206 protein-coding genes, 5 tRNA genes and 9 pseudogenes (1 of these 220 only partly in view) are annotated in these 226,701 nt (G+C 68.4%); 83 read left to right on the top strand and 137 right to left on the bottom strand.

Annotation, left to right across the window (positions count from 1 at the left end):
• From rseP to rpsB, 8 genes are all read right to left on the bottom strand, one after another.
• Positions 1-590, bottom strand: the start of a protein-coding gene (rseP, locus tag ASD79_RS05730; protein ID WP_056720067.1) for an RIP metalloprotease RseP. Its footprint begins 898 nt before the window's first position; the window shows 590 of its 1,488 coding nt (coding positions 1-590); it begins with the start codon at positions 588-590; its stop codon lies beyond the left edge, outside the window.
• A gap of 19 nt (positions 591-609) precedes the next feature.
• Positions 610-1,794 carry a 1-deoxy-D-xylulose-5-phosphate reductoisomerase gene (locus ASD79_RS05725; RefSeq protein WP_082584818.1) on the bottom strand — a complete coding sequence of 395 codons (1,185 nt, stop codon included), beginning with the start codon at positions 1,792-1,794 and terminating at the stop codon, positions 610-612.
• A gap of 17 nt (positions 1,795-1,811) precedes the next feature.
• Positions 1,812-2,660: a phosphatidate cytidylyltransferase gene (locus ASD79_RS05720; RefSeq protein ID WP_056720065.1), complete on the bottom strand. Its 849-nt coding sequence runs from the start codon at positions 2,658-2,660 to the stop codon at positions 1,812-1,814.
• Positions 2,638-3,417, bottom strand: a complete 780-nt coding sequence (gene uppS / locus ASD79_RS05715; protein WP_056720064.1) for a polyprenyl diphosphate synthase — start codon at positions 3,415-3,417, stop codon at positions 2,638-2,640. The genes ASD79_RS05720 and uppS overlap by 23 nt, the downstream gene beginning before the upstream one ends.
• 44 nt (positions 3,418-3,461) lie before the next feature.
• Positions 3,462-4,028, bottom strand: a complete 567-nt coding sequence (gene frr / locus ASD79_RS05710) for a ribosome recycling factor (RefSeq protein WP_007676090.1) — start codon at positions 4,026-4,028, stop codon at positions 3,462-3,464.
• A 25-nt stretch (positions 4,029-4,053) separates the two neighbouring features.
• Positions 4,054-4,791 (bottom strand): UMP kinase, encoded by a 738-nt coding sequence (gene pyrH, locus ASD79_RS05705; RefSeq protein ID WP_007676093.1) that lies wholly within the window; start codon positions 4,789-4,791, stop codon positions 4,054-4,056.
• Positions 4,792-4,996: 205 nt separating this feature from the next.
• Positions 4,997-5,938 carry a translation elongation factor Ts gene (gene tsf, locus ASD79_RS05700; RefSeq protein ID WP_056720108.1) on the bottom strand — a complete coding sequence of 314 codons (942 nt, stop codon included), beginning with the start codon at positions 5,936-5,938 and terminating at the stop codon, positions 4,997-4,999.
• Positions 5,939-6,100: 162 nt separating this feature from the next.
• Positions 6,101-7,045 (bottom strand): 30S ribosomal protein S2, encoded by a 945-nt coding sequence (gene rpsB / locus ASD79_RS05695; protein WP_056720063.1) that lies wholly within the window; start codon positions 7,043-7,045, stop codon positions 6,101-6,103.
• 321 nt (positions 7,046-7,366) lie between these two features.
• On the opposite strand from rpsB, the gene ASD79_RS05690 reads away from it, so the two are divergent.
• A complete protein-coding gene (locus tag ASD79_RS05690; RefSeq protein ID WP_056720062.1) occupies positions 7,367-8,341 on the top strand; it encodes a DUF6624 domain-containing protein in 975 nt (324 codons plus the stop codon).
• A 259-nt stretch (positions 8,342-8,600) separates the two neighbouring features.
• Complete coding sequence (locus ASD79_RS05685) at positions 8,601-9,251, top strand: haloacid dehalogenase-like hydrolase (RefSeq protein ID WP_056720061.1); 651 nt, start codon at positions 8,601-8,603, stop codon at positions 9,249-9,251.
• A gap of 282 nt (positions 9,252-9,533) precedes the next feature.
• Here ASD79_RS05685 and ASD79_RS05680 read toward each other — a convergent pair whose 3' ends face one another.
• From ASD79_RS05680 to sidA, 4 genes are all read right to left on the bottom strand, one after another.
• Positions 9,534-9,884: a GFA family protein gene (locus ASD79_RS05680; RefSeq protein ID WP_056720060.1), complete on the bottom strand. Its 351-nt coding sequence runs from the start codon at positions 9,882-9,884 to the stop codon at positions 9,534-9,536.
• A gap of 106 nt (positions 9,885-9,990) precedes the next feature.
• Positions 9,991-10,614, bottom strand: a complete 624-nt coding sequence (locus tag ASD79_RS05675) for a plasmid pRiA4b ORF-3 family protein (protein WP_056720059.1) — start codon at positions 10,612-10,614, stop codon at positions 9,991-9,993.
• A 160-nt stretch (positions 10,615-10,774) separates the two neighbouring features.
• Positions 10,775-14,206 carry a DNA polymerase III subunit alpha gene (gene dnaE / locus ASD79_RS05670; protein ID WP_056720058.1) on the bottom strand — a complete coding sequence of 1,144 codons (3,432 nt, stop codon included), beginning with the start codon at positions 14,204-14,206 and terminating at the stop codon, positions 10,775-10,777.
• 21 nt (positions 14,207-14,227) lie between these two features.
• Positions 14,228-14,317: a cell division inhibitor SidA gene (gene sidA, locus ASD79_RS25505; RefSeq protein WP_007676110.1), complete on the bottom strand. Its 90-nt coding sequence runs from the start codon at positions 14,315-14,317 to the stop codon at positions 14,228-14,230.
• Positions 14,318-14,483: 166 nt separating this feature from the next.
• Here sidA and ASD79_RS05660 point away from each other — a divergent pair, with 166 nt between their 5' ends.
• A complete protein-coding gene (locus ASD79_RS05660; RefSeq protein WP_056720057.1) occupies positions 14,484-15,440 on the top strand; it encodes a nucleoside hydrolase in 957 nt (318 codons plus the stop codon).
• A 3-nt stretch (positions 15,441-15,443) separates the two neighbouring features.
• On the opposite strand, the gene ASD79_RS05655 is transcribed toward ASD79_RS05660, so the two are convergent.
• The 28 genes from ASD79_RS05655 to ASD79_RS05525 all read right to left on the bottom strand — a co-directional run bounded on the left by ASD79_RS05655 (position 15,444) and on the right by ASD79_RS05525 (position 39,760).
• Entirely contained in the window at positions 15,444-16,142 is a 699-nt protein-coding gene (locus tag ASD79_RS05655; RefSeq protein WP_056720056.1) for an ABC transporter ATP-binding protein, read from the bottom strand.
• Positions 16,135-17,412, bottom strand: a complete 1,278-nt coding sequence (locus tag ASD79_RS05650) for a lipoprotein-releasing ABC transporter permease subunit (RefSeq protein ID WP_056720055.1) — start codon at positions 17,410-17,412, stop codon at positions 16,135-16,137. Before ASD79_RS05650 ends, ASD79_RS05655 begins: the two co-directional genes overlap by 8 nt.
• Positions 17,412-18,737: a proline--tRNA ligase gene (proS, locus tag ASD79_RS05645; RefSeq protein WP_056720054.1), complete on the bottom strand. Its 1,326-nt coding sequence runs from the start codon at positions 18,735-18,737 to the stop codon at positions 17,412-17,414. Before proS ends, ASD79_RS05650 begins: the two co-directional genes overlap by 1 nt.
• Before the next feature lie 403 nt (positions 18,738-19,140).
• Positions 19,141-19,401, bottom strand: coding sequence for a DUF1467 family protein (locus ASD79_RS05640; RefSeq protein ID WP_056720053.1), 261 nt, complete (start codon positions 19,399-19,401; stop codon positions 19,141-19,143).
• Positions 19,401-19,817: a methylmalonyl-CoA epimerase gene (mce, locus tag ASD79_RS05635; RefSeq protein WP_056720052.1), complete on the bottom strand. Its 417-nt coding sequence runs from the start codon at positions 19,815-19,817 to the stop codon at positions 19,401-19,403. The genes ASD79_RS05640 and mce overlap by 1 nt, the downstream gene beginning before the upstream one ends.
• 128 nt (positions 19,818-19,945) lie before the next feature.
• Positions 19,946-20,629: a rhomboid family intramembrane serine protease gene (locus tag ASD79_RS05630; protein ID WP_235524336.1), complete on the bottom strand. Its 684-nt coding sequence runs from the start codon at positions 20,627-20,629 to the stop codon at positions 19,946-19,948.
• 79 nt (positions 20,630-20,708) lie between these two features.
• Entirely contained in the window at positions 20,709-22,403 is a 1,695-nt protein-coding gene (locus tag ASD79_RS05625; RefSeq protein WP_056720050.1) for a ribonuclease J, read from the bottom strand.
• Complete coding sequence (locus tag ASD79_RS05620; RefSeq protein ID WP_056720107.1) at positions 22,403-23,188, bottom strand: type III pantothenate kinase; 786 nt, start codon at positions 23,186-23,188, stop codon at positions 22,403-22,405. Before ASD79_RS05620 ends, ASD79_RS05625 begins: the two co-directional genes overlap by 1 nt.
• Positions 23,185-23,937 (bottom strand): biotin--[acetyl-CoA-carboxylase] ligase, encoded by a 753-nt coding sequence (locus ASD79_RS05615; RefSeq protein ID WP_056720106.1) that lies wholly within the window; start codon positions 23,935-23,937, stop codon positions 23,185-23,187. Before ASD79_RS05615 ends, ASD79_RS05620 begins: the two co-directional genes overlap by 4 nt.
• A gap of 1 nt (position 23,938) precedes the next feature.
• A complete protein-coding gene (gene nuoN / locus ASD79_RS05610) occupies positions 23,939-25,378 on the bottom strand; it encodes an NADH-quinone oxidoreductase subunit NuoN (RefSeq protein ID WP_056720049.1) in 1,440 nt (479 codons plus the stop codon).
• An 8-nt stretch (positions 25,379-25,386) separates the two neighbouring features.
• Positions 25,387-26,871, bottom strand: coding sequence for an NADH-quinone oxidoreductase subunit M (locus ASD79_RS05605; RefSeq protein WP_056720048.1), 1,485 nt, complete (start codon positions 26,869-26,871; stop codon positions 25,387-25,389).
• 10 nt (positions 26,872-26,881) lie between these two features.
• Entirely contained in the window at positions 26,882-28,948 is a 2,067-nt protein-coding gene (gene nuoL / locus ASD79_RS05600) for an NADH-quinone oxidoreductase subunit L (RefSeq protein WP_056720047.1), read from the bottom strand.
• Positions 28,949-28,953: 5 nt separating this feature from the next.
• A complete protein-coding gene (gene nuoK, locus ASD79_RS05595; RefSeq protein ID WP_007676152.1) occupies positions 28,954-29,259 on the bottom strand; it encodes an NADH-quinone oxidoreductase subunit NuoK in 306 nt (101 codons plus the stop codon).
• Entirely contained in the window at positions 29,256-29,873 is a 618-nt protein-coding gene (locus ASD79_RS05590) for an NADH-quinone oxidoreductase subunit J (protein ID WP_056720046.1), read from the bottom strand. Before ASD79_RS05590 ends, nuoK begins: the two co-directional genes overlap by 4 nt.
• An 83-nt stretch (positions 29,874-29,956) precedes the next feature.
• Positions 29,957-30,448 (bottom strand): NADH-quinone oxidoreductase subunit NuoI, encoded by a 492-nt coding sequence (gene nuoI, locus ASD79_RS05585; protein ID WP_056720045.1) that lies wholly within the window; start codon positions 30,446-30,448, stop codon positions 29,957-29,959.
• Between the two features lie 9 nt (positions 30,449-30,457).
• On the bottom strand, positions 30,458-30,667 hold the full coding sequence (locus ASD79_RS23145; protein WP_082584824.1) for a hypothetical protein: 210 nt from the start codon (positions 30,665-30,667) through the stop codon (positions 30,458-30,460).
• A gap of 23 nt (positions 30,668-30,690) precedes the next feature.
• Positions 30,691-30,939, bottom strand: a complete 249-nt coding sequence (locus ASD79_RS05580) for a hypothetical protein (protein WP_056720044.1) — start codon at positions 30,937-30,939, stop codon at positions 30,691-30,693.
• The gene (gene nuoH / locus ASD79_RS05575; RefSeq protein ID WP_056720105.1) at positions 30,936-31,988 is read right to left on the bottom strand and encodes an NADH-quinone oxidoreductase subunit NuoH; all 1,053 of its coding nucleotides are present in this window, start codon (positions 31,986-31,988) and stop codon (positions 30,936-30,938) included. Before nuoH ends, ASD79_RS05580 begins: the two co-directional genes overlap by 4 nt.
• Positions 31,989-32,000: 12 nt before the next feature.
• Positions 32,001-34,061 carry an NADH-quinone oxidoreductase subunit NuoG gene (gene nuoG, locus ASD79_RS05570; RefSeq protein ID WP_056720043.1) on the bottom strand — a complete coding sequence of 687 codons (2,061 nt, stop codon included), beginning with the start codon at positions 34,059-34,061 and terminating at the stop codon, positions 32,001-32,003.
• Between the two features lie 6 nt (positions 34,062-34,067).
• Complete coding sequence (gene nuoF / locus ASD79_RS05565) at positions 34,068-35,387, bottom strand: NADH-quinone oxidoreductase subunit NuoF (RefSeq protein ID WP_056720042.1); 1,320 nt, start codon at positions 35,385-35,387, stop codon at positions 34,068-34,070.
• 3 nt (positions 35,388-35,390) lie between these two features.
• Positions 35,391-35,657: a hypothetical protein gene (locus tag ASD79_RS05560; protein WP_056720041.1), complete on the bottom strand. Its 267-nt coding sequence runs from the start codon at positions 35,655-35,657 to the stop codon at positions 35,391-35,393.
• A complete protein-coding gene (locus ASD79_RS05555) occupies positions 35,654-35,887 on the bottom strand; it encodes a hypothetical protein (RefSeq protein WP_056720040.1) in 234 nt (77 codons plus the stop codon). Before ASD79_RS05555 ends, ASD79_RS05560 begins: the two co-directional genes overlap by 4 nt.
• The gene (gene nuoE, locus ASD79_RS05550) at positions 35,887-36,573 is read right to left on the bottom strand and encodes an NADH-quinone oxidoreductase subunit NuoE (RefSeq protein ID WP_056720039.1); all 687 of its coding nucleotides are present in this window, start codon (positions 36,571-36,573) and stop codon (positions 35,887-35,889) included. The genes ASD79_RS05555 and nuoE overlap by 1 nt, the downstream gene beginning before the upstream one ends.
• Positions 36,570-36,902 carry a nuclear transport factor 2 family protein gene (locus ASD79_RS05545; RefSeq protein ID WP_056720038.1) on the bottom strand — a complete coding sequence of 111 codons (333 nt, stop codon included), beginning with the start codon at positions 36,900-36,902 and terminating at the stop codon, positions 36,570-36,572. Before ASD79_RS05545 ends, nuoE begins: the two co-directional genes overlap by 4 nt.
• Entirely contained in the window at positions 36,899-38,149 is a 1,251-nt protein-coding gene (locus ASD79_RS05540; RefSeq protein ID WP_056720037.1) for an NADH-quinone oxidoreductase subunit D, read from the bottom strand. The genes ASD79_RS05545 and ASD79_RS05540 overlap by 4 nt, the downstream gene beginning before the upstream one ends.
• A gap of 5 nt (positions 38,150-38,154) precedes the next feature.
• On the bottom strand, positions 38,155-38,796 hold the full coding sequence (locus ASD79_RS05535) for an NADH-quinone oxidoreductase subunit C (RefSeq protein WP_056720036.1): 642 nt from the start codon (positions 38,794-38,796) through the stop codon (positions 38,155-38,157).
• Entirely contained in the window at positions 38,793-39,413 is a 621-nt protein-coding gene (locus ASD79_RS05530; protein WP_156400383.1) for an NADH-quinone oxidoreductase subunit B family protein, read from the bottom strand. The genes ASD79_RS05535 and ASD79_RS05530 overlap by 4 nt, the downstream gene beginning before the upstream one ends.
• Entirely contained in the window at positions 39,383-39,760 is a 378-nt protein-coding gene (locus tag ASD79_RS05525) for an NADH-quinone oxidoreductase subunit A (RefSeq protein WP_007676174.1), read from the bottom strand. Before ASD79_RS05525 ends, ASD79_RS05530 begins: the two co-directional genes overlap by 31 nt.
• A gap of 198 nt (positions 39,761-39,958) precedes the next feature.
• Here ASD79_RS05525 and ASD79_RS05520 point away from each other — a divergent pair.
• Positions 39,959-40,035, top strand: a tRNA-Asp gene (locus tag ASD79_RS05520).
• Between the two features lie 76 nt (positions 40,036-40,111).
• Positions 40,112-40,188 (top strand) — tRNA-Asp (locus ASD79_RS05515).
• 54 nt (positions 40,189-40,242) lie between these two features.
• Here the strand turns inward: ASD79_RS05515 and ASD79_RS05510 are convergent.
• Positions 40,243-40,548, bottom strand: a complete 306-nt coding sequence (locus ASD79_RS05510) for a UBP-type zinc finger domain-containing protein (protein WP_056720034.1) — start codon at positions 40,546-40,548, stop codon at positions 40,243-40,245.
• A gap of 117 nt (positions 40,549-40,665) precedes the next feature.
• On the opposite strand from ASD79_RS05510, the gene ASD79_RS05505 reads away from it, so the two are divergent.
• A complete protein-coding gene (locus ASD79_RS05505; protein WP_056720033.1) occupies positions 40,666-41,682 on the top strand; it encodes an LLM class flavin-dependent oxidoreductase in 1,017 nt (338 codons plus the stop codon).
• 68 nt (positions 41,683-41,750) lie between these two features.
• Here the strand turns inward: ASD79_RS05505 and ASD79_RS05500 are convergent, their stop codons facing one another.
• On the bottom strand, positions 41,751-42,968 hold the full coding sequence (locus ASD79_RS05500) for a glycosyltransferase family 1 protein (RefSeq protein WP_056720104.1): 1,218 nt from the start codon (positions 42,966-42,968) through the stop codon (positions 41,751-41,753).
• Positions 42,969-43,121: 153 nt separating this feature from the next.
• On the bottom strand, positions 43,122-44,003 hold the full coding sequence (locus ASD79_RS05495) for an SPFH domain-containing protein (RefSeq protein ID WP_056720032.1): 882 nt from the start codon (positions 44,001-44,003) through the stop codon (positions 43,122-43,124).
• A gap of 107 nt (positions 44,004-44,110) precedes the next feature.
• On the opposite strand from ASD79_RS05495, the gene ASD79_RS05490 reads away from it, so the two are divergent.
• The gene (locus ASD79_RS05490; RefSeq protein ID WP_056720031.1) at positions 44,111-45,370 is read left to right on the top strand and encodes a glycosyltransferase; all 1,260 of its coding nucleotides are present in this window, start codon (positions 44,111-44,113) and stop codon (positions 45,368-45,370) included.
• On the opposite strand, the gene ASD79_RS05485 is transcribed toward ASD79_RS05490, so the two are convergent.
• From ASD79_RS05485 to ASD79_RS05475, 3 genes are all read right to left on the bottom strand, one after another.
• Positions 45,367-46,503, bottom strand: coding sequence for a winged helix DNA-binding domain-containing protein (locus ASD79_RS05485; RefSeq protein WP_056720030.1), 1,137 nt, complete (start codon positions 46,501-46,503; stop codon positions 45,367-45,369). The two genes, ASD79_RS05490 and ASD79_RS05485, sit on opposite strands and share 4 nt — an antisense overlap.
• A 26-nt stretch (positions 46,504-46,529) precedes the next feature.
• On the bottom strand, positions 46,530-47,741 hold the full coding sequence (locus ASD79_RS05480) for an esterase-like activity of phytase family protein (protein WP_056720029.1): 1,212 nt from the start codon (positions 47,739-47,741) through the stop codon (positions 46,530-46,532).
• A gap of 61 nt (positions 47,742-47,802) precedes the next feature.
• Entirely contained in the window at positions 47,803-47,985 is a 183-nt protein-coding gene (locus tag ASD79_RS05475; protein ID WP_056720028.1) for a hypothetical protein, read from the bottom strand.
• A 277-nt stretch (positions 47,986-48,262) separates the two neighbouring features.
• Here ASD79_RS05475 and ASD79_RS05470 point away from each other — a divergent pair, with 277 nt between their 5' ends.
• A complete protein-coding gene (locus ASD79_RS05470) occupies positions 48,263-48,454 on the top strand; it encodes a hypothetical protein (protein WP_056720027.1) in 192 nt (63 codons plus the stop codon).
• Positions 48,455-48,487: 33 nt separating this feature from the next.
• Here the strand turns inward: ASD79_RS05470 and ASD79_RS05465 are convergent, their stop codons facing one another.
• The 5 genes from ASD79_RS05465 to clpX form a co-directional block, all read right to left on the bottom strand.
• Positions 48,488-49,417, bottom strand: coding sequence for a hypothetical protein (locus ASD79_RS05465; protein ID WP_056720026.1), 930 nt, complete (start codon positions 49,415-49,417; stop codon positions 48,488-48,490).
• A 272-nt stretch (positions 49,418-49,689) separates the two neighbouring features.
• Positions 49,690-49,764: transfer RNA gene (locus tag ASD79_RS05460), tRNA-Val, on the bottom strand.
• A 90-nt stretch (positions 49,765-49,854) separates the two neighbouring features.
• The gene (locus tag ASD79_RS05455; RefSeq protein ID WP_007676465.1) at positions 49,855-50,133 is read right to left on the bottom strand and encodes an HU family DNA-binding protein; all 279 of its coding nucleotides are present in this window, start codon (positions 50,131-50,133) and stop codon (positions 49,855-49,857) included.
• Between the two features lie 147 nt (positions 50,134-50,280).
• Positions 50,281-52,680, bottom strand: a complete 2,400-nt coding sequence (lon, locus tag ASD79_RS05450) for an endopeptidase La (RefSeq protein ID WP_056720025.1) — start codon at positions 52,678-52,680, stop codon at positions 50,281-50,283.
• 412 nt (positions 52,681-53,092) lie between these two features.
• On the bottom strand, positions 53,093-54,355 hold the full coding sequence (gene clpX / locus ASD79_RS05445; protein WP_007676468.1) for an ATP-dependent protease ATP-binding subunit ClpX: 1,263 nt from the start codon (positions 54,353-54,355) through the stop codon (positions 53,093-53,095).
• A 375-nt stretch (positions 54,356-54,730) separates the two neighbouring features.
• Between clpX and ASD79_RS05440 the strand changes: the two genes are divergently transcribed.
• Complete coding sequence (locus ASD79_RS05440) at positions 54,731-55,402, top strand: HAD-IB family hydrolase (RefSeq protein ID WP_056720024.1); 672 nt, start codon at positions 54,731-54,733, stop codon at positions 55,400-55,402.
• Between the two features lies 1 nt (position 55,403).
• Here ASD79_RS05440 and ASD79_RS05435 read toward each other — a convergent pair whose 3' ends face one another.
• The 6 genes from ASD79_RS05435 to ASD79_RS05410 form a co-directional block, all read right to left on the bottom strand.
• The gene (locus tag ASD79_RS05435; RefSeq protein WP_056720023.1) at positions 55,404-55,745 is read right to left on the bottom strand and encodes a hypothetical protein; all 342 of its coding nucleotides are present in this window, start codon (positions 55,743-55,745) and stop codon (positions 55,404-55,406) included.
• A gap of 131 nt (positions 55,746-55,876) precedes the next feature.
• Positions 55,877-56,521 (bottom strand): ATP-dependent Clp protease proteolytic subunit, encoded by a 645-nt coding sequence (locus tag ASD79_RS05430; RefSeq protein WP_193352460.1) that lies wholly within the window; start codon positions 56,519-56,521, stop codon positions 55,877-55,879.
• A gap of 161 nt (positions 56,522-56,682) precedes the next feature.
• Positions 56,683-58,041 carry a trigger factor gene (tig, locus tag ASD79_RS05425; RefSeq protein WP_304438976.1) on the bottom strand — a complete coding sequence of 453 codons (1,359 nt, stop codon included), beginning with the start codon at positions 58,039-58,041 and terminating at the stop codon, positions 56,683-56,685.
• A gap of 204 nt (positions 58,042-58,245) precedes the next feature.
• Positions 58,246-58,330 (bottom strand) — tRNA-Leu (locus tag ASD79_RS05420).
• Positions 58,331-58,867: 537 nt separating this feature from the next.
• Positions 58,868-60,322, bottom strand: coding sequence for a bifunctional ADP-dependent NAD(P)H-hydrate dehydratase/NAD(P)H-hydrate epimerase (locus ASD79_RS05415; RefSeq protein ID WP_056720103.1), 1,455 nt, complete (start codon positions 60,320-60,322; stop codon positions 58,868-58,870).
• Between the two features lie 30 nt (positions 60,323-60,352).
• Entirely contained in the window at positions 60,353-60,922 is a 570-nt protein-coding gene (locus tag ASD79_RS05410) for a histidine phosphatase family protein (protein WP_056720021.1), read from the bottom strand.
• A 505-nt stretch (positions 60,923-61,427) separates the two neighbouring features.
• Between ASD79_RS05410 and ASD79_RS05405 the strand changes: the two genes are divergently transcribed.
• From ASD79_RS05405 to ASD79_RS23755, 3 genes are all read left to right on the top strand, one after another.
• Entirely contained in the window at positions 61,428-61,766 is a 339-nt protein-coding gene (locus tag ASD79_RS05405; RefSeq protein ID WP_007676488.1) for a P-II family nitrogen regulator, read from the top strand.
• A gap of 39 nt (positions 61,767-61,805) precedes the next feature.
• Positions 61,806-63,215: a type I glutamate--ammonia ligase gene (glnA, locus tag ASD79_RS05400; protein ID WP_056720020.1), complete on the top strand. Its 1,410-nt coding sequence runs from the start codon at positions 61,806-61,808 to the stop codon at positions 63,213-63,215.
• A 505-nt stretch (positions 63,216-63,720) separates the two neighbouring features.
• Complete coding sequence (locus tag ASD79_RS23755) at positions 63,721-64,131, top strand: hypothetical protein (RefSeq protein ID WP_156400382.1); 411 nt, start codon at positions 63,721-63,723, stop codon at positions 64,129-64,131.
• A gap of 72 nt (positions 64,132-64,203) precedes the next feature.
• Here the strand turns inward: ASD79_RS23755 and ASD79_RS05395 are convergent, their stop codons facing one another.
• Together ASD79_RS05395 and ASD79_RS05390 are read right to left on the bottom strand one after the other, a co-directional pair.
• The gene (locus tag ASD79_RS05395; protein WP_200952280.1) at positions 64,204-64,611 is read right to left on the bottom strand and encodes a putative quinol monooxygenase; all 408 of its coding nucleotides are present in this window, start codon (positions 64,609-64,611) and stop codon (positions 64,204-64,206) included.
• 60 nt (positions 64,612-64,671) lie between these two features.
• Positions 64,672-65,028, bottom strand: a complete 357-nt coding sequence (locus ASD79_RS05390; protein ID WP_056720019.1) for a Kazal-type serine protease inhibitor domain-containing protein — start codon at positions 65,026-65,028, stop codon at positions 64,672-64,674.
• A 160-nt stretch (positions 65,029-65,188) separates the two neighbouring features.
• On the opposite strand from ASD79_RS05390, the gene parE reads away from it, so the two are divergent.
• The 4 genes from parE to ASD79_RS05370 all read left to right on the top strand — a co-directional run bounded on the left by parE (position 65,189) and on the right by ASD79_RS05370 (position 70,353).
• On the top strand, positions 65,189-67,309 hold the full coding sequence (gene parE, locus ASD79_RS05385) for a DNA topoisomerase IV subunit B (RefSeq protein WP_056720018.1): 2,121 nt from the start codon (positions 65,189-65,191) through the stop codon (positions 67,307-67,309).
• 419 nt (positions 67,310-67,728) lie between these two features.
• On the top strand, positions 67,729-68,046 hold the full coding sequence (locus ASD79_RS05380) for a UrcA family protein (RefSeq protein WP_056720017.1): 318 nt from the start codon (positions 67,729-67,731) through the stop codon (positions 68,044-68,046).
• Positions 68,047-68,157: 111 nt separating this feature from the next.
• Positions 68,158-68,598 carry a hypothetical protein gene (locus ASD79_RS05375; protein ID WP_056720016.1) on the top strand — a complete coding sequence of 147 codons (441 nt, stop codon included), beginning with the start codon at positions 68,158-68,160 and terminating at the stop codon, positions 68,596-68,598.
• 942 nt (positions 68,599-69,540) lie between these two features.
• Positions 69,541-70,353 carry a glycerophosphoryl diester phosphodiesterase membrane domain-containing protein gene (locus ASD79_RS05370; protein ID WP_056720015.1) on the top strand — a complete coding sequence of 271 codons (813 nt, stop codon included), beginning with the start codon at positions 69,541-69,543 and terminating at the stop codon, positions 70,351-70,353.
• 17 nt (positions 70,354-70,370) lie between these two features.
• On the opposite strand, the gene ASD79_RS05365 is transcribed toward ASD79_RS05370, so the two are convergent.
• The 7 genes from ASD79_RS05365 to ASD79_RS05335 form a co-directional block, all read right to left on the bottom strand.
• Positions 70,371-71,282 carry an RDD family protein gene (locus ASD79_RS05365; protein WP_082584817.1) on the bottom strand — a complete coding sequence of 304 codons (912 nt, stop codon included), beginning with the start codon at positions 71,280-71,282 and terminating at the stop codon, positions 70,371-70,373.
• Positions 71,279-72,280 (bottom strand): stage II sporulation protein M, encoded by a 1,002-nt coding sequence (locus tag ASD79_RS05360; RefSeq protein WP_056720014.1) that lies wholly within the window; start codon positions 72,278-72,280, stop codon positions 71,279-71,281. Before ASD79_RS05360 ends, ASD79_RS05365 begins: the two co-directional genes overlap by 4 nt.
• A complete protein-coding gene (locus tag ASD79_RS05355) occupies positions 72,280-73,596 on the bottom strand; it encodes a DUF58 domain-containing protein (protein WP_235524334.1) in 1,317 nt (438 codons plus the stop codon). Before ASD79_RS05355 ends, ASD79_RS05360 begins: the two co-directional genes overlap by 1 nt.
• A gap of 23 nt (positions 73,597-73,619) precedes the next feature.
• Positions 73,620-74,576 (bottom strand): MoxR family ATPase, encoded by a 957-nt coding sequence (locus tag ASD79_RS05350; protein WP_056720013.1) that lies wholly within the window; start codon positions 74,574-74,576, stop codon positions 73,620-73,622.
• Entirely contained in the window at positions 74,563-75,855 is a 1,293-nt protein-coding gene (locus ASD79_RS05345) for a hypothetical protein (RefSeq protein ID WP_056720012.1), read from the bottom strand. Before ASD79_RS05345 ends, ASD79_RS05350 begins: the two co-directional genes overlap by 14 nt.
• Entirely contained in the window at positions 75,852-76,508 is a 657-nt protein-coding gene (locus ASD79_RS05340; RefSeq protein WP_235524333.1) for a hypothetical protein, read from the bottom strand. The genes ASD79_RS05345 and ASD79_RS05340 overlap by 4 nt, the downstream gene beginning before the upstream one ends.
• A 249-nt stretch (positions 76,509-76,757) precedes the next feature.
• Positions 76,758-76,832, bottom strand: a tRNA-Lys gene (locus tag ASD79_RS05335).
• Positions 76,833-76,958: 126 nt separating this feature from the next.
• Here ASD79_RS05335 and ASD79_RS05330 point away from each other — a divergent pair.
• Positions 76,959-77,705, top strand: a complete 747-nt coding sequence (locus tag ASD79_RS05330) for a hypothetical protein (RefSeq protein ID WP_056720011.1) — start codon at positions 76,959-76,961, stop codon at positions 77,703-77,705.
• A 312-nt stretch (positions 77,706-78,017) separates the two neighbouring features.
• Here the strand turns inward: ASD79_RS05330 and tgt are convergent, their stop codons facing one another.
• Together tgt and queA are read right to left on the bottom strand one after the other, a co-directional pair.
• Positions 78,018-79,133 (bottom strand): tRNA guanosine(34) transglycosylase Tgt, encoded by a 1,116-nt coding sequence (tgt, locus tag ASD79_RS05325; RefSeq protein ID WP_056720010.1) that lies wholly within the window; start codon positions 79,131-79,133, stop codon positions 78,018-78,020.
• Positions 79,133-80,251, bottom strand: a complete 1,119-nt coding sequence (gene queA / locus ASD79_RS05320; protein WP_056720009.1) for a tRNA preQ1(34) S-adenosylmethionine ribosyltransferase-isomerase QueA — start codon at positions 80,249-80,251, stop codon at positions 79,133-79,135. Before queA ends, tgt begins: the two co-directional genes overlap by 1 nt.
• A 141-nt stretch (positions 80,252-80,392) precedes the next feature.
• Between queA and ASD79_RS05315 the strand changes: the two genes are divergently transcribed.
• Entirely contained in the window at positions 80,393-80,989 is a 597-nt protein-coding gene (locus ASD79_RS05315) for a hypothetical protein (RefSeq protein WP_056720008.1), read from the top strand.
• 142 nt (positions 80,990-81,131) lie between these two features.
• A complete protein-coding gene (locus ASD79_RS05310; protein WP_056720007.1) occupies positions 81,132-82,109 on the top strand; it encodes an endonuclease/exonuclease/phosphatase family protein in 978 nt (325 codons plus the stop codon).
• 63 nt (positions 82,110-82,172) lie between these two features.
• Here the strand turns inward: ASD79_RS05310 and ASD79_RS05305 are convergent, their stop codons facing one another.
• The 3 genes from ASD79_RS05305 to ASD79_RS05295 all read right to left on the bottom strand — a co-directional run bounded on the left by ASD79_RS05305 (position 82,173) and on the right by ASD79_RS05295 (position 84,396).
• On the bottom strand, positions 82,173-82,640 hold the full coding sequence (locus ASD79_RS05305; protein ID WP_007665094.1) for a peptidylprolyl isomerase: 468 nt from the start codon (positions 82,638-82,640) through the stop codon (positions 82,173-82,175).
• Between the two features lie 89 nt (positions 82,641-82,729).
• Positions 82,730-83,584, bottom strand: coding sequence for a peptidylprolyl isomerase (locus ASD79_RS05300; RefSeq protein ID WP_056720006.1), 855 nt, complete (start codon positions 83,582-83,584; stop codon positions 82,730-82,732).
• The gene (locus tag ASD79_RS05295) at positions 83,581-84,396 is read right to left on the bottom strand and encodes a peptidylprolyl isomerase (RefSeq protein WP_056720005.1); all 816 of its coding nucleotides are present in this window, start codon (positions 84,394-84,396) and stop codon (positions 83,581-83,583) included. The genes ASD79_RS05300 and ASD79_RS05295 overlap by 4 nt, the downstream gene beginning before the upstream one ends.
• A gap of 727 nt (positions 84,397-85,123) precedes the next feature.
• Between ASD79_RS05295 and ASD79_RS05290 the strand changes: the two are divergent.
• A pseudogene (locus tag ASD79_RS05290) lies at positions 85,124-85,464 on the top strand (DUF559 domain-containing protein).
• 263 nt (positions 85,465-85,727) lie between these two features.
• Here the strand turns inward: ASD79_RS05290 and coaD are convergent.
• Together coaD and gyrA are read right to left on the bottom strand one after the other, a co-directional pair.
• The gene (coaD, locus tag ASD79_RS05285; protein WP_056720004.1) at positions 85,728-86,216 is read right to left on the bottom strand and encodes a pantetheine-phosphate adenylyltransferase; all 489 of its coding nucleotides are present in this window, start codon (positions 86,214-86,216) and stop codon (positions 85,728-85,730) included.
• A 54-nt stretch (positions 86,217-86,270) separates the two neighbouring features.
• Entirely contained in the window at positions 86,271-89,054 is a 2,784-nt protein-coding gene (gyrA, locus tag ASD79_RS05280; protein ID WP_056720003.1) for a DNA gyrase subunit A, read from the bottom strand.
• Between the two features lie 115 nt (positions 89,055-89,169).
• On the opposite strand from gyrA, the gene ASD79_RS05275 reads away from it, so the two are divergent.
• Positions 89,170-89,688 (top strand): superoxide dismutase family protein, encoded by a 519-nt coding sequence (locus ASD79_RS05275; protein WP_056720002.1) that lies wholly within the window; start codon positions 89,170-89,172, stop codon positions 89,686-89,688.
• A gap of 138 nt (positions 89,689-89,826) precedes the next feature.
• Here ASD79_RS05275 and ASD79_RS05270 read toward each other — a convergent pair whose 3' ends face one another.
• Positions 89,827-90,750, bottom strand: coding sequence for a DMT family transporter (locus ASD79_RS05270; RefSeq protein ID WP_156400387.1), 924 nt, complete (start codon positions 90,748-90,750; stop codon positions 89,827-89,829).
• Complete coding sequence (locus ASD79_RS05265) at positions 90,728-92,032, bottom strand: adenosylmethionine--8-amino-7-oxononanoate transaminase (RefSeq protein ID WP_056720000.1); 1,305 nt, start codon at positions 92,030-92,032, stop codon at positions 90,728-90,730. The genes ASD79_RS05270 and ASD79_RS05265 overlap by 23 nt, the downstream gene beginning before the upstream one ends.
• Positions 92,033-92,105: 73 nt before the next feature.
• Here ASD79_RS05265 and bioF point away from each other — a divergent pair, with 73 nt between their 5' ends.
• The 4 genes from bioF to ASD79_RS05245 all read left to right on the top strand — a co-directional run bounded on the left by bioF (position 92,106) and on the right by ASD79_RS05245 (position 95,275).
• Complete coding sequence (bioF, locus tag ASD79_RS05260; protein WP_056719999.1) at positions 92,106-93,257, top strand: 8-amino-7-oxononanoate synthase; 1,152 nt, start codon at positions 92,106-92,108, stop codon at positions 93,255-93,257.
• Positions 93,257-93,931, top strand: a complete 675-nt coding sequence (bioD, locus tag ASD79_RS05255; RefSeq protein WP_056719998.1) for a dethiobiotin synthase — start codon at positions 93,257-93,259, stop codon at positions 93,929-93,931. Before bioF ends, bioD begins: the two co-directional genes overlap by 1 nt.
• On the top strand, positions 93,928-94,842 hold the full coding sequence (locus tag ASD79_RS05250; protein ID WP_200952279.1) for a Gfo/Idh/MocA family protein: 915 nt from the start codon (positions 93,928-93,930) through the stop codon (positions 94,840-94,842). The genes bioD and ASD79_RS05250 overlap by 4 nt, the downstream gene beginning before the upstream one ends.
• A gap of 100 nt (positions 94,843-94,942) precedes the next feature.
• Positions 94,943-95,275, top strand: coding sequence for a hypothetical protein (locus ASD79_RS05245; protein WP_056719997.1), 333 nt, complete (start codon positions 94,943-94,945; stop codon positions 95,273-95,275).
• Positions 95,276-95,332: 57 nt separating this feature from the next.
• Here ASD79_RS05245 and ASD79_RS05240 read toward each other — a convergent pair whose 3' ends face one another.
• Positions 95,333-96,430, bottom strand: coding sequence for a fatty acid desaturase (locus ASD79_RS05240; protein ID WP_056720097.1), 1,098 nt, complete (start codon positions 96,428-96,430; stop codon positions 95,333-95,335).
• 209 nt (positions 96,431-96,639) lie between these two features.
• Between ASD79_RS05240 and ASD79_RS05235 the strand changes: the two genes are divergently transcribed.
• Entirely contained in the window at positions 96,640-97,671 is a 1,032-nt protein-coding gene (locus ASD79_RS05235; RefSeq protein WP_056719996.1) for an LLM class flavin-dependent oxidoreductase, read from the top strand.
• 69 nt (positions 97,672-97,740) lie between these two features.
• On the opposite strand, the gene ssb is transcribed toward ASD79_RS05235, so the two are convergent.
• The 14 genes and pseudogenes from ssb to flbT form a co-directional block, all read right to left on the bottom strand.
• Entirely contained in the window at positions 97,741-98,244 is a 504-nt protein-coding gene (ssb, locus tag ASD79_RS05230; RefSeq protein WP_056719995.1) for a single-stranded DNA-binding protein, read from the bottom strand.
• 143 nt (positions 98,245-98,387) lie between these two features.
• Positions 98,388-98,774, bottom strand: a complete 387-nt coding sequence (locus ASD79_RS05225) for a hypothetical protein (RefSeq protein ID WP_056719994.1) — start codon at positions 98,772-98,774, stop codon at positions 98,388-98,390.
• A gap of 15 nt (positions 98,775-98,789) precedes the next feature.
• Positions 98,790-99,461 carry a hypothetical protein gene (locus tag ASD79_RS05220; protein ID WP_056719993.1) on the bottom strand — a complete coding sequence of 224 codons (672 nt, stop codon included), beginning with the start codon at positions 99,459-99,461 and terminating at the stop codon, positions 98,790-98,792.
• A gap of 82 nt (positions 99,462-99,543) precedes the next feature.
• Positions 99,544-102,387, bottom strand: coding sequence for a hypothetical protein (locus tag ASD79_RS05215; RefSeq protein ID WP_056719992.1), 2,844 nt, complete (start codon positions 102,385-102,387; stop codon positions 99,544-99,546).
• A 169-nt stretch (positions 102,388-102,556) separates the two neighbouring features.
• A complete protein-coding gene (gene pseH, locus ASD79_RS05210; RefSeq protein WP_056719991.1) occupies positions 102,557-103,111 on the bottom strand; it encodes a UDP-4-amino-4,6-dideoxy-N-acetyl-beta-L-altrosamine N-acetyltransferase in 555 nt (184 codons plus the stop codon).
• A gap of 59 nt (positions 103,112-103,170) precedes the next feature.
• On the bottom strand, positions 103,171-104,010 hold the full coding sequence (locus ASD79_RS05205; RefSeq protein WP_056719990.1) for a flagellin: 840 nt from the start codon (positions 104,008-104,010) through the stop codon (positions 103,171-103,173).
• A gap of 170 nt (positions 104,011-104,180) precedes the next feature.
• Entirely contained in the window at positions 104,181-104,372 is a 192-nt protein-coding gene (locus tag ASD79_RS24895) for a hypothetical protein (protein WP_235524331.1), read from the bottom strand.
• Positions 104,373-104,611: 239 nt separating this feature from the next.
• Positions 104,612-104,720: pseudogene (locus tag ASD79_RS23750) on the bottom strand (flagellin); the annotation flags it as partial.
• 1 nt (position 104,721) lies between these two features.
• Positions 104,722-104,930, bottom strand: a 209-nt coding sequence (locus ASD79_RS25500) for a flagellin (RefSeq protein WP_368664859.1), incomplete at its 3' end; no start/stop codon positions are given.
• A 429-nt stretch (positions 104,931-105,359) separates the two neighbouring features.
• A pseudogene (locus ASD79_RS24890) lies at positions 105,360-105,738 on the bottom strand (flagellin); the annotation flags it as partial.
• A 1-nt stretch (position 105,739) separates the two neighbouring features.
• Positions 105,740-105,945, bottom strand: a pseudogene (locus ASD79_RS24885) (flagellin); the annotation flags it as partial.
• A 320-nt stretch (positions 105,946-106,265) separates the two neighbouring features.
• Positions 106,266-107,084, bottom strand: coding sequence for a flagellin (locus ASD79_RS05190; protein WP_056719987.1), 819 nt, complete (start codon positions 107,082-107,084; stop codon positions 106,266-106,268).
• Between the two features lie 350 nt (positions 107,085-107,434).
• A complete protein-coding gene (flaF, locus tag ASD79_RS05185; RefSeq protein ID WP_007670954.1) occupies positions 107,435-107,797 on the bottom strand; it encodes a flagellar biosynthesis regulator FlaF in 363 nt (120 codons plus the stop codon).
• A complete protein-coding gene (gene flbT / locus ASD79_RS05180) occupies positions 107,757-108,182 on the bottom strand; it encodes a flagellar biosynthesis repressor FlbT (protein WP_007670955.1) in 426 nt (141 codons plus the stop codon). Before flbT ends, flaF begins: the two co-directional genes overlap by 41 nt.
• A 181-nt stretch (positions 108,183-108,363) precedes the next feature.
• Here flbT and ASD79_RS05175 point away from each other — a divergent pair, with 181 nt between their 5' ends.
• The 4 genes from ASD79_RS05175 (at position 108,364) to ASD79_RS05160 (ending at position 111,884) form a co-directional block, all read left to right on the top strand.
• On the top strand, positions 108,364-110,160 hold the full coding sequence (locus ASD79_RS05175) for a tetratricopeptide repeat protein (RefSeq protein ID WP_056719986.1): 1,797 nt from the start codon (positions 108,364-108,366) through the stop codon (positions 110,158-110,160).
• A 22-nt stretch (positions 110,161-110,182) separates the two neighbouring features.
• Entirely contained in the window at positions 110,183-110,902 is a 720-nt protein-coding gene (locus tag ASD79_RS05170) for an NTP transferase domain-containing protein (RefSeq protein ID WP_056719985.1), read from the top strand.
• Positions 110,899-111,474, top strand: a complete 576-nt coding sequence (pseH, locus tag ASD79_RS05165) for a UDP-4-amino-4,6-dideoxy-N-acetyl-beta-L-altrosamine N-acetyltransferase (RefSeq protein ID WP_056719984.1) — start codon at positions 110,899-110,901, stop codon at positions 111,472-111,474. Before ASD79_RS05170 ends, pseH (ASD79_RS05165) begins: the two co-directional genes overlap by 4 nt.
• A gap of 83 nt (positions 111,475-111,557) precedes the next feature.
• A complete protein-coding gene (locus ASD79_RS05160; protein WP_056719983.1) occupies positions 111,558-111,884 on the top strand; it encodes a hypothetical protein in 327 nt (108 codons plus the stop codon).
• An 84-nt stretch (positions 111,885-111,968) separates the two neighbouring features.
• On the opposite strand, the gene ASD79_RS05155 is transcribed toward ASD79_RS05160, so the two are convergent.
• Positions 111,969-112,361 carry a nuclear transport factor 2 family protein gene (locus ASD79_RS05155; RefSeq protein WP_056719982.1) on the bottom strand — a complete coding sequence of 131 codons (393 nt, stop codon included), beginning with the start codon at positions 112,359-112,361 and terminating at the stop codon, positions 111,969-111,971.
• 111 nt (positions 112,362-112,472) lie between these two features.
• Between ASD79_RS05155 and ASD79_RS05150 the strand changes: the two genes are divergently transcribed.
• From ASD79_RS05150 to ASD79_RS05140, 4 genes are all read left to right on the top strand, one after another.
• Positions 112,473-113,423, top strand: a complete 951-nt coding sequence (locus ASD79_RS05150) for a LysR family transcriptional regulator (protein WP_056719981.1) — start codon at positions 112,473-112,475, stop codon at positions 113,421-113,423.
• A 27-nt stretch (positions 113,424-113,450) separates the two neighbouring features.
• The gene (locus tag ASD79_RS24555; RefSeq protein WP_200952278.1) at positions 113,451-113,609 is read left to right on the top strand and encodes a hypothetical protein; all 159 of its coding nucleotides are present in this window, start codon (positions 113,451-113,453) and stop codon (positions 113,607-113,609) included.
• 86 nt (positions 113,610-113,695) lie between these two features.
• Complete coding sequence (locus tag ASD79_RS05145; protein ID WP_056719980.1) at positions 113,696-114,565, top strand: MoxR family ATPase; 870 nt, start codon at positions 113,696-113,698, stop codon at positions 114,563-114,565.
• A gap of 86 nt (positions 114,566-114,651) precedes the next feature.
• On the top strand, positions 114,652-115,491 hold the full coding sequence (locus tag ASD79_RS05140) for a hypothetical protein (protein WP_056719979.1): 840 nt from the start codon (positions 114,652-114,654) through the stop codon (positions 115,489-115,491).
• 15 nt (positions 115,492-115,506) lie between these two features.
• Here ASD79_RS05140 and ASD79_RS05135 read toward each other — a convergent pair whose 3' ends face one another.
• Both ASD79_RS05135 and ASD79_RS05130 read right to left on the bottom strand, forming a co-directional pair.
• The gene (locus ASD79_RS05135; RefSeq protein WP_056719978.1) at positions 115,507-115,878 is read right to left on the bottom strand and encodes a hypothetical protein; all 372 of its coding nucleotides are present in this window, start codon (positions 115,876-115,878) and stop codon (positions 115,507-115,509) included.
• A 33-nt stretch (positions 115,879-115,911) separates the two neighbouring features.
• Positions 115,912-116,724, bottom strand: coding sequence for a universal stress protein (locus tag ASD79_RS05130; RefSeq protein WP_056719977.1), 813 nt, complete (start codon positions 116,722-116,724; stop codon positions 115,912-115,914).
• A gap of 133 nt (positions 116,725-116,857) precedes the next feature.
• Here ASD79_RS05130 and ASD79_RS05125 point away from each other — a divergent pair, with 133 nt between their 5' ends.
• Positions 116,858-117,499 (top strand): YfbR-like 5'-deoxynucleotidase, encoded by a 642-nt coding sequence (locus ASD79_RS05125; RefSeq protein ID WP_156400381.1) that lies wholly within the window; start codon positions 116,858-116,860, stop codon positions 117,497-117,499.
• A pseudogene (locus ASD79_RS05120) lies at positions 117,465-118,476 on the top strand (NAD regulator); the annotation flags it as partial. The gene ASD79_RS05125 and the pseudogene ASD79_RS05120, both read left to right, overlap by 35 nt.
• A 22-nt stretch (positions 118,477-118,498) precedes the next feature.
• Here the strand turns inward: ASD79_RS05120 and ASD79_RS05115 are convergent.
• Complete coding sequence (locus ASD79_RS05115; protein ID WP_056719974.1) at positions 118,499-118,765, bottom strand: hypothetical protein; 267 nt, start codon at positions 118,763-118,765, stop codon at positions 118,499-118,501.
• An 867-nt stretch (positions 118,766-119,632) separates the two neighbouring features.
• Here ASD79_RS05115 and ASD79_RS23730 point away from each other — a divergent pair.
• Together ASD79_RS23730 and ASD79_RS05105 are read left to right on the top strand one after the other, a co-directional pair.
• Positions 119,633-119,860, top strand: a complete 228-nt coding sequence (locus ASD79_RS23730; protein ID WP_056719973.1) for a hypothetical protein — start codon at positions 119,633-119,635, stop codon at positions 119,858-119,860.
• Positions 119,857-120,750 carry an SPFH domain-containing protein gene (locus ASD79_RS05105; protein WP_056719972.1) on the top strand — a complete coding sequence of 298 codons (894 nt, stop codon included), beginning with the start codon at positions 119,857-119,859 and terminating at the stop codon, positions 120,748-120,750. The genes ASD79_RS23730 and ASD79_RS05105 overlap by 4 nt, the downstream gene beginning before the upstream one ends.
• On the opposite strand, the gene ASD79_RS05100 is transcribed toward ASD79_RS05105, so the two are convergent.
• Together ASD79_RS05100 and ASD79_RS05095 are read right to left on the bottom strand one after the other, a co-directional pair.
• Positions 120,751-121,728 (bottom strand): sterol desaturase family protein, encoded by a 978-nt coding sequence (locus tag ASD79_RS05100; RefSeq protein WP_082584814.1) that lies wholly within the window; start codon positions 121,726-121,728, stop codon positions 120,751-120,753.
• Complete coding sequence (locus ASD79_RS05095) at positions 121,725-122,129, bottom strand: hypothetical protein (protein WP_056719971.1); 405 nt, start codon at positions 122,127-122,129, stop codon at positions 121,725-121,727. The genes ASD79_RS05100 and ASD79_RS05095 overlap by 4 nt, the downstream gene beginning before the upstream one ends.
• Positions 122,130-122,302: 173 nt before the next feature.
• Here ASD79_RS05095 and ASD79_RS05090 point away from each other — a divergent pair, with 173 nt between their 5' ends.
• Positions 122,303-122,716 (top strand): DUF805 domain-containing protein, encoded by a 414-nt coding sequence (locus ASD79_RS05090; protein ID WP_056719970.1) that lies wholly within the window; start codon positions 122,303-122,305, stop codon positions 122,714-122,716.
• Positions 122,717-122,903: 187 nt separating this feature from the next.
• Here the strand turns inward: ASD79_RS05090 and ASD79_RS05085 are convergent, their stop codons facing one another.
• The gene (locus ASD79_RS05085) at positions 122,904-123,428 is read right to left on the bottom strand and encodes a porin family protein (RefSeq protein WP_056719969.1); all 525 of its coding nucleotides are present in this window, start codon (positions 123,426-123,428) and stop codon (positions 122,904-122,906) included.
• Positions 123,429-123,732: 304 nt separating this feature from the next.
• On the opposite strand from ASD79_RS05085, the gene ASD79_RS05080 reads away from it, so the two are divergent.
• Positions 123,733-124,848 carry a beta-ketoacyl-ACP synthase III gene (locus ASD79_RS05080; protein WP_056719968.1) on the top strand — a complete coding sequence of 372 codons (1,116 nt, stop codon included), beginning with the start codon at positions 123,733-123,735 and terminating at the stop codon, positions 124,846-124,848.
• Positions 124,849-125,030: 182 nt separating this feature from the next.
• Here the strand turns inward: ASD79_RS05080 and ASD79_RS05075 are convergent, their stop codons facing one another.
• Both ASD79_RS05075 and ASD79_RS05070 read right to left on the bottom strand, forming a co-directional pair.
• Positions 125,031-125,510 (bottom strand): nuclear transport factor 2 family protein, encoded by a 480-nt coding sequence (locus ASD79_RS05075; protein ID WP_056719967.1) that lies wholly within the window; start codon positions 125,508-125,510, stop codon positions 125,031-125,033.
• A 77-nt stretch (positions 125,511-125,587) separates the two neighbouring features.
• Positions 125,588-126,784, bottom strand: coding sequence for a M48 family metallopeptidase (locus ASD79_RS05070; RefSeq protein WP_056719966.1), 1,197 nt, complete (start codon positions 126,782-126,784; stop codon positions 125,588-125,590).
• 174 nt (positions 126,785-126,958) lie between these two features.
• On the opposite strand from ASD79_RS05070, the gene tcyJ reads away from it, so the two are divergent.
• The 7 genes from tcyJ (at position 126,959) to ASD79_RS05035 (ending at position 133,204) form a co-directional block, all read left to right on the top strand.
• Positions 126,959-127,759, top strand: coding sequence for a cystine ABC transporter substrate-binding protein (gene tcyJ / locus ASD79_RS05065; protein ID WP_056719965.1), 801 nt, complete (start codon positions 126,959-126,961; stop codon positions 127,757-127,759).
• Positions 127,760-127,900: 141 nt separating this feature from the next.
• The gene (tcyL, locus tag ASD79_RS05060) at positions 127,901-128,557 is read left to right on the top strand and encodes a cystine ABC transporter permease (RefSeq protein ID WP_056719964.1); all 657 of its coding nucleotides are present in this window, start codon (positions 127,901-127,903) and stop codon (positions 128,555-128,557) included.
• Positions 128,558-128,565: 8 nt separating this feature from the next.
• Positions 128,566-129,321, top strand: a complete 756-nt coding sequence (locus ASD79_RS05055; protein ID WP_056719963.1) for an amino acid ABC transporter ATP-binding protein — start codon at positions 128,566-128,568, stop codon at positions 129,319-129,321.
• 62 nt (positions 129,322-129,383) lie between these two features.
• A complete protein-coding gene (locus ASD79_RS05050; protein ID WP_007674316.1) occupies positions 129,384-129,686 on the top strand; it encodes a hypothetical protein in 303 nt (100 codons plus the stop codon).
• A gap of 67 nt (positions 129,687-129,753) precedes the next feature.
• Positions 129,754-131,829, top strand: a complete 2,076-nt coding sequence (recG, locus tag ASD79_RS05045; RefSeq protein ID WP_056719962.1) for an ATP-dependent DNA helicase RecG — start codon at positions 129,754-129,756, stop codon at positions 131,827-131,829.
• Between the two features lie 20 nt (positions 131,830-131,849).
• Entirely contained in the window at positions 131,850-132,836 is a 987-nt protein-coding gene (locus ASD79_RS05040) for a phosphotransferase family protein (protein ID WP_056719961.1), read from the top strand.
• The gene (locus tag ASD79_RS05035) at positions 132,836-133,204 is read left to right on the top strand and encodes a DUF6285 domain-containing protein (RefSeq protein ID WP_056719960.1); all 369 of its coding nucleotides are present in this window, start codon (positions 132,836-132,838) and stop codon (positions 133,202-133,204) included. The genes ASD79_RS05040 and ASD79_RS05035 overlap by 1 nt, the downstream gene beginning before the upstream one ends.
• 94 nt (positions 133,205-133,298) lie before the next feature.
• Here ASD79_RS05035 and ASD79_RS05030 read toward each other — a convergent pair whose 3' ends face one another.
• From ASD79_RS05030 to rfaD, 4 genes are all read right to left on the bottom strand, one after another.
• The gene (locus ASD79_RS05030) at positions 133,299-134,441 is read right to left on the bottom strand and encodes a DUF3089 domain-containing protein (RefSeq protein ID WP_056719959.1); all 1,143 of its coding nucleotides are present in this window, start codon (positions 134,439-134,441) and stop codon (positions 133,299-133,301) included.
• A 51-nt stretch (positions 134,442-134,492) separates the two neighbouring features.
• Positions 134,493-135,695: an acetyl-CoA acetyltransferase gene (locus ASD79_RS05025; protein WP_056719958.1), complete on the bottom strand. Its 1,203-nt coding sequence runs from the start codon at positions 135,693-135,695 to the stop codon at positions 134,493-134,495.
• An 11-nt stretch (positions 135,696-135,706) separates the two neighbouring features.
• Positions 135,707-137,194, bottom strand: coding sequence for a hydroxymethylglutaryl-CoA synthase family protein (locus ASD79_RS05020; RefSeq protein ID WP_056719957.1), 1,488 nt, complete (start codon positions 137,192-137,194; stop codon positions 135,707-135,709).
• 201 nt (positions 137,195-137,395) lie between these two features.
• On the bottom strand, positions 137,396-138,397 hold the full coding sequence (gene rfaD, locus ASD79_RS05015; protein ID WP_056719956.1) for an ADP-glyceromanno-heptose 6-epimerase: 1,002 nt from the start codon (positions 138,395-138,397) through the stop codon (positions 137,396-137,398).
• A gap of 253 nt (positions 138,398-138,650) precedes the next feature.
• Here rfaD and ASD79_RS05010 point away from each other — a divergent pair, with 253 nt between their 5' ends.
• From ASD79_RS05010 to sseA, 4 genes are all read left to right on the top strand, one after another.
• On the top strand, positions 138,651-139,874 hold the full coding sequence (locus ASD79_RS05010) for a cyclopropane-fatty-acyl-phospholipid synthase family protein (RefSeq protein WP_056719955.1): 1,224 nt from the start codon (positions 138,651-138,653) through the stop codon (positions 139,872-139,874).
• Between the two features lie 106 nt (positions 139,875-139,980).
• On the top strand, positions 139,981-140,262 hold the full coding sequence (locus ASD79_RS05005; RefSeq protein ID WP_056719954.1) for a hypothetical protein: 282 nt from the start codon (positions 139,981-139,983) through the stop codon (positions 140,260-140,262).
• A gap of 104 nt (positions 140,263-140,366) precedes the next feature.
• The gene (locus ASD79_RS05000) at positions 140,367-141,365 is read left to right on the top strand and encodes a cysteine synthase A (RefSeq protein WP_056720096.1); all 999 of its coding nucleotides are present in this window, start codon (positions 140,367-140,369) and stop codon (positions 141,363-141,365) included.
• A gap of 97 nt (positions 141,366-141,462) precedes the next feature.
• The gene (gene sseA, locus ASD79_RS04995; RefSeq protein ID WP_056720095.1) at positions 141,463-142,329 is read left to right on the top strand and encodes a 3-mercaptopyruvate sulfurtransferase; all 867 of its coding nucleotides are present in this window, start codon (positions 141,463-141,465) and stop codon (positions 142,327-142,329) included.
• Here the strand turns inward: sseA and ASD79_RS04990 are convergent.
• Positions 142,326-142,997, bottom strand: a complete 672-nt coding sequence (locus ASD79_RS04990; protein ID WP_056719953.1) for a hypothetical protein — start codon at positions 142,995-142,997, stop codon at positions 142,326-142,328. The two genes, sseA and ASD79_RS04990, sit on opposite strands and share 4 nt — an antisense overlap.
• 365 nt (positions 142,998-143,362) lie before the next feature.
• Between ASD79_RS04990 and ASD79_RS23130 the strand changes: the two genes are divergently transcribed.
• The 5 genes from ASD79_RS23130 to metC all read left to right on the top strand — a co-directional run bounded on the left by ASD79_RS23130 (position 143,363) and on the right by metC (position 146,925).
• Positions 143,363-143,530 (top strand): DUF1843 domain-containing protein, encoded by a 168-nt coding sequence (locus ASD79_RS23130; RefSeq protein ID WP_082584813.1) that lies wholly within the window; start codon positions 143,363-143,365, stop codon positions 143,528-143,530.
• 72 nt (positions 143,531-143,602) lie between these two features.
• Complete coding sequence (locus tag ASD79_RS23125; protein ID WP_082584812.1) at positions 143,603-143,776, top strand: DUF1843 domain-containing protein; 174 nt, start codon at positions 143,603-143,605, stop codon at positions 143,774-143,776.
• Positions 143,777-143,821: 45 nt separating this feature from the next.
• A complete protein-coding gene (locus ASD79_RS04985; protein WP_056719952.1) occupies positions 143,822-144,004 on the top strand; it encodes a DUF1843 domain-containing protein in 183 nt (60 codons plus the stop codon).
• Positions 144,005-144,073: 69 nt separating this feature from the next.
• Entirely contained in the window at positions 144,074-145,621 is a 1,548-nt protein-coding gene (locus ASD79_RS04980) for a GDL motif peptide-associated radical SAM/SPASM maturase (RefSeq protein WP_156400380.1), read from the top strand.
• A 143-nt stretch (positions 145,622-145,764) separates the two neighbouring features.
• The gene (gene metC, locus ASD79_RS04975; RefSeq protein WP_056720093.1) at positions 145,765-146,925 is read left to right on the top strand and encodes a cystathionine beta-lyase; all 1,161 of its coding nucleotides are present in this window, start codon (positions 145,765-145,767) and stop codon (positions 146,923-146,925) included.
• A 124-nt stretch (positions 146,926-147,049) separates the two neighbouring features.
• On the opposite strand, the gene ASD79_RS04970 is transcribed toward metC, so the two are convergent.
• Entirely contained in the window at positions 147,050-147,307 is a 258-nt protein-coding gene (locus ASD79_RS04970; protein ID WP_056719951.1) for a DUF559 domain-containing protein, read from the bottom strand.
• A 314-nt stretch (positions 147,308-147,621) separates the two neighbouring features.
• Between ASD79_RS04970 and ASD79_RS04965 the strand changes: the two genes are divergently transcribed.
• The 7 genes from ASD79_RS04965 to ASD79_RS04945 all read left to right on the top strand — a co-directional run bounded on the left by ASD79_RS04965 (position 147,622) and on the right by ASD79_RS04945 (position 152,743).
• The gene (locus ASD79_RS04965; protein WP_056719950.1) at positions 147,622-148,164 is read left to right on the top strand and encodes a DUF1697 domain-containing protein; all 543 of its coding nucleotides are present in this window, start codon (positions 147,622-147,624) and stop codon (positions 148,162-148,164) included.
• A 123-nt stretch (positions 148,165-148,287) separates the two neighbouring features.
• The gene (locus ASD79_RS23725; protein WP_156400379.1) at positions 148,288-148,449 is read left to right on the top strand and encodes a hypothetical protein; all 162 of its coding nucleotides are present in this window, start codon (positions 148,288-148,290) and stop codon (positions 148,447-148,449) included.
• Positions 148,446-148,568, top strand: coding sequence for a hypothetical protein (locus ASD79_RS23720; protein WP_007674270.1), 123 nt, complete (start codon positions 148,446-148,448; stop codon positions 148,566-148,568). Before ASD79_RS23725 ends, ASD79_RS23720 begins: the two co-directional genes overlap by 4 nt.
• Positions 148,569-148,668: 100 nt before the next feature.
• Positions 148,669-149,037, top strand: a complete 369-nt coding sequence (locus ASD79_RS04960) for a BlaI/MecI/CopY family transcriptional regulator (RefSeq protein WP_056719949.1) — start codon at positions 148,669-148,671, stop codon at positions 149,035-149,037.
• A complete protein-coding gene (locus ASD79_RS04955; protein ID WP_056719948.1) occupies positions 149,027-150,793 on the top strand; it encodes a M56 family metallopeptidase in 1,767 nt (588 codons plus the stop codon). Before ASD79_RS04960 ends, ASD79_RS04955 begins: the two co-directional genes overlap by 11 nt.
• A 40-nt stretch (positions 150,794-150,833) precedes the next feature.
• Positions 150,834-152,387, top strand: a complete 1,554-nt coding sequence (locus ASD79_RS04950; RefSeq protein WP_056719947.1) for a GMC oxidoreductase — start codon at positions 150,834-150,836, stop codon at positions 152,385-152,387.
• Positions 152,384-152,743, top strand: a complete 360-nt coding sequence (locus tag ASD79_RS04945) for a hypothetical protein (protein ID WP_056719946.1) — start codon at positions 152,384-152,386, stop codon at positions 152,741-152,743. The genes ASD79_RS04950 and ASD79_RS04945 overlap by 4 nt, the downstream gene beginning before the upstream one ends.
• A 4-nt stretch (positions 152,744-152,747) precedes the next feature.
• On the opposite strand, the gene ASD79_RS04940 is transcribed toward ASD79_RS04945, so the two are convergent.
• The 13 genes from ASD79_RS04940 to ASD79_RS04880 all read right to left on the bottom strand — a co-directional run bounded on the left by ASD79_RS04940 (position 152,748) and on the right by ASD79_RS04880 (position 169,613).
• The gene (locus tag ASD79_RS04940) at positions 152,748-153,110 is read right to left on the bottom strand and encodes a hypothetical protein (RefSeq protein ID WP_056719945.1); all 363 of its coding nucleotides are present in this window, start codon (positions 153,108-153,110) and stop codon (positions 152,748-152,750) included.
• Between the two features lie 181 nt (positions 153,111-153,291).
• A complete protein-coding gene (gene cobA, locus ASD79_RS04935) occupies positions 153,292-154,074 on the bottom strand; it encodes a uroporphyrinogen-III C-methyltransferase (RefSeq protein ID WP_056719944.1) in 783 nt (260 codons plus the stop codon).
• Positions 154,061-156,760, bottom strand: coding sequence for a nitrate reductase (locus tag ASD79_RS04930; RefSeq protein WP_056719943.1), 2,700 nt, complete (start codon positions 156,758-156,760; stop codon positions 154,061-154,063). Before ASD79_RS04930 ends, cobA begins: the two co-directional genes overlap by 14 nt.
• Positions 156,760-157,107 (bottom strand): nitrite reductase small subunit NirD, encoded by a 348-nt coding sequence (gene nirD / locus ASD79_RS04925; RefSeq protein WP_056719942.1) that lies wholly within the window; start codon positions 157,105-157,107, stop codon positions 156,760-156,762. Before nirD ends, ASD79_RS04930 begins: the two co-directional genes overlap by 1 nt.
• Positions 157,104-159,572 carry a nitrite reductase large subunit NirB gene (gene nirB / locus ASD79_RS04920; RefSeq protein ID WP_056719941.1) on the bottom strand — a complete coding sequence of 823 codons (2,469 nt, stop codon included), beginning with the start codon at positions 159,570-159,572 and terminating at the stop codon, positions 157,104-157,106. Before nirB ends, nirD begins: the two co-directional genes overlap by 4 nt.
• A 23-nt stretch (positions 159,573-159,595) precedes the next feature.
• Complete coding sequence (locus ASD79_RS04915) at positions 159,596-160,816, bottom strand: NarK/NasA family nitrate transporter (protein WP_056719940.1); 1,221 nt, start codon at positions 160,814-160,816, stop codon at positions 159,596-159,598.
• A gap of 434 nt (positions 160,817-161,250) precedes the next feature.
• The gene (locus ASD79_RS04910) at positions 161,251-162,408 is read right to left on the bottom strand and encodes a CmpA/NrtA family ABC transporter substrate-binding protein (protein ID WP_056719939.1); all 1,158 of its coding nucleotides are present in this window, start codon (positions 162,406-162,408) and stop codon (positions 161,251-161,253) included.
• Positions 162,405-162,983 carry an ANTAR domain-containing response regulator gene (locus ASD79_RS04905; RefSeq protein WP_056719938.1) on the bottom strand — a complete coding sequence of 193 codons (579 nt, stop codon included), beginning with the start codon at positions 162,981-162,983 and terminating at the stop codon, positions 162,405-162,407. The genes ASD79_RS04910 and ASD79_RS04905 overlap by 4 nt, the downstream gene beginning before the upstream one ends.
• 160 nt (positions 162,984-163,143) lie before the next feature.
• Positions 163,144-164,160: an isoaspartyl peptidase/L-asparaginase family protein gene (locus tag ASD79_RS04900; RefSeq protein ID WP_056719937.1), complete on the bottom strand. Its 1,017-nt coding sequence runs from the start codon at positions 164,158-164,160 to the stop codon at positions 163,144-163,146.
• Between the two features lie 162 nt (positions 164,161-164,322).
• Positions 164,323-164,994: a peroxiredoxin-like family protein gene (locus ASD79_RS04895; RefSeq protein ID WP_056719936.1), complete on the bottom strand. Its 672-nt coding sequence runs from the start codon at positions 164,992-164,994 to the stop codon at positions 164,323-164,325.
• Positions 164,995-165,028: 34 nt separating this feature from the next.
• Positions 165,029-165,991: an ABC transporter substrate-binding protein gene (locus tag ASD79_RS04890; protein ID WP_056719935.1), complete on the bottom strand. Its 963-nt coding sequence runs from the start codon at positions 165,989-165,991 to the stop codon at positions 165,029-165,031.
• A gap of 11 nt (positions 165,992-166,002) precedes the next feature.
• On the bottom strand, positions 166,003-168,651 hold the full coding sequence (locus ASD79_RS04885; RefSeq protein ID WP_056719934.1) for a TonB-dependent siderophore receptor: 2,649 nt from the start codon (positions 168,649-168,651) through the stop codon (positions 166,003-166,005).
• Between the two features lie 119 nt (positions 168,652-168,770).
• Positions 168,771-169,613, bottom strand: a complete 843-nt coding sequence (locus tag ASD79_RS04880; protein WP_056719933.1) for a TauD/TfdA family dioxygenase — start codon at positions 169,611-169,613, stop codon at positions 168,771-168,773.
• 283 nt (positions 169,614-169,896) lie between these two features.
• Between ASD79_RS04880 and ASD79_RS04875 the strand changes: the two genes are divergently transcribed.
• The 4 genes from ASD79_RS04875 (at position 169,897) to ASD79_RS04860 (ending at position 175,823) form a co-directional block, all read left to right on the top strand.
• Positions 169,897-170,478, top strand: a complete 582-nt coding sequence (locus ASD79_RS04875; RefSeq protein WP_056719932.1) for an RNA polymerase sigma factor — start codon at positions 169,897-169,899, stop codon at positions 170,476-170,478.
• Positions 170,442-171,392 (top strand): FecR domain-containing protein, encoded by a 951-nt coding sequence (locus ASD79_RS04870; protein WP_056719931.1) that lies wholly within the window; start codon positions 170,442-170,444, stop codon positions 171,390-171,392. Before ASD79_RS04875 ends, ASD79_RS04870 begins: the two co-directional genes overlap by 37 nt.
• Before the next feature lie 73 nt (positions 171,393-171,465).
• A complete protein-coding gene (locus tag ASD79_RS04865) occupies positions 171,466-174,294 on the top strand; it encodes a TonB-dependent receptor (RefSeq protein ID WP_056719930.1) in 2,829 nt (942 codons plus the stop codon).
• 71 nt (positions 174,295-174,365) lie between these two features.
• Entirely contained in the window at positions 174,366-175,823 is a 1,458-nt protein-coding gene (locus tag ASD79_RS04860; RefSeq protein WP_056719929.1) for a CehA/McbA family metallohydrolase, read from the top strand.
• Between the two features lie 295 nt (positions 175,824-176,118).
• On the opposite strand, the gene ASD79_RS23715 is transcribed toward ASD79_RS04860, so the two are convergent.
• A complete protein-coding gene (locus ASD79_RS23715) occupies positions 176,119-177,096 on the bottom strand; it encodes a hypothetical protein (RefSeq protein ID WP_156400378.1) in 978 nt (325 codons plus the stop codon).
• A 109-nt stretch (positions 177,097-177,205) separates the two neighbouring features.
• Complete coding sequence (locus ASD79_RS04855) at positions 177,206-178,750, bottom strand: adenosine deaminase (protein WP_056719928.1); 1,545 nt, start codon at positions 178,748-178,750, stop codon at positions 177,206-177,208.
• Between the two features lie 361 nt (positions 178,751-179,111).
• Here ASD79_RS04855 and ASD79_RS04850 point away from each other — a divergent pair, with 361 nt between their 5' ends.
• The 6 genes from ASD79_RS04850 (at position 179,112) to ASD79_RS04825 (ending at position 188,771) form a co-directional block, all read left to right on the top strand.
• Positions 179,112-181,298: a TonB-dependent receptor gene (locus ASD79_RS04850; protein WP_056719927.1), complete on the top strand. Its 2,187-nt coding sequence runs from the start codon at positions 179,112-179,114 to the stop codon at positions 181,296-181,298.
• An 81-nt stretch (positions 181,299-181,379) separates the two neighbouring features.
• A complete protein-coding gene (locus ASD79_RS04845; RefSeq protein ID WP_082584820.1) occupies positions 181,380-182,345 on the top strand; it encodes an alpha/beta fold hydrolase in 966 nt (321 codons plus the stop codon).
• 79 nt (positions 182,346-182,424) lie between these two features.
• Positions 182,425-183,798: a tetratricopeptide repeat protein gene (locus ASD79_RS04840; protein ID WP_056719926.1), complete on the top strand. Its 1,374-nt coding sequence runs from the start codon at positions 182,425-182,427 to the stop codon at positions 183,796-183,798.
• Positions 183,795-186,353, top strand: coding sequence for an ABC transporter substrate-binding protein (locus ASD79_RS04835; RefSeq protein ID WP_056719925.1), 2,559 nt, complete (start codon positions 183,795-183,797; stop codon positions 186,351-186,353). The genes ASD79_RS04840 and ASD79_RS04835 overlap by 4 nt, the downstream gene beginning before the upstream one ends.
• Positions 186,350-187,174 (top strand): ABC transporter permease, encoded by an 825-nt coding sequence (locus ASD79_RS04830; RefSeq protein ID WP_056719924.1) that lies wholly within the window; start codon positions 186,350-186,352, stop codon positions 187,172-187,174. Before ASD79_RS04835 ends, ASD79_RS04830 begins: the two co-directional genes overlap by 4 nt.
• A 1-nt stretch (position 187,175) precedes the next feature.
• Positions 187,176-188,771, top strand: a complete 1,596-nt coding sequence (locus ASD79_RS04825) for an ABC transporter ATP-binding protein (RefSeq protein ID WP_056719923.1) — start codon at positions 187,176-187,178, stop codon at positions 188,769-188,771.
• Here ASD79_RS04825 and ASD79_RS04820 read toward each other — a convergent pair.
• Positions 188,768-189,757, bottom strand: coding sequence for a P1 family peptidase (locus tag ASD79_RS04820; RefSeq protein ID WP_056719922.1), 990 nt, complete (start codon positions 189,755-189,757; stop codon positions 188,768-188,770). The genes ASD79_RS04825 and ASD79_RS04820 overlap by 4 nt on opposite strands.
• Before the next feature lie 135 nt (positions 189,758-189,892).
• Here ASD79_RS04820 and ASD79_RS04815 point away from each other — a divergent pair, with 135 nt between their 5' ends.
• The 8 genes from ASD79_RS04815 to ASD79_RS04780 all read left to right on the top strand — a co-directional run bounded on the left by ASD79_RS04815 (position 189,893) and on the right by ASD79_RS04780 (position 203,457).
• Complete coding sequence (locus tag ASD79_RS04815; RefSeq protein WP_056719921.1) at positions 189,893-191,293, top strand: amidase; 1,401 nt, start codon at positions 189,893-189,895, stop codon at positions 191,291-191,293.
• Between the two features lie 101 nt (positions 191,294-191,394).
• Positions 191,395-192,021, top strand: coding sequence for an RNA polymerase sigma factor (locus ASD79_RS04810; RefSeq protein ID WP_082584811.1), 627 nt, complete (start codon positions 191,395-191,397; stop codon positions 192,019-192,021).
• Entirely contained in the window at positions 191,987-192,952 is a 966-nt protein-coding gene (locus ASD79_RS04805; RefSeq protein WP_056719920.1) for a FecR domain-containing protein, read from the top strand. The genes ASD79_RS04810 and ASD79_RS04805 overlap by 35 nt, the downstream gene beginning before the upstream one ends.
• 454 nt (positions 192,953-193,406) lie before the next feature.
• Positions 193,407-196,160 (top strand): TonB-dependent receptor, encoded by a 2,754-nt coding sequence (locus ASD79_RS04800; protein ID WP_235524330.1) that lies wholly within the window; start codon positions 193,407-193,409, stop codon positions 196,158-196,160.
• A gap of 60 nt (positions 196,161-196,220) precedes the next feature.
• Complete coding sequence (locus tag ASD79_RS04795) at positions 196,221-199,391, top strand: amidohydrolase family protein (protein WP_056719918.1); 3,171 nt, start codon at positions 196,221-196,223, stop codon at positions 199,389-199,391.
• 34 nt (positions 199,392-199,425) lie between these two features.
• Entirely contained in the window at positions 199,426-200,988 is a 1,563-nt protein-coding gene (locus ASD79_RS04790) for an FAD-dependent oxidoreductase (RefSeq protein WP_056719917.1), read from the top strand.
• A 270-nt stretch (positions 200,989-201,258) separates the two neighbouring features.
• Positions 201,259-202,359 carry a Gfo/Idh/MocA family protein gene (locus ASD79_RS04785; RefSeq protein ID WP_056719916.1) on the top strand — a complete coding sequence of 367 codons (1,101 nt, stop codon included), beginning with the start codon at positions 201,259-201,261 and terminating at the stop codon, positions 202,357-202,359.
• A 120-nt stretch (positions 202,360-202,479) separates the two neighbouring features.
• Positions 202,480-203,457, top strand: coding sequence for a S1C family serine protease (locus tag ASD79_RS04780; protein WP_056719915.1), 978 nt, complete (start codon positions 202,480-202,482; stop codon positions 203,455-203,457).
• 10 nt (positions 203,458-203,467) lie between these two features.
• On the opposite strand, the gene ASD79_RS04775 is transcribed toward ASD79_RS04780, so the two are convergent.
• Positions 203,468-204,226, bottom strand: a complete 759-nt coding sequence (locus ASD79_RS04775; protein WP_056719914.1) for a helix-turn-helix transcriptional regulator — start codon at positions 204,224-204,226, stop codon at positions 203,468-203,470.
• A 180-nt stretch (positions 204,227-204,406) separates the two neighbouring features.
• Between ASD79_RS04775 and ASD79_RS04770 the strand changes: the two genes are divergently transcribed.
• On the top strand, positions 204,407-206,563 hold the full coding sequence (locus tag ASD79_RS04770; RefSeq protein ID WP_056719913.1) for a marine proteobacterial sortase target protein: 2,157 nt from the start codon (positions 204,407-204,409) through the stop codon (positions 206,561-206,563).
• Positions 206,560-207,165, top strand: a complete 606-nt coding sequence (locus ASD79_RS04765) for a class GN sortase (protein ID WP_082584810.1) — start codon at positions 206,560-206,562, stop codon at positions 207,163-207,165. The genes ASD79_RS04770 and ASD79_RS04765 overlap by 4 nt, the downstream gene beginning before the upstream one ends.
• A gap of 15 nt (positions 207,166-207,180) precedes the next feature.
• On the opposite strand, the gene ASD79_RS04760 is transcribed toward ASD79_RS04765, so the two are convergent.
• The 15 genes and pseudogenes from ASD79_RS04760 to ASD79_RS04710 all read right to left on the bottom strand — a co-directional run.
• Positions 207,181-208,905: a ShlB/FhaC/HecB family hemolysin secretion/activation protein gene (locus ASD79_RS04760; protein WP_056719912.1), complete on the bottom strand. Its 1,725-nt coding sequence runs from the start codon at positions 208,903-208,905 to the stop codon at positions 207,181-207,183.
• Entirely contained in the window at positions 208,905-209,687 is a 783-nt protein-coding gene (locus tag ASD79_RS25495; RefSeq protein ID WP_368664858.1) for a YDG domain-containing protein, read from the bottom strand. Before ASD79_RS25495 ends, ASD79_RS04760 begins: the two co-directional genes overlap by 1 nt.
• A gap of 21 nt (positions 209,688-209,708) precedes the next feature.
• Positions 209,709-209,801, bottom strand: a pseudogene (locus tag ASD79_RS25490) (YDG domain-containing protein); the annotation flags it as partial.
• A 10-nt stretch (positions 209,802-209,811) separates the two neighbouring features.
• Positions 209,812-210,166 (bottom strand): annotated as a pseudogene (locus tag ASD79_RS25485) (YDG domain-containing protein); the annotation flags it as partial.
• Position 210,167: 1 nt separating this feature from the next.
• Positions 210,168-210,536: pseudogene (locus tag ASD79_RS25480) on the bottom strand (YDG domain-containing protein); the annotation flags it as partial.
• Position 210,537: 1 nt separating this feature from the next.
• A pseudogene (locus tag ASD79_RS25475) lies at positions 210,538-210,980 on the bottom strand (YDG domain-containing protein); the annotation flags it as partial.
• Position 210,981: 1 nt separating this feature from the next.
• The coding region (locus tag ASD79_RS25470) for a GLUG motif-containing protein (protein ID WP_368664857.1) at positions 210,982-216,745 on the bottom strand (5,764 nt) is incomplete at its 3' end.
• Positions 216,746-216,969: 224 nt separating this feature from the next.
• Entirely contained in the window at positions 216,970-217,953 is a 984-nt protein-coding gene (locus ASD79_RS04745) for a helix-turn-helix domain-containing protein (protein ID WP_235524329.1), read from the bottom strand.
• Between the two features lie 14 nt (positions 217,954-217,967).
• Positions 217,968-219,293 (bottom strand): MFS transporter, encoded by a 1,326-nt coding sequence (locus tag ASD79_RS04740; RefSeq protein WP_056719908.1) that lies wholly within the window; start codon positions 219,291-219,293, stop codon positions 217,968-217,970.
• A 219-nt stretch (positions 219,294-219,512) separates the two neighbouring features.
• A complete protein-coding gene (locus ASD79_RS04735) occupies positions 219,513-220,700 on the bottom strand; it encodes a cytochrome P450 (protein WP_056719907.1) in 1,188 nt (395 codons plus the stop codon).
• Complete coding sequence (locus ASD79_RS04730; protein WP_056719906.1) at positions 220,690-221,193, bottom strand: hypothetical protein; 504 nt, start codon at positions 221,191-221,193, stop codon at positions 220,690-220,692. The genes ASD79_RS04735 and ASD79_RS04730 overlap by 11 nt, the downstream gene beginning before the upstream one ends.
• A 97-nt stretch (positions 221,194-221,290) precedes the next feature.
• On the bottom strand, positions 221,291-223,405 hold the full coding sequence (locus ASD79_RS04725; protein ID WP_156400377.1) for a glycoside hydrolase family 2 protein: 2,115 nt from the start codon (positions 223,403-223,405) through the stop codon (positions 221,291-221,293).
• A gap of 105 nt (positions 223,406-223,510) precedes the next feature.
• Positions 223,511-225,166 (bottom strand): glycoside hydrolase family 43 protein, encoded by a 1,656-nt coding sequence (locus tag ASD79_RS04720; RefSeq protein ID WP_156400376.1) that lies wholly within the window; start codon positions 225,164-225,166, stop codon positions 223,511-223,513.
• A 6-nt stretch (positions 225,167-225,172) separates the two neighbouring features.
• Positions 225,173-226,456: an MFS transporter gene (locus tag ASD79_RS04715; RefSeq protein WP_056719904.1), complete on the bottom strand. Its 1,284-nt coding sequence runs from the start codon at positions 226,454-226,456 to the stop codon at positions 225,173-225,175.
• Positions 226,453-226,701, bottom strand: a 249-nt coding sequence (locus tag ASD79_RS04710) for an FCD domain-containing protein (protein WP_156400375.1), incomplete at its 5' end; no start/stop codon positions are given. The genes ASD79_RS04710 and ASD79_RS04715, both read right to left, overlap by 4 nt.

The following is a 226,701-nucleotide window of genomic DNA, read 5'->3' as shown; positions in this document are numbered from 1 at the left end:
TCGCTTCGCAGCATCACGTAGCGATCCAGGTCTTCGAAGTTCTTCAGCTTGCGGCCGTTGGCCGACAGGATCACGTCGCCCTGGCGAAAGCCCGCCGCCGCGGCCGGGCTGCCGGCGACCAGGCCGCTGACGATCGGCCGGCGCATGGTTTCGCCAAACGAGCCCGCCAACACGGCGAACAGCACGATCGCCAGGATGAAGTTGGCCGCCGGTCCGGCGACCACCACGAAGGCGCGCTGCCACAGCGGCTTGAAATGGAAGTAGCGGGCGACGGCGTCCTTGCCCTCGATGTGCTCGATCTGCGCGCGCAGGGACTTCAGGTCGTCCTGGTCGGGCACGCTGGCGACGTTCTCGTCGCCCGAGAAGCGCACATAGCCGCCCAGCGGCAGCCAGCCCAGCTGCCATTGCACGCCGGCCTTGTCGCGCCATTTGGCGATCGGCTTGCCGAAGCCGATGGAGAATCGGTCGATCGCCACGCCGCAGGCCTTGGCCGCCCAGAAGTGGCCGAGCTCGTGCACGGTCACGACCAGCAGGATCACCAGCGGGAAGGCGATCAGGTAGGTCGCGGCGGATTGCATGAAGCCGAGCATGTCGGATTTCTTCTCGTCTTCAGTTTGGACGGCGAACTTGGCCGACAACCTCGGCCGCAATGCGGCGGGCGCTGGCGTCGGTCATCATCGCGCTGTCGAGCGCGTCGGCGTCGTTGTCGGCGAGGTTTCCCAGCCCGTTCATGCGTTCAAGTGTCCCCGCCACCGCGCCGGCAATATCCAGAAAGCCGATCTGGCGGTCAAGGAAGGCCGCGACGGCCACCTCGTTGGCGGCGTTCATCGCCGCCGGCGCGCCGCCGCCCAGGCGCAGGGCCTCGCGGGCGATGGCGATCGACGGGAAGCGGTCCAGGTCCGGTTCTTCGAAGGTCAGCTGGCCATAGGCGGCCAGGTCCAGGCGCTGGGCGGGCCACGACAGGCGCTGGGGCCAGGAGAAGGCGCAGGAGATCGGGCTGCGCATGTCCGGTGGCCCCATCTGGGCCAGGGTCGAGCCGTCGGTATATTCGACCAGGCTGTGGATCACGGACTGCGGGTGAATCACGACGTCGATGCGCTCTTGCGGGGTGTCGAACAGGTACGAAGCCTCGATCATCTCGAGGCCCTTGTTCATCATCGTCGCGGAATCGACCGAAATCTTGGCGCCCATCGACCAATTGGGATGGGCGACCGCCTGTTCGGGTGTGGCCAGGGCCATGGCGGCCTTGTCCCAGGTGCGGAACGGGCCGCCGGAGGCCGTCAGGATCAGGCGCGATACCCGATCGATACAATCGCGCTGCAGCACCTGGAAGATCGCCGAATGCTCGGAATCGACGGGAATCACCGAGCCGCCGGCCTCGCGGGCGATGCGCAGCAGGGCCGGCCCGGCGCAGACCAGGCTTTCCTTGTTGGCCAGGGCGATGACCGCGCCGGTGCGGGCGGCCGCCAGGGTGGGCGCCAGGCCCGCCGCGCCGACGATGGCCGACATCACCCAGTCGGCGCCCATAGCCGCGGCTTCGGTCACCGCCGCCGCGCCGGCCCGGGCTTCGATTCCCGAGCCCGCCAGGCGCTGACGCAGCTCCGGCAGACAGGTCTCGTCGTCGATGACCGCCACCCGGGGCCGCCAGCGCAGAGCCTGTTCGGCCAGCTTGGCGACGTTGCGCCCAGCCGTCAGGGCCAGGATCTCGACGGCCACGTCGGCCTGTTCGAAGAGGTCCAGGGTCGACACGCCGATCGAGCCCGTCGACCCCAGCACCACGACCTTGCGGGCCATAACCTCGCGGGTGTGGATCAAGGCAACCATCCCCACTGGTCGAGCAGCCGCGCCCCGGCGACGACGATCGCCGCGAACATCAGGCCGTCGACCCGGTCCAGCATACCGCCGTGGCCGGGAATCAGGTCACCGGAATCCTTCACGCCGAACCGGCGCTTGAGAATCGACTCCCAGAGGTCGCCCATCATGGTGGCCAAACCGCCCAGCAGGCCGACGGCGGCCGCGACGGGCCAAGCCAGATGCAGGTCCGGCAGGGCCGGCAGGGCGAACGACAGGGCCACGATGCCGATCGCGCCCAACGAGGCGGCGACCAGCCCGCCGAAGAAGCCCGACCAGGTCTTGTTGGGCGAATAGCGCGGCCACAGCTTGGGCCCCTTCAGGATGCTGCCGACCACGAAGGCGAAGATGTCGGCGAACCAGGTGACCGTGAACAGCAGCAGGGTCCAGGTCAGGCCGGCGTCCATCCGGCGCAGCCAGATCATCGCGATCACGGCCGGGGCGATGTAGATCACGCCATAGGCCGCGTCGGCCCGGCGCTCGAGCGCGCCCCGCGCCATCAGGGCGGCGGCCACGGCGCCGACGATCACGACCGGCCAGGTGATGTAGTAGTGGCCACGGAAGGCGACGATCACCGAGATCGCCACGGCGGCGCCGATGGCCAGGGCCACGCCCAGCGCCGAGCGCTTGGCGCTCATCTCGGCCCATTCGCGAGCCAGCAGGGCCACGCCGACCAGGATCAGGGCCAGGAACCAGACGTCCCCGAACCAGACGGCGGCCACGACGGTCGGCACCAGCACCGTGGCCGAGGCGACACGGATCCGCAGGTTACCCCAGTTGAAACGCTTAGCCGGCGACGGCGACGTCATCGACGGCAATGCCTCCATAGCGACGGTCGCGGCTTCGATATTCCGTCAGCGCGGCGGCCAGGTGTTCGGGCCCATAGTCCGGCCACAGAACGTCCTGATACACGAGTTCGGCGTAGGCGCATTCCCAAAGCAGGAAATTCGAGATTCGCTGTTCGCCGCTGGTGCGGACGATCAGGTCCGGGGCCGGAGCATCGGCGGTGGACAACCGCTGCTCGAACATCGCCTCGTCCAGATCGGCGGCCCGGGCCTCGCCCCGCTCGACCGCTTCGGCGAAGGCGCGGGCGGCGTCGACGATGTCGGCCCGGCCGCCATAGTTGAAGGCCACCTGCAGCAGGAAGGCGTCGTTCTGGGCGGTGCGGCGCTCGGCGCGCTCGATGACGTCCAGCACGTCGGGGGCCAGGCCCGTGCGGCGGCCGATGATGCGCACGCGCACGCCCTCGCGGGTCAGGCGGTCGAGGTCGGATTCCAGATAGGCCTTCAGCAGGCCCATCAGTTCGGAGACTTCCTGCGGCGGACGTCTCCAGTTCTCGGTCGAGAAGCCGAACACCGTCAGCACGCCCACGCCCAGGGCGGCGGCGCCCTCGACGGTGCGCTTCAGCGCGTTGACGCCGGCGCGATGGCCCAGGACGCGCGGCAGGTTGCGCCGCTTCGCCCAACGGCCGTTGCCGTCCATGATAATGGCCACATGCAGAGACCGGGCCGACGGGGCGCCCCCGGCGCGCGTCGACACGTTCTGCAGGCCGGTCGTCGGCGCCATGCGCTTCAGCCTTCCCTCATCGCCCCCTAGAAACGGGTCGATGCTTAAACCTGCATGATCTCTTGTTCTTTGGTTTTCAAGGCCTCGTCGACCTGCTTGATGGCCGCGTCGGTCATCTTCTGGACCTCGGTTTCCATCTTCTTCAGCTCGTCCTCGCTGATGACGCTGGCCTTCTCCGCCTTCTTCAGGTCGTCGTTGGCGTCACGGCGGATGTTGCGGACGGCGACCTTCTGGGCCTCGGCGTACTTGCCGGCGATCTTCACCAGATCCTTGCGGCGCTCTTCGGTCAGCGGCGGGATCGGGATGCGCAGGTTGTTGCCCTCGACGACCGGGTTCAGGCCCAGGTCCGAGTTGCGGATCGCCTTCTCGACGGCCGAGACGACACCCTTGTCCCAGATGTTGACGTTGATCTGGCGCGGCTCGGGCACGCTGATCGAGGCCACGGTGTTGAGCTGCACCATCGAGCCATAGGCGTTGACCACGATCTGGTCGAGCAGGCCCGACGAGGCGCGGCCGGTGCGCAGGCCGGCGAAGTCTTCCTTCAGGGACAGGACGGCCTTGTCCATGCGGTCCTTGTAGCGGGGCAGAACGGGCTTTTCGGCGGTGGCCATGGCTTGGGCTCTCTTCGCTGGTAATTTAAGCGGCGCGGTCGGTGGACACGACGGTGTGGACACCGCCGCCTCGCAGAACGTTGAGCAGGTTGCCACGTCCCTTGATCGAGAAGACCACGATCGGAATGTTGTTGTCGCGCATCAGGGCCACGGCCGAGGCGTCCATGACCCGCAGGTCCTGGGCCAGGACGTCCATGTAGCTGAGCTTGTCGTAACGCTTGGCGGCCGGATCCTTCTTGGGATCGGCGGTGTAGACGCCGTCGACGCTGGTGCCCTTGAACAGGGCGTCGCATTGCATCTCGGCGGCGCGCAGGGCCGCGGCGGTGTCGGTGGTGAAGAACGGGTTGCCGGTGCCGGCGGCGAAGATCACCACCCTGCCCTTCTCCAGGTGCCGCTGGGCGCGACGGCGGATGTAGGGCTCGCAGACCGTGGCCATCGGGATGGCCGACTGCACGCGGGTGGAGACGCCGATGCGCTCCAGGGCGTCCTGCATGGCCAGGGCGTTCATCACCGTGGCCAGCATGCCCATGTAGTCGGCGCTGGAGCGTTCCATGCCCTTGGCCGCCCCGGCCATGCCGCGGAAGATGTTGCCGCCGCCGATCACCAGGCACAGCTCGACGCCGGACTGAACGATCTCGCGGATGTCCTCGGCCACCGACTCCACGGTCTTGGTGTCGATGCCGTAAGGCGTGTCGCCCATCAACACCTCGCCCGACACCTTCAGGAGCACGCGGCGGTACGGTTTGTGCGTGGGTTCGGACATGCGGCAGGCTCTTCTTGAGTCGTCGGGACGCAACATAGTGCGCGTTCCGGAAAAGTGGGATCGGTTTTCCGGTCGAAAACCGGTGAGATCGCGTGCATTGACGCGACCCGCGCGCAAAAAGGGCGCGGCGCGCGTTGAAACGCGCCGCGCCCTCATAGGCGACCTGCCTCGCCGCCCCGTTTTAAGCCAGGGCGGCGAACAGGACTTAGGCTTGGCCGCCGGTCATGGCGGCGACTTCGGCGGCGAAATCGCCTTCCGGACCTTTTTCGACGCCTTCACCCAGGGCCAGGCGAACGAAGCCTTTCACGGTGAGGGGCGAGCCCAGTTCCTTGCCGGTCTCGGCAACCAGTTGCTCGACGGTCTGGTCCGGGTTCATGACGAAGGCCTGCTTCAGCAGCACGACTTCTTCCAGGAACTTGCGGATCCGGCCTTCGACCATCTTCTCGACCACGGCCGGGGGCTTGCCCGATTCCAGGGCCTGCTCGGTGAAGATCTGGCGTTCCTTTTCGATCGCGGCCTGGTCCAGGTCGTCCGGCGACAGCGACAGCGGGGCGGTCGCGGCCACGTGCATGGCGATCTTGCGGCCCAGCTCCAGGATCTTGGCCTGGTCGCCTTCGCCTTCGATGGCCACCAGCACGCCGATCCGGCCCAGGTCCGGGGCGGTGGCGTTGTGGATGTAGGACGACACCGCGCCCTTGGCGACGGTGAAGCGGGCCGAGCGGCGCAGGACCATGTTCTCGCCGATGGTGGCGATCAGGTTGGTCAGCACGTCCGACACGACGTCGCCGTCGGCGGTCTTGGCCGCGTTGATGGCCTCCACGCCTTCGACGTCCAGGCCGACGGCCGCGATCTTGCGGACGGCGTTCTGGAACAGCTCGTTGCGACCCAGGAAGTCGGTCTCGGCGTTCACTTCGACGGCGGCGGCGGTCATGCCCGCGCCGTCGTTGCGCACGGCGATGCCCACCAGGCCTTCGGCGGCGATGCGGTCGGCCTTCTTGGCGGCCTTGGACAGGCCCTTGGCGCGCAGCCAGTCGATGGACGCGTCGATGTCACCGGCGTTTTCGACGAGGGCCTTCTTGCAGTCCATCATGCCGACGCCCGACTTTTCGCGCAGTTCTTTCACCAGCGCAGCGGTCACTTCAGCCATGAGTTCCTCCATTGAATATCGGAGCGTTTCCAACCACGGCCGAAACCGGCTCGCCTGGGGAAACGCGTGAAACAAAACTACGACCGGGCTTGATAGCCCGGTCGCATGTCAGGGTCACAACAGCCGCTTCCCCACCTAGGTCGGGAAGCGGCGGCTGGAAAATCAGCTCGCGGCCGGCTCGTCGGCGACGGCTTCGATCGCTTCGGCGGTCGCTTCTTGAGCGGCTTCCGGAGCGGCTTCGACGGCCGGAGCCGCTTCGGGAGCAGCGGCGGCTTCAAACGCCGCTTCCTGCTCGGCGACTTCGGCGGCGGCGACCGGGGCGGCGGCGGCTTCAGCCACCGGCTCCGGGGTCAGTTCGCGAGCCAGGGTCGGTTCGATCGGAGCGACCGAGGCGCCCAGGTCGACGCCCGACGAGGCTTGGCCGGCGGCCAGGCCGTCGAGCACGGCGTCGGCGATCAGGTCGCAGTACAGCTGCAGGGCGCGGGCGGCGTCGTCGTTACCCGGGATCGGATAGGTGATGCCGTCCGGATCGCAGTTGGTGTCGAGGATGGCGACGACCGGGATGTTCAGCTTGCGGGCCTCGAGGATCGCGATCGCTTCCTTGTTGGTGTCGATCACGAACATGATGTCGGGGATGCCGCCCATGTCCTTGATGCCGCCCAGCGACAGTTCCAGCTTGTCGCGTTCGCGGGTCAGCTGCAGCAGTTCCTTCTTGGAACGGCCCGAGCCGTCGCCGCCCAGAACGCCTTCGAGTTCGCGCAGACGCGCGATCGAGCCCGAGACGGTGCGCCAGTTGGTCAGGGTGCCGCCGAGCCAGCGGTGATTGACATAGTACTGGGCGCAGCGCTTGGCGGCCGTGGCGACCGGGTCCGAAGCTTGACGCTTGGTGCCGACGAACAGCACGCGGCCACCGGCGGCGGCCACTTCACGCACCTTCACCAGGGCCTGGTGCAGGAGCGGGATCGACTGCGACAGGTCGATGATGTGGATGTTCGAACGCGAACCAAAGATGTAGCGGTCCATCTTCGGGTTCCAGCGGTGCGTCTGGTGGCCGAAGTGGGCGCCAGCTTCCAAGAGCTGACGCATGGAGAATTCGGGAAGCGCCATGATAGGTCTCCTTCTTCCGGTTGAACCTCCGTGGACACCCCCGCTCCGACGATTCGGACCGGGACCGGAACGGTAACGACGGGATGTCTCCCCGGCGTCGCCGCACGTCCACGTGTGGAATGGCCGCGCAAATAGGCGCGAACGGACCAAAAAGCAAGCCCTTAGGCGCCTGTCCACGCCCTTGACCCGCTCGACGGGCGAGGCTCCATTGCTCCGACGGCCGTGTTCGCGGGCGACGCATCGGGGTGATCTGTTAGTGGGCGCTAGCCACAAATGACGATCATGGCGTGACAAACGAGCCTTGGGAGTGCCGGCGCAACCATGATCCTCATTGCCCTGATGGCGACACTGCTCGCGTCGCAGCCCATCAAGCTGGAGAGCGGCCCGATCCCTGTCGAGCAGGCCTTCGAGCTTAAGCGGACAATGGGCGAGGCCGCGTTCGCCGCTGAAGTGGACGCCGCGGTTGGCCGGCTTCAGAACGGTCGGTTTCAGAAGGCCGTGACTGCCGGCCCCTGTGCAAGCCCAGCCGAGATAGCCGCGTCGGCACAGCTGGAGCTGGTCCGACGGACCCACGATCCGCAAGCCTACGCCAGGTCACAGGCGGCGGCCGAGGCAGCCCTGGCTCAACCGCGGCAGCTGCGGACGCTCTATCTTGGCGGCGCGCAGGTGTCCGCGCCGTATGGCCTCGTCAGCAAAATGATAGCCCGAGCCAAAGCCGAACCCAACGCGCGGTTGGCTGAACTCTATCGGCGGATGGCCGAGGACCAGTTTTCCGGCATCGACAGCATCATCTTAAGATCGTTCTTCGGGCCGGGCGTTCATACCACGTGGGAGAAGGGCCTGGACGACGCCGCGCTCGCCTATGTGGACGCGACCATTGCGGGTGAATGGTGCCCCATGAATGTCGCCAACGCCGATTGGTTGAAAGCCGATCTCCGGGATCACGGCTGGTACAGGATCTCGACCTACGGCGCCGACGCGGATCGCGCCGCATGGGTGATCGTCCAGCACGCCCGCCACGACCTGGCGTTCCAGCAGGAGGTGCTCGCCATGCTTGAGCCGCTCTGGCGGTCCGGCGAAACGAGGGGCGAGAATTTCGCCATGCTTTACGACCAGACGGCTCACTACAGGGGGCGTCCCGGCCGCTTTGGCGTCATGGGCGATTGCACGGCCCCGGGTGTGTGGACGCCGGCTCCCCTGGAAGACAGAGGCGCCGCTGACGCATGGCGAACGAAAGCTGGCATGCCGCCTCTCGCCCAGTACATCGCGACTCGCGGCCGGGGTTGCGCCGACTAACCCGGCGAGCCGAAGCGCCCCAACGCCCGACATCCACTCCTTTTCGGAAGTTGAGATGGTCCGCTTCGGGTGATCACTGGCTTGGCGCTGGCCGACCTATGTCGCGCGCCATCGTCAGGCCTTCGTCGACGCTTGAACGGCAAAAGCGGCCCGGATGGATTCCATCCACAGTTCGCCACGATCCGTACGTCATTCTGACATCAAACCACGGCTTGATGGCGGCGGCCCGACCCCTGGGTCGCGGCTGACAGGCCAGACCATGCTCGCGGTCTTCGATCTCGACGGCACGCTGCTCGACAGCGACTCCACGGCGCTGTGGCTGTGGGAGCGCGTCCGCCGCTCTCTTCCGCGCGCGATCGCCACCTTGTGCGTCGTCCCCCTCGCCGTGCCGATGGTGCTGATCCCCCTCACCCGCCGGGCCGGCGCCTCGATCCTGCTATGGATCGCCACCGTTGGCCTGGACGAACCGGGCTTGCGCGCCTCCTGCGCCGACTTCGCCGACCGCTTCCAGGCCGGCGCCCTGCCCTTGCGCTGGCGTGAACTGGGCCTGGCGGCGCTCGACGCCCATCTGGACGCCGGCGACCGGGTGGTGATCGTCACGGCGGCGCCCGCCGTGCTGGCCCAGGCGCTGGTGACGCCGCTGGGTCGGCCGATCGTCGTGCTCGGCACCTCGTTGAAGCGCGGGGCCGGCGGCTGGATCGCCGACGTCCACTGCCGCAACCAGCACAAGTGCCAGGCCCTGGCCGAGGCTGGGCATGGCGCGCGCTGGGCCTATGCCTATACCGACAGCCTCGATGACCTGCCCCTGCTGCGGGGCGCCGACCGGCCGGTGATCGTCAAGGGCGGCCTGGCGGCCCAGCGGCGGCTCAGCCGGGCGGGCCTGCCTCACGGCCTGGCCCCGATCTGGTAAAGCGGCGCTAGAGCGTTTCCCGACCTGATTGCATCAGGCCGGGCGCTCTAGTCTTTTGTTTTTGCGCATTTTCTTCACGCGAACCGGTGTCCATTTCGCTCGAAAATGCTCTAACCGCCGTGGACAGTTCGTCGGCCCAGGTCTGCGAGCGCGTCTTCAACTCAAAGATCTCGTCATCCCCGCTTTATGCGGGCGACCCAGGCGACGCTGGATATCGCGTCAGATTCCACTTGAGTCCCCCGAACAAGTCGGGGGATGACGAATGGGGCCGGCCTGGAGCTCCTAGCGCGACTTGCCGTCGAACGGGTGCGGCTTGAGCGCGAAGACATCCACGTCGTCCAGGCAGCGGACATTGATCGCCGCCATCTCGGCCCCACCCGGCCCGACGCCCCGGCCGAACGACTCGATGCCGCAGGTCTGGCAGAACAGGTGCGAGATCTTGTGGGTGTTGAAGCGGTATTCGGTCAGGGCGTCTTCGCCCTGCTGCAGTTCGAAGGCGCTGGCCGGCGCGAAGGCCAGGACCGAGCCCAGCTTGCCGCAGCGCGAGCAATTGCAGGTGATCAGATTGTCGAGCTCGATCTCGACCGTGTAGCGCACCTGCCCGCACTGGCATCCGCCGTTATGTCTGGCCATGATCCATCTCCTCCTGCGAACGCCGGTTCATCACCAGCGCCTGGGCGCGACGCGCCTCCAGACCGATGCGCGCGCCATCGATCATACGTCCTTCCGGAGCGCCCGGTCATTGTTCGGCATCGACATTTCCCCAAGTCGCCTTGGCGGCGTTGCGGCGGCGCGCGATACGGCTGAGGGCGATCTCCAGAACAAGTTCGTCGATGCGGTCGGGGTCGTACCCTTCGAACAAGTCGGCGACGTCGGCGCGGTCCGGATGCGCCGGATCGGCCAGGACTTCCAGGGCGCCGTAGAAGCCCGGGAGGCCGCCGCAATCTTCTGGCGGGGCGCATCGCTCGCCGGCGAGATAGCGCGGATATTCCGCCTCCGGGTCGCCAGGGCGGATATCGCTGAAGGTGAGCCGATGTCGCCAATCGTCGCCGAAGTCATAGGTGTAATCCATGACCGTGCCGGCGGACTTGAGAACGTCGCGCAGGCGCGCCTTGTCGGCTCTGATGATGGAGGGGCCATCCTCGCTGTCGCCGGGGACCGCCTCGCCGTAGAGCCGTCCGTCCAAACCCAGCGCCCACAGATGCTGATCGCGCCAGTCCATGGCGGCCTGGACGACATCATGCAGAACCTTCAGCGTGATCGAGGTCGGGACATCGACCTGACGCCAGATCAGCGGGTCGGTGTCGAGCAGCTCGATGCGCAGCGTGGCGATCTCGTTGAGACGGTCCGCGGGTGAGATCATGGGATCAATTGACTCCGCGCATGGACGGCCTCCGTAGGCTCGCGAGGTTGAGCCGCCGCCCCAGAGCCCGCCGCACTTTTGAAAGCACCCGACTGGCTCCAGGTTTTTATCTTCGCATCGCTCGGCGGAAAAACCGGTCTCCACTTTCCAACCGGCCGCCCTAAACGTCCTCCAGCAGCGCCACCCCCGGCGCGGTCTTCAGGGCGCCTCGTAGGGCGGCGTCGAGGGTGTAGCGACCGGGCAGCTTCATCTCGATCTCGCGGCCGCCGCCCAGGGCGGCGATCAGGCTGATCTCGCCGCCGCGCGGCGAAGCGGCGGGCTCCAGCCGCTTGCGCAGGGCGTCGATCTCGGTGGCCGAGGGCGACAGGTGCATGCGCAAGCCCGCCACCATGTTCTCGATGGCCTTCTCGATCGGCTCGGCGTCGTCGCCGAAGAACCGCACCTCGCCGTCGCGGGCCTTGGCGCGGACCTTGATCGACACCGCCTTGCCCGGTTCCAGCACCTCGCGGCACTTGCGCAGCGCCTCGGGCGGGAACAACACCTCGTATTCGCCGCTGGGGTCGGACAGCGACACGAAGGCGAAACGCTCGCCGCTCTGCGAGGCCCGCTCCTGGCGACGGCGCACCACGCCGCACATCCGGAAGGCCTCCATGCCGGCCTCGGCGCGCGGGATGACCTCGGTCAGCATGGCGGTGCGCCGGCGGCGCAGCACCCCGACCAGGTCGTCCAGCGGGTGGCCGGTCAGGTAGAAGCCGACCGCGGCCAGTTCCTCGTCGAGCAGGTCGACCTGGCTCCACGGCTCGGTCTTCTTCAGGCGCGGCCGCCCGGCGGCCGGGTCGCCGCCGAACAGGGCGTGCTGGCCGCCCTGGCGGTCGGCGGCGATGCTCTGGCCGTGGGCGATCAGCACGTCGGCCGAGGCGAAGATCTGGGCGCGGTTCTTGTGGAAGGAGTCGAAGGCCCCGGCCCGGGCCAGGTTCTCGATGGCCCGCTTGTTGACCAGTTTGGGGTCGACCCGCTCGACGAAGTCGAAGATGTCGCGGAACGGCCCGCCCTCCTCGCGGATGGCGACCAGGTGCTTCATGGCTTCCAAGCCGACATTGCGCACGGCGCCGAGGGCGTACAGCACCTCGCCGTTCTCGACCTCGAAATCCGCGCCCGACCGGTTCACGTCCGGCGGTCGCACGGTGATGTCGAACCGCCGGGCGTCCTGGTGGAAGACCGCCAGCTTGTCGGTGTTCGACAGGTCCAGGCTCATCGAGGCGGCCAGGAACTCGACCGGCGTATTGGCCTTCAGCCATGCGGTCTGGTAGGCGATCAGGGCGTAGGCGGCGGCGTGCGACTTGTTGAAGCCATAGCCGGCGAACTTGGCCACCAGTTCGAAGATCGAGCCCGACTGCTCTTCCGGGACGCTCTTGTCCTTGGCCCCGGCGACGAAACGGATCTTCTGGAGATCCATTTCCTCCTTCTTCTTCTTGCCCATGGCCCGGCGCAGAAGGTCGGCTTCGCCCAGGCTGTAGCCCGCCAGGATCTGGGCGATCTGCATCACCTGTTCCTGGTAGACGATGACCCCATAGGTCTCCTTGAGCACCGGCTCGAGGGACGGATGGAGGTTGTCGACGGGTTTGCGGCCGAACTTGCAGTCGACGAAGGTGTCGATGTTGTCCATCGGCCCCGGTCGGTACAGCGAGATCAGCGCGGTGATCTCCTCGATCGAGCCGCAGCGCATCTTGCGCAGGGTGTCGCGCATGCCCTGGCTTTCCAGCTGGAACACGCCGACCGTCTGGCCCGAGGCCAGCAGTTCGTAGGTCTTTGCGTCGTCGAACGGCAGCCGCGAGAGGTCAACCTCCTCGCCGCGCTTGCGCAGGTGCTTCACCGCCCGGTCGAGGACGGTCAGGGTCTTGAGGCCCAGGAAGTCGAACTTCACCAGGCCGGCGCTCTCGACCCATTTCATGTTGAACTGGGTGGCCGGCAGGTCCGAGCGCGGATCCTTGTAGAGCGGGGTCAGCTGGGTCAGGGGCCGGTCGCCGATCACCACGCCTGCGGCGTGGGTCGAGGCGTTGCGGAACAGGCCTTCCAGCTGCAGGGCGACGTCCAGGCAGGCCTTGACGTTGCCGTCCTCGTCACGGGCCTGCTTGAGGCGCGGCTCGATCTCGATGGCCTGGGCCAGGGTCACCGGCGCGGCCGGGTTGTTGGGCACCATCTTGCAGAGCCGGTCGACCAGGCCCAGCGGCAGTTGCATCACCCGCCCGACGTCGCGCAGCACGGCGCGGGCCTGCAAGCTACCGAAAGTGATGATCTGGGCCACGCGGTCGCGGCCGTACTTTTCCTGCACGTAGACGATCACCTCTTCCCGCCGCTCCTGGCAGAAGTCGATGTCGAAGTCGGGCATGGAGACCCGTTCGGGATTGAGGAAGCGCTCGAACAGCAGGCCGAAGCGCAGCGGGTCGAGGTCGGTGATGGTCAGCACCCAGGCGACCAGCGAACCGGCGCCCGAACCCCGGCCCGGCCCCACGGGAATGCCGTGCTCCTTGGCCCATTTGATGAAGTCCGACACGATCAGGAAATAGCCGGGGAAGCCCATCTTGATGATGACGTTCAGCTCGAACTCGAGCCGGTCCCAATAGACCTGTTCCTCGACGGCCAGGGTCAGGCCCTCGAGGCGCTTCTTCAGGCCTTCGCGGGCCTGGTGGCTCAGTTCCTCGGGCTCGCTGCGGCCGTCGCCGGTCGGGAAGCTGGGCAGGATCGGATCGCGCTTCTGCACCATGAAGGCGCAGCGGCGGGCGATATCCAGGGTGTTGTCGCAGGCTTCCGGCAGGTCGGCGAACAGCTTGCGCATGTCGTCGGCCGACTTGAACCAGTGCTCGGGCGTCACCCGCCGGCGCTCGTCCTGGCCGACGAAGGCGCCGTCGGAGATGCAGAGCAGCGCGTCGTGCGCGTCGTACATCGCGGGCTTGGCGTAATAGACGTCGTTGGTGGCGACCAGCGGCGCGTCGTTCTCATAGGCCCAGTGCACCAGACCCGGCTCGGCGGCGGCCTGGCGCGGCAGGCCATGGCGCTGCAGTTCGACATAGAACCGGTCGCCGAACACCCGCTGCATCTCGACCAGGGCGGCTTCGCCCTCGCCGGTCTTGCCCGAGGCGAACAGGGCGTCGACCGGACCGTCGGTTCCGCCCGACAGCAGGATCAGCCCCTCGGCGTGCTCGACCACCTTGGCCCACGGGACCACGGGCTCGGACATCTCGCCGCTTTCCAGATAAGCGATCGACGACAGTTCGGAGAGGTTGAGATAGCCCCGCTCGTTCTGGACCAGCAGGGTGATGGTCGGCGTCCGCGCCCAGCGCTCGGTCGGGCCGGCGCCGATGCCCGAGACCGCCAGGGCGCAGCCAATGATCGGCTGGACCCCGTAGTCCTTGGAGTAGACGGAATATTCCAGCGCGCCGAACAGGTTGTTGCGGTCGACCAGTCCCGCCGCCGGCATGCCGGCCGCCGCGGCCAGGCCGGGGATCTTGTCGGCCTTGATGGCGCCTTCGAGCAGAGAATAGGCCGAGCGCACGCGAAGGTGGACAAATCCCTGACCTTCGTTGCCCGACATCACCGCACCTCGTTCTACGACTCAGGCCACCATCTGGGCGACCTGGCACATCATCCAGACGAAGCTGGCGACAGATACAAGCGCCAAAGACTCACGCGCGATACGGACCATGGGAACCCTCCTGCGGTCGTTGCTTGTTTGTTCTATATTCCACTTTTGTTCTCCTGTGCAAGAGACCCTTGTTCGATTGCGCGCTTTTTTGTCGCGGCCTCGGCGATGATCGCTCGCCGCCCGCATTTCCGGTGGATTTGAGACGCGGATCGGCTCAGATCGCCCCATGCGCCTGATCATCGACACCGACACCGCCGGGGACGACGTGTTCTCCCTGATGCTCGCCCTGCGCCGCCCAGGCGTCACCGTGGACGCCATCACCATCGCCCACGGCAATGTCGGGTTCGAGCAGCACGCGGAGAACGCGCTGGTCACGCTGGAGATGTGCGAAAGGTCCGGCGTCCCGGTCTATCTGGGCGCCCAGCGGCCGTTCACCCGCGAGCCCCTCGACGCGGCCTATGTGTTCGGGGCCGACGGCATGAGCGACAGCGACATCCCGCGCGCCGCCCAGCGCCCCTCCCCCGGCCACGCCGCCGACGAGATCGTGCGGCGGGTGATGGAGGCCCCCGGCGAGATCACCCTGATCGCCCAGGCCGCGCTGACGAATATCGCCCTGGCCTACCTGCGCGAGCCGCGCATCGCCCGGGCCGTCAAACACCTGTGGATCATGGGCGGCACGGACAACGGGGTCGGCAATGTGACGTCGGCGGCCGAATACAATCTCTATGTCGATCCGGAGGCCGCCAAGATCGTCATCAACGCTGGTTTCGCGATGAGCATCGTCACCTGGACGGAAACCCTGCGCGACGGCCTGCTGAGCCTTGAGCAGCTGGCGGCGCTGGACGCCCTGGGCACGCCGCGCGCGGCGTTCTTCACGAAGGTCAACCGCGCCTCCCTAGCGTTCGCCCAGGAGACGCAAGCCCTGGACGGCAGCCTGCATCCCGACGCCCTGACCTGCGCCGTCGCCCTGGACGAGCGCCTGATCCTGGAGTCGGAGATGGCCGTGGTCGATGTCGAGACGGTGGGCGAGCTGACGCGCGGCTACCTCAGCGTCTCCAATCATATCCTGCCCGACATCGAGGTCGCCGACCCGGCCCTGCGCCGCCGTCCGCCCAACGCCCGGATCATCAAGCGGATCGACCAGCAGGGCTTCTACAACGCGTTGCGCGACGCCCTGCTGTAGGCGCTAAAACGTCTGCGCCACCAGATGCCCGTCCTTCAGGGCGAAGACCCGGTCCATATAGCGGGCCAGTTCCATGTTGTGGGTGGCGATCAGCGCCGCCACGCCGCGTTGGCGGGCCTGCTCGTAGAGCGCCTGGAACACCCCCGCCGAATTGGCCGGGTCGAGGTTGCCGGTCGGCTCGTCGGCCAGCAGCAGCTTGGGCTTGTTGGCCAGGGCCCGGGCGATGGCCACCCGCTGCTGTTCGCCGCCCGACATCTGGCCCGGCTGGTGGTTGAGCCGCTCGGCCAGGCCCAGCTGGTTCAGCATCTCGGTCGCGGCGGCCCGCGCTTCGGCCTTGCTCTTGCCGGCGATCATCGCCGGCATGGCGACGTTGTCCATCGCGCTGAACTCGGGCAGCAGGTGATGGAACTGATAGATGAAGCCCACGGTGGTCAACCGGACCTGGGTGCGCTGGCGTTCCGACAGCTTGGAGCAGTCGCGGCCGTCCAGGGCGATCAGACCGGCGTTGGGCCGCTCCAGCAGGCCGGCGGCGTGCAGCAGGGACGACTTGCCCGAGCCCGACGGACCGATCAGCCCGACCACCTCGCCGGGATAGACGTCCAGATCCACGCCGCGCAGCACGCTGAGCGAGCCCGCCTCGGTGACATAGGTGCGCTCCACGCCGCGCAGGGCCAGGATGGGACTGGATGCGGGACTATTCATAACGCAGGGCCTCGACCGGATCGATGCGCGAGGCGCTAATGGCCGGCAGCAGGGTGGCGAGGACGCTCAGAGCCGTGGATATGCCGACGATGACGCCGACTTCGCTCCAATCGATCTTGGCCGGGATGTGGGCCAGGAAATAGATGTCGGCGCTGAACACCGCCGTTCCAGAGACCCATTCGACGAAGTTCTGGATGGCGGTGATGTTGGCGCAGAACAGGACGCCCAGCAGCAGGCCGGCCAGGGTGCCGGCCAGCCCGATCGAGGCGCCGGCCATCATGAAGATCCGCAGGATGGCGGCCTGACTGGCGCCGATGGTCCGCAGGATGGCGATGTCGCGGCCCTTGTTCTTCACCAGCATGACCAGGGCCGAGATGATATTGAGGGTGGCGATGGCGACGACGATGAACAGGATCAGCCGCATCACCTTGCGTTCGATCTGCAGGGCGTTGAAATAGCTGGCGTTCTTGTCCATCCAATCCTGGACGAAGGCGCCCGGGCCGCTGGCCTGCTCGATCGAGGCCTTGATGTCCCTGGCCTTGTCCGGGTCGGTGACCTTGATCTCCACATAGTCGATCGAGGTGTCGCGGCCGAAGAACAGCTGGGCCTGGGGCAGCGCCATGTAGACGAAGCTCTCGTCGAACTGGCTCATGCCGACGCTGAAGATCCCGCCGACCGTGTAGTCCTTCTCGCGCGTCGAGGCGCCAAACGCCGTGGCCGGGCCCGAGGGCGAGATCAGGGTGATGGCGTCGCCGACCGACAGGCCGAGATTGCGGGCCATGCGGTCGCCGATCAGCACGATGTCGCCACCGTATTCGCCCTCGCCGAACCCGGCCAACGAGCCGCGCTTGATGTTGCTGGCGATCATCTTCATGCCGCGCAGGTCGGCCGGGGTGACGCCGCGCACGATCGCGCCCGACACCTGGCTGGGGCCGATGACCATGGCCTGGGCCTCGACCATCGGCGCGGCCTGGGTCACCCCGGGCACGGCCCTGATGCGGGTGATGACGCCGTCGCGGTCAGGACCGTTGAGCAACGGCCCCTGAGCGTAGACGTGGCCGTTGAAGCCCAGCAGCCGGCCGAGCAGTTCGGCCCGGAAGCCGTTCATCACGCTCATCACGGTGATCAGGGCGAAGACCGCCAGCATCACCGCCGCGAACGAGATGATGGCGATCAGCGCCACGCCGCCGTTCTTGCGCTTGTTGCGCAGGTACCGCCAGGCGACGGTGCGCTCCCAGGTTCCGAACGGGCCGGCCGCGCCGAGGGCCATCAGGCGGCCTTGCTCGAAAGCTGGGCGATCACCTCGGCCAGCGGCGCGGTGTGGCGCTCGCCGGTCTTGCGGTTCTTGATCTCGACCACGCCGTCGGCGATCCCCTTGGGGCCGACGATCATCTGCCAGGGCACGCCGATCAGGTCCATCGAGGCGAACTTGCCGCCGCCGCGGGCGTCGGTGTCGTCGTAGAGCACCGCCTTGCCGGCCGCCGTCAGGGTCTTGTAGGCCTGCTCGCACGCTTCGTCGCAGGCGGCGTCGCCGACCCGCAGGGAGATGATCCCAACGTCGAACGGAGCCACCGACTCCGGCCAGATGATCCCGGCCTCGTCATGGCTGGCCTCGATGATCGCGCCCAGCAGGCGCGAGACGCCGACGCCGTAGCTGCCCATCTGCACCGGGGTGTCCTTGCCGTCCGGACCGGCCACCAGGGCCTTCATCGGCTCGGAATACTTGGTCCCGAACGAGAAGATGTGACCGACCTCGATGCCGCGCGCCGACAGGCGGTCGCCCTCGGGCAGCTTGGCGAAGGCCTCGGCGTCGTGCATTTCCTCGGTGGCCGCGTACAGCGCCGTGCGCTGGTCGACCAGCGGCTGCAGGTCGCCGTACCAGTCGACGTCGGGGCCGGGGGCGCCCATCTCGACCAGGTCCTTGTGGCAGAACACTTCGCTCTCGCCGGTATCCGCCAGGACGATGAACTCGTGGCTCAGGTCGCCGCCGATCGGGCCGGTGTCGGCGCGCATCGGCACCGCCTTCAGGCCCATGCGGGAGAACAGGTTCAGGTAGGCCACGAACATGCGGTTGTACGACTTGCGCGCGCCTTCGGCGTCGAGGTCGAAGCTGTAGGCGTCCTTCATCAGGAACTCGCGGCCGCGCATCACGCCGAAGCGCGGGCGGCGCTCGTCGCGGAACTTCCACTGCACATGGTAGAGGTTCTTGGGCAGATCCTTGTAGCTCTTCACCGAGCCGCGGAAGATCTCGGTGATCATCTCCTCGTTGGTGGGGCCGTACAGCAGCTCGCGTTCGTGACGGTCGACGATGCGCAGCATTTCGGGGCCGTAGGCGTCGTAGCGGCCCGACTCGCGCCACAGGTCGGCCAGTTGCAGGGTCGGCATCAACAGCTCGATGGCCCCCGCCCGATCCATCTCCTCGCGGACGATCTGCTCGACCTTGTTGAGCACCCGCAGGCCCAGCGGCAGCCAGGCATAGATGCCCGCCGCCTCCTGGCGGATCATGCCGGCCCGCAGCATCAGCTGGTGCGAGACGATCTGGGCGTCGGAAGGGGCTTCCTTGAGTACGGGCAGGAAATAGCGCGACAGGCGCATGGAACGGACGTCTCCGGGGAATTCGAGGCGTTGAGATAGCCGCTTGGGCGTCAGCTTGGCAACGCGCGCGGCGAAAAGATGGCTACCAAGCGTTTTCGAGCGAAGTGGCGCCCGGTTCGCGCGAAGAAAACGCGCCAACACGAAGAGCGCCTTCAGGAACGAAAAGAAGGCCGCGCGGTTCACGCGCGGCCTATCAAGTCATCGTCGGGGAAGACGCCACAGAGCAAGGTCGAAAAGCCGACCTCGTGAGTCTGAGCCTAGGCCGCGAACCACTGTTCGGGGCGCCAGATTGCGTCTGGCCTGACCACTTGGCGAAGTTCGCCCAGGGATTGGGCGAATGACGGTAAATTCGACGCGCGCCGCCCAAGGCTTGGGCGCCGCCCCTTGGTTCTTGGCAGTACGATCAATAGGTGGCCGGCAGGGCCGGCAGGGTGATCAGCTTGAAATGGATCACCAGCAGCAGCCCCGCCATCACCAGGGCCGAGACCCAGGTGGTGGTGAAGAACTTGCGCTTCAGGTTCGGATTGACCGGCGCGCCGGGATCCGCGCCAGGCGGCGGCGTGATTCCCATCTCGTGGAACGTCCGGTTGCCCAGCGGCAGCACGGCGAACAGCGTGGTCCACCAGATGGTCAGGTAGACGGCGATGCAGGTGATCGGTCCCATCAGTGGGATTCCTCAGGCGTTTCCATGAGCTCGACCAGCATGCCGCCCATGTCCTTGGGGTGAACGAAGATGATCAGCGTACCATGGGCGCCGATCCGTGGCTCGCCCAGGACCGTGGCGCCCTTGGCGACCAGGCTGTCGCGGGCTTCGTAGATGTTCTCGACCTCGAAACAGATGTGGTGCTGGCCGCCCTTGGGGTTCTTGGCCAGGAAGCCGTGGATCGGCGACTTTTCGCCATAAGGCTCGATCAGCTCGATCTGGCTGTTGGGCAGGTTGACGAAGCACACCCAGACGCCCTGTTCAGGCATGGCCCATTTCTCGGTATGCGAGGTCGCGCCCAGCAGGTCGCGGTACATCTTCAGCGAGTCGTCGATGGAGGGCGTCGCGACGCCGACGTGGTTGAGCTTGCCGATCATGCGTTCTCAGGTCCTGCGCCTGGGAAGCGCCGTCCGATTGGGACCGCGCGACCCTGTCTTGTTTTTCGAGGGTATAGACGACTTCATGGACCCCCGGCGAGGCGTTTCCGAGGCGCCGGGCCACCGTGTCAGAACGGGCGCGCCCCCTTGGGCAGGCCCCGCAGCCAGTGGAAGCGCACCGGCATGACCTGGACCAGCAACAGGCCGGCGACGAAGCCGCCGAGATGGGCTTGCCAGGCGATGCCGATGATCCCGACGCCCGAGGCCAGGCCGTAGGCCGCGCCCAGGCCGACCACCAGGAGGTTCGAGATCACCGCCGAGACGACCTGCCGCATCACCGTGCCTGAGAAGGTCGGCGCCAGCTTGAGCTCGCCCGGTCCACTCAGGCGGGCCACAGCGCCCCACAGCCCGAAGATCGCGCCCGAGGCCCCGACCGCCGGGATCTGATCAGGCGCGAACAGGAGAAACGTGCCCGCCCCAGCTAGGCCGCAGACGACAAAGAACACCAGGAAGAGCAACCCGCCCATCCAGTCGCGGCCCAATCTCTGGGCGATCGCGGGGCCAAGGGCGACCAGCGCCCCGCTGTTCATCACGATGTGCAGCCAGCCACCGGGTTGTTGCCAACTCGCATGCAGGAACATGTGGGTCAGGGGCGTCCACCACAGACCCTGGAACACCCCAGGCTTCCAGAGGGCTCCAAGCGTCAGGATGGCGTCGCCGTAGCCCCTGGCCTCTCCGATCATCTGGCCAAAGCACACCAGCCAGATCACGGCGGTCATCACCAGGACCGGCCAGGCTTCGAACCACAGCATCGCAGGCCCCCTGCCCCACAGCGTCTCGCGCCGTGGGGCTTCGGAGACAGGCGGCTGCTGCTGCTCGCTCATCGCGCGGCTAGATCCGCAGCACCGTGGTCTCGACCACGGGCTTGCGTTCCCAGATGCGGAAGGCGGCCTTCTTGACGGCCCGCGAGATGGCGCTCTCGATGGCCTCGTCGATCTCGCGCTGGTCGTCCTTCATGCGCTTGAAGGCGGTTTCGGCCTCTTCCGCCAGGTCGTCGAGCGCGTCGTCCAGCGGATATTCGGCGTCGCCGGCCAGGCCCAGGCCGCGAACCTGCGGACCCGAGACGATGCGGCTCTTGCCGTCCAGCACCACCGACACGGCCAGCATGCCGTTGAACGCCGCGTGACGCCGCTCGCGCAGGGCCTCGCCGTTCTCGGGCGTCACCACGCCGCCGTCGACATAGAGGCGGCCCGAGGGCACCTCGTCGATGATCGCCGGATGGCCGGGAGCCAGGCGCACCATGTCGCCGTTGCGCGGGCTGACGGCGTGCGGGACCTGCAGGTCCTTGGCGAAAGCGGCGTGCTCGATCAGATGGCGGCGCTCGCCATGGGTCGGCACGGCGATGGTCGGCCGGGCCCACTGGTACATCTGCTTGAGCTCGTCGCGGCACGGGTGGCCACTGACGTGGATGCCGGGAGTGTCGCGTTCGGTGTGCAGGCGCACGCCGCGGTCGGCCAGCTTGTTCTGCAGGTTGCGGATCGGGATCTCGTTGCCCGGGATGACCCGCGAGGAGAAGACCACGTGGTCGCCCTGCGACAGCTTGACGTGCGGGTGGGTGCCCTCGGCGATGCGGGCCAGGGCGGCGCGCGCCTCGCCCTGGCTGCCGGTGCAGAGAAACAGCACCTCGTTCTCGGGCAGGTACTTGGCCTGGTCGTCGGTGATGAAGGGCTCCAGGCCCTCCAGCAGGCCGACGTGGCGGGCGGCGGCGGCCATGCGGTGCATCGAGCGGCCGGCCAGGCAGACCTTGCGGCCGGCGGCCTGGGCGGCGCGGATCACGGTGTCCATGCGGGCCACGTTCGAGGCGAAGCAGGCCACGGCGATCTTGCCGGTCAGGCTCTTGATCAGCCGGTTCATCGCCACGCGGACCTCGGCCTCGGAGCCCGCCACGCCATCGACGAACACGTTGGTGCTGTCGCAGACCATGGCCAGGACGCCCTCGTCGCCGAGGCGCTTAATGGCCTCGATGTCGGTGGGGCCGCCCAGTTGGGGATCAGGGTCGATCTTCCAGTCGCCGGTATGCAGGATCGTGCCCAGCGGAGTCTTGATCGCCACGCCGTTCGGCTCGGGGATCGAGTGCGTCAGGGTGATCATTTCCAGGTGGAACGGACCCAGGTCGAAGCTGCCGCCCAGCGGGATCTCGGTGATCGGCACCTCGCCCAGCAGGCCGGCGTCGCGCAGCTTCTCGCGCAGCAGGAAGGCGGTGAACGGCGTGGCGTAGACCGGCGCCTTGAGGCGCGGCCACAGCCAGTGCACGGCGCCCAGGTGGTCTTCGTGGGCGTGGGTCAGGACGATGCCGATGATATCCTTGGCGTAGGCCTCGATGAATTCGGGGTCGGGCAGGATGATCTCGACGCCCGGCGTGGTCTGGTCGCCGAAGGTCACGCCCAGGTCGACGACGATCCACTTGCGATCGTTCGCCGGACCGTAGCCGTACAGGTTGAAGTTCATGCCGATCTCGTTCGAGCCGCCCAGGGGCAGGAAAACGAGTTCGTCTTTGGGGGAAGGCTTGTCGGTATATTTGGTCATTAGGTCTCTAAATGGGTGTTACGGCGATGAATTTCGAGGAGACCGCGAATGGTCAGATCTGAATCGAAGTGGTCGATGCTGTCGGTGGCGCCCTCGAACAGCGAGGCGACGCCGCCGGTGGCGACCACGGTCATGGGTTCGGCCCGCTCGGCCTTGATCCGGGCCACCAGGCCCTCGATCAATGAAATATAGCCCCAGAATACGCCCGATTGCATGGCGCTGACAGTGTCCGTGCCGACGATGCGGTTCTTGGCCGGGCGCTGGATGGCGATGCGCGGCAGCTTGGCGGCCGCCTCGTGCAGGGCTTGCATGGACAGGTTGATGCCGGGAGCGATGATCCCGCCCTCGAAGGCGCCGTCGGCGCCGACGATGTCGAAGGTTGTGGCCGTCCCGCTGTCGATGACGATCAGCGGGCCCGGATAGACCATGTGGGCGCCGACGGCGTTGACCAGGCGGTCGGCCCCGGCCTCGGACGGCTTGTCGATCCGCACGTCGACGCCCAGTTCGGCGTTCTCGCCGATCACCAGCGGTTCGACGTTGAAATAGCGGCGCGACAGGTTGCGCAGGTTGAAGATCGACTGCGGCACGACGCTGGAGATGATGCAGGCGTCGATGGCCCGGAAGCCCAGACCCTGCATCGACAGCAGTTGCGACAGCCAGACCACGTATTCGTCGGCCGTGCGCGTGCTCTCGGTGGCGGCGCGCCACTGGGCGATCCACTCGTTGCCATCATGGATGGCGAACATGGTGTTGGTGTTGCCCTGTTCGATGGCCAGCAGCATCAGGAGGCCCCTCCGAAAAAGACGTCGCCGGCGGTGATCCGGCGCAATTGACCATCGGCCAGACGAAGACGCAGAGCGCCGTCGCCGTCCAGTCCTTCCGCGATCCCGTCCAGGGTTTCGGTCCCCAGGCGGGCGACGCAGGGCTCGCCCAGGCCGTGGGCCCGCGCGGTCCAGGCGTCGGCGATGGCCGGGAAACCCAAGCGCAGCCAGACGTCGTTCCAGCGCGCGAAGGCGGCGGCCAGGACCTCGATCGCCTCGACGGGCGACGGCGGCGGAGCGGCCCTGTAGGTCGGGATGGCGGTGGCGGGGCGTTCGCTGTCGATCGGCTTGCGGGCCAGGTTGACCCCGACGCCGACCGCGATCCACAGCCCGCCGTTCGGCCGCGCGCCGGATTCCACGAGGATGCCGCTGACCTTCAGCCCGCCCAGCAGCGGGTCGTTGGGCCATTTGAGGCTGATCAGGCTGGCCGGGACGTAGGCGGCCAGCAGGTCGGCCACCGCCAGGGCGGCGACGAACGACACCTGGGCGGCCTCGGCGGGCGGCTTGTCGGTCGAGAACAGCAGGGTGGCGGCGAGGTTGCCCTCGCCGGTTTCCCAGGCGCGGCCCCGTCGGCCGCGACCGGCCGTCTGGCGCAGGCCCACGATCCAGACCGGGCCCGCCTCCCCCGCTTCCGCGCGGCGACGGGCCTCGGCGTTGGTCGAGTCGATCTCGTCCAGAACGACGACGGGCGCGGGCGAAACAGCGCCCGTCACGTCACGCGTGGCCAAAGGCCGCCGCGGCGGCCCTGGCGGCGGGGTCGAGCCAGATCAGCGCGATCAGCACGACCGGGAACGAGAACAGCGCCGCGGCGAAGCCGATCGCCCGGGCGGTCGGTTGCGGCTTGTCCACCGGGCTGGCCGGAGCGTCGAACCACATCGTCTTGATCAGGCGCAGATAGTAGAAGGCCGCGACCACGCTGCCGACCAGGCCCAGCACCGCCGCCCATTGCAGCAGCACATCGCCCGAGCCCATGGCGGCCCCGAACACGTAGAACTTGGCCCAGAAGCCCGAGAACGGCGGCAGGCCCAGGGCCGACAGCGAGAACGCGGTCATGGCCAGGGCGATGCCCGGACGTTCCTTCACCAGGCCGGCCATGTCCTCGATGGTCTCCATGGGCTTGCCGTCACGCGACAGGGCCTGGAGGCAGGCGAAGAAGCCGGTGACGTCGACCATGTAGAGGGTCATGAACAGCAGCATCGAACTCAGGCCGGTCTCGCCGCCGGTCGCCACGCCCAGCAGGGCGTAGCCGACATTGGCGATCGAGCTGTAGGCCCACAGGCGCTTGAGGTTGCTCTGGGCCAGGCCGGCGAAGGCGCCGACGAACACCGAGGCCAGGGCGGTGATGATCAGGATCTGGCGCCATTGGGCCACCGAGTCCGGGAAGGCGTCGCCCAGCACGCGGGCCAGCATCATCATGGCGGCCAGCTTCGGCGCGGCGGCGAAGAAGCCGACGACCGGGGTCGGGGCGCCTTCATAGACGTCCGGCGTCCACATGTGGAACGGCGCGGCCGAGACCTTGAACGCCAGGCCGCAGATCAGGAACACCAGGCCAAACAGCAGGCCCATGCCGTGCGTCCCGTGGGCGACGGCGGCGATGTCGGCGAAGCGGGTCGAGCCGGCGAAGCCGTAGATCAGCGAGGCGCCATACAGCAGAAGGCCCGACGACAGGGCGCCGAGCACGAAGTACTTCAGGCCAGCCTCCGACGACTTGGCGTCGTCGCGGCGGAAGGCGGCCAGCACGTAGAGCGCCAGCGACTGCAGCTCGACGCCGATATAGAGGCTGATCAGGTCGCCGGCCGAGGCGGTGACGCCCATGCCCAGGGCGGCCAGGACGACCAGCACGGCATATTCGAATTTCTGGTCGCCGCGGACGGCCAGCCAGCGATCGCCCAGCACGATGGCGATGGCGCTGAACAGGTAGATGGCGACCTTGGCGTAGGTGGCGGCGGCGTCGGCGGCGTAGACGCCGTTGAAGGCGTGGCCGTGCGGCCCGGCCACGGCGGCCACGGCCGCGCCCAGCAGGGCCAGGACGGCCGCGCCGGTGAACAGCGGGGTGACCTTGCCGTGGAACGCGCCCCAGACCAGCAACACCAGGGCCGAGGCCCCGAGGATCACTTCGGGAAGAACGAGGGAGAAGTTGGCGGCGAACGTCATGGTGTCCCTCACCCGCCCACGGCGGCGCGCCAGGCGCCGACGAGCCCGTCGACGGACGACGCGGTCAGGTTCAATACGAGATTGGGATAAACGCCGAGCACCAGGGTGGCGATGATCAGCGGGGCGAAGATCAGGATCTCGCGCTTGTCGAGGTCGGTGATCGTCTTGAGGTCCGGATTGACGATCTCGCCGAACATCACGCGACGATAGAGGTTCAGGGCGTAGACCGCCGACAGGATGACGCCGGTGGTGGCCACGATCGCCGTCCAGGTCGAGGCCTGATACGTGCCCGTCATGGTCAGGATCTCACCGACGAAGCCCGAGGTGCCCGGCAGGCCGACATTGCCCATGGTGAACAGCATGAACACCGCCGCGTACCACGGCATGCGGTTGGTCAGGCCGCCGTAGAAGGCGATCTCGCGAGTGTGCATGCGGTCATAGACCACGCCGACGCAGAGGAAGAGCGCGCCGGAGATCACCCCGTGGCTCAGCATCTGGAAGATCGCGCCCTGCTCGCCCTGGGCGTTGCCCGAGAAGATGCCCATGGTCACGAAGCCCATGTGGGCGACCGACGAATAGGCGATCAGCTTCTTGATGTCGGTCTGACGGAAGGCGACCAGCGAGGTGTAGACGATGGCGATCGCCGACATCGTGAACACCAGCGGCTGGAACACCTCCGAGGCGTTGGGGAACATCGGCAGGCTGAAGCGCAGGAAGCCGTAGCCGCCCATCTTCAGCAGGATGCCCGCCAGGATCACCGAACCGGCCGTCGGGGCCTCGACGTGGGCGTCGGGCAGCCAGGTGTGGACCGGCCACATCGGCATCTTGACCGCGAAGCTGGCGAAGAAGGCCAACCACAGCCAGGTCTGCAGCCACGGGGCGAACTTGTAGGTCATCAGCACCGGGATCGACGAGGTGTGGGCGATGGCGATCATCGACAGGATGGCCGCCAGCATCAGCACCGAGCCGAGCAGGGTGTAGAGGAAGAACTTGTAGGCCGCGTAGACCCGCCGCTTGCCGCCCCAGATGCCGATGATCAGGAACATCGGAACCAGGCCGCCCTCGAAGAAGAGGTAGAACAGGATCAGGTCCAGGGCGCAGAACACGCCGATCACCAGGGTCTCGAGGACCAGGAAGCAGATCAGGTACTCGACGATCCGCTTATCGATCGATTTCCAGCCGGCGATGATGCAGAGCGGCAGCAGGAACGCCGTCAGCAGCACGAACAGGATCGAAATGCCGTCGACGCCCATGCGGTAGTGCAGGCCGGCGAACCAGGCCACGTCTTCCACGAACTGGAAGCCGGGGTTCTTGGCGTCGAACTGTACGACCAGCAGGATCGACAGGGCGAAGGTGACCAGGGTGGTCGCTAGGGCGATCCATCTGGCCAGGGCGTCGGTCTTGGCGTTGTCGCCCGAGGCGGCGCGAACCGCCAGGAGGACGGCCACGCCGACGAGCGGGGCGAAGGTAGTGAGGCTAAGCAGGCCGGTCATCGATCCGTCCTCAACGGAATGCATAGAGGGCGAACGTCAGCAGGCCGGCGACGCCGAGCAGCATGACGAAGGCGTAGTGATAGACGTAGCCGCTCTGCAGCTTGCCGGTCCGCCGACCGACCTCGTAGCTGACGGCGCTGACGCCGTCCGGTCCGAGGCCATCGATCAGCTTCTGGTCGCCACCCTTCCAGAACAGGTCGCCGAGGAACTTGGCCAGGCGCACGAAGGTGGCTTGGTACAGCTCGTCGAAGAACCACTTGTTGTAGAAGAACACGTAGAGCGGGCCGTTGCGGGCCGCGAGCTTGGCGCCCAGCCGTTCATTGCCCTTCACCAGGTAGACCCAGGCGGCGATGGCCAGGCCGAGGATCGAGGCGACCAGCGGGCTCCACTTCACCCATTCGTCCACTTCGTGGGCCTCGTGCAGCACGTGGTTGGTCGGGGCGTTGAAGATCGCCCCGCGCCAGAACTCCGCCTCGTGATGGCCGACGAAGTAGTCGACGAAGAAGAAGCCGGCGAACACCGCGCCGATCGACAGCAGGATCAGCGGAACCAGCATCACCCAGGGGCTCTCATGCGGCGTGTGGTCATGACCATGGTCGTCCCCGTTCGGGAGCGGCTCGTCGTGGGTCTCGATCTGGGCCGACGAGGCGTGGTCATCGTGACCGTGCGCGTCATGGGCGTGATCGTCGTGGCCCCAACGGGCCTGGCCGTTGAAGGTGAAGAAGGCCACGCGCCAGGAGTAGAACGAGGTCAGGCCGGCCACCAGCACGCCGATCGCCCAGGCGAACATCGCCACGCCGTTGTGACCGCCGGCGGCGAAGGCCGCCTCGATGATGGTGTCCTTCGAATAGAAGCCGGCGAAGCCCAGGTGCAGCGGCGGGAAGCCGAGACCAGTGATGGCGATGGTGCCGACGGTCATGGCGATGAAGGTCACCGGCAGCAGCTTGGCCAGGGCCCCGTACTTCCGCATGTCCTGCTCGTGGTGCATGCCGTTGATCACCGAGCCGGCGCCCAGGAACAGCAGCGCCTTGAAGAAGGCATGGGTGAACAGGTGGAACATCGCCGCCTGGTAGGCGCCGACCCCGGCCGCGAAGAACATGTAGCCCAGTTGCGAACAGGTCGAATAGGCGATGACCCGTTTGATGTCGTTCTGGGTCAGGCCGACCGTGGCGGCGAACAGGGCGGTGACCGCGCCGATCACCGCGACGATGTTCTTGGCGACGGGCGCGTATTCGAACATCGGCGACAGCAGGCACAGCATGTAGACGCCGGCGGTGACCATGGTCGCCGCGTGGATCAAGGCCGAGACCGGGGTCGGGCCTTCCATGGCGTCCGGAAGCCAGGTGTGCAGGAAGAACTGCGCCGACTTGCCCATCGCGCCGATGAACAGCAGGAAGCAGGCGATGTCGACCAGCGGGAAGGTGTGGCCGGCGAATTCCCAGGTGCGCGCGGCGCCTGCGGCGATCTGCGGGAAGATCTCGGCGAACTGGATCGAACCGAACGCCCAGAAGGTGGTCATGATGCCCAGGGCGAAACCGAAGTCCCCCACCCGGTTGACGACGAAGGCCTTGATGGCGGCGGCGCTGGCGGTCGGCTTCTTGAACCAGAAGCCGATCAGCAGGTACGAGGCCAGGCCCACCCCTTCCCAGCCGAAGAACAGCTGCATGAAGTCGGCGGCGGTGACCAGGGCCAGCATGGCGAAGGTGAACAGCGACAGGTAGGCGAAGAACCGCGGCTTGTCCGGGTCGTGCGCCATGTAGCCCCAGCTGTAGACGTGGACGAGGGCCGAGACCGTCGTGACCACGATCAGCATCACCGCCGACAGGGCGTCGATGCGGATCGACCAGTTGGAGACGAAGTTTCCGACGTGGATGAAAGGCAGCAGGTCGACCGTGAAGGCCTCCAGGTGACCCCAGGTCCATTGGCTGAAGACGTACCACGACAGGACGCAGGCCAGGATCAGGCCGCCCGTGGTGATGGCCTGCGAGGCGATGTCGCCGATGCGACGGCCGAACAGGCCGGCCACGATCGCGGCGAGCAGCGGCGCGAAGACGATGATGGTGACGAGAGTCTGCACTGCGATCAGCCCTTCATCACGCTGGCGTCGTCGACGGCGATGTCGCCGCGGTTACGGAAGAACGTCACCAGGATGGCCAGGCCGACGGCGGCTTCGGCCGCGGCGACGGTCAGCACGAACATGGCGAAGATCTGCCCAACCACGTCGTGCAGATAGACCGAGAAGGCCACCAGGTTGATGTTCACCGCCAGCAGGATCAGCTCGATCGACATCAGGATGACGATGATGTTCTTGCGGTTCACGAAGATGCCGAAGACGCCGATCGTGAACAGGATGGCGGCGACGACGAGATAGTGAGACAGGCCGATCATTCGCTGATCCCCTCGCCCGGCTTGATCTGCACGAGTTCCATCCCGGTCTTTGGCGTACGGGCGATCTGCTTGCCGATGTCCTGGCGCTTGACGCCCGGCTTGTGGCGCAGGGTCAGGACGATGGCGCCGATCATGGCCACCAGCAGCACCAGGCCCGCCAGTTGGAAGAAGAAGATGTAGTCGGTGTACAGCACCCGGCCGATCATCTCGGTATTGGGCACGCCCGGCGCCGAGGCCATCGGGACGGCGTTCTTGCCCGCTGCGCCGTTGGTGGCCACCGTCGCGGCGACGAAGATCATCTCCAGCGTCAGGAAGCCCGCCACCAGCCCGCCGATCGGCAGGTACTGGGCGAAGCCCTGTCGCAGCTCGGCGAAGTCCACGTCGAGCATCATCACGACGAACAGGAACAGCACCGCGACCGCGCCCACATAGACGACGATCAGCAGCATCGCCAGGAACTCCGCGCCCAGCAGGACGAAGAGGCCGGCGGCCGAGAAGAAGGCGGTGATCAGGAAGAGCACCGAGTGCACGGGGTTGCGCGCCGAGACGACGAGAAGACCCGCCACCACAGTCGCTACCGCCAGCAAATAGAAAGCTATCGCCTGCAAGGCCATTGGCCCAGGTGCTCCCTTGAAAACCGTAAAACACAGACGAGCCGGATGGCTCGCCGTCTACCCTCGGAATCGCGCCCCGTCCTTTAGCGGTAGGGCGCGTCCAACTCCAGATTCTTCGCGATCAGCCGCTCCCAACGGTCGCCGTTGTCGAGCAGCTTTTCCTTGTCGTAGTAGAGTTCTTCGCGCGTCTCGACGGCGTACTCGATGTTCGGCCCCTCGACGATGGCGTCCACCGGGCAGGCCTCCTGGCACAGGCCGCAATAGATGCACTTGACCATGTCGATGTCGTAGCGGGTCGTGCGGCGGCTGCCGTCCTCGCGCGGTTCGGCCTCGATGGTGATGGCCTGGGCCGGACAGATGGCTTCGCACAGCTTGCAGGCGATGCAGCGCTCTTCGCCCGACGGATAGCGACGCAGGGCGTGCTCGCCGCGGAAACGGGGCGACTGCGGGCCACGCTCGTTCGGATAGATCACCGTCTTCTTCGGGGCGATCATGTACTTCATGGCCAGGCCGAATGCGCCCGCGAAGTCGAGCAGCGCCACGCCTTTGACCGCTTGAGTGATGCGCTGGAACACCAGGCTCTCCTAACACTTTTCCTTGGGAAAAGGACGCGCGTCCCTGCCCGCTTCGATCTGTCCCCGGCGTATCGCCTGCCGGGTAATGCATTCCTTGGTCTTGGCGTCGGCCTTCTGGCGCGCTTCGACCTGTGCGTCCAGGGAACCCACCGGCGGCGGCCTTACCCCGCGCGGATGTTCCCATGCGGCGCAGCCGGACAGAGCGGTCACCAGGACCATTCCAGCCAGCGACGCCGCCCGCGTCATTTCGCGCCCTTCGAGATGACGCAGGTGTAGTTCGAAAGCTGGGCGGGGTCGCCCCCGTCCTGCTTGGATTCAATCTTGCCGCCGTCGGCGGCGCACCGCTCGCTGTCGCGGCGCAATTGGTCATAGCTGGCCACGCCGCGCCCCAGCGAATAGGACGTCTTGGCCGGGGCCACGCCGTCGGTCGCGCAGCCCGCCGCGGCAAACGCCAGGCCGACGAGGGCCAGGATGAGCGGTTTGCCGATCACGCCTGGATCCCGAACACGCGCCAGCCGGCGACCAGCGCCACCAGCACCAGCGACATCGGCAGGAAGACCTTCCAGCCCAGCCGCATCAGCTGGTCGTAGCGGTAGCGAGGCACGATGGCCTTGGCCATGGCGAACATGAAGAACCAGAAGATGGTCTTGGCGAAGAACACCAGGAACCCGAAGATGCTGACCGCCGTCGGCGGCAGGCCGTCCAGGAACGGTGTCGGGAAGCCGGGATTCCAGCCGCCGAAAAACAGCACGCTGATCATCGCGCACATCAGCACGATGTTCGAATATTCGCCGATCATGAACAGCAGGTACGGGGTCGAGCTGTACTCGACCTGATAGCCGGCCACGAGTTCGGATTCGGCTTCGGGAAGGTCGAAGGGCGGGCGGTTGGTCTCGGCCAGGGCCGAGATGTAGAACATGCCCATGGCGATGATCATCACCGGGGCCAGGATCAGGTTCTTCAGCCCGCCGCCGAACACGTTCCAGTTCCAGATCCAGCCGGACTGCTGCTCGACGATCGAGGTCAGGTTCATGGTGCCGGCCAGCAGGATCACCGTGATGATGATCAGGCCGATCGAAACCTCGTACGACACCATCTGCGCCGCCGAGCGCAGCGCGCCCAGGAACGGGTACTTCGAGTTCGAAGCCCAGCCGCCCATGATGATGCCGTAGACGCCCAGCGAGCTCATCGCCAGCAGGTAGAGGATGCCGACATTGAGGTTGGCCACCACCCAGCCCGGGGCCAGCGGCACCACGGCCCAGCCGACGAAGGCCAGCACGAAGCTGAGCAGCGGGGCCAGGATGAACACCACCTTGTCGGCGCCCGACGGGATGACGATTTCCTTCAGCACGAACTTCAGGAAGTCGGCGAACGACTGCAGCAGGCCGAACGGACCCACCACGTTGGGGCCCTTGCGCATCTGGACACCGGCCCAGATCTTGCGGTCGGCCAGCAGCAGGAAGGCCAGGCTGAGCAGGATCCAGATCATCACCAGGGCGATCTGCCCAAGCGTGATGCCGAACCAGAGAAGCGGAGACATGTTGGCCACGGTCTACTCCGCCGCGATCTTGGCGGCGCCGGAAACCACGGCCGCGCATTCGGCCATGGTCACGCTGGCGCGCGCGATGGGATTGGTCAGGTGGAAGGCCTTCACGGTGCTTTCGAACGGCGTGTCGGCCAGCTCGCCGGCGGCGCCCAGGCCCGACAGGTCGAACACGGTCGGGACCGAGCCCGGCGCGAAGTCGATCTGGCCGAAGGTCGGGTGCTCGGCGAACAGCTTGGCGCGCAGCTGGTCCAGGCTGTCATACGGCAGCTTGTGGCCGAGGATCTCGGACAGGGCCCGCAGGATCGACCAGTCTTCCTTGGCCTCGCCCTTCGGGAACACCGCCCGCTCGCCCATCTGGACGCGGCCTTCGGTGTTCACATAGAGGCCGTTCTTCTCGGTATAGGCCGCGCCCGGCAGGATGACGTCGGCCTTGTGGGCGCCGGCGTCGCCGTGCGTGCCCAGATAGATCTTGAAGGCGTCGGAGGCGGCGGTCTCGCACTCGTCGGCGCCCAGCAGGAACAGCACGTCCAGCGCGCCCGGCTTCAGCATCTCGCCGGCCGTGAGACCGCCCTCGCCCGGCGTGAAACCGAGGTCCAGGCCGGCCACGCGGGCGGCGGCGGTGTGCAGCACGTTCCAGCCGTTCCAGCCTTCACGCACGACATTGAACGTCTTGGCCACGGCGGCGGCGGCCTTCAGCACGGCGGCGCCGTCGGCGCGGGTCAGCGCGCCCTGCCCGACGATGATCGCCGGACGCTGGGCGTTCTTCAGCGCCGTCACGAAGTCGGACTTGCTCTTGACCAGGCCCGACAGGGTCTTGGAACCGGCGCCGAGGTAGTCGTAGTCGTAGGTCAGGTCGCCCTGCTCGCCGATCACGCCGATGCGGACCTTGCCGGCCAGCCACTGCTTGCGCAGGCGGGTGTTGAGCACCGGCGCCTCGAGGCGCGGGTTGGTCCCGACCAGCAGCACGACGTCGGCGTTCTCGATGCCGGCGATGGTCGAGTTGAACAGCCAGCTCTCGCGCGGGCCGGCACCCAGAACCGTGCCGTCCTGGCGGGCGTCGAGGTTCTTGACGCCCAGGGCGGTGAACAGGTCCTTGGTCGCCTTCAGGCTTTCGGCGTCCTGCAGGTCGCCGGCGATGACGCCGATGCGCTCCGGCTTGGCGGCCTTGATCCTGGCGGCCACGGCGGCGAAGGCCTCGGCCCAGGTCGCGGGCGCCAGCCGGCCGCCGACGCGAACGTAGGGGCGGTCAAGACGCTGACGCTGCAGGCCGTCGACGGCGTAGCGGGTCTTGTCGCTGATCCACTCCTCGTTGACGTCCTCGTTGACGCGCGGCAGCACGCGCAGCACCGCGGAGCCGCGGGCGTCGACGCGGATGGCCGAGCCGAGGGCGTCCATGACGTCGATGCTCTCGGTCTTCTTCAGCTCCCAGGGCCGCGCCTCGAAGGCGTAGGGCTTGGAGGTCAGGGCGCCGACCGGGCACAGGTCGATGACGTTGGCGCTGAGCTCCGACGTCACCGCCGCGCCCAGATAGGTCGTGATTTCAACGTCTTCGCCGCGCGAGATCAGGCCGATCTCCGGCGAGCCGGCGACCTCGGTGATGAAGCGCACGCAGCGGGTGCACTGGATGCAACGGGTCATCACGGTCTTGATGAGCGGGCCCATGGCCTTCTCTTCGACCGCGCGCTTGTTTTCTTCGTAGCGGCTGTCGTCGCGACCGTAGCCCATGGCCTGGTCCTGCAGGTCGCACTCGCCGCCCTGGTCGCAGATCGGGCAATCCAGCGGGTGGTTGATGAGCAGGAACTCCATCACCCCTTCGCGGGCCTTCTTGACCATCGGGGTCTTGGTGAAGATCTCCTGGCCCTCGGCGGCCGGCAGGGCGCACGACGCCTGCGGCTTCGGCGGACCGGGCTTCACCTCGACCAGGCACATCCGGCAGTTGCCGGCGATGCTCAGGCGCTCGTGGTAGCAGAAGCGCGGGATCTCTTCCCCGGCCAGTTCCGCCACCTGCAGAACCGTCATGCCGGGCTCGAACTCGACCTCGACGCCGTTGACCTTGGCGATTGCCATAATCGTTTACTCCGCCGCGATCAGGCTGGCGCCCTGCACGTGCAGGCGACCGCTACGATAGGATGCGATCCGGTCTTCCACCTCGTGGCGGAAGTGACGGAACAGGCCCTGGATCGGCCAGGCGGCCGCATCCCCGAGGGCGCAGATGGTGTGACCTTCGACCTGGGTCGTGACGTCCAGCAGGGTGTCGATTTCCTTCGGATCGGCCTCGCCGGTGGCCATGCGCTCCATGACCCGCCACATCCAGCCGGTGCCTTCGCGGCACGGCGTGCACTGGCCGCAGCTCTCGTGCTTGTAGAAGTAGCTGAGGCGGGCAATGGCGCGGACCAGATCGGTGTCCTTGTCCATGACCATGACGGCGGCGGTGCCCAGGCCCGACTTCAGGGCGCGCAGGGCGTCGAAGTCCATCGGCAGGTCTTCGCACTGCTCGGCCGGAATCATCGGCACCGAGGCGCCGCCCGGGATCACGGCCTTAAGGTTGCCCCAGCCGCCCCGGACGCCGCCGCAGTGATCCTCGATCAGCTGGCGGAACGGGATGCTCATGACCTCTTCGACGTTGCAGGGCAGGTTCACGTGGCCCGAGACGCAGAACAGCTTGGTGCCGGCGTTGTTGGGACGGCCAAAGCCGGTGAACCAGGCCGCGCCGCGACGCAAGACCGTACCGGCGACGGCGATGCTCTCGACGTTGTTGACCGTGGTCGGCATGCCGTAGAGGCCCGCGCCGGCTGGGAACGGCGGCTTCAGGCGCGGCTGGCCCTTCTTGCCTTCCAGGCTTTCCAGCAGGGCCGTCTCTTCGCCGCAGATATAGGCGCCGGCCCCGTGGTGGACGTAGAGGTCGAAGTCCCAGCCATGGACGTTGTTCTTGCCGATCAGCTTGGCGTCGTAGGCCTGCTTGATGGCGGCTTCCAGCACCTCGCGCTCGCGAACATATTCGCCGCGGATGTAGATGTAGCAGGCATTGGCCAGCATGGCGCGCGAAGCGATCAGGCAGCCTTCGATCAGCAGGTGGGGATCATGCCGCATGATCTCCCGGTCCTTGCAGGTGCCCGGCTCGGACTCGTCGGCGTTGACGACCAGGTAGTGCGGACGGCCGTCCTTCACTTCCTTGGGCATGAACGACCACTTCAGGCCGGTGCCGAAGCCCGCCCCGCCCCGGCCGCGCAGGCCGGAGTTCTTCATGTTGTCGATGATCCAGTCGCGCCCGGCGTCCAGGATGTCCTTGGTGCCATTCCAGCAGCCGCGCTTCTTCGCACCCTCCAGGCCCCAATCGTGGAGACCGTAGAGGTTGGTGAAGATGCGGTCCTTGTCTTCGAGGATACCGACCATGACTCAGCTTTGCGGATCGAATGGATGGGCGCGCACATAGCGCGTCCGACGAAGGATGACATAGGCGAAAAGCAGCCAGCCGGCCGCAATCGTCACAAGGCCCACGGGGACGGCCCAGGCGGGCGCCGCGGGGGCCATGCGGCCCCAGATCAGCACCAGGGCGCCGACTAGGCAGGCCGCCAGGCCGGTGAGCCGTTCGACGCGGTAGAGGCCGCGAACGGTCTGGACATAGGCCACGCGCTTGGCGAGGAGAACGGGATCATCGCTCACGACGTCTTGCCCTCCTCTTCCGCCTTCGCAGCCTTCATCCAGCCTAGGATGAACCAGATCTGGGCGCCCAGTCCCACGGCGATCGCCACCAGGAACACCGGCATCAGCCAGCCCTGCTTGAAGGCCACGTGACCGATGATCGCCACGCCGGCCAGCACGAAGCACACGGCGTCGATGGCGAACATCGTCGTCAGGCGCTTCTTCTGGATCAGGGCGGCGTCGTTGGACATCAGGCGGTCGGCTCTTTCTTCGGAGCTTTCTTGGGCTTCTCGGGCAGGTTCGGGATCTTGATCTTCTTGGCCAGCGAGCCGTCGTACAGCTTGGGGTCCGTCAGCGTCTTGATCGCGCCCTTGGGCTCAGAGGCCTTGCGGCCGTCGTAGCTGCCCGGCTTGGGCGACTTGCCGGCGGCGAAGTCGTCGAGAATCTGGGCCAGGCTCTCCGGCGTCAGATCCTCGTAGTAGTAGTCGTTGATGGCGGCCATCGGCGCGTTGCAGCAGGCGCCCAGGCACTCGACCTCTTCCCAGCTGAACTTGCCGTCGGCCGAGACGTCGTTGGCTTGCCCGATCTTGGCCTTCAACACGGCCTTCAGGTCGAGCGCGCCGCGCAGCTGGCACGGCGTGGTGCCGCACAGCTGGACGAAGGCCACCTTGCCGACCGGCTGCAGTTGGAACATCACGTAGAAGGTCGCGACCTCCAGCACCCGGATGACCGGCATCTGCAGCTGCTTGGCGATCTCCTGGATGGCGGGTTCGGACACCCAGCCTTCCTGCTTCTGGGCCAGCCACAGCATCGGGATCACCGCCGACTGCTTGCGCTCGGCGGGATACTTGGCTTTCCACCATTCGGCCTTGGCCTGGCTGTCCTTCGAGAAGGCGAAGCTGGCGGGCTGGTCCTTGGCGAGACGGCGTACGCTCATCGTGCGAAATCCACGCGGGCGATCTTGTCGCCCCTGAAGGTGTAGATGGCGGCGACCTCGAAGGTCGGATCGCCGTTGCCGCGGTCGACGTGCTCGTGATCGATCACGTTCGCGCCCACCACGATACGGTTGAGAAGCTTGGCCTTGTTGCCGGGGCACTGCGCGAACGCGGCCTCGTACCAGGCGCGATAGGCGGCGATGCCGGTGCGCGACACCTCGCCGTTCAGGCCGGCGACCACGACGTCGTCGGTGAAGTGGGCGCAGTGGGCGTCCAGGTCCTGGGCGTTGTAGGCGTCGAGCTGCGCCTGGGCGATCGCTTCCAGACTCACCGGTCGACCTCGCCGAACACGATGTCGAGCGAACCCAGGATGGCGGAGACGTCGGCCAGCTGGTGGCCACGGTTCATCCAGTCCATCGCCGCCAGGTGCGAGAAGCCCGGCGCCTTGATCTTGCAGCGGTACGGCTTGTTGGTGCCGTTGCTGACCACGAACACGCCGAACTCGCCCTTGGGCGCCTCGACGGCGGCGTAGACCTCGCCCTCCGGGGTGCGGAAGCCTTCGGTGTAGAGCTTGAAGTGGTGGATCAGGGCTTCCATCGACCGCTTCATCTCGGCGCGGCGCGGCGGGCTGACCTTGTTGTCCTGCGTCATCACCGGACCCGGCGTGACCCGCAGCTTTTCAATGGCTTGCAGGATGATCCGCGTCGACTCGCGCATTTCCTGCATGCGGCATAGATAACGGTCGTAGCAGTCGCCGTTCTTGCCCAGCGGGATGTCGAACTCGAACTCGTTGTAGCACTCGTAGGGCTGGTTGCGGCGCAGGTCCCAGGCGATGCCCGAACCGCGCACCATCACGCCGGAGAAGCCCCAGGCCAGCGCGTCTTCCTTGGTCACCACGCCGATGTCGACGTTGCGCTGCTTGAAGATGCGGTTGTCGGTGATCAGGCCCTCGATGTCGTCGCAGATCTTCGGGAAGGCCTTGGCCCATGCCTCGATGTCGTCGATCAGCGACGGGGTCAGGTCCTGGTGGACGCCGCCCGGCCGGAAATAGTTGGCGTGCAGGCGAGCGCCGCAGGCGCGCTCGTAGAACACCATCAGCTTCTCGCGCTCCTCGAAGCCCCAGAGCGGCGGCGTCAGAGCGCCGACGTCCATGGCCTGGGTCGTCACGTTCAGCAGGTGGTTCAGCACCCGGCCGATCTCGCAGAACAGCACGCGGATCAGACTGCCGCGCCGCGGCACGTCCACGCCCAGCAGCTTCTCGATGGCCAGGCAGAACGCATGTTCCTGGTTCATCGGCGCTACGTAGTCGAGGCGGTCGAAATACGGGATGTTCTGGAGGTAGGTACGGGCCTCCATCAGTTTCTCGGTGCCGCGATGCAGCAGGCCGATGTGCGGATCGACGCGCTCGACGATCTCACCGTCCAGCTCCAGCACCAGCCGCAGCACGCCGTGCGCGGCTGGGTGCTGCGGACCAAAGTTGATGTTGAACTTGCGGACCGGGGTCTCCGGCACGATCGGCGACGACGGCGCGTCGTGGAAGAAGTCGGTCGCGGCGGCGGGGGAATTGGAACCAGTCATGACTCTTACGCGTCCCCTGCCCGCTTCTCGCCCTTCTCGTCGCCCGGCAGGGCGTACTTGGCGCCCTCCCACGGAGACAGGAAGTCGAAGGCGCGGAACTCGGTGATCTTCACGGGTTCGTAGACGACGCGCTTGAGTTCGTCGTCGTAACGGACCTCGACATAGCCCGTCATCGGGAAGTCCTTCCGCAGCGGATGGCCGTGGAAGCCATAGTCGGTGAGGATGCGGCGCAGGTCCGGATGGCCCTCGAAGAAGATCCCGTACATGTCGAACGCCTCGCGCTCGAACCAGTCGGCGACCGGGAACACCGGCGTGACGCTGGGCACGGCGGTGTCCTCGTCGGTCTGCACCTTCAGGCGCACCCGATGGTTCTTGATCAGCGACAGCAGGTGGTAGACGACGTCGAACCGGCGCTCGCGCTCCGGATAGTCGACGCCGCACAAGTCCACCAGCTGGTGGAACCGGCAATCGGGATGGTCGCGCAGGAACTCGAGAGCCTGGATGACGCGGTTCGACGGCCCCAGCAGGTTCAACTCGCCGAACGCCACGGAATAGGCGGTGATCGCGCCGGCCGAGTTGGCGACGATGGTCCGGCCCAGGACCTCGAGCGGCGAAAGCGTCACTTCAGCGGAAACAACGTCGGTCATCGCTCGATCGTCCCCGTGCGACGGATCTTCTTCTGCAGTTGCAGCACGCCATAGACCAGCGCCTCGGCGGTGGGCGGGCAGCCGGGGATGTAGATGTCCACCGGCACCACGCGGTCGCAGCCGCGCACGACGCTGTAGCTGTAATAGTAGTAACCGCCGCCGTTGGCGCAGCTGCCCATCGAGATGACGTAGCGGGGCTCCGGCATCTGGTCGTAGACCTTGCGCAGGGCCGGAGCCATCTTGTTGGTCAGGGTGCCGGCGACGATCATCACGTCCGACTGACGGGGGCTGGCGCGAGGCGCGAAACCGTAGCGCTCCAGGTCATAGCGCGGCATGGCCGAGTGCATCATCTCGACTGCGCAGCAGGCCAGGCCGAAGGTCATCCACATCAGGCTGCCGGTGCGGGCCCAGGTGATCAGGTCGTCGGCGGCCGCCGTGACGAAGCCCTTGTCGGCCAGTTGGCCAGACAGACCGTCGAAATACGGGTCGTGCCGCTTGGGGTCATAGCCCTCGACCGTCGACCGGCCGGCGGAGCCGGCGGGAACGCCAGTCGTTGCGGACAGCGGCGAGCTGTTGGCGGGAACGATCACTCCCATTCGAGGGCGCCCTTCTTCCATTCGTAGATAAAGCCGACGGTCAGAACGCCCAGGAAGGTCATCATCGACCAGAAGGCGAAGGCCGCCACGTCGTGGGGCAGCTTCATCAGCGCGACCGCCCACGGGAACAGGAAGGCCACTTCCAGGTCGAAGATGATGAACAGGATCGAGACCAGGTAGAACCGGACGTCGAACTTCATGCGCGCGTCGTCGAACGCGTTGAAGCCGCATTCGTAGGCGGACAGCTTTTCAGGGTCCGGCGCCTTGGGTGCGAGCACCGCGGCCGCGAGGATAAAGGCGATGCCCAACACCGCCGCGATCCCGAGGAAGATCACGATCGGCAGATACTGGAGGAGGAAGGCGTTCATGACAGCCCTTGGCTTGAATCGAGCGGGTTGTAGCTCAGTGTCATCGGCGCTTCAAACGCCTGCGACACATTGAGAAACGATCGCAACTAGCATTCGCCCACAGCTTCCACGACATGGCCGTTGACACGTTCATCGGCGCGACATATCAGACGCCCCTCGCCGCACGGCGGGTCGCACTTCGCTTCGGCGGAGCCTGATGCGGATGTAGCTCAGTTGGTTAGAGCGCCGGCCTGTCACGCCGGAGGTCGCGGGTTCAAGTCCCGTCATTCGCGCCACCTTCCCTGAAGTTGGTCGCTGCCCATCTTAGGCCTAATATAGAACGACCGCGCCGGACATTTGTTCGCGCCCGACGCGGATGTAGCTCAGTTGGTTAGAGCGCCGGCCTGTCACGCCGGAGGTCGCGGGTTCAAGTCCCGTCATTCGCGCCACTTTCCCCTCGCATCACGATCTCCAAGCGGCCTCCCCGATCGATTCGCCGCGCCTCAATAGAAGCGCGGGATCGGCCCGGGATGCGGGGTCGGCGCGTCGAATTCGAAGAACTCCTCGTCGACATAGCACCAGCCCCAGCCCTCCGGCGGGTCGTAGCCCTCGATGATCGGGTGGGCGGTGGCCTTGAAATGCTTGGTGGCGTGCTTGTTTTTCGACTGGTCGCAGCAGCCGACGTGGCCGCAGGTCCGGCAAAGCCGCAGATGCAGCCACCGATCGCCCGATTGCAGGCATTCCTCGCAGCCGGCGGTCTTGGGTTCAACGACCGCGATGCTGTCCAGATGGGTGCATTTCAGCGTCATCCTCGCCTCCGTTCGCCGCCCGCCTGGCGTCGAAACCGATTAGTGCGCGGATCGCGAGGTCTCGGCTAGTACGATCCGCGCCTTGAGGTTCGGTCCCGGCGCTACGATGTAGCGTGCATGTCGCATGCTCATCCCCTGCCCTTCTCCGTCCTCGACCTCGCCCCGGTTCCACAGGGAATCGCCGTCGGCCAGGCGCTCCACAACAGCCTGGACCTGGCGCGTCACGCCGAACGGCTCGGCTATCACCGCTATTGGCTGGCCGAGCATCACAACATGCCGGGCATCGCCAGCGCGGCCACCGCCGTGGTCATCGGCCACGTGGCCGCCGGCACGAAGACGATTCGGGTCGGATCGGGCGGCGTCATGCTGCCCAACCACGCGCCGTTGATGGTCGCCGAGGCGTTCGGCACCCTGGCCGCCCTCCATCCCGGCCGCATCGACCTGGGCCTGGGCCGCGCGCCCGGCACCGACCAGGCCACCATGCGGGCCCTGCGCCGCTACATGGGCGCGGTCGATTCGTTCGCCCAGGACGTGGTCGAGCTGCAGGCCTGGTTCAAGCCGGCCCAGCCGGGACAGGCCGTGCAGGCGGTTCCCGGCGAGGGTCAGGACGTGCCGCTGTGGCTGCTCGGCTCCAGCACCTACAGCGCCCAGTTGGCGGCGGCGCTGGGCCTGCCCTTCGCCTTCGCGGCCCACTTCGCCCCGGACCAGCTGATGGAGGCGATCGCCGTCTATCGCCGGACCTTCAAACCGTCGGAAGCCCTGGCCCAGCCCTATGTCCTGGTCTGTATCGGGGTTTGCGCCGCCGACGGCGACGAGGAAGCACGCCGGCTGTCCACCTCGTCGCAACAGCAATTCCTCGCCCTGCGGCGCGGCCAGCCCGGCCTGCTGCCGGCCCCGGTCGACGACATCCGCGCCATCGCCTCGGCCTCCGAGCTCGCGGGCCTCGACCACACCTTCCGCTATTCGGCGATCGGCGGGCCCGAGACGGTGCGCGCCAAGATCCAGTCGGTGCTGGACACCACGGGCGCCGATGAACTGATGGCCGCCTCGCAGATCCACGACCACACGGCGCGGGTGCGTTCCTACGAGATTCTTGCCGAGGTGCGGGGCGAACTGACCCAGGCCGCCGCTTAGGGGCTTTTGTCTTTACGCATTTTCTTCACGCGAACCGGCGTCCACTTCGCTCGAAAATGCTCTGCCCCCTACTGCGTCGCCATAACCGGCTCGGTCGAATCGGCGAAGGCGGCGCAGCCGGTCAGGCCGCCATAGATCGCCGAAAGCTTGCGGAACACCGGGTCCCAGCCGTGCCTTTGCTCGGCTCGCAGGCGAGCGGCCAGGCCCAGGGTCGGCAGGTCGCGGGCGAACACCGACTCCACGGCCTCGGCGAAGGCCTGGGCCTCCGACGCCCTGGCCAGGGCCCCGACCGTCTCGTCCACCGACTCGGCCACGCCGCCGGCGTCGACTCCGATCACCGGCAGGCCGCAGGCCATGGCCTCCAGCACGATCAGGCCGAACGGCTCGTTGTCGTTGGCGTGGACGAAGGCGTCGCAGCTGGCCAGCACGGCGGCCAGGCTCTGCGGGTCGCGCTGATAGTCCATGCAGATCACCCGATCGCTGGACGGCGCCCCGGCCCCCGCGCCGACGAACAGCAGCACATAGGGATCGCCCAGGCGCTCGACCGCCTCGACCAACACGTCGAGCTTCTTCTCCCTGGCCGGACGGCCGGCGAACACCAGGATGCGGTGGCGGCTGGTCAGGCCCAGCTTGCGGCGCAGCGCCTCGCGGTCGCCGCGCCCTGGGTGGAAGATCTCGGTGTCGACGCCCAGCGGCAGGCCGATGGCGGTCTTGACCCCGGCGTCGATCAGCCGACCGGCGATGAACTGGCTGGGCGCCACGGCCTGGTCGAACTGGCTGTAGATCGCCGCCCAACGCTTCTGCACGGGCTTCTCGGCCCATTCGCCGATGTGCAGGGCCGCCAGGGCGCCGAGGTCGGTGTGGCAGAAACCGACGACCGGCACGCCCAGGGCGTCGCCGGCCTTCAGGGCGGCCAGGCCGGGGGTGTACGGGTCGCCGGCCTCGATGATGTCCGGCCGCTGACGAATCAACCGCTCCATCCAGGCGCCCTTGACCACCGGCCAGCGGTAGCCGTCGCCGAACGGCAGCGGCGCGGCATAGATCGAAACGCGACCGTGGCCGTCATGGGCGTCGCGCGGGCCGGGCACCACCAGGGTGTGGCGGACCTGCGGTCGATTCGCCGCGATCCAGGCGCGCTTGCAGTTCAGATAGCGCCGAACACCGCCGCTGCGGGGGGCGTAGAGCATGGTCGTATCGACCAGCCTGACCGGCTTTCCGCCTGGCCGGACAGCCTTGAACAGGGGTTGTTCAGCCTCGTTAAACGCCGAGAGCGGATCAAACCTCATATCCATCACGCCGGAACCTCGCTTGTCGCCCGCGACCGTCGGAACGGTCGCAAAGCCTTAAGGCACTCACCGGACAGAGGTTCCTCCGAAGCTGAACCGCTGTCCAGCGATCGCACCGCCCAAGATGACCAAGGTTCCCTGTGGCGCAAGGGATCAACTGTGATGCATGCCGGCGTTGACCACGGGCTGGGCCTCGCGATCCGCGCACAGCACCACCAGAAGATTGGCCACCATCGCCGCCTTGCGCTCCTCGTTCAGGGTCACCACGCCGCGATCACCCAGTTGCTGCAGCGCGTTCTCGACCATGCTGACGGCGCCGGCGACGATCGTGCGCCGCGCGGCCAGGACCGCCTCGGCCTGCTGTCGTCTGAGCATCGCGCCGGCGATCTCGGGGGCATAGGCCAGGTGCATCAGGTGGGCTTCATCGATACAGACGCCCGCCACGACCGTGCGCGCCTGCAGATCGGCCCGTAGCCGCTCGCCCACCACCTCGGCGTCGGCCCGCAGGGTCGGTTCGCCCTCCTCGGCGTGGTCGTAGGCGTAGTGGCGCGTTACCTCGCGCAAGGCGGTCTCGATCTGGATGTGAACGAAGGCGACATAGTCATCGACGTCGAACAGCGCCTGGGCGGAATCGCCGACCCTCCAGACGATGTTGGCGGCGATCTCGATGGGGTTTCCGCGCTTGTCGTTCACCTTCAGCATCTCGCTGGTGACATTGCGCACCCTCAGGCTGATCTTCCGGCGGCCATACCAGAACAGCACCCAGCGCAGACCCGTCGTCCGGTCGGTGCCGACATAGGAGCCGAACAGGGTGATGACCATGCCCTCGTTCGGTTGCAGCGAATAGAAGCCCGCGGTGGTCAAGACGATCAACAAGATCAGGGTCACGCCGATAGCGGCGCCCGACAGATCGATGTGGGTGAAGGCCCAGACCCCGCCGAGCACCATCAGCAGGACGGCCAGCAAGGGCAGGCCTCCCCCGAGGCCGGCATGAGGACGCTCGGTCGAACGGTTGATGTCCCGAACCTCGGACATGGTCTTCCTCCGGTGCGTCGGCGCTGGGACGTTATCACCCTGATCGCCACTAGCAACGACAACCCGTGACGGGTTAGGCAGGCGGCTCGACCCCATCGGGAGGCTCCATGGCGCGGTATCTCTTCACCACCTGGGAAGGCGGCGGCCATGTGCAGCCGATGCTGCTGGTCGCCCGCGACCTGGCGGCGCGCGGCCACGCGGTGCTGGTGCTGAGCGACCCTTGCAACGGGCCGGACGCCGAGGCGCTGGACGTGCCGTTCTGCGCCTGGACGACCGCGCCCTTCCAGACCGGCAAGACTCGCGACGACGACCGGCTGAAGGACCACGAGGCCGACAATCCGCTGGCGGTGATCCATCGCCTGCTGGACCGGGTGATGACCGGCCCCGCGCTCGCCTACGCCCAGGACACCCTCGCGGCGATCGATGCCTTCGCGCCCGACGTGGTCGTAACGCAGGAACTGTTGCTGGGTCCGATGATGGCGGCCGAAGCGCGCGGCCTGCCGCTGGCCCTGCTGGCCGCCAACGTCTGGTCGCTGCCGACCATGCCCGGCGCGCCGCCGTTCGGGGCCGGCATGCTCCCGGCGGCCAACGACGAGGAGCGGGCCATGCACACCATGGTCGGCCAGATGAGCCGCGGCTTCTTCCAGGCCGGCCTGCCCGACCTCAACGCCGCCCGCGCCGCGCTGGCCCTGCCGCCGCTGGACGACGTCTTCGCGCAGTTGGACATCGCCAGGGCGATCCTGCTGGCCACCAGCCAGGCCTTCGACTTCGCGCCCCATCCCCTGCCCGCGCCCTTCGCCCATGTCGGCCCCTATCTGGCCGACCCGGCGTGGGTCGAGGCCTTCGCGCCGCCGCCCGGCGACACGCCCCTGGTGGTGGTGTCATTCTCCAGTCTCTACCAGGCCCAGGAGCCGGCCCTGCGCGCCATCATCGCCGCCCTCGGCCAATTGCCGGTGCGTGGCGTGGTGACCACCGGACCGACCATCGACCCGGCCGAGTTCGAAGCGCCGCCCCACGTCGCCGTCGTCCGCAGCGCGCCGCATGGCGAGTTGCTGAAGGACGCCGCCCTGTTCATCACCCACGCGGGCCACGGCTCGACCCTGAGGCCGCTTCTGGCGGGCGTCCCCCTGCTCTGCCTGCCGATGGGGCGCGACCAGAACGACAACGCCGCCCGCGTCGCCCATCGCGGCGCCGGCCTGACCCTGCCCGCCGACGCCGGCTCCGGGGCGATCGCCGCCGCGGTGCGCCGCCTGCTGGACGAACCGGCCTTCAAGGCCGCCGCCGAAGACCTGGGCGCGGCGATCCGCGCGGACGAGGCGACGCGCGGCGCGGCCGTCGCGCTCGAAGCGCTGGCCGAACGGCCCTAGGTCCCGTCCAGGGTCTCGATGCGAATGTCGCGCCGGTCGTGCTTGGCCGCGAAGACCAGCAAGGCCTCGCCTTCCGCGCCCAGGGCCTCGGCGGCGGCCTTCGCGGGTTTGTCGAACAACTCCACACGCAGGACGGACTCCGCCTTGCCGTCCTCGATGCGCCAGCGGCCGGCCACGAAGCCGTCGATCAGCACCGCGGCGCGCAGGATGCCGTTTTCGGTGAACATCCAGCGCTTGTGTTCCGGCCGCATGATCCGGCCGCGGTCCTCATGGGCCAGCAGCATGTTGTCGAACTCGCCCAGCAGCCGGACGGGCGCGGCGACGTCGCCCGAGGGCCTGGACGCCTCGGGCAGGTCGAAAAGCTCCACGCCGCCCGTGTCGCGGAAGGTCAGCAACGTCGGGCGCAGTGCGTCGAACACCGGAGCCAGCCGGCTGAGCCCCAGCCAGGTCTGGGCGTCGGCCACGCTGGCCGGTCCGAACGCCGCCAGGTAGCGGCGCACCAGGTCGTCGAGCGTCAGGCCCTCGCCCTTGGGCGGCGCGAGCCGATCCGCCATCGCCGCCAGCATCGGCTGCCCGCCACGCGCCCACAGGCCGCGCGGCGGCAGTTGCAGCATCGGCAGCATGATGCGGGCCACCATGGCCAGCGCCTGAGGATCGCGCCCCGGCCATAGCGACGCCAGCTCCGCTCTCAACTCGGCCGTCGTGCGGGGCTGTTCGTGCAGCAGATCATAGGCGGCCTGGACGATCGCCTCGCGATCCAGGCCGGCCAGCGCCCGTCCGTGGACGCTACCCTCGGTCAGGAACCGGTCGAGCCCGCGCTGGATCAGCGGCCGGATCGCCGCGAAGTCGCGCGCGGCGGCGACATGCAGCGTGCCGCGCATCAACGTCCCACGCGCCAGGCTCAGGTCCTCGAGCCCGGCGGACAGGTCTTCGGGCTGGAAGGCCTTCAGCCGAGCCCACAATGCGAAATACGGCGCCTTGGGCGACTGGGCCTGCAGGGCGATCAGGCGATCGAGCGCTTGCGGCACGGACAGCTCGGCGCGCGCCAACAGATACTGCCGGTCCAGCAGCGCCCTGTTGAGCGCACGGCGGTCCAGAACCCGCGCCTCCGAAACCGCCCCCGCAACGCTCATGCGCTTCTCCGACACTCCAGCCCTGCCTAGCCTCCTGACGCCCTGCCGTCAGCAGCCGACGTCATGTCTCCCAGGGGCTCCGGGAACGTGACCCTGAAAAACACGGTTTCGCGCCCCTCGATCCCGAAGTCGTTGTCGTTGCACAACAGCAGGTCGCGGTCGGACAGCAGCGTGACGCCTTCGAGATCGGCATCGATCCGCGGCCAGTCGTCGGTCGACAGCACCAGGGTCTTGGTCAGCAAGCGCTCGGTGAGGGCGACGCGATAGAGCTTCGAGGTTCGCGAAATGCGCTCCAGGACCAGAAGCTGGTTGTCACCGATCGACACCGCTTCGGAAATCTTCAGGTCCTCGGGCCCGACCGGCCCAGCTTCCAGGTCGCGCCGAAAGCTCTCGGGCGGATCGAAGGGATAGAGGTGTTCGGCGATCGGCGCGCCGGTTTCGGCGTTGAGCGTCCACAGCCTGGCGTGGCCGACCGCGTCGGCGTCGCTCTCGTCCGCATCCTCATCCTGGGCCGCGAGCGGGCTTTGCAGGATCACGTGCAGCCTTCGCTCATCCGGCGACAGGGCCAGGGCCTCGAAGCCGCGGTTCAGCTGTCGCCGCGCGGCCTGGGCCGGCAAGACGCCGATCACCGCATAGGCCGCGCCGACCAGGGCGGTTTCCTGCCCGGCGGGGACCCAGCGCTCCAGCACCGCGCCGTCGGGTCCCACCTTGAGGATCGAAGGTCCGTATTCGTCGGCGACCCGAAAAGTCCCATCGGCCAGGGCCGCGACCGCTTCGGTGTCGGCGCCGGCCAGATGGTCGCCCAGAGCGGCGCCGGAGATGTCGAAGGTCGGCTCCATGGCCGCGTCGCCGCCGGGGATCGGCAGGCCGTTGAAGGTCGCACCAGTCGCGTCGCGCAGGGGCAGGATCTGAAGGCAGGTGACGACGTCGCCCTCGACCCGAAGCTGGGCCAGCATCGGCCCGATCCCCGGGCGCGGCATGATCTTGGCGCCGTCCAGGCCGCGCAGCGCGGCCAGGTGGGTCAGGCCGTGGTCATCGACCGCCGGACCGACCTTGATATTGGGCCCGCGATCGCCGATCGCCCATACGACGCCCGCCGGATCGCCAGCGCGCCGGGTCAGGCCCGAACCCAGGCCCAGGGTGATCCGCAATCGACCGTGCGGCGTCTCGACCTCGTCGAGGACGTGGTCGGTCCAGATCAGGCGCGTGACGGTGACGGCGTCGTGGGGAGTCGGCATGGCCGATCAGTGCGGGCCGCCGAGCCGGATGTCCACCGCGCCGGTCGGGGCGGACAGGTGTTCAACCGCGAATGGCCGACCTGTCGAGGGTCACCTGGGCGCGGACGCCGCGCAGGAACAGCTTGCTGCAATAGTCGAGCGCCGCTTGGAACGCGATGGCCTCTTCGCGGGCCATCGAAACCAGCTCTTCGCCGTAGCAGACCCGCCATCCGTCCCGGGTGGCCCTGATCTCGATGCTGGACATATCCTTCGCCCCTCACGGCTCTCGGCTTCTGGCCATTAACCTTGAGGACCTATGCCACGCGTTTCATTTTTCGATCAAGCATCGGCAAGATTTTGAGAGACCCATGGCAGCCGATATTCAAGAATAACCCCCTGATATTAACCTCATACGAGATTGTAAAACTTTGTAACCTCGATGGGAGCGCCAGAATAATTGCCGTAAGCCACTGAACGTTTTCCTGCGCATGGCGAAGGCAGGATCTGGCGGCGTGTTACGCGTGCGTGGGGGTATGAGTCGAATGATCGTTCGCAGGCCGGTCTATTTCGTGGGCAGCCTCTGCCTGATCATCCTCGCCGGATTCCTGGCGGGTCTGGCCTTTTTCCTGCTGCTGCCCAAGGGCGCGGCGGTCGCGGCCACCGGCCTGCTGATCCTCTCGGCCGCGGCCTTCGCCGGCGCCGTCCTCGGCCTGGCGCGGGCGCTCGGAGGATAGGCCTGACCCTGCGGTTGCCAGACTAAGGGCGGCTCAAAAGATGACGGCGAGATCAAGAACCCCGTTCCTGATAGTCACCGGCGGGATTGATTCTCGCCGTTCAACAAAGAAGCCCGGACCTGGCGGCGAGATGCGCTGCGCGCGGAATAGAAGCAGGAGTTCAGGCGCGCACCAGTCGGCAGCCTTTAGGGTCGTTTTGAACACCTGAAATGAGGTCCTCTTCCCGTCAGGATAGATCACGGCCCACACGCTCAAAAAATCGTCGCCGCCCGCTTCTGGGATAACGACGCGGAGTTGTACGGGCACCCTGTCGTGCACCACGACCTCACAAAGGTGCATCTCAGAGACAAGATGAAGGCACAGGAAGGCGGCAGCGTTGGCCCAGTCACCCTCCTCCCCGGCCAAGAGCAATCCCTCAGCCTTGAGGCTACGTTCAAAGGCGGTCGCGATCTTCGGCTGCTCAAGGGAGTAGCGGGCGTTGACGAAACCGGTGCCGCAACCGAGGACACGCATGTCGTCCGCTGTCGAGTTTGGGCCATACATAGGCCCATCCGGATGGGCGCCGTCGAGATTGCTCAGCGCCACCTTGAGCATTTCAAGCGCGGCCGGTCGGGCTACCCCTAGCTCCGCCTTCAGATTCTCAGCTGAAAGAGTTCGTAGGGTTGCGTACACCCAGCGCTCAAGAGATGGCAGATCGAGACGCGCGCCGTCCGGACGATCACCACGCGACCGATCGAGCCCGTCGGTCATCGCGTAGAAATCTCTCACCGCTTCAAACGTTGGACCTTTGTCCCGATCGGCAGAGTGGGCAAGAAAATTGGCTACCTCGAGAACAACATACTCCCCGCGCCCTACCTGTTCGCGCAACCACCTGCAGACTTCGACCACATCATGCTGCTCCCGTCTGCCTGCAAGCAAACGCCTCACGGCCATCCTGATCTTGGGAAGCTTCGACTGCTCCATATCGCCCGCCTCTCCAGCCACGTTGTAGAAGGGCTGCGCATTGCGGATTCGGGCAACTCAGAAAACGAAACAGCCCCCGGCGGCCGAAGCCAGGGGGCGCTGAAGGTTGACAGTGGAAGCTCTAGCCCCGCTGGTCTTTCACTGGCAGCCGGCCCGCTACCAAAATTTCCACCAAGGCTGGGCCGCCGGCCCCGCGCCGGCTCTTAAGGTGGTTTCTCGGGAGTGATCCCGGGAGCAGAAGAGCCCCGATCCTCGGAAATCCTTACGCCATATGGTGGGCGGTGAGGGGATCGAACCCCCGACCCTCTCGGTGTAAACGAGACGCTCTACCGCTGAGCTAACCGCCCTTTGGAACGCCGCGGTGGGAGACGCATCGTTCCGCATAGAAAAGGGCGGGCCGCCTCGCGGCGCCCCGCCCCCGAAACTTGGATACTGGACTAGCCGTTCAGGGTGGTCTTCAGACCTTCACCGACCTGGAACCGGGCCGTTTTCGAGGCCGGGCGGTTCACGGTTTCGCCGGTACGCGGGTTTCGCGCGGTGCCCGCGGCGCGCGCGACGGCCTTGAAGGTGCCGAAACCGACGAGACGCACATCCTCGCCCGACTTCAGCGAAGTGGTGACCGCGTCGATGAAAGCTTCGAGAGCGTCCTTAGCCTGGTTCTTGTTGATGCCCGCCTTTTCGGCGATCGCCGTGACGAGTTCGGCTTTTGTGGTCATGTTCTTCTCCCAGCATGAAAGCGGCGGCGCTGGCTACAGCTGACACCGCTTCGCTCCGGCAGGAGTATGCGGGCTTCGGACGGCCCGTCAAACGAAGGCGGCGCGGAAAATCTCCGCGCCGCCCAAGTTATCAACAATAAGTTACTATCAATGGGTCAGAACAGCGTCACTGTCGCTGTCATCAACCTTCGCAGTTGCAGCAATCGGCTCATCCTCTTCCCGCCATTCCACTGGCGTGAGCGGGCCGACAAGGGCGTGTTTCAGCACTTCGTCGACCGTCGAGACCGGGATGATCTCCAGGCCGTCCTTCACGCTCTGCGGCACGTCGACCAGATCCTTCTCGTTCTCCTGAGGGATCAGAACGGTCTTCACGCCGGAGCGCAGGGCGGCCAGCAGCTTCTCCTTGAGGCCGCCGATGGCCGTGACCCGGCCACGCAGGGTGATCTCGCCGGTCATGGCGATGTCCTTGCGGATCGGGATGCCGGTCAGCACCGAGACCATGGCCAGGCCCATGGCGACACCGGCCGACGGGCCGTCCTTGGGGGTCGCGCCGTCCGGCACATGGATGTGGACGTCGGTCTTCTCGAAGATCGGCGGCTTGATGCCGAAGTGCACGGCCCGCGAGCGGACGTAGGACTGGGCCGCCGAGATCGACTCCTTCATCACGTCCTTGAGGTTGCCGGTGACCGTCATGCGGCCCTTGCCCGGCATCTTCACGGCTTCGATGGTCAGGATCTCGCCACCAAACTCCGTCCAGGCCAGACCGGTGACGATGCCGACCTGGTCGACCTCGTCGGTCTCGCCGTAGCGGTACTTCTGCACGCCGGCGTACTTGGCCAGGCGTTCGTCGTCGATGGTGATCGAGACGACCTTCTCGCGCGCCAGGTCACGGACGGTCTTGCGCGCCAGGGCGCTCAGCTCCCGCTCCAGCGACCGCACGCCGGCTTCCCGGGTGTAGTAGCGGATCAGGTCGCGAATGGCCTTTTCCGGCACCACGAACTCGGTGGTCTTCAGCCCATGGTCCTTCATCAGCTTGGGCAGCACGTGACGCTTGGCGATCTCCAGCTTCTCATCCTCGGTGTAGCCGGGGATGCGGATGATCTCCATGCGGTCCAGCAGCGGCTGGGGCATGTTGAGGCTGTTGGCCGTGGTGACGAACATCACCTGGCTCAGGTCGTAGTCGACTTCCAGATAGTGGTCGCCGAAGGTCGAGTTCTGAGCCGGGTCCAGCACCTCGAGCAGGGCCGAGGACGGGTCGCCGCGATAGTCGCTGCCCATCTTGTCGATCTCGTCCAGCAGGACGAAGGCGTTGGTGGTCTTGGCCTTCTTCATCGTCTGGATGATCTTGCCGGGCATCGAGCCGATATAGGTGCGGCGGTGACCGCGGATCTCGGCCTCGTCGCGCACGCCGCCCAGCGAGATGCGGGCGAACTCGCGCCCGGTCGCCTTGGCCAGCGAACGGCCCAGCGAGGTCTTGCCGACGCCCGGAGGGCCGACAAGGCACAGGATCGGGCCCTTCAGCGAGTTGGTGCGGGCCTGGACGGCCAGGTACTCGAGGATGCGCTCCTTGACCTTCTCCAGGCCGTAGTGGTCCTCTTCGAGCACCGCCTCGGCCTCGATCAGGTCGATCTTCTTGGTCTTGGCCTTGCCCCACGGGATCGACAGCATCCAGTCCAGATAGTTCCGGACCACGGTGCTCTCGGCCGACATCGGGCTCATGTTGCGCAGCTTCTTCAGCTCGCCCTCGGCCTTGGTGCGGGCTTCCTTGGAAAGCTTGGTCTTCTTGATGCGCTTCTCGAGCTCGATCAGTTCGTCGCGCTGGTCGTCGGGGTCGCCCAGTTCGCGCTGGATCGCCTTCATCTGCTCGTTCAGGTAATATTCGCGCTGGGTCTTCTCCATCTGGCGCTTGACGCGCGAGCGGATCTTCTTCTCGACCTGCAGCACCGAGATCTCGCCCTCCATCAGGGCGAAGACCTTCTCCAGGCGCTTCACGACGTCGAAGATTTCCAGCAGGTGCTGCTTGTCGCCAATCTTCACCGACAGGTGGGCGGCGATGCTGTCGGCCAGCTTGCCCGGTTCCGCGATCTGCGGGATCGAGGCCAGGGCTTCCGGCGGCACCTTCTTGTTCAGCTTGACGTAGTTCTCGAACTGCTCGACCACGGCGCGCGACAGCGCCTCGGCCTCGGGGCCGACACCGTGATCTTCGTTCACCTCGCCGACCTGGGCCTCGTAATAGGCCTCCTGGTCGGTGAAGCGCGCGACGGCGGCGCGGCCCTTGCCCTCGACCAGCACCTTCACGGTGCCGTCGGGCAGTTTCAGCAGCTGCAGCACGGTGGCCAGCACGCCGACGTCATAGATGTCGCCCGGCGCCGGATCATCGTCGGCCGAGTTCTTCTGGGTGACGAGAAGGATCTCCTTGCCGCCGCGCATCACCTCTTCAAGGGCGCGCACCGACTTGTCACGCCCCACGAAGAGCGGGACGACCATGTGCGGGAACACAACGATATCCCGCAGGGGCAACACAGGAAGCGTACGAATCTCAGACATGATGCCTTTTACTCCTGGCCGTCGCGTTGATCTCGCGTTCAGCCACGCGGACCGCCGTCCCCCAGACGATGCGCCTGAGTCGTACGACCCGTCCGCCCGGGACTGAGCGGATGTTCGTTATTTATGTGGACCTTTTGCAACACGGTTCAAGCGCACTCGCCTCCTAGCGGCGACAAGTCGCGCACGAGCGGTGACGCTGGTGCGCACGTGCCCCGGCCAGGCTGAGCCATGCAATATTCTTGCGGGCGCCCCGGCGCGACGCGCGAGGGCTTGCCGGCGCGATCGCGAGGATCGCCGGTCTCGTCCGGCTCGCGGCGACGATCGGGCGCCCCGTGTGACGAAAAAGGCGCGCCCGGCCAGGCCGGACGCGCCAGATTTTCGAAGCCGAAGCCTGCCGAAGCTTAAGGGGGGATCAGGCCGAAGCCGCTCCGCCCTTCTTCTCGGCATAGATCAGCAGCGGTTGGGCCCGGCCTTCGACGACCTCGGCGTTGACCACCACTTCCTCGACGCCCTCATAGTTTGGCAGCTCGAACATGGTCTCCAGCAGGATGCCTTCCATGATCGAGCGCAGGCCGCGAGCGCCGGTCTTGCGCAGGATGGCCTTCTTGGCCACGCCGTGTAGCGCGTCCTCGGTGAAGGTCAGGCCGATGTTCTCCATCTCGAACAGGCGCTGGTACTGCTTGACGAAGGCGTTCTTCGGCTCGGTCAGGATCTTCACCAGGGCGGCCTCGTCGAGGTCTTCCAGGGTGGCGATTACCGGCAGACGGCCGATGAATTCCGGGATCAGGCCGAAGCGCTGCAGGTCGTCAGGCTCGACGCCGCGCAGGATCTCGCCCGTGCGACGCTCTTCCGGATCGGCCACCTTGGCGCCGAAGCCGATCGACTTGCCCTGGCCGCGCGCCGAGATGATGCGCTCCAGGCCCGCGAAGGCCCCGCCGCAGATGAACAGGATGTTGGTCGTATCGACCTGCAGGAACTCCTGCTGGGGATGCTTGCGTCCGCCCTGCGGCGGCACGGAGGCGACGGTGCCTTCCATGATCTTCAGCAGGGCCTGCTGCACGCCCTCGCCCGACACGTCGCGGGTGATCGACGGGTTGTCGGACTTGCGGCTGATCTTGTCGATTTCGTCGATGTAGACGATGCCGCGCTGCGCCCGTTCGACGTTGTAGTCGGCGGCCTGCAGCAGCTTGAGCACGATGTTCTCGACGTCTTCGCCCACATAACCGGCTTCGGTCAGGGTGGTGGCGTCGGCCATCGTGAACGGTACGTCGATGATTCGGGCCAGGGTCTGGGCCAGAAGCGTCTTGCCGGTGCCGGTCGGACCGACCAGCAGGATGTTGGATTTGGCCAGCTCGACGTCGTTGTTCTTCGACGCGTGGTTCAGGCGCTTGTAGTGATTGTGCACCGCGACCGCGAGCACCTTCTTGGCGTGATTTTGTCCAATCACGTAATCGTCCAGGACTTCGCAGATCTCGCGTGGCGTGGGCACGCCATCCTTGGACTTCACGAAGGCGATCTTGTGCTCTTCACGGATGATATCCATGCAGAGTTCGACGCATTCATCGCAGATGAACACCGTCGGGCCGGCGATGAGCTTACGCACCTCATGCTGGCTCTTTCCGCAGAAAGAACAGTAGAGGGTGCTCTTGGTGTCGCCGCTCGCGGCTTTCGTCATGGTCGCTTCTCACGCTAGGGCGGTCTGGGCCGAAGCCGAAACCACCGACTCCTTAGCGCCTATCCCGCCACCGAGGCAGCAGGATATCCGCTGGGAGTTGTCTAATCCTTGACATTCCCCGATCCGGACGCACGGCACAAGCCTTGGAGCCGTTTTACAGCCCCCAAGTTCGTGGATGGTGTGTGCGGTTTCATGGAATTCTTCCCTAAGATGGCGTTCCACGACGTCAACGCAAGCGGGGACCGGTTCGCTCCCCTTACGGATCGGCGAACGCCTGATGAAGAGTGCGTCGCGAATGGTGATGATCTTAGGCGGCGCTGGCGGAATCGTGGTGCAAGGCCGTCAGGTTTGCGGGGCGCGCGTGCGCGGAGACGAATGGCGAGACGTTCACTGATGGCCCAGGGGCTGACGGCCTCCACGGGCATGACCGGCGACCTGCACGAGGGGCCGCCTCTGGTGGCCTTCGATTTCGACGGCACCCTGACGGTTCGCGACAGCTTCACGGCCTTCCTGAAGTGGCGTGTCAGCCCGGCGCGCCACGCCCTGGGCATGATCCGCCTGTTCCCGGCCGCCGTGGCCTACGTGTTCGACCGCAACCGCGGCAAGATCAAGGCCGCCGCCGTGCGCGAGTTCCTGCGCGGCGTCAGCCTGGAGCAATTGGAGCGCGAAGCCCGCGCCTTCGCCCAGTCGCAGGCCCCTCGCCTGTTCCGCCCCGACGCCCTGGCCGTCTGGCGACGCTGGCGGGCCAAGGGCGCCAGACTGGTGATCGTCACCGCTTCGCCCGACGTCATCGTGGCCCCGTTCGCCCGCGGCCTGGGCGCCGATCTGCTGATCGGCTCGCGCCTGGCGCTGGACCTCAACGACAGGATCAACGGTTCCCTGCTCGGCCCCAATTGCCGGGGTCCCGAAAAGGTCATCCGCCTGCGCGAGCAGTTCGGCGACGATATGTCGCTGGCCGCCGCCTATGGCGACACCTCCGGCGACCGCGAGATGTTGGCGATCGCCCACGAGAAGGGCTACCGGATTTTCAGGGGCAAGCCGGGCTGAGCTAGCGTGGCTTGGCGGCCGTCTTTGCATTCACGCGCGCCACGATCTCGGCATGTGACCTGCACATGTAGAAGCCCGGCCTGATCTTGCCGAAGCCCTTGGCTTTCGCCGTGTAGACCTCCCCGCCGGCGGTCGCCCGCCAGACGATCGGCTCGGACCGGCAATAGGCCTTGGCGGCCTTCAGCGTCGAAAAGGTCCGAGGCGCGAGCGTGGTCGGCAGGTTCTGGTAGGCCGCCGGATTGGCGCACACGGACGGATCGCATTGCGCGTGAGCCGTGGCGGCGAACGCCAGGGCCGCGCTCGAGACGCCCAACGCCACGAGGCGGCTGAACTTGATGACCATGGCCTGGACTCCCCCTACCTCCGCACTTCAGCATGCGGCGGGACCTGAATACAAACCAAAGTTATCCCAAATAAAAAGCCGCCGACCTCGCGGTCGACGGCTTTTCCAGGATCTCAAGAACGAGAAGGCGCTTACGCCTTGGCGTCCGCGTCGTCGCGGCTTTCGTTGATGTGGTCGATCAGACCCCAGGCCTTGGCTTCCTCGGCGCTCATGAAGTGGTCGCGGTCGAGGGTCTTTTCGACTTCCTCATAGGTGCGACCGGTGTGCTTGACGTAGATCTCGTTCAAGCGGCGCTTGGTCTTGATGATGTCCTCGGCGTGGCGCTCGATGTCCGAGGCCTGGCCGCGGAAGCCGCCCGACGGCTGGTGGACCATGATCCGGGCGTTCGGCAGCGCGATGCGCTGGCCCGGCGCGCCGGCTTGCAGCAGCAGGCTGCCCATCGAGGCGGCCATGCCCATGCACACCGTCGAGACCGGGCTCTTGATGTATTGCATGGTGTCGTAGATCGCCAGGCCCGACGTCACCACGCCGCCCGGCGAGTTGATGTACATGGCGATTTCCTTCTTGGGGTTCTCGGACTCCAGGAAGAGCAGCTGGGCGCAGATCAGGCTGGCCATCCCGTCTTCGACGGGGCCGGTCAGGAAGATGATCCGCTCTTTCAACAGGCGGGAGAAGATGTCGAACGCCCGCTCGCCGCGGCTGGTCTGTTCGACCACCATCGGCACGAGGTTCATCGCCGTTGCTACCGGATCGTACATAGGGATCGCCCTTTTCATTGTGTCTGGGCGGCGCGAACGCGAATCAGCCCCCGCGCGCCGTCGCCATCGCATATCGCGTGGCGCTTAACAGGTTGCAAGGAGCCGGGCCGAAGCTTGGCGCATGAAAAAGGGCGCGACCCTCGCGGACCGCGCCCTCTTCGTGTCGGAGAACGGAAGCCTTAGCCGCCGTAGCCTTCCGGAAGATCGTCTTCTTCCATCAGCTCTTCCTTGGAGACTTCCTTTTCCTCGATCTTGGCCTTGCCGAAGATCAGGTCGACGACCTTGTCCTCGTAGATCGGGGCGCGCAGGGCGGCCTGCAGGTCGGCGCGCTGGCGGTACATGTCGAACACCTGCTGGGCTTGCGCGCCGTATTGGCGGGCTTCGCGCATCATGGCGTCGGCCAGTTCCTGCTCGGTCACGGCCACGTCGTTCTTGCGGCCGATCTCGGCGAGCACCAGGCCCAGGCGCACGCGGCGCTCGGCGATCTTGCGGTACTCGTCCTTCAGCTGGTCTTCGGTCTTGCCTTCATCCTCGGGCGGCAGGCCCCCCTGGGTCTTGTCGGCCTGGACCTGTTGCCAGATGCCGTCGAACTCGGCGTCGACCATGCGCGGCGGCAGCGGGAAGTCGTGCTTGGTGTCGAGGATGTCCAGCAGGGCGCGCTTCAGCTTGAAGCGCGACGAGTTGCTGTAACGGCCTTCCAGGTTCGACTTCAGCAGGTCCTTCAGGGCCTGCAGGTCCGACAGACCCAGGCGCTTGGCCAGTTCGTCGTCCGGCTCGGCGTCGACCGGCGCGCGCACTTCCTTGACGGTGGTGGCGAACTCGGCGGCCTTGCCGGCCAGGTTGGCGGCTTGATAATCGTCCGGGAAGCTGACCTTCACCGTCACGACGTCTTCCGGCTTGGCGCCGACCAGTTGAGCTTCGAAGCCCGGGATGAACTGGTTCGAACCCAGCGTCAGCTCGGCGTCGTTGGCGGTGCCGCCGTCGAAGGCGACGCCGTCTATGGTGCCGACGAAGTCGATCAGCAGTTGGTCGCCGTCCTTGGCCTTCAAGGACTTGCCCTTGCGCGGCTCATAGGTGCGGGCTTGCTTGGCCAGGTCGGCCAGGGCCTCGTCGGTCTCGGCGTCCGAAACCTTGTAGACCGGCTTGGTCAGCTCGATCGACGTCGGGTCGATCGGCTCGAATTCCGGCATGACCTCGACGGCCAAGTCGAACGCCAGGTCCTCGCCGCCGGCCAGCACCTTGTCCATGTCGGACGAGGGCTTCAGGTCGGGCTGGCCCGCGGGGCGCAGCTTGTTGTCGTCCAGCACCTTCTGGGCGCCTTCGTTCAGCGTCGCCTCGATGACTTCGCCCATCAGGGCCTTGCCGTAGAGACGGCGAACGTGCGCGGTCGGCACCTTGCCAGGGCGGAAGCCCTTGACGTTCATCTGGGGCGCGACCTCGGCGATCCGAGCCTCGAGACGCGTGGCGAGTTCACTCGCGGGCACCGTCACGCCATAAACGCGGCTGAGGCCTTCGCCCGACTTTTCAACGATCTGCATCGACATTCTTAGCTTCTCGGCTCTCTGGGCGCCCGCGCCCGTCGTCCGCCCCAGGGGTCAAAACATCAAAGCCGCCCACGTCACCGGGGCGGCGAAAGAGCGCCCTTATGTCACGCGTTTGGCGACCGTCCAAGGGCATTGGTGCGCCCTTGGGCCAAAGGCCCGACAAAGTGGTGCGCCCATCGGGCCAAAGGCCCGATAAGCTGGTGCGGATGAGAGGACTCGAACCTCCACGCCTCTCGGCGCTAGAACCTAAATCTAGTGCGTCTACCAGTTTCGCCACATCCGCGCCGTGCGCAAAGGCGGGTTAGACATGCCCGGCGGGGTTTGCAAGTCGAGAGCCGTTCACGGCGCCTCCCGCCGCCCCGCCCGCGCCTTCCGAAACGCTTCGAAAAGCCGCCTGAAACAGGCTCGGGGAGGGTCTCGCGAAATATTCTCCGAACATCGGAACCACCAGCCCGGCCGCCGGTTATGATGATGTCCGACGCTGTTGAAAAACGCCTCGGACCTACACCGGCCCGGGCCATGCCCCCCGACTGACGTCCGGGCCGGTGTTTCTCCCTTCCCTCACTCCGCAAAAATTGCGCGCAACCGCACGGAACTAATTTCGTCACGGACGAGTTTGGCCTTTCATCCGGGAGCGAGCGCGACCTATGGAAACCATCGAAGTCATCGAAGGCGAAAATGGCTGGACGGTAAGGCGGGGAGACAGGGTGCTGTTCACCGACACCGTCGAGGAACGCACGTTCCAAGCCGCGCTGGCGATCAGCGACGCCCTGTTCGACGAGGGCGTCCCCGCCCAGGTGATCCTGGTCCGTCTCGACAGCTAGATACCGCGCGCCGCGTGGAGCCGGGCCAGCACCGCCGGCGCCAGGCCTGGAAGGTCCTCGGCGATCAGACCCGGCCCATGCGCCGCGCCGGCTTCCGCATGAATCCACGCCCCGGCGCAGGCGGCCTCGAAACTCTCCATGCCCTGGGCGATCAGGCCGGCGATGAAACCGGCCAGCACGTCGCCTGATCCGGCCGTGGCCAGCCAGGGCGTTCCGTTCAGACTGACGGCCGCGCGACCGTCCGGCGCGGCGACCACAGTGTCTGGTCCCTTCAACAGCACGACCGTCCCTGCTCGCCGCGCCGCTTCCCGGGCCGCGGTGACGCGCTCGGGCGACGCCGCCAGCAGACCCGGAAAGATTCGTTCGAACTCCCCCGGATGCGGGGTCAGAACGTCGTCCCGGTCCAGGGCCGAGAACAGGGCCTCCGGGTCCTGGGCGAAACTGGTCAGGGCGTCGGCGTCGACCACCAGGGCCGCGCCGGTCCGCGCCAGGGCGAACAGGTGACGCATCGTCGCCTCGCCGACGCCGGCCGCCGGCCCGACGACCACGGCGTCGGCCTTTTCGGCGCGCGCCTGCAGATCGACCTCGCTGTCGAAGGGCGCCAGCATGACGGCCTCCAGATGGGCGGCGTTGATGGCCAGGGCGTTCGGCGGCGACAACACGGTCACGACGCCAGCCCCGATCCGCAGCCCCGCCCGCGCCGCCAACCGCGCCGCGCCGGTGCTTGAGGCCTCGCCGCTGACCACCATCAGCCGTCCGCGCGCATGCTTGTGGGCGTCGAAGGCCGGCCAGGGGAAGCGCGCGCGCCACAGGCTCGGGTCGTTCTCGAACAGCGCGCCCTGCCCCGTCGTCGCCAGGCCGATATCGGCCACCACTACCGCGCCGCAGGCCGCCCGGCCGTCGGCCAGGACATGGGCGAGCTTGCGACGATGGAAGGTCACGGTCAGTTCCGCCTTCAGCGCCCAGTCGCCCAAGGGGCGGCCCGTATCGCCAAGCACGCCGCTGGGGGTGTCGACGGCGACGATCCCCGCCTCGCCGGCCATGACGCGCGCCAGGCGCTCGGCCTCGCCGTCTAGCGGACGCGACAGGCCCGCCCCGAACAGGCAATCCACGTAGAGCGCCGCCGAGCCCGGCTCGGACACCAGGGGTCCCGTCTCGCCCTTCCAGCGCAACGCCGCCCAGCGGGCCGCCGGACTGGCGGGCGGGCCGAGCGCCTCGACCCGAACCGGCCAACCGTGCCGGCGCAGGCGCCGCGCGATGACGTAGCCGTCGCCGCCGTTGTCGCCCGGACCGCACCAGACCACCGTTGGACGCCGCGTGTACCGATCACGGATGACGTCCGCCACGGCTTGGCCGGCGCGCTCCATCAAGGTCGTGATCGGCGTGCCGCTATCGACGGCGGCGCGATCCGCCGCGGACATCTCGGCGACGGTCATGATTTCGCGCGGCACGACGACTCCCAACCCCAAGACCATGGCGGCCTAAAGAACCTGGGTCGAAGCTTCACGTCCTTTCTCCACGAGGATCAAGCCGCTATCGACCAGATCGAACACCGTCACCGAAACATGGTCCGGCCGGAACGCGGCCACCTGCTGGCCGCCGGTCGCCACCGACACCGCCGCGTTCAGCGCCACGAAATGGCTGAACACCGCCGCCCCGGGATGCGACGCCACGCCCTGGGCCACGTCGCGGGTCCAGGCGCCATAATCCAGATCGCCCCGAATATCGCTCCACCGGCCCTCGAAAGCCTGTCGTAGCCAGGCCGGGCGATCGTCGGGGGCCAGGGCGGCCGGCGTGGGAATCTCGCCCACCCGCGCGTCGATCTCGAGCGCCACGCCCAGCGCGTCGGCCAGCGGCTGGGCCGTTTCGCGGCAGCGCCGCAGCGGCGAACTGACCACCCGGGTCGGTCGCTCGGGAACCGGCAAGGCCAGCAGGGCCTCGGTCACCGCCCTCGCCTGCTCGGCGCCAACGGCGTCCAGGCCCGGATCCAGGTCCGCGTCGCCCCAGGTCGAGGCCGGTCGGCCATGGCGGATCATATGGATGCGGCTCATTGAACCTGTCCCGGTCCGAAAGATATTCCCGCCCGTACGCCCGCGCCGGGTTTTGCCGTGACGCTTCGAGCGCGGTCATGGGCGCCGCCCGCCATTGGGAGGCCGGGATGCGCAAGAACCAACCCTGACTTGGCCGCCTCCGCAAGCGAGTCATTCGCCACAATCTTCAGCAGTTTTCGAATCGACGGCGTATTTTTCGCCATTCGGCCGGACGGGCCCAGATGCGATCCGATCCACGGCGGCGCGGCTTCCGGCATGTTCACCCCTGTCGAAACGATCGTTTCCGCGATCCTAGGCGCCCAATCGCCCCCCGCAAGGCGGTTTGGCCAGCCAAACGCGCACTGATGACGTTTCGGGCGTTGAGTGATCAATTTATAAGCAACAAACAAAACGCGACGCATGTGGCGCGATAAACGGCGCCGGCGCGCTTGTGGGCCGGCGGGTCGGCGTGCTCCGTGCCGCTCTGTCAGCGGCGCTCGCGCCGTTTGGGCGTGAAAGAAGTCTGATGAAAAAGATCGAAGCCATCATCAAGCCGTTCAAGCTCGATGAGGTCAAAGAGGCGCTCCAGGAAATGGGCGTGCAGGGCATGACCGTGCTGGAAGCCAAGGGCTACGGCCGCCAGAAGGGCCATACCGAACTCTATCGCGGCGCCGAATATGTCGTCGACTTTCTCCCCAAGATCAAAGTCGAAGTCGTCGTCGAAGACAGCCAGCTCGAGCCCGCCCTCGAAGCCATCACCGCCGCCGCCCGCACGGGCCGCATCGGCGACGGCAAGATTTTCGTGTCGGAGATCACGGAAGTCGTCCGCATCCGCACCGGAGAAACCGGCCCCGCCGCCGTCTAGGCCCGGGCTGTAACCGCTTAACGCTCAAAGGGGATAACTATGAGCACCGCCAAGCAAATCCTGGACCTGATCAAGGAAAAGGACGTGAAGTACGTCGACGTCCGCTTCACGGACGTTCGCGGCAAACTGCAGCACGTCACCTTCGACATCGACCTGGTCGACGACGACTTCCTCAATGACGGCACCATGTTCGACGGCTCGTCGATCTCGGGCTGGAAGGCCATCAACGAGTCGGACATGAAGCTGCGTCCGGACCTGTCGACCGCCATCATCGACCCGTTCTACCAGCAGACCACCCTGGCGCTGTTCTGCGACGTGGTGAACCCCGACACCGGCACCCCCTACAACCGCGACCCGCGCTCGATCGCCAAGGCCGCCCTGAACTACGTCAAGGCCTCGGGCGTCGGCGACACCGTGTTCTTCGGCCCGGAAGCCGAGTTCTTCATCTTCGACGACGTGCGCTGGAGCGTGGCCTCGAACAACACCAGCTACTCGTTCGACTCCGTCGAACTGCCGGGCAACTCGGCCAAGGAATATCCGGAAGGCAACATGGGCCACCGCCCGGGCCCCAAGGGCGGCTACTTCCCGGTCAATCCGGTCGATAGCGCCCAGGACCTGCGCGGCGAAATGCTGGCCGTCATGGGCGAACTGGGCATGAAGCCGGAAAAGCACCACCACGAAGTGGCGCCCGCCCAGCACGAACTGGGCCTGAAGTTCGACACCATGGTCGTGATGGCCGACCGCATGCAGCTCTACAAGTACGTGATCCACAACGTGGCCCACGCCTATGGCAAGAGCGCCACCTTCATGGCCAAGCCGATGTTCGGCGACAACGGCTCGGGCATGCACGTGCACCAGTCGATCTGGCAGGACGGCAAGCCGCTGTTCGCCGGCGACAAGTACGCCGGCCTGTCGGACATGTGCCTGTGGTACATCGGCGGCATCATCAAGCACGCCAAGGCGATCAACGCGTTCTCGAACTCGACGACCAACTCGTACAAGCGCCTGGTGCCAGGCTACGAAGCCCCGGTGAAACTGGCCTACTCCTCGCGCAACCGCTCGGCCTCGATCCGCATCCCGCACGTCGACTCGCCGAAGGCCAAGCGCATCGAAGCCCGCTTCCCCGACCCGATGGGCAACCCGTACCTGACCTTCGTGGCCCTGTTGATGGCCGGCCTGGACGGCATCGCCAACAAGATCGATCCGGGCGCGGCCGCCGACAAGAACCTGTACGACCTGCCGCCCCGCGAGCAGAAGAAGATCCCGGAAGTCTGCGGTTCGCTCCGTGAAGCCCTGGAAAACCTCGACAAGGACCGCGCCTTCCTGAAGGCCGGCGGCGTCATGGATGACGACTTCATCGACAGCTACATCGAGCTGAAGATGGAAGAAGTCATGCGCCTGACCCTGCACCCGCACCCGGTCGAATTCGACATGTATTACAAGTGCTAAGCTTCACGGCTTAGGACGACGAACGAGGCCCGCGGAGCGATCCGCGGGCCTTTTTCTTTGTTGCTCGTCTGGTGGTGGCTGGCGTTCGGGGCTCGGTGGGAGCTCGAAGGGCTGCGCTCTAGGGGCGCCATTTACCGCTTTCGACGGTGGGCTCAACTGATCGCCGCAACACACTCGGCGAAGGTCTCTGCAGGGGGCCTTCCAGCGATCCCAGATTTCAGCCCGCTGAGCCGCCGAATAGTAGATACGACGCCGCTGCTTCATCACCCACGCTCCCTCTCCGAAGAAAAGTTAGCGTGTTGCGTTCACCAGTTGAGCCCACCACCCAAGTCGGACCTTTGGCAAAAAGGCGAACCCGGGCATCTATAGCAGTATGAAGCTTGATCGTAGGGCTGCGACGTTTGGTATAGGCATAGCGCTCGTCGGCGCGGCACGGGCTCGTGGGGATGAGAGAAATCGCGTGCACCCAATGATACTAACTGGTGACGACTCATCGGTGCGGCTGATGATTGTCGACTACCAATTCCCCAAAATCATCGACGACGAATGGGATTCCAATTGGCTCATTGTCGATGGGGCAGTTCGACTCGCGGGGCGTGAATGGCGCTTCAGGGACCCCTGCCTAACTGCCTTTGAGGCCAGACGCTTGGCCGATTGGCTCGACGCTTGCGTGCGGGGAAAGGCAGAGAAGCCATATTGCGGGTTTACTGAGCCAAACCTCCAATTCGATCTCATCGATCCGCAGACCTTACGTGTCAGCTTTGCGTTGGAGTCTGCGCCCCCGTGGGCCAAAAAAGGTGATGACTGGACTGAGCACGGCTTCAACCTGCCTGTCGGTCCCGCGCTTGCCGAGGCCGCCTCAAACCTTCGTCACCAACTTCGGGCTTTTCCTGTGCGCGGCTCAGGTCAAGGGTGAGTCAGAACCCGCTTCTGGCAACCTTCCACCTTTCTCGGACCTATTAACGGTCAGCTAGGCGCTCACCGATTCTTAGCTCAGCCCGACCCCGCCCACCGGCACGGTCTCGAACCGATGCCCGAAGCCGGCGATGATCGGGCGGGCCTTGGCGATCGCCGCCTGCACGGCCGGCAACTTCAGCGAGGCGGCATGGCTGTCCTTGTCGGTCCAGACCTCGGTGATCCATAGGGCGTCGGCGTCGGTGGCGTCGTTGGCGACGATGTAGCTGAGGCAGCCGGGCATGCCTCCGGTGCTTTCGGTCAGAATGGCGACGAGCTCGTCCCGCTTGCCGGCAATGGCCTTCATCTGTCCGATCAGTCCGTACATGGGTCTGCTTTCCTGAGTCAGGGCCTGGGCGTCGAGCGGCGCGATGGCGAGCGCCATGCCGCCCGCCAGCACGGCCCGCCGGACCGTTCCATCCGTCGAATATCGTTGAGTCATGGGTTCTCCGGCCTCCATCCTCGGCGAGGACTGTCCCCAGGATGTCAGCAGTCGCCTGCCCTACGCCTTGCACTCGCCTTCCGTCGCGACGCTGACGCCCTTGGACGCGGCGTTGCAGGCGCTGGGATAGGTCTTGCCGTCGCAGCCGCAGACCGGGGCGTAGATCATCGTGCAGACCTGTGGCGGCTTGCGGCAGACGCCGGCCGCGTCGGCCACCGTGTGGCACTGGCCGGCCGCCATCTGGCAGCTCAGCCCCTCGGCGCACTGGAAGCCGGCGAAGCCGCCGCACATGCCGCCCTCGGCGACCGGCGCGCGGTGCGAGGCCGGCGGCGGCGAAGACGGCCCCGAGGGCGCGGCGGCGGTGCAGCCGAGCAGGGTCAACGCGGCCAGGAGGACCGTGAGGGGACGCCAGATCATCGAAGGACTCCGCGCGTTTGGGTTCGGCTTGAGAGGGTCATCCTGGCATGTCCCGGCCCGCGCCGGCAAATCGCCCGGCGGCTGAGCTTTCCACCCCTTTTCTTCGCGCCCCGGGCGGCCCATACGGGGCGCTCCCGCCGAATCGACGCATGTTCCCGTAATGTCCTCCAAAGACGATCCCAACGCTTCCTTCTCGCTGTTCGGCGACGACGCCCTGGCTCCCGTGCCCGCGTCGCCCGTGCCGGCCCGCGAACCGCATCGCGAGCCTGCCCCGCGCCCCGCCGCCCCGCCGCCCCCGGGGGCGGCCAGCGCCAAGGCCGCGCCGGAACCCGCCTCCGCGCCCTCATCCGGCGGCTACACCGCCAGCGACATCGAGGTGCTGGAAGGCCTGGAGCCCGTGCGCAAGCGGCCAGGCATGTACATCGGCGGCACCGACGAGCGGGCCCTGCACCACCTGTTCGCCGAAGTGCTGGACAACTCGATGGACGAGGCCGTGGCCGGCTTCGCCAAGACCATCGAGGTCAAGCTCGACGCCGACGGCTACCTGTCGGTCAAGGACGACGGCCGCGGCATGCCCGTGGACCCCCACCCCAAGCATCCGGGCAAGTCGGCGCTGGAGGTGATCATGACCGTCCTGCACGCGGGCGGTAAGTTCAGCGGCAAGGCCTACGAGACCTCCGGCGGCCTGCACGGCGTCGGCGCCTCGGTGGTCAACGCCCTGTCCGAACGGGTCGAGGTCACCGTCTGGCGCGACGGCTTCGAGCACCTGCAGGTGTTCTCGCGCGGCAAGCCGCTGGGCCCGGTCGAGAAGATCGGCCCGTCCAAGAAGCGCGGCACCGCCGTGCGCTTCATCCCCGACGAACAGATCTTCGGCGAGGGCGTGGCCTTCAAGCCGGCGCGCCTGTACCGCATGGCCCGCTCCAAGGCCTATCTGTTCCGCGGCGTGCAGATCAAATGGTCCTGCGACCCCTCGCGGATTCAGGACCAGACCCCGGCTGAGGCCGTCTTCCACTTCCCCAACGGCCTGGCCGACTTCCTGGCCGAGCGCACCAAGGGCCTGGAACTGGTGACGCCCGAGAGCTTCTCGGGCCGCATCGAGCGCCAGGGCGAGGCCGGCGCCGTCGAGTGGGCGATCGCCTGGACGCCGCGCGGCTTCGGCGAGCACGACGGCTTCATGCAGTCCTACTGCAACACCGTGCCCACCCCCGAAGGCGGCACCCACGAGAGCGGCCTGCGCGCCGCCCTGACCAGAGGTCTTAAGGCTTACGCCGAGCTGAAGAACGAGAAGCGCGCGGCGATCATCACCGCCGACGACGTCATCGCCCAGGCCGGGGCCCTGATCTCGGTGTTCATCAAGAATCCCGAATTCCAGGGCCAGACCAAGGAAAAGCTGTCGTCGTCCGAGGCCCAGCGCTTTGTCGAAAACGCACTGCGCGACCCGTTCGACCACTGGCTGACCGGTTCGCCCAAGGCCGCCCAGGCCCTGCTGGAATTCGTCATCGACCGGGCCGAGGAACGCCTCAAGCGCCGCAAGGACAAGGAAGTCCAGCGCGCCTCGGCGACCCGCAAGCTGCGCCTGCCCGGCAAGCTGGCCGACTGCGCCGCCGGGGCGGTCGACGGCGCCGAGCTGTTCATCGTCGAAGGCGACAGCGCCGGCGGCTCGGCCAAGCAGGCCCGCAACCGCAAGAACCAGGCGATCCTGCCCCTGCGCGGCAAGATCCTCAACGTCGCCTCGGCGACCGGCGAGAAGTTCAGCGCCAACAAGGAGCTGTCGGACCTGATGCTGGCCCTGGGGGCCCAGGGCGGCAACCGGTACCGCGAAGAGGATCTGCGCTACGAGCGGATCATCATCATGACCGACGCCGACGTCGACGGCGCCCACATCGCCAGCCTACTGATCACCTTCTTCTACCGGACCATGCCCGAGCTGATCCGCGGCGGGCACCTGTTCCTGGCCCTGCCGCCGCTCTACCGTCTCAGCCACGGCGGCAAGAGCGCCTATGCCCGCGACGACGCCCACAAGGACGAGCTGCTGGCCACGATGTTCAAGGGCAAGAAGCCCGAGATCGGCCGCTTCAAGGGCCTGGGCGAGATGATGGCCGCCCAGCTCAAGGAAACCACCATGGACCCGGCGGTGCGCACCCTGGCCAAGATCACCCTGCCGCGCTCCGAAGAGGCGGTCGAGGCCCTGGTCGAGACCCTGATGGGCCGCAAGCCCGAGCTGCGTTTCCGCTTCATCCAGGAAAACGCCGAGTTCGCGGCCGACGACCTGGACGTCTAGGCGGGCTGCCCCCAGGTCGCCGAGGGCCTCGCGGATACGCCGCGAGGTCGTGCCGCGATCTGGCCGAGGACCAGGACTCCTCCCCTCGAGTCGACGCATTCGCCCTCACCCGAACCCGCGCCAAGACGCCTCCTGATGGCGCGGCGGCTTTCGGGAGCGGTCCTATTGAAGAATCTAACATTTCACATTTGCGCCTCTCAAGCGCAGCTAAGCCCCCAAATGAATTCGACTTTCTCGGTTCATATTTTCACGTTCGCTGCATTTTTGACCGATTTGTCGACCGATTTTGCTTTTCCAGGGCGATTTTTGAGCAGATGCAAGGATGAGATTACGAAATCCGGACCCGATCCGCGTGGATCCCGACCGGAGCCAAAGCCGAGCGGCGCCCCAAGACGTCGCCAAAGTCAGGGAAGTGACCCATGAAGATCCTCGTCGCCTCGACCGCCGCCCTCCTGCTCCTGGCCGGCGCCACGTTCGCCAGCGCCGCCCCCTCGGAAACCGTCAGCATCGCCGTGTCCAAGGCCAAGCTGGACCTCGCCAATCCGCGCGACGCCCACCGGATGATGAAGCGCATCGACGCCGCCGCCCTGGAAGTCTGCGGCGCCTATCCCCAGAGCGCCCTGGGCGTGAAGCGCGCCATCGCCGGCTCCTCCTGCCACCGCGACGCCGTCGCCGGCGCCGTGGCCCAACTGCAGTCGTCACAGGCCTCGCTCGACGTCACGCCCACCGCCCGCTAGTCGGCGCGCGTCGCCCGGCCGCGAGGTCGGGCGACCGGATGGTCGTTGACAGATCGAATTACACTTGTAATCTCCAATTCGAATTACATCCGTAATCCGAAGGAGCAAGTGATGCGCATCAACCGCCCGATCCTCGTGGCCGCCGGCTTGGCGGCCAGTTTTCCCCTCCTCGCCGCCTCGCCCGCCCTGGCGGCGGCAGGATCAACGCCGCGCCTGAGCGTGGGGGACGTCTTCTTCAACGCCGCCCTGCCCGTACAGGCGATCGCCGTGCTGCTGGTCGCCGCGATCATCGCCGCGCCGCTGCTGCGCGATCGCACCCGTCGCCTGGTGGCCTCCTTCGTCGCCGGCGCCCCCTTGCTGGCGCTCGCAGCCGCCGCCTTCACCGGCCTGGGCGCCGCCGTCGGCTACGCCAACAGCACCGTTCCCCCCTCCGCCACCGTCATGGCCCCCGCCTGGGCCGAGGTCCTGTTCCTGGCCGTGCTGGGCCTGCTGGCCGCGTTCTCGGCCGTGTTGTCCCTGGGCCTGGCCAAGTCAGAGCCGACCGGGACCTGATGCGAGGTCCTCCCCCTGTGGGGGAGGCGGCCGAAGGCCGGTGGGGGGAGTTTTGGGGTTTGTCGATCCGGGCTGTGTTCACCTTCCAAATACTCTCCCCACCGATCGCTGCGCGATCGCCTCCCCCACGGGGGGAGGACCTTGAAGACACACGGCTTCGCCGCCTCACGCGGTTCACCCGCTGAGCTATCGGAAAGGGTCGCGGAGCGCCGGACACCGTCCGGAGTGTGTGAGTAGTAACCGTTTCGACGAAGCCCAACCGCTCCGCGCCATCGTTTTCCAGGAACCTCCCGGCGGGTGGCCCTCTTAAGGCCTTACCAGAAGCGCCCCCGACGGACGGGTCCTGCAACGCCGTATCCCCCGCACGCCTGTCGCCCTCGCCAGCCCCGTCATGCTCCGCCGTTCCTGTCGTCCATGGGCGGCTCCCCATAGGTGGCATGCGGGTCGCGGTCATGGCTGACCGCCGCCGACGAGCGCTCTCCGCTCGATCGCCCCCCGCCGCCGCATCGGTCGCTGGCCATGCGCCCTTTCCCCGCGACGAGGTGAGATCAAGCATACGGCGGGTTTTGGAGGGGAGGACAGGCGGGGTGCGGGTTGAGGGATTTCAGTGGGTTAGGCGCAAACAGCGCGCGAAGTTGGCCCCTTCTTGCGCCCTCTCCCGGAGGGGAGAGGGAGGGGCCCGCCGCGCAGCGGTGGGAGGGTGAGGGGTGACGCCGTCAACCGCCCATCCCCAACGCCCTGCCGGCACGCCGTCCAACTCAGCAACCCCTCACCCTCCCAAGCTTCGCTTGGGCCCCTCCCTCTCCCTTTGAGAGGGTGCCCGAAGGCCGCCACCCTCTCAAAGGGAGAGGGAGAAACGCGTAACGGGTGACAAGGCCTTGATCATGGACACCCCCTTCCCGGCATGGTTGAACACCACGGTAGCGTTTGGGGAAAGACGACATGACCGACACGGCCACGGGCTCGCGGCCCTTCGAGATCGGCCGGGTGATCAACCGGACCTTCGGCGCCATCGGCCGCAACTTCGTCGTCTTCCTGCTGCTGGCGGTGATCCTCGGCGGCCTGCCCAACCTGCTGTTCACCTGGGCGCAGCTCAAGATCACCGGCGTCACCCCCTCCTTCGCGCCGCAGACCCTGGTCCTGTGGTTCGGCGGCTTCCTGTTGGTGTTGCTCGGCGGCCTCGTCCTGCAGGCCGCGATCGTCCACGCCACGATCGCCGACCTCAAGGGACGGCGCGCCAGCCTGGGCGAAACGCTCGGGGCCGGCCTGCGCCATTGCGGCCCCCTGCTGCTGCTAGGCATCCTCACCTGGCTGGGCCTGATGATCGGCTTCCTGCTGCTGGTCGTGCCCGGGATCATCCTGGCCGTGGTCTGGTCGGTGGCCATCCCCGTCAAGGTCGCCGAGAACACCGGCGTCCTGGAGGCCTTTTCCCGCAGCCGCGACCTGACCCGCGGCCGCCGCTGGCCGATCTTCGGCCTGTTCCTGATCTATATGGTTCTCGTCTGGATCGTTCAGGCGATGGTGCTGGGTCTGGGCCTGGCGGTCGCCGGCGCCCTGCACGGGCCGCTCAACACGTCGGGCGACGACGCCACCGCCTTCCTCGACGTCTTCCAGCGCAGCACCCTGATCACCTCACCGATCACCGTCACCCTGATCGCCATGGTCAGCGCCAGCGGCCTGGCCGCGCTCTATTACGAACTGCGCGCCAGCCGCGAAGGCGTCGGCGCCGAGGCCCTGGCGGCGGTGTTCGAGTAGCGGCACTCTTCGCCTAGCTACGTCTTGTCGTGCTTGTCCTTGCGCCGCTTGCCCAGCAGCAGCCGCGATTCCAACCGGCCGCGCAGGCCCGCGTAATAGGCGGCGAGGAAGTCGCCGTCCGACTCGTCGGGCGAGGCCTTCCAGCCGATCTTCAGGCGGATACGGGCGGCGACCAGGGCGACGGTCTTGGTCTCGTAGCGGCGCAGCACATCCTCGAGCACGTGCAGTTCCTTGACCCCGTAGGCGTCGAGATGGGCCTGGGTGAAGGCGAAGCGGCCGTGCGACGGGCGCGACGATTGCACGAGGTCGGGGACCAGCTTGCGGGTGGGCGCCTTGACCACCCAGGTGCCGGCCACCAGGTCGCCGACCCGCAGGCGGTCGCGGTTGAACAGCGGGAACAGCAGGAACACCCCGCACCAGGCCAGGCCCGCCAGGCTGATCCAGGCCCCGACCTGGCCGCCGTTGACGATCAGGAAGCCCATCGGCAGGTAGAGCTCGATCTCGCGCATGGCGTTGCGGGCGAAGATGGCGTCGGCGGTCAGCCGCCCGCCGTTGCGCGCCGCCACCCGCAGGCCCATGGCCCGCTTGCCCGGCGTCGCGGCCCCGGGAGTCAGCTCGAACAGGATGAAGTAGAGGTTCCTCAGCACGAAGAACACCAACATCCAGACCGTGGCGATCACCTCGCCGCCCTTGCCCTGCGACCCGACGAACGCCAGCAAGGTCAGCAGGGTGAAGGCGATCAACACGCCCAGCATGATCGCCAGGTCGATCATCAGGGCGGTCGCCCGCTCGCCGCCGTCGCCCAGACGCAGCCGCAGGTCGACGCCTTCCGGCGTCACCAGCGAACGATCGCGCGGCGCGTCGCCGGGCGGCGGTCCGCCGGGCTGGACCGCCGCCGCGGCCTTGGCCTTCCTGGCCCAGGGCTTCATGGGACGGCCTTGGCGCGGCGCGGCAGGTAGAGATAGGCCGGCCACAGAACCAGGGTGACCAGGGCGATGCCGTAGCGCGCGAAGTCGTTCTGGATCACCTGCCGCCCGACGCCTTCCAGGATGCCGGCGCAGAACAGCATGACCACCACCCCGGCCATCAGGGTCGCCGACTGGCGTCCGGCCTGGGCCATGGCCGCCGGGCGGGAGAGGTCGCCAGGAAAGGCCAGGGTCCAGCCGATGCGCAGGCCCGCCGCTCCGGCCAGGATCACCGCGCCGATCTCGGTGACGCCATGGATGGCCAACCAGCCGCCGGCCTCGAACCCCAGGCCCTTCATGCCGAACGCGGCCAGGAAGGCGCCCAGCATGCAGCCGTTGTAGGCCATCAGCATCGCGGTCGGCAGGCAGAAGGCGAACCCCAGGGCGAAGGCGAAGATCGCCACCCCGGAATTGTGGGTGAACAGGAAGGCGGCGAACACCGACAGGCCCGAATGGTCGCCGCCCTTGTGGTACAGCGTCGCGCGCATGGCCTCGGCCGAAGCCGAGGGACCACGCCCGCCGGCCAGCCCCTCGGGCACGAAGGCGCTGAACCAGTCGGGGTCGTGAAGGGTGAGGAAATAGGCGGCCGCCACCCCGGCCAGGGTCAGCAGGAAGCTGAACAGGGTCTCGCGCCACAGGGCCTTGGCCGCCGCCGGCCACTCTTGGGCGAAGAAGCCGCCGAGCCGCTCGACCAGGCTGGAGCGCGTGCCGTAGACGAAGAAATAGGCCCGGGTGCTGAGGCTCTCCAGATAGTCGACCAGGTTCTGGTCCAGCGAGGTGGCGCGAGCCACCGACAGCGACGACAGGGCCTGGCGGTAGAGCACCGGCATGGCCAGCAGCTCCTCGTCGCTCAGCGCCTTGGCCGAACCCTTGCCGACCTTGGCCAGCAGCGTCTCCAGCCGACGCCAGTCGTCCTCGCGCTCGGCCCGGAAGCGGTAGCTCTTGAGGTGCAGCTCGGCCATCACAGCAGGTCCCGGCGCTTGAGGTCCAGATAGCTCGCCAGCAGGGCCGGCCCGACCTGGTCGGCGGCGGCCTCGACGATCTCGACGCCCATGCGGCGCAGGCGGCCGACCACCAGGTCGCGCTCGCGCATCAGCGAGGCGGCCACCACGGCGCGCGAGACGTCGTCGGCGGTCTCGGGCGCCTTGCGCTCGATGACCTCCAGCTCCTCGTCGCGCATCATCACGAACAGCACCAGGTGCTGGCGCAGCAGCCGGCTGACGTTCTCCAGCATCAGTTCGGCGCTGGTGGAGTCTGCGATGTCGGTGAACACGATGATCAGCGAACGGCGCGACAGCTGGCCCGACAACTGGGTCAGGCCCAGGGTGTAGTTGGTCTCCTCGGTCGAATAGTCGATCGCCGAGGCCAGGCGCTGCAGGGCGGGAAAGGCGTTGGGGCCGGAGGTCACGCCGCTGCTCACATTGGGCCGGGCGTCGAAGCCGAACAGCCCGACCTTGTCGCCCATCTTCAGGCCCACATAGGCCAGCAGCAGGGTGGCGTTGAGGGCATGGTCCAGGCGCGGTCGACCCAGCAGCGGCTGGCTCATCAGCCGGCCGGTGTCGAGGGCAGCGACGATGTGGTGGTTGCGCTCGACGTGAAACTCCTTGGCCAGCAGCGCCCCGTGCCGGGCCGATTGCTTCCAGTCGATGGCCCGACGGTTCATGCCGGGCCGGAAGTCGGTCAGGGCGTGGAACTCGCTGCCGCCCCCCAGGTCCAGTTGCAGGCGGTGGCCGATCGAGGCGTCGCGGGAGAACAGGCGCAGGGCCTCTTCCTTGACCCCGGCGATGTCGAGGGTGACGGGGATGACGCGTTCGAGCCGGTCGTCGCGCTGCTTCCACATCAGCCCCAGCGGACCGCGCCAGCGGGCCGAGACCCGGTGGACGATCCCCTCCCCGCGTCGGGTCGCCGTCAGGACGAAGGGCAGGCCGGCCTGGCGCTCATGAACCCGCGCCCGGCCGTGGGCCGGCGAGGCCTCCAGCCGGTCGTCGAGGTCGATGGCGAACTCCACCGAGGCCGGCGCGACGCCGCGCGGGAACACGGCGTGGAACAGGGCCGGCTGGGTCTTGCCGCTGGCCAGCGAGCCCGGCGCGGTCAGGGTCAGCTGCATCTTGCGCCGGCCCGGCGCCAGCAAGGCGTCGACGAATAACAGGGCGGCGACCATCGCCATCCAGGCCGGCCCCAGCAGCCACAGCCGCGCCGAGACCAGCGCCAGCCCCAGGGCCAGGGGCGCGCCCAGGACCATCAGCAGGATCGCTCTGGCGGTGGGATAGATCCGCAAGGCCTGGCCCTAACCCCTGACGCTCATCGCGGCGCCTCGACCTGGTCGACCAGGCCGCGCACCACGTCATCGACCTTGCGGCCCTCGATCTCGGCGGCCGGCGACAGGATGACCCGGTGGCGCAGGGCCGGCAGGGCCAGGGCCTTGACGTCGTCGGGGATCACGTAGTCGCGCCCCTCCAGCGCTGCGCGGGCCCGGGCGGCGACCGCCAGCATGGCCGCGCAGCGCGGCGAGGCCCCGCCCGACAGCTCGCCGGTGTCGCGCGTGGCCCGCACCACGCCGACGATGTAGCGGACGATCTCGTCGGTCAGCCGCACGGTGGCCACCGCCGCCACCGCGTCGGCGATGGTGGCGCTGTCGCCGGCCGCGCCGACTCCGAAGCCTTCCGGCGACGGCTGGCCGGTGCGGCTGCCGTGGGTGGCGACGATCGCCGTCTCTTCGGCCAGGCTGGGATAGGCCAGCACATGCTTGAACAGGAAGCGGTCCAGTTGGGCCTCGGGCAGCGGATAGGTGCCCTGCTGCTCCAGCGGGTTCTGGGTGGCCACCACCATGAAGCGATCACTGAGCGCGTGGCGCTCGCCGTCCAGGGTGACGTTGCGCTCCTGCATGGCCTCCAGCAGCGCCGCCTGGGTCTTGGGCGGCGTGCGGTTGATCTCGTCGGCCAGCAGCAGTTCGCAGAAGATCGGTCCCTTGACCAGGGTGAAGGTGCTGGTCTGGAAGTTGAACAGGTTGGCGCCCAGGATGTCGCCCGGCATCAGGTCGGGGGTGAACTGGATGCGGCCGAACGCCAGATTCACCGCCTGGGCGAAGCATTGGGCCAGGAAGGTCTTGGCCGTGCCGGGCGCGCCTTCCAGCAGCACGTGGCCGCCGGCGAACAGGGCCGTCAGCATCAGGTCGATGGTGTCGTTCTGGCCCACCACGGCCTTGGCCGTCTCGGCTCGGATCCTGCCGGCGAGCGCCTGCACCTCAGCGACGTTCACGGGTCATCTCCAATCTCCACTGATACCATTTGGCGACGACCTTCATCAGGTCGCTCAAGGAACGGACCGCCTTCGTCTCGGCGTCCAGGTGGGACGCGCTGTCGGCCGCGCCGAAGCGCGCGCCCTGGCGGTCCAGAAAGTCGGTGAGGGCCTGGCCGGTCAGGCGCGAGCCTCCCACGGTCGCGATGCCCAGGGCGCGGATCGCGGCCGCGCGCTGCAGCTCGGCGTAGCGCGGAGCCATGGCCGGCTCGCGCTTGGCCATGCGGATCAGGCCGGCGGAATTGTCAATCAGCGCCGCCTTGCCCAGGGCCAGGGCCCGCTCGCCGCGGCGGACGGCGCGGAACCGGGCGGCGGCGTGCAGGCCCATCAGCAGGGCGGCGGCCACCAGGCACAGGGTCGCGCCGACGAACGGCGGCTCGAAGGCCAGCTTCAGCATGCTGCGCGAACGGGAGAAGCCGTTGAGCGTCACGTCGAAGGCGATCACCCCGTGGCGCTGACGCTCGCCGCGCAGCAGATCGATGATCCCCACCCCGGCGCGGGCCGTGCGGATGTCCTTCAGGCCCATGGTGTTGAGCAGGTCGGGATCGGCGAGGAAATAGGTGTCGGTCGGCATCCGCCGGGCCAGGATGATCCGGCCCTCGGCGTCGGTCAGGACCGGCGTCAGGTCGGGCCCCGACAGGCTTCGCAGGTTCTTGATCGGACCGGTGTCGAACGCCAGCCCTTCCGCCGGGCTCCCGGCGGCGCCGGTCAGTCGGGCAGCGGCGACGCCCTCGCGAATGGCGATCTGGGCCTTGGGAAGGCCGACCGTCTTGAGCGTCTTCGCCTGGCCCGGAGGCTCGATCAGCTTCAGGTCGCTGACCCAGCCCGGCCGGCGCGGATCCAGGCCGCCTTCCCACTTGGGCAGCACCACCAGGGTCCGCGCCGAGAGCACGGCCTTCATATAGGCGTCGCGCGACAGGCCGGCGTCTGGCGTGAAGATGATCAGGGCCGGCTCCTCGCCGCTCAGATTGCGGCGGCTGAGCACCACCGGCTCGCCCTGGGCCCGCAACAGCTGGACCGCACCGCCGTAGCCGATCGCCGACCGCGACAGGGCGTGGGCCTGGCCGTTGTCGCCCGACTGCAGGTCCGGCGCGTAGGTCGACAGCACCACGAAGGCCGAGAAGGCGAAGACCCCGGCCAGGATCATGCCCAGCACGACCTTGGGCGAGAACAGCACGCCGTCCCCCGCCTTTGCTTCAGGGTGGGGGGCCTCGGGCGACGCGGCCGCGATCTGGCTCATCGCCAGGCCTCCGCGAAGGCGAAGCCCTCATAGGCCTGTCGGCAGGCGGCGAACTCCTCGGCCCCGACGGCGCGACCGCCGAAGAAGCTGCGTTCGACCACGCGGGCGATCTGGCTGAAGGTTCGGCGCACCGTCTGGGGCACGCCCTCCAGGCCGGCGATGTCGCGGCTGGTCAGGGCCGGTCGGATCAGGTCCGGACGCTTGCCCTCGATGTCCTCGATGCTGCGGAACAGGATCAGGTGGACGGCCTCGGCGAAGCGGCCGGCGGCGGCCAGGCGGTCGGCGTCTTCCAGCAGGGTCCGGGCCTTGGCGACGCTGGGCCGCCAATCCTCGGCGCCCAGGGCGGGCCCCTTGCCCGGCCGCATCGACGGCCAGCGCGTGGCGATCACCTCGCGGGCCAGGAAGTACAGGATCACCGCCGCCCCGAGGATCAGGAAGCCCCAGAACACATAGACCAGGTAGGGTGCGGCGGCCCCCAGCACCTTGCCGATCGCCAGCAGCCAATCGGGCACGTGCGGCGGCGTCTGGACGGTGGGTTCGAACTGCAGAGTCTTGTTGCGCAGCAAGGCCTCGTGGGCGCGCGCGAAACCGTCCGACACACCCTCTGGACGCAGAGTCGGCGCGCCCTGATCGACCCCCACTCCCGACGCCAAACGCCTTGCTCCCGACTGCCCCGCGCTACTGCTACGCGATTCAACTTTCGGTGTCGCCAGGAACCGTGTCCCTCCGCTCACGGAGCGCGGGTCTCGCGGCTCGCGCGGTGAAGCCGATTCGCGGCGAGGCATGCGCGCCCGATCCTGACCGCTGCCCCCGGCGCCGGCGACGGGGCGGGCCGCGACCGGGCGGATCACCGTCCGGCGCCCGCCGAAGCGGTGATTTACGCAATCAATTCAAAGGAGTTTTGGTAGGCCGGGTGGGGGTCGAACCCACGACCATTCGATTAAAAGTCGAATGCTCTACCACTGAGCTACCGGCCCGCATCGACACGGCGGGAGGCCGGTGGAAGCGGCGCGGAACATAGTCGGGGCCCGCCTGAGCCGCAAGCGCGCTTTCGCGCATTGTGGGAGATGACGAGCGCGCCTTGTCCGCGTTAGGGTCGCCCCATGCGTAGACTGCTGCCGATCGCCTTGGTTCTCCCCGTCCTGGCCGCCTGCGCCAGCAAGGGCGAACCGCCGCCGCAGAAGATCCAGACGACGTCGGACGCCAACAAGGAAGGCATCAGCGGCGCGGCCGCCGCGCCGTTGCGCGACATGAACCTGCTGCGCACCAAGATCCCGCCGGTGCTGCTGGAGGCCATGGCCGACCCCTACGCCCGGCCCCCCAAGAAGACCAATTGCGACACTCTGATCTCCATGGTCGCGCCGCTGGACCTCGCCCTGGGCGAGGACGTGGACCGGCGGCCGCCCGAGGAAAACGAAGACCTGATGGACCGCGGCAAGCGCATGGCCGCCTCGTCCGCGTTCGGCGCCATGGCCAACGCCGCCCAGGACCTGATCCCGATGCGCGGCTGGGTGCGCAAGCTCAGCGGCGCCGAGAAGCACGACAAGCTGGTGCAGAGCGCCATGGCCTCGGGCGCGATCCGCCGCGCCTATCTCAAGGGCCTGGGCGAGGCCCGCGGCTGCGACCCGCCGGCCACGCCCCAGCACCTGGCCAAGCCGGCCGCGCCGGTCGTCGAAAAGCGCTTTCCCTGGCAGTCCGACAAGCCGGCCGAGGACGCGCCCGTCGTCCAGGCCGACGAAGCCCCCGTGGTCCAGCCCGCCGCGGCCGACGCGACGCCGGTCGCCGCTCCACCGACCCAACCCGCGCCGCCGCCCGCCAAGAAAAAGAAGCCGTTCTACAAGATCTGGTAGCGGGCTCGCTCGATGTTGGAGCGGACCGACGGACGGCGGGTTGCGCCGGCTTCAATTCAAGGTCGGCCGGGGTTAATCGCTCTCGGAAACGTCTGGCTTTGGCGAGGGAGCCAATGGGAGGAATCGACCCTGAGCGGACCTTAAATTCCCCTTGTATCTGGATCATGGCGCTGAAGCGCCATGATCCAGATACAAGGGGTTCCAGGTCGTGCCGGCTAACGTGCGCTAACCACCCATGGCAGGCCTTCGGAGACGCTGCTCTCCGCGTGATCGATGAGGCGCTTCAGCCAGCCACGAGGTATGGCTACGCCCCTACCCGCCCCGCTGACGCGCCGCGAAGTCCCGGCGGAACGCCTCGAACCGGCCTTCGGCGATGGCGGCGCGCATGGCCGCCGTCAGGGCCTGGAAGAAGGCGATGTTGTGCCACGACAGCAGCACCTGGCCCAGGATCTCCTCGGCCTTGAACAGGTGGCGCAGATAGGCCTTGGAATAGTCGCGACTGGCCGAGCAGTCGCTGGTGGGGTCCAGAGGGTCCTCGTCGTCGGCGTAGCGGGCGTTCTTGATGTTAATCGCCCCGTCCCAGGTCCAGGCCTGGCCGTGGCGGCCCGAGCGGGTGGGCAGCACGCAGTCGAACATGTCGACGCCGCGATAGACCGCCTCGACCAGGTCGATCGGCTTGCCGACCCCCATCAGGTAGCGCGGCCGGTCGGCGGGCAGCATGGCCGGCGCGTAGTCCAGCACCTCGCACATCGCCTCATGGCCCTCGCCCACCGCAAGCCCGCCCAGGGCGTAGCCGTCGAAGCCGATCTCCTGCAAACGTTCGGACGACTCCTGACGCAGGTTCCGGAAGGTCGAGCCCTGCTGGATGCCGAACAGGGCCTGGGTGTCGCGCGTGCCGAACGCCGTCTTGGAGCGCAGCCCCCAGCGGGCTGACAGCTCCATGCCCTGCCGCGCCCTCGCCTCCTCGGCCGGCCAGGCGACGCACTCGTCCAGTTGCATGACGATGTCGCTGCCCAGCAGGTCGGCCTGGATCTCCATCGACCGTTCGGGGCTCAGCACGTGCTTGGAGCCGTCGATGTGGCTGGCGAAGGTGACGGCTTCTTCGGTGACCTTGCTGATCCCCGACAGACTCATCACCTGGAAGCCGCCGCTGTCGGTGAGGATCGGCTTGTCCCAGCGCATGAACTTGTGAAGACCGCCCAGGCGCTTCACGCGCTCGGCCGTCGGCCGCAGCATCAGGTGGTAGGTGTTGCCCAGGATGATGTCGGCGCCGGTGTCCTTGACCTGGTCGACGGTCATCGCCTTGACCGTCGCCGCCGTGCCCACCGGCATGAAGGCCGGGGTGCGGATGTCGCCGCGCGGGGTCTTCAGCACCCCGGTGCGGGCCGCGCCGTCGACAGCGGAGATCTCGAAGGGAAAGGCGACCATCAGGCTTGCTCTAGATCGGCGCGGAACAGCAGGCTGCCGTCGCCATAGGAATAGAAGCGATAGCCGGTGGCGATCGCATGCTCATAGGCCGCCTTCATGGTCGCCTGGCCGGCGAAGGCGCTGACCAGCATGAACAGGGTCGACTTGGGCAGATGGAAGTTGGTCATCAGCACGTCGGCGGCGCGGAAGCGGTAACCGGGGGTGATGAAGATCGCCGTCTCGTCGGCGAACGGCCGCACGACGCCGTCCTCGCCCGTGGCGCTCTCTAGCAGCCGTAGCGAGGTGGTGCCGACGCAGACGATGCGGCCGCCGGCCGCGCGCGTGGCGTTCAGGGCCTCGGCCACCCCGGCCGGCACCTCGCCGAACTCGGCGTGCATGCGGTGCTCGGCGACCACGTCGGTCTTGACCGGCAGGAAGGTGCCGGCCCCGACATGCAGGGTGACGAAGTGCAGCGACACGCCCTTGGCCTTCAGGCGCTGCAGCAGGTCGGGGGTGAAGTGCAGGCCGGCGGTCGGGGCGGCCACCGAGCCGTCCTCGCGGGCGTAGACGGTCTGGTAGTCGGCCCGGTCGCGGTCGTCCTCGGCCCGCTTGGCGGCGATATAGGGCGGCAGCGGCATCTCGCCGTGCGCGGCGACGGCCAGGTCGAGGTCGACGCCGGCGAAGTCGAAGGCCAGCTCGATCTCACCGCCCTCGTGCTTGGCGGCCACGGTGGCGTCCAGCATGCCGGCCTGGCAGGCGCGATCACTGTCGTGGCCGAAGGCGATGCGGTCGCCGACCTTCAGGCGCTTGCCGGGCCGCATGAAGGCGTTCCAGCGGTCCGGGGCCACGCGGCGATGCAGGGTCGCTTCGACCGCCACCGGCGAGCCGTCGCCGCCGCCGGTGTCGCGGCCGGCCCGCAGGCCCATCAACCGGGCCGGGATCACCCGCGTGTCGTTGAACACCAGGGCGTCGCCGGGACGCAGGAAGTCGGGCAGCTCGCGGACAACGTGATCGGCCAGGCCCTCGCCCATTTCGCCATGGGGCCTAACGACGAGCAGGCGCGCGGAATCCCGCGGCTCGGCCGGCCGCAGGGCGATCGCCTCGTCGGGCAGGTGGAAATCGAAGTCGGACAGGCGCATGGGGCGGCTTCAAGGCCACGACGGGGCGGCGAGGTCAAGCGCTGAGGCGTCGCGCCGTCCAAAGCTCGGGGCCAAGCTTTGATGGACAAACCCCGGCCCAAGCCGCCATCCTGCGGCTCGACGTATATTCCGGGGGGAACCATGATCGTCACCTGTCGCCGCCTGTCGGTCCTGACCGCCTGCCTGCTGCTGGCCGCCTGCAAGCCCTCCACCGAGACCAAGCGGGCGGAAATCTCGCCGGCCGCGTCGGCGACCCCGGCTGCGGCGCCCGCCCCGGTGACCTTCGCCCATGACCCAGGGCTGGACAGCCTCGGCTATTATTTCACCGACGCCGTCGTCCAGGCCGGGAACCTGAAACTGACCTCCCTCAACATCGGCCAGGCCAGCGACTTCGCCGACTGGGAGTCCGGCAAGCGTCCCGCCACCTACGCGCCGATCTTCATCGAGTTCGAGGACGTCACCAGTCCGAAGGCCGAGAACGAGCTGGGCCAGACCTATCACACGGTCTCGCTGCGGGTGATGCCCACCGCCTACCGGGTCGACGGGCGCGAGGTCAGCTTCCACGGGGTCGATCCCCAGGTCGGGGAAGTGACCTTCTCCGGCGCCTTCGATCTGGACGCGCTGAAGGCCGCCAAGGCCGCCGGACCCGGCGAGCCCCAGCCCGTCCTCAAGGGCGGCCTGCAGGTCGGCGGCCGGCAATTTCGCAATATCACCTTCAAGTATTTCGGCGGCGAGTAGAGCATTTTCGAGCGAAGTGGCTCCCGGTTCGCGTGAAGAAAATGCGCCAAGACAAAAATCTAGAGCCCCGGCCTGATGCAATCAGGTCGGGAAACGCTCTGGAGGCGAGCGACCCGCGCCCGAGCATGCTAAGGGGCCCGCCATGCGCCTGATCCTGCACCTTGCCGACCTCCTCGTGCGCGGCACCGCGCTCATGCTGGCCTTGATCGGCGCCCTGCTCGCCCTGGCCTGCCTGGGCGGCGCGTTCAGCGACAGGCTCGACGCGCTCACCCACCTGACGCCGGTGTGGCTGTGCCTTGGCCTGGCCGCGGCGATCCTGGGCGCGATCGTGACGCGCGGCGAGGAGCGCCGAGTGGTGCTGGCGCTGGCGCTGGTGACGGTGGCCGTCACCGGCGGACTGATGGCTCCGGAACTGGCGGCCGCGATGCGCAAGCCGGCCAAGGCGGAGGGGACCACGCTGAAGCTGGTCCAGTTCAACGTCTGGGCCGAGAACGACGATCCGGAAGCGACCCTTCGATGGATCCAGGCCCAGAACGCCGACGTGCTGATGCTCGAGGAGAGCGCCGGCCCCGACTCCTGGCGCATCCAGAAGCGCCTGGGCAAGACCTATCCGTACAAGGTGTCCTGCGACGGCCTGCGCACCTGCGACACCTGGATTCTCAGCCGGTGGCCCATGGTCCGGCGGCGCGGCTTCTACCAGGACGGCCGGGGCCTGGCCGGGGCCTGGGCGACGCTGCGCCATCCGGCCGGCGACTTCACCGTGGTGGCCACGCACTTCGCCTGGCCCGTCCCGGCCGGCGTGCAGCAGGCGCAGAGCCGGCTGCTCGCCCAGAAGATCGCGTCGTTCCCGAAGGACACCACGATCGTCGCTGGCGACTTCAACTCGACGCCCTGGTCGTTCAGCCTGCGCCGCCAGGACAAGGCCCTGGGGCTGGAGCGCCGGACGCGGGCCCTGGCCAGTTGGCCCAGCGGCGCCTTTTCACGCCTGGCCAGCGCGCCCTTCCCGATCCTGCCAATTGACCACGTCTATGCCGGCAAGGCCTGGAAGACGGTGAAGGTCGAGCGTGGCCCGGTGCTGGGTTCCGACCACCGTCCGGTGGTGGTGACGCTGACACGCTGAGGCGACGCGGAAAGCGACCAAGAAAAAGGCCCCGGTTTCCCGGGGCCCTTCTGGTCTTTGGTCTTACGCGTCGGCGGCGATCTTGGCGCTGACGATCTTGCCCGGGGCGCGGGGCGGTTCGCCGGCCGGCAGGGCGTCGACCAGGTCCATGCCGTCGGTCACCTGGCCCCAGACGGTGTACTGGTTGTCGAGGAAGGTGGCGTCGTCGAAGACGATGAAGAACTGGCTGTTGGCCGAGTTCGGATCGGGGGTGCGGGCCATCGAGCAGACGCCGCGCACGTGCGGCTCCTTCGAGAACTCGGCCTTGATGTCCGGCTTGGCCGAACCGCCGCGGCCGGTGCCGGTCGGGTCGCCGCCCTGGGCCATGAAGCCCGGGATCACGCGGTGGAACACCACGCCGTCATAGAAGCCCTCGCGGACCAGTTCCTTGATGCGCTCGACATGGCCGGGCGCTAGGTCGGGGCGAAGCGTGATGGTGACCGGACCGCCTTCGAGCGTCAGGATCAGGGTGTTTTCGAGGTCGGCCGACATGGTCATCCCTTCGGAGTTGAGGAGTCGCAGGGCTTCTAGCTTGCTTTCGGGTACGGAGGAAACCCGCCTGCGAACGATCGCACGCCCAGTTACTTAACTTCAGCCGGCAGATCGATGTCGCAGACCGAGAAGTCGGCGCCCCTGGCGGCCCGCTTGGCGGCGACCTCGGCCTTGAACCAAGGGCTCGCGGTGTCGACGACGCGGACCTGGGGACGCGCGGCGGCCGGGATGTCGGACAGCAGGCGAACCTCTTGCATGACGTCCTGGGGGGCGGCCACGGGCTCGCCGGTCTTGATGGCGCGGACGACGTCCAGGCCCGACAGCACCCGCCCGAAGGCCGTGTAGCGCTTGTCGAGCGACGGATAGGGCTGACGCATCAGGAAGAACTGGCTGTTGGCCGAGTTGTTGTCCTCGTCGCGGGCCATGCCGATCACGCCGGGGCAATAGGTCCCCCAGGCGGCGACCTTCTTGTCGGAGGTGACCTCGGCCCAGGTCCAGGCCTGGCTGACGACCGGCAGGGATTTCAGCAGCCCCACCTCCGTGCCGGCCGGGGCGGCCACGGCGACGAAGGGCGTCGCGGCGTCGCGGCGGAAGGTGAACTCGGCCTTGAGGTTGGGCTTCTTCGTGCCGCCCTCCCCGGTGTTGTCCGGGTCGCCGGTCTGGGCCATGAAGCGGTCGATGACCCGGAAGAAGGTGCGGCCGTCATAGACGCCCTCGCGGGTCAGTTCCTGGAGGCGCGCCACGTGGCCGGGCGCGACCTCCGGGATCAGCTCGACGATCACCCGGCCCTTGTTGGTGTCGATCACCATCACGTCCTCCGGGGCCGGCGTGCGCCAATCCGAAGATTTGGGGGCCGAGGGCTTGGGGGCCGACGGCCCGGGCGCGGCCTGGGCGGCGCCGGCGGCGAGGACGACGACCAGAGCGGCGATCGCGGCGCGGATCATTTCACCTGCACCGGAACGGTCACGTCGCAGACGCTGAAGGCTCCGCCCATCTCGGCGCGGCGCTTGTCGACCAGGGCGGTGAAGGCCGGGCTGGCGGTGTTCATCACCTGGATGCTCGGGCGCTGGGCGGCCGGGATGTCGGACAGCAGGCGCACGGTGGTCATCGTGTCCTGGGGCGCGACGACCGGTTCGCCGGCCTTGATGGCCCGGATGGTCTCCAGGCCGGTCAGGGCGCGACCGAAGGCGGTGTAGGTCTTCTCCAGCGACGGGTAGTGCTGGCGCATGAAGAAGAACTGGCTGTTGGCGCTGTCGGGATTGGTGGCCCGGGCCATGCCCAGCACGCCGGGGCAGAAGGCGCCCCAGGCCGCCACCTTGCCGTCGGCGGTCATCGCCGCCAGGGCGCTGTTCTGGCTGTAGACCGGCAGCGGCCCGACGAAGCCGATCTCGGTCGCCCCGATCTTGCCTTGCGGCGCGTAGCCGGCGCCGCGGCGGAACAGGAACTCGGCCTTCAGGTCCGGCTTGTCCGAGCCGCCCTGGCCGTTGTTCTGCGGGTCGCCGGTCTGGGCCATGAAGCTGTCGATGACCCGGAAGAAGGTCTGGCCGTCGTAGAAGTGGGCCTTGGCCAAATCCCGCACCCGCTCGACGTGGGCCGGAGCGACTTCGGGAACCAGTTCGACGATGATCCGGCCCTTGTTGGTCTCGACCACCAGCACGTTGTCGGGATTGGGCGCCCGCCAGTCTGAAGCCGCTTGGGCGCTGGCGGCGGAGGCCGCGGAAAGCGCCAGGACGGCGGCGATGGACGCGAGCTTCATGGATATCCCCGAGAGAACTGGTCTGACGGCGTAGAACGCCGCGACGCGGACGACAAGTAGCAGCGCTTTAGAGCCGACGATTCCGGCGAGTTTCCGGCGCACGGCTTCGCCGCCTCACGCGGAAACCCGCTGAGAATGTGAGGAGGCGCGGAGCGGCCGGGCCAGGCCCGGAGACCGTGAGTATTGTGTTTGCGTTTCGGCGTGGACGGACGGGCAGGATCAAAGTCGCCCGGAAGGGGCCGTCGGCGACTCCGACAGATCCTGGAACAGGCCGGTTTGAACCTCCCGACCCCGTCGACCCGCCAGATCCGACGCTCGTCCGTCTCAAGCCTGGGATCCTTCTGAGACCCTCGACCTGATCCGACCCGCGCGCCCAGTCTGGCGGCCCCGCTCGGTTCCATCTCCATCGCCGCTTCGGGTCGGTACCAAGCGCCCTCCTCCGCGACGGAGACAGCGATCAGTATGGGGGTGGTTGTGGATACGCCAGCGATGGTGACGCTGATTATTTTTCAGAACGTTGAAAGGGTTGGGGTTCTTGGCGGCGCCGGCGGGGATAGAGCGCCGCCTGTCCCCCTGGTCGGAGGTGCGCGCGCGAAACCCCTCTCTCTTTGAGAGAGGGAGGGGCCCGCCGCCAGAGGCGGTGGGAGGGTGAGAGGTTTCACCGTGGACCGGGAAATTCTCATTTCTTCGGTTGAGCGCCCTGAAGGCCTGAATTCATGTTCCCGTGATGGACAAGACCGCCAACGCCCGTCGCCTGCGCCAGAACCAAACCTGGCCGAGAAAACGCTCTGGACCCTCGTCCGCAATCGCCGCCTGGGCGGGTTCAAGTTCCTGCGGCAGGTCGCGATCGACCGCTACTTCGCCGATTTCGTTTGCGAGGCGGCCAAGGTGATCGTGGAACTGGACGGCCCGACCCATGACGGCCGCGAGGATTACGACAGTCGTCGCACCGAGATCCTGGAGTTGTTCGGCTACATCGTTCTGAGGTTCCGCAACGAGCGGGTCCTTGCCGATCCCGGTGGAACGGCGGACGACATCCTGGCGGTGCTTCGTTCGGCGAGGGTGTAACCTCTCACCCTCCCACCGCTTCGCGGCGGGCCCCTCCCTCTCTCCATGAGAGAGGGTTCAAGAAGGCCGTCCCCTTCCCGCCTGCGCCCGCAGCGGCAGGCGCGCCTTGAAACCTTGACTGCCTGAGTTCCATCTACCAAGGCTTTAGGGCTGGCCGCATCCGGGGCGGATGCGGGCTGTCCGAGCAGACGATCCGAAGTCCGCTCAGGGTCGAAAGCAGAAATCCACGGCGAGCCTGAAAGCCGGCGAACTTCGCCCGCCGCCTACTTCTTCAGCTTCGCCAGCAGTTGATCCGCCACCCCCGGCGGCACGAACTTGTGGACGTCGCCGCCCAGGGCCGCGATCTCCTTGACCAGGCGCGAGGCGATGGCCTGGTGGCGCGGGTCGGCCATCAGGAACACCGTCTCGATCTCGCGGTCGAGCTGCTGGTTCATGGCCGTCATCTGGAATTCGTATTCGAAGTCGGCCACGGCCCGCAGGCCACGCACGATCATCTGGGCCCCGACCTCGCGGGCGAAGTACATCAGCAGCGTATCGAAGGGCCGGACCTCGATCTGGGCGATCTTGGTCAGGTGCGCCGTCTCGTGCTTCAGCGTGGCGACCCGTTCCTCCAGAGTGAACAGCGGCCCCTTGCCGATGTTCACCGCCACCCCGATCACCAGCTTGTCGACCAGCTTGACCGCCCGACCGATGATGTCGAGGTGACCATTGGTGACCGGGTCGAACGTTCCCGGATAGAGCCCAATCCGCATGCTTTCCCCTACCCTTTTGGCCCGCGGCCCATTGGCCCCTGCCTCTGGAGCGTCTTACGAGGTCTCGTCCGCCTCGTTTGCGTCGCCCGAATTGTCGTCGTCGCCGGTTTCGGCGAGACGCTCGACGCTGACGACATGCTCGTCCTTCGCCGTGCGGAAGATCGTTACGCCCTGAGTATTCCGCGCCGCAACACGAATTTGCGAAACCTTGACGCGGATCAGTTGGCCGGCGTCGGTGACCAGCAATACCTGGTCGGTGTCGTCGACCGGGAACGAGCCGACCAGCTTGCCGCCGCGCTTGGACAGATCCTGAGCCGTCAGGCCCTGGCCGCCACGCCCGGTGCGGCGATAGTCGTAGGCGCTGGTGCGCTTGCCGAAGCCTTCGCTGGAGACGGTGAGGATGATCTCCTCGGCCGCGCCCAGTTCGGCGATGCGTTCGGGGGTCAGGCTGGCCTCGCCGACGTCTTCCTCGCTGTCCTCGACGGCGGCCGGGGTGTCGTCGCCCTCCTCGCCCGCGGCGCGCGCCATGGCGCGGCTGTGCTTGAGGTAGGCGGCGCGTTCGGCCGGGGTGGCGTCGACGGCGCGCAGCACGGTCATCGAGATGACGCTGTCGCCCTGCGCCAGGCGCACGCCGCGCACGCCGGTGGAGTCGCGGCTGGCGAACACCCGCACCTCGTCGGTCGAGAAGCGGATGCAGCGGCCGGCGGCGGTGTTGAGCAGGATGTCCTTGCCGCTGTCGCAGACCGCGACGCCGATGATCCCGTCGCCCCCCTCCATCACTTCGGGGTCCAGCTTCATGGCGATCTTGCCGTTGCGGCGGACGTCGACGAAGTCCGACAGCTTGTTGCGGCGCACGCTGCCCGAGCGGGTGGCGAACATCACGTCCAGGCCGTCCCAGGTGGCCTCGTCCTCGGGCAGGGTCAGGATCGAGGTGATGGTCTCGCCCGGCTCGATCGGCAGCAGGTTGACGAACGCCTTGCCACGGCTGTTGGCGACGCCCTGCGGCAGGCGCCAGACCTTCATCTTGTAGACCTTGCCGCCCGAGGTGAAGAACAGCAGCGGCGAGTGGGTCGAGGCCGAGAACACGCGGGTGACCGCGTCCTCGGTCTTGGTGGCCATGCCCGACTTGCCCTTGCCGCCGCGATGCTGGGTGCGATAGGCGGCCAGCGGCGTGCGTTTCACGTAGCCGCCGAGCGTGACGGTGATGACCATGTCCTCACGGACGATCAGGTCCTCGTCCTCCACGTCGGCGTCGCCGTCGACGATCTGGCAGCGGCGCGGAATGGCGAACTTGTCGCGCACCTCGACCAGCTCCTCGCGGACCACGGCCATGATGTTGGCGCGGTCCGACAGCAGGTCCAGGAAGCCCTTGATGGCCTCGGCCAGGGTGGCGGCCTCGTTGCCGATCTCGTCACGGCCCAGGCCGGTCAGGCGCGACAGGGTCAGGGCCAGGATGGCGCGGGCCTGCTCGTCGCTCAGGCGGATCAGGCCGCCGGCTTCCTGCACGGTGCGCGGGTCGGCGATCAGCTCGACCAGCGGCAGCATGTCGCCGGTCGGCCAGGCCTTGGCCACCAGCCGCTCGCGGGCCTCGGTCGGGTCCTTGGACGAGCGGATGATGTGGATGAACTCGTCGATATTGGCGACGGCGATGGTCAGGCCGACCAGGACGTGGCCGCGATCGCGCGCCTTGCCCAGTTCGAACTTGGTCCGCCGCACCACGACCTCTTCGCGGAACTGCACGAAGATCTCGATCAGTTCGCGCAGGCCCATCTGCGAGGGGCGGCCGCGGTTGAGGGCCAGCATGTTGACGCCGAACGAGCTTTGCAGCGCCGTGAAGCGATAGAGCTGGTTGAGGATCACCTCGCCCGAGGCGTCGCGCTTCAGCTCGACCACGATGCGCATGCCGTCGCGGTTGGACTCGTCGCGGATGTCGGAGACGCCCTCGATGCGTTTGTCGCGCACCATCTCGGCGATGTACTCGACCAGATTGGCCTTGTTCACCTGATAGGGGATCGCCGTGATGATGATCGCTTCGCGGCCGGCGCGGATTTCCTCGACGGTGGCCAGGCCGCGCATGATCACCGAGCCGCGCCCGGTCAGCAGCGCCTGGCGCGGGCCGGCTCGGCCGATGATCTCGCCGCCGGTCGGGAAGTCGGGACCGGGCACCAGATCGAGCAACTGGTCAGTGGTGACGGTCGGATCGTCGATGATCAGCAGGCAGGCGTCGATGATCTCGCCCAGGTTATGGGGCGGGATGTTGGTGGCCATGCCGACGGCGATGCCGCCCGCGCCGTTGACCAGCAGGTTGGGGATCCGCGACGGCAGGACGACGGGTTCCTGCTCCTTGCCGTCGTAGTTGTCCTGGAAGTCGACCGTGTCCTTGTCGAGGTCGGCCAGCAGCGACATGGCCGGCGGGGCCATGCGGCACTCGGTGTAGCGCATGGCGGCGGGCATATCGCCGTCGACCGAGCCGAAGTTGCCCTGGCCGTCGATGAGCACCAGGCCCATCGAGAACGACTGGGTCATCCGCACCAGGGTGAAGTAGATCGAGGCGTCGCCGTGCGGGTGGTACTTGCCCATCACGTCGCCGACCACGCGGGCCGACTTCACATACGAGCGCTCGGGCGTCTGGCCCTGCTCGTGCATCGAAAACAGCACCCGGCGGTGGACCGGCTTGAGGCCGTCGCGCGCGTCGGGCAGCGCACGGCTGACGATCACGCTCATCGCATAGTCGAGGTATGAGCGGCGCAGCTCGTCCTCGATATTGATGGGGGTTACGTCCCCGCGAGGCGCCGGCGAAGCCGGTGCGCCGGGGATGGTGTTTTGATCATCGCTCAAGGGGATTTTTCGCCGTCAGAATCGAACACGGAACCGTAGGAAACTGTTAGCATTCGCTTAGAGGCGACGCCACCTTCGCCTCCCTTTCGCCCCCAACTCGACGTCGGAGTCCCCCATGCGCATTTCCATCCTTGCCCTGAGCGTCGGCTTGCTGCTGGCCACCAACGCCTCCGCCGCCGCCACCTCGGCGACCGCCGAACTGAAGGGCGCCGACGGCAAGACCATCGGGACGGCGACCCTGACCGAGGCCCCGCACGGGGTGCTGCTGCGCCTGGAGGCCAAGGGCCTGACGCCGGGCTGGCACGGCCTGCACTTCCACGAGAAGGGCGACTGCGGCGCGCCCGACTTCAAGTCGGCCGGCGCCCACGTCCACACGACCGCCACCGTGGTCCACGGCCTGCTGAACCCGGACGGCAACGACAACGGCGACCTGCCCAACCTGTTCGCGGCCGCCGACGGCTCGGCCACGGCCGAGCTGTTCTCGCCCCTGGTGTCGCTGAACGGGGCCGGCGGCCGCCCGGCCCTGCTCGACGCCGACGGCTCGTCGATCGTCATCCACGCCAGCCCCGACGACTACAAGACCCAGCCGATCGGCGGGGCCGGCGCGCGGGTGGCGTGCGGGGTGGTGAAGTAGGCTGGAAACTCTTCCCTCCCCCTTGCGGGGAGGGTGGCCCCGAAGGGGTCGAGTGGGGTTTGATGACTCAAGGGGGCGGCGAGGCCCCACCCACCAGCTTCGCTGGTCCCCCCTCCCCACAAGGGGGGGGGGAAAAGGTCAGGTCGCCACCGGCACGGCCTTCTTGGCCGTCAGAGCCACCAGCGCCACCCCGGCCATGGTCGCGGCGGCCCCGATCACCAACTGCGGCGACAGGGTGTCGCCCATGAACACCACGCCGATGGTGCACGACACCAGCGGCGTCAGCAGGAAGTACGGCGTCACCCGCCCCGCCTCGCGGCGCTGGACCAGCCAGAACAGCAGGGCGCTGGCCCCGATGGTCGAGACGACGCCGGCGAAGGCCACGCAGGCCCAGGCGATCGGCGCCGCCGTCTTCACCCGCTCAGCCACGTTCGGCTCGAAACCGAACGACATGGCCAGCAGTACAGGCGTGGCGACCAGGGCGGTCAGGGCCTGGACCTTCAGCGGCTTCACCCCCGGCGTCTGGCGCACCAGCACCGTGGCCACCGCCCAGCAGGCGCTGGCGACGACGCCCAGGATGATGGCCGGCAAGTCGGCCGCCCCATGCGGGTCCAGGCTCATCCAGGCCACGCCGGCGAAGGCGACGACCAGGCCGCCGACCGCCAGGGGCCTCATGGTCTCGCCAAGCATCCGCCAGGCGAACAGCGCCGTGAACGGGATCCACAGCTGGGTGGCGACCACCAGCGGGCTCAGCGACTTGGCCATGCCGAACGCCACATAGATCAGGCCGAAGTGGATGGGTCCCGACAGCAGACAAATGACCAGCAGCCGCTTGGACGACGGAAACGGCGGCTTGATGAACGGGAACAGAAAGGCCAGGGCCAGGCCGAACCGCAGCGCCCCGACCATCATCGGCGGCAGCTCGGCCGTGGCTACCTTGGCGGCGGCGTTGTTCAGGCCCCAGACCAGGATGATGGCCAGGATGGCCAGGCGCTCGAGACCAGTCAGGGGCGAGTTGGAAGACATGGCCCCGCTTGGATCAGACCCCGCCCGGCGCTTCAAGTGCATTGGCGCCCCCGCCCGCGCCGACCACCTTGCGGATCGCCGCCGTCAGGATCGCCAGGTCGGCGTCCGGCGTCATGAAGGCCGGGGTCAGATAGACGACCTTGCCCATCGGCCGGATCCAGGCTCCCTCGGCGGCGAAGGCGTCGCACAGCGCGCCCACGGCCACCGGCCCGTCGAACTCGACCACCCCGATCGCCCCCAGCACCCGCACGTCGACCACGCCCGGCGCGGTCCGGCAGGGTTCCAGCCCTTCGGCGAGCGCCGCCGACACCCGCGCCACCTCGGCCCGCCAGGCGCCATCCTCGAACAGGTCCAGCGAGGCGTTGGCGGCGGCGCAGGCCAGGGCGTTACCCATGTAGGTGGGGCCATGCATCAGCGCCGCGCCTGCGTCGTCGGACCAGAAGGCCTCGAACACCCGGGTCGATGCCACCGCCACCGACAGCGGCAGGGTCCCGCCGGTCAGGGCCTTCGAGAGCGTGACGATGTCCGGCTCGACCCCCGCCGCCTGCATGGCGAAGAGGTCGCCCGTGCGGCCAAAGCCGGTGAAGATCTCGTCGAAGATCAGCAGCACGCCGTGCTTGTCGGCCAGGCGGCGCAGACGGCGCAGCACCTCCGGGTCGTGGAACAGCATGCCGCCCGCCCCCTGAACCAGCGGCTCCGTCAGGATGGCGGCGATCTCCCCGCCCCGCTCGGCCAGCAAGGCGTCCAGCGCCGCCTCCGAGACCGCGTCGACCGGCAGGTCGGCGATCACCTGGCTGGGCATCACACCGGAGAACAGGCTGTGCATGCCCTCCTCCGGGTCGCACACCGTCATCGTCGCCAGGGTGTCGCCGTGATAGCCGCCCCGGAACGACAGGAACCGCGTGCGGCCAGCGTGGCCTTGGTTGATGTGGAACTGCAGCGCCATCTTCATGGCGATCTCGACCGACACCGAGCCCGACTCGGCGAAGAAGGCGTGGTTCAGGTCGCCCGGCAGCAGTTTGGCCAGGCGCCGGGCCAGGCGATAGGCCGGTTCGTGGGCCAGGCCGCCGAACATCACGTGCGGCATGCGTTCAAGCTGGTCGCGGACGGCGGCGGCGATGTGCGGGTGGTTGTAGCCGTGGCAGGCCGTCCACCACGAGGCCAAGCCATCGACCAGCTCGCGCCCGTCGTCGAGCACCAGCCGCGAGCCGCGCGTGGCCACCACCGGCAGCGGCGGCCGGGCGGTCTTCATCTGGCAGTAGGGTCGCCAGACGTGGGGCGCGCCTGCCGTCAACCAGTCGAGGCTTTCCTGGGTCATGGCGCGATCCTTCGTTGCACGGCGGGGGCGCACTGCCTATGCCCTCCGGCGTCGCGTCGCAAACGGAAGTCCCATGCACAGTCTCGACACCTATGCCGGCGACAAGCTGGACCGCCTGGAAGCCGCCAGCCTGCTGCGCCGGCTGAAACCCACCCGGCGCCTGGCCGGCGGGTTCGTCGAGCGCGACGAGCGCAGACTGCTGTCGTTCTCCTGCAACGATTACCTGGGCCTGGCGCATCATCCGAAGGTCAAGGCCGCCGCCGTGACGGCGATCGAAGACCACGGCGCAGGGGCCGGCGCCTCGCGGCTGGTGACCGGCGACCATCCCTTGCTCTCCGAGCTCGAAACGCGGCTGGCGCGGCTCAAGGGCACGCAGGCCTGCGTGGTGTTCGGCTCGGGCTACCTGGCTAATGCAGGCGTCATCCCCACCTTCGCCGGCAAGGGCGACATCGTGCTGGTCGATGAACTGGCCCACGCCTGCATCTGGGCCGGCGCCCAGCTGTCGGGCGCGCGGATCATCCCCTTCGCCCACAACGACACCGACCACCTGGCCGCCCTGCTGGCCGAGCACCGCGCCAGCGCCCGCCACGCCCTGGTCGCCACCGACGGGGTGTTCTCGATGGACGGCGACATCGCGCCCCTGGACTGGCTGTCGGCGGTCTGCGAGGCCAACGACGCCTGGCTGCTGTCGGACGACGCCCACGGGGTCGGGGTGCTGGCCGACGGCCGCGGCTCGGCCGCCCTGTTCCCCGACGCCCAGATCCCGTTCCAGATGGGCACCCTGTCCAAGGCCCTGGGCTCGTACGGCGGCTATCTCTGCGGCTCGCGGGCCGTGGTCGACCTGATCAAGACCCGAGCCCGCACCCTGGTCTACACCACCGGCCTGCCGCCGGCCGCCGCCGCCGCCGCCCTCGCGGCGCTCGACATCATCGAGGCCGAGCCCGCCCTCACCGCCCTGCCCCTGGCCAAGGCCCAGGCCTTCACCAAGGCCGTCGGCCTGCCGCGCGCGACCAGCCCGATCGTCCCGGTGATCATCGGCGAGGCCCAGGCCGCGCTCGACGCTTCCAAGGCCCTAGAGGCCGAGGGCTTCCTGGTGGTCGCCATCCGCCCGCCCACCGTGCCGGACGGCGCGGCCCGCTTGCGCATCGCCTTCAGCGCCGAGCACCCCGACGCCGAGATCGCCCGCTTGGCGGCCCTGGTGCGCCCCTATGTGAAGCCCCGCTGATGCCCGCCCTCTTCGTCACCGGCACCGGCACCGACATCGGCAAGACCTATGTCACCTGCGCACTGATCCGCGCCCTGAAGGCCCGAGGCGCGACCGTGGACGCCTTCAAGCCGGTTGTCAGCGGCTTCGACCCGACCGACGCCGCCGGCAGCGACCCGGCCCGGCTGGCGGCCGCCCTGGGCGATCCCGGCGGCGTGTTCCGCATCGCCCCGCGCCGTTACCGCGCACCCTTGTCGCCCAACATCGCCGCGCGCCTCGAAGGCCAGACCCTGAGCCTGGACGACATGGTCATCGACGCCATGGCCCGCGCCGCCGAGATTCGCGACGGCCTGCTGCTGGTCGAGGGAGCCGGCGGGGTGATGTCGCCGTTGACCGACACCGCCACCAACCTCGACATGATCGCCAGGCTCGGCGCGCCGGTGCTGTTGGTCGCCGGCTCGCACCTCGGCACGATCAGCCACGTCCTGACCGCCCTGGTCGCCCTGCGCGCCGCCAAGGCCCAGGTGGCCGGGGTGGTGATGAGCGAGAGCCTCGACGCGCCCGACCTGGTCCAGACCGCCCAGGCCCTGACGCCGTTCCTTGAGGGGACTCCCCTATTCACCGCCCCCCGGGCCGAGGCCTGGGACGCCGCCGGCCTCGCCGACCACCTGCTGGCCACGGTCGGAAAGCCATGACCTTGCGCATCGCCATGATCGGCCTGGGCGACATCGCCCAAAAGGCCTACCTGCCCGTCCTGGGTCCGCGCCCTGACGTGGAATTGGTGTTCGTCACCCGCAACGCCGACACCCTGGCGCGATGGGGCGCGGCCTGGCGGGTCGAGCGACTGCACGCCACGCTGGACGCCGCCCTCGCCGAGGGCCTGGACGGCGCCTTGGTCCACGCGGCCACGGCGGCCCATCCGGCCCTCGTCCGTCAGTTGCTGGAGGCCGGCGTGCCGACCCTGGTCGACAAGCCCCTGGCCGACACCGGCGACGGGAGCGAGGTCTTGGTCGACCTGGCCGAGACCCGCGGCGTGTCGCTGATGGTCGGCTTCAACCGCCGCCACGCTCCAGCCTACCGCGACGCCGCCGCCCTGGGCGCGCCGCTGACGGTGATGCAGAAGAACCGCGCCGACCAGGCCGACGAGCCGCGCCGGGTGGTGTTCGACGACTTCATCCACGTGGTCGACACCCTGCGGTTCCTGGCCCCGGGCGCGGACCAGGTCGGCGTGCGCGGCCGGATTGCCGGCGGTCAGCTGGAGCACGTGGTGCTGCAGCTGTCGGGCGGCGGCCGCGACGCCCTGGGGATCATGAACCGGGCCAGCGGCTCGGACGAGGAGACGCTGGAGGTCTCGGGCGGCGGCGCCAAGCGGCGGATCGTCGACCTGTCCCAGGTGGTCGATCAGGGCGCACAGGACCATCTGACCCGTCGCGGCGACTGGACCCCGGTCGGCCGTCAGCGCGGGTTCGAGGACCTGTGCGGGACGTTCCTGAACGCGGTGCGCGACGGCCGGCGGCTGTCGGCGCTGGACGCCTTGGAGACGCACCGGCTGTGTGAGCGGATCGTGCGCCACCTGATGGCCGAAGGCTCTTCGCGGGCCACTTAGCGGGCATGGAGCCAAAGGAAGAGCGATTCCCAAAGGTTGTATATTGACACAATGCAATCCTGATGGGTCTCGTGATCCTTCCGCAAACCAGGAGGGTTCCATGACCGCCACCCGCTTCAAGGTCTTGAATTTCGGCCTCGCCATCGCCGCGGCCGTCTCTCTTTCCGCTTTCAACGCGCCCAAGGCCTACGCCTATCCTCCGCCCTGCGTGGAGTACGGGCTTTCAGTTTGCGACCCGCTCCATACGCGTTTCAGCGACGACTGGTGGGCTTGCTACTACGCGGCCTTCGACGAGTGCGAGTCGTGGGGTCTCGTCTCCTGGACGCCCCCGCAGGATTCCCAGACACTCGAACGGCGTCGCTTTCCCACGGCATTCGAGACCTATCGCGCGCGGTTGCTGGAATCGGCGCCGGCGGACGTCAAACCCGCCTGACCGAAGCGCGCTCGGAGATCGAATGGCCGGACCCCGGGGTCCGGCCATTTTCATGTTTCAGGGAACACGCGCGGCTCGAACCTCGGCTGGAACGCGGTTCGACTTCACGCGCCGGAACAGCTTGATCAGAGCCGGCGTCAGCCCGGCTTCCTCGACGCGGTGATAGGACGAGGCGGCCGCCAGCTCTCGCGACAGCCGCCGGTGGGCCTTGCCGAGGTTGTGGTACGGCAGGCGCGGCAGCAAGTGATGCAGGGCGTGGTAGCGCAGCCCGACCGGGGCCCACAGGAACGGCAGCAGGGCCGGCGGCGGCACGTTGACCGAGTCGAGGAACTGCGCTTCGAAGCTCATCCGTTCGCCGTCGTTCTGCCAGTAATGGGCAACCAGGGTGCGCAATTGGTTGACGAAGGTGGCCAGCGAAAACACCGCGAACCAGGTCGCCACCACGCGGAGCGGCACGACGCCCGCCACGGTCAGCGCCGCGACGCCCCAGCACCACAGCCAGCAGCCGACCTCCTGGGCCAGCCAGTCGGGACGGGTCTTGTCGTTGTCCTCGCGCACGAAATCGGGATTGATCACCAGCGCCGACAGCTTGGTCTTGACCATGCGGCGCACGGCCGGGAGCATGAAGGACAGCGGGATCAGAACCCCCGAGCGCAGGATCACCCCCAGCGGGGCCAGCAGCGAGATCAGGGCGAAGCCGGCCAGCTTGGCTTGCGAGAAACGGCCCAGCGGCAGGTATTCGGGGTCGCGAGGGGTGCCGAAGCGGTCCTTGGCGTGGTGCAGGTTGTGTACGCCCTCGTACATCATCGACGGTGTCATCAGCGGCACGCCGACCAGCAGGTTCCAGCCCAGCCGGAAGCCCGGCACATCCCTGGGGCGCAGGTGGCTGATCTCGTGGATGAAGCTCAGGCCGCGATAGAGGGCCAGCAGGCTGACCAGGCCGGCGACGAGGCCCACGGGCAGGCTGCGCGTCGTGGCGGACAGCGCCAAGCCGCCCCAGGCGGCGGCCGCGGTCAGGATCAGGTCCGCCCAGTAGAACGCCCGGCTGGGCGTGGTCAGGTCCGCCGTCAGGGCGTGAGCCTGGCGGACCAGACCGACCTCGTCTTTCGCGGTGGTCGAGCCCACGCTGTCCTCACGCCTCAACTTCGTCGTCACGGCCTCCGACTTGGGCCCGTCGCCGGCGAAATTCAATCCGCGAACGTCCGAATAGGCGTTCGCCCTTAGCTTTCGTCCCTTAAAGCAAACCGCGATGCGCCGGAACGCCAGCCATTGTCGCGCCGAACTGCAACACCATCTGTGTCGAACATTCAACCTTCCTCGAGGCGCCGCGACCAGTTCGTGGCGCGAGATTCCATGGAGATCCGATGACGCAGACGCTGGAACTTGGCCTGGACACCTTTGGCGACGTGACGACCGGACCGGACGGCGCGCCGCTGCCGCAGGCGCGGGTCATCCGCGACGTCGTCGCCGAGGCGGTGCTGGCCGACCAGTTGGGCGTGGACTTCTTCGGGGTCGGCGAACATCACCGCGTCGATTTCGCGGTCTCGTCGCCCGAGATCGTGCTGGCGGCGATCGCCGGCCAGACAAGCCGGATCAAGCTGGGCTCGGCGGTGACGGTGCTCAGTTCCGACGACCCCATCCGCGTCTTCCAGCGCTTTTCGACCCTGGACGCGGTCTCGAACGGCCGGGCCGAGGTGATCCTCGGGCGCGGATCGTTCACTGAATCCTTCCCGCTGTTCGGCTTCGAGCTGTCGCAGTACGACCAACTGTTCGAGGAAAAGCTCGACCTGTTCGCGGCGCTGATCCGCCAGCCGTCGGTGACCTGGCGCGGGGCGTTTCGTCCGCCGCTCGTCGACCAGGCGGTCTTTCCCCAAACCGAATCCGCGCCGCTGAAGACCTGGATCGGCGTGGGCGGCAGTCCGGAATCGGTGGTTCGCGCCGCCCGCTACGACCTGCCGCTGATGCTGGCGATCATCGGCGGCGATCCCAAGCGGTTCGCGCCCTATGTCGATCTCTATCATCGGGCGTTCGGCGAACTGGGCCGGCCGGCGCGCCCCATCGGTGTCCATTCGCCCGGCTATGTGGCTGACACCGACGAGCAGGCTCGCGAGGAGCTGTGGCCCGACTACAAGCGCATGCGCGACCGGATCGGGGCCGAGCGGGGCTGGCCGCCGATGGGCCGCGCCGAGTTCGAGGCCGAGGCCGACCACGGCTCGCTCTATGTCGGCTCGCCCGAGACGGTGGCCCACAAGATCGCCACCACGGTCCAAGCTCTGGGCGTCCAGCGTTTCCAGATGAAGTACAGCGCCGGGTCCCTGCCCCACGACAAGCTGATGCGCTGCATCGCGCTCTATGGCGAACGGGTCATCCCCCGGGTTCGCGAATTGGTGGGCTAACGCCAAGAAAAAGCGGCCAGTTCCGACAGGAACTGGCCGCTCATCGTCTCGATGCGTTCAGGCCGGGACCTAGAACGGGATCTCGTCGTCCAGGTCGGCCGAGAAGCTTTCGCGCGGGCCGCTGGGCTGGCTGCGCGGCGCGGCGGCGCCGCTCGAACCGCCGCCGTAGCCGCTGTCATAGCCCTGGTCGCCACCGCCCGCCGAAGCGCCGGCGCCGTCGCCGCGACCGCCCAGCATGGTCAGTTCGCCGCGGAATTTCTGCAGCACGATCTCGGTGGAGTACTTTTCCACGCCGCTCTGGTCGGCCCACTTGCGCGTCTGGATCGCGCCTTCGATATAGACCGTCGAGCCCTTGCGCAGATAGCTCTCGGCGACCTTCACGAGGTTGTCGTTGAAGATCACCACGCGGTGCCATTCGGTCTTTTCCTTGCGCTCGCCCGAGGTGCGGTCGCGCCAGGTTTCCGAGGTGGCCAGACGCAGGTTGGCGACGCGGTCGCCCGAGCTGAGGGTGCGGATTTCGGGATCGGCCCCGAGGTTGCCCACCAGGATGACCTTGTTGACGCTGCCTGCCATAGGCGGAATTTCCTGTTCACGCCCGGCGACCCATCGCGCCGGAATCTGACGCGGACGTTAACGGGTTCTTAAAAGCGAAATCAAGCTTTGTTCCACTAACGTTCCTGTGGAACGCCCGGGTTATCCACCGCCGAAAGCCACGCCTATTGCGCGGGCATGGCCCCGGGCACGGCCAGGCGGCCGTCGCCGGTGCGGACCAGCGACATGAACCGGGCACCCTCGTAGGTGTCGCCCAGATAGATGCCGTCCTTCTGCACGAAGATGAACTTGCCCTGATAGGCGCCGGTCAGTTCGCGGATGGGGCTGCCCATGCGGATGAAGCGGATCCGCATGCCCTCCAGTTCGGCGGCGCACTGCTCCATGCCCGGGACATTGCGGGCGACCGGATTGTATTTCAGCGTGCCGTCCTTCTGCTCGACGACGTGCATGCAGACGCCGCTCTCGAAGGGGGCCTTGGTCTGCTTGACGCAACCGGTCAGGGCCGTGGCGGCGGCGAGAAGGGAGACGGCGACGATGGAAAACGGGCGCATGGTCTTACGATCTCTCTAAACCGACGGGATGGAGCAGTCTGGCCCCTGTTCGATGATCGAATGGAAAGTGCGGTTGTCGGACGACGACTCCACCCGGCCCGGGACCCGGCGCAGGGTCTCGTCGCCCCAACGGCCGTAGGTCGCGCCGCCGGGACGCTCGCACTTGCCGCTGTAGAGCTGCTGGACACAGGCGTTCAGGGTGATCTCGCCTGGTTGCTTGCGCCATTCGCCACCGGCGTAGCGCCAGCAGACCGCCAGGGGCGTGGAGGCGGCGGCCGGGGTCGGCGCGGTCGTGGTCGCGGCGGGCGCGGCGACCGCGACGGTCTCGGCGGGCGGCGGCAGCGGGGTCAGCACCAGGCCGGCCTGGTCGGCGGCCGCCAGGGCCCCGGTCTCGTCGACGCCGACGTCGAGCGCCCCGGTCGCCACGCCGTTCTTCTTGGCGCATTCGGCCAGGGTGGTCTCGCCGACGAACTGGCCGCCGACGAAGCAACGCAGCGGACGGGCCGGATCGAGCTTGGTGTCGTCGGCGCGCCCGGTCTCGACCACCAGCCCGCCGCGCGAAGCCGGCGGCGCCTCGGTGGGCGACTTGCCGCCGTGCATCAGGGCCAGGGCGATGCCGAGGCCCGCGATCAGGGCCAGGGCGGCGCCGCCGCCCAGCAACACGCGTCGATCTTTGAGAAGTTCCATGATCCCTGGCTACGACGCGTCGATGACGCTTTCAAGTCCATGGGAAGACGCAAGGCGCAACTCGGTGGCGCGGCTCCGCCGATTAGCCGCCGGTCAGGCGGTTCAGGGCGGCCTGGTAGTTGGCGATCTGGTTGGTCAGATAGGTGGGGACCGTGCCGCCGGTCTTGCCGGAGCCGGTCGACGTATCGGCCGGCACGACGCCGTTGGCGGCGTCGGCCATCTCGCGATAGGCCAGGCGCACCGCCGCGATGGCCTTGGTCATGGCGGCCGTGGCCAGCTTGCGGCCGGTGTCGTCGGTGAGGTCCAGGCCGGTGTCCAGCGACAGGCCGTAGATCGGCCCCTTGCCATCCGCCGAGACGGTCTTGCCGTCGTCGATCTTGGTGTTGCGCACGATGCCGGGCTTGAGGCCCAGGGCCTCGAGCACGTCCGTGCCACCCTTGCCCGCCAGGATCTCGATCGTCGAGGTGGTCTGGGAAGGACTGATCCGCAGGCTGCGGCTGTTGCCCGAGCTGGAATATTCCACCTTGGCGGCGAAGCCGGAAGCCTTGCGGATCTTGTCGCCGAGGGTTTCGAGCGTGTCGTTGGCGTCGATCTTGATCGTGGTCAGCGTGCCGCGGGCCCGGGTGCGGATCTGGAAGGTGTCGCCGGCCCGCGCCGAGGTCGCCGACACGATCTTCTGCGACTGAGTGAAGTCCATCGTGCCGCGCGGCAGGCCGAAGACGTCCAGGCTGCTGGCGCCGGAGGCGTCAACCGCGATCGAGGTCGGGGTGGCGTAGCCGTCCTTGCCCGTCAGGCGCTGCTGCCAGGAGACCGCGCCCGTGGCCACGTCCATCTGGGCGACATAGCCGTCCTTGTCGCCGACCGTGGCCTGGCCCGCCAGGTCCTTGCCGGCCGAACCCACCAGCCAGACCTGGCCGTTGGAGACGGCCATGCCGGTGACGGTGTCGTCGCCCGTGCCGCCGTAATAGGCCAGGGCGTCCTGGGCGGTGCTGGTCAGGTCCAGCGAGACGCGGGCGGCGAAGCCGTCCGAGCCGCCGGACGCCACCGCGGTCTTGTTGTTGACGGTCAGGGCGCCGTTGGTGGTCGAACCGCCGACGTAGAGTTGCCCGTTGTCGATCGTCAGGCCGGCGATGTTGCCGCCCTTCAACGAGCCCAGGTCGCGAGTCGCGCCCGTGGTGAGGGTGGCCGCCTTGGTGTAGGTCACCGGGGCCGTGACCCAGACTTCCTTGTCGTTCAACGCCGTGCGGTTCTCGGTGACCACGGTGGTGGCGACGTTGAAGCTGCGAAGCATGGCCTCGCTGCCTTCCTTGCTGGCCACCACCACCTGCGAGCCGTTGACGACGATGCCGGCGACGGTGTCGTTCTCGGCGCTGCCGAAATGGGTCGTGAACAGCGCCTTGGGCGTGCCGGCGATGTCGGTGGCGAAGCCGGTCAGGTAGCTGTCGTAGCCGCCGGCCGTGGCGCCGGTGGCCGAGCCCGGCATGTCCGACTTGGTGCGCCCGCCGACATAGACCACGCCGTCCTGGCCGAAGGCCACGGCCGTGGCCTCGTCCTCCAGCATGCCGCCGCGGCGCACCGTCCAGGTCTCGTCGCCCTTGGCGTCGTAGAGCGTGACGAAGCTGTCGGTGACCGTACCGGCCGAGTCGGAGTTGATCGGGCCGTTGGTCGCGCCCGACAACTGGCCCGACACCGAACCGGCGATCGCCACCTGGCCGTCGGCGGAGATGGCCATGTTGTAGCCTGTGGCGGTGTCGGCGGCTCCCAGGGTGCGGGCATAAAGCAGCTTGCCGGCCGAGTCGTATTTCAGCAGGGCGACGTCCTGTTCGCCCTTGATCGTCTGGCTGCTGGCCGCCCCGTCGACGTCGGCCAGCACGTAGAGCGAGCCGTCCGGACCGGTCATCGTCTTGTGAACGTTGGCGACGGTGCCTTCCAGCGTGTCGGAGAAGATCTTGGTCCCCGGCTGGCCGGCCGTGCCGGGGCCGTACTTGACCAGGGTGTTCTCGATCTTGGCGTCTTCGGTTTCGGGCTTCTTGTCCGGATCGGGATTGCCAGCGGCGGTGGTGATGTAGACCGCGGGCTTGGGGGCCGGCGCGGTGAAGGTCAGGGCCTCGGTCGAGTCGCCGCGGATGCGCAGGGCGAAGTCGTCGCCGGTGGCCGGCAGCTTGACGGTCTGGCCGTTGACCGTGGTGGTCCGCTCCTGGCCGACCGTGCGCTCGACGGCGAAAGTGGTGTCGAAGCCGGCCGCGTCGAGCTTGCTGTTGAAGAAGCTGACCACGTTGGCCATCGTCCGCGGCGTGGCCCCCATCTCCGACAGGTCCATGGTCAGGTTGGTCGAGACGCCGAACTTCTTGACCGCCATGGTGAAGCTGACGGCGCCCGCGAAGGTGGGCACCACGTCGTCGACCTTGCCGCTGTAGAGTTTGCCGGTGACGTAGCCGTAGTTGTTCTTGGGCACGCCGACACTGGACTTGTCGCTGGTCATGACCGCGCCGGTCGTGACGCGCATGCCGTCGGTGCTGAGGTTCTGGATGTAGCTGTTGACCTCGTTCAGCCCCTTACTGAACACCGCCTGCAGCCGCTTGATTTCGCTGTCGGTGACGTTCTTCTCGCTGGACCGGTTGGCGATCGCCGAGAGGGTGTTGAGCGCCTGGTAGGTGGCGAACAGCTTCTTGTAGTCGCCGCTGATCGTCGGGGCGGCGTTCACGGCCGCGCCCTCGTCGACGAACTTGCGGCCGTTGAGCGCGCCCTTGACCATGTCGCTGGGCTCAGTGGTCACCGCGGTCCAGGGCGCGTTGGGCACGGTCTTCTTGGTCGAAGACGACAGTGACGAGGACATGCTGCTGGACGACGCCGTCGCCCCCGCGGCCTGGCCAGCGGACTTGGCCTGGTAGTAGCCGAGCAAAAGACTGGAATCGAAAGTGATCACAGCGTGTCCCAACGGGACGCACTACGCCCCTCGATTCGACTGTGGGCGATGAACGCTGACGTTTCGTTAAGACGTATGAATCAGGAGCGCGGCGGCCGAAAGTGTGAGCGGTTTCAGCGCCTGCCACGCTCCAATGTTTGATCTAGAGCCTTAGCCTCGGCCAAAGGCCCTAGGCGGCGATCAGGTGGGCGTCGGTCAGGGAGCGCCGGACGGCCCCGCCCAGCTCGCGCCACTCCTCGGCCAGTATGCCCAGCAGGACCACGTCGCGCGGCACGCCGTTCTTCAACACGTGGCCGCGCAGATAGCCTTCGCGCCGGAAACCCGAGGCGGCCTGGGCCTTCAGGGCCGCGTCGTTGTCGGCCATGACCTCGGCGAACACCTTGTGCAGGCCCAGCTCACCGAAGGCGCGGTCCAGGCCCAGCACCTGGGCGGCCCGCCCGACTCCCCTGCCCCGCGCTTCGGCCGAACCGAGGAACCAGTTCCAGGCCGCCCTGCGGTGATGGCTGAGCAGCCCCGTGAGCGTCAGGAGGCCGGAAGGCTCGCCGGACCGGACGATCATCCAGCCCCGCATGTCGGGATCGGTGCGCAGGGCCTGGAACCAGGCGGCGTGCGCCTCGTGGCTGGGAAAGGCCGCATCGGACATCCAGCGATCGACCTCGGGCTCGCCCCGCCACTTGAACAGGACCGCCTCGTCCTCATCCGTAAGATCGCGAAGGTCGATCATGCCGAGTCGTTTTCCCCAAACACCGCCACGGGAAGTCTACTATTCCCCGAGCGTCAGGCCTAGCTGCCGCCGTTGAACAGCGACAGGATGATCTGCGGCGCCTGGTTGGCGATCGACAGCGCCTGGGCGCCGAGCTGTTGCTTGACCTGCAGGGCCTGGAGGCGGGCGCTCTCCTTGGCCATGTCGGCGTCGACGAGGTTGCCCACGCCGCTTTCCAGCACATCGTTCAGCTTGGCGATGAAGGTGTTGTGGGCCTCGATCTGCTTGGCCTGCGAGCCGATCGAGCCCACGGCCTGGTTCACCGCGCTCAGCGAGGCGTCCAGGCGCGTCAGCACCGCGGACGCCTGGGTCATGGTGCTGATGTTGTCGGTCGCCGTCAGGGTGTTGATCGTGCCGCCCAGCGACAGGTTCTGCAGGCTCAGGGTGATCGAGGTGGCGGCGTTGGCGTCGGCCAGGAAGGTGATGTTGGCCGGCTGGCTGCCGTTCAGGATGTTGGCGCCGTCGAAGGTGGCGCTGTTGATGACCTGGGTCATGTTCTTGAGCAGGCCCTGGAAGTCGGCGTTCAGGGCCTTGCGCGACGAGGTCGACAGCGAGGTGTCCTTGGCCGCGACCACCTTCTCGCGCATCTGGGTCAGCAGGTCCGAGACCGACTCCCCGGCCGCCAGGGCCACGTCGGTGATCGAGGTCGCGCGGTCCAGGCTCATCTTCACGGCCGACAGGGCCGACCGGTCGGCGCGCTGGTCCTGGGCGATCGACCAGACGGCCGCGTTATCCTTGGCGCTGGAGATCGCCAGACCGGTGTTGATGCGGCTCTGGACGCCGGCCATCTCGTCGTTGGTCTTGTTCAGATTCTGCAGGGCGATCAGCGCAGGCTGATTGGTGTTCACGCTGAGCGTCATCACAGTCTCCGAACGGCGTTTCTTGCCAATGGGGCTCGGAACGCGATTCGGCGGCCGAGCAGGTCGACCGTGAGACTGCGGCTCGGGGAGTAAGAATATGGTTAACGCGCGTAAACCATGTTTTGCCTGCGACGTCGGGTCGCGGCATGGCTGGCCTCGCGGGGCGGCCTTCAGGTCAGGCCGTCGAAGACCTCACCCGGACCGTAGTGCTCCGCCTGCATGAACCGCAGAACGTCCTCACGCGGGAACTGCTGCAGGATGTCGCCGGTCCGCCGGTCCACCGTCTTGTAGACGTAGGTGCCGGTCGTGGCGTCCTGCTCGATCACCAGGCGCAGGTCGCCGGGCTGCGGCCCATCGGCCACGGGCGGCTTTTCCTTGGGCGCAGAAACGGCGGCGCCGCCCGCGGAGAAACCCGGGGCGGTGGATGGAGCATTCGAGGCGGGCGCGGACGGTTCGGTCGTGACGGGCGTCAACGCAACTCTGTTTTCCATAACTCCTCTCGCGGCCGGGTCACGGCCGCGCCTCTAGTGGACCCTCCCCTCCGGCCAATGCCCGAAGGAAAGGCGGAGGCGGACCCGAGGGCCCGCCTCCTTCTTCGTTCCTATCGGAACAGGCTGAGGATCGACGAAGACGACTGGTTGGCGATGGAGAGCGCCTGGATGCCCAGCTGCTGCTTGGTTTGCAGCGACTGCAGCTTGGCGCTTTCCTTGNCGGAACAGGCTGAGGATCGACGAAGACGACTGGTTGGCGATGGAGAGCGCCTGGATGCCCAGCTGCTGCTTGGTTTGCAGCGACTGCAGCTTGGCGCTTTCCTTGGCCAGGTCGGCGTCGACCAGGTTGCCCACGCCGGCGTCGAGGCTGTCTTGCAGCTTGCCGACGAAGGTCAGGTGGGTGTCCAGGCCGGTCGAGCTGGTGCCCAGCGAGGCCAGCTTGTTGGTCGCGGTGCCCAGGGCCTTGCTGACCGTGTCGACAGCCGGGCGGCCGAGCTGTNGCGTCGAGGCTGTCTTGCAGCTTGCCGACGAAGGTCAGGTGGGTGTCCAGGCCGGTCGAGCTGGTGCCCAGCGAGGCCAGCTTGTTGGTCGCGGTGCCCAGGGCCTTGCTGACCGTGTCGATCATGGCCTTGGCGGTCGTGGCGTCCGTGAAGGTCGTCGTGGCGGTCATGTTCAGGCCGGCCAGCGAAATGGTCTTGGAGGACACGGTGAACTGCGAACCGTCCGAATTGGCCAGGAAGGCCAGCTTGGTGGTCGAACCGTCAGCGATCGAGACGCCGTTGAACTTGGCGTTGGTGACGGCCTTGGTGATCTGGTCGCGCAGGCTGTTGAAGTCGGACTTCAGGGCGTTGAACGAANCCCGGAAGGGGTCGGGTGGGGGAGCCGTGTCCGAATTGGCCAGGAAGGCCAGCTTGGTGGTCGAACCGTCAGCGATCGAGACGCCGTTGAACTTGGCGTTGGTGACGGCCTTGGTGATCTGGTCGCGCAGGCTGTTGAAGTCGGACTTCAGGGCGTTGAACGAAGCGGTGTTCAGCGAGGTGTCGGAAGCGGCCAGGGCCTTTTCCTTCATCTTGCCCAGCAGGTCGGTGACGGTGTCGCCGGCGGCCAGGGCCACGTCGATCGTCGATTGACCGCGTTGCAGCGAGTCCTTGACGGCGTTCAGGGAGTTGGCGGTGGTCGACTGGTTCTTGGCCATCGCCCAGATCGCGCCGTTGTCCTTGGCGTTGCCGACCTTCTTNAGCGAGTCCTTGACGGCGTTCAGGGAGTTGGCGGTGGTCGACTGGTTCTTGGCCATCGCCCAGATCGCGCCGTTGTCCTTGGCGTTGCCGACCTTCTTACCGGTGTTGATGCGTTGTTGCGTGACCTGAAGTTCCGAGTTCGTGGCGTTCAGGTTCTGCAGGGCGATCATCGCGCCCGAGTTCGTGTTGATGCTATTCAGAGCCATTTCGGCAGGTTCCTATTCAAGGGATCCGACGTCATTTTGACTGCCGGGAGCATTTTGCTCGAGGAACCAGGAAGCAATGACCGGGCCAAAGATGCCCAGTAGGCAAAAATCGCCAAACCCTTGAAATAAATACGTTATAGAACTGTTTACCACGTCACGGGCCGGCAAATACTGCCGAGCATTTGGCCGTATGGGCAGATTTTGCCGGGCAACTTCAGGACGGGATCGGAGAACCTCGACGAGCCCAGGCCAAAAAAAAGAAATGCCGGACGGCCCGTGGGCCGTCCGGCTTTGATCGCTTCCTTGAGCCTAGCGCCCGATCACTTGAACAGTGAAAGGATCGACTGAGGCGTCTGGTTCGCGATCGACAGAGCTTGCACACCCAGCTGCTGCTTGGTCTGCAGCGATTGCAGCTTGGCGCTTTCCTTGGCCAGGTCAGCGTCAACAAGGTTGCCCACGCCGGCGTCCAGGCTGTCCTGCAGCTTGCCCACGAAGGTCAAGTGCATGTCCAGGCCGGTCGAGCTGGTGCCCAGGTTCGCCAACTTGTTCGTCGCCGTCGTCATCGCCGTGGTCATGGTGGTGATCATGGTCTTGGCGGCGGCGGCGTTCGCGAAGGTCGAACCGGCGGTCAGACCCAGGCCGACGAGCGACAGGGTCTTCGCGCTCACCGTGTAGGCGACGCCATCCGAGTTGCTGAGGAACTGCAACTTGGAAGTGGTGCCGTCCACGAGGCTGACGCCGTTGAACTTGGCGTTGGTGACAGCCTTGGTGATCTGGTCGCGCAGCGAGGTGAAATCGGAAACCAGGGCATTGAACGAAGCGGTGTTCAGCGAGGTGTCGGAAGCGGCCAGGGCCTTTTCCTTCATCTTGCCGAGCAGATCGGTGATGGTGTCGCCAGCGGCAAGGCCCACGTCGATCGTCGATTGTCCGCGCTGGAGCGAGTCCTTCACGGCGTTCAACGAGCTCGACGTCGCGCTTTGCATCTTGGCCATCGACCAGATCGCGCCGTTGTCCTTGGCGTTGCCGATCTTCTTGCCGGTGTTGATGCGTTGCTGAGTGGTTTGGAGCTCCGAGTTGGTTGCGTTCAGGTTTTGCAGCGCGATCATCGCGCCGGCATTGGTGTTGATCGAGTTCATCATGGTGGTTGCTCGCCATTTTGGGAGGAGTGCCCCGGCGTTTTGCCGGTCGGGCGTTTTGCCCACGGAACCCATCGCAAGCGGCGGGCCACTCGGCGCCCGCTTCGAAATAAAGTTAATATACTGATTTTAATGAGTATTTTTCGGCCAAGCTCCGAACGCGAAACCGCCCGGCGAATGCAGAATTCGCCGGGCGGCAGGTTTTACCGGAGAGGTTTTGACGGGAGGCGGAGACCGCCCTCCCCGCCTAGAGCGTTTCCCGACCTGATGACATCAGGCCGGGCGCTCTAGCTTTTGTTTTGGCATGTTTTCTTCACGCGAACCGGTATCCGCTTCGCTCGGAAACGCTCTGGCTAGGCCGCGTCGGCGCGACCGGCCAGGCCCTGCATGATCATGCGGTTGATCTCGATGAGGGGCTCGAAGTCCTCCTCCTTGCGCATGATCGCGCTGGAGTGACGGCCGACCCACAGGCTGAGCGAGATGATGCTGGCCCGAAGCTGCATAGGCAGCGTGTTTTCGGGCAGCGAACAGTCGGTCGCCAGCGCCGACCAGACACGCCGGTTCCAGTCGAGCGCATCGATTCTCGTCGCGATATCGTCCGTCGGAGCCTCCGACGCCACCATCAAGGCGCGCGTCACCTGACCGAACAGACGGTACTCCATCTCACGCGGGTTTTCAGTCCGCGTCGCCGTCTGCTGGTACGCCCGAAGAGACATGCCCCAACCTCTCATCTTCGTATTCGATTAACTTACGGCTCAGCATCAGCGCCCGGTAGTATTCGCGCGCCATGACATGCTTCGAAATCGCGATGCAGTCGCTCAGCACGACCGGATTGCGGACGACCCCCATGAACTCGGTCAGACGGGTCGCGAACTCTTCGTACTGACGCTCGGCGGCCGCCTCGTCCAGGTACATCATCATGACCGGGAAATAGATGTGGCGCGCCGGCGTGGTCACTTCGTCGAGCTGCATGATGTCTTTTTCACGCAGCACCGAGGCCTTATTCTGCAACACCAGAACGCCGCGACGGTCGCCGTTCTGGACCACCGCCCCGTTCAGCACGAATTTCTCGCCGGGTTTCAGCGACAGCTTCAATGGCACAGGGCCGCTCCCTCTTGCATTGCTGTGTCGCCCCACCCCGTCGACATGACGGCTCGGCCAGAAACTAGGCGGAGGCGGTTAACGTCCCCTTGCCAGACCTGCGACCGTGAGACGCAGCTTAGGACACAATTAAGCATACTGACCCAGAGGATGACTCTCTCCAATCGCCAAGGCCTCAATCATGTCACGCAGTCGCGACGCCCAGATCTCGACCAGCGCCCTGGCGATGGCCCAGGAAGCGGTGGCCCAGGCCGTCAATCTGGGGTTCAAGGCCGCCGCCGTCGGCGACGCGGCCTCGGTCGACGCCTTGGCGCGCCTGAACCGCGAAACCACCGAGGTCCACAACGAAAAAACCGCCAAGCTGCTGGCCCAGTCGATCCACGCCATGCAGAATCGCGACTTCGCCAAGGGCGAGAAGCTGGCGCTCAAGGCGCTGGAGCGCGACGACCGGCTGGGCGTGGCCTGGCACGTGCTGGGCATCGCCCGCGAAAAGACCGGCGACTTCGCCGGTTCGATGCGTTGCTACGAGGCGGCCCTGACGCTACTGCCGCGCCACGGGGCGGTAGCCGGCGACCTGGGGCGGCTGGCCTTCCGCATGGACATGCCGGAAATCGCCGCCAAGTTCTTCATCCACTATCTGCGGGAACGCCCCGACGACCTGGAGGGGATCAACAACCTGGCCTGCGCCCTGCGCGAGCTGAACCGCTGCGACGAGGCCATCGACGTCCTGCGCCCAGCCATCCAGGCCAATCCCGAGCAGCCGCTGCTGTGGAACACCCTGGGCACGGTGATGTGCAGCTTGGGCGACGGCCAGACCGGCGTGACCTTCTTCGACGAGACACTGCGGCTGGCTCCGCAGTTCGGCAAGGCCTACCACAACCGCGCCTACGCCAAGATCGACCTGGGCGATGTCGAGGGCGCCCTGGCCGACTGCGAATCGGCCATCGCCGTGGCCGAGTCGGCCGAGGACCTGGCCACCATGCAGTTTGGCCGCGCCACCATCCTGCTGGCCCTGGGCCGGGTGGAGGAAGGCTGGAAGGTCTATGAGGGCCGTTTCTCCAAGGATCTGGTCGAGGCGCCGCGCTTCACCATCGAGGGCGCGCGCTGGGAGCCGGGCATGGACATGGCCGGCAAGTCCCTGATGATCTGCGCCGAACAGGGGCTGGGCGACGAGGTGATGTTCGCCAACATGCTGCCCGACGTCATCGAGGCCCTGGGCCCCGCGGGCAAGCTGTCGATCGCCGTCGAGCGCCGCCTGGTCCCGCTGTTCCAGCGCTCCTTCCCCCAGGCCAGCGTCACCGCCCACCGCACCGTCTCCTACGAGGGCCGGGTCTATCGCGGCGCGCCGGAGATCGAGGACTGGAGCGCGATCGACCTGTGGACCCCGATGGGCACGCTGCTGGAGACCTTCCGCCCCAGCGTCGCGTCGTTCCCGGACCGTCCGAACTTCCTGATCGCCGATCCTGCCCGCGTCGAGCATTGGCGGCGAGAGCTGGAGAACGCCCCCAAGGGCCCGAAGGTCGGCCTGTTGTGGAAGAGCCTGAAGCTGAACGGCGAACGCGCCCGGCAGTTCTCGCCCTTCAGGCTGTGGCGGCCGGTGTTCGAGACGCCGGGACTGAGCTTCGTCAATCTGCAGTACGGCGACTGCGCCGAGGAAATCGCCCTGGCCCGGGAAGAGTTCGGCGTCGACATCTGGCAGCCGCCGGGCATCGACCTGAAGCAGGACCTCGACGACGTCGCCGCCCTGTGCTGCGCCATGGACCTGATCGTCGGCTTCTCGAACGCCACCACCAACCTGGGCGGCGCCTGCGGCGCGCCGATCTGGATGCTGACGGGCGCTTCGTCCTGGACTCGGCTCGGCGCCCAGACCTATCCCTGGTACCCGCAGACCCGCTGCTTCATCACGCCGGACTACAAGGACTGGGATCCGACGATGCAGGAAGTCGGCGAGGCGCTGAAGGCCCGATACCCCGCCTAGCCGCTCAGACCGAGGACCGCCCTTGCCGCTCGCCATCCTCCAGGCCCGCATGTCGTCGACGCGGCTTCCCGGCAAGGTCCTGGCCGACCTGGCGGGCGCGCCGATGATCCTGCGGCAGATCGAACGGCTGCGGCGCTCGACGCACCTGCGGCGGATCGTCGTCGCCACGTCCGACCAGGTCAGCGACGATCCCCTCGCCGACGTCCTGGATGCGGCGGGCGTCCCAGTGTTCCGGGGCTCGCTGGACGACGTCCTGAGCCGGTTCATGGGCGCGATCCAGACCTTTGGCCCGACCCGTACGGTGGTGCGGCTGACCGCCGACTGCCCACTGGCCGACCCGGCGTTGATCGACCAGACCCTGGCGTTGCACCTGCGCTCGGGCGCCGACTACACCTCCAACACCCCGGCCCGCCGCAGCTATCCCAAGGGCCTGGACGTCGAGGTCTTCGAGGCCGTGGCGCTGAAGGTGGCCGCCGCCGAGACGTCCGATCCCTACGACCACGAGCACGTCACCCCATTCCTTTACCGGCATCCGGAGCGGTTCAGGATCCAGGGTCTGGAGCAGGCGGCCGACGAAGGCGACGTGCGCTGGACGGTGGACCGCCCCGACGACCTGGACTTCGTGCGGGCGGTGTATGCTGGGCTGTACACCGCGAATCCGGCCTTCACGTCCGACGACGTGCGCGCCTTCGTGCGCGGCCGGCCGGACCTGGCCGATCTTGGGGGAGACCGCCGCGTATGACCGCTTCGCACACCGTGGTGCTTCGCGACGTGACCGAGAACGACCGCCGGAGGCTGCGCGACTGGCGTAACAGCCCCGAGGTCGCGGCCTTCATGTATTCCGACCACCAGATCGGCCAGGCCGAGCACGATCGCTGGTTCGGCGGCATGGCCGGCGACACGCGCCGCCGCTACTGGGTGATCGAGGTCGACGGCGAGCCGGTGGGCCTGGCCAACCTGGCCGACATCGACCCGCACAATCGCCGCTGCGCCTGGGCCTACTACCTGGCCAGCCCCTCGGTGCGGGGTCTGGGCGTCGGCTCGTACATCGAGTTCTGGGTCATCGAATACGTCTTCAAAACCCTGGGCTTCGGCAAACTCTGGTGCGAGGTGCTGCTGACCAACGAGGCCGTCTGGAAACTGCACGAACGCTACGGCTTCCAACGCGAGGCGCTGTTCCGCCACCACGTGATCAAGGACGGCGCGCCGGCCGACGTGGTCGGGCTGGGGCTGCTGGCGACGGACTGGCCGGCCCGACGGGACGAGATGGCCCAGCGCCTGCTGGCCAAGGGCTACGCCCTTCCTTTCGCCTGAACGTCACGGAACATCGCCACGGGCGATGGATTGAATCCGGGCGGCGAAGGCGCGCGGGCCTTCGCAGGCCCAGGAGCCCCGTCATGCCCACCGACACAGACCCCGACGCCCAGGACACCGCCGAGGTCCTGGATGAAACCAACCTCACCGACGATGGCGAGGACATCGCCAATTTCGACAACATCGAGGACGTTCTCGATGTCACCCAGGCCGAGGGCGACAGCGACGAGGATGAGGAAGACCTCGATGACCTCGACGACGAGGATTTCGCCGAGATCGACGACGAGCTGGAAGCCGAGCGCGACGACGAAGGCCTGGATGTCGAGCGCGAGCCGCTGGACGTCATTTCCGAGGACGAGGACGACGCCATCGCCGATGACGCGGACCGGCCGGCGGACTTCGAGGCCTGAATGCGTCTCTTAGGTGAGAGCAGCGACTTCTGGCTCGGCGCCAGCCGCGTGATGTGTGCTTCCAGTCCCGTCAAGGACGATCGATCAACCAAGGGGCTCAGCCTCGAACACCTTCTGGATGATCCGCCAGCGTCCGTTGATGAAGAAGCATGACAGCAGGTCCGTAACCTCACGGGGCGGGATCCGAAGACGGAGCTGAAGAAGCGCCATGTTGCGGGCGAGATTGATGGAGATAATTCGGTCTTGCCGCTCGACGCCGGCTTGTCGGGGCGCTTTCATCGCCCGAACGGTGTCGAGCCAGGCGGCGATGGGGGTAACGACCACGGAGTCATTTTCGCCCATGCGCGTGACGGTGCTCGCCTCGTGGAAGATGGCTGCGAACTTGTCGGCGTCCATGTCATATGCCGCGTCGAAGTAGGTTTGGGCCAAGTCGGCCAACCCGCCTATGCCTTTCGATTGGGTGTCGAGCGTGGTCATGTCGGCTCCGTTACAGTCTAGAACCGCTGTCCTTTAGAACGTTGAGCGGCAGTGTTTAACCGGCGCGCGCTAATCAGCGTTTGAAGTTGATCTTCCTAATCCAAGGCGACCATGGACGCTCCCCTGCCGTCTGCTAGCGACTTCAATCAGCTCCGTGCGTTCGTGGCTGTCGCCGGCTCGCTCAATTTCAGTCGCGCCGCCGAGAAGCTCGGCGTGTCGTCTTCGGCGCTGAGCCAGATGGTCCGCGGGCTTGAGGAGCGCGTAGGCGTCAACCTGCTAAATCGGACCACGCGCAGCGTTTCCCTGACCGAAGCGGGCGCCAAGCTTCTCGAGCGCGTGAAACCGGCCGTCGAGCAGCTCGGGGAGGCCTTGAGCGAAACGCGTGAGGGTCGGGCCCATCCTGCCGGGACCGTGCGGATGCACTGCTTCCGCACAGCCGCGGAGCTTTACCTCACGCCCATGTTGCGGGCCTTCAACAACGCCTATCCGCTGGTGGTGCTCGACGTCACGCTGGACGATACCGTCGTGGACATCGTGGCTGAGGGATATGACGTTGCCATTCGGATCGGCGAGGTCATCGATAAAGACCTCATCGCGGTGAGACTCGGTCCCAACTTGCGTCAGACCGCGGTCGCGTCACCGGAGTATCTCGCCCGGCGCGGAGCGCCAGCCCACCCGCGAGACCTGCTCACCCACAACTGCATCGGCTGGCGATGGCCGGGGCAAAAGGCCCGCTACAAATGGGAGTTCATGGAGAACGGCAAGTGGTTCGAGGTCGCCGTGGAAGGGCCGGTCGTCTCGAATGAGAAGGCGTTCGGAGTACAGGCGGCGGTAGACGGGCTCGGCATAGCCTTCGCCAGCGAGCATCTGATCAATGGGCACATTTCCGAAGGCCGACTCGTTCCTGTGCTCGAGGCCTGGTCGGCGCGCTTTCCTGGCTACTATCTCTGTTATCCAGCCCAGCGGCGGATGGCTCCAGCGCTCCGCGCGCTTATCGACGCCATCCGTCGGGAAGGCGGCGGCGGGCGATGTCCATTGAACCTGGCCGGTCCCGATGCCTAGATAGTCCTCGCCGCGAGGAGGTCTCCGATGTCCGATCCCAAGCCTGAAACCGAAGTCGAAGCGCCCCGCGAGGATCTCGAGGAACAGCTCGAGGAAGGCCTGGAGGACAGCTTCCCGGCCAGCGATCCGCCGTCCGCCGCCCGCCGCCATCGCGCGCCGCCGACGGAAACCGACAAGCCGGCTTGATCCCGGCGACCGTTGGTCTGTAGGTTACCTGTGATTTGAACAACTGTTCGAGGCGTCCTCTTTCGAGACGCCGTCAGGAAACTTGCATGAACGCGCGCTTTGAAGGCACCGCCGACTACGTCGCCACCGATGACCTGAAGGTCGCCGTCAACGCCGCCGTGGCGTTGGAACGGCCCCTGCTGATCAAGGGCGAGCCTGGCACCGGTAAGACCGTGCTGGCCTACGAGGTGGCCAAGGCGATGGGCGCGCCGCTGCTGACCTGGCACATCAAATCGACCACCAAGGCCCAGCAAGGCCTCTACGAATACGACGCCGTCACCCGTCTGCGCGACAGCCAGCTGGGCGACGAGCGGGTCAAGGACGTCAAGAACTACATCAAGAAGGGCAAGCTCTGGGAGGCCTTCGAGGCCCCCGTGCGCCCCGTGCTGCTGATCGACGAGATCGACAAAGCCGACATCGAGTTCCCCAACGACCTGCTGCAGGAACTGGATCGCAACGAGTTCTACGTCTACGAGACCAACGAGACGATCGCCGCCAAGGTGCGCCCGATCATCATCATCACCTCCAACAACGAGAAGGAACTGCCGGACGCCTTCCTGCGTCGCTGCTTCTTCCACTACATCCGCTTCCCCGAGGAGGCGACGATGCAGGCCATCGTCGACGTCCACTTCCCGGGCATCAAGCAGAAGCTGGTCGCCGAGGCCCTGCGGATCTTCTACGACATGCGCAAGGTGCCGGGCCTGAAGAAGAAGCCCTCCACGTCCGAGCTTCTGGACTGGCTGAAGCTGCTGCTGGTCGAGGACATCGACGAAACCACACTGCGCGAGAAGGATCCGACCAAGCTGATCCCGCCGCTGCACGGGGCCCTGCTGAAGAACGAGCAGGACGTCCACCTGTTCGAGCGCCTGGCCTTCCTGGCCCGTCGCGAGGGCTCCGGCGCGCGGCCGGGGCAATAGACCTCGGGGGATCACGGCCTTACCGCGATTTCATTGGACCTTCCGTCGTCGCAGGACCAGTTTCCCGCCGAACGGGAGGACATCTCATGCGACACCTGACGCTGCTCGCCGCGGCCGCGAGCCTCGTGGCTCTGGGCGCCTGCTCGCCCAGGGTCGATGTCCGCCACGATCGGCCGACGCGACCGGGCAAGCATGAGCCGCTGCGGGCGATCAGCAAGCTCGACTGCCCCGACAAGCAGGGCGAACTGCGGCGCGTCAGCGTCGCCGCCGACGGCCAGAGCTGCCTCTACGAGGGCCAGAACGCCGAGGTGGCCCTGCGCCTGGTGACCCTGAACGGCGGTGACGCCGAGGCCGCCCTGGCGCCGATCGAGACCGACCTGAAGGCCCTGATGCCGGCCGTGACCGCGCCCCCGCCGCCCCCGGCCTCGCCCGGCGGCAAGCCGCGCGGCGAGAGCGCCAGGATCAGCCTGCCCGGCGTCAAGATCGACGCCCACGACAAGGGCGCCGACATTCAGATCGGCGGGCTGACGATCAACGCCAACGACGGCTCGGCCGAGGTCAAGGTCTCCAAGAACGTCACGATCCGCGACGGCGACAGCGAAAGACGGGTCAGCGAACGCGCCAGCGCCGGCAAGTCGACGGTCAGCGTCAAGTCCAGCACCGACGACGAAGGCGATATCGACATCCACGCCAACGACGACGGCGCCCAGATTCGCCAGCGCAAGCGCGGCGACGGCGTGCGCGCCACCCTGATCCTGGCCAGCGACAAGGCGACCAGCGGCTACCGCGTGGTCGGCTACGAGGCCCGCGGCCCCAAGGGCGGCCCGCTGGCCGTGGCGGTCGTCAAGGCCAAGGGCCGCGACGGCAGCGACCACGACATCTTCGAGGACATGAAGACGCTGGTGAGACACAACGTCGGGGGGTGAGGCCGACTTGCCCCCTCAGACCGGCGTCACCTCCATCACCTTGTAGGTCAGGGGCCGACCGTCCTCGTCGGTGACGGTGACATATTCGCCCAGCGCGAACCGATGCTCGCCCAGGCGATGCACCGGCTCGTCGTCGATGTCCTCGCCCTCGTCATAGTCGAAGAACCAGCGCTCGCCCTTGCGGGCCAGGCGGCCGTCGGCGGCGGCTTCGTCAGGGGCGAAACGGCGCACGACGCACTCGCCCTTGGCCTTGGCGTAGGCGGCGGCGTCCAGCAGCCCGTCCTCGGTCAGCGGCGCGGTCAGGGCGTAACCCCGGTGGTCGTCGCCCCCCGCGAACTCGGTGCCGGGATTGCGGGCCAGACGCATGACGATACGCGACAGGGACATTGAACGTCCTCCTTCTTCTCTGAAAACAGGCGCTTAGTGCGACAGGAACAGCGACGGGCCGTCGCTGTTCAGCAGGCTGCGCGTGGTGCCGCCGAAGATGAACTCCTGCAGGCGCGGATGGCCGAAGGCCCCGGCCACCAGCATGTCGGCGCCCACCTCGCGAGCCGCGCCCAGCAACAGGCCGGCCGCGTCGCCCGAACCGGTCAGCACCCGCGCCGTGGCGGTGACGCCGCGCGCCGCCAGGAACTGGACCAGGCGATCGAGGTCGAAACTGCGCGACGAAGCGTCCGGCGCGCCGGCCACCACCACGCTCGAGGCCTTCTCCAGCAGCGGCAGGGCGGTGCGCAGGGCCCGGCTGGCCTCCTTGCCGCCGTCCCAGGCGACCAGCACGGTCCCGCCGACCTTCAGGCCGGGCCGGGCCACCACGACGGGCCGCTGTTCGTCGGCGATCATCTGCTGGAAGCACTCCGCCAATGGCCCCTTGCCGCGCGCCGCGGCGCTGTCGAAGACGACGACGTCCGACAGCCGGCCTTCCATGGCCAAACCGGCCCAGACCGGCGAATCCAGGCTGACGGCCTTGGCCCGGGCGTAGCCGAGTTCAGCCACCAGCTTTTCCACCGAGTGACGGCCCTCGACCGCGGCTTCCTTGAGGCTTTCCAGGGCCGTGACCTGCACGCCGCCCATGAAGCCCTCGCCCATCCAGGGCATCAGGTCGGCCATGTCGGCGGGCGCGTGGACACAGGCCAGTTCCGCGTCGAAACCCTCGGCCAGGATCCTGGCCGAGGCCAGCAAGCCCCGGTCGGCGGCCACGCCGGCCAGCGGCGCCATGATTCTCGCCCAGCTCATGATCGATCTCCTTGATCCAAGCATTTCCACAGCTGACGACCGGCTCCGCATTGATCTTTGTCAACCAATGGGTCAGTCAAACCTAGGGCGGCCGAACACGTCTGCGGCCACCTTCACTGTAAGGAACGATCTCGTGGCCAAAGGGCTGCATAAAAGCCCACCGAGGGCGTGGCAGCGGATGCTGTCGGGACGCAGGCTGGACCTGCTGGACCCCTCGCCCATGGACATCGAGATCGAGGACATCGCCCACGGCCTGGCCCGGGTGGCGCGCTGGAACGGCCAGACCATCGGCGAGCACGGCTTTTCGGTGGCCCAGCACAGCGTGGTGGTCGAGGAGATCGCCGCCCACATCAAGCCCGACCTCGAACCGAAATGGCGGCTGGCGGCCCTGCTGCACGACGCCAGCGAATACGTGATCGGCGACATGATCAGCCCGTTCAAGGCGGCCCTGGGGGTCAGCTACAAGGACTTCGAGGCCCGGCTGGAGGACGCCATCCACATCCGCTTCGGCCTGCCGGTGAAGGTTCCCGCCCCGGTCAAGAAGCTGATCAAGTCGGCCGACCGGGCCTGCGCCTTCTTCGAGGCCACCCAGCTGGCCGGCTTCGACCACGCCGAGTCCCTGGCTATCTTCGGCGCGCCGCCCAATGGCTACGACCTGAAGATCACGCCCCTGCCGCCATTCGAGGCCCAGGCGCGCTACGTGCAGCGCTTTCACGTGCTGTCCAAGGCGGCGGGCTTCGAATCCGCGCCGAGCGAAGCGTTCGAGACCGAATGAACAGCCCGGTCGTCATCGGACTGTCGGCCGTGGTCGTGGCCATCCGCGACGGCGAGGCCGTGGTCCTGACGGTCCGCCCCCACGACGCGGTCACCGATGTCGCCAGCCCCCTGCCCGGCCTGCCGTTCGGCCTGTTCGACCCGCAGGCCCACCGCACCTTCGAACTGGGCCTGCGGGCCTTCGTCACCGAGCAGACCCGGTTCCAGCTGGGCTATGTCGAGCAGCTCTACACCTTCGGCGACGAGGGCCGCGACGCGCCCCGGGCCGAGATGGGGGCTGGCGCGGCGCGGGTGGTCTCGGTCGGCTATCTGGGCCTGACCCCCACGGCCGTCGAAACCCAGGCCCCCGACACCGCCTGGGCCCCGTGGTCGGCGTTCTTCCCCTGGGAGGACTGGCGTCATGGCCGCCCGGCCCTGCTCGACCACGCCATCGCCCCAGCCTTGCGCCGCTGGGCCGGCGACGACGCCGGCCAGTGGTCGCGCGCCCGCCTGGCCTTCGCCCTGGACGGCGCGCCGTGGAACGAGGAACGGGTGCTGGAGCGCTACGAGCTGCTCTACGAGGCCGGCCTGGCCCCCGAGGCCGCCCGCGACCGGGCCCGCGCCGAGGGCCATGACCCGGCCGAGCCGGCCGCCTTGTCCGCCGCCCTGGGCGAGCCGATGATCTCCGACCACCGCCGCATCCTGGCCACCGGCCTGTCGCGGCTGCGCGGCAAGATCAAGTACCGGCCGGTGGTGTTCGAGCTGATGCCGGCCGAGTTCACCCTTTCGGCCCTGCAGCGCACCGTCGAGGCCATCGCCGGCGTGCCGCTGCACAAGCAGAACTTCCGCCGCGTGGTCGAGCGCGAGGACCTGGTCGAGGGCCTGGGCCGCCAGGACGCCGACACCGGCGGCCGCCCGGCCGAACTGTTCCGCTTCCGCCGCGAAATCCTGGCGGCGCGGCCGGCCACGGGGCTGAGCCTGCCGCTGCTGCGGGAGTAGGCGTCGCCGCCGGCGGCGGGGATCACCGATCGCCTTGGCCCGGCGCGTTTTCCTCGGCCAAGCTGGCTGCCAGCCACCTGGCGATCGCGACCCGGATCGCCAAGTTTCTCTCGCGGCGGCTCGTCCATTCCGACCGCCCTCGATCACGGTCCTGAAAGTAGCCGATCCGCTTCCAGACCTCGCGATACCAATGGCCGATGCGCGCGGGAGTGCGCTCGGGATCGGGCTGGATCTCGCCGGACGCCAGCCTGGCCGCGCGGATACGGGCGTGGGTTCGGGAACGGGGCATGATGGGTCTCCTTGGACAGAGCATGGGCGCGGACGGGGACAGGCCCATGGGCCTGTCCCCAATCGTGGGCGCGGCCTGGCCGCCTCACGCGGCGGGCCGCTGAAGTTAGGGAGGGCTGCGGAGCGCCGGGCTGGGCCCGGAAGCTATTGAAGAAGATACCGTTTCGACTCAGACCGACGCTCCGCGCGACCGTTTTCCAGGAGCGCCCAGCGGTCGGCGTTGTTGACGCCTCGCCAGTCTTAGCCCCCGACGGGCGGGCCGGGCCCACGAAGCCCGGTCCCGGAACGCATGGGTCTCCCCATGCCTGTCGTCTCCCCGGCCCTCATCCAACGCCGTATCCGTGTTCCGCGCTCGGCCAGCACCAGATGGACGAAGTCACGACTCCTCGCGGAGCCGCCGCCGACGAGCGCGCCCGCTCGACCGCACCCCGAGGCCGCGAAGGTCGCAGGCCTAGCGCCCTCCCCATCGCCTCGAAGTGGGTAGATTATGAAGCGGCGTGAGAGGGGGAGGATAAGGGGATTTTTGGCGCTGTAATCGTTGAGGAAATGCGCTGGGAGCGGTGGGGAGATAAAATCCTTTTCCCTCCCCTTCATGGGGAGGGCTATCGCCTATGGATTTCCTGCGAAAAAAGCCTGTCATCCCGGACGAGCGCGCAGCGCGAAGATCCGGGACCGACGCGTGAACTCAGCGTTTCCGGCGGTCCCGGATCTTCGCTTCGCTCCGTCCGGGATGACAAGCTTTTGCATATGCGAGCGCCCTCCCCACAAGGAGGAAGGAAGAATCTCCGCCGCCTCGGACCGTGGCGCCGTGAAGCTTGTCGGTCTACCATCGGGCGAACGCCCGACGACCTCGCCCAAGGAGCCCGCCGTGATCTACGCCAAGGCCACAGCCTATCTGGTCGGCTGGCTCTCGCTGGTCGTCGTCCTGCTGCGCGTCGTCGTGGGCCCGCTCTGGGGCTCGGCCACCGACATCGGCCTGATCGCCGCGCCGATCGCCTTCGCGCTCGGGATCGTCGGCCTGGGCAAGCTGGCGTCCGTCCTGCTCAAGGACATCGCCAAGACTCAAAAATCGAACAACGGGGACACCGGGGAATGACCGACGAATTCCAATCCAAGGCCGCCAAGGCGCGGTCGAAGCTCAAGAACACCGGCCGCGCGATCGGCGTCGGCGCGGTCAGCGTGCTGGTCCTGCTGGTCGGTTCGTGCAGCCTCGCCTCGCACAGCACGACCGTCGAGCCGGGCAACGCCGGCGTGAAGATCAAGACGCTCGGATCGGGGGCCGGCGTCGTGCCCGAGCCCCTGCCCGCCCGCTGGTACTTCCGGGGCATCGGCGAGCGCATCGTCCAGTATCCGGTGATCCAGCGCACCTACAGCTACACCCGCGAGAAGGACGAGCGCGGCAACGAGAACGAGGAGATCACCTTCTCCGACAACACCGGCCTGCCGATGACGGCCGACGTATCGGTGACGCTGCAGGTCAATCCGGTGTCGGCCCCCAGCCTCTACCAGACCTATCGCCTGTCGTTCGATCAACTGCTGGACGGGCCGATTCGTAACGACGTGCGCTCGGCCGTCGCCGCCGAGGCCGAGAAGGTCGGGGTCGAGACACTGTACAGCGGCGGGCGGCAGACGGTGATGCAGAAGGCCTTCACCCGCGTCTCCAGCAAGTGGGCCAAGCACGGCGTCACGGTCTCGCAAATGGATTGGATCGGCTCGATCCGCTATCCGGACGCCATCATCCAGCAGATGCAGAACAAGACACAGCTGGAGCAGGAGGCGCTGGCCGCCAAGGCCCTGGAAGCCAAGGAGATCGCCCTGGCCAACGCCGCGATCGCCAAGGCGCGCGGCGAGGCCGAGTCGATCCGCATCAAGGGCGAGGCGATCCGGGCCAACCCGCAGATCCTGCAGCAGCTGGCCATCGAGAAGTGGGACGGCGTGATGCCCAAGGTCACCAGCGGCGGCACGCCCTTCGTCAAGATCGACTGATCAGGCGACCGGGCTGACGTCCGCGTCGCTTCGGACCGTCGGATCGTCCTGCCCTTCGGCACGGGATGGTCCGACGGGTCGCGGCGGCGACTCCATCCGCGCCCGCCACTTGGCCTTCAGCGTGTCCGAGGTGTCGCGCGACCCATCCGGGCTCCAGCCCGGCGGCCCGAACACATAGCCCAGGACCTCGCGCGGCGAGCGCGAGCCCGCCAGGTCCCTGGCGATGCCGATCCACTCGTGGAAGACGTTGGTCAGCAGGTTGAAGCTCCCCAGGTTCTTCACCGTCCCGTAGCGGCAGCGCTCCGCATCGGTCTCCGGGATGAAGGTGCCGAACATCCGGTCCCAGATGATCAGGATGCCGGCGTAGTTGGCGTCGAGATAGCGGGCGTTGCGGGCGTGGTGCACTCGGTGGTGCGAAGGGGTGTTGAACACCGCCTCGAACCAGCGCGGCATCTTCTTGATCGCCTCGGTGTGGATCCAGAACTGGTAGACGAGGCTGACGCCCTTCTGGATCGCCACCATGGCCGGCGGGAAGCCCAGGAACGACAGCGGCAGCCACAGCAGCCAGGTTCCGGCCACGCCGCCCGTCCAGGTCTGCCGCAGGGCGGTCGACAGGTTGTAGTGGGTCGAGGTGTGGTGGTTGACGTGGCTGGCCCACCAGAACCGCCGCTCGTGGCTGACGCGGTGGAACCAATAATAGGTCAGGTCCTCGGCGAAGAAGAGTACGGCCCAGGCCCAGACCGCGGTCATCGGGATCGTGAACAGCCGGTGCTGATAGACCCACAGGGCGGCGGCGAAGGTCAGGCCGGCGGTCAGCAGGCCGGCGATCGTGCTGCCCAGGCCCATGACCAGCGAGGTGGCGGTGTCCTTGGCCTCGTAATGGGCCTTGGCCTTGCCCAGACGGGCCAGCAGCACCTCGAGGATGACGGCGACGACGAAGAACGGGATCGCCATCTGGACGGGATCGAAGGTCTTCATGCGGCCAACTCGTTCGGCGCCAATTCGGGGGGCGGCCAGGCGGCGCCGTCGGACACGGAAAGGCGGGGCGAGGCGTCGGCCAGCCTAAGCTTCAGCCGGCCGCCCTCGACCGTGGCCGCCCGGGCCTGGGCCCAGGGGACGGCGCGGGCCACGTAGCCGTCGCCCTTGCGCCACAGCACCAGGGCCAGGTCGCCCGACCGGGCCACCGCCCCCGTCCCGTCGGCGGCGGTCCACAGGGCGTCGACGGGATCGTCGGGAAATTCGTCGGCCAGCAGGGTGCGGGCGGCCTGGCCGTCGAGCGGCGGCGTCGGGCGCGCGATCCTGGCCCAGGCCGCCAGGCCCACGAGCAGGGCCACGGCCGTGGCCGAGCCAACCAATTGAATGAGCAGCGCCTTGTCCAAAGCCGACGCCTTCCTCGCGTTTTTCCAAGAGTCGGGCGGCGAGGGTTGGGCGTCAAGGGCGACGTGGGGTCACCCTGCGCTCCCCGGGTCCACACCTTGGGTGTTTACGCCGGCCATTTTCGTGCCCAAGGTTGCATCACCGCCAGGGAGCGGGGGTATTTCAGGAGTTTTCGATGTCGTTGATGTTCCAACCGTTCAAGAAATTCGCCGACTTCCAGGGCCGCGCGCGCCGGTCGGAATACTGGCTGTTCTCGCTGTTCTGCTTCGGCGTCGGCGTGGTCATCGGCATCCTGCGCGTGGCGACCGGTGGCATGGAGAGCCTCGAAAGCGGACGCATGGATGCGCTGGGGATCGTCAACCTGCTGTTCTCTCTGGCCGTTCTGGTTCCCAGCCTGGCCGTCGGCTTCCGCCGGCTGCACGACACCGACCGCTCGGCCTGGTGGATCCTGATTGTCCTGATCCCGTTGATCGGCTGGATCACGCTGATCGTCTTCTACCTGCTGCCGGGTACGACGGGTCCCAACAGGTTCGGCGCCGATCCGAAGTCGCCATTGGGCGGCGGCGACACCGCGGAAGTCTTCAGCTGATCACGGCCTGATCGGCCCGCGGGCCATCGACACGACGACGCGCGCCTCCGTGGGGAGGCGCGCGTCTTTCGTTTCAGGCCAGGCCCCTAGAGCATTTTCGAGCGAAGTGGCTTCCGGTTCGCGTGAAGAAAATGCGCCAAACAAAAACCTAGAGCCCTGGCCTGATGCAATCAGGTCGGGAAACGCTCTAGAACTTCCGCGCGTAGCCCACCGACACCACGTTGGCGTCGGCCGCGTCGTTGTCACGGAACTGCTGGCGTGTGTAGTCGACGCGAACGCCGTTCTTGTCGTCGACCTTGTACTGGGCGCCGACGCCGTAATTGACGCTGTCGGCGTCGAACTTGCCTTCCACTCCGGCCAGCTTCTGCTTGAACTGGGTGTTGCCGTAGCCAACGCGGCCGATCAGGTCGATGTTGGGCGTGACCGGCAGGAAGCCCACGCCGTAGGCGGCGGCGGAATGGGTCTGCTCGATGCTGGACCGCACGCCGTTCGTGTCGATGTTGTCGTCCGTGACCCCGCCGCTCAGTTCGCCTTCGACGCCGAAGTGCGGGGTGAGCTTGGCGCCCAGGCGACCTTGCACGGCGCCGGTGTCGGCGCCGTCGGCACGGGAACCGGCATAGCCTAGCGTGCCATAGACCTCTTGAGCGTGGGACAGGGCGGGAACGGCGGCGACCGACAGGGCGGCCAGAGCCGCCGACATGAGAGTTTTCATTGTTTTACTCCTTGGTACGCGTGCACCCTCAGCCCCCTCTAGCTAGGCCAGGGATGCGGCCTCGATAGGACCGGGACGGACGGCTTTGCGGCCATTGCGTGTCGTCTCGGACATCCGCGAGGCGATTGTGGCGAGGCCAAATCGTTCCCTTCGAGGGGCAAAAAACCGGCGGCGTGACCCCAAAGCCGCGCCGCGAAGGTGACGGGGGCGTCAGGCGTGCTATTGATCCGGCCGGAACAAAATCAGAGACGCGCCCGCCACCTTTCAGTGGGAGGGGCGCGCCAGCGTCACCGGGACCGCCGCCTTGCATAAAGCCGTCATCGTCGCCACGGGGCTCTTCACCCCGCCGTTCAGCGTTTCGAACACCGAACTGGTCGAAGCCTTCAACACCTATGTCGAGCGCTTCAACGCCGCCAACGCCGAGGCCATCGCCGCCGGCGAGGTCACGGCCCTGGCCCCCTCCTCGCCCGAATTCATCGAGAAGGCCTCGGGCATCAAGGCCCGCTACGTGATGAACAAGACCGGGATCGTCGATCCGCAGGTCATGCGGCCGATCCTGCCCGAGCGCCCCAACGAGCAGATCTCGATCCTGGCCGAGATGGCGGTCGAGGCGGCCAGGCAGGCGATCGAACGCTGGGGCAAGCCGGTCAGCGAGATCGGCGCGGTGATCTGCGCCGCCTCGAACATGCAGCGCGCCTATCCGGCCATGGCCATCGAGGTGCAACAGGCCCTGGGCATCGAGGGCTTCGCCTTCGACATGAACGTCGCCTGCTCGTCGGCCACCTTCGGCATCAAGACCGCCGCCGACTTCATCGCCACCGGCAGCGCCAAGGCCGTGCTGATGGTCAATCCCGAGATCTGCTCGGGTCACCTGAACTTCACCGACCGCGACAGCCATTTCATCTTCGGCGACGTGGCCACCGCGGTGATCCTGGAAGAGGAAAGCCAGGCGACCGGCGGCTGGGAGGTCCTGGGCACCCGTCTGAAGACCGAGTTCTCCAACAACATCCGCAACAATTTCGGCTTCCTCAACCGCACCGCCCCCGAGGGGATCAGCGCGCGCGACAAGCTGTTCGTGCAGGAGGGCCGCAAGGTGTTCCGCGAGGTGGTGCCGATGGTCAGCCAGATGATCGCCGAGCACGCCGCCGACATCGGCGTCGATCCCACGGGCCTGAAGCGCCTGTGGCTGCATCAAGCCAACATCAACATGAACGAGATGATCGGTCGCAAGGTGCTGGGCCGCGACCCCCAGCCCGGCGAGAACGTCATCATCCTCGACACCTACGCCAACACCAGCTCGGCCGGCTCGATCATCGCGTTCCACAGCGCCAATGACGACTTCGCGGCGGGCGAGACGGGGCTGATCTGCAGCTTCGGGGCGGGCTATTCGGCGGGCACGGTGTTCGTCAGGAAGCGGTAGGCTTCCGTAGGCAGTTGAGATCGGCAAGCGCGGTGCGTCCTTCGAGGCCCTCCGTTGGAGGGCGCCTCAGGATGAGGAGCTATGTGCTGCTTTCCTCATCCTGAGGTGCGTAGCGTAGCGAAGCCTCGAAGGACGCACGGCGGCTTCACCGCACCGAGAAACCTGGGCTTCCGCAAGCCGACCTACTCGACGCGGACGACGTGGGCCGAGACGGCGCGCCAGGCGCCCGCGCGCTTGACGTACACGTCGGCGTAGTCGTTGACGCTCGAGAAGTCGCCCTCGGCGTTCTTGCCGTTCACCCGGCTGCGCGCCCTGACCACGGCGACCTCTCCGAAGACCATGACCTTCAGATCTTCCCAGGTGATGCTCGCGACGGTGCGCGACGGATCGGTGGCGGTCTTGAGCAGGTCCGCCTTCCCGAGGATACGTCCGCCCGGATAGATCGCCTCGAAATCGTCGGCGAGAATGCGGTCCAGCGCCGCGCCGTCGTGCGTCTTGTAGGCTGTCAGCCACTCGCTGTTGAGCTTCTCCAGCGTGGCGACGGTTTCGGGCGACGCGGCCCGCGACACCGAAGCCTGGGGAGAAGCGGTCTGGGCCAGCGCGGCCGAAGGCGTCAGGGCGGCGAGCGCCAGCAGGGCGAACAACGGGGCCAGGGTCTTCAAGGTTCATCTCCACGAGGGCGCGCCCGGAACACCTCGTGCGTTCCGGGCTGAACGGGGTGTCGCTTCGGGGTCCCGGATCAGGCCCCCGGCTTGGCAGGCGCCAGATGCGCCGCCTTCCAGTCCATGGCGTCGCGGATCCGGCGGCCCACCGACGGGTGGTCGTAGAACAGCACCTCCTCGACGACGCCCGGCGTGGCGGCGCGGTACTCGATGGTCTTGACCAGGGCCTTGGCCAGGCCGTCGGGTTCGTTCTCGTGCTCCAGGCTGTAGCGGTCGGCGTCGGTCTCGGCGATGCGGATCAGGCTGTTGGTCAGCGGCGTGCCCAGCAGCGCCAGCACCGCCAGGATCACGCTCAGCACGGGCAGGCCGGCCGGATCAGCCAGGCCCTTGACCTGCTCGGCCCCCAGCAGGCGGGAGACCAGGTTGAACAGGCGATCGACCAGGAAGAAGGCCAGCATCGCCAGCAGGCTCATCGCGCCGGCGATCCAGATGACGTGGTGGTGGGCGTAGTGGCCCATCTCATGGCCGACCACGCCACGCACCTCGGCGATGTCCGCCCCCTGCTTGAACATGGTGTCGCTCATCGCCACCCGCGCCGTGCCGAACAGGCCCGAGACGTTGGCGGTGTAGGCGTTGGACTGCTTGGAGCCGTTATAGACGAAGATCTTGTCGGCCGGGATGCCGTTGGCCTTGGCCATGGCGACCACGGTGTCGCGCACCGGACCGGCCGGGGCCGGCGTGTACTTGTTGAAGATCGGCTCGATATAGATCGGGGCGATGATCATCATCAGGGCGATGAAGCCCGCCGTCAGCGCGCCGCTCCACAGCCACCAGGTGCGCGGCGCCCTGCGGATCAGGGCGTAGAGCGCGACGAAGAACAGACCGAAGAGCACGGACATGATCGCCAGGTTGATGGCGCTTTCGCCCAGCCAGCCGGTGAAGGCCTGGCTGGTCAGGCCATACTGCTTCTGCCGCCACCAGCCGCTGTAGGCCGACCACGGCAGGCTCAGCACGCCGTCGACCAGCAGGTAGACGATCCCGACCACCAGGCTGACCAGCACCGGCCGGGGCCGCCGCTTCTCCAGCCCGCGCCGCAGGCCCACCAGCACGCCGCTGCGCACGATCAGCCACGAGACCACCACCGCCACCAGGAAACCCCACAGCAGCAGCCAGTGGCCGCCTTGGGTATAGGCCGTGGCCTTGGCGTGGGCCTCCGGCGGCAATTGCGCCAGATAGGCCGCCGTCGCGGCGGCGGGATCGAACGCTTGGGCCATGGACGACTTCCCCCGAACAGATGATTGCGCCGCAGATGGCCAGAGCCCGGCGGTCGCGTCAGGTTAATTCGCGGTCAGGTTGGGTCGCCCCAAGGCCGACGGCGACGCTTGCCACTGGCGGCGGCGCGCGGGCTGTATAGAAATACGTCACGAAATCCGCTTTCCGAGGCCCGCATGCGATTCCCCGCCCGTCGTGACTTCCTCCTGGGTCTTGGCCTGAGCGCCAGCGGCCTGGTCCTGGCCGGTTGCGGCGGCAAGCCCGGCGCCGACGGCGAGACCGGCCTGAAGCGCGTCGAGGCCAGCAAGACCTTGCGGATCGGCCTGGAGGGCACCTACCCGCCGTTCAACTTCCAGGACAAGGACGGCCAGCTGGCCGGGTTCGAAGTCGACTTCGCCAAGGCCCTGGCGGACCAGATGAAGCTCAAGCCGGACTTTCGGCCCTCGCCCTTCGCCGGCCTGCTGGGCGCGCTGGAATCCAAGCGAATCGACGTGGTGATCAACCAGATCACCATCACCCCAGAACGGGCCGCCAAGTACGACTTCTCCAAGCCCTACACGGTGTCGGGCATCCAGATCATCGTCCGCAAGGGCCGAACCGGTATCGCCACGCCGGCCGACCTGGCCGGCAAGAAGGTCGGCGTCGGCCTGGGCACCAACTACGAGAGCTGGCTGCGGGCCAACGTGCCGACCGCCATCGTCCGCACCTATGACGACGACCCGACCAAGTACCAGGACCTCAAGGCCGGCCGCATCGACGCCGTGCTCAACGACCGGCTGGTGGCCGCCGACTTCGTCAAGACCTCGCCCGACTACGTCGCTTCCGGCCCGCCGTTCGCCGCTCAGGGCATGGGCGTGGCCATGCTGCGCGATCCGGCTCTGAAGGTGGCCGTCGACCAGGCCATCGACGCCCTGCGCGCCGACGGCCGGCTGACGGCGATCTCGATGAAGTGGTTCGGCGCGGACGTGACGCGGTGAGTCACCGCAAAAACGTTTGTCATCCCGGACGAGCGCGCAGCGCGAAGATCCGGGACCGACGCGTGAACGCCAGCGCTTCCGGCGGTCCCGGATCTGCGCTTCGCTTGTCCGGGATGACAACCGTTGTGGGTTCGAGCTGACATGCCCGCCGCCCTCGACCTCATCGCCCAATCCGCCCCCCTGCTGCTGAAAGGCGCGGGCTATACCGTGCTGCTCAGCGTGATCGGCATGGGCCTGGGGCTGGTCATCGGCTTCGGCCTGGCCCTGATGCGGCTGTCGCGCAGCCCGCTGCTACGCTGGCCCGCCGCCGTCTACGTCTCGGCGATCCGGGGCACGCCGCTGCTGGTGCAGCTGTTCCTGATCTATTACGGCCTGCCGCAGCTGGGCGTCGAGCTGCCGCCGCTGCTGGCGGCCGGGATCGGCTTTTCCCTGAACATCGGAGCCTATGCCGGCGAAATCCTGCGCAGCGCCATCGCCGCCGTCGACAAGGGCCAGTGGGAGGCCGCCAGCGTGCTGGGCATGAGCCGCGGCCAGGCCCTGCGCCGGGTGATCCTGCCCCAGGCCGCCCGCACCGCCGTCGCCCCGCTGTCCAACAGCTTCATCAGCCTGGTCAAGGACACCTCCCTGGCCGCCACCATCCAGGTGCCCGAACTGTTCCGCCAGGCCCAGCTGATCACCGCCCGCACCTACGAGATCTTCGCCATGTACCTGGCGGCCGCCGCCCTCTACTGGATCCTCTCCAGCCTGCTGGCCCTGGGCCAGCACCGGCTTGAACGCCAGGCGGAGCAAGGCCGATGAGCCAGGGTATGGGGAGCGCGATCTCGGCCCAGGGCCTCGTCAAGCGCTTCGGCGACCAGGCCGTGCTGAACGGCGTCGACCTCACCGTCGACCCCGGCGAGGTGGTGGCCGTCATCGGTCCCAGCGGCTCGGGCAAGAGCACCCTGTTGCGCTGCCTGGCCGGGCTGGAGGTCGTCGACGGCGGGACCTTGACCGTGGCCGGCGTCACATCCTCGGCTGGGGCCGTCGGCAAGCCGCCCCTGGCCCGGGCCCTACAGGGCCGGGTCGGCTTCGTGTTCCAGAGCTTCAACCTCTTTCCGCACATGACCGCCCTGCGCAACGTCGCCGAGGGCCTGATCACCGTGCGGGGCCAGAATCCGGCCGCCGCGCTCGAAAAGGCCCGGGCCATGCTGACCAAGGTCGGCCTGGCCCACCGCATCGACGCCTATCCGCGCGAGCTGTCCGGCGGCCAGCAGCAGCGCTGCGCCATCGCCCGCGCCCTGGCCATGGACCCCGAGGTCATCCTGTTCGACGAACCGACCTCGGCCCTCGATCCGGAGCTGGTCGGCGAGGTGCTGACGGTGATCCGCGACCTGGCCGCCGAGCGGCGCACGATGGTCATCGTCACCCATCAAATGGACTTCGCACGCGACGTCGCGGGGCGTACGATCTTCATGGATGACGGCGTTATAATTGAGCAAGGCCCTTCCGGAGACCTGCTTGGTTCGCCTAAGGAAGAACGCACGCGGCGATTCCTCAGCAAGGTGAGCGGCCTAAGGTCATAATTTGGCCTCCGGCGCCCCCCACCACCTCGCCGCCGACGCCGTGTGCTGTGAGGCGAGGTCCTGTGAAACCCTATATCGATCTGCAAGGCGCATCGGGCGCCGTCTACCGTTACAAGCTCGCCGAGGATCGTGATCCTCGGACGACGATCGCTGGCAATTTCGTCTTCCTCGATGTGGGGGGGACCGTTGTCTATGCGGGCGAAGCCAACAACCTGCATGGGGCCGGCAATCGCTTCCCCGAGGCCGCGCAGAAACACAAGGCCGAGTACCTCTACACTCGGCTGAACGTCTCGGGCGCGTCGCGTTCGGACGAACTGCAGGACATCCTGACGGCGCTCAAACCGGTGATGAACCGGGGCGAGTAGCCGCCTTTCGCTTTCCGCGCATCGGCTACGTCCACATCCGACGCACGCTTCGCTATGGTGAAGCCCCATGCGCCCCGAGATTCTCTTTCCGCTGTTCACGCCGGTCTCCACGCTCAAGGGCGTGGGGCCGCGCGTTGCTCCGCTGGTCGAGCGGCTGGCCGGGCCGATCGTCCGCGACGTGCTGTTCACGCCGCCCACCGGCCTGATCCGGCGCACCGCTACCACCTCGGACCGCGCCGTCGATGGCCAGGTCCAGACCTTCATCGTCACCATCGACGCCCACCTGCCGCCGCAACGGCCGGGTCAGCCCTGGCGTATCCGCGCCTGGGACGAGCACGGCTTCGTCACCCTGACCTGGTTCAAGGGCCACGGCCCGCACCTGGAGCGCCAGCATCCGGTCGGGGCGCGCCGGGCGGCCAGCGGCAAGGTCGAGCGGTTCGGCAGCGAGATCCAGGTCGCCCACCCCGACTACCTGCTCGACGCCGACAAGGCCGGCGACATCCCGCTGATCGAGCCGGTCTACCCCGCCACGGCGGGCCTGCCGTCGCGCACCTTCCGTAAGTTCGCCCTGGAGGCCCTGGAACGGGCCGCCCCACTGACCGAATGGCAGGACCCGGCGTGGATGGCCCGCGAGGCCTTTCCGGCCTGGCGCGAGGCCCTGGCGCTGCTGCACAATCCCCAGGCCGAGATCGACCTGTCGCCGATGTCGGTCGCCCGCCGCCGCCTGGCCTATGACGAACTACTGGCCCACCAGTTGGCCCTGGCCCAGCGCAAGGCGACCAAGCGCGCCCACCCCGCGCCGCGCATCCAGGCCGGCGCCTTATCGGACGCCGCCGAGAAGGCCCTGCCCTTCCGCCTGACCGGCGCCCAGATCCGCGCCCTGTCCGAGGTGCGCGGCGACATGGCCAGCGGCGAGCGGATGGGCCGGCTGCTGCAGGGCGATGTCGGCTCGGGCAAGACGGTGGTGGCCATGCTGGCCATGGCCGACGCGGCGTCCAGCGGCCTGCAGTCGGTCATGATGGCCCCGACCGAGATCCTGGCCCGCCAGCATTACGAGACCCTGGCTCCGGCGCTGGAGGCCCAGGGCCTGGCCGTGATCCTGCTGACCGGCCGCGACAAGGGTAGTCCCCGCGCCACCAAGCTGGGGGCCCTGGCCGACGGCTCGGCCGCCGTGGCCGTGGGCACCCACGCCCTGTTCCAGGACGACGTGGCCTTCAAGGCCCTGGGCCTGACGATCATCGACGAGCAGCACCGCTTCGGCGTCAACGAGCGCAAGCGGCTCCAAGACAAGGGCGAAGGCGCGCATCTGCTGGCGATGTCGGCCACCCCGATCCCTCGCACCCTGGAGCTGACGGTGTTCGGTGACCTGGACGTCTCGCGCATCGACGAGAAGCCGCCGGGCCGCACGCCGGTCGCCACCCGCGCCGCGCCGACCCCGCGCATCCCCGAGATCATCGCCCGGCTGAAGGCCGCCGCCCAGGGCGGGGCCCAGGCGTTCTGGATCTGCCCGCTGGTCGCCGAGTCCGACAAGATCGACCTGCGCGACGCCGAACGTCGCGCCGCCTCCTTGCGCGAAGCCATCGGCCCCAGCGTCGGCCTGGTCCACGGCCAGATGCCGGCCTCGGAGAAGGACGCGGTCATGCAGGCCTTCGTCGACGGCGAGGTCAGCGTGCTGGTCGCCACCACCGTGGTCGAGGTCGGGGTCAACGTGCCCAACGCCAGCATCATGGTCATCGAGCACGCCGACCGCTTCGGCCTGGCCCAGCTTCACCAGCTGCGCGGCCGGGTGGGTCGCGGGGCGCGCGAGAGCTCCTGCGTGCTGCTCTACGACCCGCCGCTGTCGGAGACCGCCCAGCAGCGGCTGGACATCCTGCGCCGCAGCGACGACGGCTTCGAGATCGCCGAGAAGGACCTGGAGCTGCGCGGCGGCGGCGATCCGCTGGGCCTCAAGCAGAGCGGTTTCCCGGCCTACAGGCTGGCCGACCCCGTGGCCCACCGCGACCTGATCGCCGTGGCCGCCGACGACGCCCGGCTGATCCTGGCCCGCGACCCGGACCTGACCTCGCCGCGCGGCCAGGCGGTGCGGACCCTGCAGGAGCTGTTCGACTGGAAGTCGGCTTCGCCCTTGCATGACGCCGGGTGAGGCAAGGGAGGCTGGCGACCATGGATGTCCCGGCCGCCCTTTCCGCCCTGGCCCCGCGCCTGTCGCCCGGCGCGACGACGGCGACCGAGGCCCGCCGGCTGTCGGGCGGCGCCAGCCTGGAGACCTGGGCCTTCGACCTCGATGACGGGACACCGCTGATCCTGCGTCGCCGTCCGCCCTCGGCGCGGACCGGCGACAACGCCCTGCCCCTGGCCACCGAGGCCGCCCTGCTCGCCGCCGTCGCCGCCAGCGGCGCACCCGTGCCCCGGGTCATCCACCTCTGCGCGCCGGGCGACGGCCTGGGCGAGGCCTATGTCATGGGCCGCCTGGAGGGCGAGACCCTGGGCAAGCGCATCGTCCGCGACGAGGCCTTCGCCGGCGTCCGTCCCGGACTGGCCCGGCGCTGCGGCCAGGTGCTGGCGGCGATCCACGCCACGCCGCTGGACGGCCTGCCGCCGCTGGCCACCTCCGACGCGGCCAGCGAACTGGCGCGCTACGAGGCGGTCTATCGCGACCTGGGCGCCCGGCGACCGGTCTTCGAAGCCGCCTTCCGCTGGCTGGAGCGCCGCGCGCCGCCGCTGGAGCGGCCGGTGCTGGTCCACGGCGACTTTCGCAACGGCAACCTGATGATCTCGCCCGCCTCGGGACCCCACGGGGGCCTGGTCGGCGTGCTGGACTGGGAGCTGGCCCACCTGGGCGACCCGGCCGAGGACCTGGGCTGGATCTGCGTCAATTCCTGGCGATTCGGGCAATGGCGCCAGCCGGTCGGTGGCTTCGGCGGCTACCAGGACCTGCTGGACGGCCACGCGGCGGCCGGCGGCGCGCCGGTGACGCTGGAGCGGCTGCTGTTCTGGCAGGCCCTGGGGTCGTTGAAATGGGGCGTCATGTGCCTGATGATGTACGCCAGCTTCGCCTCGGGCGCCGACCGCTCGATCGAGCGGGCGATGATCGGCCGCCGGGCCAGCGAGGCCGAGATCGACCTGGTGCTGCTGATGGAGCGGTCGTGATGATCACGCATCCGACGGCCGGCGAACTGGCCGAGGCCCTGTCGGCGTTCGACGACGCGCCGGCCGGGGACGCCCGGACGGCGTTCCTGGCGCGGGTGGCCGACAACGCCCGCGCGACGCTGGAGCGGGAGGCGGCCCTGGGTCCAGCGGCCGAGGCGGAGGCCGTCGCGCGCCTGCGCGGGCTGTTGGGCCTGGAGGGCGACTTCGACGACCTCAACACTGAACTTTGCGCTCGTCTGTGCGACGGTCGCCTGTCGCCGCTCGATCCGGCGGTGCTGGCCCATCTGAAGGCCAGCGTGACCGACCAGATCGCCATCGACCAGCCGAGCTATTCGGGGTTGGCGGCGCTGGGGGCGTCGCCCGCCTAGCCCCAACGTTGTCATCCCGGAAGCCTCGCAGAGGCTATCCGGGACCCAGGGGCCGGCGCACCGCAGTTGCTCTGGGTCCCGGCCCTTCGCTTCGCTACGGCCGGGATGACAACGGAGATGTGGAACCTGCCGCCGCCCGCGCCCTCAGCGCCGCCACCCGGGCCTGGGCGTCGGCCTCGATGTCGGCCCAGAACAGGTTGAAGCCGTCCACCTTGCGACGGTCGGTCCAGGACCCGGAATCCCGCAGCGAGGTCGATTTCGGGCGGCCGGTGTGCAGCAGGCCGTTCTCGCACTGGGCCCAGACCTGGCGCTTGAGCAGGGCCGGTCGCGACCCCCACTCCAGGCCGGTGGCGTTGGCCGCGCCCAGGTTCATCCGGGCCGGGGCGCGGATCTCGTTCTGGGCGCCCAGCAGCGGATTGACGCAGAGCGGCGTGCGACCGTCCAGGGTGACCAGTTCGCCGCCGCCGTTCCAGACCAGGGAACGGTTGGCCAATTCCTGGGCCTCATGGAAGTCGCCGTCCATCATCGAGGCCCAGGCCGCCACGCAGCCGGCCTGGTCACGCCTCGCGCAGGCCGGCACGGGCGCCTCGGGGCCGTACTCATCGGCGGGAACCACGGTCTCGATCAGATAGACCCCGGCCAGGCGGCCGCGCAGGGCCGCGTCGCGCGCGATCTCCTCGCCCAGCAGTCGGGCCGCCAGTATGCCGCCCTGCTCGACCCCGACCAGGATGATCGGCCGGCCGTTGTTGTCGTGCTTGAGGTAGTAGCGGAAGGCCTGGCGAACGTCGTCATAGGCGAAGCGCCGGGCGTCGCGGGCGTCGTCGCGCAGGGTCAGGAAGGTGTAGAGGCTGGCCTGGCGGTAGTGCGGCGCGAAGATCCGTCCCACCCGCGCGAACGGCGCGGCGTAGTTGGGCAGCATCACGCGGGCCAGGTCGCGCGACGCCTTGGGCTGGTCGTAGGGCGCGTTCCAGTCGCGGCCACCGTCAAAGCTGGTGGGATGGACGAAGAACACGTCGGCCGGTCCCTTGAGCCCCGCGCCGGGCCGCAGCGCCCAGGCGGCCGGCTTGGCGTAGTCCGGGGCCGGCGGCGGCTCGTAGGTCTGGAACGGCACCTTGGGGTCCAGGGTGGTGCGCAGGATGTCGTAGCGCCAGTAGAACGCCGCCGACAGGACCATCGCCAGGAGCAGCACGGCCCCCGCGAAGATCCAGCGTTTGAAACCCTTGAAGCGCTCGCTCATGGGCGCTGCGTTACCACGAACTCCAGGGGTCGCGCGAGGGACTGACCGGCCTTACGCGCCTTCCTGGCCGATGATCGCCACCGAGCAGACATTGCTGGCCGGCGCGCCGCCCAGATTGTGGGTCATGCCGAACACCGGGTCGCGAAGCTGCCGCTCGCCGGCCCGACCCTGCAGCTGCAGGTACATCTCGTAGAGCATGCGCAGGCCCGACGCCCCGATCGGATGGCCGAAGCACTTCAGCCCGCCGTCGATCTGGCACGGCAGGCCGCCGTCGGCGTCGTAGAAGCCGTCCAGCACGTCGCGCCAACCCTGGCCTTCCGGCGAGATGAACAGGTCCTCCATGGTCACCAGCTCGGTGATCGAGAAGCAGTCATGCACCTCCATCATCGAGATCTGCTCGCGCGGCCGCTCGATGCCGGCCTCCCGATAAGCCTTGCCGGCCGCGATCCGGGCGGTGTGGAAGTGGCTGCCGTCCCAGCCGTTGTACTGGCTCTCGTAGCCGTTGGAGACCGACAGCTGCAGGGCCTTGACCATGGTCAGGTTCTTCTTGCCCATCGCCCAGGCGATCTCCGGCGTGGTGACGATCGCCGCCGCGGCCCCATCCGACACGCCGCAGCAGTCGAACAGGCCGAGCGGCTCGGCGATCATCGGGGCGTTCAGAACCTGCGCCTCGGTGACGGCCTTGCGCAGGTGGGCCTTGGGGTTCTTGACCCCGTTGGCGTGGCTTTTGACGGAAACGTGGGCGATGGCCCGCTTGAGGTCCTCGCGCGACACGCCGTGCTTGGCGCGGTAGGCGCTGGCCAGCTGGGCGAAGTTGCCGGGGGCCGAACCGTTGGGGATGATCTGCGGGGCCAGCGTGCCCGGCGCCCCGACCGGCAGGCCGCCATAGCCGGTGTCCTTCAGCTTCTCGACGCCCACGGCGATGGCGATGTCGGCCGCCCCGGCCGCCACGGCGTAGACCGCCCCCCGGAACGCCTCCGAGCCCGAGGCGCAGAAGTTCTCCACCCGGGTGACGGCGATGTTGGGCAGGCGCAGGGCGATCGACAGCGGCGTGCCGCCCTTGCCCGTGCCCAGTTCGTCGACGTGGGTCGAGAACCAGGCCGCGTCCAGCTGGCTGGGCTCGATCCCGGCGTCGGCCATGGCCTCGACATAGGCCTCGACCATCAGGTCGTCGGGCCCGGCGTCCCAGCGCTCGCCGAACTTGCTGCAACCCATCCCCAGGATGGCGACCTTGTCGCGGATGCCCTTGGCCATGGTCGTGCTCCCTATTCCGCCGCCAAGGCGGATTTGGCCGTCGCCGCCGCGCGGTCCGGCGCGGCCTTCCAGAAGTAGCGGACGAAGCCGCGCTTCTCGTCGACGTCCTTGACGCGGAACACCATCCTGACTGGCAGGCCGCTGTCGACCTCGCCGATCTCGACGTCGGTGATGTCCATCATGATCCGCCCGCCGCCCTCGAAGACGATCATGCCGTAGTGGTTGGGCGGGCTCATCGAGAAGGTCAGGTAGTCGGCCGAGTAGCTGAGGACCGAGGCGCGACGCTCGGCGAAGCGGTACGGCTCCTGGGTGTCGACGCCTGGATTGTTGGGAGCCACCGAGATGCGGGTCCGCGGGAACTGCACGACGCCGGTCTCGCGGCAGCGGCCGCCGACCAGGCCCAGGATCATGTCCTGGTTGCGGTAGAGGGTGGTCAGGGCCGTCTTGTTGTCCTTCTCGGCCCGCATGCCCTTTTCCCATTCGATCAGGCCATTGAAGGTCAGAAATTTCAGATAGTTGTCCTCGACTCTTCGATCGGACAGCGCACCCGTGACGCCGCGTGCCGGGCGGCGGCTTGCGATGTCGTCGCCCGCCCGGAACACCAGGGCCTCGGCGCCCTGGCCGAACTGGGCGACCAGGATCACCTCGCCGGGCCTGGCCTGCTCAAGGATGTGGGCCAGCATCAGCGGACCGTGGGCGCAGCCGGCCTCGCCCAAGGTCAGGGCCAGGTTGTCGCGCACCGCCTCAGGCGCGATCCCCACCGTCTTGGCCAGGCTGGCGGCCATGCCGGCGAAGGTCGATGGAAAGCAGAAATGCGTGACGTCAGAAGATGTTAGGCCGGCAACTTCAAGCGCCTGGCGAATGGCCGGCGGGACCAGCTTGACGATGCCCTCGTCGCGGATCCAGCGCTCTTCCCATGCGTAGTCGAACTCGCTATCCGCGCCCCGGAAGTGGTCGACGAAGTCGTCGGTGATGCTGCCCCGGCCCAGGAACTGCGCCGCGCCGGCTTCGGCCGTGACCACGAAGGCCGCCGCGCCGTCGCCGTTGTCCAGCTCCTGGCTGGACGCCGCTCGAGCCCGGCGGTGCTCGCCGGTCGCCACCAGGGCCCGTTTAGCCGCCCCGCCTTGCACCGCCGCCAGGGCCTGGCCCAGGGCTGTCAGGCCGCAGCGCTGCGAGCCCGTGACATCGGCCGACGCGACGGCCTTCTCCAGGGTCAAGGCGGCGGCGACGATCCCGGCGTTCAGGCGGTCGGTGAACGGCGCCGTGGTCGAGGCGAAGTAGAGGGCGTCGACGGCGGTGCGGTCGTCGCCGGGACCCAGGGCGTCGCGGGCGGCCTCGACCGCCATGGTCAGGGCGTCCTCGTCCCAATTGGCCATGGCGCGCTCGCCCTTGACCTTGGCGCGCAGGTTCGGCGCCACCCAGGCGTTGGCCTTCGTCACCGCCTCGCGGCTGAGGCGAAGGCGCGGCGCATAGGCGCCCCAGGCGGCGATGCCGACCATGTTCCACTCCCGATCTGCGCCTGTCCCGGCGAGTTATCGGCGGTCAGCTTACGCCCGCGGAAGGGGTCGGCAAGTGTGACGTGGCGTCAGTCGTGCGTCCTTCGAGGCTCGGCTTCGCCTCGCACCTCAGGATGAGGAAGACTGTACTGAATTCCTCATCCTGAGGCGCCCGCGCAGCGGGCCTCGAAGGACGCAGGGCAGTCACCGGTACGGATCGTCCGTATTCAAAAACCCCGCCACATAGTCCTCGACGCCGTCTTCCAGCGCGGTCATCGGCGCGTTGTAGCCGGCGGCCCGCAGGCGATCCATCCTGGCCTCGGTGAAGTACTGGTACTTGCCGCGCAGCACCTCGGGCATGTCGAAATAGTCGATGTCGGGCTCGCGGCCGACGGCGCGGAAGGTGGCCTCGGCCAGGGCCTGGAACGAGCGGGCCTTGCCCGAGCCCAGGTTGTAGACGCCGTTGACGTGCGGGCTCTTGGCCAGCCAGGCCACCACGTCGGCCACGTCGCGCACATAGACGAAATCGCGCAGCTGGCCGCCGTCCTCGTAGTCGGGGTTGTGAGACTTGAACAGCCGCACGCCCTCGCCGGCCGCCACCTTGGGCCAGATCTGGCAGACCACCGACTTCATGTCGCCCTTGTGGGCTTCGTTGGGACCATAGACGTTGAAGAACTTCAGCCCCACCCACTGGGCCGGATGATTGCCGCGCTCGGCCTCGCGCGCGGCGTAGAGGTCGAACAGCGCCTTGGACCAGCCGTAGGCGTTCAGCGGCCGCAGGGCCTTGAGGCTGTCGATGTCGTCCAGCCCCTCGAAGCCCTGGTCGCCGTCGCCATAGGTGGCCGCCGACGAGGCGTAGACCAGCCGCCGCTGATGGGCCGCGCACCACCGCCACAGGTCGCGCGACAGGGTGAAGTTGGCGTGGATGATCTTGTCGGCGTCGGGCTCGGTGGTCGACGACACCGCGCCCATGTGGATCACCAGCTCGACGTCCTCGCCGCGCACGGCCAGCCAGTCGAACAAGGCCTCGGGGGCCACGAAGTCGGCGATCGGCGACTTGGAGAGGTTGCGCCACTTGTTGTCGGCCGCCGCGCCCAGCCAGTCGCAGACCACCAGGTCGAACGCGGGGTCCTCGCACAGCTTGGCGACGATGTTGGAGCCGATGAAACCGGCGCCGCCGGTGACGAGGATGACGCGTCTGGACATGGGAGGCTTATGCCACAGGCGGTCCGGGGGGCAAATCTCGCGTCCCCGTCTTCATCGACGCCTTGATCATCGAGCCTCGAACAGCTTCACCGCAACCAAGCGCCACCGCCGCGCGTATCTATCCTGAACCGGTGGTGGCGCGTCCGCGGCCTCGCGGGAGACTGGAGCTCTCGCGCGGCCGGATGGACCTCCCCATTTACACATCGGTTTGGTGAGTTCTTACTTTCGTCCTCAGTAAGGGATGGGACCGTCGATGACCGATATCCTGCCTGCGACCTGGCGTGACCCCGAACTTCGTCACGCTCCCGCCGCCTTCCGCACCGCCCTGCGCGTGGCCGTCGAGAACTGGGCGGTGGGAACCCTGACCTTCGTCCTGCCGTCGGGCAGGCCGCTGCGCATCGACGGCAAGACCCCGGGACCGGACGCGGTGATCCAGATCCACGACTACCGGTTCATCCGCCGGGCCCTGGCCTCGGGCGGCATCGGCTTCGCCGAGGGCTACATGGCCGGCGAATGGGACACCCCCGACCTGTCGGCGGTGCTGGAGGCCTTCTCGCGCAACTTCGACAGGCTGACGGCCCTGGTCAGCGGCAATCCGCTGATGCGGGCGGTCAACAGCCTCTACCACCTCTTCCATCGAAACGATCGAGTGGGCTCCAGGAAGAACATCCACGCCCATTACGACCTGGGCAACGCCTTCTATTCGCGCTGGCTCGACCCCAGCATGACCTATTCCTCGGCCCTGTACGAAACGCCCGACCAGCCGCTGGGCGAGGCCCAGCACGCCAAGTACGCGGCCCTGGCCCGGGCGATCGACCTGCGACCCGGCCAGCATGTGCTGGAGATCGGCTGCGGCTGGGGCGGCTTCGCCGAGTTCGCGGCCAAGGAGATGGGCGCCAAGGTCACCGGCGTCACCATCTCCCAGGCCCAGCACGACTTCGCCAGGCGGCGGCTGTTCGACCAAGGCCTGGCCGACCGGGCCGACATCCGGCTGATCGACTATCGCGACGTCCAGGGCCAGTTCGACAGCGTGGCCTCGATCGAGATGTTCGAGGCGGTCGGCGAGGAATACTGGCCGACCTATTTCGGCAAGATCCGCGAGGTGCTGTCGCCCGGCGGCCGCGCCGGCCTGCAGATCATCACCATCCGCGACGAGCTGTTCGCCAAGTACCGCAGCCACACCGACTTCATCCAGCGCTACGTGTTCCCGGGTGGCATGCTGCCCAGCGAGGCGCGGCTGCGACAGGAAACCGCCGCCGCCGGCCTGGCCTGGACCGGGGTCAGCCGCTTTGGCCAGAACTACGCCGACACCCTGGTCGAATGGGCCAGGCGCTTCGAGGACGCCTGGGACGAGATCAGGAGCCAGGGCTTCGACGAGCGCTTCCGCCGGCTGTGGCGGTTCTATCTCAGCTACTGCGAAGCCGGTTTCCGCACCGAGCGCACCAACGTGATCCAGCTGGGCCTCTCGCGCATCTAGGCCAAAGCCGACCCTGGAAACTTGGCCGACCCTGGAAACTTGAGCCGCGCGCCCCAACCTCTGGTGTGCTTACATCGTCGCGAAGCACATCAGAGGTCGGCCCCCAATGAACCTCTACACCCTGGTCCTCGATTTCCACGGCGGCACCTACATCACCCAGTTCGACGCCGACACGGCGCAGGACGCCGTCGCCGCCTGGTGCCGCGAACTGCAGGACGAACAGCTGCTGGGCGAGGTGTCGTCCGACGTCGCCGAAGGCATCATGATCGACGCCATTGGGAACGTCCTGGTCGAGGTCGACGGCCTGCACGGCGCCTGGTGCGCGGCGACCACCGTGAACGACCAACTGGCGCTGCTCAATGTCATCATCACCCAGCGGGTGGATTGAACCTTCCTGAAACCGGCGACGGCGTCTTCAGGAAAACTGGCCTTGCTTGCGGGGTGCGCATCACGATCTACGAGGCCCACCTCCCGCGCGGCCGGAATGATGGAATGACGGTAAAGACCAGTGTCCTAGACGCCATCGGCGACACGCCGCTGATCCGCCTCAACCGCGCCAGCGCGGCGACCGGCTGTGAGATTCTCGGCAAGGCCGAGTTCATGAACCCCGGCCAGTCGGTCAAGGACCGCGCCGCCCTGGGCATCATCCGCGACGCCGAGGCGCGAGGCTTGCTCAAGCCCGGCGGTCGGATCGTCGAGGGCACGGCCGGCAACACCGGCATCGGCCTGGCCATGGTCGCCTCGGCCCTGGGCTACAAGACCACCATCGTCATCCCGCGCACCCAGAGCCAGGAGAAGAAGGACGCCATCCGCCTGCTGGGCGCGGAGCTGGTCGAGGTGGACGCCGTCCCCTATTCCAACCCCGACAACTATGTCCGCTATTCCGGCCGCCTGGCCGAGGAACTGGCGGCGACCGAGCCCAACGGCGTGGTCTGGGCCAACCAGTTCGACAATGTCGCCAACCGCCAGGCCCATTTCGAGACCACCGGCCCGGAGATCTTCGAACAGACCGACGGCAAGGTGGACGGCTTCATCTGCGCCATCGGTTCGGGCGGCACCCTGGCCGGCGTCGCCGCCGCCCTGCGGGCCCGCAAGCCGGAGGTCAAGATCGGTCTGGCCGACCCGCACGGCGCCTCGCTCTACAGCTGGTACGCCGACGGCGAGCTGAAGGCCGAGGGAACCTCGATCAGCGAGGGCATCGGCCAGGGCCGGATCACCGCCAACCTCGAAGGCCTGGCGATCGACCACCCGTTCCGGATCAGCGACGAGGAGATGCTGGAACAGGTCTTCGACCTGGTCGAGCACGAGGGCCTGTGCCTGGGCGGCTCGTCGGGGATCAACGTCGCCGGCGCCATCCACATGGCCAGGGCCATGGGTCCCGGCCACACCATCGTGACCATCCTCTGCGACCACGGCTCGCGCTACCAGAGCAAGCTGTTCAACCCGGCCTTCCTGGCGGAAAAGGGCCTGCCGACGCCGCCGTGGATGTAGCTCTCCGCTTGCCCCCCGCCGCCGATCACGTGATCCTGAGAACCCGCAAGGGGCGAGTCAGACCCCGAAAGGCCAATCCATGACCGCCAAGACCCATATGGATCCGCTCGTCTCGACCGCCTGGCTGCAGGAGCATCTCGACGCGCCGGACGTGCGGATCGTCGACGGTTCCTGGCACATGCCGGCCGCCCAGCGCGATCCGAAGGCCGAGTACGACCTGGTCCACATTCCCGGCGCGGTGTTCTTCGATATCGACGAGATCGCGGACGAGACCTCCGACCTGCCGCACATGCTGCCCTCGCCGATCAAGTTCGCCTCGCGGGTCCGCAAGCTGGGCCTGGGCGACGGCGCGCGGATCGTCGTCTACGACAGCAGCGGCATCCTGCCCGCCGCCCGCGTCTGGTGGGAGTTCCGGGCCATGGGCCACGAGGACGTGGTGGTGCTGGACGGCGGCCTGCCCAAGTGGATCGCCGAGGGCCGCCCGGTCGAGGATGGCGTCGTCGTCGCCCAGGAGCGCCACTTCACGCCCCGTTTCCAGGCCGACATCGTCCGCTCCATCGACCAGATGAAGCGCAACCTGGACAAATCTCCTGGAGATCGGGGCCGCGAGCAGGTGATCGACGCCCGCGCCGCCGGCCGCTTCACGGGCAAGGACCCCGAACCCCGCGCCGGTCTGCGCGGCGGCCACATCCCCGGCTCGCGCAACGTCCCGCTGTCGGCGCTGCTGGCGCCGGACGGCACGATGCTGCCGGCCGCCAAACTGACCGGCGTGTTCGAGGCGGCCGGCGTCGACATCGCCAGGCCGATCGCCACCACCTGCGGCTCTGGCATCACCGCCGCCGTCGTGTCGCTGGCCCTGGCCCGGCTCGGCAAGCCGCGGGCGGCGGTCTATGACGGCTCGTGGACCGAATGGGGCGGCCGCGAGGACGTGCCGGTGGCGACGGGCGAGGCCGCGCCCCTCTAGGTCGACTCCCAGAGGCGCAGCTCGCGCGCCGCCGGGCCCTCGACCGTGGTCGGGATCTCGCGCAGCCAGCCCGCCGCCGCGAAGGCGCGGTTGCTGGTCGAAACCGAGGCGACCACGATCCGCCGCTCGCGCGCCTCCGCCTCCAGCCTGGCCAGCACCGGCGGCAGCAGGTCGGGCAGCACCGAATTCATCATGCAGTAGACCTCGGCCGGCCGCCACGCGACCGCCAGCATGTCGCCGGTCTCGAACGACAGGCCCATCAGTCCCAGGGCCTCGGCGGCGCGGGCGGCTTCGGCGGCGCGCTCGGCGACCAGCTCCAGGCCGTGGACCATCAGGTCGTGACGCAGGGCGCCATAGAAGCCGAACCGGCCATAGCCGCTGCCCAGGTCCAGCAGCCGGGGCGCGGGCCGGCGGCGCAGCTCCGGGCCGATCGCTCGGTAGAACGACCGCACCACCGCATAGGACAGGTCGCCCTGGTCGAAACGCTGGACCCCGTAGCGGTCCAGCAGCGCCAGGGTGTTGAGCCGCCCTTCCACCTCCGCGATCCGCAGGCCCAGGGCCGCGTCCAGCGCGGGGTCGTCGATCGGCATAGGGGCGGCGTCCAGGGCGAGGATCAGCCGCCGCGCGGCGGCCGGATCGACGGGCGCTTCGATGTTCGCCAGGGTCATGGGCGGTTCCCGGTTCGCGTGACAGGAGCAATCGCTATGCTATCACAAGTCGTTTACACACTCATCGGTTGACATAAAGCCGCCTTTCCACGACCCTCCGGCTTGGGCGAAGGATCGCGATCTTCGTCCGCCTCGACGGCGTGATCGGCCGTCGACTGTGCCCGCGTGACATCCAGAACGAGAAACGGCAGGACGAGAAACGGATCCAAGGCGCTCGCGCGTCGATGGCGGCTCGCGTCGCCTGTCCCAAGCCCGTGCGCCGCAGGCTCCGCCTCCAAGTCCGTTCGAGACCCTCACCCTGTTTGGACGCGCTCCCCCGGAACGCGGCCCCTTGCTCCATGCCCCCATGTCCTCAGGAGGTCCCCATGACGCCGATCCCCCTTTATGCCGCCGCCATCACCCAGGCCGTGTCCGGCGGTGACCTGGACCAGTTGCGCAAGCTGCAGACCCTGGCCGAAGAGCACGTGCGCGAGCACGGCGACATCTCCACCCTGCTCTCCCTGCTGAAGGTCGAGATCGCCAAGCTGACCTGACGCCCGGCCCCGGCCGACACGAGACCGCCCCAACACAGGGCTCCGAAAAGGGGCCAAGCGAGGAAACCGCTCATGAGCATCAAACCCTATGGCGTCGCGGTCACCGACGCGATCGCGTCCGGCGAACTGGCCCGGCTGAAGGAGGCCCAGGCCGCGGCCGAGGCCCATGTGGCCGAATATGGCGACATCCCCACTCTGCTCGCCCTGCTGAAGGTCGAGATCGCCAAGCTCGAACGCCGCGGCTGATCCGCGACGCCGCCATCCCACCCACCTCAGACGGAGGCCAAGACCATGGCCATCATCATCCTCTACGGACAGGCCATCACCGACGGCATCGCCAAGGGCGACCTGGCCGAACTCCAGCGCCTCCAGGCCCAGGCCGAGGCGCATCTGGCCGAGTACGGCGACGTCCCCACCCTGCTGACGGCGCTCAAGGTCGAGATCGCCAAGCTCGAAGGCGGCGCCAAGCGCTGATCTCCCCCGCGCCCGCCGGCGTCCGGCGTCGGCGGGCGCGTCTTCCAGGCCGATCAAGGACCGAACGTGATGACGGACACGATCTCGTACGCTCCAGCCGACGCTTCGGCGCCCGCCGGCCTGCCCGCCAGCCTGCCCCAGGGCCTGGTCGGCAAGCCCGTCCGCTACCGGGTCGACAGCGACTATACCGAACTGGTGCCGGTGCACGTGGTCTGGGAAGTCACCCTGGCCTGCAATCTCAAGTGCCAGCACTGCGGCTCGCGCGCCGGCCGGCCGCGCAGCGACGAGCTGAACACCGCCGAGGCGCTGGAGCTGGTCGACCACCTGGCGGCGCTGGGCACGCGGGAGCTGACCCTGATCGGCGGCGAGGCCTATCTGCGCAAGGACTGGATCGAGCTGATCCGCCGCAGCCGCGACCACGGCATCCGCACCGCCATCCAGACCGGGGCCCGCAACCTGACCGACAAGCGCCTGGACGAGGCGGCCGAGGCCGGGCTGCAAGGGGTGGGCGTGTCGATCGACGGCCTGCCCGAGCTGCACGACCGGGTGCGCGGCGTGCCCGGCTCCTACGACCAGGCGATCGACGCCCTCAAGCGCGCCAAGGCCCGGGGCATGGCCGTCTCGGTCAACACCCAGATCGGGGCAGAGACCGCCGAGCACCTGCCCGAGCTGATGGACCGCATCATCGAGGCCGGCGCCACCCACTGGCAGATCCAGCTGACCGTCGCCATGGGCAACGCGGTCGACAATCCCGAACTGCTGCTGCAGCCCTACAAGCTGATCGAGGTCATGCCCCTGCTGGCCAGGCTCTATCGCGAGGGCGAGGCCCGGGGCCTGCTGATGGTGGTCGGCAACAATGTCGGCTATTTCGGCCCCTACGAGCACATCTGGCGCGGCTTCGGCGACGACGCCGACCACTGGAACGGCTGCTCGGCCGGCCAGACCGGCATCGGCATCGAGGCCGACGGCACGATCAAGGGCTGCCCCTCCCTGGCGACCTCGCTCTACGCGGCCGGCAATGTGCGCGAGATGAGCGTCGGCGACATCTGGCGCCACAGCGAGAAGATGAGCTTCGGCCGCCTGCGCGACGTCGAGGAGCTGTGGGGCTATTGCCGCACCTGCTACTACGCCGACGTCTGCCGGGCCGGCTGCACCTGGACCTCGGAGTCGCTGCTGGGCAAGCGGGGCAACAACCCTTACTGCCACCACCGGGTGCTCGACTTGGCCAAGCACGGCCTGCGCGAGCGGGTGGTCAAGATTCGCGAGGCGCCGCAGGAAAGCTTCGCCGTCGGCGAATTCGCCCTGATCACCGAAGCGATCCCCGGGGCCGAGGTCACGCCCCTGCCGGTCCGCGATCCGGCGGCGGTGCACGTGGCGCGGCGCGAGCGCTCGGCGGCCGGCGGCGCCCTGCCCCCCAGCCTCAAGCCCTGCCGGTCCTGCCAGCAATACATCTGGCCGCATGAGGTGACCTGCCCGCATTGCGACGCCGACGTCGCGACGGCGGCGACCGCGCACGAGGCCGAGCAGACGCGCCGCCGGGCGCTGATCGCCGACGCCACCCGCATCCTGGCCAAGGCCGCCCAAGCCCGCGCCGCGCGCCTGGAGACGGGGGCTTAGTCGGGGACACGCACATGTGCGTGTCCCCAGCCCTGCCCCCGCCAGCGCCTCTCCAAGCCTGGACAGGATTTCCGGCCTTGAACCGGCTCGCGCGCCCGCCGTACACCTCCAGGTGTCGCAGCCGCCCCGAGTCCGCCATGCCCCTGGATGAAGAAACCCGCCTGATCCGCAAGGGGGCCCCGCCCAAGGGTGGCGGCACGCTGGCCCGCACGGTCAATCCGCCGATCCAGCGCGGTTCGACGGTGCTGCTGCCCAACGCCGCCTCGTTGTATGATGAAAGTCAGCTGACCTACGGCATCACCGGCCTGTCCTCGCCGGCCAACCTGCAGCTGGCCCTGGCCGAGCTGGAGGGCTCGCCGGACGTCACGCTCTACCCCTCGGGGCTGGCCGCCATCACCGGCGTCATGCTGGCCCTGCTGAAGGCCGGCGACGAAATCCTGGTGGTCGACAGCGCCTACAAGCCCACCCGCCGGTTCTGCGACCGGGTGCTGACCCGCTTCGGCGTAAGGACCAGCTACTACGACCCGGCCCTGTCGCCCGAAGGGGTGATGGCCCTGTGCACGCCGCGCACCCGGCTGATCCTGCTGGAAGCCCCCGGCTCCCTGACCTTCGAGATGCAGGACATCCCGGCCCTGGCCGCCGCCGCCAACGCGCGCGGCGTCCTGACTCTGATCGACAACACCTGGGCGGCCAGCTTCTATTTCAAGCCGCTGGCCCACGGAGTGACCATCAGCGTCCAGGCCCTGACCAAATATGTCGGCGGCCATTCGGACGTGTTCATGGGCAGCGCCGCCACCGCCGACAACGTCATCGGCAACCAGTTGGGCGACGCGATGTGGGACATCGGCTGGTCGGTGTCGCCCGACGACGCCTACACCGTGCTGCGCGGCCTGCGCACCCTGGCCACCCGCCTGCCCGCCCACCAGGCCGCCGGCCTGGAGATCGCCCGCTGGCTGCAAGACCGCCCGGAGGTCGCCCGCGTCCTGCATCCGGCCCTGGAGGACGACCCCGGCCACGCCCTGTGGAAGCGCGACTTCACCGGGGCGTGCGGCCTGTTCGGCGTGGTGCTGAAGCCCGCGCCCGAAAAGGCCGTCCACGCCTTCCTCGACGCGCTGGAACTGTTCGGCCTGGGCTTCTCCTGGGGCGGCTACGAGAGCCTGGCCATCCACTGCGATCCGCAGCTGAAGAACCGCTCGGTTCCCGTGAAACTGGAAGGCCCGCTGCTGCGCCTGCATGTCGGCCTCGAGAGCGTCGCCGACCTGAAGGCCGACCTGGAGCGGGGGTTTGTGGCGCTGAAGGGGTGACCTGAAGGTCCGCTTGCCGACCGCAAGCCCATGGCGAATTTTGACCCCCGAGCGGACCTTAAATTCCCCTCTCTCATAGAGAGAGGGAGGGGCCCGCCGCCGCAGGCGGTGGGAGGGTGAGAGGTTACAACCTGCCCGATCGAAGCGCGGCCAGGATGTCGGCGACGGTTCCGCCGGAATCGGCCAGGACCCGTTCGTTGGGAAACCTCAGCACGGCGTATCCGAACAGCTCCAGCGTCCGCGTGCGGTTCTCGTCGTAGTCCTCGCGCCCTTCATGGGCGGCGCCATCCAGTTCGACGATGAGCTTGCCTGCCTCGCGGACGAAGTCCGCGAAGTAGCGGTCGCATCCATGGCGACAGTTTGAGAGCGCCTCAAAGACCACGCAACGGAAGGAATCGAGATTTTCCGGCCAAGGGTGAAACCTCTCACCCTCCCACCGCTCCGCGGCGGGCCCCTCCCTCTCTCCATGAGAGAGGAGTTCCAGGCCATGCCGGCCAACGTGCGCCACCCACCCGAACAGACAGTCATCATGTCCGCTGCCGGCGCGGTGACGGACGGTGTCGGTAGCGCTGTGTCCGTCACTCGGGAACGGGAATGGCTGTTGGGCGGTGTGTGCGAAACGCGACCACCCCAAATCCCTCCGCGACGACGGCGCGTTGAAGGTCTAAACAGCCGCCTCGTTCGAAAGGCCCGACCATGTCCCTCCACATCGCCCTGCTGCGCGGCGTCAACGCCGCCGGCGGCCGCCTGATCGCCGCCGAGGAGCTGACCGGCCTACTGACCGACCTGGGCCACACCGACGCGCGCATGGGCCCCAAGGTCGGCGACCTGGTGTTCAACAGCGACGGGCGCACCGGCGCCGAACTTCAGGCCCAGCTGGAGACCGAGCTGATGGCCCGCTTCGCCCTGCGCACCGACGTCTATGTCCGCACCGCCCAGGCCTGGCAGGCGCTGGTCGCCGCCAACCCGTTCCCGGAGTTCGCGGCGGCCGATCCCGGCTGGCTGGTGACCCTGTTCCTCAAGGACACCCCGGACAAGAAGGCCATCGGCGCCCTGCGCGCGGCGATCCGCGGCACGGAACAGGTGCGGGCCGAGAGCCGCCAGCTCTACGCCATCTATCCCGACGGCGTCGGCGGTTCGAAACTGACCAACAGCCTGGTCGAGAAGACCCTGGGCACGCGGATCACCGGCCGGAACTGGACGACCGTGCTGGCCCTGGCCGAGATGGTCGCCGGCTGATCGCCAGTTCGAACCTGACAAGACGCCTCGCGCGTTGCTATAGGTGGAACTCGGCCGTCGAGAGCGAGCCGCCGCGAGGCGGTTGATCGGTTCCGGCGCGGTCGTCCTTCGAGACATCACCCCATGGACTGGCTCTTCGAGCTGTCGGCGGCGTGCGCCCTGGTCGCGCTCGCCCTTCCGTTCGCCTGGAAACTCCTGTCGCCCCGGCCGATGCTCCAGCCCGCCCTGGCTCGCGTCAGGACCACGGCCCGCTTCCCTTCGGCCGATCAGGACCTCCACGCATGAAGACCTATCCGGGTACGCGCCCTTCCGCGCCCAAGGGCCTCAACGACCCGCGCTCCACCGGCGGCGATCGCCCGCGGCCGCCCGTCGATCCGAAGGCCGAGCGCGGCACCAAGACCTAGGTCTCCGCGCCATCCGCATTACATATCGTTTACAAACATAATCGCTGATTGACCGCAGCGATTACGTTGGTAATCGTTAGAGGGAACACGGAGCGTTCCCATGCGGATCAGTACGGCCGAAAGCCAGATCATGAAGGCGCTGTGGGCGAAAAGCCCGCTGACCGCCGAGGAGATCACCACCGCCCTGGCCAACGAGCAGGCCTGGGCGGAGGGCACGGTCAAGGCGCTGCTGAACCGGCTGCTCAAGAAGGACGCCATCGCCGCCGAGCGCGACGGCCGGCGCTTCCTCTACCGACCGCTGGTGGCCCAGGGCGACTATGTCCACGCCGAGAGCCAGGGCCTGCTGGACCGGCTGTTCGACGGCCGTCTGGCGCCGCTGGTCAGCCACTTCTCGCAGCGTGAGCGGCTGAGCGACGCCGACATCGCCGAACTGCGCCGCATCCTGGAGGCGCACGACGATGGCCGCTGACCTGCTGACCCTGCTGGTCCGCGCCAATCTGGCCCTGGGCGCGGCCATCCTCCTGGTTCTGGTCCTGCGCCGGCCGGTGCGGAGCCTGTTCGGGGCTCGGACCGCCTACGGCCTCTGGCTGGTCGCGCCGCTCGCCGCCCTGGCCGTCCTGCTCCCGGCGCGAACCGTGACGATACCGGCGCCCGTCGCGCCGCCCCCGGCCGCCTCGACGCGGACGGCGCTCGCCCCGTCCGAGCCCGCCGCGACCGTCTCCAGTCCCGCCATGCGAGACCGCGTCGGGCCCCCGCGCCTTCATGACGCGCTGGTCGCCGTCTGGGGCCTGGTCGCCCTGCTGGCGATCGGCGTCCAGGCCGAGCGCCAGCGCCGGTTCGTTAAGTCGCTGGGACGCCTGCGCGGCGACGCCGACCTGTTCCACGCCGAGCACGCCGGCGTCGGCCCGGCGGTGATCGGCGCCCTGCTCCCAAAGGTCGTGCTGCCCGCCGACTTCGCGGCGCGCTTCACGCTCGAGGAGCAGGCCCTGATCCTGGCGCACGAGCGCAATCACCTGTCGGTCGGCGACGCCCAGATCAACGCCCTGACGACCGCGGTCCAGTGCCTGTTCTGGTTCAACCCGCTGGTCCACTTCGGCGCCGGTCGCCTGTGCATCGATCAGGAGATCGCCTGCGACGCGGCGGTGCTGACCCGCTTCCCGGTCGCCCGCCTGGCCTATGGCGAGGCGATGCTCAAGACCCAACTGGCGCCCCACGCGCCGCCGCTCGGCTGCCATTGGCCAGCCTCGGCCAACAAGCAGCTCAAGGAGAGGTTCGTCATGCTGAAACAGCACCGCCAAGGCCGCGGCCATCGCCTCGTCGGCGGCTGCGCCGTCGCCGCCGTCGTCCTGGGCGCCGGCTTCGCCGTCTGGGCCTCGCAGCCGGCCCGGGTGGTTCACGAAGCCCGCCGCGCCTCGGTCCACGACCGGGTCCAGGCCTTCGCCAGCCCGCTGTTCCAGGCGGTTCGCGACGGCGACGCCTCCAGGGCCAAGGACCTGATCGCCAAGGGCGCCGACGTCGACTTCAAGGCCGCCGGCGACGGGACGCCCCTGATCGAGGCGACCCGCGCGGGCCGGACCGATCTGGTCGCCTTGCTGCTGGACAGCGGCGCCGACCCCAGCCTGGCCATGCGCGGCGACGGCGCCCCCCTGATCGCCGCCGCCGCCGAGGGTCGCCTGGACATCGCCAAGACCCTGGTCGAGCACGGCGCCAGGCTCGAAACCTATGTGCCTGGCGACGGAACCCCGCTGATCAACGCCGTCCGCTCGGGCGACCTGGCCACCGTCAGCTATCTGGTCGAAAAGGGCGCCGATGTGAACCGCGCCGCGCCGGGCGACGGCACCCCGCTGATCGAGGCGGCCCGCTCGGGTCGAGTCGAACTGGTCGACCTGCTGCTGGCCAAGGGCGCCGATGCCCGCCAAGCCCTGCGCGGCGAAGGCGATCCCCTGATCGCCGCCTCGGCCGGCGGCCGTCTCGACATCGTCAGGACCCTGGTCGAGCACGGAGCCTCGGTCGAGTCCTTCGTGCCCGGCGACGAAACCCCGCTGATCAACGCCGCCCAGTCCGGCGACCTGGCGACCGTCGCCTACCTGGTCGACAAGGGCGCGGACGTGAACCGCGCGGTTCCCGCCAATCGCGGCGAGACCCGCTCGCCGCTCGGCGAAGCCGTCAAGCACGGCCACCGCGCCGTCGTCGACTACCTCAAGGCCAAGGGCGCGCGGGCTTAAGCCCACGCCCTAACCCCTTCAAAACCCGACAGGAAACACGATGGCTTTCATCGACGCCCGAACCTTGCCCGACGCCAGCGCGATTGTGGCCGACCTGGTGATCATCGGCGGCGGCATGGCCGGCATCACCCTGGCCAAGGAACTGGCCGGCGGCCCGCTCAAGGTCGCCATCCTGGAGAGCGGCGGCCGCGACATCGACGCCGACAACCAGGCCCTCTACGCCGGCTCGGCCGTGGTCCACGCGCCCGACAACCCGGACAAGCCGTTCAACGACTATCCAGGCCAGTCGCGGGCCCGGGTGCTGGGTGGCTCGGGCATGGTCTGGGGCGGCAAGTGCGCGCCGCTCGACCCGGCCGACTTCGCGGCCCGCGCCTGGGCGCCGCACAGCGGCTGGCCGGTCACCCGCGAGCAGATACAGCCGTTCTACGACCGGGCCTGCGACCTGCTGGAGATCCCGCGCTTCGGCCGCGACGACAAGATGCTCCAGGACCCGGCGCGCAGGCCGCTGGACCTGGCCCCCGAAGACGGCTTCTTCCCGGCTCCACGCCACTTCACCCGCTATTCCGGCGGCTCGGACAAGGCGGCGTTCGACCGCTTCCGCACCGACTTCGCCGACGCGGCCAACATCACCGTCTACCTGCACGCCAACGTCGTGCGGATTGCCCTGAACCCGGCCGGCGACCAGGTCGCGGGGCTGGAGGTGGCCTGCCTGGACGGCAAGCGCCACACGGCCAGCGGCAAGACCTATGTCCTGGCGGTCGGCGGCATCGAGAACGTCCGCCTGCTGCTGGCCTCCAACGACGTCCGCGCGGCGGGGATCGGCAACCGCCACGACCTGGTCGGGCGGTTCTTCCAGGGCCACGTCACCTACGCGGCCGACACCGACGCCGAGACGGAGGGCACGGCCATCCACATCTCGCGCGACGCGCCGATGGACCTCTACCTTGGGCCCCGCCGCGGCTCCCACTGCGTGCTGGCCAGCGGCGCGCCAGCCCAGAAGCGGATGGGGACCGGCAACTTCACCGCGACCTTCTATGCCGGCGAGGAGACCGGCGCCGGAACACAGGCCAAGACCGAGACCAAGACGATCGGCAAGGTCGCCGCCAGGATCGATGGCCAGGGCGCGGGCGGAGGCCAACTTCTGGGCTTCTTCGCGATGTCCGAGCATTTCCCCAATCCCGACAGCCGCGTGACCCTCGACGCCGCCGCCAAGGACGCCCTGGGCATGCCGCGCATCCGCCTGGACTGGGCCTATTCCAAGACCGACTGGGACAGCCTGGAGCGCTCGGCGGCCGGCGTCGGCGACGCCCTGGGCGCCGCCGGCCAGGGCCGGCTCTGTTGGCCGATCAAGCGTCAGATGTTGTTGGAAATCTCCAGCGCCTCGCGCCACCACATGGGCACGACACGGATGCACGCCGACCCTCGCCAGGGCGTGGTCGACTCCGACGGGCGGGTCCACGAGGCGGGCAACCTCTACGTCGCCGGCAGTTCGGTGTTCCCGACTTCCGGCATCGCCAACCCCACCCTGACGATCCTGGCCCTGGTCATGCGCCTGGCCGACCACCTGAAGCAAGAGTTCGGAGCCCGTCGATGACCGCCCTCGCCCGCCGCGACCTGCTGGCCGCCCTGGTCGCCGCGACCGCTGGAGCCGCCCTGCCCGCCCTCGCGCGGGCGAGCTCCGCCGACCTCAAGCCGACGCTGTTCGCGGACCTGGACATGGCCGCCGCCGCGCGGATCGGCCAGGCCTGGCTGGCGGCCCGGCCACCGACCACCGCCGCCGTCCTGACCACGCGGCTGTTCCCGAACGGACGCGGTCCAGAGGTTCTTCCGGCCCTGCGCCGCCGTGTGGCCGAGGATTTCCGGCGCGGGGCGGTGTTCGTCCATCGCGGATGGCGGCTGTCCGACACCGAAGGCGCGCTGTTCGCGCTGCTGGCCTTGGAGGCGCGCTGACCGACTAGCGGCCTTGGGGCATATCCAGAGCCGCCAGATCCTTCGCCGTCACCGCCAGGTTGTCGTCGCTGATAGCGCCGCCGGTCTTGGGCTGGAACTGCTTGAGGGAGTCGTTCTTGAACGACTCGAACATGGGGTGGATCGTCAGCCCCGGCAGGTCCTTGTCCAGGACGGCCCTGCCCCTGGGGTCGGCGGCGATGACCGCGATCGGCGTATCAAGGTTGAGCGGCGCCTTCGCGGCCGCCACGGAACCGGGCGCGGCGGGGGCGGCGGGGGCGGCGGGCGCCGCTTCCTGCGCCCAGGCCGAACCCGAAATGGCCGCGATCAACGACGCTACCGCCAAGGCGCTGCACATCGAGGTGCGCATGGATATCTCCGTCCTGTAAAATTCGCTTGCGGAGAAAGTTCGCGTCCGGATCGAGATTTTGCAACAAAAATGACGATGTCAGCCGTGATGCGGGTTCGCATCGCCGCCGATCGCTGCAATGAGCGGACAAATTGCGCAGAACGGCGGCCACGCGAGGGACTCGCCGTGGACGGTCAGGTCGTCACGCCCTCAGGACCCGCGCGCCGTCCTCCTCGGTCAGAGCCCGCGCGTCGCCCGCCTGGGCGGCGACCTCGCCGATGACGATCAGCACGGGACCGCCGCGCGTCTCCGCCAGTTGGTCGGCCAGGGTCGCCAGGGTGCCGCGATAGAGTCGGGCCTCGGCTCCGCCGGCCTGTTCGATCGCCACGGCCGGGGTGTCGGGCGAACGGCCGGCGGCGATCATCCGCTCGCTCAGGGCCGCGGCGACCTCGCCGCCCATATAGACGGCCATGGTCGCCTCGGGGTCGGACGCGGCGCTCCAGTCGCCGGCCAGGGCGCCGGCCTCCAGGCGGGCGGTGGTGAACACCACCCGGCGGGCCTCGCCGCGATGGGTCAGGGGGAAACCGAACTGGGCGGCGGCGGCGCAGGCGGCGGTGACGCCGGGCACCACCTCGATCGGCACGCCGTGGTCTTGCAGGAAGCCCGCCTCCTCGCCGACCCGGCCAAAGATCGACGGATCGCCGCCCTTCAACCGCACGACGCGCAGGCCCTTGCGGGCCAGGCGCAGCATCAGGCGGTTGATCTCGTCCTGGTGCATGCTGGGCTTGCCGGCCCGCTTGCCGGTCTGGATGCGCACGCAGCCGGGCGGGGCCAGGGCGATCGCCTCGTCGGAGATCAGGGCGTCGTACAGCAGGGCCTGGGCGCTCTCGACGGCGCGCACCGCGCGCACGGTCATCAGGTCGACGGGACCTGGGCCGGCGCCGACCAGCAGAACGTGGCCGGCCTTGGGATCATGCGACGACATGGGCGGTCTCCTTGGCGGGCGAAGCAGCCGGCGACGCGGCGATCATCCGGGCGATCTCGGGGCGGCAGGACCCGCAGTTGGTTCCGGCTCCGGTGACCGCGCCGACCGCGTCGGGGCTGGCGGCCCCGGCGACGATGGCGGCCTGCACGGCCCTGGCCCCGACCTTCAGGCAGGCGCAGACCAGCGGGCCCTTGTCGACAGGCGCGCCCGGCGCGCGGCCGAACAGCAACGAGGAACGGGCCACGGCGTCCAGCGCCGGCAGGGCGAACAGTTCGGCCAGCCAGTCGCGCGGCGGCAGGCGACCGGTGGTGGTCATGAACAGCACGGCGACCAGCCGGCCGTCGCGGACCCAGGCCTCGCGCCGCGCGCCGGTGGCGGCGTCGTCATAAGCCACGACCTCGCCGATCAGGCCTTTGGTGAGGAGCTTCCGCACCGCCTCGCGCTGGGCCTCATCGCCGCGACCGGCGAACTCATGCAGCTGGCAGGCGTCCTGCGGGATGCGCCGCCAGACCAGGTCCTGGCCGACGGGCGCGCCCCTGGCGTCGGGCGTCAGGAGGAACCCCTTCCAGGTCTCGCGATAGGCGCGGATCCGGGCCGGGGTGTGCTTGAACTCCGGCTGGCCGGACACCGGGTCGAGATTGGGCGCGATCAGCGGATTGGAACGGCCGGACGGCGCGAAGGCGTCAGTCCAGTGCATGGGCATGAAAACCCCGCCCAGCCGCTGGCGGTCGGTGACCTTGGCCACGGCCACGGCCTCGCCTCGCACGGTGATCACCCGGGTCAGGGCGCCGTCCTTCAGGCCGGCGGCCTCGGCGTCGGCGGGGTGGATCTCGACGAACGGCTCGGGCGCGTGGCGGCAGAGGTCGGGGGCCAGGCCGGTGCGGGTCATGGTGTGCCACTGGTCGCGGATGCGACCGGTGTTGAGCGACAGAGGATAGGCCGCGTCGACGGCGTCGGCCGGCCCGCGCGGCCGGGTCGGGATCATGCGGGCGCGGCCGTCGGGGGTCTGGAAGCGGCCATTGGTGAACAGGCGCGGCGTCCCCTGCCCGTCCGTCGTGACAGGCCACTGGACCGGCAGAAGTCCCGCGTAAGCCTCTGGCGTGATAGCGGAAAGACCCGAGAGGTTTAGAACGCGATCCTGGTTTTCATAGGCCGTCAGCCGCGCCCACTCGCGAAACACGCTGGCCTGGCTGGCCCAGCCGAAACCGTCGAACCCCATGGCCTTGGCCACGTCGGCGACGATCCGCCAGTCGGCCCGGGCCTGGCCCGGGGCGGGAAACAACGCCCGCTGACGCGAAATCCGGCGCTCGGAGTTGGTCACCGTGCCATCCTTCTCGCCCCAGGCCAGGGCGGGCAGCTTGACGTCGGCGAAGGCCGTGGTGTCGGTGTCGACGCAGTCCGAAACCACCACGAACGGGCAGCGCTCCAGCGCCTCGCGCACCCGGCTGGCGTCGGGCAGGCTGACGGCCGGGTTGGTGGCCATCACCCAGATCGCCTTGATCTTGCCCGCGTGAACCGCCTCGAACATCTCGACGGCCTTCAGGCCCGGGGCGCGGGCGGTGTCGGGCGCACCCCAGAACCGGGCGACGCGGTCGCGGTCGGCCGGGGCGAAGTCCATGTGGCCGGCCAGGGTGTTGGCCATGCCGCCGGTCTCGCGCCCGCCCATGGCGTTGGGCTGGCCGGTGATCGAGAACGGACAGGCCCCCGGCTTGCCGATCCGCCCGGTGGCCAGGTGGACATTGAGGATCGACAGTCCCTTGGCCGTGCCCTGGGCCGACTGGTTGGCCCCCATCGAGAACAGGCTGACGGTCTTAGGGTTATCGGCGAAGAGGTTGTAGAAACTCAGCAAATCATCCAGCGCCACGCCGCAGTCGGCGGCCACGGCGGCCGGCGACTGGTCCAGCTCGGCGAGAGCCGCCTCGATCTCGGCGAAGCCGTTGACGTGGGCGGCGATGTAGTCGCGGTCGATGGCGCCGCGGCGGATCAGGTCGGCCAGCAGGCCGTTCCACAACCGCACGTCGCTCTGCGGGGCGATGGCCAGGTGCAGGTCGGCGCCCTCGGCGGTATCCGTGCGGCGCGGGTCGATGACCACGTGCTTCTGGCCGCGCGCCCTGGCGGCCTCCATGCGCCGGAACAGCACCGGATGGGTCCAGGCGGCGTTGTGGCCGCTGAACACCACCAGATCGGCCAGGTCGAGGTCTTCGTAGCAGCCGGGCACCAGGTCGGCCCCGAACGCCTGCTTGTGGGCGGCGACGGCCGAGGCCATGCAGAGCCGGCTGTTGGTGTCGATATTGCCCGAGCCGATGAAGCCCTTCATCAGCTTGTTGGCGACGTAGTAGTCCTCGGTCAGCAGCTGGCCGGAGACGTAGAAGGCGACGCTGTCGGGGCCGTGCTTGGCGATGGTGTCGCGGAAGCGCTTGGCGACCAGGGCGGTGGCCTCGGTCCAGCTGGCGGGCTTGCCGCCGATGGTCGGCTCCAGCAGCCGGCCCTGCAGCCCCACCGTCGCCCCCAGGGCCGTGCCCTTCGAGCACAGCCGGCCCAGGTTGGCGGGATGGGCCGGATCGCCCGTCACCGACAGCGCCCGGCCCTCGCTCCCTTGGCTGGCGACGGCCCCGGTCACGCCGCAGCCGACCCCGCAATAGGGACAGGCGGTCTTGACCGTGATCGCGCCGCCGCCGTCGGCCATCAGACCACCGCCGTCGCCAGGCTCAGCAGCAGGCGGCCGTCGCGCACCTCCAGCGGCACGACCGGCGTGCAGCCCTTGCCCTTGTCGGCGCCCATGGGCTCGCCGGAGGCCAGGTCGATCGACCAGTTGTGCAGCGGACAGGCCACCGCGCGACCGTGGACGATGCCCTGGCTGAGCGGCCCGCCCTTGTGCGGACAGGCGTCCATCAGGGCGAACACCTCACCGTCGCCGGTGCGGAAGATGGCGATGTCGCCGCGCGGGCTGGTGACGCGACGCGCCCCGCGGCGGGGGATGTCGGTCACGGCGCCGACGTCGATCCAGATTGGGGACTTCACGGGCGCGTTCATGCGGGGGCGAACTCCATCCGGCGGCTCATGGGGGTGAATTCCTCGTTGTGCCGACCGGCCACGCGCTCGGCCCAGGGGTCGATGCGGGCGAAGCGCTGCGAGAACACGAAGCGGTCGTAGAGCGCCTTGCGCGTTTCAGGATCGGTGACCTTGGCCTGGATGCTCTCCAGACCGACGCGGGCCATCCACTTGTAGACGCGCTCCAGGTACCAGCCCTCCTCGCGATACAGCTGCATAGCCGCGGCGATCACCCAGACGGTCTCGTCCTCGGAAGCGACATGGGTCAGCACCTTGGTGCCCTGGATGTGCAGGCCGGCCGCGCCGCCGATGTGGATTTCGTAGCCGCTGTCGACGCAGACCACGCCGAAGTCCTTGCAGGTGGCCTCGGCGCAGTTGCGCGGACAGCCCGACACCGCCAGCTTGACCTTGGCCGGGGCCCACGACCCCCAGAGGAACTTCTCCAGGCGGATGCCCAGGCCGGTGGAGTCCTGAGTGCCGAACCGGCACCAGTCGCTGCCGACGCAGGTCTTCACCGTGCGCAGCCCCTTGGCGTAGGCGTGGCCGCTGACCATGCCGGCGGCGTTGAGGTCGGCCCAGACGGCCGGCAGGTCGTCCTTCTTGACGCCCAGCAGGTCGATGCGCTGGCCGCCGGTGACCTTGACCGCGGGAATGGCGAACTTGTCGGCGACGTCGGCGATGGCCCGCAGTTCGTCGGGCGTCGTCATCCCGCCCCACATGCGCGGCACGACGGAATAGGTGCCGTCCTTCTGGATGTTGGCGTGGACCCGCTCGTTGATATAGCGCGACTGCTTGTCGTCGCGGTACTCGGCCGGCCAGGCGCACAGCAGGTAGTAGTTCAAGGCCGGACGGCAGGACGAGCAGCCGTCGGGCGTAGTCCATTCCATGGCCTGCATCACCGCCGGCATGGACTTCAGGTCCATGTCGAGAATGGCCTCGCGCACCGCCGAGTGCGGGTGATGCGTGCACTTGCACATCGGCTTGGGGCCGACCTGGGCCTTGAAGTCGTCGCCCAGGGTCAGCTTCAGCACCTGCTCGACCAGCGGCGTGCACGAGCCGCACGAGGCCGAGGCCTTGGTGACCGCCTTCACGTCATCCAGTGTCGTCAGACCCTGGGTGGTGATGGCCGAAACGATCGAACCCTTGCAGACACCGTTGCAGCCGCAGATTTCCTGCGTGTCGGGCATGGCCGCAACGGCGGCGTTAGGGTCCAGGCCGGACAAACCCTCCGTGATGGCCTGGCCGAAGATCAGGGTGTCGCGGATGTCGGAGACCTGGGTCCCGGCCCGCATCAGGTCGAAGTACCAGTTGCCGTCGGTGGCGTCGCCGAACAGGACGGAACCGACGAGCTTGCCGTCCTCGATCACCACCCGCTTGTAGACGCCGCGCCCGGCGTCGCGGAACACGATGTCCTCGCAGCCCTCGCCACCGGCGAACTTGCCGGCCGAGAACACGTCGACGCCGGAGACCTTCAGGCGGGTCGAGAGGACGGAGCCCTCATAGGCGCCCTCCCCGTCGGTCATCGACTGGGCCAGCGACCGGCACATGTCCCAGATGGGCGCGACCAGGCCGTAGCAGTTGCCGCGGTGCTCCGCGCATTCGCCGACCGCGAACACCGCCGGGTCGGAGGTGCGCATGGCGTCGTCGACGACCACGCCGCGATTGACGTTGAGGCCGGCGGCCTTGGCCAGGCCGGCGTTGGGCTTGATGCCCACGGCCATGACCAGCAGGTCGCACGGCAGGACGCGGCCGTCCTTGAGCTTGAGGCCGGTGACCTGGCCGTCCACGCCGACGATCTCCTCGGAATGGGCGCCCATCACCGTCTCGACGCCGCGCTCGGCCAGGGCCTCGCGCAGCAGGAAGCCGGCGCTTTCGTCCAGCTGGCGCTCCATCAGCACGTCCATCAGGTGAACGACGGTGGCGGCCATGCCCCGCCGGGCCAGGCCGTAGGCGGCTTCCAGGCCCAGCAGGCCGCCGCCGATCACCACGGCCTTCGCTCCGGGCTTGCCCGAGGCGGCGACCATGGCCTCGACGTCGTCCAGGTCGCGGAAGGTGACCACGCCCGCGAGGTCGATGCCCGGCAGCGGCAGGCGGAACGGGTCCGAGCCAGTGGCCAGGATCAGCTTGTCGTAGGCGACCTCGAGCCCGCCCTCGGCGACCACCTTGCGGCCTTCCAGGTCGACACCCGTGACCGCCCGCCCGGCGTACAGGGTGATGGCGTTGTCGGCGTACCAGGCCTCGTCGTTGATGACGATGTCGGCGAAGGTCTTCTCGCCGGCCAGCACCGGCGACAGCATGATGCGGTTGTAGTTGACCCTCGGCTCGGCCCCGAAGATGGCGATGTCGTAGCGGTCGGGGTCGCGCTTGAGGACCTCCTCGACCGCCCGGCAGCCGGCCATGCCGTTGCCGATCACGACGAGTCTTTCCCGGACTTGGGCTTTGCTCATGGTCATGTTCCTGGTCGTCGGGACTAGACGCGGATCGGACGGGCGTCGGCGTGCAGGGTCGGCCAGACCGAGCGCCAGCGGGCCTTCAGGCCGTGCAGGGCGAACAGCGCGAACACCGCCAGGGCCGCGAAGCCGAGGAAGCCGATCTGGTAGGAGCCGGTCAGCTTCTTGGCCATGCCCAGGGTCGAGGCCAGGTAGAAGCCGCCGATCCCGCCGGTCATGCCGATCAGGCCGGTCATCACCCCGATCTCCTTGCGGAACCGCTGCGGCGCCAGTTGGAACACCGCTCCGTTGCCGGCCCCCAGGGCCAGCATCGAGAACAGCAGCACCGCCAGGGCCAGCCAGGCCGAGGGCATCTGGAAGCTGGCCAGGGCCAGGCCGGCGGCGGCCAGGGCGTAGACGAAGCTCAGGGTCCGCACCCCGCCGAACCGGTCGGCCAGGGCCCCGCCCACCGGCCGGATGAACGAGCCGGCGAACACGCAGGCGGCGGTGAAGAAGCCGGCGACCACCGGGTCCAGGCCATATTCGGAGTTGAAATAGATGGTCAGGGACGAGGCCAGGCCGACGAAGCCGCCGAAGGTCACCGCATAGAGCAGCATCAGCCACCAGGCGTCGGGAACCTTCAGCACTTCCATGTACTCGGGCAAGGTCTTGGGCGCGGGCTGCTCGGGCGCGTCCTTGGCCAGCAGCATGTAGACGACGAAGGCGACGGCCAGCGGGATGGCCGCCAGGCCGATGACGTTCTGCCAGCCGAAGGCCTTGGCCAGCATGGGAGCGAACAGCGCCGCCAGGGCGGTGCCGGAGTTGCCGGCCCCGGCGATGCCCAGGGCCAGGCCCTGATGCTCCTGCGGGTACCAGCGCGAGGCCAGCGGCAGGGCGACGGCGAACGAGGCGCCGGCCACGCCGAGCACCAGGCCCAGGGCCAGCACCTGGTGATAGTTGTGGATGCCCACCGCCCAGGCCAGCACCAGGCCGGTCAGCACGATCATCTGGTTGATCATCCCCGTCTTCTTGGGGCCGATCCGGTCGACCAGCACGCCGTTGACCAGGCGCAGCAGCGCCCCGGCCAGCACGGGGATGGCGACCATCAGGCCCTTCTGGGCGGGGTCGAGGTGGAAGTCCTTGGCGATGGCCACGCCCAGCGGGCCCAGGATCACCCAGACCATGAAGCTGAGGTCGAAATACAGGAACGCGGCGAACAGCGTCGGCGCGTGGCCGGCCTTGAGGAAATCGCGAGAAAGCATGAAAGCCCTCGGTGTTGCGTGTCTGCGAGAGGGGACGGGTCAGCGTCCGGCGGGTGACCGCATCCGAGCGGTCGTCTCTGGCAGCCACGAACGCCGTTGTCCGAAGGCCTGATGTCAGTGAAGAGCTGGAAGATCGGCGGTGTCACGCGCCATGCTGCAATGCGGTGTCGATGGGCGCGCATCGCGCGATTGCTCAGCAGATAGGCAGCGCCTCTGCCTGAAGGATGAGCAGATCGCGGATCCTTCGGTGGCTTCAGGTCGCTCGCGCCCAGAGCGTGTTTGCTTGTTGTCGATGCGCGCCACCCACCTCCGGCTTCCCGGCGAAGGCCGGGACCCAGATTCATCCAGTACGGCTCGTGGGTTTCACCTGGGCCCCGGCCTTCGCCGGGGAAACGGAAGAAGGGGGCGGCGATTCAGGCACGAAAAATCGCGCGCTAGCCCTGCACCCGCCCGATCGCGAACCCCGCCGCATAGCCCCGGGAATCGGCGGGATCGAACGGCGCGCCGTCGAACAGCGCCGCGGGCGGCGGCGGCGGAGCGTCGGCGAACACCATGGCCGGCTCGACCACCGGCCCCACCGACAGGGCCGCCTCGCGGAACAGGTCGGGGCGATAGACCTGGTCGGCGACGGCCTCGAGGTCCAGGTCGGGACCGACCTGTCCCCAGCGGACCATCTGCGACAGGAACCACAGGGCGTGCTCCCGGCGCGGCAGGCCGGCGGCGTCGCGATGGAAGACGATCTCCTGCTTCAGGGCGCGGGCCAGCACTTCGGGTTCGGCGCCGACATGGTCGGGTCGCGACAGCAGCGCCACGAGCTCGGCGTGGTTGCCCGGCTCGTCGGCCCAGGCCGAGGCGCGGATCAGGGCGCGCAGGGCCGCCCGCAGGTCGTCGGGACGTCGCGCCGCCCAGGCCTCGGTGACGCCGAACACCTTGTCCGGCCCGCCGGGCCAGAAGGTCGACGCCTTGATCAGAATCTCGCCGACCCCCTCGCTGACGGCCACGGCGTTCCAGGGCGCGCCGACACAGAAGCCGTCGATCCCGCCGGACTGCAGATGAGCGACCACGCGCGGCGGCGGCGTCACCACCAGCCGGACGTCGTGGTCGGGATCGACGCCCGCTTGCGCCAGCCAGTAGCGCAGGGCGTAGCTGTGCATCGAATAGGGGAAGACCACGGCGAAGATCAGCGGCGGGGCGCCCTGGCCTCGCCGCGCCTCGATCAGCCGGGCCAGCGGCCGCGCGGTGACCGTATCCGCCGCCATGCCCTCGGGATCGACCGCCCGCAGGGCGTCGGCCAGGGCCGTCGAAACGGTGATGGCGCTGCCGTTCAGGTTCAGGGCCAGGGGTGCGAGCATCGGCGCGGCGACGACGCCGTCGTCGCCCAGTCCGGCCGCCAGGGCCATGGGCGCCAGCATATGGGCCCCGTCCAGCGCCCCGACCGCCACCTTGTCGCGGATCGTCGCCCAGGAGGCTTCGCGGCTGAGCGTCACCTCCAGCCCCTCCTCGGCGAAGAATCCCAGCGACTTGGCGACCACCAGGGGCGCGCAGTCGGTCAGGGGGATGAAGCCCAGCGTCAGGTCGGCCAGTCCGCTCACGAGGCGTCGCCCTTCAGGATGTTGGCGAAGGCCAGCAGGTCGGCGGCCACCGCGCCGATCGGTCGTCCCTTGTCCATGGCCAGCTTGCGCAGCAGCCGATAGGCGCCGTCCTCGTCCAGTCCGCGCTCCTTCATCAGCAGGCCCTTGGCCCGCTCGACCGTCTTGCGCGATTCCAGGTCGGCCTTGGCCTTGGCCAGGTCGCCGCGCAGCTGTTGCGTCAGGGCGAAGCGGCTCATGGCGACGTCGAGGATCGGCCGCACCCGGGCGGGCGACAGGCCGTCGACGATGTAGGCCGCCACCCCGGCCCGGACCGCCTGCTCGGCCAGGCCCGGCTCAGAGCGGTCGACGAACATCACCACCGGGCGCGGATTGCTCACCGAGGACTCGCGAAGGCTTTCGAGGATGTCGCGGTCGGGGCTGTCGGAGGCGATCACCACCACGTCGGGCGCGAACTCCAGCACCTCGCGTTCATCGAAGGTGGTGGCCTGGCGGACCTGCAAGGGGTCCACCCCGGCCAGACCTTCAGCGACCAGGGCGGCTCTCGCGGGATCCGGATCGATGACAAGCACGCGCATGGCGTTGGCGTAGGTCCCTTGGCCCGGCGACGGGAGGTTTCAACACCGTTCACGGGCCAGCTTAACCGATAAGCCCACGGCGTGGGCAGCGGCGCCTGAAATATTGGCGCCTATCGCGGGATCTTGATGACGAGCGGGGCCGAGGCGGCGGTCAGCGCCCCTATCGCGGCGACGGTTCGTCCGCGAAGATCGCCGTCTTGGCCACCGGATGGGCCGAAGACACCGCGCCGCGATACATGCCCAGGTCGTTCATGCTGAAAGCCGCGCGGCCCTGGCCGTCCATGGCGATCAGGCCGCCGTCGCCGCCGATCGCGCCGATCGACTTGATGGTGTCGTCGCCGGCCTGCTGGACGCCCTGCCCCTTCCAGGCGATCCGGTCGCAGACCTGGCGAGCGGCGCTCTCGCGGATGAAATACTCCCCCGAACCCGTCGCCGAGACCGCGCAGACCCCGTCGCGGGCATAGGTGCCGGCCCCGATGATGGGGGAATCGCCGATCCGCCCCCAGCGCTTGCCGGTCATGCCGCCCGTCGAGGTGGCGGCGGCGACGTGTCCGGCCTGGTCCAGGGCCACGGCCCCGACCGTGCCGAACAGGTGGGTGGGATCGAGCGCGGCCTGGTGATTCTTGCGCCAGGTCTCCAGTTGCTTCCAGCGTTCCTCGGTGCGGAAATAGCTGGGATCGACCTGTTCGAGGCCCTTCTCCTTGGAGAACTGGTCGGCGCCGTCGCGGGCCAGCAGCACGTGCGGCGACTGCTCCATCACCGCGCGGGCCAGGCTGATCGGGTTCTTGGTGCGGGTGACCCCGGCCACGGCCCCGGCCTTCAGGGTCTTGCCGTCCATGATCGAGGCGTCGAGCTCGTTCTTGCCCTCGGCGGTGAACACCGCGCCCTTGCCGGCGTTGAACAGCGGATTGTCTTCCAGCACCCGCACGGTGGCCTCGACGGCGTCGAGGCTGGAGCCGCCGGCCTTCAGCACCTTGGCCCCGGCGGCCATCGCCGCGTGGAGGCCGGTGCGATAGGCCGCCTCCTTCTCGGGCGTCAGGTCGCCCCGCTTGATCACCCCGGCCCCGCCGTGGATGGCCAGCGACCACCGGCCCTCGGCCGCCGAGGCCGGACCGGCCAGCAACGCGGCGACCGCCAGGACGGAAAGGGAAACCGCGCGGATCTTCGAAAGCGTCATGGGACTCTCTGGGTCACGAGAACCGAGACGCCGGCGGGAATCGACAGGGCGGGCTCAGCGGTCGTCGCGGATCACAACGCCGCTGTTGACCGCCGCCGTCAAGACCGCGATCCGGTGACCAGCGGCGGACGGAGGACCGCCTCCGCCCCCCTTGCCCCGCCCCTAGGCCGGGACGGCGGCCAGGGCCCGCACCGCCGCGATCACCGGTTCGGCTTCCGTGCGCACCAGCCAGTCCGGACTGACGTCGGCGAACCGCACCACATGGTCGCGGCCGATCACCACCACGGTCGGCTGCGGCAGCTCCCAGGTTCCCGTGCCCGTGGTGTCGCCGATGAAGGCGCCCTTGGCGCGCTGGGCGGCCTGGCTGGCCTCGTCGGCGGTGTAGAGGACGCCAAACCGCCGCCCCAGGGTGTTGTCGGGGTCGGACGCCACCTTGAACGACAGGTCATGCCGGGTGCGGATCTCGCCCAGCCGCTCGGGAACCTGCGGGCTGACCGCGACCAGCGGCACGCCCAGGGCCCTCAGGGTCGGCTGCAGGGCGCGCTCGTAATAGGGCAGCGCGATGTTGCAGGCCGGGCAGCCGGCGAAGCGGAAGAACACCAGCACCGCCGGCCCGTTGGCGGTCAGGCCCTTCAGGGTCAGGTCGCCCCCCTCGACGTCCTTGAGCACGAAGGGTTCGACCGTGTCGCCCGCCTTGACCCAGGCCTCGGGGTCGGCGGTCTCGACCAGGGTCGCGCGCTGGTCGATGTTGACCTGCAGGGCGGCGGGGTCCCAGGTGCGCAGACGCGCGGCGTGAAGATCGGCGAGCAGTCTGGTCAGGCTCTCTTGGCTCATCGGACGTTCTCCTCGGTTTGAAGGGTTTTGGCGCTCACGGCGCCACCGCAGCGTTGAACGACCGGTCGAAGGCTCCGGCCGGGTCGCGCGTCGAGGTCACCGCTCCGGCGGTCCGGAACCGGTCGAGCACCGCCCGCGCCTCGGCCACCGCCTGGTCGTCGATCACCGCCGGCGCGATGCGGTAGTGCTGGACGGTGTAGAGGGCGACGTCGGACTGCAGCCCGGTTTCCTTGGACAGCGCCGCCGCGAATTCCTGGGGATGCTCGCCCGCCCAGCGCCGGGCCTTGGCCAGGCGGCGCAGGAAGTCCTCGACCTGCGGCCGCTTGCCGGCGATCGCCGCCTCGCTGGCCGCCTCGAAACCGTAGCCGCCGAGCCGGCCGTCGCCGTCGGCCAGGATCGTGGCGTCGTCATGCAGCCGAGCCAGGGCGACATAGGAGCCCCAGGTCACCCAGGCGTCGATCGCGCCGCTGGTGAAGGCGGCCTTGGCGTCACCGGGGCTGAGGAAGACGATCTGCACGTCGCCGGGCTTCAGCCCCGCCTCCTCCAGCAGGCGCAGCAGCAGGTAGTGGCCGATCGAACCGCGCCCCGTGGCGACCTTCTTGCCGCGCAGGTCGGCGACGGCGTGGATCGGCGAGCCCTTGCGGACCAGCAGCGCCGTCGAGGACCCGCCGCTCTTGCCGGCCTGTACGGCCTTGATCTTCGCGCCGCCGGCATAGGCGAACAGGAACGGCGCGTCGCCGGCCTCGCCCAGGTCCACCGCCCCCGCCCCGACGGCCTCGAGCAGCGGCTGGGCGGCCGGGAACTCGCTCCATTCGATCTTGTAGGGCGCGCCCTCGAGCGCGCCGGAGGCGACCAGGATCGCCTTGGTCCCGCCCCTCTGGCTGCCGACCTTGAGGACGGTTTGGCCGGCTGGACCGTCCTGGGCGCCGCCGCATCCGCTCAGGGTGAAGGCCGCGGCCAGGGCGGCGATGGCGGCGGCGAGGCTGCGTCGATGCATGGCGCCCTCCCTCAAAAGCGTTGGGTCAGGCGGGCGTAATAATAGCCGCCGGTGATGCCGAAGGGTGAGAACAGGCCGAACTGGTTCATGCCGGTGTCGGGGTTTATGACGCCGATCTTGTCCGGATGCTGGTCGAACAGGTTGTTGGCCCCGATCGCCACCGTGGTGGACTCCCGAACGTCATAGGAGACGTCGAGGTCGGCCACCCACTTGGCGCTGTAGGCGCGGTCCAGATTGGCCGAGGTCCCGGCCTCGGTGTAGCGGCCGTATCGGGTGGCGCGCAGGCTGGCGGTCAGGGCCTCGCGGTTCCACAGCGCCCCCAGCACGACCTTTTCGCGCGGCGTGCCCACCGTCAGGTCGGCGACCTTCTGGCGGTCGAACAGCACCAGGTTGGGATTGACCGCCAGCAGCACGGCCGGCGTGGCCTGCCGCTTGGTGATCTTGGTCTTGTTGAACGCGTAGGCGGCGTTGAGGTTGACCCGTCCCCAGTCGCCCAGGTCCAGGCTGTACTCGCCGACCAGGTCCACGCCCGTCGTCCGGGTCGAGACGGCGTTGGTATAGTAGGTGGCGGTCAGGCCCTGCGGGAACCGGCTCAGCAACGGCGCCAGGGCCGGCTGCGAGGCCAGCTGGGCGGCGCTGAGGTCGAGGTTGCTGGTGTCGACGATGCGGTCGTCGATGTCGATCTGGTAGGCGTCCAGCGTCACCCGCAGGCGGCTAGTCGGCTCGGCGGTGATCCCGAAGCTGTAGTTGGTCGAGGTCTCGGGCTTCAGCGGCGTCGCCCCCAAGGCGGCGGCCTCGGGCGAGCCGGGCCGAAGCACCTTGGTCGGGAAGGTCAGGTACTCGCCGGGCGTGCAGGCCACGCCGCGGAAGACGTTGTTGGGCGCCGCCGCGCACAGGCTGCCGGAGATCGTCGAACTGGCGAACACTGCCTGGCCCAGCGACGGGGCGCGGAAGCCGTTGCTGACCGTGGCCCGCACCGCGTAGCCGGGCAGGAACTCCCAGCGGGTGGTCAGCTTGCCGCTGGTGGTGCTGCCGACATCGCCGGTGTAGCGCTCGTGCCGCCCCGCCAGCCCGACGTACCAGGTGTCGGTCAGGTCGGTCCCGACATCGACATAGGCCGCGTAGCTGTTGCGGTTGGCCGAGCCGGCGTCGTCGGGCGCGGTCCCGGCGTATGACGCCAGGCCCGGATTGGGCCGCAGGCCGGCGAACGGCTGGCCGGCCGGGATCACGTAGTCGCCGACGATGTACGAGGCCTCGTCGCCCGCCTCGACCTTGAAGCGCTCGTAGCGGTGCTCCAGTCCCCACGACAACTGGACGGGGTTGGGCAGCACGCCGACGAATTCGCGGGTGACGTCGAGGTTGTTGGTCCACTGCTGGAATTGGTGGGTCGACAGGTGGAAATAGGTCGGGCTGGCCGGGCCGAGCGTGGCGTTGATGGTGTTCTGGCCGTCCAGCTGGGCATGGTCCTGGGCCAGGGTGGTCGAGACGTCCCAGTCCCAGCCGCGCGCCTGGCCGCGCGCGCCGAGGCTGGTCTGGAAATCGGTCTCGAAGATCCGCCGCAAGGCGTTGAAGCCGTAAGGATAAACCTCCGGCAACGAATTTCGGTTCAGCGGCCGCCCCGGCGTGACGCCGGCCACCGGCGCCAGGTTGGGCAGGAAGCTGCCGGTGTTCTTCTTGGCGCTGCGATGGCTGAGCGTGCCGGTCGAATAGAGGGTCAGGTCGCGCCAGGGCAGCTCGGCGTTGTAGGAGGCGGCCAGGATGTCTTCCTCGCCCGGACCATAGCTCTGGCCCCAGTAGTAGCGGTCGGCGGTGGCGTCGCGCGGATCGGGGGTGACGGTGGTCACCCCGCCCGCCGTCGTCACCGTGGGCTGGAAGATGTACTGGGCCCGCGACGGGACCGAGCGCGAGGCGGCCTCGTTGTTCTTCCAGTTCAGGGCCAGCTGGACGAAGCCGCCGGCGTCGCCCAGCGGCAGGCCGTAGTTCAGGGTGGCGCTGCGGGTGTCGCCGTCGCCCAGATAGTTCTGGCCGCCGGTGTAGCTGAACGACCCGCCTTCAGCGTCCTTCTTGAGGATGATATTGATGACGCCGGCGATGGCGTCGGAGCCGTACTGGGCCGAGGCGCCGTCGCGCAGCACCTCGATGCGCTCGATGGCCGAGGCCGGGATCAGGTCCAGGTCGACCGGCGAGCCGCCGCGCCCCACCCGCGCCAGGTTGTTGATCAGCGCCGTGCCGTGGCGTCGCTTGCCGTTGACCAGGAACAGCGCCTGGTCGCCGTTCAGGCCGCGCATGGTGATGGCCCGCACCGTCCACGAGGTGCCGCCGCCGTTGATGCCCGGCAGGTTGAACGAGGGGATCAGGGTGTTGAGCACCTCCTTGAGCCCGACCTTGCCGGTGGCCAGGAGCTGCTCGCCCGAGATCACGTCCACCGGCGCGGGACTGTCGGCGACGGTGCGCCGGGCGCCGCGCACGCCGGTGACGATCACGGCCTCCAGGGCGGTCGAGCCCTCGACGGCGTCGGCCGCCGCCGACGGGGCGTCGATCATGGGAACCTCGGCGGCGGCGGCCGAGAGGGCGAAGGTCGAAACACAGGCCAACAGGCCGCCCCGCAAGGCCAGGTGAAGCCACGGTCGAGGGGTCTTGGAAGCGTAGGCGATAGTCAAATTGATCCCCCGCGCGGAAGCGCTCGCCGCCGCGTCTTTCGGTCTGGTCGTGAGAAAAAACGCGCCCGCCGGTCCGTCTCCAGGACGCCGCGCGGGCGCGCCAGTCTGGCCGCGTCGCGTCAGGCGCGGCGGTCTCGATACGGGATGTCCTCGCCGCCGATCAGCACGCGCTCCATCACCCGTGGAAAATCGCCGTAGTCGCGGACCGCGTAGTGCAGGCCGGCCCGGTTGTCCCACAGGGCCACCGAATTGGGCCGCCAGCGGAAGCGCGCGTGGTGCTCCGGCTTCTTCACCTCGTCATAGAGCCGGGCCAGCAGCGCCTTGCTCTCCTCCGGCGCCAGGTCGACGAACCGGGGCTTGAGGCTGAAATTGATCCAGAAGATGTCCTCGCCGGTTTCCGGATGGGTGCGGATCGCCCGGTGGGCGACCAGCGGATAGCGCTCGCCCGACCGGGTCAGGGCGTCCTGGTAGTCATGGATGACGTGGAGGTCGTCGACCGCCGCCCGCAGGTCCTCGGGCAGGCCGCGATAGATCGCCCCGCCATCGGCCCAGATCGTGTCGCCGCCGACCTCGGGAATATGGACCGCCTTCAGCACCGCGCCGAACGACGGGTTGATCCGCCAGCTGGTGTCGGTGTGCCAGTGGTTCTCGCGGATGTCGTATTTCTTCAGCGCCTCGGCCGAGATCGGCTGCACCGCGCGGTGGGTGTCCACGCCGCCGGTTGGGTGGGCGTAGACCTCGCCGAAATTGGCGGCGAAGGCCAGTTGCTGGTCGCGGGTGATGTCCTGATCGCGGAAGAACAGCACCTTGCGCTGGAGCAGCAAGGCCTTGAGGGCGTCGCGCTGGGCGCGGCTCAGCGGCTGGCTCAGGTCGAGGCCGGTGACCTCGGACCCGATGGTCGGATTGATGTGGACGACGCCCAGCTTGGCGTCTTCGCGAACGCTGGTGGTGGTGGCGCTCATGGCCTCTCCTCGCCTGGCAGGCTCGACAAGCGGCTGGGGCAGCCGCGACCAGCGGCACCATGCTCAAGAACCGGCGACGGGCGTGAAGCAGTATTTCTTCGGCGGATTTCAGAGAAATCTATATCTTTCAAACGAATAGACCAAATCAGCGATGGTCATACGAACGGCCAGAACCGCCGCCGAGGCCTGGGCGGACCGCCTGGCTGTCAGCAAACTGACACGTGACGCCGCTAGTGCAGCGTTCGATGACCCCGAAGACGCGGTGAACGCGAGACGCCCTCCCATGGCCTGGCTACGTGATATCGACCGCTGGTTCGGCGCCCGCGTGCTGCCCTACGCGGCCAACTACCGGGCCTATGCCCGCAAGCTGACCGGCGACGAGGCCGACGCCGAGGACCTGGTGCAGGAGGCCTACGCCAAGGTGCTGGGCGTGGCCGAGTGGCGACGCCTGGAGACCCCGGAGCGGTTCGTGCTGACCATCATCCGCAACCTGGCCTTCGAGCGCTTCCGCCGCGCCAAGGTGGTGGCCATCCGCCAGATCGGGGTGCTGGAGATGGACGCCCTGCCCGACCCCGCGCCGGACGCCTATGCGGTGACCAGCGCCCGCCAGGAGCTGGACCTGGTGCTGGCGGCGCTGGAACGCCTGCCTGTCCAGTGCCGAAAAGTGCTGACCTTGCGAAAAATGCACGGCCTTTCGCCAGGACAGATAGCGGTTAGGTTGAACTTGTCCGTCTCTACAGTCGAGAAGCATCTGGCCAAGGGGCTGCGGCTCTTGACCAAGGCCCTGGCCGCGGGCGATGGCCGCAGTATCGAGAAACGATCGAGTTCATGGCGCGACCGGGCGATCAAGACAGAGAGCAACTGATCGCCCAGGCTTCCCAATGGCTGGCGCGCCTCGACGCCGGCCGCGCCACCGAGCAGGACCTGAACGCCTGGCGCGACGCCGATCCGCGCCGCGCCGCGGCCTTCGCCGAGGTGGCCCACGCCTGGACGCGCCTGGACGCCCTGCGCGACGCCGAGGACAAGCCCCGCCCGAAGATCAACCGCCGGACCTGGCTGACCGGCGGCGGCGCGGCCCTGGCCGCCAGCCTGGCGGGCGGGGCCTGGTTGGGGCGCGACGTCCTGCTGCGCGACCGCGTCGTCACCGGCGTGGGCGAGCGGCGGACCCTGGCCCTGCCGGACGGCAGTTCGGTCGAGCTCAACACCGACACCGAGGTGTTCTGGCGGTTCGACCGCGCGCGGCGGCGGCTGTGGCTGGCGCGAGGCGAGGCGGCGCTGACGATCGCCCAGGACCACCTGCGGCCCTTCGAACTGTTCACCGCACAAGGCCTGGCGCGGCTGGCCGCCGGCCAGTTCAACGCCCGTCTGCGCCCGGCGGGCCTGGACCTGATCGTCCTGGCCGGCCAGGCGGCGGTCGAGACCGCGTCCAGCCGCGCGGAGGCCCAGGTGATCGGCCCCGCCGATGCGCGCCGCGTATTGGAAATCACCGCCCGGCGCATCGACGTGGTCGATACGCCGGAAGCGCAGGTCCAGAGCGTCCAGGCCTGGCGACGCGGCGAGATCGTCTTCGAGGGCCAGGCCCTGTCGGCCGCCGTCGAGGAATATAACCGCTACCTGACCCGCAAGCTGGTGATCGGCGACGACCGCGCCGGCCGCCTGCGGCTGGGCGGACGGTTCCTGACCGGCGACCCCGACAGCTTCCTGGACGCCCTGCGCACGACCTTCGGTCTACGGATCATCGACGACGGATCGTCGCGAATTCTTCTTAAATCTCGATAGGGGTTTTCCCCGCCTCCCCCGTCTTGCCGTTCGAGACGCCGATCACGGCGATCAACGAATGGGGGCTATTGCGATGATCAAGACCTGGGGCCTGCGCATCGGCGCGGGCGTGTTGCTGGCCACCACGGCCCTGGTTTCCGTCGTTCCGGTCGTGGCCCAGGCTCAGGCGGCCGCGCGCGTCGAATTCGACATTCCGGCCGGCGACACCGCCTCGGCCCTCAACGCCTTTTCGCGCCAGGCCGGCGTCCAGCTGATGTTCCCCTACGACGTCGCCGCCCGCCACCGCACGGCGGGCCTGAAGGGCGCCTTCGGTCGCGAAGAGGCCCTGCGCCGGCTGATCGACGGCGGCGACCTGGAGATCGCCTCGGCTACCGCCCAGGTCATCACCCTACGCGAAAAGAGCGCCGGCCCTTTGGCCCGCCAGGACGCCGACCTGGTCGGTGAGATCATCGTCACCTCGCGCGCCGGCTCCGACGCCCGCACCCGCCTGGCCACCAGCTACGCCGTCACCACCATGAACGAAGAGTCGCTGCGCATGCGCTCGCCGATGGGCGTGGCCGATGCGCTGAAGGCCGTGCCCGGCTTCTGGGTCGAGGCCTCGGGCGGCGAGGCCAGCGCCAACATCCGGGCCCGCGGCATCCCGCAGGAAGGCTTCTCGGCCATCGCCCTGCAGGAGGACGGCGCGCCGATCCAGCACGACGGCGGCCTGGGCTACCTGAACGCCGACCAGTCGTTCCGCCTGGACGAGACGATCGACCGCATCGAAGTGGTGCGCGGCGGTCCCTCGTCGATCTTCGCCTCCTATGCCCCGGGCGGCACGGTCAACTTCATCACCCGCAAGGGCGGCGACACGCCCGAGGGCCTGGCCAAGCTGCAGGTCAGCGACTACGGCCTCAAGCGCGTCGACCTGTTCTACGGCGGCCCGATCGGCAAGGACTGGCACGCCTCGGTCGGCGGCTTCTGGCGCGAGGACGACGGCATCCGCGACCCGGGCTACACGGCCAACAAGGGCTATCAGTGGCGCGTCGAGGCCGGTCGCGAGTTCGAGCGCGGCAGCATCGAGTTCAACCTCAAGCACCTGGACGACAACGTCATCCTGTTCGCCGGCGTGCCGCTGAAGTTCAACGCCGCCGGCGAGCCCAGCGCCGCGCCTGGTTTCGACCCGCTGACCGGCACCCTGGCCGGTCAAGAGACCGCCCACCTGACACTGCGCGGCCCGACGGGGCCCTTCGACTGGGACCTGACGCGTGGCACCGAGGTCGAACTGACCCAGGCCACGGCGATCTTCAAGTACGAGCCGTTCGACGGCTGGCATTTCCAGGACACGCTGCGGTATCGGACCTCGGAGTCCAAGCGCATCGGCCTGTTCCCCAACACTCCCCTGTTGGGGACGGCGCGGATGGATCAGGTTCAGGCCGATCTGCTGAAGCTCAACAAAGCCACCAGCCTCGGCCAGGTCATCCCTGGCGCGGTCGGATTGCAACTGCGCTACAGCACCACCCCGGACCAAATCTTCCAGACCGCCGGCGCCGGCCAGAACGGCAACGGCCTCGTGCTCGACGGTTCCCTGCGCTACGTCTCCGTGCCGCTGGACGAGCTGATCAACGACGCCCGCGTCCTGCACAAGTTCGAGTTCGGCGACCAGACCCACGACGTGGCCTTCGGCGTCTACACCGCCCACGTGGAAGAGGCCTTCAATCGCTATTCGGCCAACACCCTGCTGGACGTGCGCGACAACGCCCGGCGCCTCGACCTGGTGGCCGTCGACGCCACCGGCAAGCCGATCTACAGCTTCACCGAGAACGGCATCAGCAAGTATGGCGCCGAGTTCGCCAACGGCGACGGCAAATCCAACACCGTCGCCCTCTACCTGACCGACGAGTGGAGCCTCACCCCCAAGCTGCGCATCGACGCCGGCGTGCGCTGGGAGAAGATCGAGTTCGAGGGCCGCAGCGAGCGCAGCGCGAGCAAGAACCTGGGCCAGTCGCCGACCCCGGCCGACGACGCCGTGCTTTCGGGAACCGGCGTCTACGACCGCCTGGACCGCAAGTTCGACCATGCTGGCTGGACCCTCGGCGTCGACTACAAGATCACCAGCCAGATGGGCATGTTCGGCCGCTTCACCTCGGCCTTCCGCCTGCCGTCGCTGGGCGACTACATCACCAACGCCACCAACGCCACGGGCCGGGTCCAGACCATGGACCTCAGCGAACTGGGCTTCAAATGGGTGACGCCGAAGATCGAGCTCTACGCCACGGCCTTCCAGACCACCTATGACAACCTCGGCTTCGGCAGCCTGGTGTTCAATTCGGCCACGGGCCTCTACGTCAACCAGACCAGCATTACCGACACCAAGACCCTGGGCCTGGAATTGGAAGGCACGGTGCGGCCGACCTCGTGGTTCGACCTGCGCTTCAGCGCCACCTTCCAGAACCCCGAATTTGGCGACTACAAGTTCGAGGAAGCCTGCACGGTCGCGGCGACCGACCCGACCTGCCAGGTCAAGCCGCCGGCTGTCACGGCCAGCCGCACGCGCGACTTCACCGGCAACCAGTTGGTCCGCGTGCCCAAGACCTCGTTCCGCCTGACGCCCGGGGTCAACCTGCTGGACAGCAAGCTGCGGCTGGAGGCCAGCGTCGAGCGCTATGACGACCGCTTCTCGGACGCCGCCAACACCTCGAAGCTGCCGGCCTACACCCTGGTCAACGCCACGGTCCGCTACGAGATCGCCGACGGGCTGACGGTCTACGCCTACGGCAACAACCTGTTCGACGAGCTGGGCCTGACCGAGGGCAATCCGCGCGCCGGCCAGATCATCAGCGGCGAGGCCGGGGCCCTGTACGGCATCGGCCGGCCGGAGTTCGGCCGCTCGTTCCGCGCGGCGCTGATGTACCGCTTCTAGTTTTCCATTCCCTTCCCCTCGACTGGGCGGTCGGCTTCGCGCCGATCGCCCGTTTTTTCTGGGAGCCGAACATGGTCCGGTGGCTGGCGCTGATCCTCCTGTTTCTGTCCACGCCCGCCTGGGCCCAGGACCGCAAGCCCGACCTGGTCCTGGCCGGACAGATCGTCGGCGCCGACAACCAGACCTACAAGCCGGTCGCCTTCGACGTGCCGCCGGGCGTGACCCGGCTGACCGTGGCCTTCGACTACGCCCGCGACCAGAAGACCGTCGTCGACCTGGGCCTGATGGACCCCGTGCGCTTCCGCGGCTGGAGCGGCGGCAACAAGCAAGGCTTCACCCTGGCGGCCGAGGACGCCACGCCCAGCTATCTGCCCGGACCCCTGCCCGCCGGCCGCTGGACCCTGCTGCTGGGCGTGCCCAACGCCCGGCCCGCCTCAAGCGCGTCCTATGAGGCCCGGATCTTCTTCGACCGCGATGACGGGGCCAAGGGCTTGCCCGCCGCGCCGCTCAAGGCCGCGCCCGGCTGGTATCGCGGCGACCTGCACATGCACACCGCCCACAGCGACGGTTCCTGCCTGACCCAGGCCGGCGTGCGCGCGCCGTGCCCGGTCTACCGCACCGTCACCGCCGCCGGCGCCCGGGGCCTGGATTTCATCGCCATCACCGACCACAACACTACCAGCCACTACGAGGCGATGGCCGAGCTGCAGCCGGCCTTCGACAAGCTGTTGCTGATCCCCGGGCGCGAGGTCACCACCTTCCAGGGCCATGCCAACGTCTTCGGCTCCACCGGCTTCATCGACTTCCGCCTGGGCGAGCCCACCGTGCCGAACATCAAGGCCTTGCAGGAGGCCGTCGCGGCGGCCGGCGGATTGTTCTCGATCAACCACCCAAGTTCGCCGTCGGGCGAGGTCTGCATGGGCTGCGGCTGGACCGCTCCGGGTACGGACTATGACGAGGTCCAGGCCATCGAGGTCGCCAATGGCGGCTCCGAACGCGCCCAGCACGGCGCCGAAGGGCCCCTGTCGGGCGTGCCCTTCTGGGAGAAGCAGCTCAACGCCGGCCACCGCATCACCGCCGTCGGCGGCAGCGACAATCACGACGCCGGCCTGGCTCCGGACGTGGCGGGCTCGGTCGGCCGGCCGACCACCGTGGTCCATGCCGACGCGCTCTCGACACCGGCCATCCTCGCGGGCCTGCGCGCCGGACGGGTGTTCATCGACCTCGACGCGTCAGGCGATCGCCTGCTGGACCTGGCCGCCAAGTCCGCCAAGGACCAGGCGGTGATGGGCGGCGTGCTGCGCGTCAAGGCCGGGGAAACCGTCGCCTTCACCGCCACCCTGGTCGGCGGCGACCTCAAGGAACTGCAGATCGTGCGGGACGGCGTGGTCGTGAACCCACCGATCGGACCGGACGGGACCTTCCGCCTTCCCGCCGGCAAGACGGCCAGCTGGGTGCGCCTGAACCTGCGCGACGACAAGGGACGCCTGATGCTGATCGGCAACCCGATCTACCTGCGTCCGCTCTGAAGACCGCGCCGACTAGCTGTGAATTCTCATTTGATGCCCTGCGCCTCCCCCCATCGTCATCCTCGGCCGCGCCCTTTCCCGAGGCGACATCAACTGTGCGTCGCGATCTAGGGTCGAGGTCTGCTCATCTGGCTGGTGCAGAATCCGTTCACGACCTTTGTTGGACCTTCTGAAAGGTCCGCTTTGGGTTGATCATACGCTGCACAGCGAGGCGTTACTTTAGTACTTTGCCCCACCTGACCGCTTTCGACTCCAATATATTGGCTGCAATCTTGAGGTTCTACCTTGACGCACCCTAGCAATTCCATGGCCGGCTAACACATCTTGCCACATTTCTTGCGGCGCGCTCAGCTTCCCGCTTCGCATCATTTGCTGCCTTTTCTGCAGCATTGGCCGCATCTCTTGCGGCTTTTGCCGCCGTATCTCCAACGTCTTGAACCGCTCGCTCAACGGGCTTCCCTGCCGCCATGGCAACTGCGGCGCTCGGAGAGATGAGATAAATTGGTATGTTGGTGCCGGGCACGTTACCTCCGGTAGCGTTAGTCACCTTGGCGCTAAAATCCCTAGTTTCCCGCCACACATCTTTCGTAAGCTCAATCGAAGGTATCAAGGTCGGGAGCAAAATCAAAAGGGGGTCTGATGTAAGCGCAGCCTGTAGATAAGCGTCGCAGCTGTATTTTCCCGCTGCGCCCGCGAGGGCACCGGTAAGCGGGTCGTCGCTAAATGCATTCGCGGTGGAGACCGCGACCACAATTTTGCAACCCACTGCAACGTCCGAAGCTTGCTTGGCCTTGATTGTATTAAAGAGAACCTTCTTCTCTCCAGGATCATAACTCGCAACTACTACAACGGGATCAGAAGGGTTCGCCTGATTGTAGACTTTTGTCAGGCACTGACGATCCCTCATTGTATAGATGTCGATTTCCGCTGGATCTTCGGTCCCTTTCAACTTCGCCATATACTCACGCGCCACGTCGCAAGGGATGTCGGACGGTGCCGCATACACACGAATATCACTAGAGCTCTGTTGCGCTCGCGAGGATGTCGGCACGGAAAGAAGCGCTGCGCAGCACGCTGCAGCGATGGCTCCCACCAGGTTACCGCTTGGCAAGCCAGCACCACTCTTCCGTAAAGACACACCCCGCGCATAAGGTGCAGAATTTTTCATAGCCACCCCCAGTTGTCGCTTGTCGATTAAGCCTGCTTCTGCTGAAGTTTCAATAGCGCCGGATAGGATGGGGGCCGGCCATAGCTGCGTCAGGCTCCAAACCATTTCAACGCGACCCCATCAGGCCCACGAACCGGACAGCCGTAGAACAAGTCCGAGGATAACGGGCGGTTGGGGGCGGTGGGGGGCGTTGATCATCCATCGCTAGCGCCGGTCACGGCAGGCGCGGCGCCCGTTCGAAGGCCGTGAACGCCCGCTCCAGTCGCCACTGAGCGCTGGCCTTGGGGCTGGCGGCCAGGACCTTGTCGCAGGCCGCGTCGGGCGTGGACGTCGCGGGATCGCGTCGGGCGCAGGCCGAGGTCCGCAGGCTGGCGCCGGGCAGGAACGCGTATTCCAGGCTGTCGCGGGCCATGGCCTTCAGGTCCTTGTAGCGCAGTCCCTGCTCGGTGGCGGCCCACAGATATTCCTGGGTCATGTCGCCGCGCGACACGCCCTCGTCATCGGTCGACAGCACCACCGGCACCCCGGCCCGGCGATAGAGCGCCAGGGGATGGTCGGCGCCCTTGACCCCCAGGATGCCGTCGTTGCTGGTCAGGTTGATCTCGACGGCCACGCGATCGCGGGCCATGCGGGCCAGCAGGGCCTGGGCCCCGGTCTCGTGGGCGATGTCCACCCCGTGGCCGATGCGCTGGGCGCCGGCGATCTCGACCGCCTCGCGGATGTGGAACGTCAGGTCGCGCGGCGGGGTCAGGCCCGGCGCCAGCTCGCCGGCATGCAGCGCCCGGTGCACGGTCGGATGGCGGGCGGCCAGGAACTGGAACATCCGCATGTGCAGCGAGTAGTCGGCGAGCGAGGTCGGGTGGTCCTCGGGGTTGACGATATTGACCCCGACGAAGCGCGGATCGGCCTCGACCAGGGCGAAGGCCAGGGCCATCTGGGCGAAGACGAAGCTGGGCGGCTGGGCCCGCTCGACGAAGGCCTGGTAGCGGATCTCGACCTGGCAGGGACCGTCCTTGGCCGCCGCGCGGGCGCAGTCCAGCCGGCGAGCGGCTTCGGCCTCGGCCACGTCCATCTCGCGACGGGCCGTGGCGATCGCTTCGGGCATCTTCGGCGCGAGAGCCGCCAGGGTTCCGGCGAAGTCACCGTTCCAGGCCGTGGCCTGGGCCTGCGCGCCGAAGTCGTGGAGCACGTTGGGGTTGGCCTGGCTCTCGACATAGCCGACGTGGTCGATGGCGGCGAGCTCGCGGGTCACCGCCAGCATCGGGCCGATGTTGTCGACGGCCGCCGCGCCGAACCGGCCGAAGGTCGAGAAGAACTGGTCATGGCCGGACGCCTCCGCGCCTTCCGCGCCGGGTGTGTAGTTGCGCATCGACAGGGCGTCGATGGCCTGGGCGTAGAGCGCCGGATCGCGCTGGGCCAGGCCCTTGGCCGGGACCTTGCCGAGACCGTCGCACGGGGCGCCCGCGATCGTCGGACGCGGCGTGGTGACGCAAAGACCGTCCTCGCCCGCCCAGGCCAGGAAATCCTCGGCATAGGGCGCGCCCCACAGGTGGTTGTGCAGGTCGCCGCCCTTGGGCATGGCCTGCAGGAACAGCCGCAGCTGGGCGCGGTCGTGGACGACGCCGTCGAAATAGGCCGCGGTCCGCGCCTCGGGCGTGACCCCGGGCTTGGCGGCGGCCAGGACCTGGCCGCCGCCCGACAGCAGCAGGACGCCGGCCCACGTCGCCAAGCCGATATATCTCTTCCCGCCCGCGGTCATCTCGTCGCTCTCCCCAACCTTCCCCTGTCCACCGTGATTTGCCGTGTTTGGCAAACGGCCGCGTCAGGCGACACAGAATCCATGGCGAGGCCGGCGCGATGTCGTCCAGCGGCGCCGTCCGGTTGGGCGCCGGGGCCGACGCCCCGGGCGGGAGCGCAATTCTCGCGTGCAAAGCCTTGCCTGACTGGTGTTTGCATGCGGCGAGCGCCGATAGAGAAGCTTGGCCGAGGCGACAGAAAAACTCGGTTTTCAATCCCTACTGAAAAGATAGGTGTTGCGCCGCGACGAATTGAAATCGGCGTCTCGCCCTTGGCTCCAATGGGGCCCAGGACCGTGCGACGCCGTCACAGGGGATAGTTCAGTGATCAAGCGCCTTCTCATCGGAACCGCGGCCGGCGCCATCGGCGCGGCCTTCGCGGCCGGGGCCTACGCCCAGGCGACCGACAACAGCGAGCTGGAGCAGGTGATCGTCACCGCCCAACGCCGCGAACAGTCGGCCCAGGACGTCGGCGTGGCTTTGTCGGTGCTATCGGGCGAGCAGCTCTCGGCGCGCGGCGTGACCAACGTCAACCAACTGCAGTACCAGACCCCCAGCCTGGAGGTCGTCCCGGCCTTCGGCGGCGGCCAGCCGCAGTTCCGCCTGCGCGGCGTCGGCTTCGACGACTACGCCACCAACAACACCCCCACCGTCGGCGTTTATGTCGACGAGGTCGCCTATCCGGTGCCGGCGGCGACGCAAGGCGTGCTCTACGACATCGACCGGGTGGAAGTGCTGCGCGGCCCGCAAGGCACGCTCTACGGCCGCAACACCACCGGCGGCGCGATCAACTTCATCACCAACCGCCCCACCGACCGGCTGTCGGCCGGAATCACCGCCGAGTACGGCCGCTTCGACAGCGCCAAGGTCGAGGGCTTCGTCTCCGGCCCGATCAGCGACACCCTGAAGGGCCGCCTGTCGGCCGTGACCGAACAGGGGGGCGCCTGGCAGAAGAACCGCATCACCGGCCAGAAGCTCGGCGACGCCGACCGCTCGGCCGTCCGTGGCCAACTGGACTGGACCGCGAGCGACAAGGTCGACGTGCTGCTGAACGCCCACTACGGCCGCGACAAGTCCGACGGTCAGGGCCTCTACCTGCTCAACGTTCCCGGCCAGGTCGGCGACACCCAGTACAACGCCACCGGCTGGGGCGTCTCCTCGACCTTCGCCGCCCTGGCGGGCGTGTCGCCCGGCGCCAAGCCGCAGCGCGACAACGAGTCGGGCGGCGGCTCGATCACCGCCAATGTCGACCTGGGCTTCGCCAAGCTGACCAGCATCAGTTCGTACGAGAAGCTCAAGCGCCGCGAACTGAACGACTGGGACGCCAAGCCGACCTCGGAATCCGACACCTTCTGGGGCAGCGACGTCGACGTCTATTCGCAGGAGGTGCGCCTGGCCTCCAAGGGCGCGGGACCGCTGAGCTGGGTCGCCGGCGCCTATTACAGCCACCAGACGCTGGACGAGTCGTTCCTGACCGACTTCAGCCAAAGCCTGGGCTTCATCACCAACACGTCCTATCGCCAGAAGGTCGAGTCGATCAGCGGCTTTGGCCAGGCCGAATACAGCCTCACCCCGCGCCTGAAGACGATCCTGGGCCTGCGCTACGAGCACGAAGAACGCGACCTGGAGAACTTCGCCACCAAGATCGGCGGCGCGCCGCTGTTCAATAACGGCGACCGCCACACCTCGCTCAACGAACTGTCGGGCAAGGCCGGGGTCGAATTCCAGGCCGACGACAACGTCCTGCTCTACGCCAATGTCAGTCGCGGCGTGAAGTCGGGCGGTTTCACCGTCTACAACTCGCCCCAGTCCGACCAGATCAACGCCTTCAAGCCCGAGGTCCTCTGGGCCTACGAGGCCGGCTTCAAGGGTGACCTGGCCCGCAACCTGCGCCTGAACGGCTCGGTCTTCTACTACGATTACCGCAACCAGCAGGTGCTGGGCGTGGTCATCAATCCCGCCAACGGCGCCATCGGCCGGATCACCAACGCGCCGAAGTCCGAGATCTACGGCGGCGAACTGGAGTTGCAGTGGACTCCGTTCCACGGCCTGCAGATCACCCAGACGGCCAGCTACAAGAAGGGCTCGTACAAGACCTTCGACGACGTGGACGCCAGCTCGGTGGTCAAGAACCCGGTCACAGGTCTCTGGACGGGCCAGACCATCGACAAGTCGGGCGTGGCGCTGGACTTCCCGCGCATCAGCTATGGCGGTACGGTCAGCTACACCTGGGCGGTGGGCGACTTCGACGTCCAGGCGGCCACCGACTACGCCTATCGTGACAAGGCGCCGTCGTTCCTCGGCGCGGAGTACACCGTGGCGTCCTATTGGCTGGCCAACGCCAACCTGACGATCCAGCCCAAGGACGGCCCCTGGAGCCTGGGCCTGTGGGGCCGCAACATCTTCAACGAGAAGTATGACGTGACCCGCAACTACTTCCTGACCTCGGCCAAGGTCGGGGCGGCCGGCCGCCCCGCGACCTATGGCGTGCGGGCCAGCTACGCGTTCTAATCTCGACCAGACCTCCGGACGGTCGCGTGGCCGCCCGGAGCGCCTTCCCTCACATTGCACGCCGCCTTCGGGACCTTCGCGATGATCAAGACCCTGTTGCTGATCCTGGGCGGCCTGGCGGCCGCGGTGGTGCTGGCCGGCTTCGTCGGCTGGCTGTTGTTGCGCGGACCCGACATTCCCTACGAGACGCTCGAGGCCAAGTACGCCACGCCCGCCTCGCACTATGCCGACCTGCCCGGCGGCGTGCGCCTGCACTACAAGGACGAGGGAAAGGCCGACGGGCCGGTGCTGGTGCTGGTCCACGGCTTCGGCGACTCGCACTTCTCCTGGGAGGGCTGGGTCGCGCGGCTGGGCGACCGCTACCGGATCATCACCGTCGACCTGCCGGGCCATGGCCTGACCCGCGCCCCGGCCGGCTATGTCGCCACCGCCGACGGCTTCGCCGACCTGATCGACGCCCTGGCCACCAAGCTGGCCCTGCCCAGGTTCGCCATCGCCGGCAACTCGATGGGCGGCGGCGTCGCCTGGCAGACGGCGGTGCGCTATCCCGACCGCCTGGACGCCCTGGTCCTGGCCGACGCCGCCGGCTGGCCGGCGCAGACGCTGAAGAAGCCGCCGCTGGCTTTCAAGCTGCTGAAATATTCCTGGGGCCGGGCCTTCCTGCGCTCGATCGACAACAAGCCGCTGATCCGCACGGGCCTGCGCGGCGAGGTCGGCGATCCGGCCGTGATCACCGACGCCTTCATCGACCGCTGGGCCGAACTGCAGCGCGCGCCGGGCCACCGCGCCATCCTGATGTCGATCCAGCCGGGCAAGCACAGCCAGGCGACCAAGGAAGCCCTCTCGACCATCAAGGTCCCGACCCTGGTGCTGTGGGGCGAGGTCGATCCGCTGATCGAAGTGGCCAGCGCCCACAAGTTCGCCGAGGCCATCCCCGGCGCGCAGTTGATCGTCTATCCCAAGGTCGGCCACCTGCCGCAGGTCGAGATCCCGCAACGCTCGGCCGACGACGTGGCGGCGTTCTTGGCGGCGCACGCCAAGACCTGAATTTAACCGCTCATCCCGGCATTCGCCGGGATGAGCGGAACGGGGTGGTGAGCCCCAGAGCATTCTCTAGAGTACCCCCATGCGCGTCGACTTCCTGGGTAATCCCGTCTCCGTCACCACCGACGCCGCGCTGGCGGCGGTGAACGACTTCGTCGACGGCTTCCTGGCCTACGAGACCCGGGCGGCGAACGTGCTGGCGGCGGCCGGGGCCGATCCGGAGAGCGCCCTGCTCAACGCCTATGCCGGCGTGCTGTGGCTGCTGTTGGAATCGCCCGAAGGTCCCGGCCGCGCCGCGCCCTATCTCGCCAGGGCCCGGGCCGCGCGGGTCCGCGCCCATCCGCGCGAGCAGGCCGTCGTCGACTTCGCGACCGCCTGGGCCGAGGACAACATCCCCCAGGCGCTGGAGATCGCCGACCAGGTCCTGGCCGCCTGGCCGCGCGACCTGCTGATCCTCAAGCTGCGCCAGTACCACGACTTCAATCGCGGCGACTTCCCCGCCATGCTGCGCGCCGCTGCCTCGGTCGCCGAAGCCAACGCCGACGTCGCCTACTGGCACGGCATGCTGGCCTTCGCCTACGAGCAGTGCCACCTGCTGGACGAGGCCGAGGCCTCCGCCCGACGGGCGCTTGAGTTGAAGCGTAAGGAGCCCTGGGCCCAACACGCCCTGGCCCATGTGATGCTCACCCAGGGCCGCATCGACGAGGGCGCGGCCTTCCTCGAAGGCGTGCGCGACACCTGGACGGGCCTCAACTCGTTCATGGACACCCATCTGTGGTGGCATCTGGCCCTGTTCCACCTGAGCCAGGGCCGGTTCGACGATGCGTTGGACGCCTACGACCAGCACTGCTGGACGCAGGAGAAGGACTACTCCCAAGACCAGGTCGGCGCTGTATCGCTACTGGCCCGTCTTGAACTGGCGGGCGTCGAGGTCGGCGATCGCTGGACTGACGTCGCCGAGCACCTGGCCAAGCGCGGCGAGGACGTGGTCCAGCCGTTCCTGACCCTGCAATACCTCTACGGCCTGGCGCGGGCCGGCCGGGCCGAGGCCCAACCCTTGCTGGAGGCCGTCCGCCGGATGGCCGTCGAGGCGCCGGACTTCACGCGCGAAGCCTGGCGCGACGCCGCCCTGCCCGCCGCCGAGGGCCTGGTCGCCTATGCACGCGGCGACTTCGAAGCCGCCGTGCGCGGCCTGCGCATCGTCCTGCCCCGGTTGATCGAGGTCGGCGGCAGCCATGCCCAGCGCGATTTCTTCGAGCAGATCGCCCTTGACGCGGTCATCCGCTCCGGCCGGCTGTCCGAGGCCCAGCAGGCGCTGGAGCTGCGGCGCGGCTTCGATCCCGACGGCGTGCCGGTCAACCGAGCGCTGGCGCAGGTCTATGACCGCCTGGGTCTGCCGGACGAAGCGGCCAAGGCCCATGCCCGCGTGGCGCGGCGACTGGCGGCCCTGGCGTGAGGCTTCCCACCTTCGTCGGCGCGCTCCTCGCCGCCCTGGCCCTGCTCCTGGCGGGCGCGGCCAGCCCGGCCCTGGCCAAGGACAGCCTGACCCTGGCCCTGCAGCTGGAGCCGCCGAACCTCGACCCGACCTCCGGCGCGGCCGTCGCCACCGACGAGGTGGTCTACGCCAACATCTTCGAGGGCCTGGTGCGGCTGGATGCGGCGGGCGCGGTCAAGCCGCTGCTGGCGACGTACTGGGAGATCGCGTCCGACGGCCTGACCTACACCTTCCACCTGCGGGGCGGCGTGCGTTTCCAGGACGGCACGCCGTTCGATGCGGGCATCGTCAAGTTCAGCCTGGAGCGCGCCCTGGCGCCCGGCTCGACCAATGTCCAGAAACAGGCGCTGAGCGTCATCAGCCAGGTCGAGGTCGTCGATCCGCGCACCGTGCGCCTGCATCTGGCGCGGGCCGACAGCAACCTGATCTACGTGCTGGCCTGGGGCGACGCGGTGATGGTCTCGCCCAAATCGGCGAGTTCGCTGGCCACCGCGCCAGTCGGCACCGGGCCGTTCAGGTTCTCCGGCTGGCGGCGCGGCGACGCGGTGACCCTGGTCCGCAACGACGCCTACTGGGGCAAGCCGGCGCGGCTGCGGCAGGTGGTGTTCAAGTTCATCGCCGATCCGGCGGCGGCCTTCGCGGCGATCCGTGGCCACGACGTCGACGCCTTCGCCGACTATCCCGCGCCCGAGAACCTGGCCCAGTTGCGCAAGGATCCAACGCTGAAAGTGATCTCGGCCTCCAGCGAGGGCGAGGTGATCCTGGCGATCAACAACCGCAACGGCCCGCTGGCCGACGTGCGGGTGCGCCAGGCCATCCAGCATGCCCTGGACCGGCGGGCGATCATCGACGGGGCGATGTACGGCTACGGCACGCCGATCGGCAGCCACTTCCCGCCGCAGAACGCCGCCTATGTCGACCTGACCGGCCTCTACCCCCACGACGTCGCCAGGGCCAAGGCGCTGCTGGCCCAGGCCGGCTATCCGAACGGCTTTTCCCTGACGATGAAGCTGCCGCCGCCCAACTACGCCCGCCGCAGCGGCGAGATCGCCGCCTCGCAACTGGCGGCCGTCGGTATCAAGGTGAAGATCGAGAACCTGGAATGGGCCCAGTGGCTGGACCAGGTGTTCGGCCGTCACGCCTTCAACCTGACCGTGGTCAGCCACGCCGAGCCGATGGACTACGACATCTACGACCGGCCCGACTACTATTTCGGCTACCAAAACGCCGAGTTCCACGCCCTGATGACGGCGCTGAAGGCCACCACCGACGAGGCCCAGCGCGCGGCGATCCTCGGCCAGATCCAGCGCAGGATCGCCGGCGACGCGGTCAACGGCTTCCTGTTCCAGTTCCCCCGCCTGGGCGTGTTCGACGCGCGGCTGAAGGACTTCTGGGTCAATTCGCCGACCCTGACGGTGGACCTGCACACCGCCTATTTCGACACGCCGGACGGCGCGGTCGGCCCCGCCGAGGTCGTCAAATCCGGCGGAAGCGGCGCCATCCTCGGCGTCGTCGCCATCCTGGCGGTCGCCGCCGGCTTCGTGGCGCTGCTGGCCCGGTTCGGGGCGGCCTATCTGGGCGGCCGGGCCGGGTCGATGGCCCTGACCCTGCTGGCGGCCAGCGTGGTGGTGTTCGCCATCATCCAGGTCGTGCCCGGCGACCCGGCCGCCTACATGCTGGGCCTCAACGCCAATCCCGAAGCGGTGGCCAATCTGCGCCACCAGATGGGCCTGGAGGGCGCCGTACCGCAGCGCTACCTCGCCTGGCTGCTGGGCATGCTGCATGGCGATTTCGGCCTCAGCTACACCTACCAGACGCCGGTGGCGGGGCTGGTCGCCGAGCGCCTGGCCGTCTCCCTGCCCCTGGCGGCGGCGGCCATGGTGCTGTCGGTGGCCATCGGCGCGCCGATCGGGGCCCTGGCGGCGGCGCGACGCGGCGGACCGGCCGACACTGTGGTGATGGGCCTGACCCAGGTGGGCGTCGCCATCCCCAACTTCTGGTTCGCCGTCCTGCTGGTCATGGCCTTCTCGACCGGCCTGCGCTGGTTCACGGCCGGCGGCTTTCCGGGCTGGGACGCCGGGCTGTGGCCGGCGCTCAAGGCCCTGACCCTGCCCTCCCTGGCCCTGGCCGTGCCCCAGGCGGCGATCATCGCCCGGGTCACCCGCTCGGCCCTGATCGACACCCTGGGCGAGGACTACATGCGCACCGCCCGCGCCAAGGGGCTGTCGCGCGGCCAGGCCCTGTGGCGGCACGGCCTGCCCAACGCCCTGATCCCGCTGCTGACCATCCTGGGCCTGCAGTTCCCCTATCTGTTGGCCGGGAGCGTGATCATCGAGAACGTCTTCTTCCTGCCGGGGCTGGGACGCCTGGTGCTGCAAGCCATCACCCAGCGCGACCTGATCGTCGTCCAGGGCGTGGTCATGCTGCTGGTCTTCGCCGTGGTGGCGACCACCTTCCTGATCGACGTGGCCTATGTGCTGGTCGATCCTCGGCTTCGCGGGAAGCGCGGGTCATGAGCGCCCCTCGCCATTCCGCCAGCCTGGCCGTGGGGGCCGCGATCAGCGCGGTCTTCGTGGTCGCTGCCCTGGGCTCTCTGGCCTGGACGCCCTACGACGTCGCGACCTTCGACATCGCCCATCGCCTGCGAGGACCGTCGGCCGGCCATTGGTTCGGCGCCGACCACTTCGGCCGCGACACCCTGTCGATGATCCTGGTCGGGGCGCGCAACGCCCTGGCCGTGTCGCTGGTGGCGGTGCTGTTGGGCGCCGGGGTCGGCGTGCCCGCGGGCCTGCTGGCGGCGGCGCGGCGCGGCTGGATCGACGAGTTGGTGATGCGGAGCAACGACGTGGTTTTCGCCTTCCCGTCGCTGATCCTGGCGATCCTGCTCACCGCCGTGCTTGGCCCGGGCGCGATCAATGCGGTGATCGCCATCGGGGTGTTCAATATCCCCGTCTTCGCCCGCCTGACCCGCGGCTCGGCCCTGTCGCTGTGGACCCGCGACTACGTGCTGGCGGCGCGGACGGCGGGCAAGGGGACGGCGCGGATCTCGTTCGAACACATCCTGCCGGGCCTGTTCAGCATCCTGATCGTCCAGGCCACCCTGCAGTTCTCGTTGGGGATCATCGCCGAGGCGGGGCTGTCCTATGTCGGCCTGGGCGTGCAGCCGCCGGCCGCCAGCTGGGGCAAGATGCTGGCCGACGCCCAGACCCTGATCGGCGTCGCGCCCCTGCAGGCGATCTTCCCGGGCCTGGCCATCGTCGTCACCGTGCTGGGCCTGAACCTGCTGGGCGACGGCCTGCGCGACCGGCTCGACCCGCGCCTGGACGAGGAGCGCTGAGATGGCCCTGCTGGAGATCGAGAACCTGCGAGTGACGATCGGCGCAACGCCGATCCTGAACGGCCTGTCGCTGTCGCTGGAGCCCGGCCAGGTGCTGGGCGTGGTCGGCGAGTCCGGCTCGGGCAAGTCGATGACCGCCCTGTCGATCCTGGGATTGTCGCCGCAGGGCGCTCAGACGACCGGCGCGATCCGTTTCGACGACCAGGACCTGACGCGCCTGTCCGAAACCGAGCTTTGCGGCGTGCGCGGCGCCAGGATCGGCATGGTGTTCCAGGAGCCGATGACGGCCCTCAATCCGGTGATGACCATTGGCGACCAGGTGGCCGAGGTCGTGCGGCTTCACCAGGGCGGCTCGCGGGCCAAAGCCCTGGAGATCGCGCGACAGGCACTGGAGCGGGTCGGCCTGCCCGCCGAGCGCTTCCCGCTGGGCCGCTATCCGCACGAACTGTCGGGCGGCCAGCGCCAGCGCGTGGCCATCGCCATCGCCATCGTGCTCTCGCCCCGGCTGATCATCGCCGACGAGCCGACCACCGCCCTGGACGTCACCACCCAGGCCCAGATCCTGGAGTTGCTGCGCCGCCTGGTGCGGGAGGACGGCGCGGCGCTGATCCTGGTCAGCCATGACCTGGCCGTGGTGGCCGGGCTCGCCGACCATGTGGCGGTGATGAAGGATGGCCGGATCGTCGAGACCGGCGAGACCAGCGCGCTGTTCTCGGAACTGAAGCATCCCTACACTCGCGCCCTGGCCGCCGACGCGACGCGCGTTCCCGTCCGGCGGGGCCACCCCGCGTCCTCGGCCCAGCCCGTGCTGGAGGCCGAAAATGTCGTCCGGGACTATCCTGGGCCGCGCCGCTTCCTCCGCGCGACCATCCCGTTCCGCGCGGTGTCCGAGGTCAGCCTGGCGATCCGGCCCGGCGAGATCGTCGGCCTGGTCGGCGAGTCCGGATGCGGCAAGTCCACCCTGCTGCGCACACTGCTGGCGCTGGAGACGCCGCAGGGCGGACAGGTCCGGCTGTCGGGCCAGCCGTTCTCGCCCGCCTCGCCCCGGGCCCTGCGCCGCCACATCCAGGTGGTGTTCCAGGACCCCCACGGCAGCTTCGACCCGCGCTGGACCGTGGAACGGCTGGTCGCCGAGCCCCTGCACCTGCTGAACGACAGGCCCTCGCCCGCCGACCGCCGCCGCAAGGTCGAGGCGGCGCTGGCCAAGGTCGGCCTGCCGGCCCAGGCCGCCGACCGTCATCCCCACCAGTTCTCGGGCGGCCAGCGCCAGCGCATCGCCATCGCCCGCGCCCTCATCGTCGAGCCCTCGGTCATCGCCCTGGACGAGGCCGTCTCGGCCCTCGACGTCACCGTGCGCGCCGAAGTGCTGGACCTGCTGGCCGGGCTGTCGGACGAACTGGGCCTGGCCTATCTGTTCGTCTCGCACGACATGGGCGTGGTGCGCGGCCTGACCGACCGGGTGCTGGTGATGAAGGCCGGCCGGATCATCGAGGAAGGCCCGACGGCCGAGGTCTTCGCCAATCCCCAGCATCCGTACACGGCGCAACTGATCGCCGCGACGCCGGACCTCGACCGGGCCCTGGCGGCGCGGGGCTAACCCGCGGCCAGATAGACCCCGCGCGCTATGGCCCGGGCCAGGCAGTCGCCGGCCGCCGAGCCGATGCGCGCGATGCGGCGCAGGCGCTCGTCCTGGCCCAGGTCGATCTCGCCCGAGGCCACCGCGAACACCACGTCGCCGTCGAAGGGCGTGTGGGCGGGGCGCACGGCGCGGGACAGGCCGTCCTGGGCCATCATCGCCACGCGCTTGCACTCGGCGGCGGTCAGGGCGGCGTTGACCGCGACCACGGCCAGGGTGGTGTTGGCGCCCGGCGTCAGCCGGCCCTGGCCGGCCAGGCGCGAGGCGTCGGGCATCGGCTCGACCGCCCCGGCCGGACCGCTGGGCGTGCGGCCGCCGAATTCGCCGTCGATCTCGAACGGCCAGGCCCAGAACGTCTCGCCGTCGGGCATATAGACCGAGCCGACCGGATTGACCGCCGCCAGGGCCCCGACCACCAGGCCGTCGCCCAGGTCCAGCGAGGCCGAGCCGAGCCCGCCCTTGACCAGGCCCGCCATCGCGCCCCGCCCGGCCCCCACCGAGCCCAGGGCGAAGTCCTGGCCCGCCGCGCCGGCCGCTTCAACGCCCAGGCGCCGATAGGGAGGGTCCACGCCCCACGCCTTGTCGCCGCCGTTGGCCAGGTCATAGAGCACGGCGCCCGGCACGATCGGCACGGTCGGCGCGCCCGGTCGGACGCTGAAACCCTCCCCCGCCCGCGAAAGCGCCGCCACCACGCCGTCGGCGGCGCCCAGGCCGAATACCGAACCGCCCGACAACACCACGGCGTGGGCCTTGGCGTAGCCGTTCTCCGGCGCCAGGGTCTCGCTCTCGCGCACCCCGGGACCACCGCCGCGCACGTCGACGCCGGCGCTCCAGCCACCCGGGCACAGCAGCACCGTGACGCCGCTGCGCAGGGCCTCGTCCGTGGCGTTGCCCACGTCCAGGCCCGGAACGTCGGTGATCAGGTTGCGGGGACCGGGACGATACAAGGCGGGCGTTCCTTACAGACTCGACGAACCACGACTTTTAACCGACCCGCGCACTGCTTACGCGCAAAACCGTCTTCGCGATGGCCCGGCGTTCTGTAGGCTCGCGTCGTTCGAGTCCTGCTTACCGGAGTCCCCATGTCCGAACTCGCGGATCTGACCGCCGTCGACCTGCTGACGCTGTACCGCGACAAGACCGCCTCGCCGGTGGACGTGGTCGGCGCCGTGCTGGCGCGGATCGAGACCCTGGAGCCGGTGCTCAACGCCACCTGGGCGCTGGACCCCAAAGGCGCGATGGCCGAGGCGCGGGCCTCGGAAGCGCGGTGGGCGCGCGGCGAACCAGCCGGCCCGCTCGACGGCGTGCCGGTGACCATCAAGGAGCTGATCGCCACCCGCGGCGTGGCCAAGCCGCTGGGTTCGGCGGCGACCGAGCTGCGCCCCGAACCGGCCGACGCGCCGCCCGCCGCCCGTCTGCGCGAGGCCGGGGCGGTGATCCTCGGCAAGACCACCTCGCCCGACTTCGGCATGCTGTCGTCGGGCCTATCGAGCTTCCACAAGCTGTCGCGCAACCCCTGGGACGTCAGCAAGACGCCCGGCGGGTCGAGCGCCGGGGCCGGGACGGCCGCCGCCGCCGGCTATGGCCCGTTGCACCTGGGCACCGACATCGGCGGCTCGATCCGCCTGCCCGCCGGCTGGTGCGGGATCTACGGCCTCAAGCCCAGCAACGGCCGCATCCCCATCGACCCGCCCTATATCGGCCGCGTCGCCGGACCGATGACCCGCACCGTCGCCGACTCCGCCCTGATGATGAGCGTGCTGTCCGCCCCCGACTGGCGCGACCACATGAGCCTGCCGCCCGTCGACCTCGACTGGATGGACCTGGACATCGACCTCGCCGGCCTGCGCATCGGCCTGATGCTCGAGGCCGGGGCCGGCCTGCCCGCCGAGCCGGAGGTGGTCGCGGCCGTCGTCGCGGCGGCGACGCTGCTGGAGGCCGCCGGCGCCGTCGTCGAGCCGTTCGCGCCGTTCCTGACCCGCGAGATGCTCGACGGCCTGGACCTGTTCTGGCGCACGCGGTCCTGGAGCGACCTGCGCGACCTGCCGCCAGAGAAGGCCGCTTTGGTGCTGCCCTATATCGAGACCTGGGCGCGCGCCGCCGAGGGCGCTGACGGGGTGTCGGTCTATCGAGGCTTCAACCAGATCCAGAGGATCCGTGAAGCGGGAGCCAAGGCTTTCCAGCCCTACGACTTCGTGCTGTCGCCGACCGCGCCGATGCCGGCCTTCGCGGCGGAACTGCCCTCCCCGACCAACGACCCCGCCCGGCCGTTCGAACACATCGGCTTTACCGTGCCGTTCAACATGACCGAACAACCGGCGGCCTCGATCAATTGCGGCTACACCGCGCAGGGCCTGCCGATCGGCCTGCAGATCGTCGGCCGCCGGTTCGACGACCTGGGCGTGCTGAGGCTGTCGCGCGCCTACGAACGCCTGCGCCCCGCCCAGCGCGCCTGGCCGACCGTCCCGACCGGCGAAGCCTGAATCGGGCAAAACGGCCGGCGGGCGCCTCCGTGCGTGCAGGACGACGCAAATCCCAGCGTCCTCCGCCAGGGTCGCGTTGATTCCGGCCACGAGGCCGCCACATGGTCCCCTCGCCGCAACGGCTGGTCGGGATCGAGGTCCAGGTGAAGCAGAGCCGCGCTGAAATCGTCGCCTTCGTCGGCAGCCAGATCCTGCCGCACGAAGCCGACGTGCGCGCCTGGCTGCGGCGGACAGGCAGTCTCGCCGCAGACGTCGACGACATCGTGCAGGAGACCTATTGCCGGCTGGCCGCCCTGGAGACGGTGTCCCATATCGCCAGCGGCAGGGCCTACTTCTTCCGGACCGCGCGCAACATCGCCATCGAGCGGATTCGCCGCGCGCGCATCGTTCGCATCGACTGCGTCACGGAAATCGACGCGCTGAACGTCGTAGATGATGAGCCCTCGCCCGAACGTGTCGTCGCCGGACGACGCGAACTGCGCCGGGTCCAGGCCCTGATCGAAGGATTGCCCGAGCGTTGTCGCCAGATCTTCACCCTGCGCCGGATCCACGGCCTCTCGCAGCGCGAGGTGGCGACGCGCCTGGGCGTGACCGAGAATGTCGTCGAGGCCCAGGCGATGCGGGGCTTGCGTTTAATACTGCGCGCCTTATCGGAGACGTCCGCGCAAGATCATCCATCAGCCGACAAGGGTCATGACCGCGTTCCAGTCCGCAAAAGAGATCGATGACGAGGCGGCCGATTGGGCCGCTCGCATCGATGGGCGCGGTCTGGAGGCGGAGCGGGATCCCCGCCTGCAAGCCTGGCTGGCCGGCGATCCGCGTCGCGCCGGCGCGTTCCTGCGCGCCCAGGCCGCCATCAGCTTCCTGGATCGCGGGCGGGCCCTGGCCGGGGCTGACGAGACTGCCGCCCTCGACGCGGCCGAGCGCCCCAGCCGCCGGGCGTTGTTCGCGGGCGCGGGCGGGGCGTGCGCCGCCGCCCTGGTCGGCGGCGCGACGTTCTGGGCCACGCGGTCGCAACGCCTCGACACCCGGCTGGGCGAAATCCGGCGGGTGCCCCTGGCCGACGGTTCGCTGGTGGCGATCAACACCAGGACCGCCCTCGACGTGGCCCTGAAGGCCCGGACCCGCCAGATCACCCTGCGTCGCGGCGAGGCCTGGTTCCAGGTCGCCAAGGACGCCGAGCGCCCGTTCGTGGTCTCGGCCGGTCGCGTACGGGTGCGCGCGGTCGGCACGGCCTTCTCGGTGCGACGCGGCGACGACGGCGTCGACGTCATGGTCACCGAGGGCGTGGTCGAGACCTGGATCGAAGGACAGGACGGGCCGCGTCGGCGCGTGGCGGCCGGCAACGGCGTGGTGCTGGCCAGCACGGCCACGCCGGTCATGGCCAAGTCCCCCGCGGAAATCGAACGCAGCCTGGCCTGGCGCAACGGCGAGATCGCCCTCGACGGCGAGAGCCTCGGCGACGCGGCCAGCCAGTTCAACCGCTACAACAGCCGCCAGATCGTCATCGACGACCCGCGACTGGCCCAGGAACGCTTCGTCGGCCTGTTCCGGACCAATGAGCCCGAAAGCTTCGCCGCGGCCGTCGCGGCCACCATCGGCGCCAAGATCGAGGAGGACGAGCACGTCATCCGCCTCAGTCGCGATCGATTATCGTGAGATCGAATTCGACCACCCATAGTGAGCGAAGAGCATAATACTTATTTCGTTCGACGATATGAGCAAATCTTACTTCAGAGACATTTTATATACATTGAGACGTGCTCAATAAGACTGAACCTTCCCACGGGATAAACCCTGGGGAATGACGATGAAGAACTCGACGGACGCGCTCGTGCGCGCCAGTGGCATATCGATCCCGACCTCATCCGACGCCACGCACGCGAAAAGGGCGCCGGGTTCCCCGGATGGCGCAAAAGCGGGCGTCTCGGGCCGTAGGCGGAACAATCATCCGATCTTTCCCCGGAAAACCGACCGGCGCCCCTCGTCCTATCAGAAGGCCGCGCTTGGCGGCCCTCGGATCGATGGGGGATTGTCGATGATCGAGTGGACGAACCGTTCCGTGAAGCGGAAGCTGTGCGCGGCGGCGGCCATATGGGCCTTGAGCGCCGGGGTGGCTTTCGCCCAAGCCATGCCGTTCCGGATCGACTCCCAGCCGGCGGCCACCGGCATCCCACAGTTCGCCCGCCAGGCCGGGGTGCAGATCCTGATCCACGCCGACGCCGTACAGGGCAAGCGCACCGCGACGGTGCGAGGCGCGCTATCGGTGCCCGACGCCCTGGACCAACTGCTGGCCGGAACCGGCCTGGTCGTGGTGTCCAACGACGGCAAGACCATCATCCTGGCCCCGCCCCGCACCGGTCTGGTCAAGGCGCGCTGGTCCTCCGGCGGGGGCGACGCGCCGGTCGCGGCCGCGGCCCCGGAACCCGCGCCGGAGCCCGAAGCCCCCAGCATCATCGAGGAGGTGATCGTCACCGGCACGCGCTCGACCTCGCGCACGGTGACCGAGAGCATGGCGCCGATCGACGTGATCTCGGCCGCCGAACTGACCAAGAGCGGCAAGCAGTCGACCCGCGACCTGATCTCCACCCTGGTGCCCTCGGCCAACACCTCCAACAGTGGGGCCGGGGCCAGCTTCGCGATCAAGACGGTGTCGCTGCGCGGCCTCAGCGCCGACCAGACCCTGGTGCTGGTCAACGGCAAGCGCCGGCACAACACCGCCATCCTGTTCGTCAACGGCGCCACCCAGAACGGCCAGTCGCCGCCCGACCTGGACCTGATTCCCTCGGCCTCGATCGAGCGCATCGAGGTGCTGCGTGACGGCGCGTCGGCGCAGTACGGCTCCGACGCCCTGGCCGGGGTGATCAATATCATCCTCAAGAAGAGCCCCGAGGGCGGCTCGATGTCGGCGCTGTACGGCAAGACCGCCGAGGGCGACGGCGAAACCGGCCAGATCTCCGGCAATTTCGGCATGAAGCTGGGCGAGGCCGGCTACCTGAACCTGACCGGCGACGTGCGGATCAACGACCTGACCGACCGCGGCGACAAGACCATCAACACCACCCAGCTGTACTTCCCGCTCAATGCGTCTGGTCAGCCGGTCAAGGTGGCGACGCCCGGCGCGACGCCCGATCCGCGCGAGGCGACGGCCAACCGCCACACCAGCCACCCCGGCTCGCCGGCCGTGCAGCTGTTCTCGCTGGGCTACAGCGCCGGGACGCCGATCACCGACGACATCGAGCTCTATTCGTTCGGCACCTTCGCCAGCCGCAACACCGCCGCCTGGCTGACCTTCCGCAACCCCAACGTGGTCAACAACATCACCGCCGTGACTCCGGACGGCTACACGCCGCGCCTGTTCCTCAAGGACCGCGACTTCCAGGTGGCGGTGGGCGCCAAGGGCACGGAACTGTTCGGCTTCGACTGGGACCTCAGCTCGACCTTCAGCCGCGACGACGTCGGCTATTACGAGAACTCGCTCAACGCCTCGATGGGCCCGGCCAGCCCGACCCGCTTCTATATCGGCACGCTGAAGTTCCAGGAGTGGACCACCAATTTCGACGTCACCCGCGAGTTGGCCACCGGGTGGTTCGCCAAGCCGCTGTTCCTGGCCGCCGGCCTGGAATATCGCGACGACCGGTTCCAGATCGAGGCGGGCGAACCGGCCTCCTACATCAACGGCGGCTATGTCGCGCCCGTCGGCGGCCCGCAGGCCGGGGTGGTGTTCGCGGGCGGCTCGCAGGGGGTGACCGGCTTCCCGCCGTTCTCGGCCGGGACCTTCACGCGCAACAACACCAGCGCCTATCTCAACGTCGAGCAGAGCCTGACCGACAAGTGGGAAGTCGCCCTGGCCGGGCGGTTCGAGCACTATTCGGACTTCGGAAACGCCAAGACCTTCAAGCTCTCCAGCCGCTACGCGGTCACGCCCTGGCTGGCGGTGCGCGGCACGGCCAGCACCGGGTTCCGGGCCCCGTCGCTGCAGCAGCAGCACTACGCCTCGTCCAGCACCATCGGCGTCATCGTGCCGCCGGCCACCACCACCCAGCTCTATCCGGTGCAACTGCTGCCGCCGGACAACCCGGCCGCCATCGCCCTGGGCGCCAAGCCGCTGGAGGCCGAGAAGTCGACCAACTATTCGGTCGGCCTGGTCGCCCGCCCCTTGCCGCGCCTGAACGTCACGCTCGACGTCTACGAGATCAAGATCGACAACCGCATCCTGCAGAGCGGCACGCTGGGTCCGAACGCGGCGGTCAGCGCGGCCCTGGCCAGCCAGAACCTCAATCCCCAGCAGGCGGCCTTCTACTACGGCAACTTCGCCGACACCTCGACGCGCGGGGTCGATTTCGTCGCCGACTACCGGACCGATTTCGGCGACTTCGGCTCGGTGCGCTGGACCTTCTCGGCCAACCACAACAAGAGCAAGTTCGACCGCATCGTCTCGCCGCCGCCGGCCCTGGCCGCCGCCGGGATCGTCTATATCGACCGGGTAAAGATCGGCGACCTGACGGTCGGCACGCCCAAGGACAAGTACATCCTCGGCGCCGACTGGACCCTGGGCAAGTTCGACACCAACCTGCGCTTGACCCGCTACGGCGAAGTCATCCAGCGGGTCACCAAGCCGACCAACCCCGCCATTCTACCGGCGGACGAGACTGTCAGCCCCAAGCTGATCGTCGACCTGGATCTCAGCTACGCGGCCACCGACAACATCACGCTCAGCGTTGGGGCCAACAACCTGCTGGACGCCTATCCCGACAGCGTTCGGGCTTCCAACCGCGGCACGCCCGCCTTCGCCTACTACAACCAGTACTCCCCCTACGGGATCAGCGGCGGGTTCTACTACGCCCGGGTCGCCGCGCGCTTCTAGGCTGTTGTTCGCCGGCCCGGGCTGCAAACCGGGCCGGCCCTTTTCTCGTGGGTTGAAGTGATGACCAAGGATTCCTCGAGCGGCGTCAGCCGTCGTCGGCTGTTCTCGCTGGGCGGCGGGGCGATCGCCGCCACCGGCGTCGTCGCCCTGGCGCCTCCCCTGGCCGAGGCCGCCGACACCGCGCCCGTCAACGACACCCGGTTCGCCACGGCGACCGAAGGCACCAACATCTGCGCCAGGGTCTCGCCCGACGGCGCGACGCTGGCCTTCGACGTCTACGCCATGCTGTGGCTGATGCCCGTGGCCGGCGGTCCGGCCCGGCGCCTGACCGACGACATCTTCGAGATCGCCCAGCCCGACTGGTCGCCTGACGGCAAGAGCCTGATCTTCCAGTCCTATCGCGACGGCAATTTCCATGTCTGGACCATCGGGGCCGACGGCGCCGGCCTCAAGCAGCTGACCCGCGGCGCCTTCGACTGCCGCGAGCCGCGCTATTCTCCCGACGGCCGCAAGATCGCCTTCTCGTCCGATCGCGGCGGCCGCTACGGCGTCCACGTCCTCGACCTGGCCAGCGGCGCGATCACCCCGTTCAGCAGCGGGCCGGGCGACGAGTTCGAGCCGTCGTGGTCGCCCGATGGCCAAAGCATCGCCTTCACGGTCGACAAGACGCGGATCGACGTCCAGGACGCCGCCGGCGCGCGCCGCACGGTCGGCAAGGTCAAGGCCTCGACCGACCGCTTCAACGCCGCCTCGGTGGCCAGCCCGGCCTTCACCCCGGACGGCGGCGACGTGATCTACACGGCGATCGAGGACGGCAAGGCCGAGCTGCGAAACGCGGCCGGCGCGGTGGTGCGGGGCGAGGACGTGTTTCCGTTCCGGGTGTCCTGGCTGCCTTCGGGTGAGTTCGTCTACACCGCCGACGGCAAGATCAAGCGGCGCAGCCCGACCTCGGGCGCGGTCCAGACGATCGCGTTCACCGTCACCGTGCCGGTGATCCGGCCCCGCTACGAGAAGAAGAGCCGCGACTTCCTGTCGGCCAAGGCCCGCCCCGTGGTCGGGATCGGCAGCCCCGCCCTGTCGCCGGACGGCAAGCAGATCGTGTTCCGGGCCCTCAACGACCTCTATCTGCTGCCGATCGGCGGCCGCGCCCAGGCTCTGACCCAGGACCGGTTCTCCAAGGTCGATCCAACCTGGTCGCCCGACGGCAAGACCCTGGCCTATTCGACCGACAAGGGCGGCAGCCTGGATATCTGGCTGCGCGACATGGCCACCGGCGAGAGCCGGCAGCTGACCCGGTTCGACGGCGCGGCGGTGTCGGGCGCCTGGTCGCGCGATGGCAAGTCGATCGCGTTCCTCGGCCAGAACGGCGGGCTGTTCGTCGCCGACGCGGCGACCGGCGAGACCCGGCGGCTCTACGCCGACATCTGGGAGCCGGGCAAGCCCAGTTGGGGTCCGGGCGACAAGACCATCGCCTATGCCGCCTTCAAGCCCTATTCGGCCCGGTTCCGCGAGGGGCTGAGCGAGATCCTCACCGTCGACGTCGAGACCGGCAAGGGGACCTATGCGCCGATCCTGCCGGACCGCTCGCTGGGCACGCGCGGCGACGACGGCCCGGCCTGGTCGCCGGACGGAAGCCGCCTGGCCTTCGTGTTCGCCAGCCGCCTGCACGTCGCCCCCGTCGACGCGGCCGGCAAGCTGACCGGGCCGCCCCGCGCCCTCAATGACGAGGTCACCGACGCGGTCAGCTGGAGCGGCGATTCCAAGGCTCTGCTCTATCTGTCGGCCGGCGAACTGAAGCTGATCCCGGCCGACGGCGGCGCGCCCCGGACCGTGCCTCATGGCCTGACCTGGGCCAATGTCCGGCCCAAGGGGAAGCTGCTGGTCCAGGCCGGCCGCCTGTGGGACGGCAAGTCGCCCGAGACGCGCCCGGACGCCGACGTGCTGATCGACGGTGGACGCATTGTCGGTGTCGGCAAACGCGGCAGCTTCACGGCGCCCGACGCCCAGGTCGTCGACGCCGCCAACTCGACGGTCATGCCAGGCCTGATCGACATGCACACCCATCGCCAGATGCAGGGCTATGGCTATGGCGACCGGGAGGGCCGACTGTGGCTGTCGCTGGGGGTGACCACCACCCGTTCGCCCGGCGGCCCGGCCTATCACACCGTCGAGGACCAGGAGGCCATCGAGTCCGGGGCCCGCGTGGGCCCGCGCTACTACGCCACCGGCGAGGCCATCGACGGCTCGCGGATCTTCTACAACTTCATGCGGCCGGTCACCGAGCCGGGCCAGATGGCGCTGGAGATGAAGCGGGTCGAAGCCCTGTCCTACGACCTGATCAAGACCTATGTCCGGCTGTCGGGCGAGCGCCAGAAGGAGGTGGTGGCCTGGGCGCACGCCAAGGGCCTGCCCCTGACCTCGCACTACCACTATCCGGCTCTGGGCCTGGGCATGGACGGCATGGAGCACCTGGGAGCGACCAGCCGCACCGGCTATTCGCGCACGGTCAGCGCCCTGGGCGTGACCTATCAGGACGTCACCGCCGCCTTCCTGGCCAGCCGCGCGGCCCGCACCCCGACCCTGTTCACCTCGACCGCCCTGCTGGCCGACGACCGCTCGCTGGTCGACGACCCGCGCATCCGGACGCTCTATCCGCCGTGGGAATATGCCCGGCTGCAGGAACGGGCCAAGCAGATGGCCGGCATGGACCGCACCACGATCCTGGCCTCGCTGCAGCGCAATGTCGCCGAGGTGGCGCGCACCGTGCGGGCCGGCGGCCGCATCGTCACCGGCACCGACTCGCCGATCGATTTCAACGCCGTCAGCCTGCACATGAACCTGCGAGCCATGGTCCGCTACGGCATGACGCCGTACGAGGCCCTGGTCACCGCCACCAGCGCCTCGGGCGAGTATCTGGACGAGCCGGTCGGGGTCATCGCGCCGGGCGCCTATGCCGACCTGGTGGTGGTCGATGGCGATCCCCTGGTTCACATCGAGGACGCCGCCAAGGTCGCCAAGGTGATCAAGCACGGCCAGGTCCACACCATCGCCGAACTGATCGCGCCCTTCGCGGGCCAGGCCGCCCACGCGGCCTTGGACGACCGCCGCCGGTTCGTTTGCGAGGCGCCGTCCGAATACTGGTGGCACGATCCGGCCTTTCTGGCGCACGCTCGCGCTTCCTGCTGCGACGGAGCCTGTGGTTTCGCGCCGGGCATGGGCGTTCAGGTCTAGCTTTCCTTCCATTCAAGATCGCTTGGGGACGACGATGGGCATTTCGCGACGCAATTTCCTGACGGCGGTCGGCTCGGCCGGCGGCTACAGCGCGCTCTACGCCACCATGATGGGGCTGGGCCTGTTGGCCGCGCCGCGCGCCTATGCGGGCGCGCCGAAGCTGCCGGCGGGCAGCGGTGCGGGCAAGTCGGTGGCCGTCCTCGGCGGAGGGATCGCCGGCCTGGTGGCCGCCTACGAACTGCGCAAGGCCGGCTACGCCGTGACCGTGCTCGAAGCCCGCGACCGTCCGGGCGGCCGCGCCTGGTCTGTGCGGTCAGGCTCGAAGATCATCCAGACCGGCCGGCCCGACCAGGTAGTCGACTGGGCCGAGGGCAAGCACGCCTACTTCAACGCCGGCCCCGCCCGCATCCCGCAATGGCACCACGCCATCCTTGGCTACTGCCAGGAGCTGGGCGTGCCGCTGGAGGTGATGGTCAACGCCAACCGTTCGGCCAAGCTTGACTTCGCCGGCCAGGTGGTCACCGAGGGCCGCGCGGTCAACGACACCCGCGGGGCCTTCACCGAACTGCTGGCCAAGGCCGTCGACAAGGGGGCGCTGGACCAGGAGCTGACCGGCGTCGATAAGCAGAAGCTGCTGGGCTACCTCTCGGCCTATGGCGACCTGGGCAAGGGCAACGTCTATGCCGGCTCGACCCGCGCCGGCTTCACCGCCTCGCCGGGCGGCTACGACCATCCGCCCAAGGGTGGCCCCCCGTTGCACATGGCCGACATGATGACGTCGCGGTTCTGGGGCGCCAGCCTGATCTTCGAGGAGATCATCGACATGCAGGCCACCATGCTGCAGCCGGTCGGCGGCATGGACCGGATTTCCTACGCGCTCTACGAGCAGGTCAAGCCGGCGGTGAAGTTCGAGACCGTGGTCAAGCAGCTGCGCAAGACCAGGAAGGGCGTGAGGATCGTCTATGCCGACGCGGCCGGCGAGCACGCCCTGGACGCTGACTTCTGCATCTGCACCATCCCCCTGCCCGTCCTGTCGAAGATCCCGTCCGACTTCTCGCCGCGCGTGAAGCAGGCGATCGCGGCGGCCGAGTACCATCACGGCACCAAGGTGGCCTGGGAGACCCGGCGGTTCTGGGAACAGGACGACTTCCAGTACGGCGGGCTGGGCTGGACCGACCAGGCCAACGAGCTGGTCTGGTATCCCAGCGGCGGCATCGGCGAGAAGACCGGCATCCTGGTCGGGGCCTATTCGATCGGCTTCTCCGGCCCCGACAGCCCGCCCAAATACGCGGGGATGTCGTTCGAGGACCGCTTCGCCCTGTCGCGCCAGGTGATCGAGAAGTTCCATCCCGGAAAGGGCCAGGAACTGGCCAAGCCCTTCACCGTCTCGTGGATGCAGACGCCCTACAACGAGGGCGTGGCGGTGGGCTGGAAAGAGGAGCAGCGCGCCACCGACTATGCCGAACTGTGCAAGCCCGACGGCCCCTTCTACTTCGCCGGCGAGCACATGAGCTACATCAACGCCTGGCAGGAGGGCGCGGCCCTGTCGTCGCACGAGGCCATCAAGCTGATCCAGGCGCGGGTCTCGGCGGCGTAGCTGGATCGACCCACATATCCGCTCATCCCGACTTTCGTCGGGATGAGCGGCGTTTTAGGTTTGAGCCAACTGAGCAGGCGAATGCTCGAGCCGCCAAGGAGGTGCTCACACAGCGCGACCCGGACGCCAGCCCGTCGCGCCGACGCCTGAGACCATGGTCGTGGTAGGCGCGGACGAAAAGTCGCTCGATACTCCGCGCGAGCGGCCGCGGCGACGCAACTCCGAGGCCGCCAGCGCCTTTCTTCCTTCATCCCGCTGGAGCCAACGACCATGGAACTCGGACGCCGCGATCTCCTCCTGGCCGCCGCCGCGCTGCTCACCGCCCAGGCCGGCGGGATCGCCCGGGCGGCGGGCGACCGCAAGATCGGCTACGCCATCGTCGGCCTGGGCTCCTACGGCCTCAACACCATCCTGCCGCAGTTCGCCAACTGCGAGCACAGCCGCGTCACGGCGCTGGTCAGCGGCGACCGCGCCAAGGCCCTGGCCACGGCCGCGCGCTACGGGGTGCCGGAGCGCTCGATCTATTCCTACGAGACCTTCGACCAGATCCGCGACAATCCCGACGTCGACGTCGTCTATGTCATCCTGCCCAATTCCATGCACGCCGAGTACACGATCCGCGCGGCCAAGGCCGGCAAGCACGTGATGTGCGAGAAGCCGATGGCGGTCTCGGTGGCCGAATGCGAGGCGATGATCGCCGCGTGCAAGGCGGCCGGGCGCAAGCTGATGATCGGCTATCGCTGTCATTTCGAGCCATACAATCTGGAAGCCATGCGACTGGCGCGGGCCGGGGCCGCGGGCAAGATCCGCTACGTCCGCTCCGAGCATGGGTTCGTGCAGCGCGATCCGTCCAAATGGCGCCTGAAGAAGGCCCTGTCGGGCGGCGGTTCGCTGATGGACATGGGCGTCTATAGTCTCCAGGCGGCGCGCTACATGACCGGCGAGGAGCCCATCGCGGTCACCGCGCGGGAGTCCACCGACCGCGCGGACCCGCGCTTCCACGAGGTCGAGGACATGATCGAATGGACGCTGGACTTCCCCTCCGGGGCGATCGCCGGCTGCATGTCGATGTATAGCGCCAACCAGAACCGCATCCTGCTGATGGGCGACCAAGGGCGGATCGAGCTGGAGCCGGCGACCCGCTACGGCGGCAACCGGATGTGGACCGGCAAGGACGGCCGCGAACAGGAGGCGCCCACCCCGCCGCCCGGACCGGGTCGCACCCAGTTCGCCGGCCAGCTCGACCACATGGCGCTGAGCGTGCGTAGCGGCGCCGAGCCGATCGTCTCCGGCGAGGAGGGTCTGCGCGACATGAGGATCGTCGAGGCCATCTACAGGTCCGCACGCGAAGGACGAACCGTCAAGCTGTAGCGCCACCGCACCTGGGGTTCGAGGTCACCGCGGGCGCGCCAACGCCTGACCGGAGTTGTCCGTGACCTCTTGTTCGCGGGGCGGCAAGCCCCAGATTTAACTCTCCTACAGGAGATTGGCTTGAATTCACCGTTCGAGGGTCATGAGGTCGAAGCTCGGCTGCGCCCGTCCGCCGACGCCTATGCGTTCGACCTGAACCGTGCGCTCTCCTCGGTCGTCGCTCTGGAGGCGCGTGTTCCCGCCGACGCGTTCACGGCCTCGATCCTCGGCACCGAGCGCCTGGGCAACGGCGTCGTCATCGGCCCTAACGGCCTGGTGCTGACCATGGCCTATCTGGTCACCGAAGCCGGGGACGTCACCCTCACGCTTAACGACGGCCGCCGCGTCTCCGCCCACGTGCTCGGCACGGACGCGCAGACCGGCCTGGGGCTGGTCCAGGCGCTGGAGCCGCTCGACCTTCCTGTCCTGCCCCTGGGCACGTCGCGCGGCCTGACGGCCGGCAGCCCGGTCATCATCGCCGGGGCCGGCGGACGTTCGCACGCGGCGGCGGGCCAGCTGCTCGCCCGCATGCCGTTCGCGGGCTATTGGGAATATCTGCTGGACGACGCGCTCATCACCGAACCGGCTCACCCGCACTGGAGTGGCGCGGCTCTGATCAGCCCAACGGGAGAGCTGGTGGGGCTCGGCTCCCTGAGCCTGGAACGCCAGGCCCAGGGCGGGGTCCGGCAGCCCATCAACATGTTCGTGCCCGCCGAACTCCTGCCGCCGATCCTGGACGACCTGGCGCGCGGAAAGGCGCCGCACCCGCCGCGTCCCTGGCTCGGCGTGTTCACGCAAGAGTTGGAAGCCCATGTCGTCGTGGTCGGCGTCACGCCCGGCGGACCGGCGGCCCGCGCCGAACTTCGGGCCGGCGACGTGATCCTCGCCGTGACGGGCGCGGCCGTTTCCGATCTGGCGACCTTCTACACCCGGCTGTGGCAAGAAGGACCGGCGGGCGTGACCATCCCGCTGCGCATCCAGCGCGAGCAGGACGTCTTCGACGTCGAGATCCGGTCCGTGGACAGGAACACGCTGCTGAAGAAGCCCCGGTTCAACTGACGCCCTCCCCCTACCCCGCGAAGAACCGCGCGAAACCCTTGTCGGTGACCCGCGCCAGGGTGGCGCGGTAGTCGTCGTAGTGCGCGCCGCCGGCGGCGATCCGCCCGAACGTGGGCTCGGCCACGCGGCGCAGCGGGATCAAGGCGACCGGGGCGGCGGCGGGGGTCAGGTGGCTGCCGTGGCCGGCCTGCAAGGTGGTCAGCATGCCGTACATCTCGCCGCCGATCACCGGCCGGCCCAGGATGATCAGTCGGAACTGCCCTTGCTCGTTGGTGATCAGATAGGTGTGGCCCGACTGGTTGGACAGCGACACCATCCCCTTCTGGGTGAACTCGGCGTCCTGCCGCGCGGCCTCGCGGAAGGCCAGGCTGGACGAGGCCTCGTCCCAGGCGATCTCGGTGCGGTAGGCGTAGACGGCGGCGGGGTCCTCGAACGACGGACGCAGGGTCAGGTACTCGCCCTCCAGCCAGGCTACGGCCGCCCGCGAATAGGCGCCCAGCGCCTCGGGCGCGAGGCCCGCGAGCGCGGCCGGGGCGGCGCGGACCGGGGTCCACAGCGGCGCGCCCAGCGCTTCCTCCAGCCGGATGGTGGTGGCCAGGGTGAAGGGCCGGCGTCCGGCCAGGGCCTTTTCCAGCGTCGAAATGCTGATCCTGGCCTGGTCGGCCAGGTGCTGGCGCGAGATCCGCCGCCGGGCCAGCTCCTCGCGCACCCGGGCGGCGATGGCCTGGCTCTGCTCGGTCGAGAGGTCGGCTTCCGGCGTCGGGGTCATTCGGGAGTCCATACGAATCCGCACATTTCCGCACACTGCGGCACGGCCTGGGCGCCTGCAAGGTCTTCGCCGGAGGTCCTGCACGGACTCCGCACGAAGAATGCAAATCGTGAGGCTCGCGGCCGGCGCCCGGTGTGAAGACAAGAGAGATCTCTCGCTTTCGAGATGAGGAGATCTTCCATGTCCGTTCCTGACGTCGGCGCGCCGCGCGGCCCGACCCGGCCCCGCGTCGCCACCCTGGCCGCCCTCGCCCTGCAGCGCGGCGCGGCCGGATTGATGCTGGTGCTGGCCCTGCTGGCCGCTCTGGTATTCTGCCGCGAGAGCTTCGCCGCCGAGCCCGGTGACGTGACCTCAGGCGCCCTGATGATGCGCGCCCATGACGCCAAGAAGGGGGGCGGCGACCAGGTAATCCAGGCGGTGCGGCTGGGGACCGACATCGACATGACCGTCAGCGGCCTGACGGTGCGCACCCGCGTCACCCAGGCCTTCCGCAACACCACCAACCACTGGGTGGAGGCCGTCTACGTCTATCCCCTGCCCGACGACGGCGGGGTCGACACCCTGAAGATGGTGGTCGGCAACAAGGTGATCGTCGGCGAGATCAAGAAGAAGGCCGAGGCCCAGGCGATCTATGACGCCGCCAAGGCCCAAGGCAAGAAGGCCAGCCTGGTCGAGCAGAACCGCCCCAACATGTTCACCAACGCGGTCGCCAATGTCGGTCCCGGCGAGACAGTGCTGGTGCAGATCGAATACCAGGCCCCAGTCGCGGTTTCGACCGGCGAATATTCCCTGCGGGTCCCGCTGGTGGTCGCGCCGCGCTACAGCCCGGCCGGCCAGGCGCCGACGCCGGAAGCCAACGCCCCGCTCGTCGATCCGCGCGTCCACGCCGCCGTCAATCCGGTGACCATCACCGTCCACCTGCGCGCCGGTTTCCCCCTGGCTGGCGTGACCAGCGCTACCCACGCTGTCGACGTGCGGGGCGAACGCGGCGGCAAGGTCGTCACCCTGGCCCTGGGCAAGACGCCGGCCGACCGCGACTTCGTCCTGACCTGGCGCCCCATGCCGCTGAAGGCCCCCAGCGTCGGCCTGTTCCACGAGAAGGTGGCCGGCGGCGACTATGTCCTGGCCCAGGTGACCCCGCCGATCTCGACCCGTCCCGGCCCGCCGACGCCCCGCGACATCGTCTTCGTGATCGACAATTCCGGCTCGATGGGCGGGGAGTCGATGCGCCAGGCCAAGGCCAGCCTCGCCTACGGCCTGGCCCACCTGAAGGCCGGCGACCGCTTCAACGTCGTACGCTTCGACGACACCCTGACCGTGCTGTTCCCCGACACCGTCGAGGCCGACGCCGCCCACGTGGCCAAGGCCCAGAAGTTCGTCGCCGGCCTCGACGCCAGCGGCGGCACCGAGATGATCCCGGCCATGACCGCCGCCCTGAAGGACGCCCGCGCCGCCGACGCCGGCCGGGTCCGCCAGGTGGTGTTCCTGACCGACGGCGCGATCGGCAACGAACAGGGTCTGTTCGACGCGATCAGCGCCGGACGCGGCCGCTCGCGGGTGTTCATGGTCGGCATCGGCTCGGCTCCCAACACCTTCCTGATGAGCCGCGCCGCCGAACTGGGCCGGGGAACCTTCACCCATATCGGCTCGACCGACGGCGTCGAGGACGCCATGCGTCGACTGTTCGACAAGCTGGAGAGCCCGGTGGCCACCAACCTGGTCGCCAGCTTCGAGGGGACCACCTCCGACCTGGCCCCGGCCGTCCTGCCCGACCTCTATCGCGGCGAGCCGGTGACCGTGGCCGCCAGGCTCGGCGCGATGAAGGGCGTGCTGAAGATCAGCGGCATGATCGACGGCAAGCCCTGGGAGACCCGTGTCTCGCTGAAGGACGCCGAGCCGGGCAAGGGGATCTCCAAGCTGTGGGCCCGTCGCAAGATCACCGACGCCGAGGTCGCCCGCAGCCTGGTGCAGATCAGTGAGGAGGAAGCCGACGCCCGCGTGCTGGCCCTGGGCCTGGACCACCAGCTGGTGACCAGCCAGACCAGCCTGGTGGCGGTCGACAAGACCCCGTCACGGCCGGTCGACGAACCGCTGGTCCGCGCCGACCTGCCGCTGAACCTGCCGGCCGGCTGGGACTTCGACCTGCTGTTCGGCGGCGCCAGGCACGGGGCGGACAAGGTCGACGCGGAAGCGGGCCAGCAAGTCGCCGAGCTTGACCTGCCCCAGACCGCCACCAACGCGCCGCTGATGATCGTGCTCGGTCTCTCCCTGATGGGGCTGGGTCTGGGTCTGGGGGCCGGCGGCTGGTTCCTGGCGGGCCGGAGGAAGGCGGCGTGAGCCTGATCGGCAAGATCGCGGGGGTCGCCATGCGGCGGCTCCCGTTCCTCCTCCCGGCCGGGCTGGTCATGGCCGTCGGGCTGGCGCTCTGCGGCCAGGGCCTGTGGATCCACGCCAAGGCCGGGGTCGCCCAGGTGTTGCTGGAGCGGGCCTTCGCCCAGTCGGTGCGCACCGGCCAGCCGGTCAAGCCCTGGCCCTGGGCCGACACCTGGCCGGTGGCCAGGATCGCCTTCCCCCGCCAGGGCAAGAGCGTGATCGTCCTGGCCGGAGCCAGCGGTCAGGCCCTGGCCTTCGGGCCCGGCCATGTCGACGGCACCCCCGCCGCCGGCGATCCCGGCACGGCCGTCTACGCCGCCCATCGCGACACCCATTTCGCCCTGCTAGGCCAGGTGAAGACCGGCGACGCCATCGAGATCACCCGCATCGACGGCCGCGAGGCCCGCTTCGAGGTGGTCGGCGCCTGGGTGGTTCGCTGGGACGCCTCGGGCATAGATCCCCACGCCCCGGGTCGGAACCTGGCCCTGGCGACCTGCTGGCCGCTGGACGCCAAGACCCACGGCCCGTTGCGCTACCTCGTCTGGGCCAAGCCGTCGAAGGCCTAGCCCAGACGGGAAGGATCAGAAGGTCGCCGTCAGGCGAACATCGGCGCGCCAGTCCCCAGCGTCCGTGCTGGGCGCGCTCTTCATGGCGTAGCCGGCGGTGGCCGAAACGCTGAAGCTGTTGGCGACGCGCACGTCCAGGCCCAGGCCGGTCGACACCGGCTTGGACTCGGCGCCCGAGGCCTTGTCCTTGCCGTAGCCGGCGTCGAGGAAGGCGAAGGGCGCGACCGTCACCGGGCCGAAGGCATGGTTGAACACCGCGGCGCGCAGTTCGTTGCGCAGGACGAGGCCGCGATCATAGGCGCCGTCGTCGAGGCTGTAGCCGCGCACCAGGCTGGAGCCGCCCAGGCCGATCCGCTCGCTCTCGGGCAGGGCGTCGGACGAGACCTGCGCGATCACCTGGGTGATCAGGCTGACGCCGCCGCCCACGCCGCCCAGGCGGGTGACCCGGTCGTAGGCGCCCTGCAGATAGACGTAGTCGGCCTTGGTCACCCGGCCGCTGGAATAGGTCTTGAACGCCGTGGCGGTGTTGCCGTCGCCGAGACCGCCGGGGCTGGCGTGAAGGGTGATATCGACGTCATAGCGGCCGAAGCGGTCAGCGCCCGCGTCGCTCCAGCCCGCATAGAGTTGATAGACGTCGATCGGCTGCGACAGCACCGAGGTCGCGCCGAAGAAGATGTCGCGCTTCTGGTGCTTGAGCTCGACGCCGGCCGACAGGTCGCCGGGCAGGTTCGAGAAGTTCGACAGGGCCGTGACGTAGCCGACGGTGAACTCGGCCGTCTTCTGCTTGATGTCGAAGGCGGCGACGGCGGCGTTGCTCTCGACCACGCTTAGGGTCGCCTCAATGGCCTGACGCGGGGCGATCGGCACGAACAGGCGGGCCGCGTGGCTGGCGTATTTCGGATCGCTGGTCAGGCCGTCGCTGCCGCCGGTGAACTGGTAGGACAGCACCGTGTCCTGGCCCAGCAGGGCGCTGGCGCCGACGAAGTAGCGGTCACGGCCGGTCGAGGGCGTGCCCGAATTGGCGTAGCCGCCATAGACCCGCCACGGGCGGCTTTCGCGAACCTGAAGCTTCAGGTCGCTGTCGCCCAGGCGCTGGCCGGGCGTGAAGACAGCGTCCGCGCGGCGGAAGGGGTTGCGGTTCAGCCAGTCCAGGTCCTGCGCCAGGTCGTCGCCGTTGATCGGCTGGCCCGGCACGGCGCGGACCCGGCCGGTGACATAGTCCGCACGGGTGCGCTCGCCGCCCTCGACCTTCACCTGGCCCAGGGAAAACTCGATGACGCGGAACTGCACCACGCCCGAAGTGATCTCCTGCTCCGGCGTCTGCAGGGCGACGAACGGATAGCCTTCGCCGCGATAGTAGCCGGCGATGGCCGCCTCGATCTCGGCGATCAGCTTCTTGGACAGCTTCTGGCCCAGGAAGGGCTTCAGCAGGGCCTGGCCTTGCGGGGTGTTCAGCCGCGCCACGGCGCTGGCGTCAACGCCGGAGACCGGACCGCTGACCAGCGGGCTGGACGGCCCCAGCAGCACGACGCCGCTGAGCGCGGGGCCGATCGGCGTGGCGTCTTCCTGCGAAGCGACGGCGTTGGGGCCCAGCTTCAGGACGTCGGCGCCCACCGCGGGCGGCAGGTTGCGTTCGACGGCCTGGGCGTGGGCCGCGGTGGTGGCGGTCACGGCGCAGGTCGCGCCGAGCAGCGCCGCCAGCCCGAAGGTGGCGGTGCGGGCCTTGTTCAGCGTGCTCATCAGAAATTGAAACCTTGGAAGTGGATGGCGCCGGACGTGGAACCGCCCTGCGAATACGGAGCGGGGGGGCAGGTGTCGTTGGTCGAGCAGGCGCTGTCGGTCCCGCCGTCCTGCTGCTCCTGTTGCGACGACTGTTCGTCCTGGGCCAGCTGGAAGCCAGCGCCGCCGTCGACCGGGTCCTGGGTCCCGACCTCCGGGCCGCTGCCGGCCGCTCCGCCGCCTTCGGCGGGGATGTACGGGATAAGCACGTTCTCGACCGGGGGGATACCCAGCAGGATCGTGAACACCGCGGGCTTGAAGGCGATGGCGTAGTTGCCGCCGGCGCTCAGCGTGCCCTTGGTGATGCCGTAGGTCCCGACCGTCTCGCCGACGTCGCGCGTCAGGTCGCCCGTCAGGCTGTCGCCCGCGATCAGCGTTCCGGCCACGTAGGTCAGTTTCGGGTCGACGTCGTTGCGGTTCTTGGTCTGGTCGTTGGCGGTGATCGCCAGGGCCAGTTGGCTGATCTGGCCGATCTGGCCGGTCGCGCTGGTCGAGGCCAGGACATAGTTGCCCGAACCGGCGCCGCCGAGGCTAACGCCGCTGGCGGTCACGGTCTTGCCCGTCCCGGCGTTCTTGTCGGCATAGGCCGCGCCAGTCGAGCTCGCCGTCACGACGTCGCCGGCGATCAGGCCGGTCAAGCCGTAGTTGCCCGCGCCCAAGGTGGCGGCCGTCGTGCCGTCATAGGTCTTGGTCACCGCGCCCGTCAGGCCCGCCGTCAGGGTCTTGGCGTCGATCTGGCCGATCGCGGCCGAGGCCGTGGTCGAAGCCAGGACGTAGTTGCCGGCGTCGGCGCCGCCGAGGCTGACGCCGCTGGCCGTCACCGTCTTGCCCGTGCCGGCGTTCTTGTCGGCATACCAGGACGTAGTTGCCGGCGTCGGCGCCGCCGAGGCTGACGCCGCTGGCCGTCACCGTCTTGCCCGTGCCGGCGTTCTTGTCGGCATAGGCCGCGCTGGTCGAACCGACGCTGACCGTGTCGCCGGCCACCAGGCCCGAGAGGCCCAGAGTGTCGCCGAGCGTGGCGGCCGTCGTGCCGTCGTAGGTCTTGACCACCGTGCCCGTCAGGCCCGCCGTCAGGGTCTTGGCGTCGATCTGGCCGATCGCGGCCGAGGCCGAGGTCGAGGCCAGGACGTAGTTGCCGGCGTCGGCGCCGCCGAGGCTGACGCCGCTGGCCGTCACCGTCTTGCCCGTGCCGGCGTTCTTGTCGGCATAGGCCGCGCTGGTCNGCCAGGACGTAGTTGCCGGCGTCGGCGCCGCCGAGGCTGACGCCGCTGGCCGTCACCGTCTTGCCCGTGCCGGCGTTCTTGTCGGCATAGGCCGCGCTGGTCGAGGCGACGCTGACCGTGTCGCCGGCCACCAGACCCGAGAGGCCCAGAGTGTTGCCGAGGGTGGCGGCCGTCGTGCCGTCATAGGTCTTGGTCACCGCGCCCGTCAGGCCCGCCGTGAGGGTCTTGGCGCCGATCTGGCCGACCGCGGCCGAGGCCGTGGTCGAGGCCAGGACGTAGTTGCCGGCGTCGGCGCCGCCGAGGCTGACGCCGCTGGCCGTCACCGTCTTGCCCGTGCCGGCGTTCTTGTCGGCATAGGCCGCGCTGGTCNGCCCGTCGTGCCGTCATAGGTCTTGGTCACCGTGCCGGTCAGGCCCGCCGAGATGGTCTTGGCGTCGATCTGGCCGACCGCGGCCGAGGCCGTGGTCGAAGCCAGGACGTAGTTGCCGGCGTCGGCGCCGCCGAGGCTGACGCCGCTGGCCGTCACCGTCTTGCCCGTGCCGGCGTTCTTGTCGGCATAGGCCGCGCTGGTCGAGGCGACGCTGACCGTGTCGCCGGCCACCAGGCCCGACAGGGCCAGGTGATCGGCGACGGTCGCGCCCGTCGTGCCGTCATAGGTCTTGGTCACCGTGCCGGTCAGGCCCGCCGAGATGGTCTTGGCGTCGATCTGGCCGACCGCGGCCGAGGCCGTGGTCGAAGCCAGGACGTAGTTGCCGGCGTCGGCGCCGCCGAGGCTGACGCCGCTGGCCGTCACCGTCTTGCCCGTGCCGGCGTNTGACCGTGTCGCCGGCCACCAGGCCCGACAGGGCCAGGTGATCGGCGACGGTCGCGCCCGTCGTGCCGTCATAGGTCTTGGTCACCGTGCCGGTGAAACCCGCCGTCAGGGTCTTGGCGTCGATCTGGCCGATGGCGCCCGAGGCGGTCGCGGAGGCCAGGACGTAGTTGCCGTTGGCCGCGCCCGACAGGGTCAGGTCGCCCGCGGTCACGGTCTTGCCCACGCCGACGTTCTTGTCGGCGTAGTTGGCCGCGCCGGAGACGCTCACCACGTCCTCGCCGACCAGGCCGTCCAGCGCGAAGTTGCTGGCGTTCAGCAGCGCGCCGGTCGCGCCGTCGTAGGTCTTGGTCGTCGAGCCCGTCAGGCTGGCGTTGATCGTCTTGCGACCGATCTCGCCGAGGCCCGTCGCCGTGAAGGACGACACCGCGTAGTTGGCGCCGACGCCGTCCGCGAGATCGACCTCGACGCTGCCCGTGAGGGCCTTGCCGACGCCCGCGTTGGCGTCGGCGAAGGCCAGGTCGCCGATCGTCGGCGACAGGACCTCGCCGCCGACCAGGCCTTGCAGGGCGCCGGCGTACTGGTCGCCCGTCAGCCCGGCCGCGCCGTCATAGGTCTTGGAACCGGTGACGGTGGCGGTCACCACGGCGCGGTTGATGTAGCCGATCTGGCCCGTCGCGCTGGTGTCGGACAGCACGTAATTGGCCGCGTCGGCGCCGCTCAGCGCTATGCCGTCGACGGTGACGGAATAGGCGCTGGCGCCTTCATTGCTGCTCGAGACGTCGGTCGGGCGAACCCGCTCGGAGGGCTCCGGGTTTTGCTGATAGACGCCGGTGGCCGGGCCATTCACGCCCACCACGTCGCCATCGAGCACGCCGCTCAGGCTGTAGTTGCCGTTGGTCAGGGTCGCGGTGCTGGTGGTGTCGTAGTTCTTGACCGCCGAGCCGACCAGGCCGACGTCGATCATCCGCTTGTTGACGGTCAGGGTGTTCAGCTTGACGACGCGATAGGCGCCGCCGCCGGCCCGGGTGACCGTGCCGCCCGCGATGTCGAAGGCGTAGGTCCCGGCGTTGGTGCGATCACCGAAGACGTTGGTGATGGTGGCGTCGGTCAGGATGTCGCCGCTGCGCAGCGATGCGTGGCTATTGATCGCCGGGTTGATGTGATCGCCGTAGGTCGTGGTGGTGCGTGCATCGATGAGCAGCACGTTGTCGGCGACATAGAGTTCGGCGAAGTGGGCCAGGTTGTCGCTGGAGGCGCCGGCCCCCGACCCGGTGACCCAGATGTCGGTGCTGAAGCCGCTGTAGACCTCGTCGAACTTGGTTTCGTCCTGCAGGTCCGCGGTGCTGTAGCCGATGTTTCCGTCTTGGCTGCTGAAGCTGGAGTCGCGGCCCATGGCGGTCAGGTCCGCATTGACCGTGGTGCTCCAGCGGCCGTTGTGGAGCGAACCGCCGTCGGCGTAGCCGACCAGCGCCCCGACCTTGTTGTCGCCGGTCACCGTGCTGGTGTTGAGGACCGTGGTGATGGAGCCGCCCGAGTTTTCGCCGACGATACCGCCGACCTTGTGCGTGCCCTGCGCGGCCCCGGCGGAATAGCTGTCGCTGATGCTGCCGGCGTTGAAGCCGGCGACGCCGCCCACGGTGTAGCCGGAGACCGAGCCGCGGAAGGCCGAACCCAGGATGTTTCCACCGTTGTAACCCACGAGCCCGCCAGCATAGGAGCCACCCGTGACCAGGTCGCCACTCACCGTCGCGGAACTGCGGACGTCGCGGACGTCGCCGTAGTTCCTACCGGCGATCGCGCCGACCCGGCTGCCGGCGGCGCCGGTCATCGATCCGCCGACCAGGGCGAAATCGTGAACGAGCGCCCCTTCCTGGATCACGCCGAACAAGCCGATATCAGCGGCGGCGCTGTTGATCGTCAGGCCGGAAATCTGGTGGCCCGCGCCGTCCAGTTGACCATAGAAGTGGCCGATGCTCGAGAAGCCGCCGGCCCCGAACACGCTGCTGCCGCCCGCGTTGGTCTCGGCGGCCGAGAAGTCAGCGCCCAGCACGTAGCTGACCTCGGAATTCAGGGCCATCAGCTGCAGCTGGTGGACGTTGTTGATCGTCGTCGAATATTCGCTCTCCAGCAACGGACGCAGGCCGGCGACGAACGCCCACTTGCCGTTGTCGGTGAAGTTGTAGCTGTCCGCGTCGAAGGCCTGGGCGCGGGTCAGGCCGGTGACGCCGTCCGTATTGGCCTGGTCGTCGCCTCGGGCGACGGTCACGCCGCTGGAGTCCGTGTCCCAGTAGAGGTTGGAGACCACGCTGCCCGTGTAGTGGCCGAACAGGCCGCCGGCGACACCGCCCGACACCGCGCCGGTGGCGTAGCCGTCATGGATCTGGATGCCGGTGTCCATGGAACCGATCAGGCCGCCGGCCCAGCCCCGCGACCCGGTCGCCGTCACCGAGCCCGTCGAATAGACGTAGCTGACCTCGACGAGACCCGACATGACCTGGCCGATCACGCCGCCGACCTTTTCGGCGCCCGTCACCGCGCCGGTGGCGTAGCTATCGCTGATCCCGAACGACGACAGGTAATACTCGTCCTCTTCGTCGTCGTAGTAGCTCGAGCCCTGGATATAGCCGACCAGGCCGCCGACCGCTTGCCCGCCGGTGACCTTGCCCGTGGCGTAGGACTTGTAGACGATGTCGCTGCTGTTGGAGTCGGCGCTGTTCATCGCGCCGATCAGGCCGCCGACACGGTCAATGCCGGTGACGTCGCCGCTGGCCCAGCTGGATTCCACGTTGGTGCCGTGGCCGGAGAGGCCGATCAGGCCGCCGGTGTTGAAGTCGCCCGTCACGGCGCCCTTCGTGTAGGAGGTCAACACGTTCACGCCGCCACGGGTATAGCCGATCAGGCCGCCGGTCGCGGACTGGTTGTCGTCTATCGCGTTGTACTGCGCCAGGTAGTAGTCGGCGTTGGTGTTGAAACCGCCGGTGACAGCGCCGGTGGCGTAGCTGTCGGTGAGGTCGGTATTGCCGGCCGCGCCGACCAAACCGCCGACCTGATGATGGCCGGAGACGTCGCCGCTGGCCCAGACATTGGTGAGGGTCGAGCCGTAGATGTCGCCCACCAGGCCGCCGAAATAGAGGCCCGCGCCGCCGACTGCGCCGGTGGCGTGGCTGTTGGTGATCTGGGTGTAGATGGCCGTGCCCACCAGGCCGCCGACCTTTTCGACCAGGGGTGCGCCGTCTTCGTCCACGCCGTCGATCCGACCGGTGACGTCGCCGCTCGCCGAACCGTAGTCGATGCTTCCCGTGGTCAAGTCACCGACCAGCCCGCCGGTGCCATAGCCGGCGCCGCTGACGTCGCCGCTCGCCTTGGCATAGGAGAGCGTGCTGTTGCTCGATTGGCCGACCAGACCGCCGACGCGATCCGTGCCGGTGACGTCACCGCTCGCCGAAACCGTATTCAGCGTCGAGCCCTGAGCCTCGCCCACCAGGCCGCCGGTGTTGTTCAGCCCTGTGACATTGCCGCTGGCCCGGCCCTCGTTAAGGGTCGCGTTGCCATACATCCTGCCGACCAGGCCGCCGGTGTTGTTCTGGCCCGCCACCAAGCCGGTCGCCGAGACTCTCGTCAGCACGACGCCATTGCCCTGTCCCACCAGGCCGCCGGTATTGTCATCCGTGCCCGTGACGCCGCCGGTCGCCGAAGCGTCGGTGATCTGACCCGCCTCGCCGTAGCCGACCAACCCGCCGACTTGCCCGCCGCCCACGACCGCGCCGCTCGCGACGCTGTTGTTGATATTGGAACCGACACTCAAGCCGACCAGGCCGCCGACCTTTTCGGCGCCGCTCACCGCGCCGCTCGCCGTCCCGTAGGAGACGTCGCTGTCGAAGGCGCCGCCGATCAGGCCGCCGACCTTCTCGGCTCCCTGCACCGCACCGCTCGCCGTCCCGTAGGAGACATTGGTGCTGGCAGTCAAGCCGATCAGGCCGCCCGTGTATTGCCGGCCCGTCACGTCGCCCGTCGCCTCGCCACGGACGATGGTGGCACGGTAGGTTGAGCCCACCAAGCCGCCGGTGAAGTCGCCGCCGGTGACCGATCCGCTGGACGCGCTGTCCTCGATCGTCGTTCTGTTGGCGTAGCCCAGCAAGCCGCCGGTCCCACCGTCACCATCATTGGTGACGGTCATGGACGAGGTGACATTGGTGATGCTGGCGCCCTCCGCGCCGCCGGCCAAGGCTCCGGCGTACTCTCCGCCCGCGACCGAACCGGTCAGGTTGAGGTCGCGCACCGCGCCGCCGTCGATCATGCTGAACAGGCCGGCGTTGTCGCCACGCTCGACGCGCAGGTTCGAGATCGTGTGGCCCAGGCCGTCGAAGGCGCCGTACAGGGCGGCGTTGGCGAACAGGCCGTCGGCCGAGGCCGAGGCGTCGACGTCGCGGCCCAGGGCGTAGTTGCCGGTCGCTTCGCCATCGGTGTCGCCGTTCAGTCGTTGCAGGTCGGCGTAGTTGTTGACCAGCAGGTAGGTGGTGATGGTCGCGTCGTCGTCGTTGTGGTTCTGGTAGCCGCTGTTGATCGTGACGTAGTCGGCGTAGTCGGCGCTGTTGGTGAAGATATTGACCGTGCCGTTCAGCAGGTAGGCGTTGTCGCCAAAGGCGACGACGCCGGTTCCCGTGCCGGTGTTGTCGGCGCGCAGGTCGATAACGCCGTCGCCGTTGGCGTCCAGGTCGCTGTTGATGACCACATCGCGGAACGCGCTCAGCGTCAGCTTGTGCCCGCCGGCGTTGAGGGCGTCGTCGGCGTCAACGACGATGTCGCCGACGTGGGTCGTGATGGTGACGTTGGTGCGGCCGGCCATGGCGCCATTGAGGGCGGTCGCCTCGGCGTCGCCGATGTTGAACCCGTCCGCGTCGATCCGCCAGTCATTGGCCGAGACCTGCGAGCCGGCGATGGCGACCTGGGCGCCCGACATCTGGACCGAGGCGCTGGCCTCGATCACGCCGCTGGACTCGACGTTTCCGGCGCCGGCGGTCAGGAACACCCGGCCGTCCGTGCTGTTCTCGGTGATGCTGGTGGCCGAGACCAGGTCGCCGACATTGCCGGCCAGGGCGTAGATGTTGCCGCCGTTGGCCCGCAATTCGATCTCCGCCGCGGCGATGGCGCCGGCGTTGGTGACGGAGGTGTCGGCCCCGCCGACCTCGACGACGAACTTGCCGTCATTGGCCTTGGCGTCGCGCATCAGCACCTTGCGGCCGGCCGTCAGACCGACCGTGCCTTGGTCGGCGGTGATCGAACCCTCGTTCCGGACCGTGGTGGCGATCAGGGCGACGTCGCCGCCCAAGGCGCCGATCTGGCCGTAGTTGACCACCAGGCCCGCGCCGGGTCCTTCGAAGGTCATCGCGCCGCCGGCCAGGAAGTTGGCGTCGCTGACATTGAGCGCCGAGGCCACGAAGCGGCCGCCGACATTGACCGTGCCGTTGGCGCCGATGATCACGCCGTTGGGGTTGATCAGATAGACGCTGCCGGTCGCGTTCAGCATGCCGTCCAGGTTGGAGACGTTGGCTCCGGTCACCCGGTTCAGCGTCGCGCCCGCGCCGTTGTTGAACGACACCGAGTTGTTCTGGGCGATCGAGAAGTCCGACCAGTTGATGATCGCTTTGTCGCTGGTCTGGCTGATGGTCATCGCGCCGGGGCCGGTATAGCCGATCGTCGCCGATCCCGAGGCGACGTTCCCGCCGCTCGGCAACGCCTGGGCCGCGGCGGCCGAAGCCGCCATCATCAGGGGCAGCAGCGAGAGGGCGAACAACGACCCTTGTTCGAGATGGCGACGACGGGACATGCGGCGAAAGCTCCTGAGAACGGCGAATCCCGGCGCGCGCGTCGGAAAGCTTGGCCTTAGAAGACAATCGAACAGCGTTCGCCATGCTCCCGCGTCTCACCCTTGAGACATCGCGGAACCAAGCCGGCGCGCTAAAAGACAGTTGCCCTAACGTCAGCTAATCAGCTGATCTCGTTCAGCAACGCGTCCCATCGCTGACGTGAGATTTCGGCCCGCTCGCCAATGGTCGTGGCCTGTCGAAGCTGCCGCCGGTACTCGCCCGGGCTGGCCGCGAACGCCGCGCGAAACAGGCGGCTCATATGGCTTTCCGACTTGAACCCGCAGGCGTGGGCGATGTCGGCCAGCGAGCGCGCGTCCGACGGATCGCCGAGCGCGGCCCGCAGGCGGACCAGACGGCGGGCCTGGATGACGCCCCCTACCCCGCCCTCGGCCTGGAAGATGCGATACAGGGTCGCGCGCGAGACACCGGTCGCCTCACCGATGATCTCGGCGGTGAGTTCGGTGTTCAGGTTGGTTTCGATGAAGCGCTTGACCGACTCGCGACGCGCGAACTCCAGCCGCCGAAGGTCGGCGCCGCGCCCCAGCTCGACACTGCCCGCCGCCACGGTCAGGAGGTCGATGAAGGCGCGGGACACAGCCGGCAGATCGGCCTCGCCGATCTCCGGCGCGCGAACCGCCAACGACTTCATGTAGTCGGCCAGCAGCAGGGCCTTGTCCTGGTCGATGACCCGTCCATGCAGGCCGGCCGTCGAGCCCAGCGCCGCCTGCAACACCTCGCGCGACACGCTGGCGGTGATGACCCGCGCCGCCGTGGCGCGGTTGCGCATCGGCCGGGTCATGTCGAGCAGGACGATCCGGCCGGGCTCGATCCATCCGAAGTCGTTTCCGCTGTCGACCTCGTACAGACCGTCGGCGACCAGCTGGACCGTGAAGTGGTCGAACTGGTCGCGGCGCACCCGCTCGGTGGAGCGTTCATGCCCCACCCCAGCCAGCCGACGGTCGAACAGCAGGATGCCGGCCAGCCGCCAGCCCGTGACCTCGGCGAAGAAATCTCCGTCCAGGCCGGTGACGTCGGCGCCGGAAGAGTAGAGGTCGCGATAGAGCTCGAAGTCCTGGGCCGGATCGGTCTCGGACGTGAACCGCATGAACTGCTCGGCCATTACGCGTCGACCCCGCGGGTCTCCGCGGCCCGCACGACGCGCGCCCAGGCCTTGCGGCTGCCCCAGGCCAATGACGCGGCGACGGCGGCGGCCACGGCGGTCGTGCTGAGCAGGGCCTTGCCCAGTTCACCAGGGCCGAACACCCGATCACTGAGCAGGCCGATCACCGGCGGGCCCAGGCCAAGCCCCATCAGGGTGGTGACCGCGAAGAAGATCGCGTTGGAAACGCCGTGGGCGTCGGGCGACATCCGCTGGAACATCACCAGGAACGCCACGGCCGCCGCGCCGCCGAACACCGTCAGCATGAACAGGCCCAGACTCATGGTGATCATGGACGGCGCCAGGCACAGCAGGGCGGCGCCCACGACGCCCAACGCCAGGGTGACGACGACCACCAGGCTGGGCGAACGGCCCGTTCGCCGGCAGACGTCCACCAGCGCCCCTCCCAATCGATGTCCCAACGGCGCGCCAAGGACGACGATCAGTCCACTGACGATACCGCTCCGCGCCGACGACAGTCCCAACTCACGTTGCAGCAGGGTCGGCATCCAGGCGCTCACTGCCTGGATCAGCACGATCACGCTACCGGCGGCGGTCAGGTGGGCGGCGAAGGCCAGCGGCCAGGCGCGCAGCCAACCCAGGGCGGGCAGCAGCGAGGGCGAGCGCGGCGGGGGGGCCGGCGCCCGACCTCGGCGATCGGTCAGCAGCAACGCCACGGCGACCAGGAGGTTGGGCAAGGTGCTGAGGAAGAACAGCACCCGCCAGGTTTCGAATCCGGGAAGCGTCCCGCGCATGAAGGGCGAGGCGATCAAAGCCAGCAAGGCGCCGCCCAGCAGCATGGCCCCGCCGCGGCCCACGGCCGAGCCGGTGGTGAACACCGAAATGGCCCGCCCGACCCGCTCGACGGGCGTCCTGGCGACGATCACCGACAGGGCGGCGGGCGCCACGGCCGCCTGGAATAGGCCCAGCATCAGCCGGCAGACCACCAGCTGTTGCCAGCTGGTGGCAAGGCCGAAGCCGATGCTCGCCAGGGTCCACAGGACAATGCTGATCGCCAGCAGCTTCAGATGCGGCGCGCGGTCCACGACCCGGCCGAAGGCCAGGGTCGCGACGACGAAGAACAGCACGAAGGCTGGGCCTTGCAGAAAGCCCAGCGCCGTATCGCTCAGCGCGAACTGCTGCTTGAGGATCGGCAGGACCAGGGCCGGCAGGTTGCGGTCGGCCGTCATCAGGAAGTGAGTCAACGCCAGCAGGCCCAACGGCGCGGCGGACGCGACGCGGGTTCCGCCCAAGCGGTCTTGTTTGTTGAAAGTGAGCACCGTCATCCCCCCGGATCTTTGTGCTTAAGCCACGGGCGGAGATGTTGCGCGTATACGCGCGGTGCTCACACCGGGATCGGGGCAGGCGCCCCGCTTCGGACGCCCAGAGGGTGGAGACTCAATCATCGACAACTCTGGATTAACAGCGTTCGACAAACGCAGACCTGGGCTCCCGCGTCAACGCGGCGCCCCTTCCGCACGAACGGTGGGGCGACTTGACGCAGGTTACGCTAGGTCAAGCCTTGGCGAGTTTCCTGGCCGCAGCGACAGGCCGTAGGTCACGGAGTTGGCGCCGAGCCCCGGGTGGATGTCGAAGCCACCAACCAAGGCCCGCAAACCGGCGCGCAGCTCGATCTTGGCGATCTTCATGCCGCCGCAGACCCGCGCGCCCGTCGAGAACGGGAAGTAGCCGGCGGGCGGCGAAGCGGCCGCCCATTCGGGACGCGCCGGGTCGAAATCGAACGGCCGGTCCCAGCGTCTCGGATCGCAATGCAGGCCGACGAACGAGATCGCCAGCGGTTCGCCGGCCGCGAAGGTCTCGCCGCCGATCGTCCGGCTGTCGCGGCTGAAGCGGGTGACGAACGGCACCGGCGGGAACAGGCGCAGCAGCTCGGCGATGAACGCCTCCAGGCCCCGGCCGCCGTCGTTCCGGTGATCGTGGATCGCGACCGCCAGCGCCGGCCGCCCGGCCAGGACATGCGCCGCCCACATCAGGCTGGAGGCCGTGGTTTCGCTGGAGGCGATGATGTTCTGGATCAGCTCCTCGCCCGCGTCGAACCCCGGGATGTCACGCCCCCGAAGCGCCAGGCTGGCCAGCACGGCTTGCAGGTCCGCATCGGCGGCCCAGAGGTCGAGGATCTCCCGGCGGAGCGCCGCCAGACGGCGCTCGACGTCGTCGAAGGCCGCCGCCTGGGCGCCCGCGAAGGCGATCCACTGCCTTAGCACCAGCAAGCGCCGCACCCTGATCAGCCAGTCCTGGTCCCAGGCGATCGGCCGGGCCAGGCCGAAGACACCGGACACCACCTCGAGCGCGGCGCCGACGAAGGCGCCATAGAGTCCATCCCGCCCCTCCCCCCCGCGATCCGCGGCGTGGGCGCGCAAATGCGTGCGGTAGATGTGCTCGACCGCCGTGTCGTCGAAACGGACCATGTTGCGGGCGTAGCTGGGCTGGGTGAGGCGGACCCGCGCCGCCCAGTCCTCGCCGTTGGCCGTGAACCGTCCCTCGGCGAAGGCCGACAGGAAGTCGTAGTTCTTCGGGAAGGCCGCATGATCCATCAGGACCGCCCGGGCCGCCTCCGGATTCTGGACCAGCCGGATCGGAAACGCGCCAGCCGGAATGTCGCCGGCCGCGATCCTGTAGAGCTGGGTCGCCAGGCCGTCGAGGCCCCGTTGGGCGACGACCTCAGGATCCACCGAGGACACCTTGCCGGCGGCCCAGGATAGGCGGGCGTTTTTTGTCGGGACGGCCATCGAGGAAGGCGCGCATGCGATAGACCGGCAGGTCGGCGCAGACGTGCGAGATGCCACGGATCAGGGCCGGCAGGTCGGCCGGGTTGTCGGCGATGAAGACCGACAGGATCACCGCGTCGCCCTTGGCCCAATCGGGCGCCGGGATCGGGATCTCGCCGCGCCGCCACGCCTCCGCCTGCTGGTGTCCCACCCGCAACCAGCCGCCATAGGCCACCAGCCGGCCGTCGCGGATGGCCATCAGGTTCGCGCCATGGATCAGCTGGCCCATCAGCACGTCGACCATCAGCCCCAGCGAATAGCCGAGGAACGGCGGGTGCTGGGCGACCTTTCGGACCACCGCCGAGAAGGCGATGTCGCCCATCGCCCCGACCTCCAGCCGCAACGGCCCCGGAGGCTTGGGCTTGAAGATCGCCCCGTCGATCGCCGAGTCGGACATTGCAAATGGGCCCCCGCCCCGAATGGAAGGTCGAGGAGGGACCAAAGTTTCGGGAAGAAGTCCAGAAGCGATCGGCGGGCGCCAACGCGCCGCGCGCTCACTTCCCGGCCGCCGGCTCCGGCTCGGCGATGTTCAGGACGTTGGGGTCATAGACCCACTCGACCGCGTCCGAGCGCGCCTCGGCCCCCGCGCCGGCCTGGACGGCGATGCGGTTGACGCCAGGCCGCAAGGCCACGTCCGGCCAGACGGCGATATGGTCCTGGACCGGCGAGGTCCCGACCACGACGCCGTTCACCGTCAGGGTAGCCTCCGGGCGGTTGCTGTAGACCTTGACGTCGGCGCGCGGCACGACGCGCGGCCCCTGCCGGCGATGGGTGATGTAGACCATCGGCTCGGTCGTCCAGTTGGCCTGGTACCAGTAGTAGGCGTCCTTGGGCGTGCGACGGTCGTGGCTGACCAGGCCCTTGTCGTTGACGCCCGGCCGATCGCCTTCATTGCGGCCGTCCGAGGCGAAGTCGAACCCGACCCAGACGAAGCTGGCCCAGATGAAGGGCCGATCGCGCAGGTCGCGCCAGTTCTTCTCGTGATAGAGCGCCTGGTAGTGCTCCGGGTGGAAACCGGCCGTGGTCTCCGGCCGCCGCGCCGGATCCTGCTGGTGAAGAATGCTGGCGCCGGCTCCGTATTCGCTGACCGCCATCGCCCGCCCCGGCGTCTCGCGATGCACGCCGTCGGCCCAGGTCCCGATCGTCTCGCCCTTGTCCGGATACCAGCCGTAGTAGCGGTTGTAGCCGATGACGTCGGTGTGGGTGGTCAGCCGGTCGGTGTCCGAGGCGCAGCAGTGGGCGTAGACGGTCGGCCGGGAGGGATCCTCGGCCCTGGCCAGCGCCTGCAACGCCGCCAGCGCCTGGTTGGTGGCCTCGTCGGCGGCGTAGACCTCGTTGCCCAGGCCCCAGACAACCACCGATGGATGGTTGTAGGTCTGGCGGATGAGCTCCCGCAACTGCTGCTCGAGATTGGCGAGGAACTCGGGCTCGTATCCGACCTTGCTGTTGAACGGGATCTCGGTCCAGACGACCAGGCCGGCGCGATCGGCCAGGTCATAGGCCTTGGCGGGATGCTGGAAATGCACCAGCCGCAGGCCGGTCACGCCCATGGCCTCCATCAGGCGGAAATCCTCGGCGACGTCGTCGTCCGACACCGCCAGGCCGACGCCCGGACGGTCCAGGTGCAGGTTCACCCCGTGCACCGCCAGGTGCTCGCCGTTCAGGAAGAACCCCTTGTCCGGGTCGATGCGGGTGGTGCGCAGGCCGAGCGGGACGCGCACGGCGTCGGTCTCGCCGCCCTCGACGCCGGACACCGTCGCCACCACCGCGTAGAGGTAGGGATCCTTGCGGCCGTTCCAGGCCCGGGGCCTGTCGATCGCCAGGGTCTGCTCGACCGGCGTCGTCGCACCGGCGGCCAGCGGCGTCACCGAGGACGCCTGGGCCACCAGCCCGCCCTCGGCGTCGAGGATGCGGGTGGTGACCCGCGTCCGCCGGGCCGCCGACGCGTCGTTGCGCACCCGGGTGGTCACCCGCACCGTGGCGCGCCCCGACGTCATCGAGACGGTGGTCGCATAGACGCCGGGTCCGCCATCGTCGAGCGCGTCGACGTGGAGCAGCGGCGTGCGGATGAGGCTGACGCCGCGATAGAGCCCGCCGAAGATCGTGAAATCGCCGCCCAGCGGCGCGATGCTCGGGCTGGCGCTGTTGTCGACCCGCACCGCCAAGACGTTGCGGCCCGGCCGGACCCATGCGGTGACGTCGAACCGGAACGCCGCGTAGCCGCCCTCGTGACGGCCGACCCTCTGGCCGTTCAGATAGACATCGGCGACCAGGGCCGCGCCGTCGAACTGCAGGAAGTAGCGACTGGGGGTCGCGCCGTCGGCGGTGAAGAACGCGCGCCGATACCAGCCGGGGCCCCGATAATAGCCGCCGCCATCGGCGCCGTCCGCGCCGTTGAAGGTGTGCGGCAGGGTGACCTTCAGCCAGTCCTTGGGGTCGAAGGCCGCGACGGGCGCATCCGCCGAGTCGCCCTTCTGGAACCGCCAATCCTCGTTCAGCGAAGCCTGTTGGCGCCCGTCAATGGCCGCATGGCCCCTGGTCGGCGACAGGATCCCGGCCATCAGCAAGACCACCAGGCCGGCGAACCAGGCGAAACGCATCGTCGTCATCTGTGCGGTCCCGGTACGCTGGGCGAATATCAGTTACCGGTAACTTTCCACCAGGGCGGCGGCCCGTGTCCATCCTGTTCGTCACTGGACGCGGCGGGCGCGCCGCTACCACCCACGTTCCTCGACCTCCGGCCGCGCCGCATAGCCGCGCTCGACATAGCCGAAGCCGTCGAAGTCGGCCGGCCGCGCCGTCCCCGACAGGTCCTGGCACGCCATGCCGACGAAGGCGCCGGTGAAGTTGGGCGCGCCGGGCGCCGTGGCCTCGTCGGACAGGATGCTGGCGTCGAACACCTCCGGCAGCCAGGACCAGGCCTCGCCGTCCAGGCTCCAGGCGAAGCGCAGCCGCTCGAAATCGACCTCGACGCGCAGGTGGACCAGGCCCGCGTCCGGCAAGGCGACCGGCGCGGTGAAGGCGTCGGCCTGGGGGCTGTCGGGCAGGGCCGACATCACCTGCAGATGGCGGCCATGGACCTCGTCGCGCGACACGAACAGGTAGTGGAACTTGTTGGCCCCGTAATAGCAGACCAGCCCCGCCGCCTGCTGGAAGTGCTGGGGCGCGAAGTCGACGACGGTGCGGGCGCTGTAGCAGTGGGCTTGCTGGCGGCGGGCCACCAGGGCCTGGCGATACTGGCTGCCCATGGTCTCGCGGCCGAACAGCCGCAGCCAGCCGGGGCGCGCGGTCAGGCTGAACAGCTCCTGCGGGAACGGCGAGCGCAGCCACTGGAAGTCGATCGGCAGGTCCGGACCGTCGAAGTCGGTCCAGGCGGGCGGCATGGGCCAGGGCGCGGCGGGCAGGTCCGGCCCCGGCGGGGTCAGCTCCGGGTCGCCGGAGCCGTCGCGGGTGCGTAGCCAGCCGTCGTCGCCCCAGGTCATCGGCTGGATCGCCGTCTCTCGCCCCAGCACGCAGCGTCCCCGGTTGGGCAAGGGCCGGCCGCAGAGATAGGCCATCCAGGTCTGGCCGTCGGGCGTCTCGACCAGGTCGGCGTGACCGGCCCGCTGCAGCGGCGCATGCGGCCGGTCGCGGGCGGTCAGCACGGGGCCGTCGGGATGGAGTTCGTAGGGTCCTTCGAGCGTCCGCGACCGCGCCATGGTCACCGCGTGCCCCCAGCCGGTGCCGCCCTCGGCGGTGATCAGATGGTACCAGCCGTCGCGCTTGTAGAGGTGCGGGGCCTCGGTCAGGCCCAGGGGCGTGCCGGTGAAGATCATCTGGCGTTCGCCGACCAGCGAACCGGCGGCGGGGTCGTATTGCTGGGCGACGATGCCGGCGAAGCGGTTGCGGCCGGGCCGGTGGTCCCACAGCATGTTGAGCAGCCACTTGCGGCCGTCGTCGTCATGGAACAGCGACGGGTCGAAGCCGCTGCTGTTGAGGAACACCGGGTCCGACCACGGCCCCTCGATACTGTCGGCGGTGACTAGGTAGTTGTGGAAGTCGCGCAAGGACGCGCCCGAGGCCCCGCCCACCGTGGTGCGGCCATAGCGCTTGACGTCGGTATAGATCAGCCAGAACCGGCCGTCGGCATGGGTCAGGCACGGGGCCCAGACGCCGCAGCTGTCGGGCGCGCCCAGCATGTTCAACTGGCTGGCCCGGGTCAGGGGCCGGGTCAGCAGCCGCCAGTTCACCAGGTCGCGCGAGTGATGGATCTGGACGCCCGGGAACCACTCGAAGGTCGAGGTGGCCACGTAATAGTCCTCGCCGACGCGAATGATCGACGGGTCGGGATTGAAGCCGCGCAGGATGGGGTTCTGGATCATTGAGGTCATGACGAACTAAACCGCAGGAAGGGGCGCGACAGGTGCGTGGGGTGACCTGGCCGGATCGCGGACCAGGGTCCACAGCAGCACCGCGCCCAACAGGTCGAGCACGCCAAGGGCCACGAAGAACGGGCTGTAGCCGACGGTGGCCACCAGGCCGCCGATCAGCAGCGAGAAGATCAGCACCCCCAGATTGCCAAACAGCCCGGCCATGCCGGCCACCGTAGCCACCTCGCCGCGGCGGAACAGGTCCGACGACATGGTGATCACCGTCACCGACAGGGTCTGGTGCGCGAAGCCGCCCAGGCACAGCAGGGCGATGGCGACATAGGGGCTCTGGACGCCGCCGACGAACATCATGCCGGTCATCATCACCGCCCCCAGGGTGAAGGCCCAGCGCCGGGCGTTGATCAGGCTGACGCCGCGCTTCTGCAGGAACAGCACCACCACCGGCCCGAACAGGCAGCCCAGGTCGGCGGCGACGAACGGCAGCCAGGCGAAGAGCGCGATCTGGGCCAGGTCGAAGTGGCGCACCGTGGTCAGGTACAGCGGCACCCAGAAGGCCAGCGTCCCCCAGGTCGGATCGGCCAGGAAGCGCGGCAGGGCGATGCCCCAGAAGTCGCGGCGGGCCAGCAGCTTGAGGATCGAGGGCTTGCCCCCTGCCCCCTCCAGGTGCGCCTCCTGGCCGGCGACGATGTGCTGGCGCTCGGCGTCGGACAGCGCCTTGTGCCGCTCGGGCGACTGGTAACAGGCCAGCCATAGCGCCACCCAGAGAAGGCCCAGCCCGCCGGCGACCACGAAGGCGGCCCGCCAGTTGTAGGCGATGATGGCCCAGGCCACGAGCGGCGGCGCCAGCACCGAGCCCATCGACGCGCCGATGTTGTAGACTCCGCCCGCCAGGCCGCGCTCCCTGGCGGGAAACCAGGTCGACACCGCCTTCATGCCCGCCGGATGGGCGCTGCCCTCGGCCAGGCCCAGCAGGCCACGCAGCCCCATCAGGGCCGGCCAGCTGTTGGCCAGGCCGTGGGCCATGGTGATCAGCGACCACGCCGTGGCGAACAGCGCGAAGCCGTACTTCAGGCCGATGGAGTCCAGCACGTAGCCGCACAGCGGCTGCAGCATGACCCCCAGCTGGAAGACGCCGGTGATCCAGGAATATTCCTTGGGACCGATGTGCAGGTCGGCCAGCACGGTCGGCGCGGCGACGCCCAGGGTGCTGCGGGTCAGGTAGTTCAGCACCGCGCCCAGCATCACCAGGCCGATCATCCACCAGCGGAGGTTGGCGATCTTGCGGCTCATGGGCTTGGCCTTGGTTCGAGGTCGGCCGCGCGGATCAGTTCCAGCACGTCGACGATGATGACCTGCATGGCGGCCTGGGCGGCCGCGGCGTCGCGGGCCAGGATCGCGTCGGCCACGTCCTCGTGCGAGGGGATCGAGGCGGTGTGGCCCTTGATGCGGTTGGTGAAGCGGATCGAGATGCGCAGGGCGGTGTTCACCAGCTCGTGCAGGTCGCGGTAGAACGGGTTCTTGGTGGCGTTGAGGAT

Origin of the sequence: Caulobacter sp. Root655, assembly GCF_001427665.1 — a bacterium.
Classification (GTDB): domain Bacteria; phylum Pseudomonadota; class Alphaproteobacteria; order Caulobacterales; family Caulobacteraceae; genus Caulobacter.
The sequence above is the reverse complement of the archived record's forward strand: the minus strand, read 5'-3'. Positions and strand labels throughout refer to the sequence as shown.

Bases quoted from the DNA above. Each gene is read 5' to 3' on its own strand.
- ASD79_RS05085 (WP_056719969.1), bottom strand. From the start codon at position 123,428: ATGAAAACTCTCATGTCGGCGGCTCTGGCCGCCCTGTCGGTCGCCGCC.
- bioF (WP_056719999.1), top strand. From the start codon at position 92,106: ATGCACAGTCTCGACACCTATGCCGGCGACAAGCTGGACCGCCTGGAA.
- uppS (WP_056720064.1), bottom strand. From the start codon at position 3,417: ATGGCGCCGACGACCGGCCTGCAGAACGTGTCGACGCGCGCCGGGGGC.
- ASD79_RS04745 (WP_235524329.1), bottom strand. From the start codon at position 217,953: ATGCGGTTCACGTCCGAGACCGATCCGGCCCAGGACTTCGAGCTCTAT.
- ASD79_RS05590 (WP_056720046.1), bottom strand. From the start codon at position 29,873: ATGGCCTTGCAGGCGATAGCTTTCTATTTGCTGGCGGTAGCGACTGTG.
- ASD79_RS23145 (WP_082584824.1), bottom strand. From the start codon at position 30,667: ATGGTCCTGGTGACCGCTCTGTCCGGCTGCGCCGCATGGGAACATCCG.
- ASD79_RS05630 (WP_235524336.1), bottom strand. From the start codon at position 20,629: ATGCTGTGGTTCGAAGCCTGGCCGGTCCTGGTGATGACCGCCGTGATC.
- ASD79_RS04825 (WP_056719923.1), top strand. From the start codon at position 187,176: ATGGCCCTGCTGGAGATCGAGAACCTGCGAGTGACGATCGGCGCAACG.
- ASD79_RS05370 (WP_056720015.1), top strand. From the start codon at position 69,541: ATGACCGACACGGCCACGGGCTCGCGGCCCTTCGAGATCGGCCGGGTG.
- ASD79_RS05650 (WP_056720055.1), bottom strand. From the start codon at position 17,412: ATGGCCCTCGGCGCGGCCGGCCCGTTCGGAACCTGGGAGCGCACCGTC.
- ASD79_RS05640 (WP_056720053.1), bottom strand. From the start codon at position 19,401: ATGGGACCGATCACCTGCATCGCCGTCTACCTGACCATCTGGTGGACC.
- nuoF (WP_056720042.1), bottom strand. From the start codon at position 35,387: ATGGTCGGTATCCTCGAAGACAAGGACCGCATCTTCACCAACCTCTAC.
- ASD79_RS23130 (WP_082584813.1), top strand. From the start codon at position 143,363: ATGACGCCGATCCCCCTTTATGCCGCCGCCATCACCCAGGCCGTGTCC.
- ASD79_RS04980 (WP_156400380.1), top strand. From the start codon at position 144,074: ATGACGGACACGATCTCGTACGCTCCAGCCGACGCTTCGGCGCCCGCC.
- ASD79_RS05555 (WP_056720040.1), bottom strand. From the start codon at position 35,887: ATGTCCAACGACGCCGCCCTGATCCAGAAGAAGCGCCTGACGACGATG.
- ASD79_RS05390 (WP_056720019.1), bottom strand. From the start codon at position 65,028: ATGATCTGGCGTCCCCTCACGGTCCTCCTGGCCGCGTTGACCCTGCTC.
- ASD79_RS05540 (WP_056720037.1), bottom strand. From the start codon at position 38,149: ATGACTGGTTCCAATTCCCCCGCCGCCGCGACCGACTTCTTCCACGAC.
- frr (WP_007676090.1), bottom strand. From the start codon at position 4,028: ATGGCCACCGCCGAAAAGCCCGTTCTGCCCCGCTACAAGGACCGCATG.
- ASD79_RS05220 (WP_056719993.1), bottom strand. From the start codon at position 99,461: ATGGAACTTCTCAAAGATCGACGCGTGTTGCTGGGCGGCGGCGCCGCC.
- ASD79_RS05440 (WP_056720024.1), top strand. From the start codon at position 54,731: ATGGCGAGACGTTCACTGATGGCCCAGGGGCTGACGGCCTCCACGGGC.
- ASD79_RS05000 (WP_056720096.1), top strand. From the start codon at position 140,367: ATGACGGTAAAGACCAGTGTCCTAGACGCCATCGGCGACACGCCGCTG.
- tgt (WP_056720010.1), bottom strand. From the start codon at position 79,133: ATGGTCGCCTTTCCCTTCGAGATCTCCGCTGTCGACGGCGCGGCCCGC.
- ASD79_RS05025 (WP_056719958.1), bottom strand. From the start codon at position 135,695: ATGGCCAAGGGCATCCGCGACAAGGTCGCCATCCTGGGGATGGGTTGC.
- nirB (WP_056719941.1), bottom strand. From the start codon at position 159,572: ATGAGCAAAGCCCAAGTCCGGGAAAGACTCGTCGTGATCGGCAACGGC.
- ASD79_RS04895 (WP_056719936.1), bottom strand. From the start codon at position 164,994: ATGAGCCAAGAGAGCCTGACCAGACTGCTCGCCGATCTTCACGCCGCG.
- ASD79_RS23725 (WP_156400379.1), top strand. From the start codon at position 148,288: ATGGACTGGCTCTTCGAGCTGTCGGCGGCGTGCGCCCTGGTCGCGCTC.
- rfaD (WP_056719956.1), bottom strand. From the start codon at position 138,397: ATGTCCAGACGCGTCATCCTCGTCACCGGCGGCGCCGGTTTCATCGGC.
- ASD79_RS04730 (WP_056719906.1), bottom strand. From the start codon at position 221,193: ATGTCCGACTCGGCGATCGACGGGGCGATCTTCAAGCCCAAGCCTCCG.
- ASD79_RS05305 (WP_007665094.1), bottom strand. From the start codon at position 82,640: ATGTCGGCCGACCTCGAAAACACCCTGATCCTGACGCTCGAAGGCGGT.
- ASD79_RS05535 (WP_056720036.1), bottom strand. From the start codon at position 38,796: ATGACCGACGTTGTTTCCGCTGAAGTGACGCTTTCGCCGCTCGAGGTC.
- glnA (WP_056720020.1), top strand. From the start codon at position 61,806: ATGAGCACCGCCAAGCAAATCCTGGACCTGATCAAGGAAAAGGACGTG.
- ASD79_RS05470 (WP_056720027.1), top strand. From the start codon at position 48,263: ATGATCGTTCGCAGGCCGGTCTATTTCGTGGGCAGCCTCTGCCTGATC.
- sidA (WP_007676110.1), bottom strand. From the start codon at position 14,317: ATGGTCCGTATCGCGCGTGAGTCTTTGGCGCTTGTATCTGTCGCCAGC.
- ASD79_RS05655 (WP_056720056.1), bottom strand. From the start codon at position 16,142: ATGAATAGTCCCGCATCCAGTCCCATCCTGGCCCTGCGCGGCGTGGAG.
- ASD79_RS05275 (WP_056720002.1), top strand. From the start codon at position 89,170: ATGCGCATTTCCATCCTTGCCCTGAGCGTCGGCTTGCTGCTGGCCACC.
- ASD79_RS05315 (WP_056720008.1), top strand. From the start codon at position 80,393: ATGATCGTCACCTGTCGCCGCCTGTCGGTCCTGACCGCCTGCCTGCTG.
- ASD79_RS04720 (WP_156400376.1), bottom strand. From the start codon at position 225,166: ATGACCTCAATGATCCAGAACCCCATCCTGCGCGGCTTCAATCCCGAC.
- ASD79_RS05495 (WP_056720032.1), bottom strand. From the start codon at position 44,003: ATGTCCGAGGTTCGGGACATCAACCGTTCGACCGAGCGTCCTCATGCC.
- ASD79_RS05365 (WP_082584817.1), bottom strand. From the start codon at position 71,282: ATGAAGCCCTGGGCCAGGAAGGCCAAGGCCGCGGCGGCGGTCCAGCCC.
- nuoH (WP_056720105.1), bottom strand. From the start codon at position 31,988: ATGTCTCCGCTTCTCTGGTTCGGCATCACGCTTGGGCAGATCGCCCTG.
- tsf (WP_056720108.1), bottom strand. From the start codon at position 5,938: ATGGCTGAAGTGACCGCTGCGCTGGTGAAAGAACTGCGCGAAAAGTCG.
- ASD79_RS04840 (WP_056719926.1), top strand. From the start codon at position 182,425: ATGCGCGTCGACTTCCTGGGTAATCCCGTCTCCGTCACCACCGACGCC.
- ASD79_RS04875 (WP_056719932.1), top strand. From the start codon at position 169,897: ATGGCCTGGCTACGTGATATCGACCGCTGGTTCGGCGCCCGCGTGCTG.
- ASD79_RS04725 (WP_156400377.1), bottom strand. From the start codon at position 223,405: ATGACGACGATGCGTTTCGCCTGGTTCGCCGGCCTGGTGGTCTTGCTG.
- ASD79_RS04900 (WP_056719937.1), bottom strand. From the start codon at position 164,160: ATGACGCTTTCGAAGATCCGCGCGGTTTCCCTTTCCGTCCTGGCGGTC.
- ASD79_RS05395 (WP_200952280.1), bottom strand. From the start codon at position 64,611: ATGACTCAACGATATTCGACGGATGGAACGGTCCGGCGGGCCGTGCTG.
- ASD79_RS04870 (WP_056719931.1), top strand. From the start codon at position 170,442: ATGGCGCGACCGGGCGATCAAGACAGAGAGCAACTGATCGCCCAGGCT.
- ASD79_RS05235 (WP_056719996.1), top strand. From the start codon at position 96,640: ATGACGCAGACGCTGGAACTTGGCCTGGACACCTTTGGCGACGTGACG.
- ASD79_RS04805 (WP_056719920.1), top strand. From the start codon at position 191,987: ATGACCGCGTTCCAGTCCGCAAAAGAGATCGATGACGAGGCGGCCGAT.
- ssb (WP_056719995.1), bottom strand. From the start codon at position 98,244: ATGGCAGGCAGCGTCAACAAGGTCATCCTGGTGGGCAACCTCGGGGCC.
- ASD79_RS04770 (WP_056719913.1), top strand. From the start codon at position 204,407: ATGTCCGTTCCTGACGTCGGCGCGCCGCGCGGCCCGACCCGGCCCCGC.
- ASD79_RS05250 (WP_200952279.1), top strand. From the start codon at position 93,928: ATGACCTTGCGCATCGCCATGATCGGCCTGGGCGACATCGCCCAAAAG.
- ASD79_RS04905 (WP_056719938.1), bottom strand. From the start codon at position 162,983: ATGCGCGTGCTTGTCATCGATCCGGATCCCGCGAGAGCCGCCCTGGTC.
- ASD79_RS05300 (WP_056720006.1), bottom strand. From the start codon at position 83,584: ATGATCCGCGCCGCGATCGCCGCTCTGGTCGTCGTCCTCGCCGCCGGC.
- ASD79_RS05490 (WP_056720031.1), top strand. From the start codon at position 44,111: ATGGCGCGGTATCTCTTCACCACCTGGGAAGGCGGCGGCCATGTGCAG.
- ASD79_RS05190 (WP_056719987.1), bottom strand. From the start codon at position 107,084: ATGATGAACTCGATCAACACCAATGCCGGCGCGATGATCGCGCTGCAA.
- ASD79_RS04990 (WP_056719953.1), bottom strand. From the start codon at position 142,997: ATGACCCTGGCGAACATCGAAGCGCCCGTCGATCCGGCCGCCGCGCGG.
- ASD79_RS05100 (WP_082584814.1), bottom strand. From the start codon at position 121,728: ATGAAGACCTTCGATCCCGTCCAGATGGCGATCCCGTTCTTCGTCGTC.
- ASD79_RS05265 (WP_056720000.1), bottom strand. From the start codon at position 92,032: ATGACCCAGGAAAGCCTCGACTGGTTGACGGCAGGCGCGCCCCACGTC.
- ASD79_RS04790 (WP_056719917.1), top strand. From the start codon at position 199,426: ATGGGCATTTCGCGACGCAATTTCCTGACGGCGGTCGGCTCGGCCGGC.
- ASD79_RS05680 (WP_056720060.1), bottom strand. From the start codon at position 9,884: ATGGCCAGACATAACGGCGGATGCCAGTGCGGGCAGGTGCGCTACACG.
- ASD79_RS05455 (WP_007676465.1), bottom strand. From the start codon at position 50,133: ATGACCACAAAAGCCGAACTCGTCACGGCGATCGCCGAAAAGGCGGGC.
- ASD79_RS05160 (WP_056719983.1), top strand. From the start codon at position 111,558: ATGCCCACCGACACAGACCCCGACGCCCAGGACACCGCCGAGGTCCTG.
- ASD79_RS05375 (WP_056720016.1), top strand. From the start codon at position 68,158: ATGCGCATCAACCGCCCGATCCTCGTGGCCGCCGGCTTGGCGGCCAGT.
- ASD79_RS05070 (WP_056719966.1), bottom strand. From the start codon at position 126,784: ATGGCCCAAGCGTTCGATCCCGCCGCCGCGACGGCGGCCTATCTGGCG.
- ASD79_RS04880 (WP_056719933.1), bottom strand. From the start codon at position 169,613: ATGAGCGCCACCACCACCAGCGTTCGCGAAGACGCCAAGCTGGGCGTC.
- ASD79_RS04915 (WP_056719940.1), bottom strand. From the start codon at position 160,816: ATGCTTTCTCGCGATTTCCTCAAGGCCGGCCACGCGCCGACGCTGTTC.
- flaF (WP_007670954.1), bottom strand. From the start codon at position 107,797: ATGTCTCTTCGGGCGTACCAGCAGACGGCGACGCGGACTGAAAACCCG.
- nuoN (WP_056720049.1), bottom strand. From the start codon at position 25,378: ATGACGTTCGCCGCCAACTTCTCCCTCGTTCTTCCCGAAGTGATCCTC.
- ASD79_RS05405 (WP_007676488.1), top strand. From the start codon at position 61,428: ATGAAAAAGATCGAAGCCATCATCAAGCCGTTCAAGCTCGATGAGGTC.
- ASD79_RS24555 (WP_200952278.1), top strand. From the start codon at position 113,451: ATGTCCGATCCCAAGCCTGAAACCGAAGTCGAAGCGCCCCGCGAGGAT.
- ASD79_RS05040 (WP_056719961.1), top strand. From the start codon at position 131,850: ATGGATGTCCCGGCCGCCCTTTCCGCCCTGGCCCCGCGCCTGTCGCCC.
- nirD (WP_056719942.1), bottom strand. From the start codon at position 157,107: ATGAACGCGCCCGTGAAGTCCCCAATCTGGATCGACGTCGGCGCCGTG.
- ASD79_RS04760 (WP_056719912.1), bottom strand. From the start codon at position 208,905: ATGAGCACGCTGAACAAGGCCCGCACCGCCACCTTCGGGCTGGCGGCG.
- ASD79_RS04830 (WP_056719924.1), top strand. From the start codon at position 186,350: ATGAGCGCCCCTCGCCATTCCGCCAGCCTGGCCGTGGGGGCCGCGATC.
- ASD79_RS23720 (WP_007674270.1), top strand. From the start codon at position 148,446: ATGAAGACCTATCCGGGTACGCGCCCTTCCGCGCCCAAGGGCCTCAAC.
- ASD79_RS04785 (WP_056719916.1), top strand. From the start codon at position 201,259: ATGGAACTCGGACGCCGCGATCTCCTCCTGGCCGCCGCCGCGCTGCTC.
- ASD79_RS05105 (WP_056719972.1), top strand. From the start codon at position 119,857: ATGACCGACGAATTCCAATCCAAGGCCGCCAAGGCGCGGTCGAAGCTC.
- bioD (WP_056719998.1), top strand. From the start codon at position 93,257: ATGCCCGCCCTCTTCGTCACCGGCACCGGCACCGACATCGGCAAGACC.
- lon (WP_056720025.1), bottom strand. From the start codon at position 52,680: ATGTCTGAGATTCGTACGCTTCCTGTGTTGCCCCTGCGGGATATCGTT.
- ASD79_RS05510 (WP_056720034.1), bottom strand. From the start codon at position 40,548: ATGACGCTGAAATGCACCCATCTGGACAGCATCGCGGTCGTTGAACCC.
- ASD79_RS05310 (WP_056720007.1), top strand. From the start codon at position 81,132: ATGCGCCTGATCCTGCACCTTGCCGACCTCCTCGTGCGCGGCACCGCG.
- ASD79_RS05485 (WP_056720030.1), bottom strand. From the start codon at position 46,503: ATGAGCGTTGCGGGGGCGGTTTCGGAGGCGCGGGTTCTGGACCGCCGT.
- ASD79_RS04960 (WP_056719949.1), top strand. From the start codon at position 148,669: ATGCGGATCAGTACGGCCGAAAGCCAGATCATGAAGGCGCTGTGGGCG.
- ASD79_RS05020 (WP_056719957.1), bottom strand. From the start codon at position 137,194: ATGGTCGGCATCGCCGCCTGGGGCGCCTATGCGCCGCGCCTTCGCCTC.
- proS (WP_056720054.1), bottom strand. From the start codon at position 18,737: ATGCGCCTGTCGCGCTATTTCCTGCCCGTACTCAAGGAAGCCCCTTCC.
- queA (WP_056720009.1), bottom strand. From the start codon at position 80,251: ATGCGCCTGTCCGACTTCGATTTCCACCTGCCCGACGAGGCGATCGCC.
- ASD79_RS05225 (WP_056719994.1), bottom strand. From the start codon at position 98,774: ATGCGCCCGTTTTCCATCGTCGCCGTCTCCCTTCTCGCCGCCGCCACG.
- ASD79_RS05345 (WP_056720012.1), bottom strand. From the start codon at position 75,855: ATGAGCCAGATCGCGGCCGCGTCGCCCGAGGCCCCCCACCCTGAAGCA.
- tig (WP_304438976.1), bottom strand. From the start codon at position 58,041: ATGCAGATCGTTGAAAAGTCGGGCGAAGGCCTCAGCCGCGTTTATGGC.
- ASD79_RS05480 (WP_056720029.1), bottom strand. From the start codon at position 47,741: ATGCCGACTCCCCACGACGCCGTCACCGTCACGCGCCTGATCTGGACC.
- ASD79_RS05475 (WP_056720028.1), bottom strand. From the start codon at position 47,985: ATGTCCAGCATCGAGATCAGGGCCACCCGGGACGGATGGCGGGTCTGC.
- ASD79_RS05205 (WP_056719990.1), bottom strand. From the start codon at position 104,010: ATGACGCTCAGCGTGAACACCAATCAGCCTGCGCTGATCGCCCTGCAG.
- pseH (WP_056719984.1), top strand. From the start codon at position 110,899: ATGACCGCTTCGCACACCGTGGTGCTTCGCGACGTGACCGAGAACGAC.
- ASD79_RS05690 (WP_056720062.1), top strand. From the start codon at position 7,367: ATGATCCTCATTGCCCTGATGGCGACACTGCTCGCGTCGCAGCCCATC.
- ASD79_RS05005 (WP_056719954.1), top strand. From the start codon at position 139,981: ATGAACCTCTACACCCTGGTCCTCGATTTCCACGGCGGCACCTACATC.
- ASD79_RS23715 (WP_156400378.1), bottom strand. From the start codon at position 177,096: ATGGTTTGGAGCCTGACGCAGCTATGGCCGGCCCCCATCCTATCCGGC.
- recG (WP_056719962.1), top strand. From the start codon at position 129,754: ATGCGCCCCGAGATTCTCTTTCCGCTGTTCACGCCGGTCTCCACGCTC.
- tcyL (WP_056719964.1), top strand. From the start codon at position 127,901: ATGCCCGCCGCCCTCGACCTCATCGCCCAATCCGCCCCCCTGCTGCTG.
- ASD79_RS04940 (WP_056719945.1), bottom strand. From the start codon at position 153,110: ATGCGCACCTCGATGTGCAGCGCCTTGGCGGTAGCGTCGTTGATCGCG.
- ASD79_RS04795 (WP_056719918.1), top strand. From the start codon at position 196,221: ATGACCAAGGATTCCTCGAGCGGCGTCAGCCGTCGTCGGCTGTTCTCG.
- ASD79_RS05605 (WP_056720048.1), bottom strand. From the start codon at position 26,871: ATGACCGGCCTGCTTAGCCTCACTACCTTCGCCCCGCTCGTCGGCGTG.
- ASD79_RS05175 (WP_056719986.1), top strand. From the start codon at position 108,364: ATGTCACGCAGTCGCGACGCCCAGATCTCGACCAGCGCCCTGGCGATG.
- ASD79_RS04865 (WP_056719930.1), top strand. From the start codon at position 171,466: ATGATCAAGACCTGGGGCCTGCGCATCGGCGCGGGCGTGTTGCTGGCC.
- ASD79_RS05155 (WP_056719982.1), bottom strand. From the start codon at position 112,361: ATGACCACGCTCGACACCCAATCGAAAGGCATAGGCGGGTTGGCCGAC.
- ASD79_RS05090 (WP_056719970.1), top strand. From the start codon at position 122,303: ATGTCGTTGATGTTCCAACCGTTCAAGAAATTCGCCGACTTCCAGGGC.
- clpX (WP_007676468.1), bottom strand. From the start codon at position 54,355: ATGACGAAAGCCGCGAGCGGCGACACCAAGAGCACCCTCTACTGTTCT.
- ASD79_RS05525 (WP_007676174.1), bottom strand. From the start codon at position 39,760: ATGAACGCCTTCCTCCTCCAGTATCTGCCGATCGTGATCTTCCTCGGG.
- parE (WP_056720018.1), top strand. From the start codon at position 65,189: ATGTCCTCCAAAGACGATCCCAACGCTTCCTTCTCGCTGTTCGGCGAC.
- ASD79_RS05245 (WP_056719997.1), top strand. From the start codon at position 94,943: ATGACCGCCACCCGCTTCAAGGTCTTGAATTTCGGCCTCGCCATCGCC.
- ASD79_RS04775 (WP_056719914.1), bottom strand. From the start codon at position 204,226: ATGACCCCGACGCCGGAAGCCGACCTCTCGACCGAGCAGAGCCAGGCC.
- ASD79_RS05685 (WP_056720061.1), top strand. From the start codon at position 8,601: ATGCTCGCGGTCTTCGATCTCGACGGCACGCTGCTCGACAGCGACTCC.
- ASD79_RS05465 (WP_056720026.1), bottom strand. From the start codon at position 49,417: ATGGAGCAGTCGAAGCTTCCCAAGATCAGGATGGCCGTGAGGCGTTTG.
- ASD79_RS05720 (WP_056720065.1), bottom strand. From the start codon at position 2,660: ATGACGTCGCCGTCGCCGGCTAAGCGTTTCAACTGGGGTAACCTGCGG.
- pseH (WP_056719991.1), bottom strand. From the start codon at position 103,111: ATGATCGACCTTCGCGATCTTACGGATGAGGACGAGGCGGTCCTGTTC.
- tcyJ (WP_056719965.1), top strand. From the start codon at position 126,959: ATGCGATTCCCCGCCCGTCGTGACTTCCTCCTGGGTCTTGGCCTGAGC.
- cobA (WP_056719944.1), bottom strand. From the start codon at position 154,074: ATGTCGTCGCATGATCCCAAGGCCGGCCACGTTCTGCTGGTCGGCGCC.
- ASD79_RS23755 (WP_156400382.1), top strand. From the start codon at position 63,721: ATGATTGTCGACTACCAATTCCCCAAAATCATCGACGACGAATGGGAT.
- coaD (WP_056720004.1), bottom strand. From the start codon at position 86,216: ATGCGGATTGGGCTCTATCCGGGAACGTTCGACCCGGTCACCAATGGT.
- ASD79_RS05660 (WP_056720057.1), top strand. From the start codon at position 14,484: ATGCGCCTGATCATCGACACCGACACCGCCGGGGACGACGTGTTCTCC.
- ASD79_RS05435 (WP_056720023.1), bottom strand. From the start codon at position 55,745: ATGGTCATCAAGTTCAGCCGCCTCGTGGCGTTGGGCGTCTCGAGCGCG.
- ASD79_RS04950 (WP_056719947.1), top strand. From the start codon at position 150,834: ATGGCTTTCATCGACGCCCGAACCTTGCCCGACGCCAGCGCGATTGTG.
- dnaE (WP_056720058.1), bottom strand. From the start codon at position 14,206: ATGTCGGGCAACGAAGGTCAGGGATTTGTCCACCTTCGCGTGCGCTCG.
- ASD79_RS05010 (WP_056719955.1), top strand. From the start codon at position 138,651: ATGACCGATATCCTGCCTGCGACCTGGCGTGACCCCGAACTTCGTCAC.
- ASD79_RS04930 (WP_056719943.1), bottom strand. From the start codon at position 156,760: ATGGCCGACGGCGGCGGCGCGATCACGGTCAAGACCGCCTGTCCCTAT.
- ASD79_RS05530 (WP_156400383.1), bottom strand. From the start codon at position 39,413: ATGGAAGAAGGGCGCCCTCGAATGGGAGTGATCGTTCCCGCCAACAGC.
- ASD79_RS05625 (WP_056720050.1), bottom strand. From the start codon at position 22,403: ATGACCAAATATACCGACAAGCCTTCCCCCAAAGACGAACTCGTTTTC.
- ASD79_RS05055 (WP_056719963.1), top strand. From the start codon at position 128,566: ATGGGGAGCGCGATCTCGGCCCAGGGCCTCGTCAAGCGCTTCGGCGAC.
- ASD79_RS04815 (WP_056719921.1), top strand. From the start codon at position 189,893: ATGTCCGAACTCGCGGATCTGACCGCCGTCGACCTGCTGACGCTGTAC.
- ASD79_RS05505 (WP_056720033.1), top strand. From the start codon at position 40,666: ATGTCGCATGCTCATCCCCTGCCCTTCTCCGTCCTCGACCTCGCCCCG.
- ASD79_RS05130 (WP_056719977.1), bottom strand. From the start codon at position 116,724: ATGAGCTGGGCGAGAATCATGGCGCCGCTGGCCGGCGTGGCCGCCGAC.
- mce (WP_056720052.1), bottom strand. From the start codon at position 19,817: ATGATCGGCAAGCTCAACCACGTCGGCGTCGCGACGCCCTCCATCGAC.
- ASD79_RS05030 (WP_056719959.1), bottom strand. From the start codon at position 134,441: ATGAGCGAGCGCTTCAAGGGTTTCAAACGCTGGATCTTCGCGGGGGCC.
- ASD79_RS04890 (WP_056719935.1), bottom strand. From the start codon at position 165,991: ATGCATCGACGCAGCCTCGCCGCCGCCATCGCCGCCCTGGCCGCGGCC.
- ASD79_RS04715 (WP_056719904.1), bottom strand. From the start codon at position 226,456: ATGAGCCGCAAGATCGCCAACCTCCGCTGGTGGATGATCGGCCTGGTG.
- ASD79_RS05035 (WP_056719960.1), top strand. From the start codon at position 132,836: ATGATCACGCATCCGACGGCCGGCGAACTGGCCGAGGCCCTGTCGGCG.
- ASD79_RS04740 (WP_056719908.1), bottom strand. From the start codon at position 219,293: ATGACGGTGCTCACTTTCAACAAACAAGACCGCTTGGGCGGAACCCGC.
- ASD79_RS23125 (WP_082584812.1), top strand. From the start codon at position 143,603: ATGAGCATCAAACCCTATGGCGTCGCGGTCACCGACGCGATCGCGTCC.
- rpsB (WP_056720063.1), bottom strand. From the start codon at position 7,045: ATGGCGCTTCCCGAATTCTCCATGCGTCAGCTCTTGGAAGCTGGCGCC.
- ASD79_RS04855 (WP_056719928.1), bottom strand. From the start codon at position 178,750: ATGACCGCGGGCGGGAAGAGATATATCGGCTTGGCGACGTGGGCCGGC.
- ASD79_RS05145 (WP_056719980.1), top strand. From the start codon at position 113,696: ATGAACGCGCGCTTTGAAGGCACCGCCGACTACGTCGCCACCGATGAC.
- ASD79_RS04845 (WP_082584820.1), top strand. From the start codon at position 181,380: ATGATCAAGACCCTGTTGCTGATCCTGGGCGGCCTGGCGGCCGCGGTG.
- nuoG (WP_056720043.1), bottom strand. From the start codon at position 34,061: ATGGCAATCGCCAAGGTCAACGGCGTCGAGGTCGAGTTCGAGCCCGGC.
- ASD79_RS05135 (WP_056719978.1), bottom strand. From the start codon at position 115,878: ATGTCCCTGTCGCGTATCGTCATGCGTCTGGCCCGCAATCCCGGCACC.
- nuoE (WP_056720039.1), bottom strand. From the start codon at position 36,573: ATGAGCGTACGCCGTCTCGCCAAGGACCAGCCCGCCAGCTTCGCCTTC.
- ASD79_RS04985 (WP_056719952.1), top strand. From the start codon at position 143,822: ATGGCCATCATCATCCTCTACGGACAGGCCATCACCGACGGCATCGCC.
- ASD79_RS04810 (WP_082584811.1), top strand. From the start codon at position 191,395: ATGGTCCCCTCGCCGCAACGGCTGGTCGGGATCGAGGTCCAGGTGAAG.
- ASD79_RS04955 (WP_056719948.1), top strand. From the start codon at position 149,027: ATGGCCGCTGACCTGCTGACCCTGCTGGTCCGCGCCAATCTGGCCCTG.
- ASD79_RS05500 (WP_056720104.1), bottom strand. From the start codon at position 42,968: ATGAGGTTTGATCCGCTCTCGGCGTTTAACGAGGCTGAACAACCCCTG.
- pyrH (WP_007676093.1), bottom strand. From the start codon at position 4,791: ATGTCCGAACCCACGCACAAACCGTACCGCCGCGTGCTCCTGAAGGTG.
- ASD79_RS05360 (WP_056720014.1), bottom strand. From the start codon at position 72,280: ATGGCCGAGCTGCACCTCAAGAGCTACCGCTTCCGGGCCGAGCGCGAG.
- ASD79_RS05330 (WP_056720011.1), top strand. From the start codon at position 76,959: ATGCGTAGACTGCTGCCGATCGCCTTGGTTCTCCCCGTCCTGGCCGCC.
- sseA (WP_056720095.1), top strand. From the start codon at position 141,463: ATGGATCCGCTCGTCTCGACCGCCTGGCTGCAGGAGCATCTCGACGCG.
- ASD79_RS04945 (WP_056719946.1), top strand. From the start codon at position 152,384: ATGACCGCCCTCGCCCGCCGCGACCTGCTGGCCGCCCTGGTCGCCGCG.
- ASD79_RS05150 (WP_056719981.1), top strand. From the start codon at position 112,473: ATGGACGCTCCCCTGCCGTCTGCTAGCGACTTCAATCAGCTCCGTGCG.
- ASD79_RS05140 (WP_056719979.1), top strand. From the start codon at position 114,652: ATGCGACACCTGACGCTGCTCGCCGCGGCCGCGAGCCTCGTGGCTCTG.
- ASD79_RS04965 (WP_056719950.1), top strand. From the start codon at position 147,622: ATGTCCCTCCACATCGCCCTGCTGCGCGGCGTCAACGCCGCCGGCGGC.
- ASD79_RS05410 (WP_056720021.1), bottom strand. From the start codon at position 60,922: ATGAGCCGCATCCATATGATCCGCCATGGCCGACCGGCCTCGACCTGG.
- ASD79_RS05295 (WP_056720005.1), bottom strand. From the start codon at position 84,396: ATGAAGCTCGCGTCCATCGCCGCCGTCCTGGCGCTTTCCGCGGCCTCC.
- ASD79_RS05430 (WP_193352460.1), bottom strand. From the start codon at position 56,521: ATGAAAAGGGCGATCCCTATGTACGATCCGGTAGCAACGGCGATGAAC.
- ASD79_RS05675 (WP_056720059.1), bottom strand. From the start codon at position 10,614: ATGATCTCACCCGCGGACCGTCTCAACGAGATCGCCACGCTGCGCATC.
- ASD79_RS05380 (WP_056720017.1), top strand. From the start codon at position 67,729: ATGAAGATCCTCGTCGCCTCGACCGCCGCCCTCCTGCTCCTGGCCGGC.
- ASD79_RS04860 (WP_056719929.1), top strand. From the start codon at position 174,366: ATGGTCCGGTGGCTGGCGCTGATCCTCCTGTTTCTGTCCACGCCCGCC.
- ASD79_RS05115 (WP_056719974.1), bottom strand. From the start codon at position 118,765: ATGCCCCGTTCCCGAACCCACGCCCGTATCCGCGCGGCCAGGCTGGCG.
- ASD79_RS05725 (WP_082584818.1), bottom strand. From the start codon at position 1,794: ATGGCCCGCAAGGTCGTGGTGCTGGGGTCGACGGGCTCGATCGGCGTG.
- nuoK (WP_007676152.1), bottom strand. From the start codon at position 29,259: ATGATCGGCCTGTCTCACTATCTCGTCGTCGCCGCCATCCTGTTCACG.